This window comes from Phenylobacterium sp. (genome assembly GCF_046463815.1).
Classification (GTDB): Bacteria; Pseudomonadota; Alphaproteobacteria; order Caulobacterales; family Caulobacteraceae; genus Phenylobacterium.
In genome coordinates this window covers 1-170045 of record NZ_JBKBRO010000005.1, presented here as the reverse complement: position 1 = coordinate 170045, position 170045 = coordinate 1, and the positions used below count along the sequence as shown (strand labels likewise).

General features: G+C 70.8%; 170 protein-coding genes and 1 other RNA gene. 61 read left to right on the top strand and 110 right to left on the bottom strand.

The genetic code is table 11. The features are described from left to right. The first annotated feature begins 137 nt into the window (after positions 1-137). A complete protein-coding gene (locus tag ACK4TT_RS04945) occupies positions 138-530 on the top strand; it encodes a hypothetical protein (protein ID WP_410212549.1) in 393 nt (130 codons plus the stop codon). A 7-nt stretch (positions 531-537) separates the two neighbouring features. On the opposite strand, the gene ACK4TT_RS04940 is transcribed toward ACK4TT_RS04945, so the two are convergent. The 3 genes from ACK4TT_RS04940 to ACK4TT_RS04930 form a co-directional block, all read right to left on the bottom strand. Beyond that, entirely contained in the window at positions 538-795 is a 258-nt protein-coding gene (locus ACK4TT_RS04940) for a GlsB/YeaQ/YmgE family stress response membrane protein (protein WP_409640862.1), read from the bottom strand. A gap of 282 nt (positions 796-1077) precedes the next feature. Beyond that, complete coding sequence (locus tag ACK4TT_RS04935) at positions 1078-1551, bottom strand: response regulator (protein WP_409640859.1); 474 nt, start codon at positions 1549-1551, stop codon at positions 1078-1080. Between the two features lie 99 nt (positions 1552-1650). Beyond that, positions 1651-1812, bottom strand: coding sequence for a hypothetical protein (locus tag ACK4TT_RS04930; protein WP_409640856.1), 162 nt, complete (start codon positions 1810-1812; stop codon positions 1651-1653). 94 nt (positions 1813-1906) lie between these two features. Here ACK4TT_RS04930 and ACK4TT_RS04925 point away from each other — a divergent pair, with 94 nt between their 5' ends. Next, positions 1907-2182 (top strand): hypothetical protein, encoded by a 276-nt coding sequence (locus ACK4TT_RS04925; RefSeq protein WP_409640853.1) that lies wholly within the window; start codon positions 1907-1909, stop codon positions 2180-2182. 4 nt (positions 2183-2186) lie between these two features. Here ACK4TT_RS04925 and ACK4TT_RS04920 read toward each other — a convergent pair whose 3' ends face one another. The 7 genes from ACK4TT_RS04920 to ACK4TT_RS04890 form a co-directional block, all read right to left on the bottom strand. After that, positions 2187-2423, bottom strand: a complete 237-nt coding sequence (locus ACK4TT_RS04920; protein ID WP_410212548.1) for a hypothetical protein — start codon at positions 2421-2423, stop codon at positions 2187-2189. After that, a complete protein-coding gene (locus ACK4TT_RS04915; protein ID WP_410212547.1) occupies positions 2423-3532 on the bottom strand; it encodes a hypothetical protein in 1110 nt (369 codons plus the stop codon). The genes ACK4TT_RS04920 and ACK4TT_RS04915 overlap by 1 nt, the downstream gene beginning before the upstream one ends. Beyond that, positions 3529-4047 (bottom strand): hypothetical protein, encoded by a 519-nt coding sequence (locus tag ACK4TT_RS04910; RefSeq protein WP_409640847.1) that lies wholly within the window; start codon positions 4045-4047, stop codon positions 3529-3531. Before ACK4TT_RS04910 ends, ACK4TT_RS04915 begins: the two co-directional genes overlap by 4 nt. A gap of 214 nt (positions 4048-4261) precedes the next feature. Next, complete coding sequence (locus ACK4TT_RS04905; RefSeq protein WP_409640844.1) at positions 4262-4732, bottom strand: RpiB/LacA/LacB family sugar-phosphate isomerase; 471 nt, start codon at positions 4730-4732, stop codon at positions 4262-4264. Next, positions 4729-5139, bottom strand: coding sequence for an NUDIX domain-containing protein (locus ACK4TT_RS04900; RefSeq protein WP_409640841.1), 411 nt, complete (start codon positions 5137-5139; stop codon positions 4729-4731). The genes ACK4TT_RS04905 and ACK4TT_RS04900 overlap by 4 nt, the downstream gene beginning before the upstream one ends. 81 nt (positions 5140-5220) lie before the next feature. Continuing rightward, positions 5221-5520, bottom strand: a complete 300-nt coding sequence (locus tag ACK4TT_RS04895) for a hypothetical protein (RefSeq protein WP_410212546.1) — start codon at positions 5518-5520, stop codon at positions 5221-5223. A 79-nt stretch (positions 5521-5599) separates the two neighbouring features. Next, positions 5600-6085 carry a VOC family protein gene (locus ACK4TT_RS04890; protein WP_409640835.1) on the bottom strand — a complete coding sequence of 162 codons (486 nt, stop codon included), beginning with the start codon at positions 6083-6085 and terminating at the stop codon, positions 5600-5602. Between the two features lie 394 nt (positions 6086-6479). Between ACK4TT_RS04890 and ACK4TT_RS04885 the strand changes: the two genes are divergently transcribed. The 3 genes from ACK4TT_RS04885 (at position 6480) to ACK4TT_RS04875 (ending at position 8227) form a co-directional block, all read left to right on the top strand. Continuing rightward, complete coding sequence (locus ACK4TT_RS04885; protein WP_409640832.1) at positions 6480-7076, top strand: YdeI/OmpD-associated family protein; 597 nt, start codon at positions 6480-6482, stop codon at positions 7074-7076. 154 nt (positions 7077-7230) lie between these two features. Next, a complete protein-coding gene (locus ACK4TT_RS04880; protein ID WP_410212545.1) occupies positions 7231-7608 on the top strand; it encodes a hypothetical protein in 378 nt (125 codons plus the stop codon). 85 nt (positions 7609-7693) lie between these two features. After that, on the top strand, positions 7694-8227 hold the full coding sequence (locus tag ACK4TT_RS04875) for a thermonuclease family protein (RefSeq protein ID WP_410212544.1): 534 nt from the start codon (positions 7694-7696) through the stop codon (positions 8225-8227). A 23-nt stretch (positions 8228-8250) separates the two neighbouring features. On the opposite strand, the gene ACK4TT_RS04870 is transcribed toward ACK4TT_RS04875, so the two are convergent. From ACK4TT_RS04870 to ACK4TT_RS04855, 4 genes are all read right to left on the bottom strand, one after another. Then, the gene (locus tag ACK4TT_RS04870) at positions 8251-8568 is read right to left on the bottom strand and encodes a hypothetical protein (protein ID WP_409638728.1); all 318 of its coding nucleotides are present in this window, start codon (positions 8566-8568) and stop codon (positions 8251-8253) included. 317 nt (positions 8569-8885) lie between these two features. Further along, the gene (locus ACK4TT_RS04865; protein WP_409638731.1) at positions 8886-9461 is read right to left on the bottom strand and encodes a hypothetical protein; all 576 of its coding nucleotides are present in this window, start codon (positions 9459-9461) and stop codon (positions 8886-8888) included. A gap of 21 nt (positions 9462-9482) precedes the next feature. Next, complete coding sequence (locus ACK4TT_RS04860) at positions 9483-9674, bottom strand: hypothetical protein (RefSeq protein ID WP_409638734.1); 192 nt, start codon at positions 9672-9674, stop codon at positions 9483-9485. Then, positions 9671-9925, bottom strand: coding sequence for a hypothetical protein (locus ACK4TT_RS04855; RefSeq protein ID WP_409638737.1), 255 nt, complete (start codon positions 9923-9925; stop codon positions 9671-9673). Before ACK4TT_RS04855 ends, ACK4TT_RS04860 begins: the two co-directional genes overlap by 4 nt. Positions 9926-10014: 89 nt before the next feature. Between ACK4TT_RS04855 and ACK4TT_RS04850 the strand changes: the two genes are divergently transcribed. Together ACK4TT_RS04850 and ACK4TT_RS04845 are read left to right on the top strand one after the other, a co-directional pair. Then, positions 10015-10659 carry a S24 family peptidase gene (locus tag ACK4TT_RS04850; protein WP_409638740.1) on the top strand — a complete coding sequence of 215 codons (645 nt, stop codon included), beginning with the start codon at positions 10015-10017 and terminating at the stop codon, positions 10657-10659. 17 nt (positions 10660-10676) lie between these two features. Beyond that, positions 10677-11225, top strand: a complete 549-nt coding sequence (locus ACK4TT_RS04845) for an SOS response-associated peptidase (protein ID WP_410212543.1) — start codon at positions 10677-10679, stop codon at positions 11223-11225. On the opposite strand, the gene ACK4TT_RS04840 is transcribed toward ACK4TT_RS04845, so the two are convergent. The 3 genes from ACK4TT_RS04840 to ACK4TT_RS04830 all read right to left on the bottom strand — a co-directional run bounded on the left by ACK4TT_RS04840 (position 11226) and on the right by ACK4TT_RS04830 (position 12771). Beyond that, positions 11226-11432: a DUF3126 family protein gene (locus ACK4TT_RS04840; protein WP_409638746.1), complete on the bottom strand. Its 207-nt coding sequence runs from the start codon at positions 11430-11432 to the stop codon at positions 11226-11228. It abuts the gene before it with no gap. Positions 11433-11499: 67 nt separating this feature from the next. Continuing rightward, the gene (gene cysE, locus ACK4TT_RS04835; protein ID WP_409638749.1) at positions 11500-12330 is read right to left on the bottom strand and encodes a serine O-acetyltransferase; all 831 of its coding nucleotides are present in this window, start codon (positions 12328-12330) and stop codon (positions 11500-11502) included. A 27-nt stretch (positions 12331-12357) separates the two neighbouring features. Continuing rightward, on the bottom strand, positions 12358-12771 hold the full coding sequence (locus tag ACK4TT_RS04830; protein WP_409638752.1) for an NUDIX domain-containing protein: 414 nt from the start codon (positions 12769-12771) through the stop codon (positions 12358-12360). A gap of 147 nt (positions 12772-12918) precedes the next feature. On the opposite strand from ACK4TT_RS04830, the gene ACK4TT_RS04825 reads away from it, so the two are divergent. Continuing rightward, positions 12919-13530, top strand: a complete 612-nt coding sequence (locus tag ACK4TT_RS04825; protein WP_409638755.1) for a nitroreductase — start codon at positions 12919-12921, stop codon at positions 13528-13530. A gap of 325 nt (positions 13531-13855) precedes the next feature. Here the strand turns inward: ACK4TT_RS04825 and queF are convergent, their stop codons facing one another. Beyond that, positions 13856-14311: a preQ(1) synthase gene (gene queF, locus ACK4TT_RS04820; RefSeq protein WP_409638758.1), complete on the bottom strand. Its 456-nt coding sequence runs from the start codon at positions 14309-14311 to the stop codon at positions 13856-13858. Positions 14312-14383: 72 nt separating this feature from the next. Between queF and ACK4TT_RS04815 the strand changes: the two genes are divergently transcribed. From ACK4TT_RS04815 to ACK4TT_RS04805, 3 genes are all read left to right on the top strand, one after another. Further along, entirely contained in the window at positions 14384-15184 is an 801-nt protein-coding gene (locus ACK4TT_RS04815; protein ID WP_409638761.1) for an SDR family NAD(P)-dependent oxidoreductase, read from the top strand. A 182-nt stretch (positions 15185-15366) separates the two neighbouring features. Continuing rightward, positions 15367-16065, top strand: a complete 699-nt coding sequence (locus ACK4TT_RS04810; protein ID WP_410212542.1) for a TorF family putative porin — start codon at positions 15367-15369, stop codon at positions 16063-16065. Between the two features lie 223 nt (positions 16066-16288). Further along, positions 16289-18223 (top strand): polysaccharide biosynthesis protein, encoded by a 1935-nt coding sequence (locus ACK4TT_RS04805; protein WP_410212541.1) that lies wholly within the window; start codon positions 16289-16291, stop codon positions 18221-18223. Positions 18224-18254: 31 nt separating this feature from the next. On the opposite strand, the gene ACK4TT_RS04800 is transcribed toward ACK4TT_RS04805, so the two are convergent. Further along, the gene (locus tag ACK4TT_RS04800) at positions 18255-20105 is read right to left on the bottom strand and encodes a phosphoenolpyruvate carboxykinase (GTP) (protein ID WP_409638770.1); all 1851 of its coding nucleotides are present in this window, start codon (positions 20103-20105) and stop codon (positions 18255-18257) included. Between the two features lie 258 nt (positions 20106-20363). Between ACK4TT_RS04800 and ACK4TT_RS04795 the strand changes: the two genes are divergently transcribed. From ACK4TT_RS04795 to ACK4TT_RS04770, 6 genes are all read left to right on the top strand, one after another. Continuing rightward, positions 20364-20912, top strand: a complete 549-nt coding sequence (locus ACK4TT_RS04795; protein WP_409638773.1) for a sigma-70 family RNA polymerase sigma factor — start codon at positions 20364-20366, stop codon at positions 20910-20912. Between the two features lie 97 nt (positions 20913-21009). Then, positions 21010-21996, top strand: coding sequence for a FecR family protein (locus tag ACK4TT_RS04790; RefSeq protein ID WP_409638776.1), 987 nt, complete (start codon positions 21010-21012; stop codon positions 21994-21996). Positions 21997-22026: 30 nt separating this feature from the next. After that, positions 22027-24420 (top strand): TonB-dependent receptor domain-containing protein, encoded by a 2394-nt coding sequence (locus ACK4TT_RS04785; protein ID WP_409638779.1) that lies wholly within the window; start codon positions 22027-22029, stop codon positions 24418-24420. 84 nt (positions 24421-24504) lie between these two features. Continuing rightward, positions 24505-25326, top strand: coding sequence for a glycosyltransferase family 2 protein (locus tag ACK4TT_RS04780; protein WP_410212540.1), 822 nt, complete (start codon positions 24505-24507; stop codon positions 25324-25326). Between the two features lie 80 nt (positions 25327-25406). Further along, the gene (locus ACK4TT_RS04775; RefSeq protein WP_410212539.1) at positions 25407-26423 is read left to right on the top strand and encodes an NAD-dependent epimerase; all 1017 of its coding nucleotides are present in this window, start codon (positions 25407-25409) and stop codon (positions 26421-26423) included. Between the two features lie 43 nt (positions 26424-26466). Then, positions 26467-27681, top strand: a complete 1215-nt coding sequence (locus ACK4TT_RS04770) for an MgtC/SapB family protein (RefSeq protein WP_409638787.1) — start codon at positions 26467-26469, stop codon at positions 27679-27681. Here ACK4TT_RS04770 and ACK4TT_RS04765 read toward each other — a convergent pair. Beyond that, positions 27678-28913, bottom strand: a complete 1236-nt coding sequence (locus ACK4TT_RS04765) for a M24 family metallopeptidase (protein WP_409638790.1) — start codon at positions 28911-28913, stop codon at positions 27678-27680. The genes ACK4TT_RS04770 and ACK4TT_RS04765 overlap by 4 nt on opposite strands. Positions 28914-28956: 43 nt before the next feature. Then, complete coding sequence (locus ACK4TT_RS04760; protein WP_409638793.1) at positions 28957-29439, bottom strand: RidA family protein; 483 nt, start codon at positions 29437-29439, stop codon at positions 28957-28959. A 444-nt stretch (positions 29440-29883) separates the two neighbouring features. Here ACK4TT_RS04760 and ACK4TT_RS04755 point away from each other — a divergent pair, with 444 nt between their 5' ends. Next, positions 29884-32385 carry a TonB-dependent receptor plug domain-containing protein gene (locus ACK4TT_RS04755; RefSeq protein WP_410212538.1) on the top strand — a complete coding sequence of 834 codons (2502 nt, stop codon included), beginning with the start codon at positions 29884-29886 and terminating at the stop codon, positions 32383-32385. A 238-nt stretch (positions 32386-32623) separates the two neighbouring features. On the opposite strand, the gene ACK4TT_RS04750 is transcribed toward ACK4TT_RS04755, so the two are convergent. Beyond that, positions 32624-33913: a nucleotide sugar dehydrogenase gene (locus ACK4TT_RS04750; RefSeq protein WP_409638799.1), complete on the bottom strand. Its 1290-nt coding sequence runs from the start codon at positions 33911-33913 to the stop codon at positions 32624-32626. 200 nt (positions 33914-34113) lie between these two features. On the opposite strand from ACK4TT_RS04750, the gene ACK4TT_RS04745 reads away from it, so the two are divergent. Further along, a complete protein-coding gene (locus ACK4TT_RS04745) occupies positions 34114-34641 on the top strand; it encodes a DUF4402 domain-containing protein (protein WP_409638802.1) in 528 nt (175 codons plus the stop codon). A 4-nt stretch (positions 34642-34645) separates the two neighbouring features. On the opposite strand, the gene ACK4TT_RS04740 is transcribed toward ACK4TT_RS04745, so the two are convergent. Continuing rightward, the gene (locus ACK4TT_RS04740) at positions 34646-35716 is read right to left on the bottom strand and encodes a serine hydrolase domain-containing protein (protein WP_410212537.1); all 1071 of its coding nucleotides are present in this window, start codon (positions 35714-35716) and stop codon (positions 34646-34648) included. A 17-nt stretch (positions 35717-35733) separates the two neighbouring features. Next, positions 35734-38064 carry a TonB-dependent receptor gene (locus ACK4TT_RS04735; RefSeq protein WP_410212536.1) on the bottom strand — a complete coding sequence of 777 codons (2331 nt, stop codon included), beginning with the start codon at positions 38062-38064 and terminating at the stop codon, positions 35734-35736. A 139-nt stretch (positions 38065-38203) separates the two neighbouring features. Between ACK4TT_RS04735 and ACK4TT_RS04730 the strand changes: the two genes are divergently transcribed. Further along, positions 38204-38863: a GntR family transcriptional regulator gene (locus ACK4TT_RS04730; RefSeq protein ID WP_409638811.1), complete on the top strand. Its 660-nt coding sequence runs from the start codon at positions 38204-38206 to the stop codon at positions 38861-38863. A 7-nt stretch (positions 38864-38870) separates the two neighbouring features. On the opposite strand, the gene ACK4TT_RS04725 is transcribed toward ACK4TT_RS04730, so the two are convergent. Genes ACK4TT_RS04725 through ACK4TT_RS04690 form a run of 8 tightly spaced genes read right to left on the bottom strand, consistent with a single transcriptional unit; the run spans position 38871 to position 46470 of the window. Further along, on the bottom strand, positions 38871-41027 hold the full coding sequence (locus tag ACK4TT_RS04725) for an AGE family epimerase/isomerase (protein ID WP_409638814.1): 2157 nt from the start codon (positions 41025-41027) through the stop codon (positions 38871-38873). Between the two features lie 27 nt (positions 41028-41054). Next, positions 41055-41843 carry a glycosyltransferase family 2 protein gene (locus tag ACK4TT_RS04720; RefSeq protein WP_409638817.1) on the bottom strand — a complete coding sequence of 263 codons (789 nt, stop codon included), beginning with the start codon at positions 41841-41843 and terminating at the stop codon, positions 41055-41057. Beyond that, positions 41840-42193, bottom strand: coding sequence for a hypothetical protein (locus ACK4TT_RS04715; protein ID WP_409638820.1), 354 nt, complete (start codon positions 42191-42193; stop codon positions 41840-41842). The genes ACK4TT_RS04720 and ACK4TT_RS04715 overlap by 4 nt, the downstream gene beginning before the upstream one ends. After that, complete coding sequence (locus tag ACK4TT_RS04710; RefSeq protein WP_410212535.1) at positions 42190-43005, bottom strand: sugar phosphate isomerase/epimerase family protein; 816 nt, start codon at positions 43003-43005, stop codon at positions 42190-42192. The genes ACK4TT_RS04715 and ACK4TT_RS04710 overlap by 4 nt, the downstream gene beginning before the upstream one ends. A 1-nt stretch (position 43006) precedes the next feature. Then, positions 43007-43789 (bottom strand): pyridine nucleotide transhydrogenase, encoded by a 783-nt coding sequence (locus ACK4TT_RS04705; RefSeq protein ID WP_409638826.1) that lies wholly within the window; start codon positions 43787-43789, stop codon positions 43007-43009. After that, complete coding sequence (locus ACK4TT_RS04700; protein WP_410212534.1) at positions 43786-44874, bottom strand: NAD(P)/FAD-dependent oxidoreductase; 1089 nt, start codon at positions 44872-44874, stop codon at positions 43786-43788. The genes ACK4TT_RS04705 and ACK4TT_RS04700 overlap by 4 nt, the downstream gene beginning before the upstream one ends. Continuing rightward, entirely contained in the window at positions 44871-45896 is a 1026-nt protein-coding gene (locus ACK4TT_RS04695; RefSeq protein ID WP_409638832.1) for a glycosyltransferase, read from the bottom strand. Before ACK4TT_RS04695 ends, ACK4TT_RS04700 begins: the two co-directional genes overlap by 4 nt. A gap of 46 nt (positions 45897-45942) precedes the next feature. Beyond that, positions 45943-46470 (bottom strand): polysaccharide biosynthesis/export family protein, encoded by a 528-nt coding sequence (locus tag ACK4TT_RS04690; protein WP_409638857.1) that lies wholly within the window; start codon positions 46468-46470, stop codon positions 45943-45945. Positions 46471-46876: 406 nt separating this feature from the next. On the opposite strand from ACK4TT_RS04690, the gene ACK4TT_RS04685 reads away from it, so the two are divergent. The 6 genes from ACK4TT_RS04685 (at position 46877) to ACK4TT_RS04660 (ending at position 54016) form a co-directional block, all read left to right on the top strand. Further along, the gene (locus ACK4TT_RS04685; RefSeq protein ID WP_409638860.1) at positions 46877-47653 is read left to right on the top strand and encodes a transglutaminase-like cysteine peptidase; all 777 of its coding nucleotides are present in this window, start codon (positions 46877-46879) and stop codon (positions 47651-47653) included. A 33-nt stretch (positions 47654-47686) separates the two neighbouring features. After that, entirely contained in the window at positions 47687-49021 is a 1335-nt protein-coding gene (locus tag ACK4TT_RS04680; RefSeq protein ID WP_410212533.1) for an O-antigen ligase family protein, read from the top strand. Then, positions 49018-49596 (top strand): hypothetical protein, encoded by a 579-nt coding sequence (locus ACK4TT_RS04675; protein WP_410212532.1) that lies wholly within the window; start codon positions 49018-49020, stop codon positions 49594-49596. Before ACK4TT_RS04680 ends, ACK4TT_RS04675 begins: the two co-directional genes overlap by 4 nt. Before the next feature lie 141 nt (positions 49597-49737). Next, positions 49738-50283 (top strand): hypothetical protein, encoded by a 546-nt coding sequence (locus ACK4TT_RS04670; protein WP_410212531.1) that lies wholly within the window; start codon positions 49738-49740, stop codon positions 50281-50283. Positions 50284-50358: 75 nt separating this feature from the next. Then, entirely contained in the window at positions 50359-51654 is a 1296-nt protein-coding gene (locus ACK4TT_RS04665; RefSeq protein WP_409638870.1) for an outer membrane beta-barrel protein, read from the top strand. 70 nt (positions 51655-51724) lie between these two features. Continuing rightward, positions 51725-54016, top strand: a complete 2292-nt coding sequence (locus ACK4TT_RS04660) for a GumC family protein (protein WP_410212530.1) — start codon at positions 51725-51727, stop codon at positions 54014-54016. Here the strand turns inward: ACK4TT_RS04660 and ACK4TT_RS04655 are convergent. After that, the gene (locus ACK4TT_RS04655) at positions 54013-54273 is read right to left on the bottom strand and encodes a hypothetical protein (protein ID WP_409638876.1); all 261 of its coding nucleotides are present in this window, start codon (positions 54271-54273) and stop codon (positions 54013-54015) included. The genes ACK4TT_RS04660 and ACK4TT_RS04655 overlap by 4 nt on opposite strands. A gap of 198 nt (positions 54274-54471) precedes the next feature. On the opposite strand from ACK4TT_RS04655, the gene ACK4TT_RS04650 reads away from it, so the two are divergent. Then, complete coding sequence (locus ACK4TT_RS04650) at positions 54472-55170, top strand: sugar transferase (protein WP_409638879.1); 699 nt, start codon at positions 54472-54474, stop codon at positions 55168-55170. An 18-nt stretch (positions 55171-55188) separates the two neighbouring features. Next, positions 55189-56412 carry a glycosyltransferase gene (locus ACK4TT_RS04645; protein WP_410212529.1) on the top strand — a complete coding sequence of 408 codons (1224 nt, stop codon included), beginning with the start codon at positions 55189-55191 and terminating at the stop codon, positions 56410-56412. Here the strand turns inward: ACK4TT_RS04645 and ACK4TT_RS04640 are convergent. Genes ACK4TT_RS04640 through ACK4TT_RS04625 form a run of 4 tightly spaced genes read right to left on the bottom strand, consistent with a single transcriptional unit; the run spans position 56310 to position 60833 of the window. Continuing rightward, on the bottom strand, positions 56310-57452 hold the full coding sequence (locus ACK4TT_RS04640; RefSeq protein WP_409638884.1) for a glycosyltransferase: 1143 nt from the start codon (positions 57450-57452) through the stop codon (positions 56310-56312). The genes ACK4TT_RS04645 and ACK4TT_RS04640 overlap by 103 nt on opposite strands. Beyond that, entirely contained in the window at positions 57449-58393 is a 945-nt protein-coding gene (locus ACK4TT_RS04635; RefSeq protein ID WP_409638887.1) for a glycosyltransferase, read from the bottom strand. Before ACK4TT_RS04635 ends, ACK4TT_RS04640 begins: the two co-directional genes overlap by 4 nt. Beyond that, on the bottom strand, positions 58390-59535 hold the full coding sequence (locus tag ACK4TT_RS04630; protein ID WP_409638891.1) for a glycosyltransferase family 4 protein: 1146 nt from the start codon (positions 59533-59535) through the stop codon (positions 58390-58392). The genes ACK4TT_RS04635 and ACK4TT_RS04630 overlap by 4 nt, the downstream gene beginning before the upstream one ends. Positions 59536-59561: 26 nt before the next feature. Beyond that, positions 59562-60833 (bottom strand): O-antigen ligase family protein, encoded by a 1272-nt coding sequence (locus tag ACK4TT_RS04625; RefSeq protein ID WP_409638894.1) that lies wholly within the window; start codon positions 60831-60833, stop codon positions 59562-59564. A 142-nt stretch (positions 60834-60975) separates the two neighbouring features. On the opposite strand from ACK4TT_RS04625, the gene ACK4TT_RS04620 reads away from it, so the two are divergent. After that, positions 60976-61809 carry a sulfotransferase gene (locus ACK4TT_RS04620; protein WP_409638897.1) on the top strand — a complete coding sequence of 278 codons (834 nt, stop codon included), beginning with the start codon at positions 60976-60978 and terminating at the stop codon, positions 61807-61809. Here the strand turns inward: ACK4TT_RS04620 and ACK4TT_RS04615 are convergent. The 6 genes from ACK4TT_RS04615 to ACK4TT_RS04590 form a co-directional block, all read right to left on the bottom strand. After that, positions 61800-62477 carry a class I SAM-dependent methyltransferase gene (locus tag ACK4TT_RS04615; protein ID WP_410212528.1) on the bottom strand — a complete coding sequence of 226 codons (678 nt, stop codon included), beginning with the start codon at positions 62475-62477 and terminating at the stop codon, positions 61800-61802. The genes ACK4TT_RS04620 and ACK4TT_RS04615 overlap by 10 nt on opposite strands. After that, positions 62474-63172: a class I SAM-dependent methyltransferase gene (locus tag ACK4TT_RS04610; RefSeq protein ID WP_409638903.1), complete on the bottom strand. Its 699-nt coding sequence runs from the start codon at positions 63170-63172 to the stop codon at positions 62474-62476. Before ACK4TT_RS04610 ends, ACK4TT_RS04615 begins: the two co-directional genes overlap by 4 nt. Beyond that, positions 63169-64692, bottom strand: a complete 1524-nt coding sequence (locus ACK4TT_RS04605; protein WP_410212527.1) for an oligosaccharide flippase family protein — start codon at positions 64690-64692, stop codon at positions 63169-63171. Before ACK4TT_RS04605 ends, ACK4TT_RS04610 begins: the two co-directional genes overlap by 4 nt. A 10-nt stretch (positions 64693-64702) precedes the next feature. After that, entirely contained in the window at positions 64703-65377 is a 675-nt protein-coding gene (locus ACK4TT_RS04600) for a class I SAM-dependent methyltransferase (RefSeq protein WP_410212526.1), read from the bottom strand. A 53-nt stretch (positions 65378-65430) separates the two neighbouring features. Further along, positions 65431-66333 carry a methyltransferase domain-containing protein gene (locus ACK4TT_RS04595; RefSeq protein WP_410212525.1) on the bottom strand — a complete coding sequence of 301 codons (903 nt, stop codon included), beginning with the start codon at positions 66331-66333 and terminating at the stop codon, positions 65431-65433. A gap of 71 nt (positions 66334-66404) precedes the next feature. After that, entirely contained in the window at positions 66405-67571 is a 1167-nt protein-coding gene (locus tag ACK4TT_RS04590) for a mechanosensitive ion channel family protein (protein ID WP_409638915.1), read from the bottom strand. Between the two features lie 111 nt (positions 67572-67682). On the opposite strand from ACK4TT_RS04590, the gene ACK4TT_RS04585 reads away from it, so the two are divergent. Then, complete coding sequence (locus ACK4TT_RS04585) at positions 67683-68096, top strand: four-helix bundle copper-binding protein (protein ID WP_409638918.1); 414 nt, start codon at positions 67683-67685, stop codon at positions 68094-68096. Positions 68097-68100: 4 nt separating this feature from the next. Here the strand turns inward: ACK4TT_RS04585 and ACK4TT_RS04580 are convergent, their stop codons facing one another. Continuing rightward, a complete protein-coding gene (locus ACK4TT_RS04580) occupies positions 68101-68325 on the bottom strand; it encodes an antibiotic biosynthesis monooxygenase family protein (RefSeq protein WP_409638921.1) in 225 nt (74 codons plus the stop codon). Between the two features lie 137 nt (positions 68326-68462). Here ACK4TT_RS04580 and ACK4TT_RS04575 point away from each other — a divergent pair, with 137 nt between their 5' ends. Both ACK4TT_RS04575 and ACK4TT_RS04570 read left to right on the top strand, forming a co-directional pair. Beyond that, positions 68463-69362: a hypothetical protein gene (locus ACK4TT_RS04575; protein ID WP_410212524.1), complete on the top strand. Its 900-nt coding sequence runs from the start codon at positions 68463-68465 to the stop codon at positions 69360-69362. A 92-nt stretch (positions 69363-69454) separates the two neighbouring features. After that, positions 69455-71284 carry a DUF885 domain-containing protein gene (locus ACK4TT_RS04570; protein ID WP_410212523.1) on the top strand — a complete coding sequence of 610 codons (1830 nt, stop codon included), beginning with the start codon at positions 69455-69457 and terminating at the stop codon, positions 71282-71284. A 145-nt stretch (positions 71285-71429) separates the two neighbouring features. Here ACK4TT_RS04570 and ACK4TT_RS04565 read toward each other — a convergent pair whose 3' ends face one another. The 6 genes from ACK4TT_RS04565 to ACK4TT_RS04540 all read right to left on the bottom strand — a co-directional run bounded on the left by ACK4TT_RS04565 (position 71430) and on the right by ACK4TT_RS04540 (position 79359). Then, on the bottom strand, positions 71430-72527 hold the full coding sequence (locus ACK4TT_RS04565; RefSeq protein ID WP_410212522.1) for a branched-chain amino acid aminotransferase: 1098 nt from the start codon (positions 72525-72527) through the stop codon (positions 71430-71432). A gap of 250 nt (positions 72528-72777) precedes the next feature. Then, positions 72778-75303, bottom strand: a complete 2526-nt coding sequence (locus tag ACK4TT_RS04560; RefSeq protein ID WP_410212521.1) for a polar localization protein TipN — start codon at positions 75301-75303, stop codon at positions 72778-72780. Positions 75304-75476: 173 nt separating this feature from the next. Next, positions 75477-75692, bottom strand: a complete 216-nt coding sequence (locus ACK4TT_RS04555; RefSeq protein WP_410212520.1) for a hypothetical protein — start codon at positions 75690-75692, stop codon at positions 75477-75479. 130 nt (positions 75693-75822) lie between these two features. Beyond that, positions 75823-76356, bottom strand: coding sequence for a methylated-DNA--[protein]-cysteine S-methyltransferase (locus ACK4TT_RS04550; RefSeq protein WP_409642563.1), 534 nt, complete (start codon positions 76354-76356; stop codon positions 75823-75825). Beyond that, positions 76337-77836 carry an AlkA N-terminal domain-containing protein gene (locus tag ACK4TT_RS04545; protein ID WP_410212519.1) on the bottom strand — a complete coding sequence of 500 codons (1500 nt, stop codon included), beginning with the start codon at positions 77834-77836 and terminating at the stop codon, positions 76337-76339. The genes ACK4TT_RS04550 and ACK4TT_RS04545 overlap by 20 nt, the downstream gene beginning before the upstream one ends. A gap of 218 nt (positions 77837-78054) precedes the next feature. Continuing rightward, on the bottom strand, positions 78055-79359 hold the full coding sequence (locus ACK4TT_RS04540; RefSeq protein WP_410212518.1) for a spinster family MFS transporter: 1305 nt from the start codon (positions 79357-79359) through the stop codon (positions 78055-78057). A gap of 260 nt (positions 79360-79619) precedes the next feature. On the opposite strand from ACK4TT_RS04540, the gene cysD reads away from it, so the two are divergent. The 3 genes from cysD (at position 79620) to ACK4TT_RS04525 (ending at position 83205) form a co-directional block, all read left to right on the top strand. Then, complete coding sequence (gene cysD / locus ACK4TT_RS04535) at positions 79620-80573, top strand: sulfate adenylyltransferase subunit CysD (RefSeq protein WP_409642557.1); 954 nt, start codon at positions 79620-79622, stop codon at positions 80571-80573. Beyond that, entirely contained in the window at positions 80573-82477 is a 1905-nt protein-coding gene (gene cysN, locus ACK4TT_RS04530) for a sulfate adenylyltransferase subunit CysN (RefSeq protein WP_409642555.1), read from the top strand. The genes cysD and cysN overlap by 1 nt, the downstream gene beginning before the upstream one ends. A 68-nt stretch (positions 82478-82545) precedes the next feature. Continuing rightward, complete coding sequence (locus ACK4TT_RS04525) at positions 82546-83205, top strand: TetR/AcrR family transcriptional regulator (RefSeq protein ID WP_410212517.1); 660 nt, start codon at positions 82546-82548, stop codon at positions 83203-83205. A gap of 16 nt (positions 83206-83221) precedes the next feature. Here the strand turns inward: ACK4TT_RS04525 and ACK4TT_RS04520 are convergent, their stop codons facing one another. The 8 genes from ACK4TT_RS04520 to ACK4TT_RS04485 all read right to left on the bottom strand — a co-directional run bounded on the left by ACK4TT_RS04520 (position 83222) and on the right by ACK4TT_RS04485 (position 90159). After that, positions 83222-84127, bottom strand: a complete 906-nt coding sequence (locus ACK4TT_RS04520; protein WP_410212516.1) for a hypothetical protein — start codon at positions 84125-84127, stop codon at positions 83222-83224. A 153-nt stretch (positions 84128-84280) separates the two neighbouring features. Continuing rightward, positions 84281-84919, bottom strand: a complete 639-nt coding sequence (locus ACK4TT_RS04515; RefSeq protein WP_409634367.1) for a carboxymuconolactone decarboxylase family protein — start codon at positions 84917-84919, stop codon at positions 84281-84283. A 4-nt stretch (positions 84920-84923) separates the two neighbouring features. Continuing rightward, positions 84924-85457, bottom strand: a complete 534-nt coding sequence (locus tag ACK4TT_RS04510) for a VOC family protein (protein WP_409634364.1) — start codon at positions 85455-85457, stop codon at positions 84924-84926. A 32-nt stretch (positions 85458-85489) separates the two neighbouring features. Further along, positions 85490-86509 (bottom strand): zinc-dependent alcohol dehydrogenase family protein, encoded by a 1020-nt coding sequence (locus ACK4TT_RS04505; protein WP_409634361.1) that lies wholly within the window; start codon positions 86507-86509, stop codon positions 85490-85492. Positions 86510-86575: 66 nt separating this feature from the next. Continuing rightward, positions 86576-87334 carry an N-acyl homoserine lactonase family protein gene (locus tag ACK4TT_RS04500; RefSeq protein ID WP_409634358.1) on the bottom strand — a complete coding sequence of 253 codons (759 nt, stop codon included), beginning with the start codon at positions 87332-87334 and terminating at the stop codon, positions 86576-86578. 30 nt (positions 87335-87364) lie between these two features. Continuing rightward, positions 87365-87889 (bottom strand): SMI1/KNR4 family protein, encoded by a 525-nt coding sequence (locus tag ACK4TT_RS04495; RefSeq protein ID WP_409634355.1) that lies wholly within the window; start codon positions 87887-87889, stop codon positions 87365-87367. After that, on the bottom strand, positions 87886-88359 hold the full coding sequence (locus tag ACK4TT_RS04490) for a DNA/RNA non-specific endonuclease (RefSeq protein ID WP_409634388.1): 474 nt from the start codon (positions 88357-88359) through the stop codon (positions 87886-87888). Before ACK4TT_RS04490 ends, ACK4TT_RS04495 begins: the two co-directional genes overlap by 4 nt. A gap of 636 nt (positions 88360-88995) precedes the next feature. Then, complete coding sequence (locus tag ACK4TT_RS04485) at positions 88996-90159, bottom strand: MFS transporter (protein WP_409634352.1); 1164 nt, start codon at positions 90157-90159, stop codon at positions 88996-88998. 76 nt (positions 90160-90235) lie between these two features. On the opposite strand from ACK4TT_RS04485, the gene ACK4TT_RS04480 reads away from it, so the two are divergent. Both ACK4TT_RS04480 and ACK4TT_RS04475 read left to right on the top strand, forming a co-directional pair. Continuing rightward, positions 90236-91513: an aminotransferase class III-fold pyridoxal phosphate-dependent enzyme gene (locus ACK4TT_RS04480; protein WP_409634349.1), complete on the top strand. Its 1278-nt coding sequence runs from the start codon at positions 90236-90238 to the stop codon at positions 91511-91513. Next, positions 91513-91860, top strand: a complete 348-nt coding sequence (locus ACK4TT_RS04475; RefSeq protein ID WP_410212515.1) for a DUF423 domain-containing protein — start codon at positions 91513-91515, stop codon at positions 91858-91860. Before ACK4TT_RS04480 ends, ACK4TT_RS04475 begins: the two co-directional genes overlap by 1 nt. Here ACK4TT_RS04475 and ACK4TT_RS04470 read toward each other — a convergent pair. Continuing rightward, positions 91851-93086, bottom strand: coding sequence for a multidrug effflux MFS transporter (locus tag ACK4TT_RS04470; RefSeq protein WP_409634343.1), 1236 nt, complete (start codon positions 93084-93086; stop codon positions 91851-91853). The two genes, ACK4TT_RS04475 and ACK4TT_RS04470, sit on opposite strands and share 10 nt — an antisense overlap. An 88-nt stretch (positions 93087-93174) precedes the next feature. On the opposite strand from ACK4TT_RS04470, the gene ACK4TT_RS04465 reads away from it, so the two are divergent. From ACK4TT_RS04465 to ACK4TT_RS04450, 4 genes are all read left to right on the top strand, one after another. Beyond that, the gene (locus ACK4TT_RS04465; RefSeq protein WP_410212514.1) at positions 93175-94155 is read left to right on the top strand and encodes an alpha/beta fold hydrolase; all 981 of its coding nucleotides are present in this window, start codon (positions 93175-93177) and stop codon (positions 94153-94155) included. Positions 94156-94165: 10 nt separating this feature from the next. Then, complete coding sequence (gene pip, locus ACK4TT_RS04460) at positions 94166-95158, top strand: prolyl aminopeptidase (RefSeq protein ID WP_410212513.1); 993 nt, start codon at positions 94166-94168, stop codon at positions 95156-95158. A 7-nt stretch (positions 95159-95165) separates the two neighbouring features. Further along, a complete protein-coding gene (locus ACK4TT_RS04455; protein WP_409634334.1) occupies positions 95166-95549 on the top strand; it encodes a nuclear transport factor 2 family protein in 384 nt (127 codons plus the stop codon). Positions 95550-95661: 112 nt separating this feature from the next. Next, positions 95662-97086: a spinster family MFS transporter gene (locus ACK4TT_RS04450; RefSeq protein WP_409634331.1), complete on the top strand. Its 1425-nt coding sequence runs from the start codon at positions 95662-95664 to the stop codon at positions 97084-97086. A gap of 3 nt (positions 97087-97089) precedes the next feature. On the opposite strand, the gene rodA is transcribed toward ACK4TT_RS04450, so the two are convergent. From rodA to ACK4TT_RS04390, 12 genes are all read right to left on the bottom strand, one after another. Then, a complete protein-coding gene (rodA, locus tag ACK4TT_RS04445) occupies positions 97090-98244 on the bottom strand; it encodes a rod shape-determining protein RodA (RefSeq protein ID WP_409634328.1) in 1155 nt (384 codons plus the stop codon). Beyond that, on the bottom strand, positions 98241-100256 hold the full coding sequence (gene mrdA / locus ACK4TT_RS04440) for a penicillin-binding protein 2 (protein ID WP_410212512.1): 2016 nt from the start codon (positions 100254-100256) through the stop codon (positions 98241-98243). Before mrdA ends, rodA begins: the two co-directional genes overlap by 4 nt. A 2-nt stretch (positions 100257-100258) precedes the next feature. Beyond that, a complete protein-coding gene (locus tag ACK4TT_RS04435; RefSeq protein ID WP_409634322.1) occupies positions 100259-100771 on the bottom strand; it encodes a hypothetical protein in 513 nt (170 codons plus the stop codon). Next, entirely contained in the window at positions 100768-101823 is a 1056-nt protein-coding gene (gene mreC, locus ACK4TT_RS04430) for a rod shape-determining protein MreC (protein WP_409634319.1), read from the bottom strand. The genes ACK4TT_RS04435 and mreC overlap by 4 nt, the downstream gene beginning before the upstream one ends. A gap of 51 nt (positions 101824-101874) precedes the next feature. Continuing rightward, positions 101875-102918 (bottom strand): rod shape-determining protein, encoded by a 1044-nt coding sequence (locus ACK4TT_RS04425; protein WP_012522835.1) that lies wholly within the window; start codon positions 102916-102918, stop codon positions 101875-101877. A gap of 234 nt (positions 102919-103152) precedes the next feature. Beyond that, positions 103153-103875: an ATP-binding cassette domain-containing protein gene (locus ACK4TT_RS04420; protein ID WP_409634316.1), complete on the bottom strand. Its 723-nt coding sequence runs from the start codon at positions 103873-103875 to the stop codon at positions 103153-103155. Continuing rightward, positions 103868-104536 carry a molybdate ABC transporter permease subunit gene (gene modB, locus ACK4TT_RS04415; RefSeq protein WP_410212511.1) on the bottom strand — a complete coding sequence of 223 codons (669 nt, stop codon included), beginning with the start codon at positions 104534-104536 and terminating at the stop codon, positions 103868-103870. The genes ACK4TT_RS04420 and modB overlap by 8 nt, the downstream gene beginning before the upstream one ends. 4 nt (positions 104537-104540) lie before the next feature. Then, on the bottom strand, positions 104541-105314 hold the full coding sequence (gene modA, locus ACK4TT_RS04410; protein ID WP_409634310.1) for a molybdate ABC transporter substrate-binding protein: 774 nt from the start codon (positions 105312-105314) through the stop codon (positions 104541-104543). Positions 105315-105356: 42 nt separating this feature from the next. Continuing rightward, positions 105357-106238, bottom strand: coding sequence for a DMT family transporter (locus ACK4TT_RS04405; protein ID WP_409634307.1), 882 nt, complete (start codon positions 106236-106238; stop codon positions 105357-105359). 10 nt (positions 106239-106248) lie between these two features. Further along, positions 106249-107826: a 2-isopropylmalate synthase gene (locus ACK4TT_RS04400; RefSeq protein WP_409634304.1), complete on the bottom strand. Its 1578-nt coding sequence runs from the start codon at positions 107824-107826 to the stop codon at positions 106249-106251. A 327-nt stretch (positions 107827-108153) separates the two neighbouring features. Beyond that, positions 108154-108591: a hypothetical protein gene (locus ACK4TT_RS04395; protein ID WP_409634301.1), complete on the bottom strand. Its 438-nt coding sequence runs from the start codon at positions 108589-108591 to the stop codon at positions 108154-108156. 32 nt (positions 108592-108623) lie between these two features. Then, positions 108624-109352: a TVP38/TMEM64 family protein gene (locus ACK4TT_RS04390; protein WP_409634299.1), complete on the bottom strand. Its 729-nt coding sequence runs from the start codon at positions 109350-109352 to the stop codon at positions 108624-108626. 147 nt (positions 109353-109499) lie between these two features. On the opposite strand from ACK4TT_RS04390, the gene ACK4TT_RS04385 reads away from it, so the two are divergent. Then, positions 109500-110672: a calcium-binding protein gene (locus ACK4TT_RS04385; protein WP_409634296.1), complete on the top strand. Its 1173-nt coding sequence runs from the start codon at positions 109500-109502 to the stop codon at positions 110670-110672. A 155-nt stretch (positions 110673-110827) separates the two neighbouring features. Then, positions 110828-112030: a pyridoxal phosphate-dependent aminotransferase gene (locus ACK4TT_RS04380; RefSeq protein ID WP_409634293.1), complete on the top strand. Its 1203-nt coding sequence runs from the start codon at positions 110828-110830 to the stop codon at positions 112028-112030. A 7-nt stretch (positions 112031-112037) separates the two neighbouring features. Here ACK4TT_RS04380 and ACK4TT_RS04375 read toward each other — a convergent pair whose 3' ends face one another. Then, positions 112038-112271, bottom strand: coding sequence for a DUF2171 domain-containing protein (locus ACK4TT_RS04375; RefSeq protein ID WP_410212510.1), 234 nt, complete (start codon positions 112269-112271; stop codon positions 112038-112040). Between the two features lie 63 nt (positions 112272-112334). On the opposite strand from ACK4TT_RS04375, the gene ACK4TT_RS04370 reads away from it, so the two are divergent. Then, positions 112335-112511: a DUF4169 family protein gene (locus ACK4TT_RS04370; RefSeq protein ID WP_409634287.1), complete on the top strand. Its 177-nt coding sequence runs from the start codon at positions 112335-112337 to the stop codon at positions 112509-112511. Positions 112512-112519: 8 nt separating this feature from the next. On the opposite strand, the gene ACK4TT_RS04365 is transcribed toward ACK4TT_RS04370, so the two are convergent. Beyond that, entirely contained in the window at positions 112520-113281 is a 762-nt protein-coding gene (locus tag ACK4TT_RS04365; protein WP_410212509.1) for a Coq4 family protein, read from the bottom strand. A 96-nt stretch (positions 113282-113377) separates the two neighbouring features. Here ACK4TT_RS04365 and ACK4TT_RS04360 point away from each other — a divergent pair, with 96 nt between their 5' ends. Next, positions 113378-113590, top strand: a complete 213-nt coding sequence (locus tag ACK4TT_RS04360; RefSeq protein ID WP_409634281.1) for a ribbon-helix-helix domain-containing protein — start codon at positions 113378-113380, stop codon at positions 113588-113590. A gap of 30 nt (positions 113591-113620) precedes the next feature. Here ACK4TT_RS04360 and ACK4TT_RS04355 read toward each other — a convergent pair whose 3' ends face one another. Together ACK4TT_RS04355 and ACK4TT_RS04350 are read right to left on the bottom strand one after the other, a co-directional pair. After that, positions 113621-114349, bottom strand: coding sequence for a pseudouridine synthase (locus ACK4TT_RS04355; protein WP_409634278.1), 729 nt, complete (start codon positions 114347-114349; stop codon positions 113621-113623). Next, positions 114346-115260, bottom strand: coding sequence for a class I SAM-dependent methyltransferase (locus ACK4TT_RS04350; protein WP_409634275.1), 915 nt, complete (start codon positions 115258-115260; stop codon positions 114346-114348). The genes ACK4TT_RS04355 and ACK4TT_RS04350 overlap by 4 nt, the downstream gene beginning before the upstream one ends. Before the next feature lie 147 nt (positions 115261-115407). Between ACK4TT_RS04350 and ACK4TT_RS04345 the strand changes: the two genes are divergently transcribed. The 3 genes from ACK4TT_RS04345 to ACK4TT_RS04335 all read left to right on the top strand — a co-directional run bounded on the left by ACK4TT_RS04345 (position 115408) and on the right by ACK4TT_RS04335 (position 119125). After that, positions 115408-117729 (top strand): ATP-dependent helicase, encoded by a 2322-nt coding sequence (locus ACK4TT_RS04345; protein WP_409634272.1) that lies wholly within the window; start codon positions 115408-115410, stop codon positions 117727-117729. 73 nt (positions 117730-117802) lie between these two features. Next, positions 117803-118216 (top strand): hypothetical protein, encoded by a 414-nt coding sequence (locus tag ACK4TT_RS04340; protein WP_409634269.1) that lies wholly within the window; start codon positions 117803-117805, stop codon positions 118214-118216. A 42-nt stretch (positions 118217-118258) separates the two neighbouring features. Then, positions 118259-119125 carry a 50S ribosomal protein L11 methyltransferase gene (locus tag ACK4TT_RS04335; protein ID WP_409634266.1) on the top strand — a complete coding sequence of 289 codons (867 nt, stop codon included), beginning with the start codon at positions 118259-118261 and terminating at the stop codon, positions 119123-119125. A 141-nt stretch (positions 119126-119266) separates the two neighbouring features. Here ACK4TT_RS04335 and ACK4TT_RS04330 read toward each other — a convergent pair whose 3' ends face one another. Further along, a complete protein-coding gene (locus tag ACK4TT_RS04330; protein ID WP_410212508.1) occupies positions 119267-119608 on the bottom strand; it encodes a GIY-YIG nuclease family protein in 342 nt (113 codons plus the stop codon). A 104-nt stretch (positions 119609-119712) separates the two neighbouring features. Here ACK4TT_RS04330 and ACK4TT_RS04325 point away from each other — a divergent pair, with 104 nt between their 5' ends. Continuing rightward, entirely contained in the window at positions 119713-121527 is a 1815-nt protein-coding gene (locus tag ACK4TT_RS04325) for an aminopeptidase P family protein (protein WP_409634260.1), read from the top strand. A gap of 221 nt (positions 121528-121748) precedes the next feature. On the opposite strand, the gene ACK4TT_RS04320 is transcribed toward ACK4TT_RS04325, so the two are convergent. The 7 genes from ACK4TT_RS04320 to ftsZ all read right to left on the bottom strand — a co-directional run bounded on the left by ACK4TT_RS04320 (position 121749) and on the right by ftsZ (position 131131). Further along, positions 121749-123113 carry a deoxyribodipyrimidine photo-lyase gene (locus ACK4TT_RS04320; RefSeq protein ID WP_409634257.1) on the bottom strand — a complete coding sequence of 455 codons (1365 nt, stop codon included), beginning with the start codon at positions 123111-123113 and terminating at the stop codon, positions 121749-121751. Then, positions 123110-125206 (bottom strand): NAD-dependent DNA ligase LigA, encoded by a 2097-nt coding sequence (gene ligA / locus ACK4TT_RS04315; RefSeq protein ID WP_410212507.1) that lies wholly within the window; start codon positions 125204-125206, stop codon positions 123110-123112. The genes ACK4TT_RS04320 and ligA overlap by 4 nt, the downstream gene beginning before the upstream one ends. A gap of 246 nt (positions 125207-125452) precedes the next feature. Then, positions 125453-127150, bottom strand: coding sequence for a DNA repair protein RecN (gene recN / locus ACK4TT_RS04310; protein WP_409634385.1), 1698 nt, complete (start codon positions 127148-127150; stop codon positions 125453-125455). Positions 127151-127220: 70 nt separating this feature from the next. Beyond that, positions 127221-128138: an outer membrane protein assembly factor BamD gene (locus tag ACK4TT_RS04305; protein WP_409634252.1), complete on the bottom strand. Its 918-nt coding sequence runs from the start codon at positions 128136-128138 to the stop codon at positions 127221-127223. 90 nt (positions 128139-128228) lie between these two features. Continuing rightward, complete coding sequence (gene lpxC / locus ACK4TT_RS04300; RefSeq protein ID WP_409634249.1) at positions 128229-129140, bottom strand: UDP-3-O-acyl-N-acetylglucosamine deacetylase; 912 nt, start codon at positions 129138-129140, stop codon at positions 128229-128231. 162 nt (positions 129141-129302) lie between these two features. Beyond that, positions 129303-129521: a hypothetical protein gene (locus ACK4TT_RS04295; protein ID WP_409634246.1), complete on the bottom strand. Its 219-nt coding sequence runs from the start codon at positions 129519-129521 to the stop codon at positions 129303-129305. A 113-nt stretch (positions 129522-129634) separates the two neighbouring features. Beyond that, positions 129635-131131: a cell division protein FtsZ gene (gene ftsZ / locus ACK4TT_RS04290; RefSeq protein ID WP_409634243.1), complete on the bottom strand. Its 1497-nt coding sequence runs from the start codon at positions 131129-131131 to the stop codon at positions 129635-129637. A 325-nt stretch (positions 131132-131456) separates the two neighbouring features. Here ftsZ and ACK4TT_RS04285 point away from each other — a divergent pair, with 325 nt between their 5' ends. Further along, positions 131457-132956 carry a phosphoesterase gene (locus tag ACK4TT_RS04285; RefSeq protein ID WP_409634240.1) on the top strand — a complete coding sequence of 500 codons (1500 nt, stop codon included), beginning with the start codon at positions 131457-131459 and terminating at the stop codon, positions 132954-132956. Between the two features lies 1 nt (position 132957). Here the strand turns inward: ACK4TT_RS04285 and ftsA are convergent, their stop codons facing one another. Genes ftsA through ACK4TT_RS04265 form a run of 4 tightly spaced genes read right to left on the bottom strand, consistent with a single transcriptional unit; the run spans position 132958 to position 137469 of the window. Continuing rightward, positions 132958-134298 carry a cell division protein FtsA gene (gene ftsA / locus ACK4TT_RS04280; protein ID WP_409634237.1) on the bottom strand — a complete coding sequence of 447 codons (1341 nt, stop codon included), beginning with the start codon at positions 134296-134298 and terminating at the stop codon, positions 132958-132960. A gap of 20 nt (positions 134299-134318) precedes the next feature. Further along, positions 134319-135212: a cell division protein FtsQ/DivIB gene (locus ACK4TT_RS04275; protein ID WP_409634234.1), complete on the bottom strand. Its 894-nt coding sequence runs from the start codon at positions 135210-135212 to the stop codon at positions 134319-134321. Further along, positions 135148-136125, bottom strand: a complete 978-nt coding sequence (locus ACK4TT_RS04270; RefSeq protein ID WP_409634231.1) for a D-alanine--D-alanine ligase — start codon at positions 136123-136125, stop codon at positions 135148-135150. The genes ACK4TT_RS04275 and ACK4TT_RS04270 overlap by 65 nt, the downstream gene beginning before the upstream one ends. A gap of 60 nt (positions 136126-136185) precedes the next feature. Beyond that, positions 136186-137469, bottom strand: coding sequence for a SulP family inorganic anion transporter (locus ACK4TT_RS04265; protein WP_410212506.1), 1284 nt, complete (start codon positions 137467-137469; stop codon positions 136186-136188). Positions 137470-138045: 576 nt separating this feature from the next. Here ACK4TT_RS04265 and ACK4TT_RS04260 point away from each other — a divergent pair. Both ACK4TT_RS04260 and ACK4TT_RS04255 read left to right on the top strand, forming a co-directional pair. After that, a complete protein-coding gene (locus ACK4TT_RS04260) occupies positions 138046-138681 on the top strand; it encodes a glycosyltransferase family 9 protein (RefSeq protein WP_409634225.1) in 636 nt (211 codons plus the stop codon). Between the two features lie 65 nt (positions 138682-138746). Beyond that, positions 138747-139016, top strand: coding sequence for a PaaI family thioesterase (locus ACK4TT_RS04255; protein ID WP_410212505.1), 270 nt, complete (start codon positions 138747-138749; stop codon positions 139014-139016). On the opposite strand, the gene ACK4TT_RS04250 is transcribed toward ACK4TT_RS04255, so the two are convergent. Continuing rightward, positions 139013-140428 (bottom strand): M20/M25/M40 family metallo-hydrolase, encoded by a 1416-nt coding sequence (locus ACK4TT_RS04250; protein WP_410212504.1) that lies wholly within the window; start codon positions 140426-140428, stop codon positions 139013-139015. The genes ACK4TT_RS04255 and ACK4TT_RS04250 overlap by 4 nt on opposite strands. A gap of 173 nt (positions 140429-140601) precedes the next feature. On the opposite strand from ACK4TT_RS04250, the gene ACK4TT_RS04245 reads away from it, so the two are divergent. Next, positions 140602-142767, top strand: coding sequence for a diguanylate cyclase (locus ACK4TT_RS04245; RefSeq protein WP_410212503.1), 2166 nt, complete (start codon positions 140602-140604; stop codon positions 142765-142767). On the opposite strand, the gene ACK4TT_RS04240 is transcribed toward ACK4TT_RS04245, so the two are convergent. From ACK4TT_RS04240 to murC, 3 genes are read right to left on the bottom strand one after another with little or no spacing between them, the layout of a single operon-like run. Then, on the bottom strand, positions 142706-143230 hold the full coding sequence (locus tag ACK4TT_RS04240) for a histidine phosphatase family protein (RefSeq protein WP_409634379.1): 525 nt from the start codon (positions 143228-143230) through the stop codon (positions 142706-142708). The genes ACK4TT_RS04245 and ACK4TT_RS04240 overlap by 62 nt on opposite strands. 20 nt (positions 143231-143250) lie before the next feature. Then, the gene (murB, locus tag ACK4TT_RS04235) at positions 143251-144153 is read right to left on the bottom strand and encodes a UDP-N-acetylmuramate dehydrogenase (protein ID WP_409634213.1); all 903 of its coding nucleotides are present in this window, start codon (positions 144151-144153) and stop codon (positions 143251-143253) included. 10 nt (positions 144154-144163) lie between these two features. Beyond that, positions 144164-145585: a UDP-N-acetylmuramate--L-alanine ligase gene (gene murC / locus ACK4TT_RS04230; protein WP_409634210.1), complete on the bottom strand. Its 1422-nt coding sequence runs from the start codon at positions 145583-145585 to the stop codon at positions 144164-144166. A 140-nt stretch (positions 145586-145725) separates the two neighbouring features. On the opposite strand from murC, the gene ACK4TT_RS04225 reads away from it, so the two are divergent. The 4 genes from ACK4TT_RS04225 to ACK4TT_RS04210 all read left to right on the top strand — a co-directional run bounded on the left by ACK4TT_RS04225 (position 145726) and on the right by ACK4TT_RS04210 (position 148212). Beyond that, a complete protein-coding gene (locus ACK4TT_RS04225) occupies positions 145726-146115 on the top strand; it encodes a hypothetical protein (protein ID WP_409634207.1) in 390 nt (129 codons plus the stop codon). A 203-nt stretch (positions 146116-146318) separates the two neighbouring features. Continuing rightward, positions 146319-146954, top strand: a complete 636-nt coding sequence (locus ACK4TT_RS04220) for a hypothetical protein (protein WP_409634204.1) — start codon at positions 146319-146321, stop codon at positions 146952-146954. Beyond that, positions 146951-147865: a RimK family alpha-L-glutamate ligase gene (locus ACK4TT_RS04215; protein WP_410212502.1), complete on the top strand. Its 915-nt coding sequence runs from the start codon at positions 146951-146953 to the stop codon at positions 147863-147865. Before ACK4TT_RS04220 ends, ACK4TT_RS04215 begins: the two co-directional genes overlap by 4 nt. Continuing rightward, positions 147862-148212, top strand: coding sequence for a hypothetical protein (locus tag ACK4TT_RS04210; RefSeq protein ID WP_409634198.1), 351 nt, complete (start codon positions 147862-147864; stop codon positions 148210-148212). Before ACK4TT_RS04215 ends, ACK4TT_RS04210 begins: the two co-directional genes overlap by 4 nt. Here ACK4TT_RS04210 and murG read toward each other — a convergent pair. From murG to ACK4TT_RS04130, 16 genes are all read right to left on the bottom strand, one after another. After that, positions 148209-149306 carry an undecaprenyldiphospho-muramoylpentapeptide beta-N-acetylglucosaminyltransferase gene (gene murG / locus ACK4TT_RS04205; RefSeq protein ID WP_409634196.1) on the bottom strand — a complete coding sequence of 366 codons (1098 nt, stop codon included), beginning with the start codon at positions 149304-149306 and terminating at the stop codon, positions 148209-148211. The two genes, ACK4TT_RS04210 and murG, sit on opposite strands and share 4 nt — an antisense overlap. 12 nt (positions 149307-149318) lie before the next feature. After that, positions 149319-150494: a putative lipid II flippase FtsW gene (gene ftsW / locus ACK4TT_RS04200; RefSeq protein WP_409634194.1), complete on the bottom strand. Its 1176-nt coding sequence runs from the start codon at positions 150492-150494 to the stop codon at positions 149319-149321. Continuing rightward, the gene (gene murD, locus ACK4TT_RS04195; RefSeq protein ID WP_409634191.1) at positions 150491-151900 is read right to left on the bottom strand and encodes a UDP-N-acetylmuramoyl-L-alanine--D-glutamate ligase; all 1410 of its coding nucleotides are present in this window, start codon (positions 151898-151900) and stop codon (positions 150491-150493) included. The genes ftsW and murD overlap by 4 nt, the downstream gene beginning before the upstream one ends. Before the next feature lie 20 nt (positions 151901-151920). Continuing rightward, a complete protein-coding gene (gene mraY, locus ACK4TT_RS04190) occupies positions 151921-153030 on the bottom strand; it encodes a phospho-N-acetylmuramoyl-pentapeptide-transferase (protein WP_409634188.1) in 1110 nt (369 codons plus the stop codon). After that, a complete protein-coding gene (gene murF, locus ACK4TT_RS04185) occupies positions 153030-154427 on the bottom strand; it encodes a UDP-N-acetylmuramoyl-tripeptide--D-alanyl-D-alanine ligase (protein ID WP_409634185.1) in 1398 nt (465 codons plus the stop codon). The genes mraY and murF overlap by 1 nt, the downstream gene beginning before the upstream one ends. Beyond that, positions 154420-155871: a UDP-N-acetylmuramoyl-L-alanyl-D-glutamate--2,6-diaminopimelate ligase gene (locus ACK4TT_RS04180; protein ID WP_410212501.1), complete on the bottom strand. Its 1452-nt coding sequence runs from the start codon at positions 155869-155871 to the stop codon at positions 154420-154422. Before ACK4TT_RS04180 ends, murF begins: the two co-directional genes overlap by 8 nt. Beyond that, on the bottom strand, positions 155868-157613 hold the full coding sequence (locus tag ACK4TT_RS04175) for a peptidoglycan D,D-transpeptidase FtsI family protein (protein WP_409634179.1): 1746 nt from the start codon (positions 157611-157613) through the stop codon (positions 155868-155870). Before ACK4TT_RS04175 ends, ACK4TT_RS04180 begins: the two co-directional genes overlap by 4 nt. Beyond that, a complete protein-coding gene (locus ACK4TT_RS04170) occupies positions 157610-158050 on the bottom strand; it encodes a cell division protein (RefSeq protein WP_409634176.1) in 441 nt (146 codons plus the stop codon). Before ACK4TT_RS04170 ends, ACK4TT_RS04175 begins: the two co-directional genes overlap by 4 nt. Continuing rightward, positions 158047-158979 (bottom strand): 16S rRNA (cytosine(1402)-N(4))-methyltransferase RsmH, encoded by a 933-nt coding sequence (rsmH, locus tag ACK4TT_RS04165; protein WP_409634173.1) that lies wholly within the window; start codon positions 158977-158979, stop codon positions 158047-158049. The genes ACK4TT_RS04170 and rsmH overlap by 4 nt, the downstream gene beginning before the upstream one ends. Next, positions 158976-159446 (bottom strand): division/cell wall cluster transcriptional repressor MraZ, encoded by a 471-nt coding sequence (locus ACK4TT_RS04160; protein ID WP_409634170.1) that lies wholly within the window; start codon positions 159444-159446, stop codon positions 158976-158978. The genes rsmH and ACK4TT_RS04160 overlap by 4 nt, the downstream gene beginning before the upstream one ends. Before the next feature lie 263 nt (positions 159447-159709). After that, positions 159710-160119: RNase P RNA component class A (rnpB, locus tag ACK4TT_RS04155), an RNA gene on the bottom strand. 35 nt (positions 160120-160154) lie between these two features. Beyond that, positions 160155-160874, bottom strand: coding sequence for an N-acetylmuramoyl-L-alanine amidase (locus ACK4TT_RS04150; RefSeq protein WP_409634167.1), 720 nt, complete (start codon positions 160872-160874; stop codon positions 160155-160157). Beyond that, on the bottom strand, positions 160871-161764 hold the full coding sequence (locus ACK4TT_RS04145) for a DMT family transporter (RefSeq protein WP_409634164.1): 894 nt from the start codon (positions 161762-161764) through the stop codon (positions 160871-160873). The genes ACK4TT_RS04150 and ACK4TT_RS04145 overlap by 4 nt, the downstream gene beginning before the upstream one ends. 46 nt (positions 161765-161810) lie before the next feature. Beyond that, positions 161811-162404: a DUF3052 domain-containing protein gene (locus ACK4TT_RS04140; protein ID WP_410212500.1), complete on the bottom strand. Its 594-nt coding sequence runs from the start codon at positions 162402-162404 to the stop codon at positions 161811-161813. Between the two features lie 3 nt (positions 162405-162407). Beyond that, entirely contained in the window at positions 162408-163550 is a 1143-nt protein-coding gene (locus tag ACK4TT_RS04135) for an acyl-CoA dehydrogenase family protein (RefSeq protein ID WP_409634158.1), read from the bottom strand. 50 nt (positions 163551-163600) lie between these two features. After that, positions 163601-164806 carry an acyl-CoA dehydrogenase family protein gene (locus ACK4TT_RS04130; RefSeq protein WP_409634155.1) on the bottom strand — a complete coding sequence of 402 codons (1206 nt, stop codon included), beginning with the start codon at positions 164804-164806 and terminating at the stop codon, positions 163601-163603. A gap of 199 nt (positions 164807-165005) precedes the next feature. Between ACK4TT_RS04130 and ACK4TT_RS04125 the strand changes: the two genes are divergently transcribed. Further along, on the top strand, positions 165006-165737 hold the full coding sequence (locus ACK4TT_RS04125; protein WP_409634152.1) for an endonuclease/exonuclease/phosphatase family protein: 732 nt from the start codon (positions 165006-165008) through the stop codon (positions 165735-165737). Between the two features lie 4 nt (positions 165738-165741). Here ACK4TT_RS04125 and ACK4TT_RS04120 read toward each other — a convergent pair whose 3' ends face one another. Together ACK4TT_RS04120 and ACK4TT_RS04115 are read right to left on the bottom strand one after the other, a co-directional pair. Then, positions 165742-167199 (bottom strand): phospholipase D-like domain-containing protein, encoded by a 1458-nt coding sequence (locus ACK4TT_RS04120; RefSeq protein ID WP_409634149.1) that lies wholly within the window; start codon positions 167197-167199, stop codon positions 165742-165744. A gap of 186 nt (positions 167200-167385) precedes the next feature. Beyond that, positions 167386-167724, bottom strand: coding sequence for a hypothetical protein (locus tag ACK4TT_RS04115; protein WP_409634146.1), 339 nt, complete (start codon positions 167722-167724; stop codon positions 167386-167388). Between the two features lie 172 nt (positions 167725-167896). On the opposite strand from ACK4TT_RS04115, the gene ACK4TT_RS04110 reads away from it, so the two are divergent. The 3 genes from ACK4TT_RS04110 to ACK4TT_RS04100 all read left to right on the top strand — a co-directional run bounded on the left by ACK4TT_RS04110 (position 167897) and on the right by ACK4TT_RS04100 (position 169121). Then, complete coding sequence (locus ACK4TT_RS04110) at positions 167897-168322, top strand: PaaI family thioesterase (protein WP_409634143.1); 426 nt, start codon at positions 167897-167899, stop codon at positions 168320-168322. Beyond that, positions 168319-168525, top strand: a complete 207-nt coding sequence (locus tag ACK4TT_RS04105) for a DUF1289 domain-containing protein (protein ID WP_409634140.1) — start codon at positions 168319-168321, stop codon at positions 168523-168525. Before ACK4TT_RS04110 ends, ACK4TT_RS04105 begins: the two co-directional genes overlap by 4 nt. An 80-nt stretch (positions 168526-168605) precedes the next feature. Further along, complete coding sequence (locus ACK4TT_RS04100) at positions 168606-169121, top strand: TIGR02281 family clan AA aspartic protease (RefSeq protein ID WP_409634137.1); 516 nt, start codon at positions 168606-168608, stop codon at positions 169119-169121. Here the strand turns inward: ACK4TT_RS04100 and dusA are convergent. Beyond that, the coding region (gene dusA / locus ACK4TT_RS04095; RefSeq protein WP_410212499.1) for a tRNA dihydrouridine(20/20a) synthase DusA at positions 169065-170045 on the bottom strand (981 nt) is incomplete at its 5' end. The two genes, ACK4TT_RS04100 and dusA, sit on opposite strands and share 57 nt — an antisense overlap.

Sequence of the window (170045 nt, the reverse complement as noted above, 5' to 3'; positions counted from 1 at the left end):
CCGTCGTGCCATGGGCGAGCGCGCCAGCTGTGGAGGGCGCGCGCTCGCCCACCCCAACCGTGGCGTCAGTAAACGCCATCCACTAACATTGAACCCGGATCACCCCTCGGGGGCAGGCCACGGGCGGGGGCGCGTCGATGGCGGCGCCGGATACGCGCCTTCACGTCATGTGGTTCGGCGCCGACCGGATCTGGTCCGGCGCTCTGGCCGCCCAGCGCTGCGGGCCGCGCGAGATCGAGGCCGGCGGCGCCTTGACGCTCGCCACGCCGCTGCGCCGGGCCGTCTTCGAGCGCCGGGGCGAACTGGTGGCCGAACTGCGCAGCGCGGCCCCGATCGCCGTGGTCATGCTCGACACCGCCCGGACCTGCGCCGCGCGCGCGGTGGACGCAGCGCCCGCCCTGCTGTCAGGCGGCGCCGAGCCCTGGGGCGCCTTCAAGTCGGCCCTGGACACCTGCCTGGCGTCCAGGGGCGCCTCGGGTCAGCTCGGGTCCATGACCCTGTGGATCGACACCACCTGCAACTACTCCTGACCGACGCCTAGACGCGCCGGCGCTGGAACAGGCCCAGCAGGAACAGCAGCAGGATCGCCCCCAGCGTCGCGATCAGCAGGCTGGGGATCGCCCCCTCGCCCGGATCGAAGCCCAGGGCGGTGGCCACGAAGCCGCCGAGGAAGGCGCCGACGACGCCCACGATCAGGTTGGTGATCAGGCCGTGGTTCCGCCGCATCACCTTCTCGGCGATCCAGCCGGCCAGGATGCCGATGATGATCGCGCCGATGATCCCTACGCCATCCATGGGACAAGTCTCCTCTCTCTTCCGGGCGGAGCGAATGCGGAGCCGCCGCCGAGGTTCCATCAGCGATGCGTGACGGCGCGGCGGAAGAGCGACACGCGGCGCCCGTCTCGGTAGGCCTCGCCTGCAACCCCCGCGTCGTGGCGCGGAATCGCCCGCCCGGGGAGTTTCCCCGCCGATGCCGTGGAGCCCCCTCAGCGTGCGTGACTACCTGGCCAGCGTCCTGGGCGGCCTGGCGCTGGGCGCCCTGCTGTCGGCGGGCGCCATCCTGGCGGCCAGCCTGGGTTAGCCGCCGCGCCGCTCGGGTCCCTTGTATTCGGGGTCCGGCTTCCGCCGCCGGTCCGGGCCGAAGTAGTCCTTCGAGCGCACGAACGGCCGGGGCTGCAGGATCACCGACTGCAGCTTGATGTAGAGCCCCCGCGCGGTGAACGGCTTCACCAGGAACTCGTTGGCCCCGGCGTCGCGGGCCTCGGCCACGCGCGCCTTGCGCCCGTCGGCCGACAGCACGATCACCGGCAGGTAGGGATTGGCGCTCTCGTTGCGGATGAAGCGCAGCAGCGACAGGCCGTCGTCCCCGCCCAGGCGCTGGTCCAGGATGGCGATGTCCGGATTGGTGGTGGTCAGGGCCTCGATCGCCCGTTCGGCGCTCGCCGCCTCATGGACCCCGTGCGCGCCCCAGCTCGACAGCACGGATCGCACCAGCAGCACGGTCTCGTGGCTGTCGTCGATGACCAGGAAGTGAACCTTCGAGAGATCCATGCCGTCCGGACGCTGGAGTTCCAGCGCCCGTACCGCGCGGCGCGGCCGTCCAACACGAACCGGCGGTTGCCGCGACAAGCGGCGGGGTTGCGCCGGGCGTCACCCTTCCTGGGTCTTCAGGTGCCGGCGGGTCTCGGCCATGTCGCGCCAGAGGGCGGCGATGCGCTCGAAGGCGGCGCGCTCCTCCTCGTCGGCGGCGCCCTGGGCCATCCGTTCGGCCTCCTCGGCCTGGCGCAGGTACTGGCGGATCTTGTCGCTCATGGGTCCTTGACGGCCACCCTATCTCCTCGGGCCCCGGCTGGCGAGCCGCCGCGCCGCATTCCCCCGCCGCCCGACCTCTGCTAGGGGAGCGCGCATGGGATACTTCGTTGGTCTGATCGGCCTGACGGCCCCCCTGGTGGCCGTGGCGGCCTATGCGCGCGCCACGGATCCGCGGCGGCAGGAGCGCCTCGAGGCGCGTCGGCGCGAAGCCGAGGCCGCCGCTGCGGCCGCCGCCGCGCCGCCCGAGACGGCCGAGGCCGAGCCCGCCGCCGACAACTTCGATGCGTGGAGCCAGACCTTCTCGCGTCCCGCCGCCGGCGCCGACACCCTGCCCTTCGAGCGCCGCGACCCGCCGGCGAAGGCGGGCTGACCCCTCACCCCATCCAGCTCAGCGCCCCGCCCGCCGGACGCACCGTGCGCCGCTCCGCCGCCGGCGCCGCCCCCCGCCGGTTCAGCGCGAACTCCCCGAAGGCGTCGGCGCCGTGGCTCGCCCGGTCGTGCACCGGCCCGGCGTAGCTGTGCGTCGCCCGGTTCCAGCGCTTGCGGTAGGCCCGCAGCCGCTCCAGCCCCAGGCCGCACCGCTCGGCGTCGAACCAGGTCACGGGGATCATCAGGCGCGCGGCGTTGACCCGCTCCTCCGGGTCGGTGGCCTTCCCCGCCGAGACGCCGAACACCCCAGCGACTGCAGGGTGTCGTACCGCGACCGCCCCGTCCCCAGCTCGCGCACCATCACGTCGTGCGGCAGGTGGTGGGTCCCCCAGGCGTAGGGCTTCGATGCGATCGCCTGGCGCACGATCTCGGCCAGGCCCTCGCCGCTGGTCTCGAAATAGTCGATGGCCCGCACCTCGCGCCCGACCTGCTGGAAGAACCAGATGGCCGTGTAGTCGTCCACGCCCAGGTCCCAGGCGGTGTCCACGCGCAGCGACGGGTCGTGGGGGACGCGGCCGATCCGCCCCGCCTTCTCCGCCTCGCCCAGCAGGCTCGCGTAGTAGGCGCCGGGCGCCGCGGCGTCGAAGTCCACCAGGTATTCGCTGGCGAACCTGGCCTCCCCCTCCTCCTTCGAGCCCAGCTCGGCGATCAGTTCGACCCGCTCCTGCTCCAGTTGCTCGGGCGTGAACACCTCGGTCTTGTCCGCGGAGGCCCGGATGCACAGCCAGCCGGGTTCGCGCTCGCGATGCTCGAAGGCCCGCGTCGCGTGGTTGCGTCCGCGCGGGGTCCACAGGAACAGCGCCCAGCCGCCGTTCTCCGCCAGGATGGGCCGGATGAAGACCCAGGCCTCGGGCCGGGCCAGCGCCCACTCCGAGAACACCACCCCGCGCGGCGAGGCGCCCACCAGGCTGTCGTGGTTGTCCGAGCCGGCCACCTGCCAGACCGAGCCGTTGGTCAGCTCGATCTTCATCTCGTCGTCCAGGGTCCGCCTGCGGAACCTGGGGTCGAACGCCTCGTCCAGCCGGCGCTTTCCGGTGTGCGGGTTCACCGCGTCCCAGATCGCCTTGCGGCCCTGGCTGGCCTCCGGCAGCAGGTGCCAGTAGGTGCCCGGGTGCTCCATGGCCTCGGCCGCCGCCCATTGCAGCGCCACCTCGTCCTTGCCCCAGCGCCGGTGCGCGGCCACGTCCACGCGGCGCGCGCCGCCCAGCAGGGCCTCCCACAGCTCCACCTGATGGGGCCTGGGCATCCACTTCAGCGGCAGGCCCTTCTCCACCTTTCGCGCCCGGCTCATGGGCCAGCCCTCCGGCGGCGCTTCGGCGCGCGCGGAATCTCCCGCACATAGGTCCGGCCGTCCTCGTCCACGACCTTCTCGAAATGGCGGATGTAGAAGGTCACCGTCGGCTCCTCCTTCACCCGGTCCTCGGCCTTGCGGCCGTAGCGGCGCGGGTTGTCCCGGGCCGCCTGCCAGTGGAGCGTGGCGACCTTCAGCCGGTCGGCCGAGACGGTGGACGGCGTGGTGGCCTCCGCCACCTCCAGCGCCTTGTCCGCCTTGCGGTCGGCGGCCATCTCGCGGGCCTCCTCATAGGCCTCCTTGAAGTCCGGGTACCGCTTCATCCAGTCGTAGATCGTGGCGTACGAGGGCAGGTCCCCCGTGTTGGCGATCTTCGACCACGCCTCGCCCCCGGCGATGCGCGTGCAGATCTTCTCGCACACCGCCTTCGAATAGCGGACGTGCGTCACCATCCCGTTCTCGTCAGGCGTCTTCTTTCGCGGCGCAGCCTGCTTGCGCCCTGGCGTCCTCGCCATGGCTTGCTTCCTTCTCGATGATGGATGTTTCGGCCCTGCCTCCCCGCGCAGCGGCGGGAGGGGTGAGGAGCGAGCGGTTGCGGCCACGCAACCGGTATCCGATCCGTCCGGGGGACGGATCGGCGCGACGAACGCAGGCCGAGGCCGGCGCCGGCCGCCGGGAGAGCGGGGGGTGGAGGGGGCCGGGCCTCAGGCGCTGGCGCCACCCCCACCTCTACAGCTTAGAAGTCTCCAGCTTCGCCAGCCGCTCCCGGCGCTGGGCGTAGCGGTCGCCCAGGGCGGCGGTGCTCAGGAAGGCCTCCAGGATCTGCTCGGCCGCGGCCGCATCCGTCACGTCCGCACCCAGAACCAGCATGTTGGCGTCGCCGTGTTCGCGGGCCGGGATGCTCTCGGCCGGCGTGTGCAGCAGCGCCGCCCGCACGAACCGGAAGCGGTTGGCCGTCATCGCCATCATCTGGCCGCTGCCGCAGACGCCGACAGCGAAGTCCGACCGGCCGGCCTTGATCTCGCCGACCAGCCTGAGCGCGTAGTCCAGCGCATCCACCCGCTCGGCGGCGCTGCCGGTCCCGCAGTCGTTCACGCCGTAGCCGTGGGCGGCCAGCCACCCGGCTAGCCGCGCCTTCAGCGCCACCCCGCGATGGTCGCTCGCGATGGATATCGGCTTGTCGGTGAGCTTCCGGGTCATGTCGCGACCTCGCGTCTGCGGAGGGCTTCGGCCGCCTCCATGGCCGACCGTGCGAGCGGGCCGGGCAAGGCGTCCAGCGGAAACCAGCCCAGGTCCGAGTGCTTCTCGGGTTCGAGCAAGGCCGGCTCGCCCTCGAACGCCGTCGCCAGGAACGCTGGCGACACCCAATGCGCGCGCTCCTCGCGCACGAAAAGGTCCACGACGCAGAGAAGTTCGAGCGCCCCAAGCTTGATCCCGAGTTCTTCGGCGATCTCCCGGCGCGCGGCCCCTTCGGTCCCTTCCCAAAGTTCGACCTTGCCGCCGGGCAGGCTCCAGCAACCGGCCTCCGGCGCGCGGGCGCGGCGGATCAGCAGCAGCTCCCCGTCCCGCAGGACGGCGACGCCGCACCCCACTCTCGGCCCGTCCAACGGTCGCTCCGACATGGCCTAAGCGTCCCCGAGTCGGGGTCGGCCTTCCAGCCGAAGGCGCGTTCGGGGGCGACCCTGACTTCAGAGCCACGACGTCAGGGCGAGGGCGGCGAAGGGAAGGCCAGCTATCCCCAGAGCAAACAGCCAGACGGACCGGTCGCGCCACTGCCATGCCAAGGAGACCAGGGCGACCAGGATCAAGACCGGGTGCCACTGGAACAGCCATAGGAGCGGCACACGGGCCGTGCCCATGGCCGCGAGCCCCATAATGACGTCGACCACGAAGCTCAGCAGCAGCAGCAGGACGACGATCGCGCCGCCCAGCACCTTGGATGCCGGGCGCGCTTGGCCGTGGGGCCGGGGCTCTTGCCGTGATGTCATCACCTTGGCCCTACGCGGAAATCAGCAGCTTACGGCAGCTGTGTTCGCGCACCACCCCAACCGACTTTCCCGCGCGTCCTCAGGCGTCCGCCGCCTCGCGCACCGCCGCCTCGATCTTGGCCACGTCGATCTTCTGCATCGGCATCATGGCCTCGAAGGCGCGCTTCGCCGTCTCGCCGCCCTTGGCCATGGCCTCGGTCAGCACGCGCGGCGTGATCTGCCAGCTCACGCCCCACCGGTCCTTGCACCAGCCGCACTGGCTCTCCTGCCCGCCGTTGCCGACGATGGCGTTCCAGTAGCGGTCGGTCTCGGCCTGGTCCTCGGTGGCGACCTGGAACGAGAACGCCTCGGTCTGCTTGAACGCGGTCCCGCCGTTCAGGCCGATGCAGGGGATGCCCATGACGGTGAACTCCACGGTCAGGACGTCGCCCGCCTTGCCGTCCGGATAGTCGCTCGGCGCGCGATGGACGGCGCCCACCGTCGTGTTCGGGAAGGTCGCCGCATAGAACTTCGCCGCCGCCTCGGCGTCGTGGTCGTACCACAGGCAGATGATGGCCTTGTTCATCGTCGGTCCCTTTCATGGGCGGGGCGGCGCCATTCCCTCCACGCTTTCACCCGCCCGCAAAGAGCCCCGGATCGGAAACCGGGCGGGGACGACCCGGGTTTCATCCGCCGCGATCCGAATGTGCTCAAGGCCCCTTGCCTCCCCGCGAAGCGGCGAGAGGGGTGAGGAGCGAGCGGTTGCGGCCACGCAACCGGTATCCGATCCCTCCGGGGGACGGATCGGCGCGACGAACGCCCGCCAAGCGTAGCGGAGAGCGGCTGGTGGAGGGGGCGAGCCCCAGGCGCGGCGGAACGATCTGGCGCCCGCTGGCTCCACGTCCCCCGCCGGCGGCCTCTTGCCTGACGCTCCCCCGCCATGGACCTATGCCCCACTCGGGTCGCAGACTGGAGTTCAAGTGCCTTCCCAAGACCTTCCGCTCCTCGCCTTCCCGCACGCGCAGGCCTTCGAGGCCTGGCTGGCGGACCAGCCGAAGACGGCGCCCGGCGCCTGGCTGAAGTTCGCCAAGGCTGGCGCGCCCGAGGCCACGCTGAGCAAGTCGGACGCCATCGACAGCGCGCTCGCCCATGGCTGGATCGACGGGCAGCTCGGGCGCGTGGACGCGCACTACTACAAGGTCCGGTTCACGCGGCGCCGGGCCCGTAGCGCCTGGTCCCAGGTGAACCGCGAGCGCGCCGAGCGCCTGATCGCGCAGGGCCGGATGACGCCCGAGGGCCTGGCCGAGGTGACGCGCGCCAAGGCCGACGGCCGCTGGGACGCCGCCTACGCGCCGCAAGGCCGCGCGACCCCGGACCCGGACCTCGCGGCCGCCCTCGACGCCCAGCCGGAAGCCCGCCGGTTCTTCGACAGCCTCGACGCCGCCAACCGCTACGCGGTGCTCTATCGCGTCCAGCAGGCCAAGGGCCCGGAGAAACGCGCCGCCAAGATCGCCGAACTGGTGGCCCGGCTCGCCTCCGGCCAGGCCTTCCACCCTGCCCGAAAGCGCCGGGGCTAGCGGGAGCGTCGGCGGCGCGCGGCTGGGGTCCATTCAGATCGGTAGCCGACATCGGGATCCGCAGAGCCGACACTTGCGCCGCCAGCCAGGAAGCGGACGTTCCGAACGTCAGCTATGGGTGGAAATCGGACGAGGCTCAAGCGAAGCTCCGAGCATGATCGATCAGTTCAGCAATGGCGGCCTGCGGCGGCTTCTGACCATCGGCGCCGCCGCCTTAGCCATTGCGGTGCCCGCGCTTGCACGCGAGCCATCTCGCCCCCAGGGGCGACCAGTAGGGCTCTGCGTCTTGATCTCAGGGGCGGACCTGCGGGTGAGCAAGGCGGTGATAATTGCTTCGTCAGGTGACCGCACCAGGGATGAGCAGGTCAAAAGCGACGTGATTGGAATGCGATCTCCCGTACCGGTAGCGTGGACGGACGATTTCTGGTCACGGCTCTGGATCGGCAGCCAGCCGAAGGAGGCGGCGGGGGTGGACTGCGACGCCCTCAATAGGGACCTGTGCGGCGCAGCGGATTGCAGGATGGCCCGCTAGGCTGACGAACGTCCGACTACGCCCCATTGCGGAGGTTGCCGAGTTCTATCTCATTGGGAAGAGCGATAGGCGTTGGAGACGCGGCGTGGGCAGGACGTCTGGAGAAGTGCGGAGCGTGCTCGCCATCCTCGCGAGCATCGCCTTGAGCGCGTGCGAGCCGAGAGACGTGGTTCCGGGGTTTCCCAAGTCGAAGCACGACATCAAGGTGTTGGATGGCGATACCCTGATCTTTGACGGGCGCCTCGTGCGCGTGGCCGGCATTGATGCTCCAGAGTTAGGGCCTTGGGCCAAGTGCTGGGCCGAGGCCGCGGTTGGAGGCGTCTCGAAGCATGCGCTGGAGGCGGCCGTCTCAGCGCCAGGGGCGCGCAATTGGGAACTTCGGAGTGTCACAGGGCCGGATCAGCAAGGCAGGGTGCGAGCCACTCTCGTGAGCGATGAGGGAGAGGATTTGGCCGATCACATGGTCGTCTACGGCTACGCAGCGAAGACAACGGGACGTTGGAACAGGTGTGGGCCAGACGCCAATCTCCACCAACCGTTGGAAGGTGAACCTGAGCCACGCGGCCCCAGTCTATGGTGGCCCAGCAACCGTATGTTTGACGCGCGCGCAGGGGACTGAGCCAACGCCCCCCTCACCCGCCCTCACCCCGCCCCCGCGAACAGGTCCTCCAGGAACAGGCTCGCCAGCCCCGCCTGCGAGCTCACGCCGGCCTTCTCATAGACGCGGGCCAACTGGGCCCGCACCGTGCCCTGAGCCGCGCCGCGCAGGGCCGCGATCTCGGCCACGTCGCAGCCCTTGAGCGCGAAGGTGGCCACGTCCGCCTCGGCCGGGGTCAGCTTCCAGGCGGCGAAGCGTTCGGCTGCGACCTCGCTCAGCGCGCCCGAGGCGATGGAGAGCGCCGCCTCGCGCCGCCGGGCCTGCGCGATCATGCCCCGCGCCAGGGCCGCGCCGGTGGCCATCCCGCCCAGCAGGGGCAGCGCGATCAGCCCCTCCAGCCCGACGTGCGGCGTCAGCCCCCGCCCGCGCCCCGCTCCGCCATTGCCGCCGCGCTTACGCGGGCCCGCCTAAGCGCCCGATTACGGTCGGGCCAGAGCCCAGGACGCCCCCTTCTCCTCCCCCATCGGGGGAGGGGGACCGGCCGAAGGCGGGTGGAGGGGGTCTGCCCCAAGCGCCGAGCCGGCCCCGAGGCGCAGTGATCAACGCTGGCATTTTTCTCTCACGAACGCGTGGCGACGTCAAGAACAAAATACGAACAACTGTCCCCGCCGCTGAAGCCTCATCCCGCCGCCAGCAGGTCCAGGGCCACCTTCAGCACCGCCTCCAGCCGCACCGTCTCCCGGTCGCCGCCGCCCGCCGCCTCCCGCGGCGTCTTCTCCTCCCCGCAGACGAGGTCGCAGGCCGCGATCAGGTCGGGCTGCATCATCAGCCGGCGGCGGCAGGCGGCCAGCGCCGCCTCGGCCTGGGCGGTGCTCTGGGCGTGGGCCGCCAGCGCCTTCAGCGACTGGCCGGGCGGCAGGGCGCCGTGCGCCTTGGGCTCCAGGGTGGAGGGGATCGAGGGGTCCATCCGGGCCCGGCGATAGATCGCCCCGTACCGCTCGCCGGCCGCCCTCGCCGCCTTGCCGATCCGGCCCTTGGCCTCCAGCCACTCCAGGCCGCTGAGCCGCCGGTAGGGCTGGGCCCGCGCCTTGCGGCCCCGGGGCGCCTCGAAGGCCGCGCCGCGCCCCTTGGCCAGCGCCACCGTCTCGGCCACCCCGTCCATCACGGCGCGGGCTTCCATCCGGGCCTTCTCCTGCCGCTCCAGCCTGAGCAGCCGCTCGCGCGTCGCCCGCGCGGGGTCGTGGATGCGCTTCATGCGCGGAACTCCCTGAACTGATCAGCGGCGCGCCGCGCGCGCCACCACCGCGTCGGCCAGGCGGTAGACCGCCTCGCCCGCCTCCCGCTCGCCCTCGATGACCACCAGCCCCGCCGCCGTGTGGGCCAGGAGCTCGCGCAGGAACTCGGCCCGCTCGCCGGGCTCGCGCCGGGCGAGCGCCCGGGCGACCAGCGTCGCCGCCCCCTCGCTCATCGGGAGATGGCCGGATAGCCGCCCCGCGCCAGCACGGCGGCCACATGGGCCTCGTGGCGGGCGAACCTCGGCCGCATGGCGTCGGGCCCCTCCCCCGGCCGCCGGACCCGGAACCGGGCCTCCAGCTCGGCCGCGCGCTCGACGCTCAGCGCCAGCTCCGCCCTTGCCCGGGCCTGGGACGCCCCGCCGTGCCTGAGCGCGGCGTAAGCTTGGCCGGAGTGCGCCGGCCGGTCGTGATGCGATGTCCTCATGCCGAAAATGTATAAAACATACGGCGGCTTGGCCAAATTAAAAATGCAGGTTATCTACAGAGCCGAGATACCGCAGGATTTTTTCCACCATGGACGGACGCGCCGAACGGCTGCGCCAGGCCCGCATCGACAAGGGATTCGAGACCGCCGCCGCGGCGGCCGACGCCTTCGCCTGGAACCGCAACACCTACGCCTCCAACGAGAACGGCAACGCGCCCTTCTCCTACCGGCGGGCCAAGGAGTACGCGGCGGCCTTCGGCGTGAGGCCCGAATGGCTCTACGACGCCGCCGGCCCCATGCGCCCGGCCGCCGAAGCCGGCCTCGTGCCGGTGATCGGCCGGGTGGGCGCCAATCCCGAGGGCAGCGTGCTCTTCGCCACCGGCCAGGACCCCGGCGAGCTCGCCCCCATTCCCCCTGGCGGCACCGACCAGGCCGTGGCGCTTCGCGTCGTCGGCCATTCCATGCGCGGCGTCGCCGACGACGGAGCCCTGATCTATTTCGAGGATCAGCGCACCCCGCCCACGCCCGACATGCTGGGCCATGTGGTGGTGGTCGAGACGGCCGACGACGAGGTGCTGGTCAAACGCCTGCTGCGGGGCTCGCGCCAGGGGCTCTACGACCTGGAGAGCGTGGCCGGCCCGATGCGCCACGACGCCCGCCTGCGCTGGGCCGCCCACATCACCGCCATCATCCCGCCCTTTCAGGCCCGCCGCATCATCCGCGGCGCGGCCTAGGCCGCAGGTTTTCTACAGTGTGCAACGAATACCACTTCCAGCGCCCGCTGCACGAGCTGATGGAGGAGTTCAGCCGGCTCAACGTGCCGTTCGACTGGGCGGGCGGCGCGCCGAACCTGGAGCCCCTGGCCTCGATCCGCCCGACCGACCCGGCGCCCGTTGTGGTCTCGCATGCCGGCGGCGCCCGGCTGATGCGGCTGCGCTGGGGCTTTCCCGGCCCGCGTGGCCCGGTGATCAACGTCCGCTCGGAGGGACGCCACTTCCCGACCGGCCGCTGCATCGCGCCGGCCGACGGATTCTACGAGTTCACCGGAACCAAGGCGCCCAAGTCCAAGTGGCTGTTCGAGGCGGCCGACGGCGGGATGCTGGGGATCGCCGGCCTGGTCCGCGACGACCGCTTCACGCTGCTTACCTGCGCGCCGGGGCCGGACATGGCGCCGTATCATGATCGCCAGGTCGCCATCCTGCCGCGCAGGGACTGGGCCGCATGGCTGGGCGAGCCCGGGGAGCAGCCGCCCCTCGATCCTCTGCCGGCCGGCAGCCTCCGGGTCACTCAAGTCCGCTAGTCAGGGCAGGTCCTCGGCGAGAATCGCCATCTCGAACATGAACGAGCCGTCCTCGTCCTCGTCCTCGAACACCACGCCCACGAACTCCTCGCCGATATAGACCTCGCAGGAGTCCTTCTGCTTGGGCCGCGGCACGAGCGTGATGCGCGCATTCGCGAAGGTCCCGCGCAGATGTCCTTCGATCTTGCGGATGGTCTTCTCGTCCACGCGGGATGCTCCTGAGGCGGCAAATCGGTCGGCGCGAACCTAACGGGTCCGGCGCGCCGGGGGAACCTCAGATCACGTAGTCGTACACGGCGTCCGCCAGCGTGTGGTCCATGCTCTTGGCCGGCTCCTCGCAGGTCGGGCAGTTGACCAGCCTGGCCGGCACGCCCGCCGCCGTGCAGTGCGGCGGCACGGGCTTCAGCACCACCGAGCCCGACGCCACCTTGGCGTAGTCGCCGATGGTGATGTTGCCCAGCACCTTGGCCCCCGCGCCCAGCAGGACGCCCCGGCCGATCTTGGGGTGGCGGTCGCCACGCTCGGCGCCGGTCCCGCCCAGGGTCACGCCCTGCAGCATCGACACGTCGTCGCCGATCACCGCCGTCTCGCCGATGACGATGCCGGTGCCGTGGTCGATGAACACGGCCCGCCCGATCCGGGTCGCGGGGTTGATGTCCACCTGGAACAGCTCGCTGGAGCGGCTCTGCAGGTAGAAGGCGAGCGTCTCGCGCCCTTCGTTCCAGAGCCAGTGCGCCACCCGGTGCGTCTGCAGCGCCAGGAACCCCTTGAAGAACAGGAACGGCTGGACATAGCCCTTGCAGGCCGGGTCGCGCTCGAACACCGCCTTCAGGTCGTCTTCGGCGATCTCCACGATCGAGGGGTCGCTCGCGTAGGCTTCCTCGATGGTGTCCCGCAAGCTCATGGCCCTGAGCTCCTGGTCGCCCAGCTTGCGCGCCAGCTGGTACGACAGAGCATCCCCCAGGGTTTCGTGGTTCAGGATGACCGCGGCCAGCAGACTGGCCAGCGCCGCCTCGCTCTTGGCGGCGGCATAGGCCTCGTTCCGCAGCGCGGCCCAGACCGGCGGGGGCGCCGCGGGGCGCACCACTTCCAAGCGTTGGCTCATAGGCTCCTCCCGACCCATGGGGCCTTCCTATCCTAGCATCGCCCGCGCGACGGCGGGCGGCAACGACCCTTCTCGGGCCATATGGTAGGCCCGAAGCGGCATCGCCACTGTTAAGATGTCCGACAGATTCCCGGCGGTCGCCGCCTCGAGGGCCTCGCGGAACGGCACACGCGCCGTCGCCAGCCCGGTCTCCTCGGCCAGTTCGCGCTTGGCCGCCTCCAGCGGGGCCTCGTCCAGGGGACCGCCCCCCTCCGGGACCTCCCAACTGTAGTCGCCGTGCGGCAATCGGTGCTGGCCCACCAGGACCACCGTGCCGTCGTCATGCAGCGGCAGAATGGCCACCGCCCGGTTCTTGAAGCTGACGACGCCGTAGAGCGCCGGCCGCCCCGTTGGCGCGACGGAGTCGTGTTCGGTGACCCGGATCCAGGGGTTGTCGTACATTGTGCGGCCCTCGCCGCGGACCCAGGGCTTTCCGTGCGCCTTCAACCAAGCCGGCCTGCCGTTCATGCGCCACCTCGCCTTGCGGAACGCGCGAGCGGCCCCATAAAGGGTGTCACCTCTCGGTTTTCTAAACACGAAGGCCTCCCCGTGAGCTCCACCCTGCCGCCAGCGCCTGACTTCGGCGCAGCCTTACCCGTCTCGCCTTCGGTCGAGACGCTCAGGTTCCTTGGCCTTCGACGATCAGCGTCGGCCCTGACCCTCGAGGCCCCCGCTCCATCGCCCGCCGAACTGGACGACCTGCTCCGCATCGCCGTCCGGGTCCCCGACCACGGCAAGCTCGCGCCGTGGCGCTTCATCATCCTGGACGGGACGGACAAGACCGCCTTCGCCGACCATCTGGAAGCGCTCGCCCGGGACCGCGGCGACGCAAGCCAGGTCGCCAAGCTCGCCAAGCTGCGCACGCCGCCATTGGCCGTGGTCGTGGTCTCGCATGTGAAGCCGGGCGCGATCCCGGAATGGGAGCAGGTGCTTTCGGCGGGCGCGGTGTGCGCGAACCTGCTCTACGGAGCCCTCGCCATGGGCTATGGCGCGAACTGGATCACCGACTGGTACAGCTACGACGCCGAGTCGCTCGCGTTCCTCGGCGTCCAGCCGGGCGAGCGCGTGGCCGGATTCCTGCTGATCGGGTCGGCGAAGGAACCGCCGCTGGAGCGGGAACGGCCGGACGTCGCACCGCTGGTAAGTCGCTGGAAAGCCTAGGCGCTCGGGGAGCCGCGGCCGGGCTCCAGACACACAGCGGCCGGACGGCGCGCCGCGCCGCCCGGCCTGAGGTGACACGCCCGAGGAGAGTTGGGCAAGATCACCTATAGGCCTCTAAGCAGCTTTTGGGAAGCCCGATCAGGCTTCGGAGGTCCGCAGCGCGTCCTTTTCGCCTCAAGCGAGAGTAGGACGCTGGAAATCCCACCCAAACGAATTCCGGCCCATCTACGGGCCGAGATCGGATGATCCAGCCCTCATTCTTTCCAAGGCAAGTAATCCGAAGCTGTCAGACCTCGGACATTATAATAATTTGACCATTATACACTCAACCGCGACCGCGATAGGGGGCGACGCCTTGGTCCGGCAGCCATAGACCTTCCGGCGGCGCACCGCTTTGCCAGAAAACGTCGATGGGAATGCCGCCCCGCGGGTACCAGTACCCGCCGATCCGCAGCCATTTGGGCGAAAGCTCCGACACCAGCCTCCGGCCGATGGCGACCGTGCAGTCCTCATGGAAGGCGCCGTGGTTCCGGAACGATCCGAGGTAGAGCTTCAGCGACTTCGATTCCACCAGCCAGTCGCCCGGGACGTAGTCGACGACGAGGTGGGCGAAATCCGGCTGGCCCGTCACCGGGCAGAGCGAGGTGAACTCCGGAGCCGTGAAGCGCACGAGGTACGTCGCGTCCGGGTGCGGATTGGACACGCGTTCAAGCACGGCGGCCTCGGGGCTGTCGAACCCGCGGACCTCCCGGCCAAGTTGCGTCAGGTGGGTCTCTTCCATGCCGGCGGCTTTAGCCGCTAGTAGGACGCCGAACAACACAAGCCCAGGCAACAAAGGCGCAGGGAGCGAGGCATGACGGGACGGGACTTCGAGGATTTCGTGGTGGTGGTCACCGGCGCCTCCACGGGGCTGGGCCGGGCCATAGCCGTCGAGGTCGCCCGGCGCGGCGCCAAGGCCGTCGTCGTGAACTACGCCCGCAGCGCCCCGGAGGCCGAGGAAACCGCCCGCCTGGTTCGCGCCGAGGGCGCCGACGCCATCCTGGTCCAGGGGGACGTGGCCTCGGATGACGACTGCCGGAAGATCGCCGCGGCTGCTCAGCCGTTCGGCCGAATCGACGCCCTTTTCAACAATGCCGGTGTCACGCGCTTCGCCGGCCACGCCGACATGGACGCGGTCTCGGCCCAGGACTTCCTCGACCTCTACGCGGTGAATGTGGTCGGGGCCTACCAGATGATCCGCGCCTGCCGGAGCCTGCTGGAAGCCGGGGCGCGTCCTGGCGCGGTGGTCAACACCGCTTCCATCGCGGGCGTCACGGGCGTCGGCTCGTCCGTCCCCTATGCTGCTTCGAAGGGGGCGCTCAACACCATGACGCTGTCGCTGGCCCGGGCGCTGGCGCCCAGGATCCGGGTCAACGCGGTCTGCCCCGGCTTCATCGACACGCCTTGGTTCGGCAAGGGCATGCCGGATGCGGCCGTCGACAGGCTGCGCGCCAACGCTGAGGCGACGACCCCGCTCCGCGCCGCCTCCACGCCGCAGGACATCGCCGAGGCGACCGTCTTCCTGGCCTCGCCAGCCTCCCGCCACGTGACCGGCGAGACTCTGCTGGTGGACGCCGGCATGCATCTTGGCTTCGCGCCGCTCGTGGCCCGCTGATCCGCCGACGCTGGGGAAGCTGCGCAATTCGTGAGCGCTTGGGCAGTCACTTGCTCAATTTCCGACCAGCGCGCCCGGCCGCGGTCGATCCAGTCCGCTGTGCGTTGATCTGGTCGCCCGACCGCCGAGGATGACACCGCACGATCGGGCCGTGGTCGGATCGAAGAACAAGGGGATAGATAATGAACAAGATCAAAGTGTCGCTTCTCGTCGCCGCCGGTTCCCTGGCGCTCGCGGGCGCGGCTCACGCCCAGGACGACAGCCCGGTCTCGCTGTCCTTCAAACTCGGCGCGGCCTCGGACTATGTGTTCCGCGGCGTCAGCCAGACCGACGAGAACCCGCAGGTGTTCGGCGGCGTGGACGCCACGCTGGGCTCCATCGGCTACGCCGGCGTCTGGGCCTCCAACGTCGACTTCAACGACAGCACCGACGCCGAGGTGGACGTCTACGCCGGCGTGAAGCCCACCCTGGGCGCCGTCAGCCTCGACCTTGGCGTCATCTACTACGGCTACGTCGACGCCCCCTCGGGCTCCGACTACGGCTACTGGGAAGGCAAGGTCGCCGCCTCGGTCCCGGCCGGCCCCGCCACCCTCGGCGCCGCCGTCTACTATTCGCCCGACTTCTTCGGCGGCACGGGCGACGCCTGGTACTACGAGGCCAACGGCGCGATCGCCGTCCCCGACACCAAGTTCACCTTCAGCGGCGCGCTGGGCCGCCAGGAGGTGAAGGGCTCGGGCGACTACACCACCTGGAACCTGGGCGCCGGCTACGCCTTCACCGACCACGTCGGCGTCGACCTCCGCTACTGGGACACTGGCGAGCACGGCTTCGGAAAGATCTACGACAGCCGCGTCGTGGCTTCGCTCAAGCTGTCCTTCTAGGCCGCGATCCAAAGCCAGCGAGGAGGCCGCCGCGGTTCGCGGCGGCTTTTTCGTTGCGCCGCAAGGCGCCTGTTTTTAAGGTTCTTCGCCTAAGCGGAACGCGCTTTGAGGTCGTGCGCGAGGCGTTCCACAGCGGAACGGTTCGCACCCGCAAGGAATTTGTGGGCCGTCGCACTCCGAAGTCTATGGTTGCGAATCGGGAAGGTTAGGCGGAGTGCGGCGCATGGAGCGTATGGCTTTCCGAGCCCAGACCGTCGTCGCCGACGTCGCGCTTGCGGCGCTCGCCTTCGCTCTTGCCTATATCATCGCCTTGGCCCAGCCCGGCTCGATCCCGGGTTTGCCGCCCAGCCTGACGTTCGTGCAGCTCACCGCGCTCTACGGCGCCGTGGCCGGGGTTTTCGCCCTGCTTTTCCGGCGCGAACTGTCGCCTTGGCGCTATGTCTCGATTCCCGACGCCCTGGTGCTGGCCCGCGGCGCCCTCCTCACGGTCGGAGTCTTCCTGCTGGCCGTGTTCGTGCTGGACCGCGCCCGAGGCGTGCCCCGTTCGGCGCTGTTCATGGCGCCGCTGTTCCAGATGGTGGCCTCCATGGGCGTGCGGATCGCCCGCCGGGCCCTGCATGAGCGCGCCCTGGACAGCTTCTCGCCGCTCAAGACTGTCACCGACCGGGCCCAGGCCCCGACCCTGCTGCTGATCGGCCCGCCATCGCTGGCCGACACCTACCTGCGCGACGTCGCCCGCAGCCACGACCGCACCTACACGCCGGTCGGCATCGTCACCACCGAGCGCCGCGACGTGGGCCAGCAGGTGCGCGGCGTCTGCATCCTCGACACCCTGGACCGCCTGGACGAGGCCCTGGCCGAACTCCGCCGCTGGAACCGCTACCCGCGCGCCATCCTGTTCCTCGAGGAGCCGGCGCGACTGAAGGGCCTGACCGCCGACCAACTCGGCCGCCTGAAGAACGACGGCATCCGCCTGCTGCGCCTGCCGTCGATCGTGGAACTGCCCCAGCACGACAGCGTCACCCTGCTGCCGATGCGGGACATCAACATCGAGGAACTGCTGGCCCGCGATCCGATCGAGCTCGACCGCGGCGCCATCGGCAAGCTGATCCGCGGGCGGCGGGTGCTCATCACCGGAGCCGGCGGCTCGATCGGGGCCGAGCTCTGCCGCCAGGTCGCCGCTTTCGACTGCGCGCACCTCACCCTGCTCGACATCTCCGAGACCGCCCTCTTCGAGATCGAGCGCGAGATGCGTGAGACCTTCCCGCACATCCCGCGCAAGGCGGTCCTTTGCGATGTGCGGGTGGCCTCCCGGCTGACCGCGGCGTTCAAGGCCGAGAAGCCCGATCTGGTGTTTCACGCCGCCGCGCTGAAGCACGTCTCGATGGTCGAGCAGCACCCGTGCGAGGGTGTCCTGACGAACGTCATCGGCACCTGGAACGTGGCCGAGGCCTCCAAGGCCAGCGGCGCCGGCCAGATGGTGCTGATCTCCACCGACAAGGCGGTCGACCCCACCAACGTCATGGGCGCCACCAAGCGGATGGCCGAGGCCGTGATCCAGGCGCAGCAGTCGGGGGCCAAGGGCACGCGGTTCTCGGCGGTGCGCTTCGGCAACGTGCTGGGGTCGGCGGGTTCGGTGGTGCCCATCTTCAAGTCGCAGATCGAGCGCGGCGGGCCGGTGACGATCACGCACCCGGACATGGAACGGTTCTTCATGACCATTCCCGAGGCCGCCCAGCTTGTGCTGCACGCGGTCGCCACCTCCGCCGAGGGCGAACGCCGGGGCGCTCGCCTGTTCCTGCTGGAGATGGGCGAGCCGGTCCGCATCATGGATCTGGCCCGTCAGATGATCGCGCTGTCCGGCCGCGCCCCTGGACGCGACATCGAGATCGAGATCACCGGCCTGCGTCCAGGCGAGAAGCTGACCGAGGCCCTCTTGGACGAGACCGAGAGTTCCGAGCCCTGCGCGCCCAAGGTGCTGGAGGTGATTTCCAACTCCGCCCTGCGCGTGACCGACGATCATCTCAAGCGCCTGAGCGAGCTGGCCCAGGGCGGCGACGCCGATGAGGTGCGCACGGCCCTCTTCGAGCTGGTGGCGCAGGTGCGCGGCGAGAAGCCGGGCGCGGCGCCGAACCTTCGGGTCATCGCGGGGGGCTGAGCCCCCGCGTTCCGCTTCCTATTCCGCGGCCCTATTCCGCGGCGACGACCTGCGGCGAGGCGGCCTGCTCCAGGCGCTGCAACAGGGCCTGATGCTCGCTCCAGAGCGCCTGGGGCAGCCGGTCGCCGAAGCGTTCGTAGAAGGCCGGGATCAGCGCCGCCTCCTGGGCCCAGATTTCGGGATCCACGGTCAGCAGCAGGTCCAGCTGATCGTCGGAAAGCGTGACGCCCGTGAGGTCCAGGCTGTCCTTGGCCGGCACCCGGCCGATCGGCGTCTCGACCGCCTCGGCCCGGCCCTCCAGGCGCTCGACGATCCACTTCAGAACCCGCGAGTTGTCGCCGAAGCCCGGCCACACGAACTTGCCGCGCTCGTCCTTGCGGAACCAGTTGACGAAGTAGATGCGGGGCAGCTTGGCCGGATCGGCCTTCTCGCCCATGGCCAGCCAATGGCCGAAGTAGTCGCCCATGTTGTAGCCGCAGAACGGCAGCATGGCGAAGGGATCGCGGCGCAGCTCGCCGATGGCGTTCTCGGCTGCGGCGGTGCCTTCCGAGGCCACGTTCGAGGCCATGAACACGCCGTGGCGCCAGTCGCGGGCCTCCGTGACCAGCGGCACGGCCGACGCTCTACGGCCGCCGAACAGGATGGCCGAGATCGGCACGCCGGCCGGGTCTTCCCATTCAGGCGCGGCCACCGGGCACTGCGAGGCCGGAACGGTGAAGCGGGCGTTCGGGTGGGCGGCGGGCTCGTCGCTGTCGGGCGTCCAGGGCCGGCCCTTCCAGTCGATGAGGCGGGCCGGCGGCTCGGCGGTCATGCCTTCCCACCAGACGTCGCCGTCCTCGGTGAGGGCCACGTTCGTGAAGATGGTGTTGGAGTGCAGGGTTTCGATGGCGTTGGCGTTGGTGTTGACGCCGGTGCCGGGGGCCACGCCGAAGAAGCCCGCCTCGGGGTTCACGGCGTAGAGGCGGCCGTCGTCGCCGAAACGCATCCAGCAGATGTCGTCGCCGATGGTCTCCGCCTTCCAGCCCTTCAGCGTGGGCTGCAGCATGGCCATGTTGGTCTTGCCGCACGCGCTCGGGAAGGCGGCGGCGATGTAGCGGACCTGACCCTCGGGCGAGGTCAGCTTGAGGATCAGCATGTGCTCGGCGAACCAGCCCTCGTCCCGGGCCATGACCGAGGCGATCCGCAGCGCGAAGCACTTCTTGCCCAAGAGCGCGTTGCCGCCATAGCCCGAGCCGTACGACCAGATCTCGCGCGTCTCGGGGAAGTGGACGATGTACTTGGTCTCGTTGCAGGGCCAGGCCACGTCCTGGGCGCCGTCCACGAGCGGCATGCCCACCGAATGGACGGCGGGCACGAAAAAGCCATCCTCGCCCAGCTGGTCCAGGGCTGCCTGGCCCATGCGGGTCATGATCCGCATGGATACGGCCACATAGGCGGAATCGGTGATCTCGACGCCGATGGCGCTGATCTTGGAGCCGAGCGGCCCCATGCAGAACGGCACCACGTACATGGTCCGGCCGCGCATCACGCCCTTGAACAGGTCCTTCAGGTCCGCCCGCATCTCGGCCGGGTCGAGCCAGTTGTTGGTCGGGCCGGCGTCCTCGGGCTTCTCGGAGCAGATGAAGGTGCGGCTCTCGACGCGAGCGACGTCGCGCGGGTCCGATGCGGCGTAGAAGGAGTTCGGACGCTTGTCGGGGTTCAGGCGCTTCAGCGTGCCGGCGGCCACGAGTTCGTCGGTGAGCCGGTTCCATTCCGCCTCGGACCCGTCGCACCAGACGACACGGTCCGGCTGCGTCAGCTCGGCGATCTCGCCGACCCATTTGACGAGTCCGGCGTGCTTCGTCGGCGCGGGCGCGAGTCCCGGGACGGTGCGTTGGCTCATAGACGAAAACTCCCTCGACCCCAGACACCGGCGCCCGGCTATGCCCGCGCGCTCCTTTTGCGTGAGCAGTTCCAATAGCCGCGGATAGCCCGTCTGCCTACCGCGGGCCAAGCCCCTACGGGCGCGCGCGTCACGTAAAGGCGCAAACGCCGCCGCGCCGCGGGGGTTCAGGCCCGATCGCGTGAGGTGGCGGGAAAATCGGCGGAATCAACCGCTTGCGGGCTCCTCCGGAGGTTGGCGCGAAGCCCCGGATGGGGCATGTCTCGCCGCATGGCCGGCAGGGGCGAATCGGCGCCGCGGGATCCGTTGCTCGGGGTCTACCTCGAGCGGCGGGCGAATCTCGTCCGCTTCCTGATGACCCGGACCGGGTCGCGAGCCGCGGCCGAGGATCTGGCCCAGGAGCTCTACGTCCGGCTGGCCACCCGCGAGCCCGGGCCCCCGCCCGACAACCCGGCGGCCCTCATCTACCGGGCCGCCCTCAACCTGCTGCTCGACCGCGCCCGAGGGGAGAGCCGCTCGGCGGCGCGCGACGCCGCGTGGCGCGAAGCGGCCCGCACGAGCCTGGGCGGCGAGGAGGTGGCGGACGACCCGGCGGCCGACGACGTCGTGGCCTCGCGCCAGCGCCTGCGCCAGCTCGTCGACGCGGTCGCCGACCTGCCCCCGCAGATGCAGCGCGCCTTCCGCCTGCACAAGCTGGAGGGCCTGAGCCATGCCGACACGGCGCGCGCCATGGGCCTGTCGGTGAAATCCGTCGAGAAGCACGTCAGCGCCGCGCTGAAAGCCCTGACCGCGAGGCTCCAGGCATGATCTACCAGAAATTGTATCTGATGACTGGGGGGCGCCCGCGGGCCGCGGCGTCTAGTCTCTCAGGGAGCCGCCCGACGCGGCGGCGATGGACGGACGCATGAGCCAGGCGCGGCGATACGCCGGGAACGAGGCGCGGCTGGAGGCGGCCGCCGACTGGGTCGTGCGGCTCCAGGCGGCGGAGCTCGACCTGTCCGACGCCCTGGCGTTCGACGCCTGGTTGCAGGCCGCCCCCGACAACGCGCGCGCTTACGACCAGGCCCTGGCGGTCTGGCTGGCGTATGGCCGCCATGCGGGCGAGGTGGCCGGCGCGCTGGCCGCCCGGGCCGCCGTCCGCCCCGATCGGCGCAGGCTGTGGTTCGCGGCGGGCGCCGCGGCCGTGGCGGCGACCGTCGCCGTGGCCGTCCTGCCCGAGATCGGGTCCCGCCCCGCGACCCAGCTCTACGCCACCGGCGTAGGCGAACACCGGACGGTCAGGCTCGCCGACGGCTCCACCGTCGACCTCGACGCCGCTACACGGCTTTCGGTCACCCTGGATCGTTCGGGACGCCACGTGGCGCTCGCCGAGGGCGAGGCGGTGTTCGACGTGGCCCACGACGCGCGACGCCCCTTCCTCATCGCCGCCGGCGACCGCACCGTCCGCGTGGTGGGCACCCAGTTCGACGTCCGCCGCCGCGACGGCCGCCTGTCCGTCACCGTCGCCCGCGGCGCGGTGGAGGTCCGTCCGGCCGCAGGCGTGCAGGGCGCCGCCTATCGCCTGCACCCTGGCCAGCGCCTTGATCATCGGGAAGGCGCCCCGGACGTGCGCATCGCCCCCGTGGACGCCGGCGAGGTGCTGGGCTGGCGTTCGGGCCGGCTGGTCTATCGCGACCAGCCGCTGGGCGACGTCGTGGCCGACCTGAACCGCCAGTTCGCGACGCCGATCCGCATCGATGACCCCGATCTGGCCAGCCTTCCGATCTCCGGCGTGCTGGTTCTGGACGATCAGGAGGCGGTAATACGTCGTCTGGCCTTGCTGGTTCCCATAAGAGCAGTACGTTCCGACGCGGGCTTGATCCTGCGGCGCGACAGCGCGGCGGGGTCGTGATGGGGTGTTTGGACCATATCCAGGCGGGGAGTGCCTCTGTGGGCGTTGCTGGCCGGCGGTTTCGCGGCATGCGCCGCAGGGAGCGCCGGAGCCGCTGACGCGCGCGTCCGCGTCTCGATCTCCCCCAAGTCCTACGCCGACGCCCTGATCGACCTGGGCGTCCAAGCCAACATCTCCATCGTCGGGACCTCGGCCTGCGGCCGCGGCGGCCGCGCGGAGCTCTCCGGCCGCTTCACCGTGGACGAGGCCCTGGAGCGACTGCTGGACGGCGCACCCTGCCGGTTCCGGATCGTCGACGCCCGCACGGTCCGCATCACGCCGGAACCACAGCCCAGCGGGCCCCGGCCCGTGCGGCGCCCCGCCGACCAGCCGATGCTGGTGTCGGAACTGGTCGTCACGGCCGCGAAGCGCCCGGCCAGCCTGGATCGCCTGCCGGCCGGAGTCAGCGCCATATCGCGCGAGCAGGCCGCCCTCACGGGCGCCGCCGACGTGGGCCAGACCGTGGGCCAGGTGGCCGGGGTGCTCACCACCAACCTCGGCCCGGGCCGGGACAAGCTGCTGATCCGGGCGCTGTCGGACGGGACGTTCACCGGCCGGGCCCGCTCGACGGTCAGCACCTACCTCGACCAGGCGCCGATCAACTACAACGCCCCCGATCCAGATCTGCGGCTGGTGGACATCGAGCGGGTCGAGGTCGTGCGCGGGCCACAGGGCGCCCTCTACGGGTCCGGCGCCCTCTCCGGGATCTATCGCATCGTCACCCGCAAGCCGGACCTCGACGCGCCGGCCGGGGGCCTGGCCGCGACCCTGGCCGCCACCAAGGGGGGCGACCCCAGCCGCGAGGTCGAGGGCTATCTGAGCCTGCCCCTGGCGACGGGCCGCGCCGCTATACGGCTGGCCGCCTACCACGACCGCCGCGGGGGCTATCTCGACGATGCGCTCTCGGGCGAGAGCAACCTGGACAGCACGGTGCGCAACGGCGGCCGCGCCGCGCTCAGGCTTCGGCTCGGCGACGCCTGGGAGCTCGACGCCCTGGCCGCCACCCAACATCTGCGATCGAGGGACGCCCAGTACGCCTATCCGGCGTATGGGGGCCAGCGGGCCAACCGCATCCGCGAGGGCCACGACAACGACTTCGACCACGCCGCGCTGACATTGACCGGAGACCTCGACGGCGTCGGCGTCTCGTCCTCGACGGCCTATGTGCGCCACACCTACACGAGCCAGTACGATGCCTCGGACGCGGTCGAATTCTACAACTTCTTCAGGCGCCCGCGCGGAGACGCCGGCGCCTACCTCGAGAACACCCGCGTCAGCATGCTGGTCGAGGACCTCGTGCTGCGCTCCCGCGGCGACGGCCGGTTCGGATGGCTGGCGGGCGCGTTCGGCTCGGTTAGCCTGGAGCGGTCGCCCTCCTTCGTCGAGTTCGTGTCGGCGACCGGCGACCGGACGGTGGTCTATCGCGAGGCCCGCAAGGACAGGCAGGCCGAACTCGCAGTCTACGGCGAAGGCCGCTACGAGTTCGCGCCCGGCTGGACGGCCACGGTCGGCGGCCGGCTGTTCGAGACACGCGTGCGAACCTCGAACGACCTGCGGGTGCTCGCGCCCGGCGTATCGCGCGTCGGCGCCTGGGAGCGCACCTTCCAGGGCTTCTCCCCCAAATTGTCCCTGCAGCGGGAGTTCGGGGACGGGAACATGGTCTACGCCCTGATCTCCGAGGGATACCGGCCCGGCGGATTCAACACCGCCGGCCTCCAGCCGATCCGGCCGGCGCGGTTCGGCTTTCGCCCGGACCGCCTGCGCAACTTCGAGGCTGGCGCCAAGCTCAGGTTCTTCGACGGCCGGATGGCCCTGCGCGCCGCCAGCTACTACGACGAGTGGGCCAACATTCAGACCGACCAGTACCGGCTCACCGGCCTCGCCTACACCGCCAACGTGGGGGACGCGCGCGTCTACGGCCTGGAAACCGAGGTCGGCTACGACTGGGACTTCGGGCTCTCGGTCCAGGCCAACGTCCTGGTCGCGGACTCGCGGCTCGACGATCCAAACATGGACTTCGCCACCCGGCTGAACACCGCCCTGCCCGGCGTGCCGAAGACGTCGGGCGGGCTGGTGGCCGTCTACCAGCGGCCGCTGACCGGTGATCTCGTCCTCAGGCTCGCGGGGGAGGCCAGCTACGTCGGCGCCTCGCTGCTGTCGTTCGACGCCACCCTGCAGCCGCGCATGGGCGACTTCGTGCGCGCCAGGCTGTCGGCGGAACTGGCCACGGACGTCTGGAGCGCCGCGGTCTTCGTCAGCAATCCCCTGGACGACGCCAGCGACACATTCGCCTACGGCAATCCGTTCAGCTATCGCACGATCCGTCAGGTCACGACGCCCCAGCGCCCCCGTACCCTGGGGGTGCGGTTGTCCGCCGCATTCTAGACAATTTTCACCTCGGCCCCGGGGGGAGCGGTCTGTCCGCGCCGTCTTATCGGTAAGGGCGCGTTAATTCGACGGGGCGGGCACGTGGTCAGACTATCGGCGCTGGTTTGCGTCCAGAGCGGCGACGCACATCTTTCCGACTCTCTCAGGAGCCTTGGATTCTGCGACGAGGTCGTGGTGGTGGCCGACCGCTGCACGGGCGGCCCGTCGGAGGTCGCCCGGCAGGCCGGCGCGCGGATCGTCGACGGCATCTTCCCCCTGGCGAGCCACCGCAAGTCGGCGGGCGTCGAGGCCTGCTCGGGCGATTGGATTCTCGAGGTCGAACCCGGCGAGCGGGTGGACCGCGCCCTCGCCTGGGAAATCCGCGCCGCCTTGCAGATGCGGCCGGCGGGCGACTGGTTCGAGCTTCCGATCGACAACTACGTGGGCGAAACCCTCGTGCGTGGCGGCTGGATCGGCGCGCTGGGTCCCGATCGCGGCGTCCGCCTGTATCGCCGGGGCGTGAAATCCTGGGCGGCCGACGGCGAAGCTGTCTTGTCGGGGATATCGGCGGGCCGCCTCACCGGCGCGCTCCGCCGCTCCGCGGGCGCCGACGTCGCGGCTCTGGTGGAGCAGGTCGGCCGCCTGGCCACCGCACAGGCCCAACGCCTGGCCGACTCCGATCGTCCGGGCGCGCTGCCGGTCGCCCTGGCCCGCGGCGCCGCGGACTTCCTGCGCAGCTATCTGGGACGCCAGGGCTGGCGCGAGGGCCGGCTGGGCTTCCTGCTCGCCGTGCTGACCGCGCTGCACCCGCTGCTGGCGCAGATTCGCGCCCAGGAGATCCTTGAGGCGCGTCGCCTCGCTCACGCGGCCGAGGCGATCCGGCCGGCGCCCCTGCGTCGCGTCGCGGGCGCCCGCGCGGGCTAAGCCGCGCGGTCGACTTCCGCATCCGGCGCGGCTAGGGATCGGGCACGCGGCGCTGACGCGGCAGGCCCTGGAGTGCGACCTTGGCGATTCTGGTGACCGGCTCGGCGGGGTTCATCGGCTTCCACCTGAGCCGGCGGCTCCTGGAGCGCGGCGAGGCGGTCGTCGGTGTCGACGATCTCAACCCCTACTACGATCCCAGGCTCAAGGCCGCGCGACTGGCCATTCTCGAGAGCAACGCCGGCTACCGGCACGCGAAGCTCGACCTCGCCGACCGCGAAGGCATGGCCGCGCTCTTCGCCGAGACCAGACCCACCCATGTGGTCAACCTCGCCGCCCAGGCCGGCGTCCGCTACAGCCTCGAGAAGCCCGAGGCCTACGTGGACTCCAACGTGGTGGGCTTCCTGAACATCCTGGAGGGCTGCCGGACGGTCCAGCCGGCGCACCTGCTCTACGCCTCGACAAGCTCCGTCTACGGGGCGAACGGCAAGCTGCCGTTCAACGTCCACGACCACGCCGTCCATCCGATCACGCTCTATGCGGCCACCAAGCTCGCCAACGAGGCGATGGCCCATTCCTACGCCCACCTGTTCGGGGTTCCCGCGACCGGCTTCCGCTTCTTCACGGTCTATGGGCCATGGGGTCGGCCTGACATGGCCCTTTTCAAGTTCACCGACGCGATCCTCAAAGGTCAGCCCATCGACGTGTACGGCCAAGGGCAGATGCAGCGGGACTTCACCTATGTGGAGGACATCGTGGACGGCTTGATGGCCGCCCTGTCGCGTCCGGCCGCGCCGAACCCGGCCTGGGACCCGCAGGCTCCCGACCCCGCCACGAGCGGCGTCGCCCCCTGGCGCATCCTCAACCTCGGCGCCAGCCGCCGGGTGGAGCTGATGCGCTACATCGAGGTGCTGGAGGAGAAGCTGGGTCGCAAGGCCGAGCTCAACCTCCTGCCCATGCAGCCTGGCGACGTGGCCCGCACCGAGGCCGACACCGAGGAGACCTTCAAGGTCCTCGGCTACGCGCCCAAGACCTCCATCGAGGAGGGCGTCGGCCGCTTCGTTGACTGGTACCTCGACTACTATGGCGTGAAGCCCTGAAAGGGAGGCGGCCATCCTCGACGGAGTCCTCCTGAACCTGGCGGTGGCCCTCGGCGTCGGCCTGCTGATCGGCGCCGAGCGTGAACGCCGCAAGCTGCAGCGAGGCGCGGCCACCGCGGCGGGCATCCGCACCTTCGCCATCACCGCCCTGGCCGGGGCGCTGAGCCGTCACGTCGGCGGAGCCCTGATGGTGGCTGTCGCCACGGCGGCGGTCGGCGTCTTCGTGGCCCTGGGCTACTGGCGAACCCGCAAGGCCGATGAGGACCCCGGCCTGACCACCGAGATCGCCCTCGTGGTCACCGTGCTCCTGGGCGCGCTGGCGATGTCGGAGCCGGCCATGGCCGCCGCCGCCGGCGTGGCCGTCGCGATCATCCTGGCCGGGCGGACCCAGATCCACCACTTCGTGGGCGCCGTGCTCACCGAGCGCGAGGTGCGGGGAGCCCTCCTGCTGGCCGCCGCCACGCTGATCGTCCTGCCCCTGCTGCCGGATCGGCCGATGGGCCCGTTCGAGGCGCTCAATCCGCACGCCATCTGGCTGCTGGTCGTGCTGGTCCTGGCGATCGGCGCCGCGGGCCACGTGGCGGTCCGGGCGCTCGGCGTCCGCTTCGGCCTCCCGGTCACGGGCCTGGCCTCGGGCTTCGTCTCGAGCGCCGCCACCATCGGGGCCATGGGCGCGCGGGCGGCCAAGGCTCCGGCCGTGCTCGCCGCCGCCGTCGCCGGCGCGGTGCTCTCGACGGTGGCGACGGTGGTGCAGATGACCGCCGTGCTGGCGGCCGTCAGCGTGCCCACCCTGCAGGCGATGGCGGGGCCGCTGCTGCTGGCCGGCGCGGCGGCGGGGCTCTACGGGGCGGTCTTCACCATCGCGGGTCTGCGCCAGAAGGCTGAAGAGGAGGAAAGGTCCGGCGAGGCGTTCAGTCTGCTCACCGCCCTCGCCTTCGGCGCCATCCTGGCCGCCGTGATGCTGGGGTCGGCCGCGCTTCGCGCCTGGTTCGGGGAGGCGGGCTCCATCGCCGCGGCCGCACTCGCCGGGTTCGCGGACACCCACGCCGCGGCCATCTCCGTGGCCGCCCAGGTCGCGACGGGCCACATGGAGCCCTCCCAGGCGATCCTGCCGATCCTGGCCGCCTTCACCACCAATTCGATCACGAAGCTCGTGGTCGCCGCGACCACCGGCGGCCGCGCCTTCGCCTTGCGGGTGATCCCGGGGCTGATCCTGGTGACGGCGGGCGCCTGGGCCGGCGCCCTGCTCGCCCTCTAGACGGGCCGGTCGATCGAGTCCGGCGGGACCGAGAACCACTTGGGCCCCTGCGGGGTCATGTGGATGCAGTCCTCCAGCCGGATCCCGAACTCGCCGGGGATGTAGATGCCGGGCTCGTCCGAGAAGCACATGCCGGGCGCGAGCCGCGTCGTCTCCCCGCGCACGAAATTGACCGGTTCGTGGCCGTCGAGGCCTATGCCGTGGCCGGTCCGGTGCGACGTTCCCGGCAGCCGATAGTCCGGCCCATAGCCCAGGGATTCGTAGTAGCGCCGCACGGCGTCGTCCACGCGGCCGGCCTCGACGCCGAGCTGGGCCGTCTCGAAGGCGATCTGCTGGCCGCGCCGCATCTGGTCCCAGACCATCCGCTGGCGTTTGGTGGGTTCGCCGAACACCAGCGTGCGCGAGATGTCCGACTGATAGCCCTCGACGGTGCAGCCGCAGTCCATCAGCACCACCTCGCCGTCCCGCACCGCCTGGGGCTTGCCCGAACCGTGCGGATAGGCGCTGGCCTCGCCCAGCAGGATGAGCGCGAACTCGGGCTCGCCGCCCAGGGCCTTGGTCGCCCCGTTCATGATCGCGCCGATGTCCCTGGGGGTCATGCCCCGCTCGATGCGCGGGACCGTGTGACGGTAGGCGGCCACCGTGATGTCGGCGGCGTGCTGCATCAGCGCGATCTCGGCTGGCGACTTGATCATCCGGCAGCCACGGACGACGCCGGCTCCCGACCGCAGCGTCGCGTCCGGCAGGTTCCGCTGCAGGCCGTCCACCGCGAAGTAGCGGACGGTCTCCTCGACGCCGATTACGCCCGCTGCGAGCTTGCGCTCCCTCAGCCAGCCCGCGACCAGGGCCAGCGGGTCCTCGTGCTCTTGCCAGGTGCGCACCTCGGCGCCCACGGCCAGGCTTTCCCGGACCGACGGCTCCTCGAAGAACGGCGTGACCACCAGGATCTCGCCCTCGACGGGGATCACCGCCGCCGTCAACCGCTCGCTGCGGCCCCAGTGGACGCCGGTGAAATAGATCAGGCTGGCGCCCGGCTCGACCAGCAGGGCCGAGATTCCCTGGGCGCGCATCAGCCTCTGCGCCTTGTCGATCCGCGCCGCCCGCTCTTGCGGCGTGATCGGCGGCGGGGCGTTCGGCAGCTTCGCCAGGTCGGCGGCGGCCGCGGTCGGCCCCGGCAGCACGGCGGTGGCGGCGAGCGCCGCGCCGGCGGAGAGGAAAAGGCGTCGGTCCATGCGGCCAAGCTCGCCCGACTTGGCCTCTTCCTCAAGAGGCGGCCTACTTCGCCGGCGCCTTGGCGGCCTGCACCTCGATCTCGACGAACATGCCCGGCCGCACCAGCGCGGCGACCTGCGAGGTGATCCGGGCCGGCTTGGTCTTCAGCGGGCCGAAGACCTGGTTGTAGCCTTCCATCATGCCGGCGAAGTCCATGCCGCCGCCCTTAGCCGGGTCGCCGACCAGCAGGACGCGCATCATCACCACGTCTTCGAAGCCGTAGCCCTGGCCCTGCAGGATCGCGCCGATCTTGGAGAGCACGCTCAGCGTCTGGGTCCTGGTGTCGCCGAAAGGCGTGGCCGCCGGCGCGCCGGTCACCGTGTCGGGCGTGATGCCGCTCACATAGAGCATCTCCGAACCGGCCGGAACCTTCACGGCCTGGGAGATGAAGGCGTTCTGCGGATTGACGTGCACGTTCTGGGCCTGGGCCGCGCCGCCGGCGGCGGCCAGGGCGAGAACGAGCGTGGCGAGGACAGGGCGTTGCATGTGATCTCCGTGGACGGCTGCGGCCCATAGCTAAGCCGGGGACGGGGGCCGGCGCGAGCGGGACCGTGCGCGAAGCCCCCACACGGTCGTCCGTTGCAGCCTTCGGGCGCCCCGCGCGGCCCGGCGCCCAAAAACTGACCGCCGGCGCGGCCAGGGCGGCGCCTCCCCGGATTCGCCGCGGCCGCCGAAAATTACACCTTGGGTAGTTTTCGCTCCGGATGCCAAATCGACCACGGAGTCAAAAGCAGTATTCGACGCCGCGTTTCTGTTCGTTTCACAATCGAAATGCACATCGCCTGCACATCCGGCGGAATGCATACCTGCGACTTCTTGACTTGGGTGGGCCGTCACGCGGTGCTGTCACCCAAGCGTCGCGCATTCAGGCGGCGGGGGTTGGAGGGGACGTCTCAAAAGGGCCCACACATCGAAACGAGGGGGTCCAAAGTGAAATCAGTATTCGCGGGCGCGAGCGCGTTCGCCCTCACCGTCGCCTTGGCCGGCGGCGCCATGGCCGCCGAAGCGGCCGCAGACACCGGCGCCGTGGAAGGCGTTATCGTCACCGGTACGCGCATGACGGGGCTTCGGGCCGTCGACAGCCCGGCGCCGATCCAGGTGCTGGACGACACGTCGCTCCAGCGCGTCGGCCAGTCGGACCTCATCCAGGCCATCGCCCAGAACGTGCCGTCCTTCAACGCCCAGGCGTTCGGCGGCGACACCGCCAACCTGACGCTGTCGGCCAAGCTGCGCGGCCTGTCGCCCAACCACGCCCTGGTGCTGATCAACGGCAAGCGCCGCCATGGCACGTCCAACCTGGCGGTGCTCGGCGGCCCGTTCCAGGGCGGCGCCACGGCGGACCTCAACTTCATCCCGCTGGGCTCGGTGGACCACGTCGAGGTGCTCCAGGAAGGCGCCGCGGCCCAGTACGGCACCGACGCCATCGCCGGCGTCATCAACATCATCATGAAGGACCAGCCCGAGGGCGGCATGATCATCGCCTCGGCCGGCAAGTACATGAGCGGCGGCGGCGACACGCCGTCCATCACCGCCAACGTCGGCTTCACGCCGGTCGAGAACAGCTACCTCAACCTGACCTTCGAGAGCCGCTACCACGACTACAGCTTCCGGGGCGACGTGGACCCTCGGGCGATCGTGACGCCCTACAACACCGGCTCCAGTTCGAACCTGTCGCGCTACCCGCAGCTCGTGAACCACCCCGACTATCCGTACGTGAACAACATCACGGGCGACGCCGAGTACCGGCTGCACATCGGCGCGTACAATTTCGGCTACCAGTTCGGCGACGGCGTAGAGCTCTACAGCTTCGGCACCTACGGCCATAAGTTCGGCCAGGCCTGGGAGAACTGGCGCGTCCCGAACCTTATCGTGGGCCGCGACGGCTCGATCCCCCGTCCGCTGGGCTTCCAGCCGCGCGAGGTGCTGATCGAGGACGACTACGCGGCCACCCTGGGGCTCACCGGCGAGGCCGGGGGCTGGAACTGGGACCTCGCCACCACCTACGGCAAGGACCATGTCGACATCGAGGTCCGGAACTCCTTCAACCGGTCGCTCTACATCGACACCTCGACAGCCACGACGCCGGGCTTCTCGCCGACGGACTTCTACGCCGGCTCGTTCATCGCCAGCCAGTGGACCACCCAGCTCGACCTGCGTCGGGAGTACGACATCGGCCAGGCTGGCCCGATGACACTCGCCTTCGGCGGCGAGTACCGGGAGGACAGCTACGAGATCAAGCCGGGCGATCCGGCCTCGCGCTACAAGGAGGGCTCGCAGTCCTATCCGGGCTTCGCGCTGACCGACGCCGGCAAGCACGGCCGCCACAGCTACGCGGTCTACGCCAACGCCGCGCTCAATCCGGTCGAGCCGCTCAAGCTCGACCTCGCGGCGCGCTACGAGAAGTTCAGCGACTTCGGCGACACGCTCGTCTTCAAGGGCACCGGCCGCTACGACTTCTCCGAGATGCTGGCCGTCCGCGGCACGGCCAGCACGGGCTTCCGGGCCCCCACGCTGGCGGAGTCCTACTATTCGGCGACCAACGTCTCGCCGACCTCGGCCTTCGTGCAACTGCCGCCCAATTCGGCGGCCGCCGCACTGGTCGGCGTCAACGGCCTGGACGCCGAGAAATCGCGCAACTTCAGCGTCGGCTTCGTGGCCCATCCCGGCCACGGGATCACCACGACCCTCGACGTCTACCAGATCACCATCAAGGACCGGATCGTGGGTTCGGGCTCGCTGTTCGGTTCGGGCGGCTCGGTCAATATCCCGGCCGTGCGGGACGCCATCCTGGCCAACGGCAACGTGCTCGACCCCACGGTGACGATGACGGGCATCAACATCTTCACCAACGGCCTCAACACCCGGACCCGGGGTGCGGAGTTCGTGCTCACCACGTCCAGCGACTTCGGCGACCTGGGCGCGGTCAACTGGTCGCTGATCGCCAACTACAACACCACCAAGGTGACCAAGATCGCGGCCCCGCCGCCGCAGCTCGCCGGCGCCTCGCTGTTCGACAAGTCGGCGATCGCCAACCTCGAGACGGCCTCGCCCAAGTACCGGATCGTCGGCGGCGCGCTGTGGACGATCGGGGCCCTGACGGTGAACCTCAAGGAGTCGCTGTACGGCCCGTCGTCCAGCTACTCCAGCCGCACCGGTTGTCCGCTGATCAACACGCCGGCGACCTGCTACAAGACGACGATCAAGGCGGCGGTGATCACCGACCTGGAGCTCAGCTACAAGGTGCTGGACGACGTGAAGGTCGCCGTGGGCGCCAACAACCTGTTCAACCGGTACCCGGACAGGGTGAACGCCTTCCTGCGCGACGAGTACCTGCGCAACAACTCCAACAGCTACGTCACCCAGTATCCGACGTTCTCGCCGTTCGGGATCAACGGCGGCTACTACTACGGCAAGGTGACCTACACCTTCTGAGGCCGGCGTGAGCCCGGAGGCCGCGGGACGCCCGTCCCGCGGCCTTTCCCGTGGCTGTCCGGATAAACAAAAAGCCGCGCCTCTCGGCGCGGCCAGTTAAGGGAGGAAACGCCCCTAAGGGCAGGACCACCCTCCCCCGCTTCCTGGCCGCCCGGAAGCGGGGCCTGGATCATTTGACGATCTGGTTCGCCGGGCGCCCCGCTCGCAGGCGCCGCGCCCGGTTTTTAGGCGCCGCTGATCAGAGGCGCAGGTCGGCGGCGTCCTTGGGCAGCATGGCCTTCACGTCGAAAACCACCGCATCCGGCCTGCCGAACGCCCGGATCTTCGCGGGGCCGAGGTCGGCGAACTCCCTGTGGGCCACGGCCAGGATCACGCCGTCGTAGGCGCCGGGCTCGGGCGCCTCGACGAGCTCCAGGCCGTACTCGTGGCGGGCGTCCTCGGCCGCGATCCAGGGGTCCCAGACGTCCACCCGCGCGCCGTAGTCGGCAAGCTCGCGTACGATGTCGATGACGCGGGTATTGCGCAGGTCGGGCGTGTTCTCCTTGAACGCCAGGCCCATGAGCAGCACGCGGGCGCCCTTCACCAGCACGCCGCGGCGGATCATCTCCTTGACCAGCTCGCGGGCCACGTAGCCGCCCATGCCGTCGTTGATCCGCCGGCCGGCCAGGATCACCTCGGGGTGGTAGCCCAGGGCCTCGGCCTTGTGGGTCAGGTAGTAGGGGTCGACGCCGATGCAGTGGCCGCCCACCAGTCCCGGCTTGAAGTTCAGGAAATTCCACTTGGTGGCCGCCGCCGCCAGCACCTCCTGGGTGTCCACGCCGATCCGGTGGAAGATCAGGGCGAACTCGTTGATCAGGGCGATGTTCAGGTCGCGCTGGGTGTTTTCGATGACCTTGGCGGCCTCGGCCACCTTGATCGAGCTGGCGCGGTGGACGCCGGCCGTCACCACCGAGGCGTAGAGCGCTTCGACGAAATCGGCGGCCTCGGCCGTCGAGCCCGCCACCACCTTCACGATGCTCTCCAGCCGGTGGACGGGGTCCCCCGGATTGGCCCGCTCGGGGCTGTAGCCGGCGAAGAAGTCGCGGTTGAACTTGAGGCCCGAGACCTGCTCCACGACGGGGATGCAGTCCTCCTCGGTGGCGCCCGGATAGACCGTGGACTCGTAGATCACCACGCCGCCCCGGCCGATCGCCCCGCCGACCGTGCGGCTGGCGGCCATCAATGCGCCGAGATCGGGCCGCTTGTGGGCGTCGATGGGCGTCGGCACCGTCACGATGAAGACGTTGCAGGCCTTGAGCGACGCGGGGTCCGTGCTGAACGACAGCGCCTTGGCGGCCTTCAGCGCCTCCGGGGAAACCTCCAGCGTCCGGTCGCGCCCCGCCGACAGCTCGGCCGTGCGCCCGGGGTCGACGTCGAAGCCCACCACCTCGAACCGCTGCGCGAACGCCACCGCCAGCGGCAGGCCCACGTAGCCCAGGCCCAGGACCGCGATGCGGACCGGCCCGCCGGCGAAAGGATGTTCGAGCATCGGCGCCTCGCGTTGCAACCCGGCCGTGACCTAGCACGGTTCGGCCTCTCCACGGGAAGCCCCGGAGGCCTTCGACGCTGCGCGGATGGGTTGCGGGGCATCCCCATGTGCGGTTGCTGGCGCCGCCCGGACTCGAGGGTCTATCCTTGATTCGCCGAGCTTTTCGGCGCTGGCGCCCTTTCGGGAGCTTACGAGGCCCGATGCTCAAGCCCCGCATCGCCATCATCGTCGCCGGTCTGCTGCTCGCCACCGGCCCGGCGGCAGCCCAGAGCAACAGCAGCACGGTGGTCGCCGCGACCGGCGTCATCTTCCAGCCCATCGTGCTCACCAAGGACACCGATCTCAACTTCGGCACCGTGGTGCGGCCGCAGTCGGGCAGCGGATCGGTCGCGATCGACGCCGCCACGGGCCAGCGCACGCTGTCGGGCCAGGGAGCCGTCCTCAACACAGGCCCCGCCGCCGGCCGCGCGACCTTCACCGTAGGGGGCGAAGGCGGCCAGACCTTCACCATCTCGGCGCCGGCCACCCTCACCCTGACCCGTTCCGGCGGATCGGAGACGGTGGTCGCCACCCTGACCCCCTCGGCGACCACCGGTGTGCTCAGCGGCAGCCTGGGCGGCGGGCCGGGCTCTTCGAGCTTCGGCGTGGGCGGCCAGTTGCCGATCGCCGACAGCCTGACGGCGGGCGCCTACGCCGGCACGTTCACGGTCACCGTCGCCTACAACTGAGCGCTCAGCGGCCGTCGGCCGCCAGTATGATCGCCCGAGCTTCCCGCAGGTCCCCCGCCACGGCGGCGAGGCGATGCTTGAGGAAGAACAGGCCGTAGGTCCCCGACGCTCGGTCAACCCAGGGATAGACGCCGAACGCGCCCGGACTGGAGACCATCACGCACCGGTTCGCGGCGTCCAGGGTCTCGCACCAGTGGCCGATCGCGTACTGGGCGTCCGACGGCATGCCCGGCGGCATGAAGACCCGGGGCGTCTTCAACGTTTGCACGCTCTCCATGGCGGCGAAGGCCTTGGGCGAGAGGATGCGGCGCCCGTCAACCTCGCCCTTCTGCGCGATCATCCGCAGGAACCGGGCGTAGTCGTCGGCGGTGGTGAACACGCCCGCCTGGAGGTTCGGATTGCGGACTCCGGCCGGATCCGCCCCGGGCTGCATGGGATTGCCCCAGTAGGTCCGCGTCAGGCCCAGCGGCCTCGCGATCCGCTCGTCGAAGAGCTGGGCCCACGGCTTGCCGGTGGCCCGTTCCACCATCAGGCCGGCGAGCTGCATCGAACCGCTGCCGTACTTGAAGACGGCGCCGGGCGCGTCGGCCAGCGGTCGCGCCCCGATCTCCAGCGCGCCCCGTTCGAGCGGGATGCGGACGTCCTGCTTCAGGTCGGTCATATCGGCGAGACTGCCCTGGCCCGAGGTGAAGGACATGAGCTGGCGCAGCGTGATCCTCGCCGCCTCGCCCTGGAGTTCCGGGATGACCCGGCCGATCGGCTCGTCCAGCGAGAGCTTGCCCTCGTCGACGACGGTCATGACCAGTGTGGCCGTCATCCACTTGGACGCCGAGGCGATCGGCGTCGGCGCGTCTGGATCGATGTCGCCCTCCTGAAGGCGATACAGCAGCCGTCCGTCCTTGAAGACCATGGCGATCACGCCGGGGGCGCCATCCTCCTGGACCACCTCCCGCAGCTTGGCCTCCAGCCCGGGCGGCGGGCCCGCCCAGGCAGGCGCCGCCAGCGACAGCGCCAGAACCGATGCCAGGACGACTCCCAGACCGCGGCGATCGCGCCGCCCGTTCACTTCACGCACCAACGCCTCTCCTTGCTTCAACGACGCACCCGCAGGGTCGCCCCGATCGTCCGCGGATCGCCCAGCGTGGCGAACAGCGCCCCCGAATTCCCCGCCTGGGCCGAGATCGAGGTGAAGTACTTCTCGTCCAGAAGGTTCTTCGACCAGAGGAAGACCTCCCAGGACCGCCCCCACCGGAAGCCCGCCCGGGCGTTCACCACCGTATAGGCGTCGACGCGCTGGTCGCGGGACGTGGCGGCGTCCGAATAGAAGCCGGAGCGGTGCTGGGCGTCGAGGCTCAGGTAGACATCGCCGTCGAGACCGGCCAGCCGCGCGGGACGGGCGTACTCCCCGCCCACCGAGCCGGCCCACTTGGAGACGCCCGGCAACGGCCGACCGCTGAGATCGCATGCGGCGCTCGACCCTCCCGTCTTCTCCAGCGGGCAGGGACCGTTGGCGTAGGACACGTACTCGGCGTCCGTGTAGGCCAGCGACGCGTAGCCGTTGAACTGAGGCCCGGCGGCGAAACGCAGGTCGGCCTCGAAGCCTTGCGAGCGCACCTTGTCGATGTTGTCCAGGTAGCGGAGCGTGAGCCCGCTGGAGGTGTCCACGACGTTGGCCTGGTAGTCGTCGGTCACGGTCCTGAAGATCGCCAGGTTGGCCGTCAGCCGTCGATCCAGCAGTTCGGTCTTCAGGCCGAGTTCGGCCGAGGTCACCTTCTCCGGATCGACCACCGCCTTGTCGACCATGGGGACGCCGGCCGCCGTCGAGGGAAGGCCGCTGAGGTTGACGCCGCCCGACTTGTAGCCGCGGGCCAGCGAGCCGTAGGCCATGACCCCGCTCACCGGTTCATAGGAAAGGTTGATCATGCCCGAGAAGCTGCCGTCGGACATGCCGGCGCTATAGGCCTGCGGCCGGGCCAGCGCGAGCTTGACGGCCACCAGGGACGGGACCGTCGTGGCGAGCCCGCCGGACACCGTCTGGTCGAACTGGGCGTCCTTCTCCTCGTGGGTGTAGCGCACGCCCGCCGTCGCCTTCAGGGCCGGCGTGAACGCCCAGGTAGCCTGGCCGAAGGCGGCGTAGCTGTGGGTGGTGACGCCCGCCTCGATCTGCTGCAGGTATCCGTCCAACAGGTTGCGCGGCAGGGCCGGACTGACGAGCCAGTAGGTCGCGTCAGCGCCGAACTGCGCCGCGGCGTGGGAGTCCACCTCCTGGCGATAGGCGTACAGGCCCGCCACGTACTGCAGGCGCGTATCGCCATTGGAGGCCAGCCGCAGCTCAAGCGACGACTGCTCCTGGTCGTTCGCGTTCTCGGCCCGCGTCATCACCGACAGGGACGTGTAGTCGCCGTCGTTGGCGGGCTTCCAGCTCCAGCGCCGCCAGGCGGCCACCAACGTCAGGGTCGCCGCCCCGAGGTCCCAATCCGCCACGGCCGAGACGCCGGACAGCGTCTGGCCTGCGCGCACCGGCGAGTTCACGTCGCTGAGCCGATCATAGGGGTCGCGGCTGGGGGGCGCATACCCCAGGCCCGCGGCGAGCGCCTCGAACTGCGCCGAGGCCGGCTTCAGCGTCGTCCCCACTCCGGCGAAGACCACATAGCAGCAGTCCAGGTCCTGGTGGTTGTAGTCGGCCGAAAGCCGCAGGCTGAAACTGTCGCTGGGTCGGAAGAGGAGCTGTCCGCGCACGGCCGCGTTCGATTGGTTGTTGAGGTCCGCGCCCGTCACCGCGTGGCGTTCGAAGCCGTCCCGTTCGGTCACCGAGCCCGACACGCGGATCGCGACGCTCTCGCCCAGCGGGCCCGACAGCGATCCCTTGGCCTGCGCGAAACCCTCGTCTCCAAGCGTGACCTCGCCTGTGGCCTCGACGTCGAAGCTCGGCGCCCGGGTGGTCACGCTGAGCGCGCCCGCCGTGGTGTTCTTGCCGAACAGGGTGCCTTGCGGCCCCCGCAGGACCTCGATCCGCTCGATGTCCAGGAGGTCGAAGGTCGCCGCCGCCGAGCGGCTGAAATAGACCTGATCGACATAGAAGCCGACGCCGGGCTCAAGGCCGTCGTTGGCCAGGCCCGGATTGTTCCCCAGCCCGCGGATGTTCACCGTGGTGTTGCGGGGATTGGCCGAGATGAACTGCAGGCTGGGCGCCAGGCGCGGGAGCTGGGCGACGCTGTAGATGCCGGCCCGATCGAGGCGTTCACCGCCGACCACCGTCATGGCGATCGGCACGTCCTGAACGCTCTCCTCCCGCCGCCGAGCCGTCACGATCAGCTCGTCCACCGCGACCTGTTGGACCTCGAGCTCCGCAGCCGTCGCTCCCGACACCGGCGTCGCCGCCGCGACAAGCCCCATGGCCAACAGGCCGGACCGCATCCGCATCCTTCGTTCCTCCCCAGTCACGCCCGCTTGCTCTCGGGTCTGGAACCGTATTGTCGACAATTTCTATTATTGTCAACAATCTATGGATGGCGGCGCCGCGCGAGGGGCTGTTATGAAGCTCCGGGGAGAGGACCCGCGGATGACGAAGTTTGGTGGATCGGCGGAGCGGATCGCCCAGGAGGTGATCGCTCGCATTCAGCGCAGGGAGCTGGCGACGGGCGATCGCCTGCGCGAACAGGCCCTGGCCGACGAGTTCGGCGTGAGCCGCGGTCCGGTGCGCGAGGCCCTGCGCCTGCTGGCCTCCGGCTATTGGGTCGCGCTGGAACCCGGCAAGGGCGCGCGGGTCACGGGGCCAACCGAGGAACCCGAGGCGGACGGCATCCTGGTGGCGGCCGCGCTGCTGGGCGTCGCGGCGCGCCTGGCCGCCGCCAACGCCACCCCGTCCGACATCGCCGAGATCGGAGCGCTCTCGGAACAGATCGCCGCGGGGGCGATCGAGGGCCAGACGCCGGAGGCCTTCATCGCGCTGACCTGGCGCATGGGCATGAGGATCGTGGAGGCCGCCCACAACGCCCGCCTGCGCGAATACCTCGAGGCCTACGGCGGCCTCTACCGGATCGCGCCCGCCGGCCTTCTGGGCGAGGCGCGCCGGCTGGAGGTCGCCCGGCGCTGGGTGGATATCGCCCTCGCCCTCCGCAACCGCGACGGCCATGCGGCCGAGCGCCTGCTTCGGGGGCACATCGAGGACGCCCTGCTGACGATCCAGCGGCGCAGCGTCAATCCGGCGCTCTGGGACTAGGATCTCATCAGCCGGGCCGCCCCCGCAGCTCCAGGATCGCCATCAGCAGGTGGTAGAAGGAGGTCGACGGAGCCGGCTCCTCCACGAAGCCGCCGTCGGGCCGCATCTTGTCGCGCCACACGCCGCGGGCCGGCGTCTGGAGGTAGCGCGCGAGCCCCCGGGCCGCCGAGACGGCGTCATCATCCTCGCCGAGGATCAGGGCCGCCTTCAGGCGCTCGGTCTGCGGCCACAGGCGGGCCACGCCGTCGCGGACGCTGAGGTCGTCCCAGAGCGCGTTGACCGCCACCTCGCGCGCCGGATCGACCCCACGACAGCCCACGTCGTAGAGCCGCCTGGCGGTGGCCGGCCCGCGTGGATCGCCGCGCATGGCGCCCCACCGCTGGAGCAGCCAGGCCCATTCGAACTGGTGCCCGGGCTCGACGAGCCCCGCCTCGCCCTCCATCGCAGCCCAGCCGGCGTCGAAGAACTCGCGCAGCACGCCGCTCTCGGGGTCGATGAAGCGGCCCAGCGCCAGCTCGGCCACCTCGTCGGCCAGCGCCGCCCAGGGCGCGCCGCCGCCGGCCGCCTCCCAGGCCAGCGCGGCCTCGAACAGATGCATGTGGGCATTGGCCTGAAAGGGCTGGTCGCCGACCTCGCGGAAGCCGCCCGTGTCGTGGCGCAGCATCTCCAGCGCCCGGCGCAGGAGCTGCCCCTCTTCCAGCCAGCGCGGCTCGTCCGGCTGGGCGCGATGGAGCGCGCTGGTCGCCAGCAGGCCGAAGGCATGCTCGTAGAGGTGGCCGGTATCGTCCCGCACCTCGCCTTCGGTGGTCATCGCCGAGACGAAGAGGCCGTCGGGCCGGCGGCCATGCCGGACCAGGAAGTCGTAGCCGCCGATGGCGAGTTGCAGCCAGGGGCCGTCGAACCCCTCGGCCGCGGCGGTGGCGAACACGAACGCCTGCCGCGCCAGGCTGCGGGCGCGGCGCCGCGGCTCGTGCGGCTCGCCGCGCGCCGTCAGGGCCTCGCGGAAGCCGCCATTCCCGGGGTCGGCGCCGACCGTCCCCCAGAGCGGCAGGGCCGCCGTGCGCAGCCACAGGTCGTACCAGTCCCGCGCCGCCTCCACGGTCCTGAAGCGAGGCCCCGAGCCACCGGGCGGCGCGCCGGCCGCGGCGTCCTTCACCGCCTGGCTGGCCCCCAGGCCGCAGACCAGCACCGCGTCGGACTCGACGACGACCGCGAGATCCGACACGCCCACCACCGCCACATGGATGTCGCCCGGCGCCCTGACGAGCACGTTCGACGAGCGCACCGCCTGGACATCTCCTCCGAGGCAGTTGCCGTCGCCGTCGCGCGCAGAGGCGGCGAGCACCGCGTCCCAGGCCCCCACGTCCGACCACCGGAAGCTCACGGGCAGCACGGCGGCGCGGTCGGTCTTCTCCATGACCGCGTAGTCGATCGAGATCTTCGGCGCCCGGCGGAACGGTCGCCCCAGCACCCGCACCCCGCCCTCGGCCTCGGCCTCCGCGACCGCCGCGCGGGCGGCCTCGGCGACGCCCGGCGCGTGGACCGCGAGCTCGTCCATCAGGGTCTTGGCCTGGGCGACGAAGTTGCCGCTGTTCCACAGGAAACCCTCGGCCACATAGGCCCGGGCCCGCTCAGCGTCGGGCTTCTCGACGAAAGCGGCCACGGGCTTCACCGCCTGGCTTCCATCGCCCGGACGGATGTAGCCGTAGGCCGTGGACGGCTCGGCCGGCGTCACGCCCAGGGTCACGATGGCGCCGTCACGGGCGCCGGCCAGGGTGTCGCGCACGGCGGCTCTGAACGCCTCGGCGTCGGGGATGTCGTGGTCGGCAGAGACGATGACCGCCACGGCCTCGGGCTCGGTCGCCTCGATCCAGGCGCAGGCCGCGGCGATGGCGGCGGCGGAGTCCCGCGGCTCGGGTTCCAGCAGCACCACGGCCTCGACGCCCAGTTCGGCGAGCTGGCACTCGATCAGGGCCTTGTGCGCCACGCCCGCCACGACCAGCACCCGGCCGTCCTGCGCCAGCGGCGCCACGCGCGTCACCGTCTCCTGGAAGCTGGAGCGCGCTCCGGTCAGCGGGATGAACTGCTTGGGCAGCCAGGGGCGCGACGCCGGCCAGAGCCGGGTCCCGGACCCGCCGCACATGATCACCGGATAGACGCTCAAGCCTCGCCCTCAGGTCGCCCCAGGCGCCTAACTAACCCGAGGCGGGTTGAATCGGCCAAGGCAGACATCGAGCAGGGTCTTTAGCAGGGCGTATTCCCCACGGAAGGGCCGGATCTTGGTCGGGGCCTTCTCGCCCTTCGGATAGCGGCGGGCGGTGGGCCGCTCGGTGCACCGGAAGCCGAGGCGCGGGGCCCGGTAGTTCATGTAGGCCAGGAGCTCGTAGTCCCGGAATTCGGGCCGGAAGATCCCCATCCGGGGGTCCTCCAGAAGCCGCCGGCTGTAGGCCCGGAAGCCCTGGGTGGTGTCGGTCCAGCGGAACCCCGAGGCCAGGCTCAGCGCCGGGGCGTGGATCAACCGGATGGCGAGGTCGCGCAGCCAGGGCGTGTTCTCGGCCACCCCGCCGGGGACGTAACGCGACGCCTGGACGAAGTCCCAACCCTCCTCCAGCGCTTGGACGAAGTCGGGAATGGCGTCGGGGTCGTCCTTGTCGTTGCCGTCGATGGTGACGACGCCCCGGTACCCCTGGTCCAGCACGAAGGCGTAGGCGCAAAGGAGCTGGGCGCTGAGCTTGCCGGAACCCGTCTTGCGGACCAGCCCCGCCACGCGGTGGGCGTCCAGGCGCTCGGGCGCGAGCGAGCCATCGGTGGAGCCGCCGTCGACGATCACGATATCGGCCAGGTCGGCGATGTTCAGCGCGCTCATGCGGGCCAGCAGGCGGCCGATCCGCTCGCCCTCGTTGATGACCGGGATCACCACGCACCAGTCGCGGGTCCGCCCCGTCCAGCGCTCGACGGCGTGTTCGGGCACGAACCTCATGCGGCGCCCTTGGCGAAGGCCAGCGCAACGATGCCGGACAGCAGCAGGCCGTAGCCCAGCCAATGCAGCGGGGTGAAGGCGTCGCGGATCAGGAAGGCCGAGGCCGCGCCGACGATGACGATGGCGCCCGCCGTCGAGACCGGATGGGCGATGTTGAGCGGCAGGCGGGTGACGGCGGCGGCATAGGCCAGGAACGCCGCGCCGTAGCTGACCGCCGCCAGCAGGAGCCGCCAGTTGGTCAGCAGCCCCACCGGATCGGCGAGGTTCAGCGGCCCCTTCGAGCTCAGCTTCACCATAACGCTGGCTGCGGCGTTGGCCAGGATTCCCACAATCACGAGCAGCCAGGTCATTCGGCGCCCCCATAGGCGGTCCTGGCGACGGCCACCGCCCGGCCGACGGCCTGGAGCGCGGGCTCGTCGCCGGGGGTCAGCATCTCGACCGTCACCGTCAGCTCTGGCCGCGTCCGTCGCAACGCCGCCGCCGCGGCGGCATGCGGCGCTCCTCCGTCGCCCAGCGGGACCAGACCCGGTTCGCTGGCATGGATGTGGCCGATCAGGCCAGCGTGGGCGGCGATCGTGGCGCCCGGGTCCTCGCCGTTCACCGCGATGGCCCCGACGTCGAGCTGCAGGCGGATGGCCGGATGATCCACGGCCCGGACCATTTCGGCCGCCTCGTCGGTGCCGGTCATGAAATTGCAGCCGTAGCGGACCGGATTGGCCTCCAGGCAGACGACGACGCCCTCCCCGGCCGCGGCGTCGCCCAGCCGGCGGAAGAAGTCGACGGCGACCCTGCGCACGGTGTCGTCGTCCAGCCCGCTCCGGTCCCGGTTCTTCGGCGACCCGAAGGTCAGCGCCCGCGCCCCCAGCAGCCGGCCCGTGCGGCACACGCCGGCCAGCCGCGCCAGCATGGCCCCGCCGCTGTCGGAAAACAGGTTCAGACCGGTGGTCCCGAACAGCAGGCTCTGCATCCCGGCGACCCCGAAACCCCGGTCCGCCCACCAGCGGCGCACCCGCTCGGCGTCGGCTTCGGAGACGGCGGCCGGATCGGCGAAGTACTTGCCGGGCGCCAGGTCCACCTGGGTGACGCCGGCCGCCGCCAGCAGATCGGCGACCGCCCCGTCCTCGTCCACGTCCCAGGCGATGTTGGAGACCGACAGGCGCATGTCAGGCCAGGGGCTTCGACGGCGGTTCGGATTGGGCGTAGGCCCGGATGGCCATCAGGCTCTCGCGCCGCGAATACTGGTAGGCGCCGGTCCCGCCGAACAGCTCGGCGTGGCGGGTGCGGAAATCGTAGGCGGCGGGCGCCCGCCCCTCCACGACGTTGTCGAAGTCGCGTCCGAATCCCTCGCGCGCTGCGTCGGCCACGGACAGGGGCTCGGCGGTGAGGTGGATGAGGCGCAGGCCCGCTTCCAGGGCCGTCTTCACGTCGGCCCACAGGTTCACCATCGGATAGAACTGATAGACGCCCCGCGCATCGATGGCGCCCAGGTTGTTGTCGTTGCGGAGGTCGAAAAGGGCGTTCTTGCGCAGCCCCGGCCCCACCAGCCCCGGCAGGCGGACGATCAGGGCCTCCGGGAAATGCGCCCGCACCCTTTCCTCCAGCCGGCGGCGGTTCGAGCCATAGGGTCCGGGTCGGGCGGCGTCGGGATCGGACGCCTCGTCCACGCCGCGGCTGTCGGCGAAGACGTCCACCGTGCTGATCAGCACCACCTGGCGGGCCTCCACGGCCTCCAGGCAGTCGGCCAGGGCGTCCAGCTTCGCCCGGTCCGCCTCCGGTTCGCGGTCGGCGATCCACTTCTGAGCCGGGGCGCCGGCGCAGACCAGAAGGTCCACGGAGCGTCCCCGGATCTGCTCGACGTCGGTCGAGCGGTACCTCAGATCGAAGCCGCGCTGGCGCAGCAGCGTCTGGCCCACATAGCCGCTCCAGCCGATCAGGGCGTCGCTCATGCCGGCAGCTCCTCCTGGTCCAGGCGCTCCAGCACGTCGAACACGTTGTCGATCTTGCCGCCCAGGATGCTGAACAGCCGTCCGCTGGGATGGCGCTCGAACAGGATCGGCCGGCCGTCGTCGCCTTCGTTGCGGGTCAGCACCGTCTTCACGGTGAACAGCGATTCCACCACCTCGCTGCGGGCCAGGACCGGCGCATAGCGGGCCGCGTCGCGCAGCATCCGGTCCACGCGGCTCGCCTTCGGATAGGCGTCAAGCACCGCGTAGGGGTCGCGCTCGCCGGCCTCGGTCCAGCTCATGTGCGGCGTATAGCGGACGTGGGACAGGGAATGCAGCCCGTGCGCGGGGAACGGCATGCAGGAGAAGAACGGCCCGTCCATGACGGTCACGCCCAGGCCCTCGAACTCGGATGGCGGCCGCACCAGCGCAAGTTCCGTCAACTCGTGCTTGAGACCGAGCGGCGCGCCGCCCGCGATCCGCTGGAGACCGCTGTAGGTGCAGTTGAAGACTACGCCGGCGTCGAGCGGCCTCTCTCTCTCTCCGGACCTCACGGCCAGGCGGACGCCCTCGCGGTCCGCTTCGACACCCGTGACCTCGGCGCCCAAAGTGACCGCCACGCCCGCCTCGGTGAGCGCCTGCTCCGCGATCCGGGCCAGGCGGCCCGCGTCGAACGCCGCCTCCTCGGCGAGGTAGGCGCGGGCGATCAGCCGCTCGTCGAAGAGTCCTGCGATCTGCGGCGGCGCGGGCTCCAGCGGCGCGCCGATGTCGGCGCAGAGGCGCTCCATCTGCCGGGGCGTGGCCTTGGAGTTGCGCCGCGCCAGGGCGTAGACGGCCTGGAAGCCCACCACCGCCTCTCCGAACCGGGCCAGGAAGCGGGCGTAGTTGGCGCGGCTGCGATAGGCGGTCGTGAAGCTGCGCAGGTAGTGGTAGCCGCCGTGCACCCGGGCCTGGTTGGCGAACGAGGCGCCGTGCATCAGGAAGGAGCCCGCTTCCAGAAGCCGCACGTCCGCCAGCCCGCGGGCCCGCAGGTGGACGGCGATCATGGCTCCGTAGAAGCCGCCGCCCACGACGACGGCGGCGGTCATTCGCTCCCCAGGCGGGCCGGCGCCGGATGGGCCTGGCTTCGGACGTTCAACCGCTCGCGCCGCGTCAGCACCGCGCTCGTGTGCTCCCCGGCCAGGTAGTAGGACGGCCCCTCCAGGGTCCAGGTCAGCATCTGGGCCACGTACTCGACCAGGATGAACAGCACCAGCGAGAGCAGGAAGAACATCCCGGACTGCTGGAGCGACAGCGTCGTCCACCCCGGCATGACGTCCGACTTGAAGAGCCGGATCAGGATCACATAGGCCGAGTAGAGCAGGTTCAGCGTGGCGCCCGCGATGGCCAGGCCCGAGGCCAGGCGCAGCGGCAGGATGGTCTGGGCGAACAGCAGGCTGAGCCCCCGCCGCGCCCGCGCGCCGAGGCTCTGGGCCGACTTCGGCGCCCGCGGGCCCGCGTACTCGATCGAGGCCTTGGGAAAGCCCGCCAGCGCCGGCAGCGCGCGGTAGCGCAGCGCCGGCTTGGGCTGCTCCATCAGGAAGCTGACGACCCGCTTGCTGGTCAGCCGGCAGATGGCCCCTTCGGTCGCCAGGTCCACGCCGACGAGGCGCCGGTAGGCCGACCGGAAGAGCCGGTCCAGCAGGCGCTCGGCCCCGCCCATGGGCTTGGGCGTGGTGTTGCGGATGGTGACGAGGTCGGCCCCCGCCGCGATCTTCTCCAGCGCCAGCGGCAGGAACGACAGGTCCTCGTTCAGCGGATCGAGCACCAGGACGTAGTCGCCCAGCGCGTTCTCGACGCCCGCCCAGATGGCGATCTCGGGGTCCACCGTGCGGATCAGCCGATAGACCTGCAGATTGGGCAGGCCGCCCTCCTGCACCAGCTCGGCGTACTCGCGGTGGCAGCCGTCCGTGGAGCCGTTGTCGACCACCACGAGCTCGAAATCCTCGACCTCCCGCGCGAGCTGGGTCGCCAGGGGCTCGAGCAGCGCGCGGACCCGGCCGCCGGCGTCCTTCAGCGGCACGACGACCGACAGCAGGATCGGATAGGGGGCGGGATCGGTGGTCTTCACGCGGCCAAGGTCGCCGATTTCCCCGCCCCTGCGCAACTCGCCCCCGCTAGAAGAACCGCTCCGCGATCCGGATGGTGTCGCCGGGCGCCACGGGCGTCGTGCCGGTGAGCGGGAAGGACTCCTCCTTCTCGCTGTCGGCCCGCTTGATGAAGACCTTCTTCATGTTGGCCCGATAGGTGAACCCCTCGGCCGTGGCCACGGCGTTCATCACCGTCAGCCCGTTGGTGTAGGGGTACTCCCCAGGCTTGTTCACCTCGCCCAGGATGTAGAACGGCCGGTAGTTCAGCACCTCGACGCTGACCCGCGGCTCCTTCAGATAGCCTTCCCTCAGGGCGCTCTCGACACCCCTCTGGAACTCCGGGACGGTCAGACCCGCGGCCTGGACCTCGCCGATCAGGGGAAAGGAAACCTTGCCCGACCCGGCGACCTGGAACTCACCGGTCAGATTGTCCTCGCCGAACGTGATCACCCGGATCTTGTCGCCCGCGCCTAGCCGGTAGGCGGCGACCTCGCGCTCGGCGACGGAGTCCTTCTCGGCGGCCGCCGCGCCGGAGGCCGCCACGGATGCGACCATCAGGGCGAACAACCCGACGCATGCGGCAGCGAACGCCGCAAGCCCTCCGATCCGACGCATTCTCCTCGACTCCGACGCGTGCACCACAACCTGGAAGCATACCTCACGGGGCCGGGGCCCGGAATACCGCCCGGCGATCCACCGCGCCGCCGGAAGATGGTGAATCGCCGGCAAACGGACCACGACCAAAGCAAAGCCCGGATACTCAACATTACCTATGCATTTACCATGCATCGGCAAGCGTGAACGAAAATGTAATCTTATATTTATTTCAGAGTAACCACATCAATACAGGTCAACTTAAGAGTCTACCAGTCAGAATACGCCCAATAAGAACGTATTGGGTGATGGTGTGGTGCTTCAAAGTAAGGTCCTGCGGCGGCTCGCAGCCGCCGCAGGGCTCTGGATGAGCGCGTCCGCCTGCCTGGCCGCGCCCGCCGCCGCCACGATGCCGCTCGGCCGCGCCGCGCTTCCGCCGGCGGGCTACGTCGCGTTTTGCCAGCGCCAGCCGCTCGACTGCGGCGCGGACGCAGCCCAGGTGCTGGCCGGCGCCCGCCGGGCCGAGGCCGACCGCAAGGCCCTGCTCGCCCCCGCCGCCGTGGGCCGGGCCGAACCCGCGGGCGACGTGACCCCCGCGCCCCTGCTTTTCACCGCCGTGATCGAGGCGGCCGAGGCGCCAGTCAGCGTGTCGTTCGTCGACCCGACGTGGCGCGCGAGCGCCCGCAGGTCCGCCATCCCCCGCCTGGATCCGGCCCTCTGGACGACCCTCAACCGGGTCAACGGCCGGGTGAACCAGAACCTCCTGCGGCGGACCGACGCCGACGCCTGGGGCGCGGACGACTACTGGGCCACGCCTCTGAGGGATGGGCTCTCCGCCGGCGACTGCGAGGATTTCGTGCTGGAGAAGCGCCGCGCGCTGCTCGACGCCGGCGTCCCGGCTCGCGCCCTCAACATCGCCGTTGCGACCACCGCCTGGGGCGAAACGCACGCCGTCCTGCTGGTGAACACGAGCAAGGGCGAGTTCGTGCTCGACAACCTGACTCCCTGGATCGTGCCCTGGAAGAGCGCGCCCTACCACTGGCGGCAACGCCAGGTCGGGGGCGAGGCCTTCAACTGGGTCATGGCCGCGCCTGCCGCCAAGTCCCGCCGCGGCCAGGGCGTGTTGATCGCCACGTTGCGATAGGCTCTCCTCCCAGTAGAGTCTGGGGAGCAAAGGGTGTCCGGAGGGGGCGCGAGGGCGACGGAACGCGCCGGCGGCGCGGATGGCCTGTGGCCCCCGCCGCCGCGGGCCTGGGCGCCCGCGGCCGCCCTGCTGGTCATCCAGGCGGCCCACCTGGCCTACGGAGCGGTCGTCGGCGACGCCGCGCTCGCCATGGACCTGGCCGCCGCCACGATCCTCGGCGCCATCCTGCTGACCCCGGCGCTGCGGGAGGACCTCCTGCGGCTCACCGGGCTGGAGATCGCGGGCGCGCTCTTCCTGGCGGTGCTCGCGGCCGGAGCCTGGAGTCTCACGCCATGGGTCCCCGGGGGACCGCATCCGGTCTGGACCTATGTGGGCCTGAGGGGCGGGGCGACGGTAGACCGGTCGGCCACCATCGTCGAACTCGTGAAGCTGATGGGGCTCGCCTGCTTCTTCCTGATCGGCGCGGCGGCCGGGGCGCGCGACGAGCGCGCCCGGTTCGCAGTCCGGATCACCGTGCTCGCGGGCGCCCTCTTCGGCCTCTGGGCGATCTTCGCGGGGGCGAGCGGGGCCATCTACCAAACCCAGGGCCGTCGTCTCGAGGCGCTGTTCCTCAACCCGAACACCGCGGGCAACCTCTTCGCGGCGCTGTTCATCCTGGCCGTGGCCGCCTTCTGGCGGCCGGCGCGCAGGCGCGAGGCCGGCGCCTATCTCCTGGGAACGGCGGGCTTCGTCCTGGCGGTCACCGTCCTGAACACCGGCTCGCGCGGCGCGGTCCTCGCGGCCCTCGTCGGGCTCCTCACGCTCTTCGGGCTCCGGTTCGCCACCGGCGGGGTGAAGCCCGGCCGGGCCTTCGCGGCGGGACTGGCCGGCGTCGTGCTGCTCGCCGTGCTCGTGGCCCTGGCCGGCGACCGCGTGGTCGCGCGATTCTTCCGGACCGAGGTCGACTCGCCGCTGCGGTACGCCATCTGGGACATTCACTGGCGCGCGTTCCTGGAGTCGCCCTTCCTCGGTTATGGCCTCGGGGGCTTCGAGCCGGTGAACCGCAGCCTGCTTACGGGCGCCGACTTCGCGACGCTCGCCAACCTCCGGGCGCCCCTGAACCTGTACCTGCAGTGGCTGGAGGAGGGCGGACTCTTCGCCGCCGTCCCGATGTTCCTCTGCGTGGCCGCGATCATGCTGGGCGTCCTGCGCGGCCTGCTCCGCCGCAGCCGCATGACCGCCCTGCTCGCGGGCCTCCTGGCCATGGACGTGGTCTTCATCGTCCACGGACTCACGGATTCCGCCCTGCAGAGCCCGTCGATCGCCGCGTTCTGGGCCTGGACGCTCGGTCTGCAGGCGGCGCTCGCGCAGGGGAGTTCCCGACGATGAGCGCCCGGCCGTTCCGCATCGCCCTGACCGCGGCCCTGGCGGCCTCCACGGCCGTGCTGGCGATCCTCTGCCTGGTGGCGCTGAACGCCGGAGGCGAGGCGCGACTGGGCCCCGCGCCGCTGATGAAGCTGGCCGCGGGCTATGCGCGTCCGGCCGAGCAGCTCCTGGCCCCGCCCGCGCCCACCCCCGAGGCTGTCGCCGAAGCCGAGCGCCTCAGCCGACGGGCCCTGGCGCAGTTCCCGTACGACAACAGCTCATGGCTGCGGCTGGCCTACGCCGACCGTCTGCGCAACGGCCGCCTGTCGCCGCAAGGGGTCGCCCTGCTGCGCCGGTCCTACGACCTCGCGCCGATCGACATCTACGCGGGAACCTGGAGACTACGGTTCGTTCTGGAGAATTCGCAGAGCATTCCGCGGGACGTCAGAAAATCCGCGCGCCACGAATTCGAGGCCCTTTGGCGCGATTACACGTATCGCGGCGAACTGTTGCAGATGGCTGGCGACCTGCAGAACCCGGCGGGACGCCTCTCAGCCGGGCTTTGGCTTAATCGGCTGGAGAAAAGCGTCGCCAAATGAGCACACGACGCCGGAAACGCGGTCCGGCGGCTGCAACGTTACTGAATTGACGCCATAAAGGGCTTGAGCGCGCGCGCCGGTTGTGACCAATGGAACCCATTGGTGCAGGCGCTGCGGCGCCGCAGTGTCCCGGGGGGCCGCATGGGCCATAGGATTCGCCTCGTCGGAGCAGCAGCCCGCGTCCTGGCGGCGGCGGCGCTTCTGGGCGCGCCGACGATCCCGGTCTTGGCCATCGCCCAGGAACCGAGCGCCCTTCAGCAGCAGGCGGCCGAACTCGCCCAGGAGATCGAGGCCGCCGTCCAGGCGGTGGTCAACACCACCACCGATCCCGACGAACTGGAGCAGTTGATCGCCGAGGCCATCGCCAATGTGATCGACGGGGCCGACCCGGTGATCGCCCAGGCGGCCCTCACCCAGGTCCAGGCGCAGATCGCGGCGATCGTCGCCGCCTCTCCGGCGGCGGCGAACCCGCAGCTCGCCGCGCGGGTGCAGGCGGCGGTGAGCCAAGCCGTGCAGGCGGTGCAGGCGGTCGTGACGGCCGCGGTGACCAGCAACACCAGCGCGGTCACCCGCCAGCAGGTCGTTCAGCAGGTCCAGGGAACCCAGCAGGGAACAACAGGCGCCGGCCCGCCCAGCGGGGGCGGCGGCGGAGGCGGCAGTGGCGGCGGCACCCACCCGACGACCTGACCGGAACGGAGCGGCCAAGGAATCGTCCAGCGGCCGGATGCGGGGTTCCCTTCGAGCAGTGTGGCATTCGTGAGCGTGAGCAGGTCCATCCTCGTCGCCACCGCGGCGCTGATCGTCGCGCCGGGCGCGGTGCTGGCGCAGGGCGTCGGCGGCAGCCTCGCGGGCGCCGCGGACGCGCGGAGCAACTTCAGCCGCGACCGGAACGTCAGCGTACGCAGCCGGCCGCATCCCGAGTACGAGGCCATCGGCCTGCGGACCGGGGCCTTCATGGTCTTTCCGAAGCTCGGCGCCTCGGTCGAAGCCAACGACAACGTCTTCGCCACGCCCGGCGACAAGCGGGACGACGTGATCGGCCGATTCACGCCGGAGGTCTCGGTGAACTCGTTGTGGTCGCGCCATGCGCTCAGCGGCTATGCGCGGGCCGTCGTCAATCGGTACGCCGACCTCTCCACCGAGAACACCGACGACTATGCCGCGGGGCTGCAAGGCCGGCTGGACGTCCTGCGCGCCGCCCAGATCAACCTGACCGCCGACTGGTCTCGGCTCACCGAACCCCGCACGAGCGCCACCTCCGAGGGGCAGGCGCGTCCGGTGCAGTACGAAGTGACCTCGGCCAACCTGACGGCGATGCGCGAGTTCAACCGCCTGCGCCTGTCGGGCCGCCTCGAGGCGCGCAACTTCATCTACCTCGCCCGTCCCGCCAATCGGCCGCAGGACGACCGCGACCGCCTCCAGACCACCGCCACGCTGCGGGCCGACTATGCGCTCAGCCCGGACACCGCCTTCTTCGTCCAGGTGGCGGGCAACCGCCGCGCCTACCGGCTTGAGAACCCGCCGCCGGCGGCCTTCCCAGACTTCGTGGATCGGGATTCCCAGGGCGTGGAGGCGCTCGTCGGCGCGAACTTCGAGGTCTCCAACCTCGCCCGCGGCGAGATCGGTTTCGGCTATCTGAGACAGACCTTCGACCGGCCGGACTTCGCCCCCGTCAAGAGCCTGGGCGCCCGGGCCCAGGTGGAATGGTTCCCCACCCAGCTGATGACCGTCACCGTGACCGGCGCCAGGAGCGTCGAGGAGGCGGGGGTGCTGGGCGCCTCGAGCATGATCTCGTCCAACGTCGGGGCGCAGGTCGACTACGAACTGCTGCGCAACCTGATCCTCAGCGGCCAGGTCGGGTACGGCGAGGACGACTACCAAGGGGCCCCGCGCCTGGACAAGCGAACCTCGGCCGGGCTCAGCGCCACCTACCTGCTCAATCGCCACGCCGGGGTGACGGTCGCCTACAGCCGCCAGGAGCAGACATCGCACGGCGCCGCGCGGGGCGAGGACTTCAAGGTCAACAAGATCGGGGCGACCCTGACCCTCAAGTACTGAGCAACCGACGGTCGCATCCTGCGGCGGCCCGCCCGTTTTCGGCGTAGGATCGCGGCGGTTAACCCGCTTCATGTCAGACTGCGACGCGCCTGAGCAGATCAACCGGAACGCCATGAACGTCCACACCCCCTCGCCCGACCGAACGTCGCCCTCGCCGGGATCGTCCACGGGCGCCTGGACGAACGCCCTGCTCGGCGAGCTCGACCTGCGGCGCCTCTACATGGCCTTCCGGCGGCGCCTTCGGCTCGCGGCGGCGAGCGCGCTGGCGGTCTTCGTGGCCGTCGCCGTGATCAGCATGCAGGCGACGCCGAAATACACCGCCACGGCCAACGTCATGCTGGACGTGCGCCAGGAGCGGGTGACCAACGCCCAGGAGGTCCTCTCCGGCCTCCCGGCGGACTCCAGCGTCGTGGACACCGAGGTCGAGATCCTGCGCTCACGCCAGCTCGCCCAGCGGGTGGTCGAGGCGTTGAACCTCGACCGCGACCCCGAATTCAATCCCCGCCTGCGCAAGCCCACGGGCCTCGCGGCCGTGAAGGGCGCGATCCGTGGCGTCTTCGAGCGGGGCGTGCCCGCCGATGCGCGCGAGACGCCGGTCGAGCTCCAGAAGCAGCGCGACCGCGTGGTCGACGCGGTGCTGTCGCGCCTGTCCACCAGTCGGGTGGGCCTGACCTATGTCATCAACATCGGCTTCGAGTCGGAAACGCCCGCCAAGGCGGCGCAGATCGCCAACAAGTACGCCGAGCTGTACCTCCTGGAACAGATGGAGGCGAAGTTCGAGGCCACCCAGCAGGCCTCCCGCTGGCTGAACGAACGGCTGGAGAAGCTGCGGGCCCAGGTGATCGCCGACGAAGCCGCCGTGCAGCAATACCGGATCGCCAACAACCTGCTGAGCGCCTCGGGCGCCACGCTGACCGAACAGGAGATCTCGAACTACAACCAGACCCTCGCCCAGGCCCGGGCGCAGGTGGCCGAGGACGAGGCGCGGCTCGCCACCGCGCGACGCCAGCTCGCCGCCGGCTCGACCGGCGAGGACGTGGGCGAGGCGCTCACCTCCCCGGTCATCCAGGGACTGCGCGCGCAACGGGTCCAGGTTAGCGGCCGGGTGGCCGAGATGTCCGGCCGTTACGGCGAGCGCCACCCCGAGATGCTGAAGGCCCGGCGAGAGCTGCAGGACATCGACGCCCAGATCCAGCAGGAGATCGGCCGGATCATCTCGAACCTGGAAGCCAAGGTTCAGGTTTCCCGCCAGCGGCTCGCGGCGATCGCGGGCAGCCTGGGCAGCGCCCGCGGCGCGCTCGCGGCCAACAACCGCGCCACCGTGCGGCTCAACGAGCTGGAACGCACCGCCGAGGCGTCGCGGACGCTCTACGAGAGCTATCTGAACCGCTACAAGGAGACGAGCACGCAGGAGGGGATCGAGCAGTCGGACGCCCGCATCGTCTCACGCGCCAAGATCCCTACCCGGCCGAGCTCGCCGAAGATCGGGCTGAACCTCGCGATCGGGCTGCTTCTCGGCTTGGGCTCGGGACTGGGCGCCATCGTGCTGGCCGAGATGCTGGACGCGGGCCTCACCACGGCCAAGGACGTGGAGCGCCGGCTGGACGCCAACTACCTGGGCTCGATTCCGCTGCTGTCGTCGGTGGCCGAGGACTCGCGCCTGCCGCCCGTGGAGTACGTGCTGGCCAAGCCGCTCTCCAGCTTCTCGGAGGCCTTCCGCAACCTCAAGACCTCGATCCAGTATTCACGCCTGGGCGAACCCGTGCGGATCGTCGCCATCACCTCGGCCCTTCCCGGCGAAGGCAAGACGACCACGGCCATGTGCCTGGCCCGCGCCTCGGCGCTGCAGGGCGTGCGCGTTCTCGTGGTCGACTGCGACCTGCACCGGCGCTCGATGAACCGCCTGATGCGGACGGAGCCCACGCGGGGCCTGCTCGAAGTGCTGAGCGGCGCCGCCACGCTGGAGCAGGCGGTGGTGGTGGACGAGCAGAGCGGCGCCCATCTCCTGCCGCTCGCGCCCTCGGCTCTGACCCCAAGGGACGTGTTCGGGCCCCCCGCCATGGACCGGCTGCTGACCGAGTTCGCGGTCCGCTACGACTTCGTGGTGCTGGACTGCGCGCCGGTGCTGCCCGTCGCCGACGTCCGGGTGCTGGCCTCGAAGGCCGACGCGGTCGTGTTCCTGGCCAAGTGGCGCAAGACGCCCCAGCACGCCATCGAGGCCGCCTTCCGGCTGCTCGCCAAGATCGGCGCCCACATCGGCGGGGTGGCGCTCACCCAGGTCGATATGAAGGCCCAGACCAGGTACGGCTACGGCGACCCCGGCTACTATTACGCCGAGTACCGGAAGTACTACGCCGACTAGAAGAGCGCGCGCAGGCCCCAGAGCAGCGCCAGCCACAGCAGCGCGTTCGTCGCCACGATGAGGGCCAGCGACCGCCGCGCCGACCAGCGCGGCTCGGCCGGCGCGCCCACCAGGGCCCGTTCCAGTTCCTGCTGCAGGCGGCGCGCCGGGCCGTCGTCGGAAGGCCCGTGGACAGGCGCCGCGAGCGGCGCCGCGGACGGCCCGGGAATCCGCGGCTCCGCCGGCTGCCCCACGGGACGAACTAGGGGTCGAACCACGCCTGCTCCTCCTAAGCGCCCCCAAGGTACCCTGGCGCGCTTAACAAGTGGTCTCCAGGCCCCCGTCCCGCTCCCGGGAAGGGCGATTCGATATGTCTCGGGCTTGCAACCCAAAAGTTGTGGTTGGCATGGAAATAGCAGAGTAAAGGTTGCACAAGCTTCAGTTGGGGTGCGTACAAGCCGTGGTTGGGGGCGACGGTGTACCTTTCCGGGATCGATAGGCTGCGCGCCGAGGGAACCGTCTCGAAACGGTTCGCCGACGCATTCCCGAACGAAGCCGGACGCCTCCGGATCGACGTCTGCCGCGTCCTCGACGTGGTTTTCAGCCTGGGCGCGCTGATCTTCGTCCTCCCGCTCATGCTGGCGACCGCCGCCGCCATCAAGGTGCAGGACGGCGGTCCGATCCTCTTCGGCCACATGCGCATCGGTAAGGGCGGCCGCGCCTTCCGCTGCTGGAAGTTCCGCAGCATGGTGATCGACGCCGAGGTCCGCCTCGCCGCCCTGCTCGCCCGTGACCCGGGCGCGCGGGCCGAATGGGAGGCCGACCACAAGCTCCGGCGCGACCCGCGCGTCACCGCCCTCGGACGCTTCATCCGCCTGACCAGCATCGACGAGCTGCCCCAGCTCCTGAACGTCCTGCGCGGCGAGATGAGCCTCGTGGGGCCGCGACCGATCGTCCCGGACGAGGCGCGCCGCTACGGCCGCTGGTTCCGCCATTACTGCGCGGTTCGCCCCGGCATCACCGGCATCTGGCAGGTGAGCGGCCGCAACGACGTCGACTACCGCCGCCGCGTGGCCATGGACGTCCTGCTCGCCAAGACCGTCACGCCGAAGCGCTACCTCGTCATCCTCCTGGCCACGGTGCCCGCGGTCGCCCGACGGAGCGGCTCGTACTGAGCCGCGGTTGTGGCCGACATGCGGATTGTCCATGTCCTGACCCGCCTCCTCCGCGCCGGCGCCGAGGAGAACACCGCGCTGACCTGCAACGCCCAGGTGGCGGCGGGAAACGCCGTGTGGATCGTCCACGGCCGTGACCACGATCCCCGGGCCCTCGCCCTCCTCGATCCGCGGGTGCAGCGGGTCTGCGTCCCCTCGCTGGTCGCCCCGCCCCATCCGGTCAAGGATCCCGCCGCGCTGATCGCCCTGGCGGGCGTATTCCGCCGCCTGCGGCCCGACGTGGTCCACACCCACCAGAGCAAGGCTGGGGCGCTAGGTCGCCTCGCCGCGCGAATCTCGCGCGCGCCGCACATCGTGCACGGCGTCCACATCGTGCCCTTCATGGACGTGGGGCCGGCCGAGGCCGCCATCTACCGGTCGATCGAGAGGCTGGTCGGCCGCTTCACCGACGCCTTCATCCACGTGGCGCCGGCGCTGAAGGCCGCCTGCCTGGAGGCCGGCGTGGGCCGGCCGGACCGGCATTTCGTGGCGCCCAGCGGCATGGACGTGGCCGCCTTCCGGCGTGACGAACTCCCGGACGACGCGACCAGCCTGCGCGCGCCGATCCCGGGCCGGGGAGCGGCGCCGCTGCTCGTGCTGATGGTCGCCTCGCTGGAGCGGCGCAAGCGGCACGCCGAGTTCCTGGAGGCGTTCCGCCGGGTCGTCGACACGACGCCCGACGTCCGCCTGCTGCTCGCCGGGGCGGGCGAGGAGGACGCCGCCATCCGCGCCCGCGTCGCCGCCCTGGGCCTGGAAGACCATGTGCGCCTGCTGGGCCTGCGCGACGACGTGCCCCGCCTGGTCCGCCTCGCCGACGTGGGCGTCCTGGCCTCGGCGCACGAGGGCCTGCCGCGCTCGGTGATCCAGTACGTCCTGGGCGGCCTGCCGGTCGTGACCACCGAGCTGCCGGGGGTTGGCGCGGTCGTGCGCCACGGCGCGAACGGCTATCTGACCTCGGCCGAGGAGGTGGGCGAGATGGCCGAGCCGCTGATCCGGCTGCTGGAGGACGCGGCGCTGCGACGCCGGATGGCCCGGGCGTCGGCCGGGATGAACCTCGACGACTGGGCCGCCGAGCGGATGTGCGAGCGCATCGACGAGGTCTATCGCCTGATCGGCGCGGGGGGCGAGGGAAAGGCCCTGACGGCGGCGTGCAGTTCGGCGTTCACCGCCCGCAGCCGCGCCGCCACCGCAGTCTCCCCATAGGTTCCGCGCACACGCGCCCGAGCCGTCTGCGCCCGCGCCGCCGCGTGCGGATCGTCCCTCAGCGCCGCGATGGCGGCGGCCAGGGTCGTGGGCTCCGCGCCGGAGAGGATCAGGGCGGTCTCGGGCGTCGCGTAGTCGGCCACCCCGCCCACCAGCGGCGTGGCGACCGGCAGGCCGGCATGCATCGCCTCCAGCAGCGCCATGCACAACCCCTCGTGCCGGCTGGCCAGCACGAAGGCGCTGGCGGGGCGCTTCGGCCAGTCCGGGACGAAGCCCGGCAGCCGGACACGGTCGGCGACGCCCAGCGACGCCGCCAGGGCCTCGCAGGCGTCCCGCTCGGGCCCCTGGCCGTAGAGCACGAGGTCCACGTCGATCCCTCGGTCTCGCAGGATCGCCACGGCGCGGATCAGGGCGGCCTGGTTCTTGGCCGGCGTGAAACGCGCGGCGTTGACCACCGTGAAGCGATCGGGCGTGAGGGCCGCGGCGGCTTCCGTGTCGGGCAGCGACACCAGCGGAACCACGCTCGTCCGCCCAGGGGGCCGGATGTAGAACCGGCGGGCCGCCTCCCGCGCCGTCGCACCGGCGTCGGCGAACATCCAGTCCACCAGCGGCGAGGTGAGCCAGAAGAGGACCTCGTAGGTCCGCTTGGCGAGCCGCACGTTGTGCTCGAACGAGACGACCACCGGCGGGCGCCAGACAAGGCTCGTGAGCCGGCCGAGCAGGTTCGCCTGCGGCAGCGAGAGGATCACCACGTCGGGCCGCAGCCGGCGCGTCAGCCTGACGATCCCGGCGAACAGGCGCGGCAGGTCCCGCACGCGCGGCTTGTGCGCGGCGGTGAGCGTCAGCGGCTCGACGCCCGCCCGTTCCAGCGCCGCCCTCACCTCGGGCTCGCCGGCGGCCAGGCCCGCGACCGTCAGGTCGAAGCCGTCGAACAGGCCGCCTCGGACCAGGCGCACGAGCCCGGCCTCCGCGCCGCCGGCCTCGAAGGCGTTGATGAGATAGAGGACGCGGGGGCGTGCGCGCCCGTCTGCCGCGCTCATGGGGCCCCGCTCCGGCCCCAGCCGACGGCCTTCAGCACCAGCCGGCGCCACGGGCCGTCGCCCAGCCGCGCGATCAGCCAGCCGAACCGCGGGGCGGGATCCAGCGGCCGCAGGGCCGAGGCGAGGCGATAGTAGCGCCGGGCCTCCGCGAGGTCGCCGCGCCGGTACGAGACGTTCCCCAGCTTGGCGGCCCGTTCCGACAGCCGGCGGTTGATGAGGGGGGCGGCTTCCGGCCTGCGGGCGGCGAACTGGAAAGCCACGAAGGCGTGATAGGCCATCAGCTCGGCCGTGCGTCCGCCGGTGATGCTGGTCGGGCGCTCGCGCTTCATCAGCAGCGGCTGGTCCACCGCGGCGAACCCGCCCAGTTCGGCGGCCCTCAGATAGAACTCGGTGTCCTCGAACACCGCCAGGGTCTCGTCGAACCCGCCCAGGGCCTCGAAGGCGGCCCGGCGCATCACGAGCGTGGACGGCACGATCGGCGGATCATGGAGGAAGAAGGCGACGGGCAGGTTCGGCCCGTCGGGCAGCCGCCGCAGGCCGATGTCCCGCCGGGCCTGCGGCTCCCCGTCCAGAAACAGCGAGAAGCCGGCGTAGACCAGATTGACCTCGGGCCGCTCGAACAGCGGAAGCTGCCGCTCCAGCTTGTCGGCGGTCCAGTAGTCGTCCCCGTCCAGGAAGGCCACGAGATCACCCGCCGCCTGCGCCACCAGGCGGTTGCGGTTGCGCGCGATGCCGATCCGCTGGCCGCCATACACCCGGATGCGGGGGTCCCAGCCCTTCGCCTCTTCCAGCACCGCGAGCGTCTCGGGGTCGGAGCCGGCGTCACCGATCAGGATCTCGCACACCGCGTCGGCGCGGGTCTGGTCCAGCACGCTGCGCAGGGCCTCGCCGATATAGGGGCCCTCGTTGAAGCAGGTGATGATGACGCTGACGGCGGTCACGCGGCGCGCCTCTTCGCGAGCTCTTCGAAAAGCTCCAGGCACCGGGCGGCGACCGCGTCGATGCCCGCCTGGGCGCGCACCCGCTCGTGGGCCGCCCAGCCCAGGCGCTCGCGCTCGGCGGGCGCCATCCGCGCGACGGCGACCATGGCGTCCGCGAAGGCCTCGGCGTCCGGCCCGCAGACGAAGCCGTTCTCGCCTGGGACGACGAGCTCCTCGACCCCGCTCGCCTCGGCCACCACCGGGATGCAGCCGCAGGCCATCGCCTCCAGCAGGGCGTTGGACTGTCCCTCGTTGAGGGATGCGGACACGAAGGCGTCGTGGGCGAGGAGGTGGGAGTAGACCTCGTCGATGCGGCCAGTGAACGTCACTCGCCCCTCCAGCCCAAGCTCGCCGGCGAGCCCCTTGAGTTCTTCGGCCTGTGGACCGTCGCCCACGAAGGTCAGCGCCCCGTCCGCCCCCCGGTCCACCGCCCGGCTCAAGGCGTGAATCAGCACGCCTGGCCGTTTGTCCTCCACGAGGCGGCCTGTGAAGATGAAACGGGTTCCGGCGCGCGTCCGGAAGGCTCCCTCCACCTCCGGGCGGTCCGGGGTCACGACGCCGTTGGGGATTCTGGCGCAGCGCTCGGGCGGCGCACCGGCGCGGTCGAGATCCCGCTGGATCATGGCTGAGTTGACGATGAAGGCGTCCGTCCTTCGGAGCAGCCAGGCCAGGACGGCGTCCCCGTAAAGCCAGCGCTTGGCCCGCAGAGCCGCGAAGTCCGAGAACTCCCCGCCGACGCCCAGCTTGACCGCCAGCGGCTTGCCGGTCGCCGCCGCCGCCGCCAGGCCGGCCAGGGCGTGAAGCCGCCCATGGATCACATAGATCAGGTCGAACTCATCGCGCCGCGCCACGAACCATCGGACGAACGCCCTCGTCCACGCCAGGGTCGAACCGATCCGCAGGCCGCCGAAATTGGGATAGTGCCGGACGGGGAAGCGGACGATTTCGCCGAAGGCCGTCTCCTCGCGACGCGGCAGATCGCGGGAGAGAACCGGTGTCGCCAGGGTGACCCTGACACCCAGGCGTCCCAGCGCCTCGGCCACGATGAGGGCCTGCCGCTCGCCGCCGCCGAAGGCCTCGGGGAAGAAGCACGGCGTGATCATGACGACGCTCCTCACGCGGCCGGGCCTCATGCGTCCGCTCCGCGCGGACGTAGCGCCCGAGAGGCCTGGTCCAGCGCTTGCCTTTGCGACTCGGCGAACCGGGGCGCGCCAAGTCCCCACACCAGAAGGTCCGGGAGAACCGAGATGAGCAGCACCGTGATGAAGGCATGGGTGCCTGACGCCTCCAGGCTCAGGCTGAGCAGCGGCGGCGTGAGGGCGACCAGCGGCAGGAGCCTGACCTGTTCAGCCGATATGGCGCCCAGCCGGTGGAGCCAGGCCAGCGCATTAGCCAGCCGCCAGGCCGCCCCGGCGAAGATCAGGAGGTAGAGGGCCAGCCCGACCGCGCCGTTCTCGACGAGCACGCGAAGGAACTCGCTGTGGATGCCGTTCATCAGATACGTCGGCAGGCCTTCGTAGCGCTTCTGCAGCAGGGCCATGTAGCCGTTGGTGCCGACACCGACCACCGGCTGTTCCGCCAGCATCTGCCGGGCGTTGTGCAGGGCGAAGATCCGCTGGGCGTCGCTGAGCTGGCTAGGCGCCGCCCCGCGAACGACCATGTCGTAGGAGTTGCTCGCCCGGCCGGTGGGGTCCGCCAGCGAGGCGATCTGCCTGCCCGCATAGGTCCCCTCCAGCAGCGCCCCGGCCAGCACCACGCCCAGGGCGCCGGCCGCCAGTGTCGGGATGAGTAGGGTGAAGCGCCCCCTGGCCAGGATGGCCGCCGACAGGATCACGAAGGACAGCAGGGCCTTCCGTTCGCCGGAGAACAGGATGACGACGCCCAGAACGATCCAGAGGATCCTCTGCCATTCGCGCCGCTCACCCCGCTGCACCAGGATGTAGATCCCCAGGAGGCTCGGCAGGAAGGTGAAGGTCTCCTTCATGTCGGAGAGGGTCTTCCACCCGCTCGGGTGGCGGATCGCGATGTGATAGCCCGCGTTGTAGGCCGTCACCGCCAGCATGCCGACCAGCAGCAGCGCGCCCAGCCGCCGGTAGTTCAGCGTCGGCAGGAGGCAGCAGACACTGACCCCGAAGGCGGCCAGCAGCCCGACCTGCAGGGCCTCGCGCACGCCGTTGTCGGTCCCCAGCCGGAAGGCCGAGTAGGCGTGCCAGGCCAGGAAGGGCAGCATGACGAGCACGCCGGCGAGCTGGCGCGGCGTCGGCAGGGTGCGGAGCCTCGCGGCGACCAGCAGCGTCAGCACGATCGCCAGCAGGTCGAAGGGGCGAAGCTGGAGCAGCGGCAGCTTCAGCTTGAGCGGGATAAACAGCGAGAGCAGCGCGATCCCGACCAGCACTCCCACCGTATCGCCCCTCCCCGCCCGCGCGACCCGTCGGGGCCAAGTAGCACATTCTTCGGTTGCAGGCCCCCCTGCGCCTTCCGCCCCGCCCCCTCGGAACGACAACGCTTGCGGAAGGTGACGCTAAACTCCTAGTTTCAGCGAGATGCCCGGCGCCGCAGCACTTCCAGCGTCGGCCCTCACGCCCGTTGTCCTGTGCTGCTTCGGGCGGGGGGGCTCGAGCTTGGCCTGGCGCATGATCGGCTCGTCGCCCGACGTGCTGATGATGTCCGAGGAATGGCACGTGGCCATGGGGCCGAGTTTCACGCTTCCGGGCCGACTGGCCCGCCGGGCTTATTCGGCCGGCCTCGTGGCTCCGGGCGGGGCTGCGGCGCGCGTCGCCGCCGCGCTCCTGGGGCCGACGTCAGCACGGCGGTCGGTCGCGGCCGTGGTCCAAGGCGAGCGCACCGCCAAGCCTTCCGCCGATCGGCTCGCCGTCAAGCTGATGGACCACCATATCCTCCACCTGCCGATGCTCGCCGCCGGCTTCACGGCGATCCGGCCGCTCATACTTGCGCGAGACCCGCTGGCGCAGGCCGAAAGCCTGATGCGCAGCGGACTGACCGCCAAAGCCGCCGGCCGGTGGTGCGCCGACGTCCTGCGCCTCATGGATTGGGTCCGGACGCACTGGCAGGCGCCGGTCTTCCGCTTCGAGGACCTGCTGGCCGATCCGGCGGCCTTCGCCGACGACCTCTTCGCCCGGCTGGAGCTCGCGCCGCCCCGGGACGGCCGCCTCGAGGCCAAGCGCAAGGCGTTCGGCGAGGTCCGGATCAGCGACGCGCCGGCCGTAGGGCCGATCGCACGGCTCTCGCGGGACGAGCTGCGCGCCTTCGTCGACGCGGAGGTCAACACCAAGGCCATCGCCCGCCTGTCCGAGGCCGACCGCGCGGCTGTGCAGCGGATCGCGGGCCCCCACGCCGCCGCATTCGGCTATGGCTGAGGCCCTGGCTTCCGCGGGACGACGGCCGATATCAGATATGGACGGAACAACCATGCCAGCCTGTGCAGCCGCGCCCGGGTGCCCGCCGGGCCGCCCCGCAAGATGAGGCTGCGCCAGAACGTGGCGAGCACCTCCCGCAGGGCAGACCCGCGCTCGCGCAGGTCGGAGAGATGCGACCCGCTGCGGATGACCCTCGTCTCCACCAGGGCGTAATCCGGCAGAAGCGCCGCGAGCGCCTCGGGCGTTGGGCGGTAGTAGGTGTCGATCGGGTCCAGGTGGAGCGGATAGCTCCGAGGAACGGTCAGCAGCAGCACGCCGCCCGGGCTCAGCACCTCGTCGCACGTGCGAATGAACGCTTCCCGGTCCGCCAGGTGCTCCAGAATGTTGCAGCACAGGATGCTGCGGGCGCCCACGGCCTTCACCGCCTCGCGCACCGCCGGGTCGTAGATGTCGCCGCTGATGTCGATGCCCGGCCCGCCCTTCAGGTCGGCGTGGACGACCCTCACGCCGCGGTCCCGCAGCGGGCGATGGATCAGCGCTTCGATGTGGGGCTTCTCGACCGTACGGAACTCCAGGGTCGAACTTCCCAGCTCCAGCAGCGGCGAGATGCGCTCGGGGCCGAGCCGAGCCAGGACATCCCCGATCCAGGCGGCCTCCTCGGGTCTCACGAGCGGGCGCCCGTGGGGTCCACCAGGCCGACGAACTTGCGCTGGAAGCGGAACACCCGCCCCTCCATGCGGTCGCGGAAGTGCCAGTTGTCCTGGACGTCGTCCCAGACGACGACCGCGTCCGGAGCGAGGTGCGGCCGGACCTGCCGCCAGGCCCAGTCCCGGCCGGCGACGCTCTTGTCGCTGTCGTAGTGGAAGAACTCCACCGGACCGCTCTCTGAGAGGATGGCCGGCAGGTTGTCCTTGTCGCCCTGCTTGAACAGCCGCCACCGGTCCCGATGCTCAGGCGACACCAGCACGCCCGGCTCGCGGCCGCCGCGCATGTATGGCAGGTCGCTGGACCACAGCACGCCCCCGCCGTTGGCCGCCATGGCCGCGAGGATCGCCTCGGACGACCAGCCCGCCGCCACCCCGGTCTCCAGCGCGACGGCCGGCTTGCGCAGGCGCACGAGGAAGTAGAGCAGGCCGTAGGCCGCGCCGCCGCCAAAGCCTTCGATGTCGAGACTGCGGCCCCGCTCCTCAAGCTTTCGTGTGAACGCGGCCGCCTCGGCCCAGAGCGCCGGATCGAGGCTCTCGCCATAGGCGTCCAGGGGCTCCGCGCGCCCCTCGCACCAGGCCCAGATGGCCGCCAGCTCCTTGGGCGAGGGCGAGCTGAGCCGGTTGGCCACCTTGTCGAAGAGCGCACGCAGCTTCATCCATCGCTCCCCGAACGCTTCGTTTCATCCCATGGTGGCAAACGGCGCGTCAACCGCAGGACTGACACCCACCACCGGTTGAAAAGCTCCCGCAGGTGCGCGGGCGCGAACGCCTGCGGCAGGATGAGCAGGCCCAGCCCGCCGGCGAGCGCGCCGCCGACGCCGATCGCCAGGATCCTGACGATGGGCGAGGTCACGCCGTGGCGGTGCAGGAGGACGGTCGCCGCCCAGCAGCCGCCCGCCACGAGCACGCCGTCGAGAAGCGGCGGAGCCTGGGCCCTGATCATCTCCAGGGACCGCACGCCGAGCGCGCGCAGGGCCGCGCCCTGGGCCAGCACCGCGCCGCAGAGGCTGGCCAGGAAGATGGCCCAAGCCACGCCCGGCAGTCCCAGCCGGACGGCGAAGGGCAGGAGCACGAGGACCACGCCGCAGGTGGCCGCGTTGACCATGAGGTTTCGCCCCGAGCGGCCCAGACTGTTCAGGACGGTCAGGGTGATCTTCCGCATCGACTGGATCGGCAGGAGCAGGGCCAGCACCCCGAACGGGACCACCGCATGCTCCCAGCCCCGCCCGAGCAGGAGCAGCACCACCTCCTCGCGGGCCGCCGCCAGGATCACGCCCACCGGGATCATCACGGCCAGGGAGACCGGCAGGTATCGCGCGTAGAGTTCGCCCAGGACGCCTGGGCTGTCCTGGCGCAGGGCGAAGGCCGGGAAGAGGACCTTGCTCGACACCTCCTCCAGGGCGGTGTTCAGCCGGCGCGTGACGTCCCAGGCCCGGCCATAGCAGCCAAGCGCGGCTGCCCCGAGCGCATTGCCGGCGAAGACCTTGGGCAGGCCCTCGGCCAGGGAATCGGCCGCGTTCGCCGCCGTCAGCCCCAGCCCGTAGCTCAGCATGGGCCGCAGGCCGCGCAGGTCCGAGGTCAACCCCAGCGGCGCGCGCGAGACCGCCAGCATCAGGATGGCCGACGCCAGTTCGCTGACGGTCTGGGCGATCACCAGCCCGCGGAAGCCCCAGCCGCCCAGCGCGAGCACGACCGACAGGCCGCCGTAGAGGACGAGGTACAGAAAGGCGTCCGCCACCGCGACCGCACGATAGGCCATCCGCTTGTGGAGGGTCCGCAGGCTGATCTGCTTGATCGGGGCGATGAGCACGACGGGCAGCAGCAGGAACATCGCCGTGGCGACGCCCGGCATCCCCATCTGGCGCTCGACGATGGGCGCGGCGGCCCCGATGCCGAGGCTCAGCAGGGCGGCGAACCCCAGGCTGACGGTGGTCACCGCACGGACCGTCTGGTCGTCGGCGCCGGGCACCGCCACCAGCGCCGCCGCCAGGCCCAGGGGGGCGATGGCCTGGGCGACCAGGATCACCACGCCGGCCGCGGCCACCACGCCGAACGGCTCGGGCCCCAGAAGGCGCGACAGGACCAGGATCACCCCGATCTGGAAGACCACGCGCAACCCGTGGGAGACCGACAGCCAGGCCAGCGCGGAGACGGTCTTGCGGGTGAGGTCCTTCACCGGCCCGCGCTCACGCGGCTGGCCGCCGGCCCGTGGCGACGACCTGCAGATGGCCCAGGCCGATCGCCTTCAGCCATTGGACGGCTCCGCCCAGGCCGACGGGCGCCAGCAGGCGCGACAGGCGCCCAACATTGGCCCAATGGGTCACGCGGACCTCCTCCACCTCGAAGCCCGCGACGGTCAGGAGGTTGCCGAAGGCGAGCGGCGTCCAGCCGAACAGGTGCAGGTCGGGATCGCCCGGCCGCCAGGCGCGGTGGCTCGGGTTCAGCAGGATGTTGTCGTAGGGCACGATCAGGCGGAAGCGGCCGCCGGGCTTCAGCACCCGAAGGAACCCGCCGAGGATGCGGGACGGCTCGGGCACGTGTTCCAGGGCATGGAAGCTGATCACCGCGTCCACGCTGGCGTCCGCGATGTCATCCAGGGAGGCGACGACCCGGTCCAGAACGCCGCGCGCCTCGGCGGCCGCGACGGGGTTCACCTCGACGCCGATGCGCGTGGCGCCCGGCAGGCGCGACAGCACCCCGCCGGTGGCGCAGCCGAAGTCCAGCACGACGTCGGTCGGCATGGTCAGCCCCTGGAAGTAGGCCGCTCGCCCCTGCTGGGCGATGTCGCTGCGCCCGACCTCGCGACGGGCGTGATACGCCGCGCCGCCCTCGCCAGTGTAGTGGGGAAGCGCGCCTGACATCGCTTCGCGTCCTTCCTCACGGCCCGCCCCCCGGCGGTGGGAACCCGACTCGTTCATCGATCCGATCGCGACCCGTGGTAGAATTGCAGGATGTCGGCCGGCGCCAGCGACTCCGCCGACTTGCGCCCGAAGAAGAACACGCCGGACGCCGCGTCGGCATGGGCGCGGGACCGGCCGTCGAAGAACCGCAGCCAGAACAGCGGGACCACGGCCACGGCGCCCAGGCGCGGGCTGCCGGTCACGGCGCGGATGAAGTAGCGGATCGACCACAGGAGCGCCGAGCCCGCACCGCCGCTCACGCCGCTCTCGATCTCCTCGAACCGGCGGAAGAGCCAGCGGTGGCCGCTGTTCGTGAAGCGGGTGAAGTCGTAGCCGCCCTCGTGCACCTGCTGCATGAACGGCGTGTCGGCGAAGACCAGGCCGCCCGGCTTCAGCACCCGCCAGATCTCGGAAACCACCCGCGCCGGATCCAGCACGTGTTCCAGCACCGCCTGGACCCACACCGCGTCGAAGCTCTCGTCGGCGAACGGCAGGTCGTGGGCGTCGGCCACCAGCCGGGTGTTGGGCGTGGCGTAGATGTCGAGGCCGACCAGCTCGAGATGACCGCCGTAGAGCTCCTCGGCGCCCGAACCCACAGCGCCGCCGCCGACCACGAGCACCAGGGCATCCTTGGGCAGGCGCGCGTTCATGGCCCCCGCCGTCCGCTCGGCCGCGGCGTTGCGGCCCTTGAAGATGCGCTTCAACGCCGCCGGGACGCCTCGGCGTGGGATGGGCGAGGCGCCCGCCCGGGCGACGAAGCCCTCGCGCTCCAGGATGCTGCGTTCGAAGTCCACCAGCACCGGCTGGCCGCCAGTGGTCAGGAACGGACCGCAGGCCGCGCAGGCATAGGTTTCGGACTCGCGCCCCAGCGCGCCGCCGCAGGTCGGGCATCGGAGGATCGGAAGGAGGTCCCGCACGCCCAAGCTGTAGCAGTCAAAGGGGGGACGCGTCAGCCTATTGCAACCGCACGGCGAGCCACGGGACCGTCCTATCGCGGCGCGGCCGGGGGAAACCCACCTTCGGGATAGGGCAGAACCATCCGTCCGTCCGGCGCGGCGGTGAAGGTGGTCTGGGTCGGATAGGCGAACTCCAGCCCCTCGGCGTTGAACCGGCTCAGGATGGAAAGTCCGATGCGGTGACGGATGGCGTAGATCTCGTCCCAGTCGGGCCGGAACACGTCGTATTCCACCTCGAAGTCCAGAGAGCTCTGACCGAAGGCCACGAAGCCGGAGCGCACGAACGTCGCCCCCTCGGCCTCGACGATCTCGCGCAGGATAGTGGGGATGCGCGCCGCCAGGTCCGGCGGCGTCTGGTAGATCACCCCGATCGCGAACTTCAACCGCCGGTGGTCCAGCGTCTGATAGCTGGTGATCTCCTTCTGGAGCAGGTTGGCGTTGGAGATGATCTTGCGCTCGCCGCCGATGGCCCTGAGGCGCGTGCTCTTCAGGCCGATCTTCTCCACCGTGGCGGTGGTGGCGTCGTAGTGGATGGTCTCGCCCATCCGGAACGGCTTGTCGAAGATGATCGAGAGGGCGGCGAACAGATCCGAGAAGATGCCCTGGGCCGCGAGGCCGATGGCGATGCCGCCGATGCCGAGGCCGGCCACCAGGCCCGCGACGTTCACCCCCACGTTGTCGAGCACGACGATGGTCGCCACGGCGAACAGGGCGACGGTCACCAGCAGGCGGATGATGCTCATGGCGTTGGCAAGGGTCTCGCCCTGCCCGTCCTCGGATGTGCGCCGCTCGATCAGGCCCAGCACGATCTCGCGCACCCAGATCGCCGCCTGGAAGACAGCCACCACGGTGAACAGGAAGTCGACGGTGTGGGCCACCGGCGTCGGCGGATTGGCGTAGCCCCCGACCAGCTTGGCCGAGGTCATCACGAGGAAGGCCTGGTTCGTCCGGCTCGCGGCCCGCCCGAGCAGCGCGCGGAAGCCGAGATAGTCCCCCGGCCGGTCCTTCAGGCGCGCGGCGAGGCTCCGGATCAGACTCAGGAGCAGGTAGATGGCCAGCCCGGCGACAAGCGCCAGGATGATCTGGGTCCCGTGAGCGTCCACCCACGCCTGGAGGTCCCGCCAGACCTGCGTGGGAGAGAACTCCATCCCGGGGAGGGTGACGACGGCCTTGGCGGTCTTCTCGGCGGCGGCGGGCATGCCCTGTCCTTAGAGCGCGAACCCGATCCGGAAAACCCTCAAGCGACCCTGGAACTCCGGCGGCTTCCTGGGGTTGGGACGGCGTCCCCCAACCCCGAAAGGAGTCCTGCCATGCCTGCGCAGCAGATGATTTCCGCGCACCCGCACGTCCGCGGCGGCGCGAACGACGCGCTGATCCGCTGCATAGAGCTCTGCTACGACTGCGCCCAGGCCTGCTCGTCCTGCGCCGACGCCTGTCTGGGCGAGGCCATGGTCAAGGACCTGACGCGGTGCGTGCGCACCTGCCTCGACTGCGCCGACGTCTGCTACACGACCGGCGTCATCGCCACCCGCCGCACGGGTTCAAACGAACAGCTCATCGCCACGATGCTGGAGTCCTGCGAGGAGGCCTGCCGGATCTGCGCGCAGGAGTGCGAACGGCACGCCGGCATGCACGAGCACTGCCGCATCTGCGCCGAGACCTGCCGTCGCTGCGAGCGCGCCTGCCAGGACGCTCGGGCCACCTTCAACGCGACGATCCAGTAGGCGCCTAGACCGCCTGGGCGTGGATCACCTCGGGCGGCCGGGCGAAGTGCGGGCCGGCCAGCTCGCGCCAGCGGGCGAAGGCCGGCGAGCCGTGGAAGCCGACGGTGTGATCCTCCACCGTCCCCCAGCGGACCAGCAGGACATATTCGCCCGGCGTCTCGATCACCCGGTGCAACTCCATCCCGTGGCAACCGGGGGCGGCGAGGAACAGGGGCCTCGCCTCGGCCACAGCCCGTCCAGCTCCGCCGGCGCCGGCTTCTCCCCCTGTGCGGAGCGCTCCGACGGCGGCGGTTCGCCGCACTGGTCGTCGCGGCCCGGTTGAGGTCTACCTTGCGGCGCGAGAGGAGGAGGAGGAGCGTTTCGGGAATGGCCCACGCCCAGGACGTCATGCAGGTCACCGCCGGGTTCCTGCTCGACCAGGTGCGTGACGCGCGCCAGCCCCTCGACCTGTTGGACGCGCTGATCTCGGTCACGGTCACCCAGGCGAACGTCGAGATGCTCATGCGCGACCTCGACCTGCAGCGGACCTACGCCACCTACAACGCGCCGCCGCCCGACGAACTGCGCCGCCCGATCAGCATCAACGCCGTCGCCCAATCCCTGCAGTTGCCTTTCGAGACGGTTCGCCGCCGGATCGCGCGGCTGTCGCTGTTCGGCGCCTACCGGAGCACGCGCGAGGGCGTCTATGTGCCCGAGCTTCTCCTGAAGGCCCCGGGGCATCGCAAGGCGCTGCGCTCCGCCTACGACCGCCTCAGCGCGCTCTACGGCCGCCTGCTCGCCATGGGAGAACTGACGGAGATCGACGATTTCGGACCCCGCTGGGAAGGCGATCCGCCGTTGCGCGCCGTCGGCCGCATATCGTCGGAATACCTGCTCCGCTTCGTGGAGCCGATTATCGGCGAGCTGGGCGATGCGGTGAACGCCACCGTCTGGCTGGAGATCCTGCGGTCGAACACCGAGGCCGGGAACGGCGTGGGCTGGGAGGAGGTCGAACGTCGGCCGGTCGGCATCTCGCAGGTCGCGCGCCGCGTGGGCGTGCCGGTCCAGACCGTGCGGCGACGCGTCGAGGCGCTGGTCGCGGCGGGCGCGTGCGCGCGCGCCGGCCGCGGCGTGTTCGCGCCCGCCGAGACGTTGCGCCGCCCCGAGTTCATGGCCATCGCCGAGAAGAACCGGTCGAACCTGGAGCGGATGTTCGCCAACCTGGGTCGGCTGGGGGTGCTGGCCGCCTGGCGCGAGGCGATCGAGGCGAAGGTCCGCGCGGCCTAGGCGTGCGAGGCGCCTTTCCGCGAATTCACTTTCGGGCTCCGGACGGCGCGCCTTAAGTCGGCGCCACGACTCGTTTCCCCGGGGGTTTCCTGATGTTCCGCACCGCCTGTTCCGCCCTGGCGCTCGGCGCCGCCCTGATCGCCGCGCCGGCCTTCGCCCAAGCGCCCGCCCCAACACCTCCCGCCGCGACCCAGACCGAGGACGCGCGCCTCGCCGCGTTCTTCCAGGACGCCTTCCTGGAGATCGCCCGCCTCAGCCCCGAGACGCTGAGCCAGCTCGGCATGAAGGAGCGCTACGGCGAACTCGGCGACTACACCAAGGCCGGCCAGGACAAGACCCTCGCCGTGGCCGAGGCTCAGCTTTCGCGCATGAAGCGCGATTTCGACCCCGCCAAGCTCAGCGACAGCTCGAAGCTGTCCTACGACCTGTTCGAACGGGCCGTCGCCACCCAGCGGGTCTTCGACAAGTGGTACTGGCAGAGCTACGCCGTCACCTCGACGGGCAGCGCCCTCGATCAGATTCCGGTGATGCTGATCAACGTCCACCGGGTCGACGACGTGGCCGACGCCGAGGCCTACGTCTCGCGCCTGCGGGCCGTGGAGCGCGTGGGCGGCGAGGTCGCCGCCGACATCGACGAGCGCACGGCCAAGGGCTTCCTGCCGCCCGCCTTCGTCTTCGGCCGGGTGATCCCGGACGCCCAGAACCAGCTCAAGGGCGCGCCGTTCGACGGCGGCGCCGACCACGCCGTCTGGGCCGACTTCAAGAAGAAGGTCGCCGCGCTGAAGACCGACGAGGCGACCAAGACCCGCCTGCTGACGGACGGCGAGGCGGCGCTGAAGACCGGTTGGGCCAACGGCTACAAGGCCTACATCGCCTCGCTCCAGCGCATGCAGGCCAAGGCCACCGCGGTGAACGGCGTCTGGGCCCTGCCCGACGGCGACGCCTTCTACGCCGACATGGTCCGCTACTACACCACCACGCCGCTTACCCCGGACCAGATCCACCAGACCGGCCTCTCGGAAGTCGCCCGCATCCGCGGCGAGATGGAGCAGATCAAGCAGAAGGTCGGCTTCAAGGGCTCGCTCGCCGAGTTCTTCGCCTACCTGAAGACCGACGCGAAGTTCCGCTATCCGAACACCGACGCCGGCAAGCAGCAGTACCTGGCCGACGCTAAGGCGATCATCGGGACCTACATGGCGACCGCCGCGAACCGGCAGTTCTCGGTCCTGCCGAAGGGGGCGATCGAGGTCCGCGCGGTGGAGCCCTTCCGCGAGAAGACGGCCTCGGTGGCGTTCTACAACGTGGGCACGCCGGACGGCTCTCGGCCGGGCATCTTCTACGTGAACCTGTCCGACATGACCCAGGTGTTCAAGCCGCAGCTCGAGGCCATCGCCTACCACGAGGGCACGCCCGGCCATCACTTCCAGATCGCCCGCGCGCTCGAACAGGCCGACCTGCCGATGTTCCGCCGCTACGCCTACCAGGGCGCCTACCAGGAGGGCTGGGGTCTCTACGCCGAGAAGCTCGGCAAGGAAGCGGGCTTCTACCAGGACCCCTACGCCGACTTCGGCCGGCTCTCGCTTGAGATCTGGCGCGCGGCGCGCCTGGTGCTCGACACCGGCATCCACGCCAAGCACTGGTCGCGGGACCAGGCGGTCCAGTACATGCGGGACAACACGCTCAACTCCGAGCGCGACATCCAGAGCGAGATCGACCGCTACTTCACGACGCCGGGCCAGGCGACGAGCTACAAGGTCGGCCAACTGAAGATCTCGGAGCTACGCCGCAAGGCCGAGACGGCGCTGGGGCCGAAGTTCGACATCCGCGCCTTCCACGAGGCCGTGCTGGCGGCGGGCGCCATCCCGCTGGACGTGCTCGAAACCCGGGTGGACGCCTACATCGCACAGGCGAAGGCGGGCTAGAGCGCGTTAGGCGAAAGTGTGAGCGGTTTCGCCGCCAGAACGCGCCCTACACTTTTGAATCTAGAGCACGATTCAGCGGTCAGATGATTCCATCTGACCCCATCGTGCTCTAGGCCAGCCGCACTTTTCCGGCATGGAGGGCCGCTCAGCCCTCCATGTCGATCCTGTGGACCCAGCCGTGGGTGTCGGGGCCCGTGCAACGCTGGATGCCCGTGAGCTGGTCGCGCAGCTTGGTGGTCATCGGCCCCTCGTGGCCGCCCCCGATCTTGAAGGCGCCCCCGTTGTGGCGGATCTCCCCGATGGCGGCCAGCACCGCGGCGGTGCCGCAGGCGAAGGCCTCGCGCATGCGGCCGCTCCTGGCGTCCGCCTGCCACTCCTCGAAGGAGTAGCGCCGCTCCTCCACCGTCAGCCCGGCCTCCTGGGCCAGCGTCAGGATGGAGTCCCGCGTGATGCCCGGCAGGATGGTGCCCCCCAGCGGCGGGGTCACGAGGGTCCCGTCCTCGAAGACGAAGAACACGTTCATCCCGCCGAGTTCCTCGACGTAGCGATGCTCGGCGGCGTCCAGGAAGACCACCTGGTCGCAGCCGTTCTGGATCGCCTCGGCCTGGGCCACCAGGCTGGCGGCGTAGTTGCCGCCGCACTTGGCCGCGCCCGTGCCGCCGGGCGCGGCGCGGGTGTAGTCGGCCGACACCCACACCGTCACGGGCTTCGCCCCGCCCTTGAAGTAGGTCCCCACCGGGCAGGCGATGACGCAGAAGACGTACTCCTGCGCCGGCCGCACGCCCAGAAAGGCCTCGGTGGCGATCATGAAGGGCCGCAGGTAGAGGCTGCCGTCGCCCGTGGGAATCCAGTCGGCGTCCACGCGGACCAGGGCCTCGATGGCGCCCAGGAACACCTCCTCCGGCAGCTCGGGCATGGCCATGCGGCGGGCGGAATCGATGAACCGGCGCGCGTTCTCCAGCGGCCGGAACAGCACCACGTCGTTGCCGCGGGTGCGGTAGGCCTTGAGACCCTCGAAGATTTCCTGGGCGTAGTGCAGCACCGCCGCGGCCGGATCGAGCTGGAACGGCTCGCGGGCGCGCACCTGCGCCTCGTGCCAGCCTTTGTCGGCCGTCCAGCGCACCGTCACCATGTGGTCGGTGAATACCTTCCCGAAACCCGGATCCTCGAGCAGCGCCGCGCGCGCGTGCGGCGGCGTGGGTGACGCGTGAGGCTGGCGGGTGATGAGAAGGGTGTCTGCCATGGTCTCCGTCTCTCTGAGAGGAACATAGGCGGAAAGCACACCCGCTGCGCCGGGACAAGGACCGGTCGCCGAAAAGCGGCCCTTTATCCGTGGCCCGGCGCCGGATCGACGGGCCGGGCCGACCCCGATCATCCGGTCCGACAGGAGGCGGATGCGTGCGGCGCGACGCCAGCCCTGTGCGCGCGGTCACGGTGCTCCATGCCCGCCCAAGGCGGCGGGTCGCCGGATGGGTTCCGCCCGATGGGCTCGGTCAGAGCATCCCGCCCGCCGCGGCGTCCAGCAGCAGGTAGAGTCGCCCGGGCTCTCCGCCCAGCATCTCGGCCATGATGAAGCCCTGGGGATCGCGAACCACGGCGTCGTCGATCAGGGTCTTGTAGCGCCGCAGATAGACTTCGGTCTGGCGCTTCACCTGCTCGTCGGTGAACAGCCGCCGGGCGATCCGGCGGGTGGCCGCCGGGGCGAGCTTCTTGACCACCTGGCGCGCGCCCTCGATGTCGCCCGTCTGGACGGTCGCGGCGATCTCGTCGATCCGGCCCTTGGGCAGCAGCTTGGCGGGCTCCACCCCCATGCGGCGCAGCTCGGCCGACAGGGCCTCCTCCAGGCGCTCGCCCTCGCCGTCGGACCCGTCCAGCGAGGCCAGCAGGTCCTTCCACGTCCAGGTGTCGCCCTCCGGCGAGGGCTCGGCCTCCTCATCCTCGGGTGCGGGCTCGGGCGAACGGCCGGTCGCGGCGGCGAAGACGGCCGAGAATTCCTTGTCGGTGGCCGTGGGGGTCAGCTTCAGCCGCCCACGCAGGCCAAGATCGGCCGGCGCTTCGGGTTCGGCGAGCGGTGCGGCCTCGGCGGCCAGCTCCTCCAGCTCGAGCGCCTCCTCCACCGGATCGAGGGGCGGCGGCGGGACAGGCCTGGCGCGGCGCGGGGCCCCGGTCACGGCGGGCAGGGGCGCGGGCGCCGAGGCCACCGCGCCCATCAGCCGCACGGCCTCGGACAGCATGTCGAAGTTGCGGCGCACCCGCTCCTGGAAGGCGGCGTCGATGGCCTGGGCCTCCTCGGCCGTGCGGCGGGCGTGCTCCATGAGCTCGTCCATGCCGTGGGCGACGGCGGCCTTGACCTGCTCGGCCTGGCTGCGGGCGGCGGCGGGCAGGCGGGCGGCGCGCTGCTCCAGCTCGGCCATCATGGCCGCCAGCTCGTGCAGGGCGGCGCGGGCGGAGGCGGCGCCCTCCTCCAGCTTGCGGGCCGTGGCGGCGCCGGCCTCCTCGACCATCTTGGACGACTGCTCGACGAGCGCGCGGGCCTCCTCCAGCCGGGCCTCGAAGACCTGATTGGCCTTCTGGCCGGCCGAGAAGGCGGCTTCCGAGAGCTGGTCCACCTGCTCCCGCGCCGTGGCGGCGTGGCGGGCGGCGGCCTCGCGGGTCTCCTCGGCGGCGGCGGCCAGGGCGTCGATGGCCGCCCGGGTCTGGGCTTCCAACTGCTGGCGCTGCTCGGCGGCGGCGGACGAAACGGCGTCCAGGGCGTGCAGTGTCGACTGGCCGAACTCCTCGCGCTCGGCCTTGGCGGTCTCGGCAAGGTCGCGGAATTGCAGGGCCGCATCGGCCATGAGCTGGCGCAACGCCTCCCCGCCTTTCGTCGCCCGGTCGCTCATCTCGGCGGCGGAGAGGCGGGCCTGGGTGATGAACTCGGACAGGCGCGCGGCATGCGCCTCGGCCTCGGACGAGAAGGTCTCGTGGTCGGACCGCAGGGCGGCGGCGAGCGTGATCAGCGCCGTACGTTGCTCCGACAGCCCCCGCTCGGCGGCCTTGGCCTGCTCGGCGACGCCGACGCCGGCGGTCTCCAGGCGGGCGATGTGGCGGGTGAGGTCCTCGCCGGCGGTGCGCGCGGCGTCGCTGGCCTCGCCGGCGGCGGCGGCGAGGTCGGCGGCGCGAGCCGACAGCGCCGTTTCGGCCTCGCGGATCTGGGTCTCGGCCAGGTCGGCGGCCTCGGCCACCATCTTGGCCTGCTGGACGATGGCGTCGGCGACCTTGGTGGCCTGCGCGTCGAGGGTCTGGGCAAGTTCGCCCATCTCGGCGCGTTCCCGGCCAAGGGTTCCTGCCAGGGTTTCGGCGGTGCGGACGGACTGCGAGGTGGCGTCGGCGAGCTTCTCGGTCTCCATGGCCAGCGCCTCGCGCAGCGCCAGAAGGGTCTCGCGGGCGTCCTCGGCGGCGGCGCCGGCCCGGGCGATCTCGTCGCGGACGGCCTGGGCCACGTGTCCGGCGCGCGCGGCGGCCACCACGGCGGGCGAGAGCATGTCCTCGGCCATGGCCTTGGCCCGGCGCGCCTCGAAGGCCAGCTTCTGGCCCTGCCGGATCATGAACGCCGCGCCCCAGACGAAGGCCGCCGGCCCGATGGCCAGGAGGGCGAAGACGGCGAGCGCGAAGGCGTCGTTCTGCAGCGGGGCCACGTCGTTGCGGTAGCCGATCGCGAAGGCGAGGGGCGCGAGCCCCCAGAGCACCGAGACGGCCAGGGCGGCCACCCAGATGGGCCAGCCGGCGGGCGCCTCCAGCTCCTCCAGCGTCGCGCCGACGGCATAGGAAGGCTCGGGCTGGAATTCCGGCCGGGTGGCCGGGGGCTGAGCGTCGGGGTTGGTCACGGCCGCGCCGGCCGGCGGCGGATCGAGCGGCGGCAGCAGCCGGGCCTCGGCCGGCGCCGGCTCGGGCGAAGGCGACATCTCGGACAGCGGACTGGTCGCCAGCCGCCCCTCGGTTCCGAAATCCGTCGGTTGTCGCCGCTTGGAGAACTTCATGCGCGGCCGATTCCTTCCCGCTTCGCCGGGACGGCGTGGGAGCGGTCGTCACGGATCGCCCCCACCCCCGCCTGGGCCTCAGGTTTGAAGGATTACCCGCCCGGCGTGCGGACGCAAACAGGCGCCGACGATTCGGCGCGGCTCACGTCGGATTGTCGCGTGGAAAAGGGAGGTTAGGCCCTGACGACCAGGCGGCGCGCGTCGGGGCAGTCCGCCGTGGCCTTGTCCGAGACCTTCTGGGCCCTGCGGGGCGAACGGGCGACCACCCGCTCGGCCGGGGCGGCGGGACGCTCGACGGCGGGCGTGTCCAGGGTCACGCCAAAATGGGAGAACGCAGCGGCGGACGAATGCACGACCACCGCGGCTACCACTTCCGTCAATGTCGCCATGGGGACTCTCCCGGCTCCAGCGCGACTCCGCCGAGCGGCGTTATACGATGACACAAGCTGCGCCGCATCCGCCGCGCGGGTGAAATTTGCGTAATGTTCCGCAATGTGGCCGCCGCGCCTCAGGTCTCCCTCAGGCGGCCAGGCGGTCCTCGAAGTTCGCGCCCTCGTGGGCCAGCAGCCAGCGCTTGCGCGCGAGGCCCCCGGCATAGCCGGTCAGCGAGCCGTTCGACCCGATCACCCGATGGCACGGCACGACCAGGGCGACGGGATTCGACCCGTTGGCCAGGCCCACGGCGCGCATCGCCGTCGGGCGGCCGATCCGTTCGGCGAGCCGGGCGTAGCTCCAGGTCTCGCCCGCGGGGATCTTGCAAAGCGCGGCCCAGACCTTCTCCTGGAAGGCCGTTCCCCCGCCCCGCCAGGGCGCGGCGGCGAGGGCGCCGAGCTCGCCGGCGAAGTAGGCGTCGAAGGTCCGACGAAGGGGGGTGCGCCCCTCGGTTCGCACCGCCGTCGGATAGCGGCGGTCGATCCAGGACCGCATCCTGGCCTCGCAGTCGTCCCAGTCGAAGGCCCGGAGCGCGCCAGCCTCGTCGGTGACGACCAGGGCCACGCCGATGGGCGTCGGCATGCGGTCGAGGGTCAGGGTCTCAGGCAGCGCGGAGGTCATCGGACTCGGTCCTCTTGAGGTCGGGCTGGGCCGCGTCGTGGGCCCAGAGATGTTGGGCGGCGTAGGCGCGCCAGGGGCGCCACCGTTCGCTGCGGGCGAGAAGTTCGTCGGCCGTGGGGCGGCGCCCGTCCTCGTCGGCCATGACCCTCAGCAGGGCGATGTCCGCGCCCGGGAAGGCGTCGGGCTCGCGGAGTTCGCGCAGCGCGATGTACTGGGCCGTCCACTCGCCGACGCCCGGCAGGGCCTTCAGCGCGCCGATGGCGCTCTCCAGGTCGGCGCGCGGGGTGAAGATGGCGGGATCGGCCGCCACGGTGCGCGCCAGCGCCTCCAGCGCCGCGCCGCGGGCCTTGGGCATGCCCAGCGCCGCGATGTCCTCGCCCACCAGGCGCTCGGGCCTCGGGAACAGGCGGGTGAGGCCCAGGTCGGCCGCAGCCGGATCGTCGATCGGCTCCCCGTAGGCTTCGGTCAGCTTGCCGGCCAGCACGCGCGCGGCCGGGACGGTGATCTGCTGGCCGAGGATCGCGCGGACCGCCAGCTCGAAGCCGTCCCAGGCGCCCGGCGCCCTGAGCCCCGGCCGCGCCGCGACGAGGGGCGCCAATGCCGGATCCTGGCTGAGGTGGTCGCCGATCAGGCAAGGGTCGGCCGTCAGGTCGAACACCCGTCGCACACGGGCGATCACCGCCGGCAGGGCAGTCAGCTTCGGGAAGCGGATTTCGGCGGTCAGGGCGTCGTCGCCCTTGCGGGGCGTGACGATGACGACCCCGCGGGCGCCGTCCACCTCGAGCGTTCGGGCGTAGCGGCGGGGCTCGACCCGCTCCACGCCGGGGATCGCCCGTGCGGCCAGGAAGGCGATGATCGCCTCCCAGTCGTAGGGCGGGCGGTAGGGCAGGCGCACGACGATCCCGTCGGCGGCCGGCGTGTCGGCCTGGCGCGAACGGCGCAGCTCGCCCGGCGGGCGCCCGAAAAGCTGCTGGAAGCTTTCGTTGAACCGCCGGACGCTGCCGAAGCCCGAGGCCAGGGCCACCTCGCCCATCGGGAGGCGGGTTTCCTGGATGAGCTGCTTGGCGAGCAGCACGCGCCGCGTCTGGGCGACCGAGATCGGCGAGGCGCCAAGGTGCTGGCGGAACAGGCGGCGGAGCTGCCGCTCGCCGACGCCGAGGCGCGAGGCCAGCGCGTCCACGTCGCCTCCGTCCAGCGCCCCGGTCTCGATCAGCGCGAGTGCGCGGGAGACGGTGTTGGACGTTCCGCGCCAGGCCCCGAGGTCGGGGGACGCCTCGGGCCGGCAGCGCAGGCAGGGACGGTAGCCCGCCTCCTGGGCCGCGGCGGCCGAGGGATAGAACGTCATGTTCTCGGCCTTCGGCGTGCGCGCGGGGCAGATCGGCCGGCAGTAGATGCCCGTCGTCTTCACGGCGCCGAAGATGCGCCCGTCGAACCGCGGATCGCGGGTCTGGAAGGCGCGGCGACAGGCTTCGAAATCCATATCCATGTTCGTCACGATGCGCGTGGAGCCTGCGGAAGTCTCGCGGTTTTCGGACATCAATCGATATGGAGCAGCGGTTTTCGGACGTCAGAACGGACGCCGGTCAGCCCTTGGGCGGGGACGGCCGCTCGCACCGGGTCACGACCCTCGGCGGATTGACCGCGGCGGGCGCGGGTTTCGATGGACTGTCCACGGGCGGCGACGACTTGCCGCTCCCCTCAACCGATGGCCGCCGCCAGGCGCTTGTCGCGGGCGATCGACCAGGCCGAGGCCAGGTGGGCGAGGATCGTGATCCCGATTACCGGCACCAGGGCCAGGAAGGCGATCGAGAGCGAATTGTCGCCGTAATCCGCCTTGGCCATGTCGGAGATGCGGCCGACGTACACCGGGCCCGCGCCGAGGCCGATCAGGTTCAGCACGAACAGCAGCACCGCGCCCGAGATCGTCCGCCGGTTCGGCGGCACGGCGTTCTGGACGACGGCGAGCGCCGGCGCGAGATAGCAGTTGTTCAGCAGCGCCGGGACCGCGATGCAGATCAGCGCGACCTGCCAGTTCGGCGCATAGACGATGCCGAACCAGAACGGGATGGTGATCAGGAAGGCGATCGCCGGGATCCAGGCGAACCACCGGCGGTCCCTGGTCCCGAGCTTGTCGGCGATCCAGCCGGCCGAGAACGTCCCGATCATGCCGGTGATGCCGAGCACCAGGCTGTAGTAGGCGGCCACCTGCGTCAGGCTCATGCCCTTCACCCGCATCAGGAATGGCGGGTTCCAGGTGAGCGCCGCATAGCCCACGAAGGCCGAGAGGCCGGCGGCCAGGGCGGTCAGCAAGAGCGTGCGGTTGGAGAAGAAGCCGCCGATCGCCGTCCAGATCGGCGGCGCAGCATCGTGAGCGTCCTTGCCGTCCGCGATCTTGTCCAGGCCCCCGCGCTTCGGCTCCTTGACGACCAGCAGCAGGGTGAGCGCCAGGATGATCCCCGGCACGCCCATGACGTAGAAGGCCGTCCGCCAGCCATGCTCGGCCGCGATCCAGCCGCCGAGCGCCGAGCCGAACATCGAGCCCGCCGGCACGCCGAGGGAGTATATGGCCAGCGCAGTGCCCCGTTCCTCGGGCTTGAAGTAGTCGGAGATCAGCGAATAGCTCGGCGGGGAGCCGCCCGCCTCGCCGATGCCGACGCCCATGCGATAGAGCGCGAGTTGCACGAAGCTGGTCGCCGTGCCGCAGAGCGCGGTGAACAGGCTCCACAGCGCACACGCGCCCGAGATGATCCAGACCCGGCGGGCGCGGTCGGCCAGCCAGCCCACCGGAATGCCGAAGCCCGTGTAGAAGATCGCGAAGACGATCCCGCTCAACATGCCGAGCTGGGTGTCGTCGAGCTGCAGGTCCTTGCGGATAGGCTCGGCCAGGATCGAGACGATCTGCCGGTCGAGGAAGTTCAGCGTGTAGACCACCGCCAGCAGCCAGACGACGAGATAGCGGTAGCTGCCCGAGACCTTGGGCGCCTGCACGGCGTCGACGCTCATCCGACTTCCCCCCCTTCTCACCCGACGGCCGGTCTTCCGGCTCGAAAAACGGGTATGCGTTTCCGTCGCGAGTTGTGGCACGGCCCCGGCCCGGGGCCAAGGGGCGGCCCGCCGCCGCCCAACGCATCTGGCGCCGCATGGAGAATTCCTGGGCCGGCGTCGCCTTGCGCCGGGCGGGAGCGGCGGCTAACTCGCCAGCCAGGGCCGGCCCGGTCGCGCAAGCGAGCGGGATTCTTCAATCTTTGCTGTAAGGTCCGCACATGGACGCCCGCGTCCTCGCCCGTTCAACGAGCTCCGAAAGCGCCTTGTCCCGACAGACGCTCACCCACCTGCAGCGGCTCGAGGCCGAGAGCATCCACATCATGCGCGAGGTGGTGGCCGAGTGCGAGCGGCCGGTGATGCTCTATTCCATCGGCAAGGACTCGGCGGTCATGCTTCATCTGGCGGCCAAGGCCTTCCATCCGTCCAAGCTGCCCTTCCCGCTGCTGCACGTCGACACGACCTGGAAGTTCCGGGCGATGTACGAGATGCGCGAGCGGATGGCCCGCGAACTCGGCTTCGAGCTGCTGGTCCACAAGAACCCCGACGCCATCGCCCAGAACATCAACCCGTTCACCCATGGCAGCGCGGTGCACACCGACGTCTGGAAGACCGAGGGGCTGAAGCAGGCGCTCGACAAGTACGGCTTCGACGCCGCCTTCGGCGGGGCGCGGCGCGACGAGGAGAAGTCCCGCGCCAAGGAGCGCATCTTCTCGTTCCGCTCGGCGGGCCACCGCTGGGACCCCAAGAACCAGCGGCCCGAGCTGTGGAAGCTCTACAACGCCCGCAAGAACCCCGGCGAAAGCGTGCGGGTGTTCCCGATCTCGAATTGGACCGAGCTCGACATCTGGCAGTACATCTACCTGGAGAACATCCCGATCGTGCCGCTCTACTTCGCCGCCGAACGGCCGGTGGTGGAGCGTGACGGGACGCTCATCATGGTCGATGACGACCGCTTCCCACTGAAGCCCGGCGAGACGCCGGCGATGAAGTCGGTGCGGTTCCGCACCCTGGGCTGCTATCCGCTCACCGGCGCCGTGGAGAGCACCGCGGCCACCCTGCCCGAGATCATCCAGGAGATGCTGCTCACCACCACGAGCGAGCGCCAGGGCCGGGTCATCGACCACGACCAGGCCGCCTCGATGGAGAAGAAGAAGCAGGAGGGCTATTTCTGATGGCCCACCAGTCCGCCCTCATCGCCGAGGACATCGAGGCCTACCTGAAGCAGCACGAGGTGAAGGGCCTGCTGCGCTTCATCACCTGCGGCTCGGTGGACGACGGCAAGTCGACCCTGATCGGCCGGCTGCTCTACGATTCCAAGATGATCTTCGAGGACCAGCTCGCGGCCCTCGAAGCCGACTCCCGGAAGGTCGGCACCCAAGGCGGCGATATCGACTTCGCCCTCCTGGTCGACGGCCTGGCCGCAGAGCGCGAGCAGGGCATCACCATCGACGTCGCCTACCGGTTCTTCTCGACCGAGAAGCGCAAGTTCATCGTCGCCGACACCCCCGGCCACGAGCAGTACACGCGCAACATGGTCACCGGCGCCTCCACGGCGGACGCGGCGGTCATCCTGATCGACGCGCGCAAGGGCGTGCTGACCCAGACCCGGCGGCACAGCTACCTGGTCAGCCTGCTGGGCATCCGCCACGTGGCGCTGGCCATCAACAAGATGGACCTCGTGGACTGGAGCCAGGAGGTCTTCGAGGCCATCGTCGGCGAGTACCGCGACTTCGCCGACCAGATCGGCATCAAGACGTTCACCGCCATCCCCATGTCGGCCCTGAAGGGCGACAACATCACCGAGCTCTCGCCCAACGCGCCCTGGTACGCCGGCCCGCCGCTGATACGCTGGCTGGAGGACGCGCCGGTCGAGGACGACCTGCAGGACAAGCCGTTCCGCATGCCGGTCCAGTGGGTCAACCGGCCGAACCTCGACTTCCGGGGCTTCTCGGGGATGATCGCCTCGGGCGTGGTGAAGCCGGGCGACACGGTGAAGGCCCTGCCCTCCGGCCGCGAGAGCACGGTCGACCGCATCGTCACCCTGCGCGGCGACCTGTCCCAGGCGGTGGCGGGCCAGTCGGTGACGCTGACGCTCAAGGACGAGATCGACATCAGCCGCGGCGACGTGCTGTCGGCGGCGGCCTCCCCCCCGGCGGTGGCCGACCAGTTCGAGGCGACGCTGGTCTGGTTCGACGACGAGCCTCTGCTGCCGGGCCGGCCCTATCTGATGAAGCTCGGGACACGCACGGTCTCGGCCCAGGTCACCGAGCCCAAGCACAAGGTCAACGTCAACACGCTGGAGAAGCTCGCCGCCACGCGCCTTGAGCTCAACGAGATCGGCGTGTGCAACCTCGCCCTTTCCGCTCCCATCGCGTTCGATCCCTACGCCGAGAACAAGGACCTGGGCGGCTTCATCCTGATCGACCGGATGAGCAACCGTACGGTCGGCGCGGGCCTGCTGCACTTCGCGCTCCGCCGCAGCCAGAACATCCACTGGCAGGCGATGGACGTCGACAAGGCCGCCCGTTCAGCGCTCAAGGGCCAGAAGGCGCGGGTCGTCTGGTTCACCGGCCTGTCCGGCGCCGGCAAGTCGACCATCGCCAATCTCGTCGAGAAGCGCCTGCACGCCGAGGGCCGCCACACCTACCTGCTGGACGGCGACAACGTCCGCCACGGCCTCAACAAGGATCTCGGGTTCACCGAGGAGGACCGGGTCGAGAACATCCGCCGCGTGGCCGAGGTGGCCAAGCTGATGGTCGACGCCGGCCTGATCGTGCTGGTCAGCTTCATCTCGCCCTTCCGGGCCGAGCGGCGCATGGCCCGCGAGCTGATGGGCGAGCGCGAATTCGTCGAGGTGTTCGTGGACACGCCGCTGGCCGAGGCCGAAAAGCGCGACGTGAAGGGCCTCTACGCCAAGGCCCGCGCCGGACAGCTCAAGAACTTCACCGGCATCGACAGCCCCTACGAAGCCCCGGAGAATCCGGAAATCCGGATCGACACGACCCGGGTCTCGCCCGAGGCGGCGGCCGAGGAGATCTTCGCCTGGCTGGAGGGCGCGTTCGACCCCGGCATCTGACGGATGGTTGCAAACCGACAACCGGTATGTGAGTGTGGGGCCCTCAGTCGCTTACCGTCGAGGCCGTCATGTCCCCGTCCCGCCCTCCGTCCTCCAGGTCAGAGCCGCAGGCTGGCGAACGCGCGCACAAGCGGGTGGACCAGGGCCTGCGCACCCGCGCCCGGCTTATCGAGGAGGCGGCGCGCCTGTTCGCGCGTGACGGCTATGCGGGGGTTTCGACGCAGGCGGTGCTGGACGCCACCGGCGTGACCCGCGGCGCGCTCTACCACCACTTCGACGACAAGCAGGCCCTGTTCGAAGCCGTCTTCACCGAGACCTGCGCCACCATCGAACGCCGGATCATGGAAGGTGCGGCCGGCACGTCCTACGTGGGCGGGCTGATCTCGGGATGCCTGGTGTTCCTGCGCGAGTGCGTGGACCCGTCGATCACCCGGATCTACCTGGTCGACGGCCTGGCCGTCCTGGGCTGGAAGCTCTGGTGGGAGATCGACAGCCGGCACACCCTGGCCGCGCTGGAGCATGGCGTGGACGCCGCCTGCGAGGAGGCCGGCATCGACGACCCGGCGCTGCAGAAGGGGCTCTTCACCCTCATCTCGGGCGCCTTGAACGCCGCGGCGCTCAGGGCCGCCAACGCCGCCGACCCCGCCGCGGAGGTCCGCGAGCTGGAGCCGGCGGTGGAGCGCCTGATCCGGGGCGCACTGATCCGGAACGGCCTGGGCCAGGGCTGACGCCGGCTCCTTGGCCTTAACGGCGGCCCACGTAGGGGACCGGCGCGCCGAGCGGCTGGCCCGGCTTGGGATCGGCCGGGCTCGGCGCGGTCCGGTTGATGAGGCCGAAGCCGGGCGGCAGGGCCGCGGCGTTGGTCGGCGCCCCGCCCGGCGCGCAGCTCTTCTGCATCTCGTCAGGCGTCATGTCGAACTGGGCCAGTTCGGTGGTGTCCATCTGGGTCCCGTTGAACACGCCCTTCACATGGATCGGCGGGTACTTCACGTCGTCGTTGATCTGGTAGAACGCCGACAGGTCCTGAACGAACGTCGGGCTGCCCGGCAGGTTGTTCATCACGTACTTTCCGTGCAGCGGCTTCACCCACATCTCGTAGGTCGCGTTGCTGTAGATGTTCTGCCACTGGTAGGGGATGAACTTCACGCCCTTGCCGGGAGCCACGTCGTTGGCGGAGGCCTGGCGCTGGTCGCTGGTCTCCTGGCCGTCAGTCACCGCATGGCCGTTGGTCACCGCGTCCGAGATGGTGGTGTCGAGTTCGGCCGTCGCCACGCCCTCGACGCCGGCGCCGACCTTGGCCCCCACGCTCACGTCCACGGTTTCCTCGGTGCTGACGGTGGTCTCGTGGGAGCGGGTGACCGTCAGCGTGCGGTTCGCGCTGCCCGGCGAGGACGAGCAGTTCGGATAGGCGAAGATCGGGTCCTCGGTGCGGATCTTCTGGGAGGACGACGGCTGGGCGGCGGCCACCTTCACCACGAGGTACTGGTCGACGTCGACGACCGTCCAGGGCGCGCGGCCCTTGAGATACTGGTTGGCGGTCGCGATCAGCGCCCCCTTCAACTGGCTGGGCGAGACGGTCTGCGCCTGCGAGGCGCCAGGCACGCTGACCAGCGCTACGGCCGCGGCCGCCGTGAACCAAACGGACTTCATGCAACTCTTCCCGATGTTCTGTTGAACCCCAGCGCGACGCGAGCCGCGCTCCCCGCCAAGCCTGAGAACAAGCTTGACCTTGGCGGAACATGACCCCATCGCGCGCTTCGCACAACCCTGGCGGGCAAACCTGGTTCGCCCCTCATCGGGGCCTCAGCGCCGGCCCGTGTCCAGGAAGTCGCGGGCGCTGAAATCGTCGGGCGCGGCGACCTCGACGATGGGCTCCGGACGGTCGTCGAACTCCAGTTTGAGCGCCTTCGTCATCACCGCGTGCATGTCGTAGAGGCAGGTGATGTAGGTCAGCTCCAGGATTTCCTCGTCCGAGAGGAAGCCCTTCAGCGCCTCGAACACCGCGTCGGGCGTCCGTCCGCCCTGCAGCACCAGGCAGTCGGCGTAGGCCAGCACCGCCCGCTCCTTCGCATCGAAGCAGGCGGCGACCTGCCAGTGCGGGATGGCCGCGATCTTCTCCTCGGGCACCCGCAGGCCGCGCAGCGACTTGCAGTGCTGGGAGAAGACGAACTGGCTGGCCTTGGCCCAGCCGGCCCGTGTCTGGGCGAGCTCCCGCAGCACCGGGTCAAGCTTGCGCCTGGGGCTGCGGTAGAAGGCGAAGCCGCGGTTGCAGTGGTCCAGGCAGTCGGGGACCAGGGCGAAGACCGTCCACCAGTCGCCCGACGTGCCGGTGGCGGTGCCGGGCTCGGCCACCGGGTCGCGGTCGCCGAACAGCAGGTCGTAGGTCTTCAGCACGACCTCGGAGTCGGTGTCCTTGCGCGACACCTGGCGCAGGCGGGGCATGGGCTCAGGCTCCGGCGGGCTGGACGGCGCGGGCGGGGGCGTGGCGCACGTCCCCCGGCCCGAAGTCCTTCAGGGTGGCGGCGAACTCCAGCATCACCCCGTTCGGATCGGTGAAATAGACCGAGCGGATCCAGACGCCCTCGTGCATCTCGCGGGCCACGCCCATCTCGCTGTCGTCGTGGTTGACCACCGCGGGCACGGTCATCTTCACGCCCGCCGCCTGGAGGCGCCCGATCGCGGCCTCCAGCTCGTCCTCGTCCAGGTGGAAGGCCACGTGGTTCATCGAGCCCACGGCCGACTTGGGCCTGGCCGGGAACTCGGCCACCGAGGCGATCCCGGGCGCGGCCGGCGGGGCGTCGGCCCACCAGAAGAACGCCAGCGTCGAGCCCCCGCCGCAGTCGAAGAAGAAGTGCTGCCCGCCATCCGGCAGGGCCACGGTCTTCACAAGCGGCATGCCCAGCACCTCGGTGTAGAACTTCACCGTCTCGGCCATGTCCCGGCACACCAGCGCCAGGTGGTTGATCCCCTTGGTCTTCATGGCGTCCTCCCTGTTGTCGTTGGCGTGCGCGCTCAGAACTCCAGCACGATCTTCCCGAAGTGCTCGCCGCCCCCCATGGCGGCGATGGCCGTCTTGGCCTCGGTCCACGGATAGACCTTGTCGACGACCGGCCGGATGCCGTGCAGCTCGATCGCCCGGCACATGGACTCGAACATGTCGCGCGAGCCCACCGACAACCCTTGCAGCTTGGCCGAGTTGCCGATCAGACCGGCGGGATTGAACGGCTCGCCTGCGCCGGCGACGATGCCGATGACCGCGATGTGACCGCCGATCCTGATGGCCTTCATGCTCTCGTTGATCGTGCCCGGTCCGCCCACTTCCATGATGAAGTCCGCGCCGCGGCCGCCTGTGACCTCGCGCACCGGCTTCGACCACGCGGGGGTCGTCTTGTAGTTGACGAGATGATCGGCCCCGAGCGCCTTGGCCCGCTCCAGCTTGGCGTCCGAGGACGAGGTGATGAGGGTCCGGTAGCCCGCCGCCTTGGCGAACTGCAGGCCGAAGATCGAGACCCCGCCGGTGCCCTGCAGCACCACCGTGTCGCCGGGCTCCAGCCGCGCGTCGTGGAAGAGGCCGCGCCAGGCGGTCAGCGCCGCGCACGGCAGGGTCGCGACCTCATGGTCGCTGAGGAAGTCGGGGACCTTCGACAGCCCCTCCTGGCTGAACACCTGCAGTTCGGCGCCCGCCCCTGGGATCGGGAAGCCCAGGGCGCTCGACAGCTTCTCCAGGGTCGGCGGGCCCGACACCCAGTTCTGGAAGAACAGCGTCGAGACCCGGTCGCCGGCCGCGAACCGGGTGACGCCCGGCCCCACCGCCTCGACGTAGCCGCAGCCGTCCGAGAAGGGCGTGATGACGTCGTTGGCGCTCGCCGCCGCGCGCCCGTACATCCCGTGGATCATCAGGAAGTCGCGGTAGTTCAGCGAGCAGGCCTTCATCCGCACCAGCACCTGGCCGGGGCCGGGCTCGGGCTCGGGTGCCTCGACCACCTGGATCGCGTCCGGCCCCCACGGGGCCGTGACCTGCAGCGCGCGCATCTCGATATCCTCCCTTGGGAGGCATCATGGGGACGCGTTCAGGCGCTCGGCAACCGTGTCCCCACGTCAGGTGCGCACCGACGGCAGCACCGGCCTCTCGCCCCATTGGCCCGGATCGTGGCCGAAGACCATGACCGTGCCCTCCTCGCGCATGGCCAGGAGGCCGTCCAGCGACCGGTTCATGGCGGCGTGGTCGCTGTATTCGGGGAAGTTGCGCGTCTCGGCCGCCTCGCAGTTGTAGCAGGCGTCGCCCACCAGGATGTGGTCGCCCATCGCGCTCCGCACCCGCATGGACTGGTGCCCCGGCGTGTGACCGAAGCTGGGGTGCAGGGTCACCGCCCCGTCGCCGAACAGGTCGTGCTCGCCGTCGACCAGCTTCACCTGATGGCCCAGGTCGTAGAACCGGCGGGGCAGGAAGTAGCGCCGGGCCATGCCCTCGTCGAAGCCGGCCTCCCACTCCCGCTTCTGGACGACGACCGTAGCGTTGGGGAGCTGGTGCAGGCCGCCCGCGTGGTCGAAGTGCAGGTGCGACAGGACGACGTAGCGGACCCGGGCCGGGTCGATGTCCAGGCGTTCCAAGTGGGCGGCGGCCAGTTCATCGGCCTCGACCGTGGAGTCCAGGTCCTGGGTCCTGAGCGCCACGCGATACGGGTCCTCGGCGTCCGTCAGGCCCGCGTGCAGGCCGCAGTCGAACAGCGCCACGCCGTCCGGGTGCTCCACCACATAGAAGGGGATCGGCACGCTGACCCGCTCGGCCGCCATGCCGAGCCCGGCGCCCGGGCTGTTGAACTGGCCGCACACGCAGCCGAAGAGCCGGATGGTCATGGTCGATACCTTGACGGAGGCGCGCGACCTTCACCCAGAATGCGCCTGAAAGAGAAGATCACAGGGCAGGATATTTCCTGGGAAGTCCTCTGGTAGAATTTGGCCGGTGGCAAGCCCGGCAAGGAAGTCGGTGAGATCGCAGCCAAAGGCTTCGAATTCCTGAAGGCCTCGCCCCCAGACGACCACTCGCCATGTTTCTGGACGACCATGGGGCAACCAGAAGAGGGCGTCACCGTAATCCGTTCCGCCGAACGACAGCAGCCCGCCCGGCTCCGGCCAGAACCGATAGGGGTGCTCATCCAAATCCATTGACCTGAAGAGGTCGCCCACGACCTTCGCCTGGGTCTCGAGTCTCACATAGGGGTTCCGACTCCTAGGAACACAAACCCCCATGAACTCCATGAAGTATCCGTTTCCATATAGGCGGACGAAATCTTTGTAGTCCGAGGGCAGCGACGTGCCGAGCTCGGCTTCGATCGGCTCCCAAGGGCCCTCAAACGCCTCGACGGGCCGGGCCGGCGGCGGAACGGCCCTAACGAGGTTTTCGATGCTCACTTTCCGCGTCCCGCTGGATTCTGGATGATCCGCGCGGCCGGGGCGCCCCGACTGCCTTGAGCAGTCAACAGCATTGCCGCCGGCGGCAGAATTCCACGGCTGTACAGCGGAGTTGCGGAATATTCGACGACCTCACCATCCCGAACTCGTCTCGCGACCTGTCGCTCGAAGCCGGACATGTGCGGTGAGTTGGCCGCATTCTGCGTCAGTGTGACGAGATTCCGCGGCTCGTCGCCTCTACCGCCAAGCTGTCTGGCAAGAAGATGACCTCTCGCTTCGTTATATGTGAGGCCGTTTCCCTGCCAACCTGGCGGCGTCAGCCTCGGGTCGGCCCTCGTCCCGGTGCCTAGCATTGACTTGGTCACCGTGGCGGTCACGCCGGTCGCCTGTCCATCAGCACCTGCATTCCGATACCTGATGTTTGGACGTGGCAGGGATGTTGGGGTCACAGACGCGCGCGGTGGCGCCATTGGGCTCCGAGCAGCGAGCCCAAGTGGCCCCGCTCCGCGCATTGCTGCATCGGCCACGCCGCCCACGATCATCGCCCGCTCGCGAGCTTCAGGGGGCGCCCCGATCAGCGTGGCGATGCCGTAAGCGGCGCCCGCGAGCGGATTCTCTGCCATGAACTGAACTCGCTGCGCCCCTCGGCGTCGCTGATCGAGCTCCGCGGCCGAGGAGGTGCTCGTCACAGGCACCAGGACGTTCGCACGTCCGTTGTCGACTTCCCTGTAGGTCTGGCCTGCGACGGTGACCGTCGATTGGGAGCGAGGCGCGGTTCGGACCCGCTGAAGCCGGCTGTCGGACGGAAAGACGGGTCGTGAATCGCCAGCACCTGAAATTCCAAGGCCAGCAGCTTCCGCACGCTGCTTTTTCGCCCGCTCCTCTGGATCATCTCGTCGTACAATTTACCCGCCGGGTCCGGAACGGTCCGCGGCTCTCCTCTAGGCATATGCGCCATCGAGCACCCCATCTCGTTGTTTGCTGTGGGACTGATGGCAACCACCCCGCGTCCCACGTGAATGCTCTCATGCTTCAGGCGGCAAGTCAAGAACAAAATGAGAACATCAAGAACTCATTGGGCAGGCCGGGCCTAGCCCGCCCCAAGCTCAGGGCGGGTCGAGCCGGCCTTCGCCGTAGAGGCGGAACGCGCCGATCAGGCCCGCCAGGCACATGGCCGCCATCAGGAGGTAGCCCTGGGCGCCGAAGCGGTCGAACAGCGGGCCGGAGGCCAGGGTGGCGGCGCCCATCAGCATGCCGCTCGACAGGGCCGAGCTGACCGTCTGGGCCGCCGAGGCGTTGCGCGGGGTCGACAGCCGCTCGACGAGCTGCAGGCCGGCCAGGAAGGTCGCGGCGTAGGTCAGGGTGTGCAGCGCCTGGAGCGGGAACAGCATCCACAGCGGCGGCGAGAACGCATAGGCCGTCCAGCGCACGACAGCCGCCGCGCCGCCCAGGACCAGCAGCCTGCGCGGCCCGATCCGCCGCCGCCACGGCTCCATGAACCACATGAAGACCACCTCGACGGCGACCCCGAAGCCCCAGAGGACGCCGGTCATGCTCTCGGGGATGCCCTGCGCCTTCCAGGCGAGCGTCGAGAAGCCATAATAGAAGGCGTGCGCCGACTGGATGAAGCCGATCGAGACGACGGCGGTCATGAAGCCCTTGTCGCGCAGCAGCTCGCCCAGCCCGGCCCAGCGGTCGGCCAGGCGCGTGCGGTGGCCCTCCTCGTGCACCGGGTCGGGCGGCAGGAGCACCCGGGCGGCCAGCGCGGCCAGCGAGACCGCCGCGGCGATCCACACCAGCACCAGCTCGGGCGAGCCCCGCGTCAGCAGCCAGCCCACGGTGATGTTGGCGACGATGAACGCCGCCGAGCCGATGCCGCGCGGCCAGCCGTAGTTGAAGCCGTCGCGCCGGGCGCGGTTCAGGACGATCACATCGGTCAGCGGCGACATGGTCGAGACCGCCGAATAGGCCGCGAACCACACCACCGCCCAGCCGGCGAACCCCAGCGGCAGGGCCATGAGCCCGTAGGCGCAGGCCACCGCGACACCCATGATGATCAGCGCCGTCCGCCGCAGCCGGAACGAGTCGGCCCACAGCGCGATCAGCGGCGCCGTGAAGGTCCTGGCCAGCATCGGCAGCGACAGGATCAGGCCGATCTGCGCGCCCGAGAGCCCGTGGTGGGCGAACCACACCGGCATGTAGGGCGAGCTCGCGCCCGTCCCGATGAACAGCGCCGAATAGTAGAGGCCCAGCCGGACGGGGAGCGACATGGCCGGGAAATACACGGAGTCGCCGACGCCCGCCCGCCAACGTAAGCTCTGGCAAAGACATGGGAGGAGCCTGCGCATGGACCTTGCCATCGGCCGCGACCGAGAGCTGCGCCAGCGCGCCCGGGCGGTGATCCCCGGCGGCATGTACGGGCACCTGTCGGTGGGCCTGCTTCCCGACGACTACCCGCAGTTCTTCCAGCGCGGCGAGGGCGCGCACCTGTGGGACGCCGACGGACGGAAATACCTCGACTTCATGTGCGCCTATGGGCCGAACCTGTTCGGCTACGCCAACCCGGAGATCGACGCGGCCTTCGTGCGGCAACTCGGCCAGGGCGACACGCTGACCGGCCCCTCCCCGCTGATGGTCGAGCTGGCCGAGGCGCTGACCGGCATGGTGGCCCACGCCGACTGGGCGATGTTCTGCAAGAACGGCACGGACGCGACGTCCATGGCGCTGACGCTGGCCCGGGCGCACACCAAGCGCCGCGTGGTGGTCCGGGCGAAGGGCGCCTATCACGGGGCCGCCGCCTGGTGCACGCCCAGGCCCGCGGGCGTGATCGAGACCGACCGGGCCCACCAACTCTTCTGCGACTACAACGACGTGGAAAGCCTGGAGGCCGCCGTCGTCGAGGCCGGCGACGACCTCGCCTGCATCTTCGCCGCGCCCTTCCGGCACGACGCCTTCGTGGACCAGGCCGAGCCCGATCCGGCCTACGCGCGCCGGGCCCGCGAGCTGTGCGACGAACGCGGCGCCCTGCTGGTGGTGGACGAGGTGCGGGCGGGCTTCCGGCTCTCGCGCGACTGCTCCTGGAGCCGCATCGGCGTGGCGCCCGACCTCTCCACCTGGGGCAAGTGCCTGGCCAACGGCCATGCGCTCTCGGCCCTGCTGGGGAACGACAAGGCCCGCGCCGCGGCGGACTCCATCTATGTGACCGGCTCATTCTGGTTCCAGGCCGCGCCCATGGCCGCCGCCCTGGAGACGCTCCGGCTCGTGCGCGAAACCGATTACCTGGAGCGCATCACCGCCCTGGGCGAGCGCCTGCGCTCAGGCCTCGCCGAACGCGCCGCCGCGGCGGGCTTCGGCTTCCGGCAGACGGGCCCGGCGACCCTGCCCCTCTTCCTGTTCGACGACGACCCGGACCTCCGGAAGGGCTTCTGCTTTTCCAGTGAGATGCTGGCGCGCGGGGTCTATGTGCATCCCTGGCACAACATGTTCCTCTGCGCGGCCATGACCGAGACCGACATCGACTTCGCCCTGGACGCCGCCGAGGGCGCCTTCGCGGCCCTGAAGCGCCAGGCCCCTTCCCTGCCGCCGGTGGAGAAGCTGGCCTTCCTCACCGCGGGAGCCCGCTGATGCGGACCTGGACGACGCTCGCCGCGCTGGCGGGGCTGGCCTGCGTGGCCTTCGGCGCCTTCGGGGCCCACGGCGTGGCCGATCCGAAGGCTCAGGGCTGGCTGCGCACCGGCGCCGAGTACGGGATGGTCCATGCGCTCGCCGTGTTCGCGGCGACCTGGATCGGCGGCAAGGCGCGGTTCGCGGCGCCCGTGTTCCTGCTGGGCGTGGTCATCTTCGCGGGGAGCCTGTTCGCCATGGGCCTGGGCGGGCCGCGCTGGCTGGGCGCGGTGACGCCGCTCGGCGGCCTGAGCTTCATGGCCGGCTGGGCGCTGCTCGCCTGGGGCGCGGCGACCCGTCAGACTTGAGGCTGGGTCCTGGGCAGGGCCAGGCGGTGCAATGTGAGCGCCGAGCCCGCCAGCGCCGCCAGCATCACCAGCGCCATCGGCCGGGGCGTGCCGTCGTGCAGGAGGCCCGCCAGGCTGGAGGCCGCCGCCCCGGTCCCGAACGACACCCCGCCCAGGAGCGCCGAGATCGAGCCCGCCCGGCGTGGATCCACGCTGAGCGCGCCCGCCATGGTGTTGCCCTGCATGAAGCCGTAGCTGGCCAGCACCAGGAAGAGCAGCGGCAGCACCGTCCACCGCTCGCCCAGGCCGGTGACCGCCGCCAGCGCCAGCAGCCCGGCGAAGCCCAGGGAGACGACGCTGGCGCGGGCCAGCACCTGGTCCGGCGTGCGCCGCCTAAGCAGCCAGCGGTTCACCTGGTTGGCGCCGATCACCCCCACCGCGTTCAGGCCGAAGAGGAGGCCGAAGGCCGACGGCGCCACGCCATAGGTCCCGATCAGCAGCTCGGGCGAAGAGGAGATGTAGGTGAAGAGCGTCGCCCCGTTCAGGGCGCCGGCCAGGGCGTAGCCCACCAGCCGCTTCTGCCCCAGCAGGGCGAAATAGGCCTGGAACGGGTTCTCGGAACGGGCCTGGATCGCCGTCTCCTCGCCGCGGGATTCCACCAGCCGCAGGAAGGCCGCCGTCCCGAACGCCAGGCCGCAGGCGGCCATGAACCAGAAGTTCAGCCGCCAGCCGCCCAGGGTCAGCAGGGCTCCGCCCAGCAGCGGGGCCAGGATCGGCGCGAGCCCCATGATCAGCATCATCAGGCTCAGCATCCGCGCCGTCTCGGTATGGCTGAACCGGTCGCGGACGATGGCCCGGGAGACGACCCCGCCCGAACACGCTCCCAACGCCTGGAGGAAGCGGCCGGCCAGGAGCTGCTCCGGCGTCGTCGCCAGCGCGCAGCCGGCCGAGGCGACGACGAAGATCGCCACGCCCAGCAGGATCGGCGGCCGGCGGCCGAAGCGGTCCGAGGCCGGGCCGTAGAAGAACTGGCCGATGGCCATGCCGGCCAGGAAGGCCGCCACCGTCCCCTGCGTCTGCGCCGCGGAGGCGCGCAGGTCCGCGCCGATGGCCGGCAGGCTCGGCAGGTACATGTCGATGGCGAGCGGCCCCATGGCCGTCAGCGCGCCGAGCAGCACCACCAGGCCCCAGGGCGTGCCGCCGCCGGGCGAGGTCGCCTTGGCGGATGTCTCCTTGGCGTACGTCACGACAGCCTGCCCTAATGGCTTCGGGTGTTCCTGGGAAACCTCAAATGCGGCAAAGCTGGCCGCGATCAACGAAAAAGGGGGAAGCCGGATGTCGGCGCTCGAGACGATGATGCCGCCCGCGAAACGGGCGTTGGTGAACGGCGTGGAGATCGCCTACTACGAGGCAGGCCCCCGCGAGGGCGTCCCCGTCGTCCTCTGCCACGGCTTCCCCGAGCTCGCGTTCTCGTGGCGCCACCAGGTCAAGGCCCTGGCCGACGCCGGCCGCTGGGTGATCGCGCCGGACCAGCGGGGCTATGGCCTCTCGTCCAAACCCGGCGCCGTCACCGACTACGACATGGAGCATCTGACGGGCGACCTCGTGGGCCTCCTGGACCACCTGGGCGTGGAGAAGGCCATCTTCTGCGGCCACGACTGGGGCGGCATCGTCGTGTGGCAGACGCCCCTGCTCCATCCCGATCGGGTGGCCGGCGTCATCGGCCTGAACACACCCTTCCTGCCCCGCGCGCCGGTAGACCCCATCGCTATCTTCCGCCACCGCTTCGGGCCGGACATGTACATCGTCTGGTTCCAGACCCCGGAGGAGCCCGAGGCGGTCCTGGGCGAGGATGTGTCGAAGACCATGCGCTTCTTCATGCGCAAGCCCTCGGCCCTGCGCACGGCGGCCGCCCAGCCGGAGGGCGGCTCGTCCTTCGCCTTCCGCGACCTGCTGCGCGCCTGGGACGGGACGGCCGGCGGCGACCAACTGCTGAGCCCCGACGAACTCGCCGTCTTCACCGAGGCCTTCGAGAAGGGCGGCTTCTTCGGCCCGGTGAGCTGGTATCGAAACTTCACGCGGAACTGGGAGCGCGCCGAGGGACTTCCCGGCAGGATCGACGGCCTTCCCTGCCTGATGATCACCGCCGAGCTGGATGCCGTGCTGACGCCCGAGATGGCCGAGCCGATGAAGGGCCTGGTCGGCGACCTGGAGATGCACATGGTGGAGGGGTCGGGCCACTGGACACAGCAGGAGAAGCCGGGCGAGGTGAACCGGCTGATCCTCGACTGGCTGGACCGGCGCTTCCCGAAGTAGATTGGCTCCCATGGAACGCAACACCCCGCCGCCCGCCGTCTCCGCCAGCCAGAACCGGCGGGGCCTGTTCCGGGAAAGCGAGCCCTTCGCCAGCGGCTGGCTCTCGACCGGTGGGCCGCACGAGATCTTCTACGAGGAGTGCGGCAACCCGAACGGCAAGCCGTGCGTCATCCTGCACGGCGGCCCGGGCGGGGCGATCAATCCGACCATGCGGCGCTTCTTCGACCCGGCGAAGTGGCGCATGGCCCTCTTCGACCAGCGCGGCTGCGGCAAGAGCCGGCCCAACGCCAGCCTGGACGACAACACCACCTGGTCGCTGATCGAGGACATCGAGCGCCTGCGCGAACATCTCGGCGTCGAGACGTGGTGCGTGTTCGGCGGCTCCTGGGGCTCCACGCTCGCGCTCGCCTACGCCATCAAGCACCCCGAGCGCGTCGAGAGCCTGGTGCTGCGCGGCATCTTCCTGCTGACCGAGCGCGAGCTGCGCTGGTTCTACCAGGAGGGCGCCTCGATGCTGTTCCCCGACGCCTGGGAGCGGTTCTGCGCGCCGATCCCGCAGGACGAGCGCGGCGACATGATCGGCGCCTACCACAAGCGCCTGACCAGCCCGAACCGTAGCATTCAGGCCGAGGCCGCGGCCGCCTGGAGCCAGTGGGAGGGCGACACCATCTCCATCCGCGGCCCCGAGGCCCGGCCGTCGAAGTTCAACGAGATCGACTTCGCCATCGCCTTCGCCCGGATCGAGTGCCACTTCTTCGCCAACCTCGGCTTCTTCCCGTCGAGGAACTGGATCCTGGAGAACGTGGACCGTATCCGCGACATTCCCGGCTGGATCGTCCAGGGCCGTTTCGACGTGGTGACGCCGATGGACGCCGCCTGGCGTCTGAAGCAGGGCTGGCCCGAGGCGCGCTTCGAGATCGTCTGGGACGCCGGCCATGCCTCGACCGAGCCCGGCATCGTCGACGCCCTGGTGCGGGCCACCGACCAGGCGCTCAAGCTCTAGGACCTCCATGAGCCGGGCCGAGATCGTCCGCGCCTACCTCAAGGCCATCGAGCAGCGGGGCGACTCCCTCGCCTTCTTCGCCGAAGACGCGGTGCAGGAAGAGTTTCCCAACGCCCTCGTCCCCTCCGGCGCACGGCGCACCGTGGCCGAGCTCCGGGAAGCCAACGCCCGGGGCCGCGACGTCCTCAGCGCCGAGACCTATGAAATCGTGACCCTCATGGAGAGCGGGAACACCGTGGCCGCCGAGGTCCTCTGGCGGGGCGTGCTGGCCGTGCCGCTCCGCTCGCTGGAGCCCGGCGAGGCCATGAAGGCCCGCTTCGCCGTCTTCTTCGAGTTCGCGGGCGACAAGATCCGCCGGCAGCGCAACTACGACTGCTTCGAGCCCTTCTGAGCGACCGGCGCTCGCCCAACGGCCATACCGGAACTTCGGCTCTTTCCCCTGGCGTCGGGCGCCGCTAGGGTCGCTTCAAACAGATGTAAGAACCTAGGGGAAGCGATCCAGAATGAGCGGGACCACGACCGCCGACGGCCACATCCACGGCTTCGGCTCCAAGGCCTATCGCAGCTATGTGCTGAACGTCCTGCTCCTGGTCTACATCCTGAACTTCGTGGACCGGGGCCTGCTGTCGGTGGTCGCCCCCCAGATGAAGCCCGAGCTGGGCATCTCGGACACCGCCTTCGGCCTGCTGACCGGCTTCGGCTTCGCCCTGCTCTACACCTTCGTCGGCATCCCGCTCGCCCAGTTCGCCGAAACCCGCCACCGGGTCTGGATCATGACCGTCTGCGTGGCGCTTTGGTCGCTGATGACGGCCCTGTGCGGCCTGGCCGCGCCGGTCACCATCGGCTCCATGGTCATCGGCGGCTTCTGGATCCTGCTGGCCTGCCGGGTGGGCGTGGGCATCGGCGAGGCCGGCTGCACGCCCCCCGCCAACTCGCTGATCGCCGACTACTATCCGCCGAGCCGCCGCTCGACGGCGCTGGGCTACTACGCCATGGGCGTGACCCTCGGCGGCTTCCTGGCCAACGTCATCGGCGGCCCGATCACCGACGCCTTCGGCTGGCGCTGGGCCTTCGTCGTCGTCGGCTTGCCCGGGGTGCTGGTCGCCGCCATCCTGAAGCTCACCGTCAAGGAGCCGCCGCGCGGCCACACCGACCCGCCGGGCACGCTGCGCAAGGCCAGGCCGAGGTTCTCCGACGGGCTCAAGGAACTCCTCGCCAAGCCGTCGTTCTGGTGGATGACGGCCGGCGCCACCATCGCCTCGTTCTGCGGCTACGGCATCGCGTCCTTCCAGTCGTTGTTCATCAACCGCAGCTTCGGCCTGACCGCCGGCGAGGCGGCCGTGCTGATCAACGCGCCGGTGGCGGCCTCGGCGGCGGTGGGCACATTGGCCACCGGATGGCTCGCGGAACGGCTGACAAAGCGCCACCCCAACGCCATCGCCTGGCTGCCGGGCGTGGGCCTGGTGCTGAGCGTGCCGTTCTATTTCCTCGCCTTCACGACCCAGAACCTGACGCTCTGCCTCATGGGCCTGATCGTCGGCGGCGGCATCAAGTACGGCTACCTCGCCTCGCAGTACACGATCGGCCAGGGCGTGGTGAGCGCCCAGTTCCGGGCGGTCTCGACCGCCATCCTGCTCTTCGTGCTGAACCTCCTGGGCTACGGCCTGGGCCCGCTGTTCATCGGCGCGCTCAGCGACGTGCTGTTCAAGATCAAGGTCGCGAACCTGGAGGCCGCCCATCTCACCCGCCACGCCTGCGAGGGTGCGGCCCGCAAGGCGCTGGGCGCCGCCGACCAGGCCGTGTGCGCCGTCGCCCATCCGGACAGCCTGCAGCACGCTATGCTGATCACCTCGGCGCTCTACGCCGTGGCGGGGGTCTGCTTCTTCATGACCATGCGCTGGCTCAAGCGCGACATGGTGGCCAAGTAGAACCTAGAGGATCGAGCCCGTCCCCTTGGTGACCTCGGTGTAGCGGTGCACCCGCGCCGACTGCACCAGGCCGAAGCCGATCATCACCGTCAGCATGACCGTGCCGCCGTAGGACAGCAGCGGCATGGGCACGCCCACGACGGGGGCCAGGCCCATGACCATGGCCCCGTTGATCATCACGTAGAGGGTGAAGGTCGCCGTCACCCCGGCGGCCGCCAGCCGGGCGAAATGCGAGTGGGCGACATAGGCCGTGCGCAGGGCCATGAAGATCACCGCGGCGTAGAGGACCAGCACCGAGACGCAGCCCACGAAGCCGAACTCCTCGGCCAGCGTCGCGAAGATGAAGTCGGTCTGCTTCTCGGGCAGGAAGTTGAGCTGGCTCTGGGAGCCCAGGCCGTAGCCCTTGCCCAGGAGCCCCCCCGAGCCCAGGGCGATCATCGACTGGAGGATGTGGTAGCCCGAGCCCGACGGATCGCTTTCGGGATCGAGGAAGGTGAGCACGCGCTGGCGCTGGTAGTCGTGCATCACGAACATGACGAACGGCGGGACCACGGCCAGGAAGGCCGCGACGCCGGCCAGGATGATCCGCCACGACAGCCCGGCCAGGACGACGATGGACGCCCCGGTCAGCAGGATCAGCATGGCGGTGCCGAGGTCGGGCTGGTGCGCCACCAGGAGGACGGGCGCGCCGATCATGGCCGCCGGCACGAGCAGCCACCAGGACAGCCGGGCCCGCTGGGCCGAGGCCCCGTGGTAGTAGCGGGCCAGCGCCAGCACGATCCCCAGCTTCATCACCTCGGACGGCTGGAAGCTGAAGGGGCCGATGGAGAGCCATCGCTGCGCGCCCAGGCGCACGTCGCCCACCGCCTCAACCGCGACCAGCAGCAGCAGCCCGATGCCGTAGATCGGATAGGCCAGGGCGAACCACACCCGGATGTCGATCATCGCCAACGCGATCATCAGCAGCAGGCACATGGCGAAGCGCGCCACGTGCTTGGCGGCCCACGGATCCCAGGACGAGCCGGCGATCGAGAACAGCATCAGGGCGCCGGCCCCGGCGATCAGGCTGAGCACCAGCACGAACAGCCAGTCGATCTCGCTGAGCTTGACGATCAGGCGGTCGCGTTCGCCGGGTCGCGTGAGGGCCGAGACGGTCATGTGGGCGTGCCCCCGGTTGGGGCGGCCGCGGGCGCGGCCGCCGGCGTCGGCGTATCGGGCGGCGTGGCGAAGACCGGCGCATCGGGCACCGCGTCCAGCTCCGGGTCCGGCTGCATCTGCGGCATGGGCAGCGGCTTCTCGATCCGGGCGCGCAGCTCGGGGTCCTTCAGCAGCGCCACGCGCATGATCTCACGGGCCCGGGGCGCGGCGGCGGTCGAGCCGCCCATGCCGTGCTGGACGATGACGGCCAGGGCGTAGCGGGGCGCGTCGGTCGGCGCGAAGGCGACGAACAGGCCGTGGTCGCGCAGCCGCCAGGGGCCGCCCTTCCCGCGCGATCCGCCCTTGTCGTAGTTCCGCACCTGGGCCGTGCCGGTCTTGCCGGCCATGAGGATGTCGCCAAGGCCGAGCTGGCTGGCCGAGAAGGCCGTGCCGCCGGCCTCGGTCACCGCGGCCATGCCCGCGCGCACATAGTCCAGGTGTTCCTGGCTGAACGGCAGGTCTGGCACGTCCGAGCCCCGCGGCCATTCCTTGCCGCCCACGGACTTGATCAGCCGGGGATTGAGCGCCTTGCGGCCGTTGGCCAGGCGGGCGGTCATGACCGCGAGCTGAAGGCAGTTCACCTGCAGGTAGCCCTGGCCGATGCCGTACGAGAGGTTCTCGCCGGGCCACCAGGGCTGCTGGGCCGGATTGTTCTTGAAGTAGCGCTTCTTCCACTCGGGGTCGGGCACCGTCCCCTTCTTCTGGCCGGGGATGCCGATGTCGAAGGTCTGGCCCAGGCCGAAGGCGCGCGCCACCTGGGCGATCCGCGTGGGACCGATCCTGAGCGCCAGCGAGTAGAAGTAGGTGTCGCAGGAGTTCTTGATGGCGTCCCGCATGTTCTGCGAGCCGTGGCCGCCCTTCTTGTGGCAGTGGAAGAACCGTCCGCCGAAGTACATGCCGCCCGGGCAGTTGACCGTGGCCTCGGGATCGATCCCCGCCTGCAGGCCCGCGAGCGCCGTCATGGTCTTGAACGTCGAGCCCGGCGGATAGAGCCCCGAGAGGCACTTGTCCAACAGCGGCTTGCGCTCGTAGTTGGCCAGCGCCCGGTACTCGGCGCCGGTCAGGCCGCGCACGAAGCGGTTCGCGTCGAAGCTGGGCGCCGACATCATGCAGAGGATGTCGCCGGTGCGGCAGTCCATCATGACCGCCCCGCCGCTCTCGCCCCCGAACACCTCCAGCGCCCGGTTCTGGATGTCGACGTCGAGGGTGAGCTGCACCTCCTTGCCGGGGATGGCGCGGATGTCGCCCTCCTCGTCGTGGCGCACCTCGCGGCCGTTGGCGTCCACCTCGACCTTCTTGGCGCCCGGCCGGCCGCGCAGGTCGAGGTCCAGGGCCTTCTCCACCCCCTGCTTGCCGATCCGGAAGCCCGGATGGAGCATGATCGGGTCCGAGTTCGGCCCGGTCGCGGTGAGGTCGTCCTTGTTCACCTTGGCCACATAGCCCACCACGTGGGCGAAGGCGCCGCCGTGCGGATAGACCCGCACCTCGCCCATGTCGGCGGTGACATTCGGCAGCTCGGGCGCGCGGACGTTGATGGCCGAGAACTGCTCCCAGCTCATGTCCTCCATGACCGAGACCGGCGCCCGCTTGGGCGCGTTGCTGATCTCGCGCAGCAGCCGCTTGTGGCGCGCCGCGTCGATCGGCACGAACTCGGCCAGGGCCTTCAGGGTCGCCTCGGTGTCGGTCCCCTTGTCCTTGGCGACCAGCAGCCGGAAGTTCGGGCGGTTGGCGGCCAGGATGGCGCCGTTGCGGTCGACGATCAGCCCGCGCGGCGCCGGCACCAGCTTGAAGTTGAACTGGTTGGAAGTGGCCAGCTTCTCGTAGCGCTGGGTCTCGAAGAGCTGCAGATAGGCTAGGCGCCCGCCCAGGGCCGCGAAGCCCAGGCCCGCGAACCCGCCCAGCAGGATGGCCCGGCGGTGGAACAGGCCCTGCCGCTCGTTGACCTCCTCGAAGAAGATTGCCGGTTCGGCCATGGCTAGCGGAACCTCACGTCGGCGTCCTCGAAGCGTTCGATCAGGCGGTCCGCCACGGGATAGAGCACGACCGTGGCGAGGAACTGCCAGAACACCGAGAGCAGCCCTGGCGTCCCTTTGGCGTCAAGCATGGTGAAGAGGTAGCCCGAGCCCAGGGCCAGGGCGGTGAGCGCGCCGTACCAGGCCCACATCATGCCCCGGCTCTGGCCGGCAAGCATGGAGCGGCCGCCCAGCGCCGCGCCGTAGGCGATCAGCAGACAGACGGCCCACAGGCCGAGCGGGCCGCCCCACAGCAGGTCCAGGAAGAAGCCCATAAAGGCCACGCCGACGGGCGCCAGCATGGAGGGCCGGATCACCGCCCAGGCGAACACCACAGGCATGGCGAACACCGGCTCGGGCAGCGACAGGCCCCACAGCCGGATCGGCAGGGCGAACAGCATGGTCGCGGCCAGGACCTGCAGCATCGGCACGCCTAGCCAGCGCCACGGCTCCAGCGTCCGGGCGCCGCCGCTCATGGGCGGGTTCCGGCGGTAGGCGGCGCCGCGGCGGCCTTGGGCGCGGGCGCAGCAGGGGTGACGGTCCTCGGCGCGGGAGCCTGGGCCGGGGCGGCCTGACCGGCCGTGGCCGAGGCCGCCGGCGCAACCGGTTCGGGCGGCGGCAGGGTGGATGCGCCCGGCGTCGGCGGCGGCACGCTCATCCGGTCCAGCTCGGCGTGGTTGGCGAGCTGGGTGAAGTCCTCGAACAGCAGGATGCGGACGTAGTCCACCGGCGCCTTGTCGGCGGCCAGCGCCACCCGCCAGCGGCCGTCCAGGCCCTTGACCACCACGCCGACCGGCAAGCCGCGGGGGAACACCCCGCCGTCGCCCGAGGTCAGCACCCGGTCACCGTTGCGCACCGGATCCTGGCCGCGCAGATATTCCAGCCTGGGGTTCGGGCCGCCGTCGCCGGTCAGGATGGCCCGGGCGTTGGTCCGGTCGATCAGCACCGGCGTGCGCGAGGCCACGTCGGTCAGCAGCAGCACGCGGCTGACGCCGTCCGTCACCCCGATGACCCGGCCCACCAGGCCGTTCTCGCTCATCACCGGATTGCCCGGCTTCACGCCCTTCTCACGCCCGGCGTTGGCCAGGCGCGAGTTGGCGAACGGACCCCGGCTGTCGGTGACGATGCGCGCGGCGACCATCGGGATCGGCGGATCGGTGCGCAGACCCAGGAGCGCACGGTAGCGCTCGTTGTTGTCGCGCAGCGCGATGGCCACGTCCCGCCACTGCCGCATTTCCTTGAGCTCGGCCTTCAGCCGGCGGTTCTCGGAGACGGCGAAGAAATATCCGCGCACGGCCTCGACGCCGGCGCCGGTCCAGCGGCCGGGGGTGGACAGCACGTTCCCAACCGGCTCCAGGGCCTTGTCGCTCATGGTCCGGGTGCGGCCGTAGGCGTCCGTCTCGAAGGACTCGCGCCGGTCCGACAGCAGGATCGCGCCCGAGGCGATCAGGACGACGAGGAACACGATCCCCGCCGTCCAGGTCAGAGGGACCTTCAGTTCACCGAGCGGATTGTCCCTCAAGGACATTGGAAACCTACGCCCCCAGCGGCGTCCGCCGCCTGCAACTGGCGGTATATATTACGCCAGGGTGGACTCCAGCACGCCCTTCATCCACTTCGGATGCTCGAGCACTTTGCCGCAGCCCAGGGCCACGCACGACAGCGGATCGTCGGCCACGGTGACCGGCAGGCCGGTGTGGTCGCGGATCTCGGCGTCCAGGCCGCGCAGCAGGGCCCCGCCGCCGGTCAGCATGATGCCCTTGTCGGCGATGTCCGAGGCGAGTTCCGGCGGCGTGGCCTCCAGGGCCATCTTCACCGCGTCGACGATCTGTCCGACCGGCTCGGACAGGGCGTCCGACGCCTGCTTCTCGCTGATGCGCACCTCGCGCGGCACGCCCTGCATCAGGTCGCGGCCCTTGACCTCGATGGACAGGCCCTCGCCGTCGGCCGGAGCCCGGGCGGTGCCGATCTCCTTCTTGATGCGTTCGGCGGTCGTCTCGCCGATCAGCAGGTTATGGTTGCGGCGCATATAGCTGATGATCGCCTCGTCCATCTTGTCGCCGCCGACGCGGACCGAGCGCGAATAGACGATGCCCGAGAGCGACAGCACGGCCACCTCGGTGGTGCCGCCGCCGATGTCGACCACCATCGAGCCGGTGGGCTCGTGGATCGGCAGGCCGGCCCCGATCGCCGCGGCCATGGGCTCGTCGATCAGGCCCACGCGGCGGCCGCCGGCGTTCAGGCACGAGTCGTTGATGGCCCGGCGTTCCACGGCTGTGGCGCCGGACGGCACGCACACGATCACCTTCGGGTTCACGAAGCCCTTGCGGTTGTGAACCTTGCGGATGAAGTACTTGATCATCTCCTCGGCGACTTCGAAGTCGGCGATGACCCCGTCGCGCATCGGACGGATGGCTTCCATGTGGCCGGGCGTCCGGCCCAGCATCTGCTTGGCCTCGATGCCGACGGCATGGACGACCTTGCGTCCGCCCACGTTGCGCAGGGCGACCACGGAGGGCTCGTTGAGCACGATGCCCTTGCCCTTCATGTAGATCAGGGTGTTGGCGGTGCCGAGATCGATGGCGATGTCGTTGGAGATCGCGCCGAAGAGGGATGAGATCATGCAGGGCCCTGGTCGATGGGGGCTGAAGACGCGGGTGGGCCAGAGGTCCGAGGCGGCCCGACTGACGCCATAGACTGCGTCGAGTCGCTACGTTCTGTCCGGCGGGGTTTGAACGTCCTCTGCCCTGCCACATATGGGTTTTCAAGGCTTAAAGAGCGGTGTGCGCCTTCGCGCCGCGCGCGAATTATTTCGAGGGGCCTCGCCTTGCCGGCGCCACGGTTCCGGCGCAGCCGCTCAAGGAGCGTCTTCGTCTCCCAGAAGGAGCGTCCGCGCCCGCGGCCGCGCGAGGACTTCGCCGGGCGCGCCGGAGGCCACCACCGCGCCGCGGTCGAGCACGCAGATGCGGTCCGACAGCCTGGCCACCTCGTCGATGTCGTGGCTGACGAGGAGCATGGGGACCCGAAGGCCCTGGCGCAGGGCGGCGATCTCGGCGTGCAGGCGGGTCCGGGTGCGGCGGTCCACGGCCGAGAACGGTTCGTCCAGCAGCAGCACCCTCGGATCGCGCGCCAGGGCCCGGGCGATGGCCACCCGCTGGCGCTGGCCGCCCGACAACGCCTGGGGCCGGCGGTCCTCCAGCCCCTCCAGATGGACCCGACGCAGCAGCTCGACGGCGCGCGCGCGGCGTTCGGCGCGCGGAACATGGCCGAGCGCGACCGCCACGTTGCCGGCCGCCGACAGATGCGGGAACAGCGCGTGTTCCTGGAAGACCAGCCCCACGGCCCGTCGGTGCGGCGGCAGGTTGATCCCGGCGCCGCTGTCGAACCAGGGAACGCCATCGACCCGCACCTCGCCCGCCCCGGGCGTGTAGAGCCCGGCCACCGCCCTGAGCAGCGTGGTCTTGCCGGCCCCGGACGGTCCCACGACGCCCAGCACCTCGCCCGGCGCACAGGACAGCGCAACATCCAGCGGGATCGGCCCGGCCTGGCTCAGCCGGACGTGGAGGCCAGGCTCAGCCACGGCGCGTCCCCACCCTGGCGGACAGTCCGTGCACCACCGCGATGGCGGCCACCGAGAACCCCAGCAGGGCCGCGCTCATCAGGCCCGCCGCCTGGAAGTCGAGGGCCTGCACCCGGTCATAGATCGACAGCGACAGCGTGCGCGTCTCGCCGGGGATCGAGCCGCCGACCATCAGCACCACGCCGAACTCGCCCAGGGTGTGGGCGAAGGTGAGCGCCAGCGCCGAGGCCACGCCCGGCCAGGCCAGCGGCAGCTCGACCGCCCAGAACGTCCGCCAGGGCGAGAGTCCGCTGACCCAGGCGGCCTGGCGCACGTCGGGCGGCAGGGCCTCGAAGGCCCGCTGCATGGGCTGGACCGCGAACGGCAGGTTGAAGATCAGGGAGGCGGCGAGCAGGCCCTCGAAGCTGAAGGCCAGCGGTCCGCCCGTCAGCCGCATCCAGGCCTCGCCCAGAGGCGAGCCGCCGCCGAAGACGCTCAGCAGGTAGAAGCCCAGCACCGTCGGCGGCAGGACGAGCGGTGCGGCGACGAGGGCCTCGACCCAGCCCCGCCCCGGAAAGCGGCGGAACGCCAGCGCGCGCGCCAGCACGAGCCCCAGGGGCAGGAGCAGCGCGCCCGTCCAGGCGGCCAGCTTCAGCGAGACGGCGAAGGCGGGCCAGTCCATCAGGTCAGCGCGCCGGCAGGGTGAAACCGTTGCGGGCGAAGGCGGCCCTGGCCTCCGGCTCCTGCAGGAAGGCGTGGAAGGCGCGGGCGGTGGGCGAGGCGCCTCTGAGCACCACCGCCCGCTGGCGCAGCGGCGGATGCCAGTCGGCCGGCAGCAGCACGAAGGTCCCGGCGGCCTTCGCCGGCGGCGCCAACGCCAGCGACAGGGGGATGATCCCACCCTGGGCTGCGCCAGAGGCGGCGAACTGCGTCGCCTGGGAGACGTTCTCGCCCAGCACGAGCCGGGGCCGGATCGCGGTCCACAGGCCAGCCCGTTCGAGGGCGGCCTGGGCGGCGCGGCCGTAGGGTGCGTGGGCCGGGTTGGCGATGGCGAACCGCTGCACCCGTCCGGCCTTGAGCGCGGCGGCGAGGCCCTTGAGGTCCGCGTCGGCGCGGATCGGCGAACCTTTGGGAGCGAAGATTCCGATGCGGCCCACGCCGTAGAGGACGCCCGGCCCTTCCGTTCGCCCGGCGGCGGCGAGCCGCGCCACATGGGATTCGTCGGCCGACAGGAAGACCTCGTAGGGCGCGCCGCTCAGGATCTGCTGGGTCAGGGCGCCCGAGGCCCCGAAGGTCAGGCGGACGGACCGGCCCGTCTTCTTCTCGAAGGCGGCGGCGATCCCGGGCAGGGTGAATTGGAGGTCCGCCGCCGCGGCCACCAGCGGCCGGTCCGCAGCCCTCGCGCCGCCCGGCGCCAGGACGGCGAGCAGCAGGGACAGGGCGGCGAGCCAGGACTTCATGGGCCTAGCAGTAGCCGGGCCAGCGCCCGATGAGAACCGCGCTCACCCCAGCGCCGTCAGCGCCACGCCGACCGTGGTCAGCGCTCCGCCCATCCATTGACGCAGGCGCATGCGCTCCTTGAAAAGCCGGCGCCCCACGGCGGCGGCGATGGGCGCCTCGATCAGGCCGACGGCGCGCACCGGTCCGGCCGGCGAGAGCGCCAGGGCGCCGAACCAGCAGGCCGAGGCCGCCGAGCCGAAGAAGCCTGCGCCCAGGGACTGGCGCCAGGAGAGCGCCACCGCGCGCAGCGCCTGGGGCCGGGTGGCGGCGAGCAGCAGGGTGAGCGTCATCGACTGCATGAGCTGGGCGACGACCACGGCGGCGGTCGCCGAATAGACCGGGTGGCCCGCGTCGAGCGCCATGCCCGCCTGCCGGTAGCCGTTGAAGGCCACGGCGAAGAGCGCGCCGGCGGCCAGGCCCAGGAGCCCGCCCCGGAAGGCGTCCCGCGTCTGGTCCCGGGCCGGCCACGACAGCACCGCGAGGCCGGCGGTCGCCAGGGCCACCCCGCTCCAGCCGCGCGGCCCCAGGTCGTCGCCCAGCACGAGCCAGCCCATCAGCGAGGCGAACGGCAACGCCGACTGCTGGAGGACCGTGGCCACCGCAAAGCCCGAGCGGCGCATGGCCATCAGCAGGACGCCGGTGGCCGCCACCTGGGCGATGGCGCCCGCCACCGCCCCCAGCCAGAACCGCGGCGACGGGTCCGGGGCGGCGTCGCGGGTCATGGCGGCCACGGCGGCGAAGATGGCGATGGAGAACGGCAGGCCGAACAGGAAGCGCACGAGGGTCGCGCCCCACGGGCCGGCGTCGTCCGTCAGCCCGCGCTGGAACGCGTTGCGCGCCACCTGCAGCGGCGCGGCGACCGCTGTCAGGAGAATCCAGAGCATGTGAGTGGGCTCAGAACCCGCTCGCGACCCGCGCGTCCGGCGCGCTCTTCTCCTTGCGCGCGATGAGGTTGTTCAGCGCGTTGACGTAGGCCTTGGCCGAGGCGGTCAGGGTGTCGGTGTCGGCCGCCTGGCCGGTGGCGATCCGGCCGTCCTCTTCCAGGCGCACCGAGACCTGGGCCTGGGCGTCGGTGCCTTCCGTCACAGCGTGCACCTGGAACAGGCGCAGGATGGCGTCGTGCGGCACCACGGCGTGGATGGCGTTGAACACCGCGTCCACGGGACCGTCGCCCTGCGCGTTGGCCGACTTCTCCTCGCCGTCGATGGTGACGGTCAGGAAGGCCTCCTGCGGCCCCTCGGTGCCGGCGATCACCCGCAGGTGCTTCACCTGGACCTTGTCGGCGGAGCTGGCCAGGGCGTCGTCCACCAGGGCCACGATGTCGTCATCGAAGACGTGCTTCTTCTTGTCGGCCAGGTCCTTGAAGCGCTGGAAGGCCTCGTTCAGGGCGTTCTGGCCCAGCTCGTAGCCCAGGTCCTTCAGCTTCTCGCGGAAGGCGTGGCGGCCCGAGTGCTTGCCCATGACCAGGTTGGACTCCACCTGGCCCACGTCCTCGGGCTTCATGATCTCGTAGGTTTCGGCGTTCTTCAGCATCCCGTCCTGGTGGATGCCGCTCTCGTGGGCGAAGGCGTTCTTGCCCACGATGGCCTTGTTGAACTGGACCGGGAAGCCGGTGATGGCCGAGACGTAGCGGCTGGCCCGCGTGATGTGCTGGGTCTCGACGGCGGTGTGGAACGGCAGCTTGTCGCCGCGCACCTTCAGGGCCATCACGATCTCTTCCAGCGCCGCGTTGCCGGCCCGCTCGCCGATGCCGTTGACGGCGCATTCGATCTGGCGCGCGCCGCCCTGGACCCCGGCGATGGAGTTGGCGACAGCCAGCCCCAGGTCGTTGTGGCAGTGGGTCGAGAAGACAACCTTGTCGGCGCCCGGCACGTTTTCGATCACGTCGCGGAACATGTCGGCGTACTCGGAGGGGTACGAATAGCCCACCGTGTCGGGCAGGTTGATGGTGCCGGCGCCGGCCTTGATCGCGGCCTCGATGGCGCGCAGCAGGAAGTCGCGTTCGGTGCGGGTGGCGTCCTCGGCCGACCATTCCACGTCGCCGCACAGGTTGCGGGCCAGGGTCACCGATTTGGTGATCATCTCCAGCACCGCTTCCGGCTCCATCTGCAGCTTCCACTTCATGTGGACGGGGCTGGTGGAGATGAAGGTGTGGATGCGGCCGCGCTTGGCCCGGCGGACGGCCTCCGCGCAACGCTCGATGTCGGCGGCGCCGGCCCGGGCCAGGCCGCAGACGACGCTCTCGGTGACGATCTCGGAGATCTGGCGGACGGCCTCGAAGTCGCCGTTCGAGGCGATCGGGAAGCCCGCCTCGATCACGTCGACCTTCATGTCTTCGAGGATCTTGGCCAGCTCCAGCTTCTCGTCCAGCGACATGGACGCGCCGGGCGACTGCTCGCCGTCGCGCATGGTGGTGTCGAAGATGATGACGCGGTCGCGGTCGGCGACGGTCGAGGGTGCGGCTTGGGTCATGTCAGGCGGCTCTTCGCGAGGGTTCGGTTCGTTCGGGCGGGGGATCGAAGCCCCTGAGCGCCCGGCCGCGAAGATGCGCGTGCCTAGAGAGGCGCCCAGGGGCGGCTAAGCCCCAGCGACAGAAGAAGCAGGCTGTTCGCTTGCGTGCGCATGACGGTGCATCTACCGAAACGGGCGCCCGGAAGCAAGCGCGAAGCAAGCATCTTGCGTGTTGGCGCGGCCATTTGGTTACAAGCGCAACTTTTTTCCACGACCACACTCATGCCGGGGAAAGCTTGACCCCGAAGGCCGCCAAAACGGGCGAAGAGCTTTCGGCCTGACCGCCCTCTAAGCCAGTTCCTCGGCCAGCGCCCGCTGGGCGGCGGGACGCGCCCGGACCCGCTCGCGGTGGTCGAGCACGCGGGGCAGGACGTTCACGTCGGCCCCGTCTCCCTCCAGCCAGCAGGAGATGGTGAACAGATAGCCGTCGCAGACGCTGAAGTCCTCGCCCAGCACCCACGGCCCCCTCAGCATCTCGTCCTCGATGAGCCTGAACGCCTCCGTCATGGTCTGCGGGACCTTGCGGCGCATGTCCTCGAACGAACTCTCGTCGTCGGCCCAGCGGTAGCCGCGATACTTGTGGGCGTGGGCCACGTGGACGGTGGACGCCAGATAGGCGTTGAACGCCTGGGCCTGGGCGAAGGCCCACGGATCCGACGGCAGCAGGCGGGCGTCCGGGAAACTCTGGGCGATGTAGGCCAGGATGGCGACGGTCTCGGTCAGCACGCGGCGATCCGTGGCGAGCGCCGGCGCGAGGGTCAGGGGGCGTCTTTCTCGCGGGCCACGGCCGCCTCGCGCGCCTTGAGCCACCTGCGCGCCCACCAGCCGATGGCCAGCCAGAGCGCGGCGATCCCGGCGAGCAGCAGGATGTGGCCCGCCCCGCCCTGGCCGCGCATCACCTGCACGACGGAGTTCCCGGCGAAGGCCGTCAGCGCGATCTTCGGCACGATGCCCAGCGCCGTGCCGACCGTGAAGTCCCGCGCCCGCATGGGCGTCACGCCCGCGGCCATGTTGACGACGATGAAGGGCGCCGAGGGCACCAGGCGCACGATCAGGCTGGCGAAGAAGCCGTTGCGGCCGACCAGCTCCATGAACTGCCTGAGGCCCTCGCCCGAAAAGGTCTTCAGCGTCCGGGCTCCGGCGACCCGGCCGAGATAGAAGCCGATCAGGGCCGACACCATGGTGCCGATCCAGGAGTAGGCGAAGCCGGTCCAGGCCCCGAAGGCCACGACCGCCGCGGCGATCAGCATGAACTGGGGCACGCCCACGAAGGCCAGGGCGGCGAAGGCCAGCACGGCCACCGGCAGCGACCAGGCGCCGTGCGCGGCCCCCAGCCACCGTTCCACCGTGGCCTCGCCGCCGAAGCCCAGCACCTGGGCGCCGAAGACGAACACCAGGCCCACGCCGCCGAACAGGACGAAGGAGACCGCCAGCGCCCGCCAGGCCTGGGCGTCCATGTCGGAGAGGAACGTGAAGAGCCGGCGCATCCGTCCTGAGGTCGCGCAAGCGGTCGGCGCGGTCAAGCGAGGCCGCGCCGCGGCCGGCGTGCATTGCATTTTATCGAGTTGCGTTTTTACGCAACATCAGTCATCTGGGCGAACGAGGGTCGATTGGGCCAGGAGACGACGACGGTGATGGAATACGCGTTCGACACGATCACGCCGGAGCAGGCGCTGAACATCAAGTTCGGCGACACGCTCACCATCAACGGCGGGCCCGCCCGCAACGTCGCCGTCGTCTACCAATCCTACGATCCGGCGGCGCTGACGCCCGAGATCCCCAGCATCCTGCTCTCCTTCGGCGGTCACACGGTGAAGTTCGGGACCGGCCTCACCCAACTCGCGGACGTGGGCGCCATCGTGATGGCCGACGGCTCCAAGCTCTTCGTGGGCGACACGGGCGACGAGCGGACCACCGGCGCGGACGGCGACGACGGGCTCTACGGCGGCCCCGGCATGGACAGCCTGATCGGCCAGGCGGGCGACGACCTGCTCCACGGCGGCAGCGGCGACGACGTGCTGGTCGGCGGCCAGGGCCACGACATGATGTACGGCGGCCAGGGCGACGACATCATCTACTGCAGCCAGGAGATCAACGGCGCCGCGGGCGAGGCCGGCGACTTCGCGCACGGCAACCTCGGAAACGACGAGATCTACGGCGGCGCAGGAGCCGATACCCTGTACGGCGGCCAGGGCGACGACCTGGTCTTCGGGGCCGACGGCGACGACTTCATCAATGGCGATCTCGGGAACGACGAGCTGCACGGCGGCCTGGGCGACGACACCCTGAACGGGGGAGCCGGGAACGACACCCTGCAGGGCGACCTGGGCTCGGACGTCCTGTTCGGCGGCGACGGCGACGACATGCTGGTCGCCCGCGGCGGCGACTCGGGCCTGGTGGGCGGCGACGGCGCCGACACCCTGGTGGCCTCCGGCGCCGGGCGCGACATGCTGTGGGGCGGCGAGGGCCGCGACCGGTTCGAGTTCGTCGCCACGACCCCGCCGGCGCCTACGACCGACGACGTGATCATGGACTGGGAGTCCTCGGACAGCCTGGCCTTCTTCGGCGTGGGGATCGCCTCCATCCTGCCGCGCTCGTATTCCGAGTTCGTGGCCAGCGACTACGCCAGCGCGCTCGCCACCGCCAACGAGCACATCTCGGCGGCCGGCGTGACCTATGTGGCGGCCCAGATCAGCGGCGGCGTCGTGGTCTTCGTGGACACCGGCGACCCGGTCGATGGCGCGGACATCGCCGTCGTGCTCATCGGCAAGACCCTCGCCGACATCGACCTGTCGAACTTCGTCTGAGAAAGATCAGGGCGGACCCCGCCAAGGGTTCCGCCCTCCCCGGCATAACCGCGCCTAAAGGCCACGTTTCGCGACGTGGCTGTTTGCGTGCGCTGCAGCATGGTCTAAACCCGCGCCCAATCTCGCCCCCCCTCCAGAAGCCGGGAGACCCTGTCATGTCGCTTGAATCCGCCGCGCTCGCCCGCGTGAAGCCGTCCGCCACCCTGGCGGCCGACGCCAAGGCGCGGGAGCTGAAGGCGCAGGGCCGGGACGTGATCAGCCTGGCGGCGGGCGAGCCCGACTTCGACACGCCGGAGAACATCAAGGAAGCCGCCATCAAGGCGATCCGCGACGGCAAGACCAAGTACACCAACGTCGACGGCATCCCCGAGCTCAAGGAGGCCATCTGCGCCAAGTTCGCGCGCGAGAACGGCCTGACCTACAAGCCCAGCCAGATCAACGTCTCGCCCGGCGGCAAGCCGGTGATCTGGAACGCCTTCCTGGCCACGCTGAACCCGGGCGACGAGGTGATCGTGCCGACCCCCTACTGGGTCAGCTACTGGGACATCGTGCTGCTGGCCGGCGGGACGCCGGTCGCCGCGCCCACCAGCGCCGGCACGGGCTTCAAGCTCCAGGCCAAGGACCTGGCCTCGAAGATCACCCCGAAGACGAAGTGGATCATCCTGAACTCGCCGTCCAACCCGTCGGGCGCGGCCTATACCAAGGCCGAGCTGCGGGCCCTGGCCGACGTGCTGCTCGAGCACCCGCAGGTCTGGATCCTGACCGACGACATGTACGAGCACCTGGTGTTCGGCGACTTCGAGTTCTTCACCATCGCCCAGGTGGAGCCCCGGCTCTACGACCGCACCCTGACCATGAACGGCGTCAGCAAGGCCTACGCCATGACCGGCTGGCGGATCGGCTACGCCGGCGGGCCGGAGCCGCTGATCAAGGCCATGGCCAAGGTCATGAGCCAGACCACCTCCAACCCGTCGTCCATCTCGCAGTGGGCGGCGGTCGAGGCGCTGAACGGGACCCAGGCGTTCATCAAGCCGAACGCCAAGCTGTTCGAGGGCCGCCGCGACCTGGTGGTCTCGATGCTGAACCAGGCGAACGGCATCAAGTGCCCGACGCCGGAGGGCGCGTTCTACGTCTATCCGTCGGTGGAAGGCCTGATCGGCAAGACCGCGCCGTCGGGCAAGGTCATCGAGACCGACGCCGACTTCGCCGTCGAGCTCTTGGAGGCCGAGGGCGTCTCGGTGGTGTTCGGCGCGGCCTTCGGCCTCTCGCCGCACTTCCGGATCAGCTACGCCACGTCGAACGCCGTGCTGGAGGACGCCTGCCAGCGCATCCAGCGGTTCTGCGCCAACGTGAAGTAGGCCGCGCCTACATCTTCGTCCGCCAGGCGGCCTTCGCGGCGGCCTTGGTGATGTTCAGGAAGACGGTGTCCTCCTCCACCCGGTCCACCCACGTGCGGGGGATCATGTGGTGGCGGAGGCCCGAGGCGATATCCAGCTTGGTGAGCTCGATCTCGTCGCCCACCAGGTGATCGACCCGGCCGACGTGGCCGCCGTCCGAACCCACGACCTCCATGTGCTGGACGATTTCGGAAGGCTGCATCATGGTTTCTCCCAGTCTCCAAGCGGAGGGGAGAACGGGCGCGGGCCCCGCGAGGTTTCACCGATGGCCGAGCTCATCAACCTGAACAAGGCCCGCAAGGCCCGCGAGCGGGAGCAGGCCAAGGCGAAGGCCGCGGAGAACCGCGTCCGCTTCGGCCGGACCAAGGGCGAGACGGTGGTGGCCAGGCTCGAGGCCGAGCGGGCGCGCCGCGACCTCGAAGGCAAGAAGCGCGAGGACTGACCCGCTGCTCAACGCTGCGGCACGGCCCGGTCCCGGGCCTCCGGCGGGATGGAATCGTAGACGGTCGGGGGCGTGATGTTGAGCCGCCGGCGCGCCGCCTCCAGCGGCTCGGCCATCAGCCGCACATAATCCTCGCCCAGCAGCCACCGGGCGGCCTTGCCGCGCCGGTAGCCCTGCCAGATGGCCTTCACATAGGGATGCTTCCTGTCCTTGCGGGCCCGCGAGACGGCGCCCAGGGCGATCAGCGCCCAGCCCAGCCCCTTCGTCTGGGCGTAGGAGAAGGCCACCAGGCAGGCCTCGCCCAGCCCGTCGCGGCCGTAGCCCGACAGGATGTGCCAGATGTCGTGCACGTCGCGGGTGCGGCGACCGAACCAGGCGTAGGGATGGGCCTCCTCGACGACCTCGGCCCCTTCCCGGCTGATCATGGCCAGCCCCTCGGCCGACAGGTTCTCGGACCGGATGAAGTCGCGATAGGCGGCGCCGACGCTGCCGGCGGGCAGGCTGTCCAGCCAGGCATCGTCCATCAGCCGCTGGGCGAATTCCTCGCGCTCATAGGCGATGCGGCCGCCCTGGGGGGCGGCCAGCAGGCGGTGATAGCCCTTGGCCGTCGAGGCGCCGTTGAGGGCGCGCATGATCTCGAAGACCTGGCGGGTGTCTTCCTTGTCCCGCAACAGCCGGCGCAGCGAGCGCAGCGCATGGCCCCAGTCCAGCCTGGTCGAGATCGGCGGCCTCTCGCGGCGGACATCGGCGGTGTCGGCGGCCATGGCCATGGAACGGAACTCCCTCGAACGGTTGAGTCCAGAAAGTGACGATGGCGTCACCTTCGTGCAAGGCGCCCTTTACCCCAAAGGTCGTAAACGGATCGCATGGCGTCTTTGAGAAAGCGTTCCGTCCTCCTGTCCGGCCATGCGACCTCCATCGCGCTGGAGCCCGAGTTCTGGGAGGTGCTGGAGGAAATGGCCGCACGGCGCGGCCTGAGCCTGGCGGCCCTGATCGTCGGCATCGACCGGGCGCGCGCCGGCCGTCCGCTGGCGTCCGCCTGCCGCGTGGCCGCCCTCGCCTACGCCCGCGAGCGCTGAACCCTAGTTCGGGCGTGGCCGGCGCGTCCCCTAGGCGAAGATCGCGGCGAGGTCGTCGGGCCCCATCAGCCGGTAGCGGCCGGAGGCCAGGTCGGCCGGCAGGTCCAGCCCGCCGATGCGGTCCCGGTGCAGCGCCTCGACATGGTTGCCGACCGCCGCGAACATCCGGCGCACCTGGTGATACCGGCCCTCGGTGATGGTCAGCCGCGCCAGGGTCGGCGACAGGGGCTCAAGCACGGCGGGTGCCAGCGGCTTGTCCTCGCCGTCCAGCATCAGGTCGCCGGCCGCGAAGATCGCGCCTTCGTCGCCGCGCAGCGGGCGGGCCAGCGTCGCCACGTAGCGTTTGGCCACATGGCGCCTGGGCGAGATGATCCGGTGCAGCAGATCGCCGTCGTCGGTCAGCAGCAGCAGGCCGGACGTCTCCTTGTCCAGCCGGCCCACCGTCGACAGGGCCGGTTCGCGCGCCCGCCAGCGCGACGGCAGCAGGCTGTAGACCAGCTCGCCCGCCTCCTTGTGCGAACAGGTGACGCCGGTGGGCTTGTGCAGCATCAGCGCCATGCCCGGCAGGGGATCGAGGGGCCGCCCGTCCACCTGCATGCGCTCGGGCAGGTCCGGCGTCAGCTTGATCCGCATGTCGGCGTCGGCGACCGGCGCCCCGTCCAGGGTGACCGCGCCCAGCCGGACCAGCTTCTGCACGTCGCGGCGCGAGCCGTAGCCCATGTTGGCGAGCAGCCGGTCCAGGCGCGCCGTCCCACTCATTTCCGCGCCTCGTACACCTTGAACCCGCCGCCCTCGGCCTTCAGCGCCGCCTGGGCGAACAGCTCGCCCAGCACGCCCTCGTACGGCAAGTGCCGGTTGGCCACCAGCCACAGCGCGCCGCCCTTGCGGAGCATCGCGTGCGCCCGCCGGATGAACGCCTGGCCCAGGGCCTTGTCCTCGGCCCCGCCCTCGTGGAACGGCGGGTTCATCACCACGAAGTCGAGGCCGGTCAGGTCGGGACCTGCGCGGGCGTCCTGCCAGTGGAAGCTGGCGCGGGGGTCCTGGACGTTGCGCCGGGCGCAGTTCACCGCCCGCCGGTCGAGGTCGACCAGGGCGAGGCTCGTCACCTGCGGGCTCGCGAGGACGGCGTGGGACAGGAGGCCCAGGCCGCAGCCCAGATCGGCGCCCCTCCCCGCCAGCGCCGGCAGGGCCTGGATCAGCAGGACGCTGCCGGGGTCGGGCCGGTCCCAACTGAACACGCCCGGCTGGGTCCAGAGCCCCAGGGCCTCGGAAAGGCGCGGCCGCCCCGCCTCGATCGCCTCGTCCAGGCCCATGGGCGCGTCGGGCCTGCGGGTCCGGCAGACGCGCTGATGGCGCTGGCCCGTCTCGTGGACCTCGCAGCCGAAGGCCCTCAGCTCCTTGCCCAGGCGCGAGCCGCCCTTCTCCTTGGGCGCCAGGGCGACCAGCCGCCCCCCGGGCGCCAGCGCCCGCAGCGCCAGGGCCAGGACGTAGCGGCGCTCCAGGGTCCCCGGGGGCGCGGCGACCACGACCTCCTCCAGGCTGTCGGGCGCGATCTCCTCCAGGACGGCCGAGCCCGGGATCAGCGGCGAGACCTGCACCGCGCCGGCCGGGACGGGCGCGAGCTCCGGCGGCGGCAGGCCGTAGGCGGCGGAGGCCGGAGGCGGGTTCAAGCGGCGACAGCTCCCTCGCCGCGCGAAGGTCGCGGCGGAAGGCCGATACCGGGCGCGGCCATGCCCGTCCAGCCCGCAACGCGCGGCGGAACGCAGCGCGAACGCCGGGATGCCCCGGCGCGCCCGGCGTGCTAAGGGGCTCGGGCGATGTCTTCTGAGTCCTTCGATCCCCCGGCGCCGCGCATCAGCGACCTGGCGCGACCGCAAGCCGCCGTCGACTACCTCTCGGGCCTGAACCCCGAGCAGCGGGCGGCCGTCGAGGCGACCGAGGGGCCTGTGCTGGTCCTGGCCGGCGCGGGCACGGGCAAGACCCGCGTGCTGACCACCCGGCTGGCGCACATCCTGGCCACCGGCCGCGCCCGGCCCTGGGAACTCCTGGCCGTCACCTTCACCAACAAGGCCGCGCGCGAGATGCGCGAGCGGATCACCCAGATGATCGGCCCCTCGGCCGAGGGCCTGCGGTGGCTCGGCACCTTCCACTCGGTGGCCGCCCAGATCCTGCGCCGCCACGCCGAGCTGGTGGGGCTGAAGTCGAACTACACCATTCTCGACACCGACGATCAGGAACGGCTGATCAAGCAGATCCTGGAAGCCGAGAACATCGATCCCAAGCGCTGGACGCCCAAGGCGCTGGCGGGCCTCATCGACCACTGGAAGAACCGCGGCTGGCGGCCCGATCAGCTTCCGCCCGCCGAGGACCAGGCCTTCGCCAACGGGAAGGGCCAGACGCTGTACCGGCTCTACCAGGAACGGCTGCGGGTGCTGAACGCCTGCGACTTCGGCGACCTCCTGCTGCACAACCTCACCATCTTCACCGGCCACCCGGACGTGCTGGCCGAGTACCACGGCCGGTTCCGCTACCTGCTGGTGGACGAGTACCAGGACACCAACGTCGCCCAGTACCTGTGGCTGCGCCTGCTGGCTCAGAAGAGCCAGAACCTCTGCTGCGTGGGCGACGACGACCAGTCGATCTACGGCTGGCGCGGGGCCGAGGTGGACAACATCCTGCGCTTCGAGCGCGACTTCCCCGGGGCCAAGGTCGTCCGGCTGGAGCGCAACTACCGCTCGACCAGCCATATCCTGGCCGCCGCCTCGGGCCTGATCGCCGCCAACAAGTCCCGCCTGGGCAAGACCCTGTGGACCGAGGCCGAGGGCGGGGAGAAGGTCGTCGTCCGCGGCGTCTGGGACGGCGAGGCCGAGAGCCGGCTGATCGCCGACGAGATCGAGCGGGCCAAGCGTGCGGGCCGCAAATACCGCGACATCGCCATCCTCGTCCGGGCCTCGTTCCAGATGCGGGCCTTCGAGGAGCGGTTCGTCCTGCTCCAGATCCCCTATGTGGTCATCGGCGGCCCGCGGTTCTTCGAGCGGGCCGAGATTCGCGACGCCATCGCCTACCTGCGGCTGATCCAGTCCGAGGACGACGACCTGGCCTTCGAGCGGATCGTCAACACCCCCAAGCGCGGCATCGGCGACACCACCGTCCAGAAACTGCTGCAGATCGCCCGGCTGAACGGCGTGCCGGCCAGCCATGCGGCGCGCCAGATCATCCTGACCGACGAGCTGCCGGCCCGCACGCGCACCTCGCTCGCCAACTTCCTGCGCGATCTGGACCGCTGGCGCGGCCAGGCGGCCCACATCCACCACGCCCGCCTGATGGAGGCGGTGCTGGAGGAGAGCGGCTACACCGACGCGCTGAAGCTCGACCGCTCCCCCCAGGCCCAGGGGCGGCTGGAGAACCTGAAGGAACTCGTCCAGTCCATGGGCGGCTACGATGATCTCCAGGCCTATCTGGAGCACGTTTCCCTGGTCATGGACCTGGAGCGCGGGCCCTCGACGGATTCCGTGCAGATCATGACCCTGCACCAGGCCAAGGGCCTGGAGTTCCCGCTCGTGTTCCTGCCCGGCTGGGAAGAAGGCGTCTTCCCCTCGCAGCGCTCGATTGACGAGAAGGGCGAGAAGGGCCTGGAGGAGGAGCGCCGCCTCGCCTACGTCGGCATCACCCGGGCCCGCGAGGAGGCGCGGATCAGCTTCGCCGCCAACCGCCAGGTCTACGGCCGCTGGACCAGCCAGCTCCCCTCCCGCTTCGTGGACGAACTGCCGCTGGCCAATGTCGAGGCCAGCTCCGAGACCGGCTACTACGGCGGCGGTCCGGGCATGCAGCAGCACGGCAGCCGCTGGGACGAGAGTTCCTCGTTCGGCGCGGGCTACTCCTCCCCGGGTTGGAAGCGGGCCCAGGCGTCGAACTACCGTGGCAGCCATCCCGGCCGCCAGCAGGTGATCGAGGGCGACGGCCGCCTGGTGGTCAGCGGCTCCGAAGCCAAGAGCGACTACAGCCGCGGCGACCGCGTCTTCCACCTGAAGTTCGGCTACGGCACCGTGAAGGGCATCGAGGGCAACAAGCTCACCGTCGCCTTCGACAAGGCCGGCGAGAAGAAGGTCATCGACAGCTTCGTGGAGAAGCAAGGCTAGCCGGCCCCTGACACGCACAAGGGCGTGATCGGCGCCCAAGAACCGAAGCGCCCTTTCGCGCGCTTCATCCCCGATGCGCGCGATCTTCCGGAAGACCGACCTGAAACCCCTCGCTGTCGGCGTGGGCCTCGCCGCCGCCACCGGCCTCATGCTGGGCGCGGCCATGCAGCCCGATCTCCATGGACCGGCCGAAGCCGAGGGGCCGCAGTTGCTGGCGGGCGTATCCGGGCCTCGCCAGGCTGCCGTCCATGCGACGGGCGGCGTGGACGCCTACCAGGGCCAGGTTCCCGACTACGTCCTCGGCACGGACTGGCTGAAGGCGCAGCAGGCCGAAGCGCGCGAGGTCGCATCCACGGACGAGATCGAGATCATCCATGCCGACCGCGACGAGGCCGAGCCCATCGCCGTCGTCCGCTGGGAGGAGCCGCCACGCCAGCCGGCTGAGAACGCCGACCTGGTCGAGATGGCCGCCGCCACACCGGGCTGAGCCCTTTCCCTGGGCGCTAAAGCGCTCTAGAGGCTCCGGCCCATGAGCGACGAGGCCGTACAGATCATCGCCCGCGGCCCTCGCCGCGAGGCCGAAGCCGCCGCGGCCGCCCTGGAGGCCGAGCCCGCCACCGAGGCCCTGACCTACTCGATCCTCGAGGAGGACGAGGACCACGACGTCTGGCGCATCGACGCCTTCCCGACCGAGGACGACGAGCGTTCGGCCATCGAGGCCGTGCTCGCCCGCTTCCCGGCGCTTCGGGTGACGACCGAGGTCCTGGCCGACGCCGACTGGCTGGCCATGGCCCTGTCGGGCCTGCCCCCGGTGCGGGCCGGGCGGTTCTTCGTCTATGGGGCCCACGACAAGGGCCTGGCCCCCGCCAGCACCATCAACCTGCGCATCGAGGCCGGCGCGGCCTTCGGCACAGGCCATCACGGCACGACGGTCGGCTGCCTCGCGGCCTTCGACGAGCTGCTCAAGGCCCGCCGGTTCCCGCGCGTGCTGGACGTGGGCTGCGGCACGGGCGTCCTGGCCATCGCGGCGGCCCGCACCGGCTCGAAGGTCGCGATCGGCACCGACATCGACGCGCCTTCCGTCCGCATCGCCAACGAGAACGCCGCCCTGAACCGCGCCGACGCCAGGTTCGTCCACGCCTCGGGCCTGGGGCATCCGGACGTGCGCGCGCACGCGCCCTACGATCTCGTCTTCGCCAACATCCTGGCCCCGCCGCTGGTGGCCCTGTCGCAGGACATCAAGCTGGCGCTGCGCCCCGGCGGCCTGGCCATCCTGTCGGGCCTGCTCCGCACCCAGGAGCGCCGGGTGCTCGCCGCCTACATGTCCAAGGGCTTCAAGCTCCAGCGCCGCATCCACCGCGACGCCTGGGCGACCCTGGTCCTGCGCCGCGCCTGACGGCGGAACCTGCGGCGCCGCCGGCGCCGCCACGGCCACCGAGAACGCCGCCCAGGCCGCGGCGCGCGAGACCCAGGAAACGGCCCGGACGGCGAGCGACGCGGCGCAGGACGCCACGACCACCGTCACCGACGAACCGCGCTAAGCCAACTTCTGCGCCCCGAGCGCCGCGAGCCAGTGGGCCTCGCGGCGCTTCAGCACGTCGGAAAGGCCCATCGGCGTCAGGTCGGGATCGTCGACCCGCTCCAGCACCTCGTAGGCGATGCCGTCCGCGCCGTGCGCCCGCATCGCCGCCTGCAGGTCGCGGTTCGGATGGCTGCCCATGCGCAGCGCGAAGCCGACGCTGTTCTCCTGGGCGTCGATGTTGCGGGAGACGCCGACCCACACCGCATCCGCCGCCGCGCACCGCAGGGCATAGATCCCTGCGGCGGCCTTCCTCTCCTTGTAGTCGCGGATCGCGGCGCGGCGGTTCGGCTTGTCCATGCCCGCCCCTACCCTTCCCCTTCGGAGCTGTCAATTTTATCCGGGTTAATTGCCGGCATGCCGCCCCCTTTGCCCCGGGCCGCCGAACCGCTTACATCCCCTCCATGCGCCAGACCTTCGACGAGACGACCGACCGCAGCTTCGGTCCCAAGCACGTCCCCCTCATCCGCAAGGCCATGGAGGCCCAGGGCCTCGACGGCTTCCTGGTCCCCCACGAGGATGAGCACCAGAACGAGTACCTGCCGGCCGCCAACGACCGGCTGGCCTGGGCCACCGGCTTCACCGGCTCGGCCGGCGCAGCGGTGATCCTCAAGGACAAGGCCGCCGTCTTCGTGGACGGCCGCTACACGATCCAGGTTCGCGACCAGGTGGACCCCGACTTCTTCGAGATCCGCGACCTCGTGGACGGCGGCGTGCCGGCCTATCTCGAAACGGTCGCCAAGCGGGGCCAGACGATCGGCTACGACCCGCGCCTGCACAGCCCCGACGCCCTCCACCACCTGAAGACCGCCGCCGCCCGCGCGGGCGCCGAGCTGAAGCCGGTGGCGAGCAACCCGCTGGACGAGGCCTGGGGCGCCGCCCGTCCGCCGCAGCCCACCGCCCCCGTCGTCCCGCATCCGCTGGAGTACGCCGGCGAGGATTCGGCCACCAAGCGGGCCGGCGTCGGCGAGATCGTGGAGAAGAAGGGGGCCGACGCCGCCGTCATCACCGCGCCCGGCTCGCTGGCTTGGCTGTTCAACATCCGCGGCGGCGACGTGATCCGCACGCCCCTGCCCCTGGGCCAGGCCATCCTGAACAAGGACGGCACCGCCCGCCTGTTCCTGGACCCGGCCAAGGTGACGCCCGAGCTGCCGGCCTGGCTCGGCAATCAGGTCAGGCTGGAAACGCCCGACGACCTTCCCCAGGCGCTGGCCGATCTGAAGGGCAAGCGCGTCGCCATCGATCCGGCCCAGTCGTCGGCCTGGTACTTCGAGGCCCTGGCCAAGGCCGGCGCCGAGGTGGTGCGCGCCGAGGACCCCTGCGCGATCCCGCGCGCCTGCAAGAACCCCGTCGAGATCGAGGGGACCCGCAAGGCCCACGCCCGCGACGGCGCGGCGCTGACCCGCTTCCTCCACTGGCTGGGCACCGAGGGCCAGGAGACCCCGCCCGACGAGATCACCGCCGTCCAGAAGCTGGAGGCCTTCCGCGAGGCGACCGGGGCGCTGAAGGACCTGTCTTTCGACACCATCGCCGGCGCGCTCTCGAACGGCGCCATCTGCCACTACCGACCGACCGCGCGGCTCAACAAGCGCGCGGAGAAGGGCTCGCTCCTGCTGGTGGATTCCGGCGGCCAGTACCTCGACGGCACCACCGACGTGACCCGCACCGTGGCCATCGGCGAGCCGAGCCGCGAGATGTGCGAGCGCTTCACCCTGGTGCTGAAGGGCCACCTGGCGCTGGCCCGCGTGCGCTTCCCGGCCGGCACCACCGGCAGCCAGCTCGACGCCCTGGCCCGCCTGGCGCTCTGGGAGCATGGCCTGGACTACGACCACGGCACCGGCCACGGCGTGGGCTCGTACCTGGGCGTCCACGAGGGCCCGCAGCGGATCGCCAAGGCGCCGAACACCGTGGCCCTGCGGCCCGGCATGATCGTCTCGAACGAGCCCGGCTATTACAAGGAGGGCGAGTACGGCATCCGCATCGAGAACCTGCAGTTCGTCACCGAGGCGCAGGACATCCCCGGCGGCGAGCGGCCAATGCACGGCTTCGAGACCCTGACGCTCGCGCCCATCGACCGGCGCCTGGTGGTCAAGGACCTGCTGACGCCCGTGGAGCTCGCCCAGTTCGACGCCTATCACGCCCGGGTGCGCGAGGTGGTGGGGCCGCTGGTGGACGGCGAGGTCCGCGCCTGGCTGGACGAGGTCACCGCCCCGCTCTGAGCAGGGGAACCACGAAAGGCACGAAAGGGGACTTGTCCCTTGCCGCCGCGCGAGCGGCGGCGCCCCTTTTGAAGAACCACGGAATACATGGAAAACACCGAAAGCGCCGACGCTGTCCGTGTGGTCCGTGTATTCCGTGGTTTGATCCTGGCCGACTGACCGCTGCGCGGTCGGTCAGGGATCGCTCCCCCTTTCGTGTTTTTCGTGTCTTTCGTGGTTGGTCAGGCCTCGGCGCACGCCAGCCGGTCGACCATCCGCACATAGGCGTCGGCGTCGAACTTCTTGAAGGTGTTCGGGCCCATGGAGCGCACCGTGCCGAACACCGGCTGCGGTCCCCACGGCCGGTCGTGCAGGCCGAAGATCCAGCCGACGCCGGTGAAGGAGTTGGGATCGCGGCCGTCGAGGAACCAGCGGTTGTTGAGCGCCAGCGTCGTCTCCCAGGCTTCCTCGGGGCTGGCCGACCAGTGGAGGATCTTCTTCCCCCAGTACATGCGCATGTAGTTGTGCATGAAGCCGGTGGCCCGCATCTCCAGCATGGCCGCGTTCCAGTAGGGATCGTGGGTTTCGCCGGCCTCGAACTGCGCGCGCGTGTAGAGGTGCGGCCTAGGGTCGGCGGCGTGCTCGGCCAGGGTCTGCCGCGCCCAGCCGGGCAGGACTTCGTAGCGGTCGTAGTCCGGGGCATAGAAGGCGTGGTTCATGGAGAGCTCCCGGCGGACGATGAGCTCTTCCAAAAAGACGGCGACGCCGCTGTGCACGCCGCGGTCCCGCACCGCCAGGGCGACCTCCACCGGCGAGATCTGGCCGAAATGCAGGTAGGGGCTAAGGTTCGAGGCGACCCCCGTCTCCGGCCTGCTGCGGTCGGCCTCGTAACGGGCGAGGTCCCGGCTCACGAAGGCGGCGAGCCGGGCGCGCGCCGCCGCCTCCCCGGCCGGGAAACGCCGGACCGGCGGCACGGCGTGGTCGATCCTGAGGCCCGCGAGTACGGCCGGGAGGTTCGACAGGTCCACGTCGCTTCGGATCGCCAGCCCGTGCGCGGGATGGGCCACCGGCCGCTTGGCGAGCGGGCGCAGGTAGTCGTCCCAAAGCCGCTGGATCCTGGGCCGGATCGTGCGGGCCGCGTATTCGTGCTTGCCCGAGGCCGCCTCGACGGGGACGACCACGTCGCCTTCCACCTGCACCAGCCGGCGCTGTAGGCCTTCCGCCAGCTTCTGGCGCCAGGCCCGCTGGATGCGCAGGTAGCCGCGATCGGTCACCACAAGGGCCGCCTTGTCCGCCAGCTCCCGCGCCAGCTCGTGCGGCGGCCGCTTGCGGATGACGAAGCCGATGCCGCGCGCCGCCAGCGCCCGCTCCACCTCGGCCAGGCCCCGCAGCATGAAGTCGTAGTGGCGCGCGTTGGCCTCCGGGAAGGCGGCCAGGCCGAAGCAGACCAGGGTCGGGAGCCCGAGCGCGTTGGCCTGCTCGACCGCGTACTCCAGCGCCGGGTTGAACCCCGCCCGCTGGGACTGCTGCATCCAGTAGAGGACATACCGGCCCTCGGGCGCCGGCGGGGCGTCCACGAGCACCTTCAGGCGGGACGACGGGATCACGGCGGAGTTGGCTCCTGGCTGCCGACCATCTCCAACCATTCGTCTTCGGTGAGCACTTGGATGCCGAGTTCCGCGGCGGTCTTCAGTTTCGAGCCCGCGCCGGGCCCGGCGACCACGATGTCGGTCTTCCTGGACACCGAGCCCGAGACCTTGGCGCCCAGGCGCTCGGCCTGGGCCTTCGCCTCGTCCCGGGTCATGCGTTCCAGCGCGCCGGTGAAGACCACCGTCTTGCCCGCCACCGCCGTGTCGGTCTTGGGTTTCTCGGCGTCGAGCACCGTCAGCTCCGCGAACAGGTCCTGCACCATGGCGCGGTTGTGGTCCTCGCCGAAGAAGGCGGCGGCGGCCTCGATCACCGCGTCCCCGATCTGGTCCATGGCGTCCAGCTCCTCGATCGCCTCGGGGTCGCGGGCGGCGACCTTGTCCATGGCCTCCAGGAAGTGCGCCGCCGAGCCGTAGCCCCGCGCCATGATCGTGGCGGTCGTCTCGCCGATGTGGCGGATTCCCAGGCCATAGATGAAGCGGTCCAGGCCGATGGTCCGGCGCGCCTCGATGTTGGCCAGCAGGTTGCCGACGCTGGTCTCGCCCATGCGCTCCATGGCGAGGAGTTCGTCGCGCTTCTCGTGCAGGCGGAAGATGTCGGCCGGGGCCCTGATCCAGCCGCGCTCGAAGAAGGCGGTGAGCTGCTTCTCCCCCAGCCCCTCGATGTCGAAGGCGCGTCGGGAGACGAAGTGCAGCAGGTGGTTGATCCGCTGGAACGGGCAGGCGAATTCGCCCGAGCAGCGCCGCACCACCGTCTCGGCGCCCGAGGCCGTCGTCTCGCGGACGATGTCGGTCTTCAGCGGACAGGGGCAGACGTGCGGGAACTCGTAGGGAACGGCGTCCTTCGGCCGCTCCTCCAGGATCACCCGCAGGATCTGGGGGATCACGTCGCCGGCCCGCTGGAGCACGATCGTGTCGCCCACCCGCACATCCAGCCGGGCGATCTCGTCGGCGTTGTGCAAGGTGGCGTTGGTGACCACGACACCGCCGACCGTGACCGGCCTCAGGCGCGCCACGGGGGTCAGCGCGCCGGTCCGGCCCACCTGGATGTCGATGGCCTCGATCACCGTACGGGCCTGCTGAGCCGGGAACTTGCGCGCGACACCCCAGCGCGGCGCGCGGGAGACGAAACCCAGCCGCTGCTGCCAGTCCAGCCGGTCGACCTTGTAGACCACCCCGTCGATGTCGAAGCCCAGCTTGGGCCGCTCGGCCTCCATGGCGGCGTAGGCCGCGAGCAGGCCCTCGGCGCCCTTCACGCACCGCGACTGCGGCGTGATCTGGAATCCCCAGGCCTTCAGCTTCTGGAGCGCCTCCCACTGGGTTTCGGCGAAGGGCGCGCTTACGTAGCCCCAGGCGTAGGCGAAGAAGCGCAAGGGGCGCCGGGCGGTGATCTTCGGGTCGATCTGGCGCAGCGACCCGGCCGCGGCGTTGCGCGGGTTGGCGTAGGTCTTCTGCCCGGCCGCGGCGGCCGCCTCGTTCAGGGCCGCGAACTCCGCATGGCCGAGGTACACCTCCCCGCGGACCTCGATCACGTCCGGCCAGCCCTCTCCTTCCAGCTTCGTGGGGATTTCCTTGATGGTGCGGACGTTCGCGGTGACGTCCTCGCCCACCCGGCCGTCGCCGCGCGTGGCGGCCTGGACCAGCCGGCCCTTCTCGTAACGGATCGAACAGGACAGGCCGTCGATCTTGGGCTCGGCGGTGTAGTAGACCTCCTCGTCCAGCCGCAGGAACCGCTTCACCCGGGCGTCGAACTCCAGCGCGTCCTCGTCCGAGAAGGCGTTGTCTAGGCTGAGCATGGGGACGCCGTGCTCGACCGGGGCGAACTGCTCCGACCGCGCCGCGCCTACCCGGAGCGAGGGCGAATTCTCGCGGATCAGGTGCGGGAAGCGCGCCTCGATGGCCGCGTTCCGCTGCTTCAGGGCGTCGTACTCGGCGTCGGACACCGAGGGCTGGTCCTGCTGATAGTAGCGGATGTCGTGCGCGGTGATCTCGTCGGCGAGCCTCGTCAGCTCCTCGACGGCTTCGGCTTCGGTCAGGGATTCGACAGGCTTCATCGGGCCAAGGTCTAGCGCGGCCCGCAGCCGAGGCGAAGAACCGCGAAAGTCACCAAAGACACGAAAAGGGCCGACCCAGGCGACCGCGCAGCGGTCAGTCGGCAAGGATCAAACCACGGAATACACAGAATACACGGACGGCGTCGGCGCTTTCCGTGTGGTCCGTGTATTCCGTGGTTCCATCATCGGAACGCCGCCGCTGGCGCGGCGGCGGGCAGGCCGCCCTTTCGTGTCTTTTCGTGGTTCCTAAGCCCCGATCAGCGCGCGGGCGGCGGCGCGGGCGGCGTCGGTGATCTGGGCGCCGGCCAGCATGCGGGCGATCTCCTCCTCGCGGTCGGCGGGCGAAAGCACCTCCACCGCCGTGCGCACGCGTTCCGCGTCGCCCGCCTTCGAGATGCGCCAGTGATCCCCGGCCCGGGCGGCGACCTGGGGCGAGTGGGTGACGACCAGCACCTGGGCGGCGCCGGCCAGCTTCTTCAGCCGCAGGCCCACGGCGTCGGCCACGGCCCCGCCCACGCCCTGGTCCACCTCGTCGAAGATCATCAGCGGCTGGTGGCCGGACGCGCGGGCGGCCAGGGAGGCCTTCAGCGCCAGGGCGAAGCGGGCGAGCTCCCCGCCCGAGGCGATGGCGCCCAGGTCGCCGAACGGCGCGCCGGGGTTCGTGGAGACCTCGAAGGCCACGCGGTCCTGTCCCGCCGGCCCGGCGCGGTCCTCCGGCAGCGGCTCAACGGCCACCCGGAAGCGGGCCTTCTCCAGTTTCAGCGGGACCAGTTCGGCCATCACGGCCTGCGCCAGCCGCTCGCCGGCCGCGCGGCGGGCCTCGGTCAGGCGGCCGGCGGCGTCCAGGTAGCCGGCACGCGCCGCCGTCAGCTCGGCCTCGGCGGCCCTGAGCGCATCCTCGGACGACTCCACGGCGCGCAGCCGCTCGGCGAAGCGGACGCGCAGGGCCGGAAGCTCCTCCACCGCCACGTTCAGCTTGCGCGCCAGGCCGCGCAGGTCGAACAGCCGCTCCTCGGCCTTCTCCAGGCGGTCGGGTTCGAAGTCGAAGGCGTCGGCGGCCGCGTCGATGGCGGCTTCCGCCTCGGCGGCCTCGATCAGCACGCGGTCCAGGGCGGCCGAGGCCTCGGCCACGCGGGAGACGGCGCTCCCCTCGGCCGCCGCGCCGGCGGCCACGGCGCGCTCGCGGGCCCGCTCAAGGGCGCGGACGGCGGAGGCGACCCTGGCGGAAAGGCCGTCGAACACCTCGCGGGCGGCGGCGATGTCGGCCAAGGCCTTCTCGGCCGAGCCCAGCAGGGCGCGCTCCTCGGCGAGCTGCGTCTCCTCCCCTTCCCTGGGATCGAGGCGATCGAGTTCGGAGAGGCGGAAGGTGAGCTCCTCGGTCTCGGCGGCGGCGCGGGCCACGTCCGCGCGCAGCGCCTCCACGCGCTCGCGGGCCGCGCGCCAGTCGCGATGGCGGGCGGCGACCTCGGCGGCCAGCGGCTCCAGGCCCCCGAAGGCGTCCAGCAGCGGGCGGTGGGTGCGGGCGTCCAGCAGGCCCACCGTCTCGTGCTGGCCGTGGACTTCGAGCAGGCGCTCGCCCAGCTCCTTCAGCACGCCCACGCCGGTGGCCTGATCGTTGACGAAGGCCCTGGAGCGGCCGTCCGCCGACAGCGAGCGGCGCAGCACCAGGTCCTCGTCGCGGGCGTAGGAGAGGCCCTTCTCGTCCAGCAGCGCCCAGACCGGATGGTCGGGCGCCGGCGCGAAGATCGCCGTGGCCACGGCCTGGGCGGCGCCGCGGCGCACGAGGCCCGCGTCGGCGCGCATGCCGGTGGCCAGGCCCAGGGCGTCGAGGATGATGGACTTGCCGGCCCCGGTCTCGCCCGTGAGCGCGGTCAGGCCCGGCCCGATGGACAGGTCCAGGGTCTCGATCAGCACCACGTCGCGGATCTGGAGGCCGATCAGCATCGTGCGGAACATCGCCCGGAATCAGCGGCGTTTGAAGCCCCGCGGACGGGTTTTGTTCTCCGGCGTCCCGCTACTTCGTCTCGCCGGCGGAGGTCTCGTCGGCGGAGGTCTCGGGAACGGAGGCCGGCGGCCTGATCGTCTGCCCCTTGTCCTTGCGGAAGGGCAGGCGCAGCAGGCCGCGCTTGCCGCCGCCCGACGGCTCGACCGCGGGGCGCAGGCCGCGGTCGGTGAGCAGCCTGTAGGCGTCCCGATACCAGGGGTCGCCCGGATAGTTGTAGCCGAGGACGGCGCCATTCTTCTTCGCCTCGTCCACCAGGCCCAGCGTCAGGTAGGCCTCGACCAGCCGGTACAGCGCCTCGGGCGTGTGGGTCGTGGTCTGGTAGCGGTCGACCACGGTCTTGAAGCGGTTGACGGCCGCGAGCGTGTCGCCATTGCGCAGGTACCAGCGGCCGACGGTCATCTCCTTGCCGGCGAGCTGGTCGTTGACCATGTCGATCTTCAGGCGCGCGTCCTGGGCGTACTCGCTGGCGGGGTAGCGCTGGACCACGGTGCGCAGGGCGTCGAGCGCCTGGCCGGTGGCCGCCTGGTCGCGGCCCACGTCGACGATCTGCTCGAAGTAGCAGATGGCCTTGATGTAGTGGGCGTAGGCCGCCGCCGGGTTGCCCGGATAGAGCTGGATGAACCGCTCGGCGTCGCCGATCGCCTCGGCATAGTCGTTGGACTGGTAGTGGGCGTAGGCCTGCATCAGGATCGCCCGGCGCGACCACTCCGAATAGGGGTGCTGGCGCTCGACTTCCTGGAAGTAGCCCACGGCCTGGCTCCACAGGCCGCGGTCGAGGCGGTTGGCTCCGGTCGCGTACAGCAGCTCGACCGGCCGCTCCTCGTAGACGAGGCGGGCCTTCTTCTTGCCGTTACCGGCGCAGGCGGACAGGGCGAGGGCGCACATGACGGCGACGCCCGCCGTCCGGGCCAACGAATTGCGGAGCAAGGACACCTTCACCTCAACGACAACGCGCGCCCCCACGCGGAGAGTCGCTTCTACACCAGCCCGCAGGTGGCGCAAACGGAACGGGAGGCCTCAGACCGCCTCGGCCAGGTCGGCGACGAAGGTCCGCACGCGCCACGCGGCTGGGCGGGCCACGAGCGCGCGGACCAGGGCGTTGTTGATCCCGTGGCCGGCGAGCTCGCCCTCGAAGCGGCCGATCACCGGCGCGCCCAGCACGAAGAGGTCGCCGATGGCGTCCAGCGCCTTGTGACGCACGAACTCGTCGGGGCGGCGCAGCCCCTCGGGGTTCAGCACCCGGTCGCCTTCGATGACGACGGCGTTCTCCATCGAGCCGCCCCGGGCCAGGCCCATGGCGCGCAGGGCCTCGACCTCGTGCAGGAAGCCGAAGGTGCGGCAGTCGGCCAGCTCCGCGCGGAAGGCGGCCTCGTCCATGGCCAGGTCAATCGCCTGGGTCCCGATCGCGGCCGAGTCGAAGCGGATGGTGAACGCCACCTCGAAGCGATCCGCCGGCTTCAGGGCCGCGCGCTTGTCGCCGTCGACCACCTCGACCGTCTCCAGGATCTCGATGTAGCCGCGCGGGGCGTCCTGCTCGCGGCGGCCGGCGCGGTCCAGGACCCGCAGGAAGGGCAGCGACGAGCCGTCCATGATCGGCATCTCGGGCCCGTCGATCTCGACCACCGCGTTGTCGATCCCCAGCATGACCAGGGCGGCCATCAGGTGCTCGATGGTGGCGACAGTGACGCCCGCGGCGTTGCCGATCACGGTGCCCAGCTGGGTCTTGCAGACCGCCTCGGGCGAAACCGGCACGCGGTTGTCGCGGTCGGCGACGTCGGTGCGCACGAAGACGACGCCCGCGTCCGCCGGCGCCGGGCGCACGGCCACGCGCGTGTAGGCGCCCGTGTGGACGCCCACGCCGGCGAACAGCGCAGGGGCCTTCAGGGTATGCTGGAAAGCCGGGACATGCTGGAAAGCGGGTGCGGCCAAAGCTTGGGGACCTTCCACAAACACAATCAAGTCCGGCCCTTAAGTCGAAACCTTCGGACCGAGCCTTCGCCCTCAACGGTTGAATAGGCTGCTTTGATGCGCCGCAGCAAAACACTTGCTGTTTCGCTTTGTTTCCCGCCGTTCCGTGGCCGGAGCGAGACGTCAGCGGGCGGGGAAATCCTGGGCGCCGATGAGGTTCATAGCGCGGTCCTGGATGCGGACCTGCGCATCGCGGCCCAGGCCCGCGAGGCAGTCGGCCAGCGCCTTCGCCTGTTCCTCGGCCCGGCGGCCGGATCGGAAGACCAGGGGCTCCAGTTCGGCGCAGCGCACCGTCCACCCGCCCGCAAGGGGCGAAACCCAGATCACGCGCTGATAGGCCATGTCCGCCCTCCCGTGCTCAGGCTGACGGACGAAAGATACCAGAGGGCCAGGCCCCCTGCTTTCCCATTTGCGTGACACCGGCCCCGGACAGCCGCCGGCAGGGCCGGGCGCGATCAGTTGGCCAGGCGGCGCAGGAAGGAGGGGATCTCCAGGTCCTCGCCGGCGTCGGCCTCGGGCTCGATCTGGGGCGTTTCCAGCGGCTGGGCGCCGCCGCGCACCGCCGTGGCGGTGGGACGGGCCATGGGCTGGGCCTGCGGCTGCGGAGCCGCCGGCGGCGCGTCGTAGCGCGGGCGGCCGCCGAACAGGCTGAGGAAGCCGCCGCGGGGCTTGCGCGCCTCGAAGGCCGGCTCGGCGAACAGGGGCTCGTCGTCCTGCGCCTCGGCGGCCGCGGGGTCGACGATGCGCGTCACCGGCTGGGGCGCGGGCTCGGCCGGGGCCTCGGCGGCCACGGGCGCGGCGAAGATGTCGGGTTGCTCTTCCTCGCGCGGCTCCATCGACATGACCGGTTCGGGGACCGGAGCGGCTTCCGGCTCGGCGGAGGCCGTGACCGGCGCCGGCTCGGCGGCGCGCGGGCTCACCGTGGCGCGCAGGGGTTCGGCGGTCAGCGAGCGGCGCTCGACCTTGGGCTCGATGGCGGCGATCGAGGCGCCGTCCATGCCCGTGGCCACGACCGACACGCGGATCATCCCGTCCAGGCTCGGGTCGAAAGCGGCGCCGAAGATGATGTTGGCTTCCGGATCGACCTGTTCGGAGATGGCGTTCGCCGCCTCGTCGACTTCCAGCAGGGTCATGTCCAGGCCGCCGGTGACGTTGACCAGCACGGCCTTGGCGCCCTTCAGGGAGACCTCGTCCAGCAGCGGGTTCTGGATGGCGTTCTGGGCGGCCATCAGGGCGCGGTCGTCGCCGGTCGCCTCGCCGGTGCCCATCATCGCCTTGCCCATCTCGGTCATCACCGTGCGGACGTCGGCGAAGTCGAGGTTGATGAGGCCCGGGAGCACCATCAGGTCGGTGATCGAGCGGACGCCCGAGTGCAGGACCTGGTCGGCCATGCCGAAGGCCTCGGCGAAGGTCGTCCGCTCGTTGGCCACCCGGAACAGGTTCTGGTTCGGGATGACGATCAGGGTGTCGACGTAGCGCTGCAGCTCGTTGATGCCGGCGTCGGCCAGGCGCATCCGGTGGCGGCCCTCGAAGTGGAAGGGCTTGGTCACCACGCCGACGGTCAGGATGCCGCGCTCGCGCGCGCACTTGGCGATGATCGGGGCGGCCCCGGTGCCGGTGCCGCCGCCCATGCCGGCGGTGATGAAGACCATGTGGGCGCCGTCGAGGTGCTCGCCGATCTCCGGGATGCTCTCCTCGGCCGCGCTCATGCCGACTTCGGGATGGGCGCCCGCGCCCAGGCCCTGGGTCACCTGCACGCCGAGCTGGATGCGCCGGTCGGTCTTGGCGAACTGCAGTTGCTGGGCGTCGGTGTTGGCGACCACGAACTCCACGCCCTCGAGGCCCGCCTCGATCATGTTGTTCACGGCGTTGCCGCCGGCGCCGCCGACGCCGAACACGACGATGCGCGGCTTCAGTTCCGTGGCTCGAGGGGCGGTGAGAGAGATGGCCATGGACCCTGCGTCCTTCCGAAATGCGCTCAGAGCGCCTGGCGACCCGCACGCCCGACGCACCCTTTAAGGATGGGTTTACTAGGCGACCGACATCCTTAATCGAGGGTTAAGCCCATAGCCTGAGTCGGACGCTGATCGACCGGCGCTCCGTGTGAAAATGAGGCTTGTCTCGCAGGGACTCGGGAGGCCCGGCGGCGCCGGTCCAAACCCCAGGTTTCGTTGTCACACGAACGTCAACCGAACGTCGCAGGAACGTGAGCCCCGCCGGCTAGAGCGCGAGGTCCGCGCGCCCGGGTCGGCGCGCCGATCCTCCCGGAGCGCCACGTTGCGACGACTTGTCCTCATCGGCCTGGCGGCCGCCCTGCTTCCCGGCGCCGCGGCCGCGCACGACGGCCCCCATGGCCACGCGCCCCGGTTCGCGCCCACGCCTGCGGCGCGTCCCAGCGGCGCGGACCCGGCGAAGCGCCGCTGGCAGGCCGGCGATCACCACGTGCACAGCTGGTACAGCGTGAGCTGGAAGCCCTCTGCGGACGGCAAGGCGCCGCCCGAGGCGGTCATCGCGGGCGACGCCAACAACCCGATCCCGACGAATGCGCGGATGGCGGCCGAGCACGGGCTGATCTGGATGGTCGCCACCGACCATGGCGGTCCGAACCATTCCAAGCTGAACCGCGAGAAAGCCTATCCCGAAGTGCTGCGGGCCCGGAAGGAGACGCCGGGCCTGATCCTGTTCGTCGGCATGGAGCTCGACACCCCCGGCGCCGAGCACTCCAGCGTGATCGTGCCGAAGACGCCTGGCGAACGCGACGTCCTGTTCGGCATCGAGGCAGGCTACAACCGCCGCGAACCCTGGCCGGCCGATCCGGCCTGGGACACCGAGCAGCGCATGGTCGACGCGCTGAACCACATGAAGGCCCTGCCGGCTCCGCCGGTGGTGATCGCCAACCATCCGTCGCGCACCGCCAACGGCCTCGGGCGGTACGGCGCCGTCAGCCCGCACGAGCTGCGCAACTGGAACGACGCCGCGCCCAACGTGGCCGTGGGCATGGAGGGCGCGCCGGGCCACCAGGCCGGACCGCTCCTGCCGCCCGAGGCCGCCGATGAGGAGCACCGCATGCGCGGCGCCTACCGCCGCGCCCCCACCCTGGGCGGTTTCGACCAGATGACCGCGATCCTCGGCGGCTTCTGGGACTCCATGCTCGGCGAGGGCCGCCGGTGGTGGATCACGTCGACCTCGGATTCGCACCGGCACTACACCACCGGCGGCTCCGACTTCTGGCCCGGCGAATATTCCAAGACCTACGTGAAGGCGGTCCGCAGCTACGACGACGTGCTGGACGGCCTGCGCAACGGCCGGGTCTTCGTGACCCTGGGCGACCTCGTCTCGGAGGTCGACGTGGTCGCCCAGACCGCCGACGGCGCCCGCCGCGCCGAGATCGGCGGCGCCCTGAAGGTTCCGCGAGGGTCGGACGTGACCGTGGTGATCCGGGTCCGCGACCCGGCGGGCAAGAACTTCGGCGGCTATTCGCCCAGCGTGGCGCGGGTCGACCTGATCCGCGGGGACGTGACCGGACCGGCGGCGGACCGCGACGCCGACCGCAACCCCACCACCCGGGTCGAGAAGCGCTTCGGCCCCGGCGACTGGGTTCGCGAGGGCGAGCGTCTCAGCATGGCCTTCACGCTGAAGAACGTGACCCAGGACGGCTACGTCCGCGTACGCGGCACGAACGGGAGCGAACTGGAGCCCGAGGCCGACACGGCCGGCGAGACCCCCTGGTCGGACCTCTGGTTCTACGCCAACCCGATCTTCATCGAGGTGGAGTGAACTACAGGTTCTCGCGCAACCAGGCGGCGGCCTTGGCGACCGGATTGGCCCGGGGGTCGAGCGGTTCGCGGCGCAGCTTGGCCGAGGCCAGCGACTTCGACGAGACGGCCTCGCGCGGCCCGAAGGCGGCGCGGTGCAGGACGCCCGCCGCCGCCGTGAACGCCGGACCGGACGCCGCGTCGGCCAGGTGCGGCACCCGGCGCGGGCGGCCCAGGCGCACCGGACGGTCGAACACGCGGACGGCCACCTCGCGCACGCCGGCGAGCTGGCTGGCCCCGCCGGTCAGCACCAGGCCCGCGCCCGGCTCCACCGGCGCGCCCGAGGCCTTGAGGCGGTCGCGCAGCAGCTCCAGCGTCTCCTCGACGCGCGGCGCGATGATGCCCTTGAGCAGGGAGCGGGGCGCCACCACCGGGCCCGCGCCGGGATCATCGCCGCGCGGCGGCGCCTCGATCATCTCGCGGTCCTCGTTGGCAGAGGCGATGGCCGAGCCGTGCAGGGTCTTGATGCGTTCGGCGCCGGCGATGGAGGTCGAAAGGCCGCGCGCGATGTCCTGGGTCACGTGCTGGCCGCCGACCGGCACGGTCTCGACGTGAACCAGGCTGCCGCCCGCGAACACCGCCGCCGAGGTGGAGCCGCCGCCCATGTCGATGCACACGCTGCCGAGATCCATCTCGTCCTCCTCCAGCGCGGCGAGCGCGGAGACGAACGGCGCGGCGACCACGCCGTCGAGCTGGAGGTGGGCGCGCTCGACGCAGGCGCCCAGGGTCTGGAACACCGTCTCGGCCACCGAGACCACCAGGAGCTCGACGCCGAGCGTCTTGCCGAACATGGCGCGCGGGTCGCGCACGCCGCCCTGCCCGTCCACCAGCCAGCCGACCGGCAGGATGTGGATGGCCCGGCGGCCCGGCAGCTTGATCTGGGCGAGCGCGTTCTGGATGGCGCGCACGAGGTCGTGGTCGGCGATGGGCCGGGCGCCGATCGAGACGCGGCCGGCCACGCGCGAGGAGGCCAGTTGGCCGCCCGAGGTGGCCACGGTGACTCCCTGGACGCTGACGCCGGCGACGTTCTCGGCCCGCTCCACGGCCTGGGCGATGGCGTCGGACGCCTCGTCGAGGTTCACGATGGCGCCGCCGCGCACGCCGCGCGACTGGACGTAGCCGACGCCGCTTGTGGTGAGCGTCCGGTCGGCCTTGCGCACGCCCTCCGGCTTCATGATGAAGCAGGTGACCTTCGACGCCCCCAGGTCCACGGCGGCCACCACGCGCGGCGGCGCGAGCGCGGCCTTCAGGCCTTCGCGGCCGTCCTTGCGGGACTCTTCAGCGCGGGTGAGGGACTTCAGCATCGCGGGTTCGCTTCTTCTCCTTACACGCCGGCGGCGGCCAGACCGTCGGGCGCGGTGGTCTCAACAGGGCGCGGCCGCACGGCCACGACATCGGGGTTGCGCAGGTCGATGCGCTCGAAGCCCAGCTCCAGGATGCGCGAGCGCAGGTCGAGCTGTTCGAGCTGGGCCAGGGCGTCCTCCTCGCCCACGGCGGGAAGCTGGATCAGCGAACCGTCCTTCAGGCGCAGGTCCCAGCGGCGGTCGTCCACCCGCACCAGGGCCTCCATCCGCTGCATCAGCTTGGGCCGCTGGGCGATCACCGGCAGGATCTCGCCGGCGTGCTCGGCGCCGCCGGCGCCGACCACCAGCGGGAGCATCGGGAAGCGGGCCGGATCGGCCTCGGGGATGACGCGGCCCTTTTCGTCGATCACCACGCTGCGGCCGGCGTGCTGCCAAACGGCGAGCTGGCGGCGTTCCTCGACGGCGATGACCAGGGTGTCGGGCAGCAGGCGCACGATCCTCGCCTCCTTCACCCAGCCCACCGTCTCCACGCGATCGCGCAGGGCGGCGAGGTCGAGGCCGAGCAGCGGCTGGTCCTTGTAGACGCCGGCGGCGCGGACGATGTCGGGGGTCGCCATCTGGGACGCGCCCTGGACGTGGACCGTACGCAGGCGGAAGCCGGCTTCGCCGAAGCGGCCGTCGACGGCGGCGGTCACGCTGTCGACCAGCATCTGGCCGCGGCCGCCGGTGGCGAGCGTCGCGCCGAGGGCGATGGCCAACAGGCCCGCGGCGGTGAGCAGGATCAGCTTGGGGGGAACCCCCTCGCGCGCGGGCGCGCCCGCCCCGCCCTTCGCGGGGCGTTTGGCAGGACTAGGGGGCGCCTTGGCCCGAGGCTTCGCCTGAACTCGCGATCCTCCCCGCACCGGCGCGGGCATAAGCGTCCTCCGTAATCCAGAGCACCAGACGGTCGAAATCCACGCCTTGGGCCGCCGCCTGCTCCGGAACCAGGGAGGTGGGCGTCATGCCGGGCTGGGTGTTGACCTCCAGAAGGACCAGAATGTCGTTAATGTCGTCATAACGGAGGTCCGACCGGGTAACCCCGCGACAACCAAGCGCGGCGTGGGCCATCTCGGAGAGCTTCTTGGCCCGCTCGAACGCGTGCGGCGGGATGCGGGCGGGGACCACGTGCTGTGAGCCGCCCTCGGCGTACTTGGCGTCGTAGTCGTAGAAGCCGGTCCGCGGGATGATCTCGGTGACGGTCATCGCCTTGCCGTCCATGACGCCCACCGCCAGCTCCAGCCCCCGGACATAGGGCTCGACCATGACCTCCTCGCCGAACGTCCAGGTGGGGGCGACCACCTCCTGGGGCGGGCTGTTGGCGCCCTCGAACACCAGGAAGACGCCCACGGACGAGCCCTCGGCGTTCGGCTTGACCACATAGGGCGGCGGCAGGACGTGCGAGCGCGCCACGTCGAAGCGGTTGAAGAGCCCGCCGCCCGGCACGTCCACGCCGGCCGCTGCCAGCACGGCCTTGGACTTGGCCTTGTCCATGGCCAGGGCGGAGGCCAGCACGCCGCAATGGGTGTAGGGAATGGCCAGGGTTTCCAGCACGCCCTGGACGCAGCCGTCCTCCCCCCACGCGCCATGGAGGGCGTTGAAGCAGACGTCGGGCTTCAGCTTCGTCAGCACCTGGGCGAGGTCGCGGCCCGCGTCCACCCGGCTCACCTTCGCGCCCAGGCGCTCCAGCGCGTCGGCGCATTCGCGGCCCGAGACCAGGCTCACCTCCCGTTCGGAGGACAGGCCGCCCATGAGGACGGCGACGTGGTGACCGGAGAGCGGCGCGGCCATGGACGACTCGCTGGAGACTGAAGGGCGTCCGCCCGCCGTGGCCCGGCTGGCCCCCTCAGGTCAAGGGGTCGGGCCGCCGCGGGCCCGGCGATCCAGCAGCCAGAAGAAGGTCGCCAGAACGCAGCCGGCCACGATTCCGGTGGTGAGATCGTGCAGAAGCGTGAAGGCGAAGGTGGCGAAGAGCACCGTTCCGCTCCTCCAGCTCTTCATCAGGCCGACGAACTCCTCCTTCTCGGCCATGTTCCAGGCCACCACGACCAGCACGCCCGCCAGGGCCGCCAGCGGCACGTAGCTGGCCAAGGGCGCGGCCAGCAGCATGAACAGCAGCAGGAAGACCGCGTGCAGCATGCCCGCGAAGGGGCTGCGCGCGCCGGCGCGGATATTGGCCGCCGTCCGGGCGATGGTGCCGGTCACCGCGATGCCCCCGAAAAACGCCGAGCCGACGTTGGCCAGGCCCTGGGCGACCAGTTCCATGTTCGACCGGTGAACCCGGCCGGTCATCTTGTCGGCCACGGTCGCCGACAGCAGGCTCTCCACGCCGCCCAGCAGGGTGAAGGACAGCGCCGCCGGCAGCACCTTGAGGACCAGATCGAGCGAGATCGTGGGAAGGGCCGGCGCCGGGAAGCTCTGCGGCAGGCCGCCGAACCGCGTGCCGATGGTCTCGACCGGCAGGTGCAGGGCCGTGGCGATCAGGGTCGCGCCGACCACCCCGAACAGCATGCCGGGCCAGGTCGGCCGGAAGCGTCGCAGGACGAGGATGAACGCCGCCACCCCGACGCCCAGCACGAGGGCGGCGGGGTTCAGGGTCGGCAGGGCCGAGCCCAGAGCCGCCAGCTTCGGCAGCAGTTCGCCCGGCTCCCGCCCGCTGAGCGTCAGGCCCGCGAGGTCCTTGATCTGGCTGGCCAGGATGGTGACCGCGATGCCGGCGGTGAAGCCCACCGTCACCTCATGCGGGATGTGGCGGATCAACGAGCCGAGCCGCAGGAGCCCCACCAGGGTCAGCATCAGGCCCGAAAGCAGGACCGTGAGCAGCAGCCCCTCGATTCCGAACTTCGCGACGGTGGCGGCGACCAGCACGATGAAGGCGCCCGCCGGTCCGCCGATCTGATAGCGGCTGCCGCCGAGCGCCGAGACCAGGAAGCCTCCGACGATGGCCGTCCACAGACCCCGCTCCGGCGAGACGCCCGAGGCCACGGCGATGGCCATGGAGAGCGGCAGCGCCAGGATCGCCACGGTCAGGCCGGCCATCACGTCGCGCTTCAGCGCCTCGGCGCCGTAACCCTCCTTCAGGGTCGTGGCGAGCTTGGGCTTGTAGAGGTGGGCGGTCGTGGTTCCGTCGGGCATGTCCATCGGGCCTGGCGCGCCAGCGACCCGGTATGGCGCCGCGCAAACGCTACCATTTGACTAGGAATAAGTGACCGACCGGTCGCTTTGCAACTCCGGTGGCGTACGTAGCCGCGGCGGCGCTTCGTCGCGCTGCCGCGAGCTCTTCGCTCAAGAACCTCGGGCGGATGCCGGACCGAATCTCTCGCGTGCAGGCCGAACCCCGACGGCCATCGGCTCGCCCTTGCGGATGAACCTGTGCATGCAAATGGACCCTGCGTTAGATGTGCGGCATGAGGGATTTGATCGGGACCGCGCTTCACAATGAGGGCGGGCGCCTCAAACAGGCTGGCGATCTCGCTGGCGCGGAAGCCACGCTGCGGCTCGCGGCCCAGTTGAATCCACAGGGAACCCCGCACCCGGCACGCGCTCGGCTTCGTTCTGCTGTCCCAGGGCCGCTACCAGGAAGGCTGGCCGCTTTACGAAGCGCGCCACGACATCCCCGAGCTCAACTGCGGGAAACCGTCGCTCCCCTGGCCTGAATGGCGTGGGGAGCCCCTGGTCGGCAAGCGCTTGCTGGTCTTCCCGGAACAGGGCATGGGCGATCAGATCATGTTCGCGCGGTTCGCGGCTCGAGCGGCGTCCGAAGGAGCCGACGTGACGGTGCTGACGCCCACGCCTCTCGCGCGCCTCTTCCGATCGATGCCTGTCGAAGTCGTCGAGGCCAGGGGCGCGGCCGAGTTTCCCGACCCCGACTACTGGGTGATGTCGAGCGATATAGCCGGGCGGGCGGGCGCCACGCTGGAGACACTGCCGAGCGCACCCTACCTCAGCGCCCAGCCAGGGACTTCTTCTGTCGTGGGCGTCGCCTGGCGCGGCAACCCGGCCTTCCGGAATGACGCCAACCGCTCGTTGCCGCCCGACCTTGGCGAGCGCCTTCTCGCCCTTCCCGGCGCCGTCAGCCTCGCGCCCGAGGATAGCGGCGCTCGTGACTTCCAGGACACCGCCGAAATCATCGCCGGCCTCGACCTCGTCGTCAGTGTGGATACCGCGGTCGCCCACCTGGCCGGCGCGCTCGGCAAGCCGGTCTGGATACTCGTGCCCGACCTGACCACCGACTGGCGCTGGATGCAGCACCGCATCGACAGCCCCTGGTATCCGACCGCGCGTCTCTGGCGTGGCGGGGACTGGCGCCCCGTCGTCGAGGCGATAGAGCGGGAGCTGGCCCGCTAGGCTGGCGCGATATTGAGCCGCTGCCGCCAGCACGCGGTCAGCGGCCCTCCGCCAGGATGGCCTGCATGAGCGTCACCACCGCCATGCTGGACGACACCATGGGCCCGGCCATGTTCATCTGTTCGGACGGCCGGCTGTTCACCCGGACCATCGACCTGAACGTCAGCTTCCTGGCGCCGGCCACGCCCGGCCCGATCTTCGGCGAGGGCCAGGGGGTCCAGGCCGGAAAGAGCATCTGCTTCCTGGAAGGGCGGCTGACCGACGCGGACGGCCTGCTGCTCGCTCGCGCCACCTCGACCGCCCGTCTGCTCCCCGCCGAGAAGGCCCCGGGCTAGGGTCTGGCCGCCAGCGCCCGGAAGTCCACGTCGCTGTTGGCCACGGTGTGCAGGAAGCTCGCCCACACGGCCACGTTCTGCGCCAGCTCCGCCGGATCGATCTTGTCGAGCGTATCGTCGGCCGAGTGGTGCAGGTCGAAGTAGCGGCTGGCGTCCTGGTTGAATTCCACGAAGGGCGCGCCGGCCTCGACGAGACCCTCGACATCCGAACCGCCGAAGCCCGGCGCCTCACGGCTGACGATGACCCTCAGGGGCGCGATGGCCCCGCGGAACGCCTTCATCGCCGGATGGTCCAGGCTCCCCTTCGGCAGGCGCGCCTGCCAGATGCGCCCGGCCCCGGTGTCGCTCTCGCCCACCATGACCATCCGTCCGACCTCGTCCTTGTGGGCCGCCAGATAGGCGTCGCTGGAGCCGCCCTGCTCCTCCGAACCCCACATCACGACCCGGATGGTCCGGCGCAGCGGCCCCTGGCCGGCGGCCAGCTTGGCGGCCGCCGTGGTGATGGCGATGCCGGCGGCGTCATCCACGGCGCCCGTGCCCGGGTCCCAGGAATCCAGGTGGCCGCCGACCACGATCACCTCGTCCGGCGCCTCGCGGCCCGGCAGCTCGCCCGAGATGTTGTAGGCCTCGACCTTGGGCTCGAAGCGCGAGGTCATGTTCAGCTTGATCGTCACCGGCTTGCCCCCGGCCTCACCTCGGGCGGCCAGCCGCTCCAGCAGCTCGGCGTCGGGGGTGGACAGCGCCGCGGCGGGGATGCCGCCCGGACGCGCCGCGCCGGTGTGCGGCAGACGGGTGTCGTCGGTGGACAGCGACCGGATCAGATAGGCCACGGCGCCGCGCTTGGCCGCCTCGGCGGGACCGGCGCTGCGCTGCGGGTTGATGGCGCCATAGCCCGAGCCGTCCTGGGCCCGCGTCATGACGCCGGTGACCACGGCGATCTTGCCCTTCAGCGAGCCCTCCGGCTGGGCCAGGAACTCGTCGTAGCTGCGGAACAGCGCCATCTCGGCGGTCAGCCCGCCCTTCGGCGTGGGCGACGAGCGGCCCAGGCCCAGGATGTGCAGCTTGTGCGGGACCGGCCCCACGACCTCGGCGGACTCCTCTCCCCGGAACCAGCCCGAGGCGGTGAAGGTCTCGACCTTCACGTTCTGGAAGCCCAGGCGCTTCAGCGTCTCGACGCCCCAGTCGCGGGCGCGGACCATCTCGGGCGAACCGACGAGCCTCGGCCCGACATCGGTCGTCAGGGATTCGGCGATGGTCCAGGCGGTGGGATCGGCCAGGGCCTTGTCCCGCACGGCGGCGGCGCTGGCGGCGATGTCCGGGGCGGCGATGTCCGGGGCGGCGGTGTCCTGGGCGGCGGCGGGCGCGACGGCCAGGAGGCTGGCGGCGAGGGCCAGGGGGGCGAGCTTGTGCATGTCCTGCGCGTGGAGCCTCGCGGGATTCCCGTCAAGCTTGCTGCTGCCAACGCGTGGCAGCAACTGCGGCTCAATGTGTCGCGGACCGGTTTGCGACAGCTCAAGGCGGCCGCTTTCAGGGGCGAGATGATGGCCTGTTTCAACGACAGCCCGGAGTCTGCCCGGAGTTCGCCTTGCCCGACACGCCCCTCCCTCCCGTGGCCGACGCCGACACGGCCGGCGCGATCCGCGCCGAGCAGGTGCGGCTGCTCTACGCCTCGCCAAGCATCACCCTCGGGAACCTGGTCAACGCCGCGCTGGCCTGCGCCCTGCTGTTCAATGAGTATCCGGCGCTGGTCTGGGCGGCCTGGCTTTCGCTGTTCGCGGTCGTGGTCGCGGCGCGCATCCTGCTGTGCCGCCGCTATAACAGGAGCCAGCCTCGGGGCGAGGCCACGAAGGCCTGGGCCTGGGCGTTCGCCGCCGGATCGGGACTCACGGGCGTTCTGTGGGGACTGGCCGCATCCGTCGTCTTCGTCTCGGGCGACGCCGTGGACGCGGTCTTCGTGGCGTTCATGCTGGGCGGCATGGCCGCGGGGTCGGTGCTGCGGGACTCCGTCTGGCCGCCCGCGTTCTACGCTTTCGCCATTCCCGCCATCCTGCCCCTGATCGTGGCGCTCCTCGCGGCGGGAGAGGCCGTCTTCGTCGTCATGGCGGTGATGCTCGCGATCTTCTCCGCCGCGCTGGCGGCCACGGGCCTGCGCAACAGCCGCTGGGTGACCGAGAACGTCCGCCTGCGCCTGAAAGAAGCCAGGCTCAACGAAGAGCTCCAGAGCCTGGCCCTTGAACAGCGCCGGGTGACCCAGGCCCTACAGGACAGCAACGAACGGCTCCGCGCCATTTCCGACCATGCCCAGGACGCCTTCATCATCGCCGACCATGCCGGGGACATCGTCTTCTGGAATCCGGCGGCCCAGCGGATGTTCGGCTACACGCCCGAGGAGATCCAGGGTCGCAGCGCCAGCATCCTACTCGCCGACGAGGGCGACCGGGAGGCCGCCATCGTGGCCTACCGGAGCCTCGCGCAGGCCGGCGTCCGCGACCTGCCCGGCCGGACCCTTTCGCTCCAGGCCGTGCGCAAGGACGGGACCCGCTTCCCGGCGGATGTCTCCGTGTCCGCGATGCAGATCAACGGCGAATGGCATGCCCTTGGGGTCGCTCGCGACGTCAGCGAGCGCGAACGGGCGCACGCCGCCATCGAGAATCTCAACCGCCAGATGGCGGCCAGCCTCGACGCCTTGAAGGCGCACGCCGAGGAAATGGGCGCCATAGCCCGCCTGTCCGATACGCTGCAGACCTGCCGGTCGCGGCAGGAGGCCTATCCCATCATCGCCACCGCCGCCGCCAACCTGTTCGATGGGACGAGCGGCGGCCTCGCGGTCGTGTCCGACGAATCCGGCGAGCTCGAAACCGTCGCCCGATGGGGCGAGCCCGGGCTGTCGCCCGAATTCGCCGTCGCCGACTGCTGGGGCCTGCGCACAGGCCGCCGGTACGATGTCGCCGGCGCAGGCAAGGCGACGCCGTGCCGGCACTTCCGCGAGACTCCGCCCGGCGCCTATGTCTGCCTGCCGCTGGCGGTGCATGGCGAGACGACGGGCCTGCTGTACCTGGCGGCGCGCCCCGGAGCCGCCGTCACCGATGACCTGCAGCGGCTGTTGCAGACCTTCGGGGACGTCCCGAAACTCTCGCTGTCGAACCTGAAGCTGCGGGAAGTTCTCAGCGAACAGGCCATGCGCGACCCGCTCACCGGCCTGTTCAACCGGCGCTACCTGTCCGAAACCCTCCCCCGCGAGATCCGGCGGGCCCGACGCGGTCGCAAGCCGCTGTGCGTCGCGCTCCTGGACGTCGATCACTTCAAGGCGCTGAACGACGCCCACGGCCATCCCGCCGGGGACCGGGTGCTGAAGATCGTGGGCGGGCTGTTGAGGGATTCCCTCCGCGCCGGGGACATCGTCTGCCGCTACGGCGGCGAGGAGTTCGTCGTCGTGCTGCCGAACTGCGCCCTTGGCGAGGCCAAGGCCCGGTTGCAGCAGATATGCGCCGAGGTCGAGGCTACGGCGATGGTCCACGGCCGCGAGCCCCTGCCGACCATCACCCTCTCCGCGGGCGTCGCCGAGATGAGCGCGGGCCTGACCTCGGCGGAGGCTCTCATCGGCGCGGCCGATCAGGCGCTCTACAAGGCGAAGAAGAACGGCCGCAACCGGATCGAAGTCTTCGGCAGGCCGGATGTATCGCCCCTGCCTAGCCGCTCCGCGACACGAGGCGGTCCGAAGCATCCAGCACGACGGCTTCAGGCGTCTTGAGGCCCAGCCACAGCTCGTAGGGATCGCGGCCCAGGCGCGGCGCCAGGTAGAGGCTCATCACGACGCCGTGGGTCACCACCATCAGCGGCCGCTCGGCATGTCGGCGCAGGGCCTCGGAGAAGCGCGCCAGCGCCTGGTCGGCGCTTTCCCCGCCGAACGGAGCGGTCGCCCGCTCGGCGAAGACGCGTTGCATGTTCGCGCGGTGGGCGTCGTCCGCGGTGACGGGCAGGTCCGGGGTCGCGATCTCCGAGAGCCCGTCGTCCACCGCGATGGTGAGGCCGAGCCGCCGCGCGATCAGGCCGGTCGTCGCCAGCGCCGCCGGCTCGGGACTGGAGAGCACGCCGGTCACCGGCTGCATCTTCAGGTGGTCCGCCAGCGCCGTGGCGGCGGCCATGCCATCGGGCGTCAGCAGCCATTCCACCCGCGGTGTGTCGGGATCGACCCGGGGCCTGGCGTGCCGCACGAGGATCAACGCCGCCGCGTTCACGGCCGCCCGATGCGCTTGATCTCCCAGTCGAGGTCGACGCCGAACTTGGCCTTCACATCGGCCCGGACCGCTTCGCCCAGGCCTTCGAGATCGGCCGCCGTCGCCTCGCCGGTGTTGATGAGGAAGTTGGAATGCAGGGGCGAGAACATGGCCCCGCCGAAGCGCTTGCCCCGCCAGCCGGCGTCGTCCACCAGCTTCCAGGAGGAATGACCGGGCGGGTTCTTGAACGTCGAGCCGCCGGTCTTCTCGCGGATCGGCTGGGTCGTCTCCCGGCGCGCGGTGATTTCGGCCATGCGGGCCTCGATGGCGGCGGGGTCGTCCGGCCGGCCCTCGTACAGCGCGCCGGTGAAGATCAGCGGCTCTGAGGCCGCGCGGGCGGACTTGCGATAGCTGTAGCCAAGGTCGGCGTTCGACAGCGTCAGGCGCTCGCCCGCGCGGGTGAGCGCATAGGCCTCGACCAGCACGTCCTTGGTCTCGGCGCCGTAGCAGCCGGCGTTCATGACCAGCGCCCCGCCGATGGTCCCCGGCACCCCGCGATAGAACTCCAGGCCGGCGATCCCCGCCTTGGCCGCCTCGCGGGCGACCGTCGCGTCGAGCGCCGCCGCGCCGGCGAAGATGCGGCTTCCCTCGCGGGGCTCGACCTTGGCGAAGGCCTTGCCCAGGCGGATCACCACGCCGTCCACGCCGCCATCGCGGACGAGAGTGTTGGACCCCACGCCCAGGACGGTCACGGGCGCGTCGGCCGGCAAGCCCTTCAGGAAGGCCGCCAGGTCGTCCTCGTCCTCGGGCAGGAAGATCACGTCGGCCGGCCCGCCGACGCGGAACCAGGTGAAGGGCGCCAGCGGCTCGTCCCGGAGGAGCTTGCCGCGAACGGCGGGCAGATTGTCCTTCCAGGTCATCGGGGCCGGCTCATTCGGCGGCTTCGCCGAGGGCTTCTAGCTGGCCCGGCAGGGCGTAGGCCCAGCTCGTGATGTCGCCCGCGCCCAACAGCACCACCAGGTCGCCCGGCTTGGCCTCCTGGCGCACCAGGGCCGGCAGGGCGGCGGGCTCCGAAAGCGGCAGCACGCGGCGGTGGCCGTAGCGGCGCAGGCCCTCGACCAGGCTGTCCTTGCTGACGCCCTCCAGCGGCGCCTCGCCCGCCGCGTAGACGTCGGCCACGACCACCGTGTCGGCGTCGTTGAAGCAGGCGCAGAACTCGTCGAACAGGTCGCGCAGGCGCGTGTACCGGTGCGGCTGGACTACGGCGATCACCTTGCCCTCGCTGACCGCGCGGGCGGCCTTCAGCACCGAGGCGATCTCCACCGGATGGTGGCCGTAGTCGTCCACCACGCGCACGCCGTTCGCCACGCCCGTGGTCGTGAACCGGCGCTTCACCCCGCCGAACCCGGCCAGCCCCGCGCGGATGGCCTTGGCCGGCACGCCCAGTTCGCGGGCCACGGCGATGGCGGCCAGCGCGTTCTGGACGTTGTGCTGACCAGCCATGGGCAAGAGCAGGTCGTCGTACGAGACGAAGCCGCCGTCCCTGGGCTGGATCACCACCGAAAAGCGCGCGCCCTCGGGCCCCATGCGGATGTTGTGGGCCCGGACCTCGGCCTGGGGGTTCACGCCATAGGTGACGAGGCGGCGGTTCTCGACCCGGGCGGCCATGGCCTGGACCTCGGGGTGGTCGATGCACACCGCCGCGAAGCCGTAGAACGGGATGTTCTCCACGAAGTCCTGGAAGGCCTTCTTCACGGCGTCGAAGTCGCCGTAGTGGTCCAGGTGCTCGGGGTCGATGTTGGTGACGATGGCGCAGGTGGACTTGAGCTTCAGGAAGGTGCCGTCGCTCTCGTCGGCCTCGACCACGATCCAGTCGCCGGCGCCCACCTTGGCGTTGGTGCCATAGGCGTTGATGATCCCGCCGTTGACCACGGTGGGGTCCAGGCCGCCGGCGTCCAGCAAGGCGGCGACCATCGAGGTCGTGGTCGTCTTGCCGTGGGTGCCGCCCACCGCGATCGAGAACTGCAGGCGCATCAGCTCGGCCAGCATCTCGGCCCGGCGGACCAGCGGCAGGCGCCGCGCCCGGCCCTCGACCATCTCGGGATTGTCGGGCTTGACCGCCGTCGAATAGACGATGGCGTAGGCGCCCTCGACGTTCTTCGCGTCGTGGCCGATGAAGATCCTCGCGCCCAGCCTCTCCAGCCGCTCGGTGTTGGCCGAGGCCTTCGCGTCCGAGCCCTGCACCTGATAGCCCGTGCGCAGCATGATCTCGGCGATGCCGCTCATGCCGATGCCCCCGATGCCGACGAAGTGGACGGGACCGATCTCGAAGGGGACGGGGCGGCGGTTCATGGGGTGGTGCTACCGCATCTTGCTCCGCTCCGGAACGGCCAACCTGCGGCCGCGCTCCACCGCGCCGAACACACGCATTACGACGCCTTGCGGCGCATTCCCATTAGGAGTTGAATAACGCCGTTCAACGGGAGGAGCTCATGTCTCTAATCGGCAAGGACGGCAAGGAATCCAAGGACGGCAAGGAAGGTAAGGAGGGCAAGGACGATTGCGGCCGGCTGGCGGCGATGGACGCGCTGGGCATTCCAGCCGGGCCCTTCGACCCGCGGGCGCAGGGAATCGGCCGCAAGTTCGTCAGGGTCGAACTCTCCCCATCGCGCGCCGCGGACCCCGGCGTCATCGAGGCCAGCAACGTCTATTGGGAAGCCGTCCAGGCCTACGGGCTCCTGGACTCGGTGACCCGCACGGCCGACGGCGCGACGCACCTGGTGCTGTCGGTGCGCGACGAGGACGAAGCCGCCAAGCTGGTGGCGCAGGATCCCGGCGCCCGGGCGAACGCGGTCAGCCTCAAGTCCAGGGCGCCGTTATAGGTCCGACGGCCCGGAGGACGCAGACCCTTCTCCTCGACGTCAGGCCGCCGCTTCTGGCGCGCCTGGCGGCGGCGCTGGCCCGGCGCGGCGCGCACCCCCTGGCCACCACGGTCGAAGCCCTGGCGGGCGGAACCGCCGCGGTTTCGGCGGCGCCCGACGGCGGAGGCTGGATCAGGCCCGCCGGCCAGGGGAGCGCCGTGGAGATGGACGACATCCACGGCTCGCTGGCCGAGCCTGGCCCGCTGGACGCGGAAGCATTTGCGAGCCATGAGGCCGTCGCCCTGGCGGGCTTCATAAGGTTGATGCGCCCGAACTGCCTGAACCGGCCGCGGCAGGGCGGGGTCTGCGCCTACGTCATGTCGCTGCCCGAGCAATGGGCGATCCTCGGCAAGGCAAGGCTTCCGCACTCCTCCTGGCGCCTGCTCCCGCCCGGAGCGGCGCCCGCCGCCGGCGAGGTCGCCGTCGTCCGGCTGTTCGATCCCGAACTGAGGCTGGGCGACGACCCCGATGCGGATGGCGACGGCCTCCCGACCATAGCCGCCGGCGCGCCGGCCGGGGCCTGGGTGAGTTGCGCCTTCGCGGGCGACACGTTCGCGCTGCTCCGCCAGGACGGCGATGGACTGACGCCGGTCGAACCCCCTGCCGGGGCACGGACGGAACTGGCGGCGCTGGTCGCGGAGGTCAGGGCGGCGATGAACCTCGACTATGGCGAGATCCTGTTCTCGTTCCTTGGCGCGCCGGTGATCTGGTCGGTTTCGCCCTTCCTCCCGCTGCACCACCTCGAGGCGCCACACGGCGAGCGGCTGGTCGAGGCCGTCGCCGACCTGCTGGTCGCATGACCTCCCCCTTCGAGCCCGGCTGGCGCGAGCGCGCCGCCCGCGCGAGGAACGCGGAACCCGCCCCGCCGCTCGCGGATCGGCTGGAGGCGCCCGCCCAGGCCCCGCTGGCGGTCAGCCCGGCGGGCGATCCGACGGCCCGCCACTTCTTCCTCACCAGCCGCGGCCTCGGCCGGGCCGTTCGCTGGCTCACCTTCGAGGACCTCGTGGAGGCCGCCCTCGCGCCGGACGCCTTCGCGGATGCGGTGGCCCGCGCCTCCGGGCTCTACCTGCGTGAGGACTGGCGGGGCGGGCTCGCCTGGACCCACGCCAGCGCCCTGGTCCGGGCGATGTCCGAGGGCCACGCCAACGTCATCCGCCCGGAAGCGGCCAGCACGAACTGGTGCAAGCCGTGGCATGTGGCCGCCATCGCCGCCGTCGGCGCGCCAGGCCTGCCACCGCCACCCAGCCAGGTCCTGCTGGGCCTGCCCGCGGCGGCGGGAACCATCCTGAAGAACTGCAGCGCCCTGCCCACCTACGTCATCCCGCAGGACGACGCGCCGGAGGCTGGTGTCCAGGGACCGGTCCTGGTTCAGACGCGGCTCCAAGGACCGGAGCTGCGGGTCCACGTGTTGGACGGCGCGGCCTTCGGCGTCCGCATCGCGCCCGCCGGGGCCGACTACCGCCGCGATGGCTCCGCGCCCTTCCGACCGGCGCCCGTCCCCCGGGACCTGGTCCGCGACCTCGCGCGGGTCGCGGCCCGGGAAGGGCTGCGCTTCTGCGGGGCGGACGTCATCGAGACCGCCGACGGCCCCGTGCTCATCGAGGTGAACCCCATGCCCGGCTACCACGCGTTCGAGAAGGCCTACGCCCCGGACACGCCGATCACCGACGCGCTCTATGCATCGCTCTCAGGGAAGGGAGGCCCCGCGTGAAGTACGAGATCACCAGTGAGACGAGGACCGTCGCCGGCGTCGTGGTCCGTCGCATCCGAGGGCTGGACGGCCGGACGGGCGGCTTCGTGGAGTCCGAAGCCAACCTTTCGCAGGAGGGCGCATGCTGGCTGCATGGCGATTCCCTGGCCTTCGAGGACGCCGAAGTCAGCGGCGACGCCCAGGTCTACGGGACCGTCAGCGGCCGGGCCCGCGTCCGGGGATCGGCCGCCGTCCACGGCGAAGTCTCGGGCGACGCCGTCGTCGAAGGCAGGGCCAAGGTCTATGGCGTCGTGAAGGGCCATCACGTCGTCGGCGGCGACACCGTGGTCTACGGGGTTCTGGATTAGCCTGCGCGCGCGGTCTGCTCCACCACGTCGGCCAGCCGTTCGGCGGCGTCGGGGATGGCCACCGAGCGGGCGGCGGCGGCCATGCGGGCCAGCCTCGCCGGATTGGTCAGCAGCTTCTCCAGGGCGCCGGCCAGGGAATCCACCGTGAGCTGGTGCTCGCGGGCGATCTCGGCGCCGCCGGCGTCGGCCAGCAGCTTGGCGTTCTGGCCCTGGTCATCGTCCAGGGCGATGGCCAAAGGCACCAGGATCGATGGTTTGCCCGCGACGGCGAACTCACAGACCGAGCCCGCTCCGGCCCGGCCGATGACCAGGTGGGCGTCGCGCAGGCGGCTGGCCATGTCCCGGAAGAAGGGGGCGATCTCGGCGTCCACCAGCGCGTCCTGATAGGCGCGGCGCGCCGTGGCCATGGATTCCGCGCGGGTCTGCTGCTGGACGACGAGGCGCCGGCGCAGGTCTTCGGGCAGGGCCTTCACCGCCTCGGGCACCAGTTCGGAGAGCAGGCGTGCGCCCTGGCTGCCGCCGGTGATCAGCAGTCGGATCGGCCCGTCGGGTTCGGGCGGGACGTAGGCGACGTCGGCCAGGGCCCGGATCGGCGGACGGACGGGATTGCCCACCACGACCGCGCGGCCGGCCACCTTCTCGGGGGCCTTCTTCAGCGTCGGGAAGGCGCAGGCCACGGTGCGCACGTGCGGGGCCAGCAGCCGATTGGTCCGGCCCATCACCGCGTTCTGTTCGTGGATCACGGTCGGGCGCCGATCGAGGATCGCCGCCACCAGGGCCGGGGCCGAGGGATAGCCGCCGAAGCCCACCACCACGTTCGGCCCGATCTCGCGGAAGGCGGCCCGGGCGTGCAGGGCGCCGCGCATGACAGCGAAGCCCGCCCGCATCATGCCGACGGGGTCGCCCGGCCGGTAGGTGGCGGCGGAGAGGCCGATGCGGCGCTCGGCCGGAAAGTCCTGGGCGAAGCCGGCGACCCGCTCGTCCGAGGCCAGCACGATGCTCCAGCCACGCGAGATCAGGGTCTCGGCCAGGGCCTGGGCGGGAAAGAGGTGGCCTCCGGTGCCCCCGGCGGCGACGACGGCGATCTTACGCATGCAACCCGAGGGTTAGGCGAACGCGCCCGCCTTGGCGAGCCCTTCGGTGGGAGTGTAGGCGCCCGGACGGCGGCGGGTGAGGGCCAGCGCCATGCCCAGGGTCAGGCCCATGGCCATCATGGACGAGCCGCCGTAGCTGATGAAAGGCAGGGTCATGCCCTTGGTCGGGATGAGGTTGAGGTTCACGGCCACGTTGATGATCGCCTGCTGGCCGACCAGCACGAAGAGGCCGGCGGCGGCCACCTGCTCGAACGGGTCCGACAGCTTCATGGCCCGGTAGAGGCCGCGGATCACCACGAAGGCGAACAGCGAGATCAGGAGCAGGCTGAAGATCAGGCCGTACTCCTCGGCTCCCACCGAATAGATGAAGTCGGTGTGCAGGTCGGGCACGTGGCGCTTCATGACGCCCTCGCCGGGACCCCGGCCGAAGAAGCCGCCGGCCGCGATGGCCTCGGCCGCCCGGTCCACCTGGTGGGTATCGGCCTTGTCGGGGGAGAGGAAGCGGTCCACCCGGCTCGCCACGTGCGGGAACAGGAAGTAGGTCGACGACAGGCCCGCGATCGCCATGGCCCCCAGCAGCATGACCCACGACAGCGGCACGCCCGCCATCCAGAACGCCGCCCCGAAGGCGACCGTGATCAGCACCGTCTGGCCGACGTCCGGCTGGATCAGCAGCAGGGCCACCGAGACGGCGTAGAGCCCGAAGGCGATGGAGACGCCTGGCACGCCCTGGCCCTTCTGCCCCTCGGCGAACATCCAGGCGACCAGGATGATCAGGGCGGGCTTCATGTACTCCGACGGCTGGAAGGTGAAGCCGGCGAACTCGATCCACCGGGTCGCCCCCTTGGCGTTGTGGCCGATGAACGGAAGCGCGATCATCACCGCTATGGCCGCCGCCCAGATGAAGAAGGCGGCCCTTCGTACCCCCCTTGTGTCCAGCATCGATACGCTGATCAGGATCACGGTCGCGCCGACCGCGAAGACGCACTGGCGGACGGCGAAGTGGAACGGGTCGCCCACGTTCATCCGGGCCGCGGCCGCGGGGCTCGCGGCGAACGACATCAGGACGCCGATGAAGATCAGCAGGCCCACGACGCCCAGCATCCAGCGGTCGACGGTCCACCACCACATGCCGAGGGCCGAGCGGTCCGAGCGCGGGAAGGCGTGGGCCTGGGAGGCGTGGCTCATGCGGCGTCCGCCTGACCGTTGGCGAGGCGCTGGACGGCGGCGCGGAACGCCTCGCCCCGGGCTTCAAAGTCGGGGAACTGGTCGAAGGATGCGCAGGCGGGCGAGAGCAGGACGATCGCGTCCTCGCCCTTGGCCCTTGCGTCGGCGTAGGCGGCCTGGACGGCGGCCTCGATGGTTCCGCTCTGCACCGCCTCGGCCTTGCCCTTCAGCGTCTCTGCGAAGGCGGGGGCCGCCTCGCCCACGAGGTAGGCCTTCTCGACGCGCGGGAAGAGGTCGGCCAGGCTGTCGATGCCGCCGGTCTTCGGCAGTCCGCCGGCGATCCAGCGGAACTTCGGATAGCTCGACATCGCCTGGCGGGCGGCGTCGGCGTTGGTGGCCTTGCTGTCGTTGACGAACCGCACCTTGCCGAGCACGGCGACGGTCTCCATGCGGTGCGCGAGCCCCGGGAAGGTCATCAGGTGCTGGGCGGCTTCATCGCCGCCGACGCCCAAGCCCTTGGCGGCGGCGTAGGCGGCCGCGGCGTTCTGCCAGTTGTGGCGGCCCGGCAGCGAGCGGGCCCGCTTCAGGTCGGCGACTTCCTGGGCGCGCTCGCCCGTGGCGTCATAGAGCAGGCCGTCCAGCGCATAGACGCCCCGGCTCATGGCCTTGGACGCCGAGACCGGCACGATGGTGCGGCGGTTGGCGGCGGTGATCTCGGTGCAGATCCGCTGGCCCCAGGCGTCGTCCACGCCGATGACCGCCGTGTCGCCCTTGCCCTGGTTGAGCAGGATGCGGCGCTTGGCGGCCACGTAGTTTTCCATCGTCCCGTGCCGCTCCAGATGGTCGGGCGAGATGTTCAGGATCACCGTGACGTCGGCGTGCAGGCTGGACGTCAGGTCGAGCTGGTAGGACGACAGCTCCAGCACGTAGACCGCGCCGCCGTGCATGTCTTCCAGGCCGAGGATCCCGTAGCCGAAGTTGCCGCCGATGCGCACGTCGCGGCCGGCCTCGGACAGGATGTGGGCCACCAGCGCCGTCGTCGTGGACTTCCCGTTCGTGCCGGTGATGGCGACGATCTTCGGCCGCTTGTGCTCCGGGCTGGCGTTCACCGTGCGGGCGAAGAGTTCGACGTCGCCGACGATCTCCACCCCGGCGGTGCGGGCCTTCTCCACCGTCCAGTGCGGCGCGGGATGGGTCAGCGGCACGCCCGGAGACAGCATCAGGGCGGCGAACTCGCTCCAGTCGACCGTGGTCAGGTCGGTCAACTCGAAGCCCTCGGCCTGGGCGGCCTCGCGGGCGGCGGCCTTGTCGTCCCACAGCGCCACCTTGGCTCCGCCGGCGACCAGCGCGCGCGCGGCGGCCAGGCCCGTGCGGGCGAGGCCGAACACGGCGACCGTTTTGCCTTCGAAGCCCAGGACGGGGATCATGGCGCTCGCTAAACCCTCCCCTACCGCAGCTTGAGGGTGGCGAGGCCCAGGAGGGCCAGCATGATCGCGACGATCCAGAAGCGGATCACCACGGTCGATTCCGACCAGCCGAGCTTCTCGAAGTGGTGGTGGATCGGGGCCATCAGGAAGATGCGCCGGCCGGTCCGCTTGAACCAGGCGACCTGGACGATGACCGACAGGGTCTCGGCCACGAACAGGCCGCCGATGATCGCCAGCACGATCTCGTGGCGGGTGGCGACCGCCACCGCGCCCACCGCCCCGCCCAGGGCCAGCGAGCCCGTGTCGCCCATGAAGATCTTGGCCGGCGGGGCGTTGTACCAGAGGAAGCCCAGGCCCGAGCCGATCAGCGCCCCGCAGAACACCGCGATCTCGCCCACGCCCGGGACGTGGTGGAGCTGCAGGTAGTTGGCGAAGATGAAGTTGCCGACCAGGTAGGCGATCAGGCCGTAGGCGGCCGCGGCGATCATCACCGGCACCGTGGCCAGGCCGTCCAGCCCGTCGGTGAAGTTCACCGCGTTGGCCGCGCCCACGATGATGAAGGCCCCGAACAGCAGGTAGAACCAGTTCAGGTCCAGGAAGTACTGCTTGAAGATCGGGAAGGTGACCGAGGTCAGCAGTTCCGGGGTCTCGGCGGGCTTCTGGGCGAAGGCGATGATCAGGGCCACCGCGGCCATGGCGATGCCCGCCTCCAGCGCCAGCCTGAGCTTGCCCGAGACGCCGGCGGTCGTCTGGCGCGTCACCTTGGCGTAGTCGTCGGTGAAGCCCAGCAGGCCGTAGCCCGCCGTCACCAGCACCACGGCCCAGACATAGACGTTCGAGAGGTCGCTCCACAGCAGCGTGCCGACCAGCAGCCCGGCCAGGATCATCACCCCGCCCATGGTCGGCGTGCCGGCCTTCTCGATCACGTGGCGCTCGATGCCCTCGGCGCGGATCGGTTGGCCCTTGCCCTGCTTGGCCTGCATCCAGCGGATGAACCGCGAGCCCAGGGCCACCACCACGAACTGCGCCGTGAACAGGGCCAGGAAGGTGCGGAAGGTCTGGTATTTCAGCAGGTTCAGGATCGGGACGTAGCCCGAGGCCGCGAACTGTTCGTACAGCCAGTAGAACATCAGGCCGCCTCCCCCGAACCCCGGTCGAGCGCCTTCAGCGCGGCCGCCACGGCGGACGCCTTCGACCCGTTCGACCCCTTCACCATCACCACGTCGCCCGGCTCTACGGCCTGCGCGACCTGCGGCGCGAGTTCGGCCGCCGTATCGGCGTACCCGCCTCTCCGAGTCGGCGGAAGGGCGTCCCACAGGGATTTCATCAGGGGGCCGGCGCAGAAGACGAGATCGATCCCGGCCTTCTCCAGCGGCCCGGCGAGGCCGGCGTGGAAGGCCTGGGCCTCGGGGCCCAGCTCCAGCATGTCGGTCAGCGCGACCATCCGCCGCCCCGCCGCCGGCCGCCCGCCCAGGGTGGCGATGGCCGAGGCCATGGAGATCGGGTTGGCGTTGTAGCTCTCGTCGATCAGGGTGAAGGCGCCGCGTTCGGCCCGAACCTCGGTCTCGGCCCCCCGCCCTGCCAGCGGCTCGAACGAGCCCAGCGCCGCCAGGCCATCGTCCAGGTCGACGCCCAGGGCCTCAAGCATCAGCAGCACGGCCATGCTGTTCAGGCCCCAGTGGAGCCCGGTCTGCAGGATCGGGAAGTCCAGCGCCTTGCCGTGCAGACGCGCCTGGACGACGGCGTGGGAGGCCGGAACCTGGAAGTCGATCAGGCGCGCGTCGCAGCCCTCGCCCGTCCCGAAGGTGCGCACCTCGGCGCCCGCCTTCAGGGCCTCGCCCTTCAGGAACTCGAACCAGCGGTTGTCGGCGTTCAGCACCGCCACGCCGCCAGGCTCCAGCCCTTCCAAGATCTCGGCCTTGGCCCGGGCCACGCCCGCCTCGCCGTCAGGGAAGTTCTCGGTGTGGACGGGACCCACGGTGGTGATCGCCACGGCGTGCGGGCGCACCATCCTCGTCAGCGGCCGGATCTCGCCCTCGTGGTTCATGCCGATCTCGAAGACCGCGCGCTCGGCGCCCCTCGGCATCCGGGCGAGCGTCAGCGGCACGCCGATGTGGTTGTTGTAGGACTTCACCGATGCGTGCGCCGGGCCGGCCAGGGTCAGGCCCGCCATGATCGCCTGGGTGACGCTGGTCTTGCCGACCGAGCCGGTCACGGCCCCCCGGCGGACCTGCGGGGCCCGATCGCGCGCGGCGACGCCCAGCTTCTCGAGCGCGGCGAAGGTGTCCTCCACCATCACCGCCGGCCCGAACACCTGGCGCGAGGCCAGGACGCCCGCCGCCCCCTTCTCGAAGGCCTGCTCCACGAACTCGTGGCCGTCGCGGACGCCGGCAAGGGCCACGAACAGGTCGCCCGGCTCGACGGTGCGGGTGTCGATGGAGACGCCGGTCGCCGCGAAGGCCGCCCCCGCGGACTTGCCGCCCACGGCGCGCGCGATCTCCTCCGAGGTCCAGAGCGGCTCAGCCATGCACCAGCTCCAGCGCCTGGGCGGTCTCGGTCACGTCGTCGAAGGGATGGGTCACCCCGCCCACGATCTGGCCCTGCTCGTGGCCCTTGCCGGCCACCACCAGGATGTCGCCGTCCGACAGCATGGCCGCGCCGGCCCGGATCGCCTCGCGCCGGTCGCCGATCTCCTTCGCGCCGGGGCACCCGGCCAGCACCTCCGCGCGGATCGCGGCCGGAACCTCCGAGCGGGGGTTATCGTCGGTGACGATGGCCACGTCGGCGAACTCGGCCGCCACCCTGCCCATCAGCGGACGCTTGCCCCGGTCGCGGTCGCCGCCGGCGCCGAACACCACGACCAGCTTGCCGCGCACGTGGGGCCTGAGCGCCTTCAGCACGGTCTCCAGGCCGTCGGGGGTGTGGGCGTAGTCCACATAGGCCTCGCCGCCGCGCGGGCCCTGGCCCACGCGCTGCAGCCGGCCCGGCGCGCCCTGCAACGCCTCAAGGCCGGCGAACACCTCCTCGAGGCTGAGGCCGGCCGCCAGGCACAGCCCCGCCGCCACCAGGGCGTTGGAGGCCTGGAAGCCGCCCGCCAGCGGCAGGCGCACGTCGTGGGTCACGCCCCGGGCGGCGATGATCAGCCGCTGGCCCTCGGGCAGCAGGTCGCGCTTGACCAGCTTCAGGTCGTGGCCCGCCTCGCCCACGGTCATCACCGTCTGGCCGGCGATGGCGGCGGCCGCGGCGAAGGCCGGGAAGGCCTCGGAGTCGGTGTTCAGCACCGCCACCCCGCCCCGGGGCAGCAGTTCCTCGAACAGGCGCAGCTTGGCCGACCGGTAGGCCTCCATGGTGCCGTGGTAGTCGAGGTGGTCCTGGGTCAGGTTCAGGAAGCCCGCCGCCGCCAGCCGAACGCCATCCAGGCGCCGCTGATCCACGCCGTGGGAACTGGCCTCCATGGCGAAGTGGGTGACGCCCATGCCGGCGATCCTGGCCAGCAGCTCGGCCACGTCGCCGGCGTCGGGCGTGGTGAGGCCGGGCGGAGTGATCTGGTCGTTGGTCCCGTCGGGGCGCGAGACGGTGACGCCCAGCGTGCCCATGCTGGCCGAGGTGCGGCCCGCGTGGGCGAACATCTGGCGGCAGAAGTTGGCGACCGAGGTCTTGCCGTTGGTGCCGGTGACCGCGACGCAGACCTCGGGCTGGCGGCCCCAGAACGCCGAAGCGGCGAGCGCATAGGCCCGGCGCGGGTCCTTGGCCACGATGGTCGGGACGGCGAGGCCCAGATCCCGCTCGGCGATCACCGCGGCGGCGCCGGCCTCGACCGCGCCGGCGGCGAAGGCCGCCCCGTCCGCCTTGCTCCCCGGCAGGGCGGCGAACAGGAAGCCCGGCTTCACCTTGCGGCTGTCGGCGGTGACGCCGGCGATCTCCGGATCGGCGGCGAGGTCGCGTTTGACGATCTGAGACAGGCGCATCATTGGCCCTCCCCCGACGGCGCGGCGGCGACGGCGACCTCGGCGATCTCGGGCTGGCGCGCCACGCCGAGGAACGGGGCGATGCGCTCGATGACCCGGCCGGCGGCCGGCGCGGCGACCCAGCCGCCCGTGGCGTAGCCGGCGCTGCGAGCCGTGCCGTGCGGCTCGTCCAGCAGGATCAGCACGAAGTAGCGCTTGGCCTCGATGGGGCCGCTGGTCGGGAACACGGCCGCGAACGACGAGACCTGGCGCTGGTGGTTGTAGCCGCGAATGGCCGGGTCGTACTTCTCGCCGGTGCCGGTCTTGCCGCCCACCGACAGGCCAGGGATGTTGGCCGAGCGGCCGCTGCCGGCCTCGCCCGCCACGTTGGCGCGCATGATCGACAGCATCTGCAGCGAGGTGCGCTCGGACATCACCCGGGGACCGTCGACAGGCGCGCCCGGTTCCTTCTTGCGGATGGTCAGCGGGATCCGCCGGCCGCCGTTCAGGATGGCGCCGTAGGCCTGGGCGAGCGCCAGCGGCGTGACGTTGATGCCGTGGCCGAACGAGGTGGAGGCCACCGCGTCCTCGTCCCACTTCTTGGGCGTCAGCGGCCGGGCCGTCTCGATCAGCTCGATCGGCGCGGGCTTCGTCAGGCCCAGGTCGTTGAAATACTTGCCCATCCGCTGCGGACCGATGCCGACGGCCAGCTTGGCGGTGCCGATGTTGGACGAGTGCTGGAACACCTCCACCAGCGTCAGCACCTTCCGGGCGGCATGGTAGTCGTGGATCGTCCGGTAGCCCAGCTTGAAGGGCTGGGTGGCGTCGAAGGTGGAATCGGGCGTGGCCACCCCGCTGTCGAGGCCGATGGCGACGGTGAACGCCTTGAAGGTCGAACCCATCTCGAAGACGGTCGCCGCGGCGCGGTTGGTCTGGGCGTAGACGCCGGCCTTGCCCGGATTGTTCGGATCGAACACCGGCCAGCTCGCCATCCCCAGGATCTCGCCGGTGTGGACGTCGGTCACCAGGCCCACGGCGCCCTTGGGCGTGAACTCGTGCACGGCCTTCCAGAGCTCGTCCTCCAACGCGCCCTGGACCCGCAGGTCGATGGAGAGCGGCACCTGGCCGGCCGCGGCGGCGCGGATGTCCTCGTTCAGCGCCGCCTCGGCGCCCGACACGCCCTCGCCGCCGGAATCTGCGAAGCCGATGATGTGGGCTGCGGTCGGACCCAGCGGATAGACGCGCCGCTGCTCGGGCTCGAAGCTGACGCCGGGCAGGCCCAGGTCGTGGACCCGGTTGCGCGCCTCGGGCGTCAGGGCGCCCAGGACGAAGATACGGCGCTGGCCGCGCAGCGCCCGCTCCAGCCGCTGCGGATCGAGGTTCGGCAGGGCGGCCAGCAGCGAACGGCGGGTCTCGTCGGCGTCCCAGATCTCGCGGGGATCGACGTAGAGGCCGTAGTGCAGCAGGTCGGCCGCCAGCAGCATGCCGTTGCGGTCAACCAGGTCGGCCCGCGAAGCGCCGATCGGCGCGAGGCGGCCATCGGCCCGGGCCGCGTCCGAGAACAGCGCCGCCCGGGTCGCCCCGATGGCGAGCGTGACGAAGCCGAACGCGAAGAGCGCAAGCACGAAGAAGATGCGCAGGCGCGTGTCGTCCTCGGCCTTGCCGGATGCGCGGGCGCGCTCGAAGGCGTGCTCCAGCCCCCAGACCCGCGCCTTGAGCCAGCGCGAGACGGTCGAGCCGCCGAAGGTCTGCTGGCCCAGGCTCATCGCCCGGCCTCGGCGACGCGCAGCGGCTGGGCCTCGGGCGGCGGGGGCGGCGGCACGCCCGGGATGGCGTCGCCGCCGTTGACCATGGCGGCCACGACCGACGGCGCCTTCTCCTTCTTGGGCGGCCCGGACCGGGCGAGGTCGATGATCTGGTCGACGGTGGCCTCACGCCCGGCCGTCACCGGCTCCATCTTAAGATAGGTCACCGACAGGCGCTCGATGCGGCCCGGCTGCTCCAGGTGCGCGACCTCGGCCTGAAGCAGGCGGATGCGGGCCTTCTCCACCGAGATCTGGCGTTCGACACGGGCGATCTCGGCCCGCTCGCGCCCGGCCATGGTCTTGGCCAGGTAGACGCCCAGGATCAGCGCCACCAGCAGGCTCAGGCCCACCAGGTCCACCAGCCGGAACCCGCGAACGCGACGGTCGAGCAGGCTCATGCCGCTTCCCTCCAGACCGGCGCGTCGGTGCGCACGGCCGCCCTCAGCTTCGCCGAGCGGGCTCTGGGGTTGGCCGCCACCTCCGCTTCCGTGGGCCCGCGGGCCCCGTTGAACAGGAGCCGGAAGCTCGGCGCCGGGCCTTGTCGGACGGGCGGCGCATGGCGCGATCCCGTCGGCGTTCTACCCGCTCGCACCGCCAGGAAGCTCTTCACGATTCGGTCTTCCAGCGAATGGAACGTGACGACGCAGAGCCGCCCGCCCGCCTTGAGCACGCGCTCGGCGGCGACGAGACCCGCCTCCAGTTCGGAAAGCTCCTCGTTCACGGCGATACGAAGGCCCTGAAAGGCCCGGGTCGCCGGATGGATCTTGGCCCCGCGCCGGCCGCCCAGCGACTTCTCGATGAATTCGGCGAGCTCCAGGGTGCGGGTGAAGGGCCGCTCCTCGCGTCTCTTGGCGATGGCCCGGGCGATGCGGCGGCTCTCTCGCTCCTCGCCATAGACGAAGAAGATGCGCGCCAACTCGGCCGGGTCGGCGTCGTTCACGAGGTCGGCGGCGGTCGGGCCGCTCGCACCCATCCGCATGTCCAGCGGCCCGTCCTGCATGAACGAGAAGCCGCGCTCGGCCTGGTCGAGCTGCATGGACGAGACGCCCAGGTCGAGCGCCACGCCGTCGGCCACGCCCTCCCCCAGGATCTCGTCCATCTCGGAGAAACGGGCCTCGACGAGGCGGAAGCGATCCCCCGGCAGACCTTCGGTGAAGCGGCGGACCGTGGGGTCGCGGTCGAAGGCTATGACCGAGGCGCCGGTCGCCAGGATCGCGCGGGTGTAGCCGCCGGCGCCGAAGGTGCCGTCGACGATGGTCTGGCCGGGCGCGGGGGCGAGCGCGTCCACGACCTCGTTCATCAGGACGGGGACGTGCGGGGCGCTCATCCCGCGCCTCCCGCCACCTTGGCGGCGCGCTGCTGGGCGCGGAGCTGGGCGAGGCCCTGGCGGGCGAGGTCGCGCTGGGCGGCGCGGTGGACGTTGAAGGCGTCGCGCTCCCAGATCTGGAAACGGTCGCCCATGCCGACGATCACGACCCAGTCGGTCAGGCCGAACATGTCGCAGAGATTTTCCGGCAGGGTGATCCGGCCGGCCGTGTCGAACGACAGCCGGGCCATGCCGCCCAGCACCGAGGTCTCCAGGGCCGAGCGCAGGGGATCGCCGAACTCGAGCTCCTCGATGACGCCGTTGTAGCGGTCGAACAGGGCCTTGCCGCCGCCCTCGATGCAGTCGGCCTCGATCGAGGGGAAGCAGAAGACGCCGTCGAAGGGGCCGGCGGCGAGCGCGCGGAATTCCTGCGGCACGACGATGCGCCGCTTGGCGTCCAGCTGTTTCTCGAAGGTCGAGAGAAACATCTCGCCCAAAGCCCCTGCCCGCAGCCGGAAACGGCCGCTCCACCCTCGCAACCCCCGCGCCGCCCCAACGCGGATTTGGTTAGCGAGACCTTGATTGGGGTATCATGGGATTAATTGGGACACAATGACTCTGAATGACTCTTTCAGGCGAAATCAAAGGTGTCGGCGCCAAGTATGGTTAACGGTTATTAGTTTTCCACAGAACATACATGGAACTCGTTAACCAATGTGGGTGCATGTGGCGTGACTGAACTGAGGGCGAACGGATCAGACGGCCTATAAGCCGGGTTCTGTGCCGCCCCGCCGAAGCGGAGCGCGGCGATCATTCCTCTGGACCGACCCTCGCGGGCCGGTTCTCGCGACCTACCCGGACCCCTCGGGCCGACGACGGCCCTACCGGCCAGTTTCCCCAGAGGGACTTGGCCGGCGCGGGATCCCTATTCGGTCTTGCTCCTGGCGGGGCTTGCCATGCGGCCTCTGTTGCCAGCGACCCGGTGGGCTCTTACCCCACCCTTTCACCCTTACCCTGGCCGAGGCCGGGGCGGTTTGCTTTCTGTGGCGCTTTCCCTGGGGTCGCCCCCGGCGGGCGTTACCCGCCGCCATGCCGTCGTGGAGCCCGGACTTTCCTCGACCCGCCCCGTGAGGAGAGAGCCGCGACCGCCCGGCCGTCTGATCCGCCCGGAGAGATGGTCCTCCGGCGCGGGCCGGTCAAGCCGAGAGCCGCAGGAGCGCGATCAGCCGCGCCCGGGTCTCGCCGTCGGCGATCCCGTCCACCCGCTCGGGCCGCCAGTGGCGCTGGAAGGCGCTGACCACCGTCGTGGTGTCGGCGTCGAACTTGCCCGAGGGCGGCAAATCGTAGCCCAGGCGGGTGAGCCCCGCCTGCAGGGCGAAGACGGCCGCCCCCTCCTCGCCCTCGCCGATCGGCGCGCCCGGCGCGGGAGGCGCCTCGGCCCAGAGGCCGTGGCCGGCCTGCGCCAGCCGCTTCCAGGGGAACAGTTCGCCCGGATCGATCTTGCGGCCCGGGGCGACGTCGGAGTGGCCGACGATCTTGCCGTCCTCGATGGTCCACCGGCCGCGGATGTCGGCCACTAGGTCGATCACCGCCGCGATCTGGGCGTCCGGGAACGGCCGATAGCCGAACTCGTGGCCGGGATTGACGATCTCGATCCCGATGGAGGTCCCGTTGACGTTGCGCTCGCCCTTCCAGAACGAGACGCCCGCGTGCCACGCCCGCCGCGCCTCGGGCACGAGGCTGAACACCCGCCCGTCCTCCTCGACGAGATAGTGGGACGAGACCTTGGCCTCGGGATCGCGCAGGCGGTCCAGCGCCTCCTGTCCTGTCGGCATCCCCGTGTAGTGCAGCACGATCATGTCCGGCGGGACGGTGCGGGCGTCGAAGTTGGGCGACGGCGCCTCGATGAAGGTCATTGGGATCGGTTCCAGACGGCGAGCAGCAGCGGCATCACCTGATTGCGGCGGAGCGCGATGATCAGGACGCCGGCCAGGGCGACCGCCGTGCCGATGGCCATCCGCAGTCCGAACGGGTCGCCCAGGATCGCCACGCCGAGCGCGATGGTGGCCAGCGGCGTCATCAGCGTCAACGGCGAGATGAGGTTCGCCTCGTAGCGCTGGATCAGCCCGTAATAGAGCGTGTGGGCGCCCACCGAGATGACCAGGGCCGAATAGACCACGCCGACCCAGAACTGCCAGCCCGCCCGAAGGCCCGCCTCGACCTGACCGGGCTCGAAGACGGCCGACAGCAAGGCGAGCGGCGCCACCGAGGCCAGCCCTACCCAGGCCTGGAACTGGAGCGGCTTCACGCCCTCCATCTGCTTCATCATCACCGCGCCCAGAGAGCCGGCGAAGGCCGCCGCAACGATGAACATGAGGCCGGGCGAGACGGCGAAGCCGCCGGGCTCCCACATGACGAGCAGCGCGCCGGCCAGGGTCAGGGTGATCCCGACCGCCCGCCGCCAGCGGATCCGCTCGCCGAGCATGAGCATCGACAGGAGCGTGGTGATCGGCACGCCCACCTGGCTGACCACCGCCACCGCCGACGGCGTCGCGGTCTGCAGGCCCATGAACAGCAGGGCGAAGTTGCCGCCGCCCATCAGCAGCGCCACCGTGACCAGCCGCCAGGCCGGCCGGGGCATGGGGAACAGCCACGGGAAGACCGCCAGCGCGACGATCGCGAACCGGACCGCGGCGTAGAACAGCGGCGGCACGCCCAGGGTCGCGATCACATACTTCGAGACGATGTTGTTCGAAGCCCAGAACAGGCACACCAGGGCCAACAGTCCGAAGTCGCGGAGAGACATTGCGCTTTCCGGTTAGGGCCGGAGCGGCTCCGGGGCAATGCTTCCCCTAGGTCCGCCTGCGCACGAACCGCAGAGCGGTGAGCGTGTCGGAGAAGCCCACCACCTTGTTGTCCACCAAGCCGGCGGCCTTGGCGGCGGCCATGACCTCGACGTCCTTGAGGGGGGCCGCCTTGCCCTTGCGCGAGACGACCCAGAGGGCGCCGCCGGGCGCGAGCGCCGGGATCAGGTCGGGGATGCGGCCCAGTTCGGCCTGGCTGTCGGCCGCGTAGAACAGGAGGTCGAGGTCCTTCAACTCGGGGACGGGAACAGCGCCCTTCTCCCCAAGCTCGGTGGTGAAGGTCGCATCGTCCACGCCGATGACGGCGCAACGCATCCCGGCCTTCACCCCGATCTTGTCGAGGCGCGTCTTGGGGTTGAGGATCGCCTCGACCCAGCTGTTCGCCGCCCTCTCCCCCAGCGCGAAGCGCGAACCGTCAGCCAGAACGAGGTCGACGCCCTCGGCTCGCAGGCCTGCGAGCGCCTCGCCCTCGAAGACGCGCCGCTCGCGGCCGCGGAAGACCAGCTTCGCCGCCTCGTACCGCAGGCGCCCCTCGTCCGCGCCGGCGGCCAGGACCGCGCGGACGTGGGCCTCCTTGCCCAAGACCTAGGCCGCCTGGCCCAGGCTCAGGAACTCGTAGCGGGCCAGGTGGTGGTCCACCGAGCCGAACGCGCTCTGGATCATGGTCGCGCGCTTGAAGTAGTGGCCGATGGCCATCTCGTCGGTCATGCCCATGCCGCCGTGCAGCTGGATGGCGTTCTCGCCGACGAACTTGCAGGCCTTGCCGATCTGCACCTTGGCGGCCGAGACCGCCTTGGCCCGCTCGGCGTCGTCGCCCAGCTTGATGTTGGCCATGTAGGTCATCGAGATCGACTGCTCGAGGTTGATGAACATGTCGACCATGCGGTGTTGCAGCACCTGGAAAGAGCTGATCGGCACGCCGAACTGCTTGCGCTGCTTGGTGTATTCGACGGTGCCTTCCTGCAGACGGCGCAGCACCCCGCAGGCCTCGGCGCAGGTGGCGGCGATGGCCTCGTCCACCACCTTCTCGACCAGCGGCAGGCCGTGGTCGGCCGGGCCCACCAGCGCCTCGGCGGGAAGCTGGACGTTCTCGAAATAGACCTCCGAGGCGCGGAAGCCGTCGACGGTCGGATAGTCGCGGGTGGTGACGCCCTTGGCGTCCTTGGCCACCAGGAACACCGAGACGCCCTGCGCGTCGCGCTGGCCGCCGGCGGTGCGGGCGGTGACGAACAGGTGCGTGGCCCACGGCGCGCCGATGACGACCGCCTTCTGGCCGTTGAGGACCCAGCCCGAACCGTCCTTCTTGGCCGTGGTGGTCAGGTCGGCCAGGTTGTAGCGACCCTGCGGCTCGGCGTAGGCGAAGGCGAAGATGTTCTCGCCCGCGATCGCGCCGCCGATCAGGTCGGCGGCCTGCGCGTGGCCCGAATGCTTCAGGAAGCCGCCGCCGATGACCACCGTGCCCAGGTAGGGCTCGACGACCAGCGCCTTACCGAACTCCTCCATGACGATCATGTTCTCGATGGCGCCGCCGCCCAGGCCGCCCAGTTCCTCCGAGAACGGCGCGCCCAGGATGCCCAGCTCCTCGGCGAACGCCTTCCACACGGCCGGACGCCAGCCGGCGTCGCTGGCCACCGCCGCGCGGCGCTTGTCGATGTCGTAGTTGTCGGCCAGGTAGCTCGCGACGGTGTCGCGGAGCATCGACTGCTCTTCGGTGAAGCTGAAATCCACGGCGCTTGCTCCGTCTTGAAATTCTTCTGATTTACGAATGTCGATGAGGCTTAGAGGCCCAGCACCATCTTGGCGATGATGTTGCGCTGGATCTCGTTCGAGCCGCCGTAGATCGAGGTCTTGCGGCCGTTGAACATCTCGCCCGCCAGGCCTTCGGCGTAGTCCGGCCCAACGGTGACGTTTGAGCCGCGCAGGTCGCGCAGGAACGGCGCGCCGTAGTGGCCCACCGCCTCCAGCGCCAGCTCCTGCAGGCGCTGCTGGATCTCGGTGCCCTTGATCTTCAGGATCGAGCTTTCCGGGCCCGGGCCCTTGCCGCTGGACTCGCCGGCCAGGGTGCGCAGCTCGGTGAACTCCAGGGCCGTCAGGTCGATCTCCAGCTCGGCCACCTTGCGGCGGAAGAAGGCGTCGCCGATCAGCGCGCCGCCGGCGTCGGAGCGCTCGGTGCCGGCGATCTTGCGCAGCTTCTCCAGGTTCCGCTTCGAGCGGGCCACGCCGGCGATGCCGGTGCGCTCGTGCGCCAGCAGCGCCTTGGCGCAGGTCCACCCCTGGTTCTCGTGGAAGATGCGGTTCTCGACCGGCACCTTCACGTTGTCGAGGAAGACGTCGTTGACCTCGTGGCCGCCCTCCAGCGTGATGATCGGCCGCACCGTGATGCCCGGCGTCTTCATGTCGATCAGCAGGAACGAGATGCCCGACTGCGGCTTGGCGTCGGGGTCGGTGCGCACCAGGAAGAAGCCCCAGTCGGCGAACTGGCCGAGCGTCGTCCACGTCTTCTGGCCGTTGACGATGTAGTACTCCTTGCCGTCGTCGGCGGTGATCCGCTCGGCGCGGGTCTTGAGGCTCGCGAGGTCGGAGCCGGCGCCCGGCTCGGAGTAGCCCTGGCACCACCAGACGTCGCCGTTGTAGATGCCCGGCAGGAACCTCTTCTTCTGCTCGTCGGTGCCGAACGTGTAGAGCACCGGGGCCAGCATCGAGAGCCCGAACGGCAGGGTCGGCAGGCAGTCGGCCTTCGCGGTCTCTTCCGACCAGATGTACTTCTGGGTCGGCGTCCAGCCCGTGCCGCCCAGCTCCTTCGGCCAGCCCGGCGCCACCCAGCCCTTCTTGGCCAGCACCTTGTGCCACAGGAGGTACTCCTCCTTGGTCAGCGGGCGGCCCTCGTCCTGCGCCTTGCGCAGCGCGGCGGGGTAGTTCTCCTTGATGAAGGCCCGGACCTCTTCGCGGAAGGCGTTTTCTTCGGGGGTGAAGTCGAGGTTCATGGCCGTCTCCCTGGCTGGCTTACGCCGTAATTGAGCGACCCTATACGCGCGCTCCAGCAGCCTTGCAAAGGTGACGCTAACGTCAACGGAAGCATATAGCTGATCGCTGTTCACTTTGGGCCACAGGCGTCCGCCGGCCGCGGGTGAAGTTCCTCCGCCTTGCCTTCGCCGCGGTTCGGGGTCAGACCTTGCCGCCCTCATGCCGCGCATCGTCACCTACAACGTCCATCGCTGCGTCGGGAACGACCGCCGGCTGGACGTGCCGCGCATCGCCGCGGTGCTGGCCGCGCTCAATCCCGACATCGTGGCGCTGCAGGAGCTGGACGTCGGCCGGCGGCGGACCAACTACGTCGATCAGGCCCACGAGATCGCCGAGCGGCTGAAGATGGTCAGCCACTTCCATCCGGCGTTCACGGTGGAGGAGGAGCGCTACGGCGACGCCATCCTCACCGCCTATCCCGAGCGGCTGGTGAAGGTCGGCCCCCTGCCCGGCCATCCGCGCATGACGGCCCTGGAGCCCCGCGGCGCGCTGTGGGTCGAGGTCGAGGTCGACGGCCGGCCGGTGCAGATCATCAACACCCACCTTGGCCTCGTGCCGCGCGAGCAGCAGGTACAGGCCGCGCACCTGACGGGCTCGGCCTGGCTGGGCCATCCCGACTGCGTCTGGCCCGCCATCCTGCTGGGCGACTTCAACGCCACGGCCAGCTCGGTCGTCTACCGGACGCTCACGGCCAGGCTCCAGCCGGCCCGGCGGCTGGCGCGGCGAAGGACGCCCACCTCGACATTCCCCTCGCCCCTGCCGGTGCTGCGGATCGACCACGTGTTCGTCTCGCCGGGCATCGAGGTGCGGGACGTGTTCGCGCCGTTCGAGCCCCTGACGCGGGTGGCGTCGGACCACCTGCCCCTGGTGATGGATTTCGACCTCGGCTGAGACCCTAGTCGAGCTTGCGCTCGGCCAGCTCGCGGGCCTGGCGGAACAGCCGTTCGCGCCGGCGGCCCAGGCGCCAGGAATCGCTGACGTCGGCCGGGTCGCCCACGTGGTAGGTCGAGATGAATTCCCCGAGGCGCGACCTGGGCGCGCGATCGACGGGGGCCAGCCGGCCGTCGCGGTTCAGCGCATCGATGGCCGCGGCGAGACTCCCCTGCTCGGCGCGGGCCTTGGACACCGCATCGCCGGTCACGCCCAGGAAGTGGCCCACGAGCCGGTCGCGGAAGGCCGAGACGTTGAGCCGGGCGGTCGGCTCGTCGCATTCCACTCCGATCTCGCACTCGGTGTCGAAGCCGAAGGAGCGGTTGTTCAGGTTGGCCGAGCCGACGCGGACGATCCGGTCGTCGAACACGCTGACCTTGGAATGGACGATGATGTTCGAGCCCGCCGAGGTGCGGGGATAGAACGCCCGGAAGCGCCCGAACACGTCGGCGGCGCGCAGGCGCCAGACCATGGAGCCGCGAGCCTGGTCCATGGTGAGCTGGTCGAACCAGCTCGGCGAGCGGCCGGTGGTGACCAGCACCACCTCGGGCCCGTCCGGCTCGGCCAGCCGCGCGGCCAGGGCCTCGGTGACGAGCGGCGAGGTGAAGTACTGGTTCTCCAGGTAGATGGTCTTTTTCGCCTCGGCGATGCAGGTCAGGGTGAGCGACCGGATCTCGCCCACCATCGGCTTCTTGCGCCAGGCCGGCAGGGTGCGCGCGATCGCGACCTCCGCGCCGATCAGGTGGGGCGGCACATGATCGGGCCAGGGGTCGCCGCCGGCGTCCGGCGGCGGTTCGATGGGGTCCTTCTCGGCCGCCCGCCAGCGGTCGCGGAAAAGGTCGCCCAGGGCCCGGGCGGCCTCGCCGTCGACCATGGTCATCACCTCGTGCCGCGGCGGGTGATAGGCCTGGTCCGGCATGATCCGGCGCGGGTCCTCCTCCAGGTGGCCCGGCGTGTCCCAGCGGTCCACCGAGATGTCGCCGCCCCCGCAGAACGCCAGGCGGTCGTCGATCACCAGCACCTTCTGATGGTGGCACGCCCCGAAGGGCACCTGGTCGTCCAGGCGGAACTTCACATGGCTGCCGCGGAACCAGCGCCGCGCCTTATGGGGGAAGAACTCCTGGCTGGCGCTGATCGGCAGGGCCGACTTCCAGATCAGCAGGCGCACGTCGAGCTCGGGCCGCTCGGCCGCCAGCTTGAGCAGGATGCGCCCCACCTCGTCCGGGTCGGCCGGGCCGTCGTAGCCGTCGGGGAACATCCGCGTGCGCGGATCGAATCCCCAGCCCAGAAGCAGGATGGAACGACGCGCCTTGTGAAGGGCCTCGAAGACGGCCGTGAAGTAGGCCTCGGTGTCGATCAGGAACGCGACGCGGTCCGCCCGCGCCGTCCGCCAGCACGTCTCGCCCGGGAAGAAGACCGTCATCCGCGTCCTTGCGCCCCCACGGCCAGGCTTAAGGCCGCGCTAGTCGAAAGTCCTGGCCTGACCTGCGGTTCCACCGCCGTTCAGGCAAGGAAAAAGCGCGCCCGCCGGGATCGGAGCGGGCGCGCCGGCAAATCTGCCTGGAGTGGGCCTTGAGAGACTAGGCGACAGACTTGAGAGGTTCGGGCGTCAGCGCTTGGCCATGCTGGACGGTTCGCCCAGGTAGGCTTGGCAGGGTCCGGTGAGCTCGGCGGTCAGGCGGGCCTTGCGGTCCTCGCTGCGGGCCTGGCGCCTGGCCCGATCCACCTCGCCTTCGGCGCGGTCATGGATCACCGCCGAACGCTGGCCGTCGGCCATCTTCAGGTAGGCGTCCAGGGCCTGACTGTCGATGACGCCGGGCAGCCCCTCGGCGAGCCCCTTGCATCGGCTGGCGCGCAGGTAGTCCACGTCGGTGACGCGGCCGGCGGCGACGGCGGTTCCCGCAGCAGCGAGACTGGCGGCGGCAAGGGCGATGGCGGCGAATTTCATCTGAATTCTCCCTTCGAAATTCGCCCGGAAGGTGATCTCCGCCTCGATCGAACTCAAATGAAGAAGCTGCAATGAACAGTATTTGCTGATGAATAATTTGCAATGATACTGTTACGTTACATGTGAACATAAACCGCTTGTAATGATCGCGCAGAACGCGTCACAAGGCGGCATGACCACGCCCACGCCGCTGCTCGATGCGAACCAGGTCAACGCCTTGCTGGAACGGGCCTTTCCCGGCATCGGCGACGGCGGCCCGAAGGTGACGCTGGTGTCGCCTGGACGCGTGCGCATCGTGCGCCCCTACGGCGAGGGCCTCCTGCGGCCGGGCGGGGTGATCTCGGGGCCCACGCTGATGAGCCTCGCCGACACCGCGGCCTACGCCCTGGTCCTCGCCCATGTGGGCGACCAGCTCATGGCCGTGACCTCGCAGCTCGCCATGAATTTCCTGCGTGGGGCCAAGCCCGGCGACCTGCACGCCGAGGCCGAGATGCTGCGCCTGGGCCGGCGGCTGGCCACGTGCGACGTGCGGATCTGGACCGAGGGGCCCGAGCGGCTGGCGGCCCAGGCCAACGTCACCTACGCTCTGCCCGGATGAGCGCGCCCCCCGCCCCGATCAAGACTCCCTGCGTTAAGGTCTGCGTCGTCGACGGCGAGAGCGGCCTTTGCCTCGGCTGCTACCGGCGCCTGAACGAGGTGGCCGCATGGGCGAGGCTGTCCGAGGCCGAGCGCGAGCGGATCATGGCTGAACTGCCGTCCCGCCGAAGCCTGATCCGACCGGAGAAGCTGGGCATCCTCTGATTCACCGCTTGCAAACGGTGGCGGGCTTAGGCTCCGCGCTTCCCTGGGCCGAAGGGCCCCGTTTGCGAGCGACCCGGACCGTGTCCACCCTGGGCAGACATGCGGCGGTGACGATGGTGGCGAGCGCGTCGGCCGCGCTCAGCGCCAGCGCCGTCCTGGCCTTCGCGCCCCAGCCCCTGCGCGTGGCGCGGCTGGAGGTTCCCGCGTTCGGGCCGCCTCCGGCCGAAGCCCCAGCCGCGTCGGTCCGCAAGGGTCCCGACGGGCATTTCTGGGCCGCGGGCGAGGTGAACGGCGAACCCGTCCGCTTCCTCGTCGATACGGGCGCCACGGCCGTGGCGCTCACCCCGGCCGACGCCGAACGGCTGGGATTCCGGCCGCAGGACCTCGACTACGCCTATGGCGTGACCACCGCCGGCGGCCGCTCGCGGGCGGCGGCGGTGACGCTCTCGTCGGTGTCGGTGGCGGGCGCCCGGCTCGACGACGTGCAGGCCCTGGTCATCGAGAAGGGCCTCGACACCTCGCTGCTCGGGATGACCTACCTAGGCCGCCTGGCCCGGTTCGAGGCCACGCGCGAGGCGCTGTTCCTCGAGCCCTGAGATGGCCGCCAGCGCGCGGTCGATGACCTCCAGCCCCGCGCCCGCCTTCACGCCCTCGACCGTCAGGATGCGCCGCCAGGCCCGGGCGCCCGGCACGCCGTGGAACAGGCCCAGCATGTGCCGGGTCATCGCCGCCAGGTGCGTCCCGGCCGCGAGCTGTCGCGCGATATACTCGCGATAGGCCTCCACCGCCTGGAACGGGTTCACGCGCCGGTCCTCGCCGAAGATGCGGGCGTCCACGTCTCCCAGGAGGTCGGGCGTGTGGTAGGCGGCCCGCCCCAGCATCACGCCGTCCACGTGGCGCAGGTGTTCTTCCGCCTCGTCCAGCGACGCCACGCCGCCGTTGATGACGATGGTCAGCTCCGGCCGCTCGCGCTTCAGCCGCCAGACCAGCGGATAGTCGAGCGGCGGGACGTCCCGGTTCTCCTTGGGCGAGAGGCCCTTCAGCCACGCCTTGCGCGCATGGACGACAAAGGTGGTGACGCCCGCCGTGGCGCAGAGGTCCACCAGGGTGAACAGGCTCTCCTCCGGGTCCTGGTCGTCGACGCCGATGCGGCACTTCACGGTCACCGGGACCTTCACCGCCCGGCCCATGGCGGCCATGCACTCGGCCACCAGCTCGGGCTCGCGCATCAGGCAGGCCCCGAAGCGGCCCGACTGCACCCGGTCGGACGGACAGCCGACGTTGAGGTTGATCTCGTCATAGCCCTCGGCCTCCCCGATCCTCGCGGCCTCCGCCAGGTCCGCGGGCTCCGAGCCGCCGAGTTGCAGCGCCACCGGATGCTCCGCCGGATCGAAGCCCAGCAGCCTCGCCCGGTCGCCGTGCAGCACCGCGCCCGTCGTCACCATCTCGGTATAGAGCAGCGCCCGGCGGCTCAGCGTCCGGTGCAGGACCCGGCAATGCCGGTCCGTCCAGTCCATCAT

Excerpts from the sequence above, each read along its gene's own strand:
- ACK4TT_RS04675 (WP_410212532.1), top strand. The coding sequence starts at position 49,018 with ATGAGCGCCCGGCCGTTCCGCATCGCCCTGACCGCGGCCCTGGCGGCC.
- ACK4TT_RS04250 (WP_410212504.1), bottom strand. The coding sequence starts at position 140,428 with ATGCACAAGCTCGCCCCCCTGGCCCTCGCCGCCAGCCTCCTGGCCGTC.
- mrdA (WP_410212512.1), bottom strand. The coding sequence starts at position 100,256 with ATGGCCGAACCGGCAATCTTCTTCGAGGAGGTCAACGAGCGGCAGGGC.
- ACK4TT_RS04105 (WP_409634140.1), top strand. The coding sequence starts at position 168,319 with ATGAGCGCGCCCCCCGCCCCGATCAAGACTCCCTGCGTTAAGGTCTGC.
- ACK4TT_RS04870 (WP_409638728.1), bottom strand. The coding sequence starts at position 8,568 with ATGGCCACCGGCGCGGCCCTGGCGCGGGGCATGATCGCGCAGGCCCGG.
- ACK4TT_RS04175 (WP_409634179.1), bottom strand. The coding sequence starts at position 157,613 with ATGAGCCTGGGCCAGCAGACCTTCGGCGGCTCGACCGTCTCGCGCTGG.
- ACK4TT_RS04630 (WP_409638891.1), bottom strand. The coding sequence starts at position 59,535 with ATGATCACGCCGTGCTTCTTCCCCGAGGCCTTCGGCGGCGGCGAGCGG.
- ACK4TT_RS04765 (WP_409638790.1), bottom strand. The coding sequence starts at position 28,913 with ATGGACCGACGCCTTTTCCTCTCCGCCGGCGCGGCGCTCGCCGCCACC.
- ACK4TT_RS04940 (WP_409640862.1), bottom strand. The coding sequence starts at position 795 with ATGGATGGCGTAGGGATCATCGGCGCGATCATCATCGGCATCCTGGCC.
- ACK4TT_RS04945 (WP_410212549.1), top strand. The coding sequence starts at position 138 with ATGGCGGCGCCGGATACGCGCCTTCACGTCATGTGGTTCGGCGCCGAC.
- ACK4TT_RS04550 (WP_409642563.1), bottom strand. The coding sequence starts at position 76,356 with ATGACCTCCGCGCTGCCTGAGACCCTGACCCTCGACCGCATGCCGACG.
- ACK4TT_RS04935 (WP_409640859.1), bottom strand. The coding sequence starts at position 1,551 with ATGGATCTCTCGAAGGTTCACTTCCTGGTCATCGACGACAGCCACGAG.
- ACK4TT_RS04130 (WP_409634155.1), bottom strand. The coding sequence starts at position 164,806 with ATGAACCTCGACTTCACCCCCGAAGAAAACGCCTTCCGCGAAGAGGTC.
- ACK4TT_RS04125 (WP_409634152.1), top strand. The coding sequence starts at position 165,006 with ATGCCGCGCATCGTCACCTACAACGTCCATCGCTGCGTCGGGAACGAC.
- ligA (WP_410212507.1), bottom strand. The coding sequence starts at position 125,206 with ATGAAGCCTGTCGAATCCCTGACCGAAGCCGAAGCCGTCGAGGAGCTG.
- ACK4TT_RS04715 (WP_409638820.1), bottom strand. The coding sequence starts at position 42,193 with ATGACCTGGCTGCTCGTGATTGTGGGAATCCTGGCCAACGCCGCAGCC.
- ACK4TT_RS04645 (WP_410212529.1), top strand. The coding sequence starts at position 55,189 with ATGCGGATTGTCCATGTCCTGACCCGCCTCCTCCGCGCCGGCGCCGAG.
- ACK4TT_RS04180 (WP_410212501.1), bottom strand. The coding sequence starts at position 155,871 with ATGATGCGCCTGTCTCAGATCGTCAAACGCGACCTCGCCGCCGATCCG.
- ACK4TT_RS04405 (WP_409634307.1), bottom strand. The coding sequence starts at position 106,238 with ATGCTCTGGATTCTCCTGACAGCGGTCGCCGCGCCGCTGCAGGTGGCG.
- murF (WP_409634185.1), bottom strand. The coding sequence starts at position 154,427 with ATGGCTGAGCCGCTCTGGACCTCGGAGGAGATCGCGCGCGCCGTGGGC.
- queF (WP_409638758.1), bottom strand. The coding sequence starts at position 14,311 with ATGGAAGAGACCCACCTGACGCAACTTGGCCGGGAGGTCCGCGGGTTC.
- pip (WP_410212513.1), top strand. The coding sequence starts at position 94,166 with ATGGAACGCAACACCCCGCCGCCCGCCGTCTCCGCCAGCCAGAACCGG.
- ACK4TT_RS04720 (WP_409638817.1), bottom strand. The coding sequence starts at position 41,843 with ATGAGGTTCGTGCCCGAACACGCCGTCGAGCGCTGGACGGGGCGGACC.
- ACK4TT_RS04620 (WP_409638897.1), top strand. The coding sequence starts at position 60,976 with ATGCCCGGCGCCGCAGCACTTCCAGCGTCGGCCCTCACGCCCGTTGTC.
- ACK4TT_RS04220 (WP_409634204.1), top strand. The coding sequence starts at position 146,319 with ATGGACGACATCCACGGCTCGCTGGCCGAGCCTGGCCCGCTGGACGCG.
- ACK4TT_RS04500 (WP_409634358.1), bottom strand. The coding sequence starts at position 87,334 with ATGACCATCCGGCTCTTCGGCTGCGTGTGCGGCCAGTTCAACAGCCCG.
- ACK4TT_RS04930 (WP_409640856.1), bottom strand. The coding sequence starts at position 1,812 with ATGAGCGACAAGATCCGCCAGTACCTGCGCCAGGCCGAGGAGGCCGAA.
- ACK4TT_RS04260 (WP_409634225.1), top strand. The coding sequence starts at position 138,046 with ATGGGCGATCAGATCATGTTCGCGCGGTTCGCGGCTCGAGCGGCGTCC.
- ACK4TT_RS04855 (WP_409638737.1), bottom strand. The coding sequence starts at position 9,925 with ATGAGGACATCGCATCACGACCGGCCGGCGCACTCCGGCCAAGCTTAC.
- ACK4TT_RS04225 (WP_409634207.1), top strand. The coding sequence starts at position 145,726 with ATGTCTCTAATCGGCAAGGACGGCAAGGAATCCAAGGACGGCAAGGAA.
- ACK4TT_RS04830 (WP_409638752.1), bottom strand. The coding sequence starts at position 12,771 with ATGTACGACAACCCCTGGATCCGGGTCACCGAACACGACTCCGTCGCG.
- ACK4TT_RS04295 (WP_409634246.1), bottom strand. The coding sequence starts at position 129,521 with ATGGCCTATCAGCGCGTGATCTGGGTTTCGCCCCTTGCGGGCGGGTGG.
- ACK4TT_RS04745 (WP_409638802.1), top strand. The coding sequence starts at position 34,114 with ATGCTCAAGCCCCGCATCGCCATCATCGTCGCCGGTCTGCTGCTCGCC.
- ACK4TT_RS04325 (WP_409634260.1), top strand. The coding sequence starts at position 119,713 with ATGCGCCAGACCTTCGACGAGACGACCGACCGCAGCTTCGGTCCCAAG.
- ACK4TT_RS04575 (WP_410212524.1), top strand. The coding sequence starts at position 68,463 with ATGGCCCACGCCCAGGACGTCATGCAGGTCACCGCCGGGTTCCTGCTC.
- ACK4TT_RS04920 (WP_410212548.1), bottom strand. The coding sequence starts at position 2,423 with ATGATCCCCGTGACCTGGTTCGACGCCGAGCGGTGCGGCCTGGGGCTG.
- ACK4TT_RS04895 (WP_410212546.1), bottom strand. The coding sequence starts at position 5,520 with ATGACATCACGGCAAGAGCCCCGGCCCCACGGCCAAGCGCGCCCGGCA.
- ACK4TT_RS04270 (WP_409634231.1), bottom strand. The coding sequence starts at position 136,125 with ATGGCCGCGCCGCTCTCCGGTCACCACGTCGCCGTCCTCATGGGCGGC.
- ACK4TT_RS04915 (WP_410212547.1), bottom strand. The coding sequence starts at position 3,532 with ATGAGCCGGGCGCGAAAGGTGGAGAAGGGCCTGCCGCTGAAGTGGATG.
- rodA (WP_409634328.1), bottom strand. The coding sequence starts at position 98,244 with ATGACCGTCTCGGCCCTCACGCGACCCGGCGAACGCGACCGCCTGATC.
- ACK4TT_RS04425 (WP_012522835.1), bottom strand. The coding sequence starts at position 102,918 with ATGATCTCATCCCTCTTCGGCGCGATCTCCAACGACATCGCCATCGAT.
- ACK4TT_RS04735 (WP_410212536.1), bottom strand. The coding sequence starts at position 38,064 with ATGCGGATGCGGTCCGGCCTGTTGGCCATGGGGCTTGTCGCGGCGGCG.
- ACK4TT_RS04465 (WP_410212514.1), top strand. The coding sequence starts at position 93,175 with ATGTCGGCGCTCGAGACGATGATGCCGCCCGCGAAACGGGCGTTGGTG.
- ACK4TT_RS04365 (WP_410212509.1), bottom strand. The coding sequence starts at position 113,281 with ATGGCCATGGCCGCCGACACCGCCGATGTCCGCCGCGAGAGGCCGCCG.
- ACK4TT_RS04790 (WP_409638776.1), top strand. The coding sequence starts at position 21,010 with ATGAGCCAGGCGCGGCGATACGCCGGGAACGAGGCGCGGCTGGAGGCG.
- ACK4TT_RS04275 (WP_409634234.1), bottom strand. The coding sequence starts at position 135,212 with ATGCCCGCGCCGGTGCGGGGAGGATCGCGAGTTCAGGCGAAGCCTCGG.
- ACK4TT_RS04800 (WP_409638770.1), bottom strand. The coding sequence starts at position 20,105 with ATGAGCCAACGCACCGTCCCGGGACTCGCGCCCGCGCCGACGAAGCAC.
- ACK4TT_RS04540 (WP_410212518.1), bottom strand. The coding sequence starts at position 79,359 with ATGAGCGTCGACGCCGTGCAGGCGCCCAAGGTCTCGGGCAGCTACCGC.
- ACK4TT_RS04110 (WP_409634143.1), top strand. The coding sequence starts at position 167,897 with ATGACCACGCCCACGCCGCTGCTCGATGCGAACCAGGTCAACGCCTTG.
- ACK4TT_RS04360 (WP_409634281.1), top strand. The coding sequence starts at position 113,378 with ATGGCGTCTTTGAGAAAGCGTTCCGTCCTCCTGTCCGGCCATGCGACC.
- ACK4TT_RS04520 (WP_410212516.1), bottom strand. The coding sequence starts at position 84,127 with ATGAAGTCCGTTTGGTTCACGGCGGCCGCGGCCGTAGCGCTGGTCAGC.
- ACK4TT_RS04490 (WP_409634388.1), bottom strand. The coding sequence starts at position 88,359 with ATGGCGCCACCGCGCGCGTCTGTGACCCCAACATCCCTGCCACGTCCA.
- ACK4TT_RS04750 (WP_409638799.1), bottom strand. The coding sequence starts at position 33,913 with ATGCTCGAACATCCTTTCGCCGGCGGGCCGGTCCGCATCGCGGTCCTG.
- ACK4TT_RS04120 (WP_409634149.1), bottom strand. The coding sequence starts at position 167,199 with ATGACGGTCTTCTTCCCGGGCGAGACGTGCTGGCGGACGGCGCGGGCG.
- ACK4TT_RS04590 (WP_409638915.1), bottom strand. The coding sequence starts at position 67,571 with ATGCCCGCCGCCGCCGAGAAGACCGCCAAGGCCGTCGTCACCCTCCCC.
- cysN (WP_409642555.1), top strand. The coding sequence starts at position 80,573 with ATGGCCCACCAGTCCGCCCTCATCGCCGAGGACATCGAGGCCTACCTG.
- ACK4TT_RS04560 (WP_410212521.1), bottom strand. The coding sequence starts at position 75,303 with ATGAAGTTCTCCAAGCGGCGACAACCGACGGATTTCGGAACCGAGGGG.
- ACK4TT_RS04815 (WP_409638761.1), top strand. The coding sequence starts at position 14,384 with ATGACGGGACGGGACTTCGAGGATTTCGTGGTGGTGGTCACCGGCGCC.
- ACK4TT_RS04570 (WP_410212523.1), top strand. The coding sequence starts at position 69,455 with ATGTTCCGCACCGCCTGTTCCGCCCTGGCGCTCGGCGCCGCCCTGATC.
- ACK4TT_RS04555 (WP_410212520.1), bottom strand. The coding sequence starts at position 75,692 with ATGGCGACATTGACGGAAGTGGTAGCCGCGGTGGTCGTGCATTCGTCC.
- ACK4TT_RS04150 (WP_409634167.1), bottom strand. The coding sequence starts at position 160,874 with ATGACCTTCATCGAGGCGCCGTCGCCCAACTTCGACGCCCGCACCGTC.
- cysD (WP_409642557.1), top strand. The coding sequence starts at position 79,620 with ATGGACGCCCGCGTCCTCGCCCGTTCAACGAGCTCCGAAAGCGCCTTG.
- ACK4TT_RS04545 (WP_410212519.1), bottom strand. The coding sequence starts at position 77,836 with ATGGATTTCGAAGCCTGTCGCCGCGCCTTCCAGACCCGCGATCCGCGG.
- ACK4TT_RS04880 (WP_410212545.1), top strand. The coding sequence starts at position 7,231 with ATGATCGATCAGTTCAGCAATGGCGGCCTGCGGCGGCTTCTGACCATC.
- ACK4TT_RS04455 (WP_409634334.1), top strand. The coding sequence starts at position 95,166 with ATGAGCCGGGCCGAGATCGTCCGCGCCTACCTCAAGGCCATCGAGCAG.
- ACK4TT_RS04515 (WP_409634367.1), bottom strand. The coding sequence starts at position 84,919 with ATGCCCCGCCTGCGCCAGGTGTCGCGCAAGGACACCGACTCCGAGGTC.
- ACK4TT_RS04345 (WP_409634272.1), top strand. The coding sequence starts at position 115,408 with ATGTCTTCTGAGTCCTTCGATCCCCCGGCGCCGCGCATCAGCGACCTG.
- ACK4TT_RS04810 (WP_410212542.1), top strand. The coding sequence starts at position 15,367 with ATGAACAAGATCAAAGTGTCGCTTCTCGTCGCCGCCGGTTCCCTGGCG.
- ACK4TT_RS04525 (WP_410212517.1), top strand. The coding sequence starts at position 82,546 with ATGTCCCCGTCCCGCCCTCCGTCCTCCAGGTCAGAGCCGCAGGCTGGC.
- ACK4TT_RS04760 (WP_409638793.1), bottom strand. The coding sequence starts at position 29,439 with ATGCAACGCCCTGTCCTCGCCACGCTCGTTCTCGCCCTGGCCGCCGCC.
- ACK4TT_RS04435 (WP_409634322.1), bottom strand. The coding sequence starts at position 100,771 with ATGAGCGGCGGCGCCCGGACGCTGGAGCCGTGGCGCTGGCTAGGCGTG.
- ACK4TT_RS04795 (WP_409638773.1), top strand. The coding sequence starts at position 20,364 with ATGTCTCGCCGCATGGCCGGCAGGGGCGAATCGGCGCCGCGGGATCCG.
- ACK4TT_RS04385 (WP_409634296.1), top strand. The coding sequence starts at position 109,500 with ATGGAATACGCGTTCGACACGATCACGCCGGAGCAGGCGCTGAACATC.
- murB (WP_409634213.1), bottom strand. The coding sequence starts at position 144,153 with ATGACCTGGAAGGACAATCTGCCCGCCGTTCGCGGCAAGCTCCTCCGG.
- ACK4TT_RS04705 (WP_409638826.1), bottom strand. The coding sequence starts at position 43,789 with ATGAGCGACGCCCTGATCGGCTGGAGCGGCTATGTGGGCCAGACGCTG.
- ACK4TT_RS04565 (WP_410212522.1), bottom strand. The coding sequence starts at position 72,527 with ATGGCAGACACCCTTCTCATCACCCGCCAGCCTCACGCGTCACCCACG.
- ftsA (WP_409634237.1), bottom strand. The coding sequence starts at position 134,298 with ATGCTGAAGTCCCTCACCCGCGCTGAAGAGTCCCGCAAGGACGGCCGC.
- ACK4TT_RS04925 (WP_409640853.1), top strand. The coding sequence starts at position 1,907 with ATGGGATACTTCGTTGGTCTGATCGGCCTGACGGCCCCCCTGGTGGCC.
- ACK4TT_RS04170 (WP_409634176.1), bottom strand. The coding sequence starts at position 158,050 with ATGAGCCTGCTCGACCGTCGCGTTCGCGGGTTCCGGCTGGTGGACCTG.
- ACK4TT_RS04890 (WP_409640835.1), bottom strand. The coding sequence starts at position 6,085 with ATGAACAAGGCCATCATCTGCCTGTGGTACGACCACGACGCCGAGGCG.
- ACK4TT_RS04335 (WP_409634266.1), top strand. The coding sequence starts at position 118,259 with ATGAGCGACGAGGCCGTACAGATCATCGCCCGCGGCCCTCGCCGCGAG.
- ACK4TT_RS04380 (WP_409634293.1), top strand. The coding sequence starts at position 110,828 with ATGTCGCTTGAATCCGCCGCGCTCGCCCGCGTGAAGCCGTCCGCCACC.
- ACK4TT_RS04330 (WP_410212508.1), bottom strand. The coding sequence starts at position 119,608 with ATGGACAAGCCGAACCGCCGCGCCGCGATCCGCGACTACAAGGAGAGG.
- murC (WP_409634210.1), bottom strand. The coding sequence starts at position 145,585 with ATGAACCGCCGCCCCGTCCCCTTCGAGATCGGTCCCGTCCACTTCGTC.
- mraY (WP_409634188.1), bottom strand. The coding sequence starts at position 153,030 with ATGTTCTACTGGCTGTACGAACAGTTCGCGGCCTCGGGCTACGTCCCG.
- cysE (WP_409638749.1), bottom strand. The coding sequence starts at position 12,330 with ATGAGCCAACGCTTGGAAGTGGTGCGCCCCGCGGCGCCCCCGCCGGTC.
- ACK4TT_RS04145 (WP_409634164.1), bottom strand. The coding sequence starts at position 161,764 with ATGTCTCTCCGCGACTTCGGACTGTTGGCCCTGGTGTGCCTGTTCTGG.
- ACK4TT_RS04255 (WP_410212505.1), top strand. The coding sequence starts at position 138,747 with ATGAGCGTCACCACCGCCATGCTGGACGACACCATGGGCCCGGCCATG.
- murD (WP_409634191.1), bottom strand. The coding sequence starts at position 151,900 with ATGATCCCCGTCCTGGGCTTCGAAGGCAAAACGGTCGCCGTGTTCGGC.
- ACK4TT_RS04265 (WP_410212506.1), bottom strand. The coding sequence starts at position 137,469 with ATGCCCGACGGAACCACGACCGCCCACCTCTACAAGCCCAAGCTCGCC.
- ACK4TT_RS04600 (WP_410212526.1), bottom strand. The coding sequence starts at position 65,377 with ATGTCAGGCGCGCTTCCCCACTACACTGGCGAGGGCGGCGCGGCGTAT.
- ACK4TT_RS04215 (WP_410212502.1), top strand. The coding sequence starts at position 146,951 with ATGACCTCCCCCTTCGAGCCCGGCTGGCGCGAGCGCGCCGCCCGCGCG.
- ACK4TT_RS04730 (WP_409638811.1), top strand. The coding sequence starts at position 38,204 with ATGACGAAGTTTGGTGGATCGGCGGAGCGGATCGCCCAGGAGGTGATC.
- ACK4TT_RS04370 (WP_409634287.1), top strand. The coding sequence starts at position 112,335 with ATGGCCGAGCTCATCAACCTGAACAAGGCCCGCAAGGCCCGCGAGCGG.
- ftsW (WP_409634194.1), bottom strand. The coding sequence starts at position 150,494 with ATGAGCCACGCCTCCCAGGCCCACGCCTTCCCGCGCTCGGACCGCTCG.
- ACK4TT_RS04700 (WP_410212534.1), bottom strand. The coding sequence starts at position 44,874 with ATGACCGCCGCCGTCGTCGTGGGCGGCGGCTTCTACGGAGCCATGATC.
- ACK4TT_RS04640 (WP_409638884.1), bottom strand. The coding sequence starts at position 57,452 with ATGAGCGCGGCAGACGGGCGCGCACGCCCCCGCGTCCTCTATCTCATC.
- ACK4TT_RS04585 (WP_409638918.1), top strand. The coding sequence starts at position 67,683 with ATGCCTGCGCAGCAGATGATTTCCGCGCACCCGCACGTCCGCGGCGGC.
- ACK4TT_RS04685 (WP_409638860.1), top strand. The coding sequence starts at position 46,877 with ATGAGCGCGTCCGCCTGCCTGGCCGCGCCCGCCGCCGCCACGATGCCG.
- ACK4TT_RS04690 (WP_409638857.1), bottom strand. The coding sequence starts at position 46,470 with ATGGTCGCATCCGTGGCGGCCTCCGGCGCGGCGGCCGCCGAGAAGGAC.
- murG (WP_409634196.1), bottom strand. The coding sequence starts at position 149,306 with ATGCGTAAGATCGCCGTCGTCGCCGCCGGGGGCACCGGAGGCCACCTC.
- ACK4TT_RS04115 (WP_409634146.1), bottom strand. The coding sequence starts at position 167,724 with ATGAAATTCGCCGCCATCGCCCTTGCCGCCGCCAGTCTCGCTGCTGCG.
- ACK4TT_RS04660 (WP_410212530.1), top strand. The coding sequence starts at position 51,725 with ATGTCAGACTGCGACGCGCCTGAGCAGATCAACCGGAACGCCATGAAC.
- ACK4TT_RS04905 (WP_409640844.1), bottom strand. The coding sequence starts at position 4,732 with ATGACCCGGAAGCTCACCGACAAGCCGATATCCATCGCGAGCGACCAT.
- ACK4TT_RS04710 (WP_410212535.1), bottom strand. The coding sequence starts at position 43,005 with ATGCGCCTGTCGGTCTCCAACATCGCCTGGGACGTGGACGAGGACGGG.
- recN (WP_409634385.1), bottom strand. The coding sequence starts at position 127,150 with ATGCTGATCGGCCTCCAGATCCGCGACGTGGTGCTGATCGAGACCCTG.
- ACK4TT_RS04340 (WP_409634269.1), top strand. The coding sequence starts at position 117,803 with ATGCGCGCGATCTTCCGGAAGACCGACCTGAAACCCCTCGCTGTCGGC.
- modA (WP_409634310.1), bottom strand. The coding sequence starts at position 105,314 with ATGAAGTCCTGGCTCGCCGCCCTGTCCCTGCTGCTCGCCGTCCTGGCG.
- ACK4TT_RS04475 (WP_410212515.1), top strand. The coding sequence starts at position 91,513 with ATGCGGACCTGGACGACGCTCGCCGCGCTGGCGGGGCTGGCCTGCGTG.
- ACK4TT_RS04390 (WP_409634299.1), bottom strand. The coding sequence starts at position 109,352 with ATGCGCCGGCTCTTCACGTTCCTCTCCGACATGGACGCCCAGGCCTGG.
- ftsZ (WP_409634243.1), bottom strand. The coding sequence starts at position 131,131 with ATGGCCATCTCTCTCACCGCCCCTCGAGCCACGGAACTGAAGCCGCGC.
- ACK4TT_RS04910 (WP_409640847.1), bottom strand. The coding sequence starts at position 4,047 with ATGGCGAGGACGCCAGGGCGCAAGCAGGCTGCGCCGCGAAAGAAGACG.
- ACK4TT_RS04850 (WP_409638740.1), top strand. The coding sequence starts at position 10,015 with ATGGACGGACGCGCCGAACGGCTGCGCCAGGCCCGCATCGACAAGGGA.
- ACK4TT_RS04355 (WP_409634278.1), bottom strand. The coding sequence starts at position 114,349 with ATGAGTGGGACGGCGCGCCTGGACCGGCTGCTCGCCAACATGGGCTAC.
- mreC (WP_409634319.1), bottom strand. The coding sequence starts at position 101,823 with ATGTCCTTGAGGGACAATCCGCTCGGTGAACTGAAGGTCCCTCTGACC.
- ACK4TT_RS04510 (WP_409634364.1), bottom strand. The coding sequence starts at position 85,457 with ATGAAGACCAAGGGGATCAACCACCTGGCGCTGGTGTGCCGGGACATG.
- rsmH (WP_409634173.1), bottom strand. The coding sequence starts at position 158,979 with ATGAGCGCCCCGCACGTCCCCGTCCTGATGAACGAGGTCGTGGACGCG.
- ACK4TT_RS04860 (WP_409638734.1), bottom strand. The coding sequence starts at position 9,674 with ATGAGCGAGGGGGCGGCGACGCTGGTCGCCCGGGCGCTCGCCCGGCGC.
- ACK4TT_RS04485 (WP_409634352.1), bottom strand. The coding sequence starts at position 90,159 with ATGTCGCTCCCCGTCCGGCTGGGCCTCTACTATTCGGCGCTGTTCATC.
- ACK4TT_RS04480 (WP_409634349.1), top strand. The coding sequence starts at position 90,236 with ATGGACCTTGCCATCGGCCGCGACCGAGAGCTGCGCCAGCGCGCCCGG.
- ACK4TT_RS04805 (WP_410212541.1), top strand. The coding sequence starts at position 16,289 with ATGGAGCGTATGGCTTTCCGAGCCCAGACCGTCGTCGCCGACGTCGCG.
- ACK4TT_RS04670 (WP_410212531.1), top strand. The coding sequence starts at position 49,738 with ATGGGCCATAGGATTCGCCTCGTCGGAGCAGCAGCCCGCGTCCTGGCG.
- ACK4TT_RS04865 (WP_409638731.1), bottom strand. The coding sequence starts at position 9,461 with ATGAAGCGCATCCACGACCCCGCGCGGGCGACGCGCGAGCGGCTGCTC.
- ACK4TT_RS04400 (WP_409634304.1), bottom strand. The coding sequence starts at position 107,826 with ATGACCCAAGCCGCACCCTCGACCGTCGCCGACCGCGACCGCGTCATC.
- ACK4TT_RS04505 (WP_409634361.1), bottom strand. The coding sequence starts at position 86,509 with ATGCGCGCGCTGCAGGTCACGGCCCCGTGGGGGCCGGACGCGATCCAG.
- ACK4TT_RS04375 (WP_410212510.1), bottom strand. The coding sequence starts at position 112,271 with ATGCAGCCTTCCGAAATCGTCCAGCACATGGAGGTCGTGGGTTCGGAC.
- ACK4TT_RS04450 (WP_409634331.1), top strand. The coding sequence starts at position 95,662 with ATGAGCGGGACCACGACCGCCGACGGCCACATCCACGGCTTCGGCTCC.
- ACK4TT_RS04610 (WP_409638903.1), bottom strand. The coding sequence starts at position 63,172 with ATGAAGCTGCGTGCGCTCTTCGACAAGGTGGCCAACCGGCTCAGCTCG.
- ACK4TT_RS04160 (WP_409634170.1), bottom strand. The coding sequence starts at position 159,446 with ATGTTTCTCTCGACCTTCGAGAAACAGCTGGACGCCAAGCGGCGCATC.
- modB (WP_410212511.1), bottom strand. The coding sequence starts at position 104,536 with ATGGACTGGCCCGCCTTCGCCGTCTCGCTGAAGCTGGCCGCCTGGACG.